Source organism: Serratia sp. LTN-2 (assembly GCF_059740205.1).
On the sequence record NZ_JCAXDO010000001.1, the window covers coordinates 546,879 to 771,791 of the forward strand.

The following is a 224,913-nucleotide window of genomic DNA, read 5'->3' on the forward strand; positions in this document are numbered from 1 at the left end:
ATCGCCTGCGCGACAAAGGCTTCCTGGTTTCCGGCGACCTGGTGATCGTCACCCAGGGCGACGTGATGGAAACCGTCGGCACCACCAATACCAGCCGTATCCTGCGCGTCGAGTAATCCACGCCGCAGACGAAATGCCGGCCGTCCCACGATGGCCGGCATTTTTTTTGCCCTGACATCGCCATAAACGACGGAGAACGCCATGCTCCACCAACACAATCCCGCCTCGACCGGTGATGCGCTCGATCTCGATGGGCGCGGCCTGACGCAGCTCGACGAATCGCAGCTAACCGGCCATGCACTGCGCAAAATCAGCCTGTACGACAATCAGCTGACGGCCTTCCCCGCCTCTATCTTGCAACACCGCAACCTGCAGGTGCTAAACATCTCCTGCAATCAGATCGGCCACCTGCCGCCGGAGATTGGCCAGTTACAACAGCTCGAGATGTTCGACTTTGGCCACAATCGCGCCAGCGAGCTCCCCGAGGCGCTGGGCCAACTGCATCGATTGAAATACCTCTATTTGAGCGATAACGGCTTTTGCTGTCTGCCGCACTCGCTGGCGCAGCTGCAACAGCTGGTCTATCTCAACGCGACCGACAACCATCTGACCGCGTTGCCACAGGCGATACCGAGGCTTGCGGCATTGCAGGAGCTGCGTTTATACAACAATCGCATCCGCAGCCTGCCGGCCGAAATCGAGCAACTGCGCGCGCTGCGGGAACTGCATATCATGAAAAACGCCTTGACCACGCTGCCGGCGGAGATCGTCCTGCTCAGCGAGCTGGAGGTTCTCGATGCGACGAACAACGCCATCGCCGCGCTGCCGGAAGCCTTCTGCCGCCTGCCGCGATTGAGCGAGCTGAGCCTGCGTTTCAATCAGCTGACGCAGCTGCCGGATAATATCGGTGAGCTGACGGCGCTAAGAAGCCTGGATCTGCGGGCCAATCGCCTAAGCGAGCTGCCGGAAAGCCTTGGCGAACTGAGCCGGCTGCGCAAGCTGGACCTGCGTTGGAACGATTTCACCCACACGCCGAAAGTCGTCGACATCCTGCGGGCGCGCGGCTGTATGGTGCACATTTGAAGAGACGCCGGTCGGGTGAGACCCGGCCGGCGTTAGCGACAGAAGGAATTAACGGTACAGATCATCGCGCGAGTAAGGTTCAATCTCCCCTTCCTTACGCGTTTTCAGCAGTTTGAGGATCCAGGTGTACTGCTCCGGGTTCGGGCCCACCAGATTTTCTACCTCTTCGTTCATGCGGCGAGCAATGCGCGGATCGTCGGCTTCGGCCAGGTCATCCATCGGCTCGCGAATATAGATATCCAGCATGCTGGTTTTGCCGTCGTACACCGGGAACAAAGGCACGATAGCCGCACGACACACCTTCATCAGCCGCCCCACCGCCGGCAGCGTCGCCTTATAGGTCGCGAAGAAATCGACGAACTCGCTGTGCTCCGCGCCATGATCCTGATCGGGCAGGTAATAGCCCCAATAACCCTGCCGCACCGAACTGATAAAGGGTTTGATGCCGTCGTTGCGCGCGTGCATACGGCCGCCGAATTTGCGGCGCACGGCATTCCATAGGTAGTCGATCAGCTGATTACGCTGATTGTGGAACATCGCCGCCATCGGTTGGCCGCGCGCGGCCATCAACATCGCCGGCACATCCACCGCCCAGCCGTGCGGCACCAGGAAGATCACGTTGCGCCCTTCCGCCCGGATCTTGTCCAACACTTCTTCGCCGTGCCAGCGCACGCGCTTGAGCACTTTCTCCGGCTTGGTGCAGGCCAGTTCCGCCATCAGCACCATCGACTGCGGCGCGCAGGCGAACATCTGGTCGATGATGTGTTCGCGTTCGCTTTCCGGCAGCTCCGGCAAGCAATAAAGCAAGTTGATGCGGGCGCGGCGGCGCGCCCCCTTCGCCAGCTTACCGGCCAGTTTGCCGACCGCGCCCAGCACCGGATCGCGCAGGCGCGCAGGCACCAGCGAAATGCCGGCCATCAGACCGGTTCCCAACCACACGCCCCAGTAGCGTGGAGATAAAAAGGCTTTCTGAAACTGCGGGATGAACTCTACGTTCGATTTCTTCTCGTTTTGCATGCACATGCTCTTGGCTTAGCGATTCGGCTAATCATAATTGCCATCACCGATTTTGCAATTAACAACCGCGAACCGCCCAGATAAAACAGCATCGGCCCGCAATCAGGCCGATGAAATTAGCGGCGCCGAAGCGCCGGAAAAGGGGGACGTTAATCCAGCTGCAGTTGAGGAACGACTTCCTTCACCTGCGCCAGATAATCGCTGCGGTCTTTGCCGCTCAGCCCTTCGGAACGCGGCAGCTTGGCCGTCAGCGGGTTCACCGCCTGCTGGCCGGTCCACAGTTCAAAGTGCAGGTGCGGCCCGGTGGAGCGCCCGGTGTTGCCGGAAAGCGCAATGCGATCGCCGCGTTTCACTTTCTGGCCGGGTTTCACCAGCAGCTTTTTCAAATGCATATAGCGCGTAGTGTACTGGCGGCCGTGGCGGATCGCCACATAGTTGCCCGCCGCGCCGCTGCGCTTGGCGATCACCACTTCACCGTCGCCGACCGCCAGCACTGGCGTGCCGACCGGCATGGCGAAATCGACGCCCTTATGCGGCGCCACGCGCCCGGTCACCGGGTTCACGCGGCGCGGGTTGAAGTTGGAGGAGATACGGAACTGTTTCATGGTCGGGAAACGCATGAAGCCGCGCGCCAGGCCAGAGCCCTGGCGATCGTAGAATTTGCCGTCTTCGGCGCGGATCGCATAGTAATCCTTGCCGCCGGTGCGCATGCGCACGCCCAACAGCTGACTTTGCGATTTCTTGCCGTCGAAGTGTTCACGCGACATCAGCACGGAGAACTGGTCGCCTTTGCGCAGCTTGCGGAAATCGAGCTGCCACTGCAGCGCCTTGATCACCGCATTGATTTCGTTACGATTCAACCCAGCATCACCGGCGCTGCTGACGAAGCTGCCGTTGACCCGGCCGCTGATCACGTTGTTGCGCCATTCGCCCTGCTGCGCCTCTTTCGATTCTTTGAAGCTGTTGCCGACGCGGTCATAGGTGCGGGTTTCACGGCGAGAAACCTCCCAGGTCAGCTGTTGCAGGTCGCCCGCGTCGTTCACGGTCCACGACAGTTGCTGGCCGATCTTCAGGTTACGCAGATCGCGGTTTTGCGAAGCCAACAGAGTGACATCCGACATGTCGATGCCATATTGCGTCAGAATGCTGCCGAGGGTGTCGCCGGTAGAAACCACATATTCATGCACGCCGTCATCGCCGGCATCCTTCTGATCCAGTTCATCCTGCGGGATTTCGTCATCGGGGGTGGGTTGGTCGGCATCGATCGGCTCACTGGCTTCGGGAAGCAATGACCGCAACTGGCTGGATTCTAACTCGACGTTCTTGGCGATGGGATTATGTTCTGGGTGATAAACAAAAGGCCGCCAAACAGCGACGGCCAATGTGACGACTGTCAGCGACCCCAGCATGACGCGGTGGGGCCGTGGCAGGTTGTTATACGCCAGAGCGATAGTTCGGACTATCTGCTGCACTCGATATTATCCTCATAAGCTTTACTTCAGGCAGCTCACGTACTGGTTTGACAGCGCTGTCAGGAATTTCCCGTAGCTGTCCTTCCCCAGCGCGATGCCGATGCCCAGCGGGTCCAGCGTTCCTGAACGCACTTTGGTACCCTTGGCGACGGCATTGATTACGGCCGGCCTGAATTGTGGCTCAGCAAAAACGCATACCGCTTTCTGCTCAACCAACTGTGTTCGAATTTGGTGTAGGCGCTGTGCTCCAGGCTGAATTTCGGGATTGACGGTGAAATGGCCCAGCGGACTCAAACCGTAGTGTTTCTCAAAGTAGCCGTAAGCATCATGAAAAACAAAATAACCCTTACCTTGCACAGGCGTAAGCATGTTACCAACATTTTTGTCAGTTTGCGTCAGCAGATTCTCGAACTGGCGCAGGTTTGCGTCTAATTTGTCCTTATTTTGCGGCATAAGTTCCAACAATCTGTCGTGAATCGCGATCGCCGTCACTTTTGCCACCTCCGGCGACAACCAAACGTGCATATTGTACTCGCCGTGATGATGCCCGTGATCGTCATCGGCATGATTATGCGCTTCACCTGCATGATCATGATCGTCGTCATCTTCGCCTTTCATCAGCAGCGGTTTCACCGCCGGCAGTTCGCTGATGGCCAGTTTGCGGTCTGCCGAAATCGGCACCAGCGCCTTGGTCAGGAACGCTTCCATATCCGGCCCGACCCACAGCACCAGGTCTGCGGAGCGTAGGCGCTGGATATCAGAGGGACGCAGCGCGAAATCGTGCGGCGAAGCGCCATCCGGCAACAGCACCTCGGTCGGCGTCACGCCGTCGGCGATCGCCGATGCGATAAAGCCTAACGGACGAATCGAGGTCACCACCGCAGCGGAAGCGCTGCTCAGCGGGCCGGCCATCAACAGTGCGCTGGCCAGCAGCGTGCGCTGCAGCCATTTATTTTTCTGTGCCATCATCAGTAATCCCATCGTTTTCATCAACAAGACGTGATATTATAACATTCGCTTCGTTCTGCAACCTGTAATCTCGAGATGTCCACACTGATAACGCTAAAAAATATCTCCGTCGCCTTCGGCAGCCGCAAGGTGCTGTCGAATATTTCCCTCAGCCTGCAGCCCGGCCGCATTCTCACGCTGCTTGGCCCTAACGGCGCGGGCAAATCCACGTTGGTGCGCGTGGTGCTCGGATTGGTCAAACCAACCGCCGGCACGCTGGAGCGGGAGCCCGATCTGCGCATCGGCTACGTGCCGCAAAAACTCCACCTCGACGCCACCCTGCCGCTGACCGTCAGCCGCTTTATGCGATTGAAGCCCGGCGTAAAGAAAGCCGACATTCTGCCGGCGCTCAAGCGCGTGCACGCCGCGCACCTGCTCGACCAGCCGATGCAAAAGCTCTCCGGCGGCGAGAACCAACGCGTACTGTTGGCGCGGGCGCTGCTGAATAAACCGCAACTGCTGGTGCTGGACGAACCCACGCAAGGGGTGGACGTCAACGGCCAGTTGGCGCTGTACGACCTGATCGATCAGCTGCGTAAAGAGCTGGGCTGCGCCGTGCTGATGGTCTCGCACGATCTGCATCTGGTGATGGCCAAAACCGACGAGGTGTTGTGCCTCAATCAGCATATCTGCTGTTCCGGCGCGCCGGAGGTGGTCTCAATGCATCCCGAATTCATCGCCATGTTCGGCAACCGCGGCGCAGAGCAGCTGGCGGTGTATCGCCACCATCACAATCACCGCCACGACCTGCAGGGAAAAATTGTCTTGAAGAAAACCGGGAGCCGCGAAGCATGATCGAATTGTTACTTCCCGGCTGGCTGGCCGGGGTTTTGCTGGCTAGCGCCGCCGGGCCGCTGGGCTCCTTCGTGGTCTGGCGCCGCATGTCCTACTTCGGCGATACCCTGGCGCACGCCTCGCTGCTCGGTGTCGCCTTTGGTCTGCTGCTGGACATCAATCCTTTCTATGCGGTGATCGCCATTACCCTGCTACTGGCCCTGGCCCTGGTGTGGCTGGAACGCCGCCCGCAGCTTTCGGTGGATACCCTGCTCGGCATTCTGGCCCACAGCGCCCTGTCGCTGGGGCTGGTGGTGGTGGCGCTGATGTCCAACGTGCGGGTCGACCTGATGGCCTATCTGTTCGGCGATCTGCTGTCGGTCACGCTGAGCGACATTGCTATGATCGCCGGTGGCGTCGCCGTGGTGCTGCTGGTGCTGTGGTGGCAGTGGCGCGATCTGCTGTCGATGACCATCAGCCCGGAGCTGGCGCACGTCGACGGCGTCAATCTGGCGCGGGCTCGCACCGTGCTGATGCTGATTACCGCATTGACCATCGGTCTGGCGATGAAATTCGTCGGCGCCCTGATCATCACCTCGCTGCTGATCATTCCGGCGGCCACCGCTCGCCGCTTCGCGCGTACGCCGGAGCAAATGGCCGGCGTCGCTGTGTTGCTCGGCATGGTGGCGGTCACCGGCGGCCTGACCTTCTCGGCGTTTTACGATACGCCGGCCGGCCCTTCGGTGGTGCTCTGCGCCGCCGTGCTGTTCACGCTGAGCCTGTTCAAAAAACAGCAGGCCTGATTTAAAGCCGGGATATGACAAGGGCCGCATTTGCGGCCCTTTTTCATTGAGGATGGAAAACTTACTCTTCGCGTTCGAGCCCGAAGTGCCGGTAAGCATGCTGCGTCGCCAAACGGCCGCGCGGCGTGCGCTGAATAAAGCCCTGTTGGATCAGGAACGGTTCGATCACGTCTTCGATGGTTTCGCGTTCTTCGCCGATCGCCGCCGCCAGGTTGTCCAGCCCGACCGGGCCACCGGTAAACTTGTCGATAATCGCCAGCAGCAGCTTGCGATCCATATAGTCGAAGCCCTCGGCATCGACGTTGAGCATATCGAGCGCCTGCGCCGCCACCCCGCCGCTGATCACGCCGTTGGCGCGCACCTCGGCGAAGTCGCGCACCCGGCGCAACAGGCGGTTGGCGATACGCGGCGTACCGCGCGCGCGACGGGCCACCTCATGGGCACCCTCATCGGACAGTTCCAGCCCCAGACAACCGGCGCTGCGAGATACGATGTGCTGTAAATCCGCCACCTGATAAAACTCCAGCCGCTGGACAATGCCGAAACGATCGCGCAGCGGTGAGGTCAGCGAGCCGGCGCGGGTGGTGGCGCCCACCAGGGTAAACGGCGGCAAATCGAGCTTAATCGAGCGCGCCGCCGGCCCTTCGCCGATCATGATATCCAGCTGGTAATCTTCCATCGCCGGATACAGCACCTCTTCCACCACCGGTGACAGGCGGTGGATTTCGTCGATGAACAAGACGTCGTGCGGCTCGAGGTTGGTCAGCATCGCCGCCAGATCGCCCGCCTTCTCCAGCACCGGGCCGGAGGTGGTGCGCAGATTCACCCCCATTTCGTTGGCCACGATGTTGGCCAGGGTAGTTTTCCCCAGCCCCGGCGGGCCGAAGATCAGCAGGTGGTCGAGCGCGTCACCGCGCTGTTTGGCCGCCTGGATGAAGATCTCCATCTGCTCGCGGACGTGCGGCTGGCCGACATATTCGGTCAACAGCTTGGGGCGAATGGCACGATCGAGGACGTCTTCCTCGTTGATCGGTTCGGCGGAGATCAGGCGATCGGCTTCAATCATTATCTACCTCTTAGCGGCCTTACAAAGCAGCGCGCAACGCGTCGCGGATCAGCGTCTCGCAGTCGGCACCCGGTTTGGCAATTTTGCTGACCATGCGGCTGGCTTCCTGCGGCTTGTAGCCCAACGCCACCAGCGCCGAGACGGCTTCGGCTTCCGCGTCCGCTTCCGGCGTTTTGTCGGCGGCGGCCGGCAGGCTGATCTCGCTGCTGTTGTTGAACAGATCGCCGTTGAGCCCCTTGAAGCGGTCTTTCATCTCTACCACCAGGCGCTCGGCGGTTTTCTTGCCCACGCCCGGCAGCTTGACCAGCGCAGTGATCTCTTCGCGCTCCACCGCACTGACGAACTGCTGTGCGGACATGCCCGACAGGATCGCCAGCGCCAGCTTCGGCCCGACGCCGTTAACCTTGATCAGCTCGCGGAACAGCGCACGCTCTTGCTTGTCGTTGAAACCGTACAGCAGCTGCGCGTCCTCACGCACCACGAAGTGGGTAAACACGATGGCCTCTTGCCCCAGTTCCGGCAGCTCGTAAAAGCAGGTCATCGGCATGTGCACTTCATAGCCCACGCCGTTCGCCTCCAGTAACACCAGCGGCGGCTGCTTTTCCAGAATATTTCCTCTGAGACGACCTATCATTTACCCTCCTGCAGAATTACCGGGCATGGCGCCCTGCCATGCCGTTGCTGGTAAAGCTTATAACATAAAAAAGGCTGGATGAATATCCAGCCTGAGTAATCACCGCTTTGCGTCAGCGCAAACGCCCGCGCGCCAGGTTCAGCCGCCCTTCGCTCATCCGCAGCACGTTCTGGCTGAGGTGGCAGTGGGTAATGGCGATGGCCAGGGCGTCGGCGGCATCCGCCTGCGGATTGGCCGAGAGTTTGAGCAGCGAGCGCACCATGTGCTGTACCTGCGCCTTTTCGGCTGCACCGGTGCCGACCACGGTTTGTTTGACCTGCCGCGCCGCATACTCGAACACTTCCAGATTCTGATTCACCGCCGCCACGATCGCGACGCCGCGCGCCTGACCGAGCTTGAGCGCTGAATCCGGGTTCTTGGCCATGAACACCTGTTCGATGGCGAAGAAGTCGGGCTGGAACTGGGTGATGATCTCACTGACGCCGGCATAAATCAGCTTCAGCCGCGTCGGCATGTCGTCCACCACCGTGCGAATGCAACCGCTGGCGATATAGCTCAACTGACGCCCCTGCTGGCGAATAAGGCCATAGCCGGTGACGCGTGAGCCGGGATCGATACCGAGTATGATCGCCATATCTACATCCACCTTGCATGCACGGCGCCGCCGAACGGCGGCGCCCGTTTTACCGGATTACAGCGTCGCCGCCACTTCGTCGGAGATCTCACCGTTATGGTAAACTTCCTGCACGTCGTCGCAGTCTTCCAGCATATCGATTAGGCGCAGCAGCTTAGGCGCGGTTTCCGCATCCATGTCGGCCTTGGTCGATGGGATCATCGACACTTCCGCCGCTTCGGCTTCGAAGCCCGCCGCGGTCAGCGCGTCTTTCACCGCGCCCAGACTTTCCCAGGCGGTGAACACGTCGATGGCGCCATCGTCATAGGTCACGATGTCTTCCGCGCCGGCTTCCAGCGCCGCTTCCATTACGCTGTCTTCATCCAGGCCTGGTGCGTAAGTGATCACGCCCTTCTTGGTGAACAGGTAGGCAACAGAACCGTCGGTGCCGAGGTTGCCGCCGCATTTGGTGAAGGCGTGACGCACTTCCGCCACGGTGCGGTTGCGGTTGTCGCTCAGGCATTCGATCATGACGGCGGTGCCGCCAGGGCCGTAGCCTTCATAGATGATGGTTTCCATGTTGGTATCATCATCACCGCCCACGCCGCGCGCGATTGCACGGTTCATGGTGTCGCGCGTCATGTTGTTCGACAGCGCCTTGTCCATCGCCGCGCGCAGACGCGGGTTGGAATCCGGATCGCCGCCGCCCAGCTTGGCGGCCGTGACCAGCTCACGAATAATCTTGGTGAAAATTTTACCGCGCTTGGCGTCCTGCGCCGCTTTACGGTGCTTTGTGTTGGCCCACTTACTATGACCTGCCATAAAAAAATCTCCGAAAAAAACTACTGGACTGAATTGATCACGAACTCTTCAATCGCCTGCTGATTGCTCCACGACTTGGTCAACTTCACGGCCTCTGCCGCCTCAAGCCATTGGTAAGCGTGATGCTCGGTAATCACCGGATCGCGCTCCTCGGGCAACGCCAGACAGAACCAGTGCTCTTTATTGCGCGTGGTTCCCGGCGCATAGCGATGTCGCAAATGGACAAAGAGTTCAAACTCCACGCAGCGCTGGCAATCGAACAACGGCAGGTGCTCTGCTTCGATATCGATGCCGACTTCTTCCATGACTTCACGCTGCGCGGCATGCGGCGGCGACTCATCCTGCTCCAGGCTGCCGGTGACCGACTGCCAGAACTCGGTATCGTCGCGCCGCTGTAACATCAGCACCCGACCACTGGATTTCGCGTAAATCACTACCAGGATAGATTCAGGGCGCTTATAACTCATCACTCGCTCTCTTGTTCCGCACCGGCTTTCTTTACCACGCTGATCGCCAGCTCCTGCAGCGACGCCGGGTTGGCGAAGCTCGGTGCGTCGGTCATCAGGCAGGCCGCCGCGGTGGTTTTCGGGAAAGCGATGACGTCGCGGATGTTGTCGGTGCCGGTCAGCAGCATCACCAGACGGTCCAGGCCAAAGGCCAGACCGGCGTGCGGCGGCGTGCCGTACTTCAGCGCGTCCAACAGGAAGCCGAACTTCTCGCGCTGTTCGTGTTCGTTAATGCCCAGAATGCTGAACACCGTCTGCTGCATTTCGCTGCGGTGAATACGCACCGAACCGCCGCCCACTTCGTAGCCGTTGATCACCATGTCATAGGCGTTGGCGATGGCGTTGACCGGCGCAGCGGCCAGCTCTTCCGGGCTCATGTCGCGCGGTGAAGTGAACGGGTGGTGCATAGCCGCCAGGCCGCCCTCTTCGTCTTCTTCGAACATCGGGAAGTCAACCACCCACAGCGGTGCCCAGCTGTCGAGTTGGGTCAGTGCCAAATCGCGACCCAGCTTCAGGCGCAGCGCGCCCATCGCATCGGTGACAATCTTGAAGCTGTCGGCGCCGAAGAACAGGATATCGCCGGTCTGCGCATCGGTGCGCGCCAGGACGGCTTCCAGCACGTCCGCGCTGAGGAATTTGGCGATCGGGCTCTGCACGCCTTCCATACCTGCGGCGCGGTCGTTGACCTTCAGCCACGCCAGGCCTTTGGCACCGTAGATGTTGACGAAAGCGCCGTACTCGTCGATCTGCTTACGGGTCAGCTGTGCACCGCCCGGTACACGGATCGCCGCCACGCGGCCTTTGGCGTCATTGGCCGGGCCGGAGAACACTTTAAACTCGACGTCTTTGACCAGGTCAGCCACGTCCACCAGCTCCAGCGGGTTACGCAGGTCCGGCTTGTCGGAACCAAAGCGACGCATCGCTTCGGCGAAGGTCATGACCGGGAAATCGCCCAGATCCACGCCTTTCACGTCCAGCCACAGTTCACGCGCCAGTTTCTCCATCACTTCACGCACCTGATCCGCGGTCATGAAGGAGGTTTCGACGTCGATCTGGGTGAATTCAGGCTGACGGTCCGCACGCAGGTCTTCGTCACGGAAGCATTTGACGATCTGGTAGTAACGATCGAAGCCGGACATCATCAGCAGCTGTTTGAACAGCTGCGGGGACTGCGGCAGCGCGTAGAATTTGCCCTTGTGCACGCGGCTCGGCACCAGGTAATCGCGGGCGCCTTCCGGCGTCGCCTTGGTCAGCATCGGCGTTTCGATGTCGAGGAAACCATGGCTGTCCATGAAGCGGCGCACGAAGCTGGTGATCTTGGCGCGGGTCTTCAGACGCTCGGCCATTTCCGGGCGGCGCAGATCCAGGTAGCGATATTTCAGGCGCGCTTCTTCGCTGTTGACCTGGTTGGAGTCCAGCGGCAGCGGCTCGGAGCGGTTGATGATCTCGAGCGCGTGAGCGAACACTTCCACTTCGCCGGTGGCCATATCTTTATTGATCTGGCTGTCCGGACGCGCACGCACGGTGCCGACGATCTGGATGCAGAACTCATTGCGCAGGTCGTAAGCCTTGTCGAACGCCACTTTCTCGTCCGGATCGAAGAACACCTGCACGATGCCTTCGCGGTCGCGCATATCAATAAAGATCAGGCCGCCGAGATCGCGACGACGATTGACCCAACCACACAGAGTGACTTCCTGGCCCACGTGGGACAGATTCAACTGCCCGCAATATTCAGTACGCATACGCTATCCTTTTACACAGCCGATGCCGCGCCGGGCTACTGCGCCCCTGTCGCGCGGCTGTTATCTGATAAATTCTACTTGTTGCCCGGTTTAAAATCCGTCGCATACCAGCCGGTGCCCTTAAGCTGGAAACCGGAGGATGAGATCAACTTGGTCAACGCGGGCTGCCCACACGCCGGGCAGTCTGCCAGCGGCGCATCGGAAAATTTTTGCAATTTCTCTAACCGATGGTTGCAAGCACCACATGCATATTCATAAATCGGCATAGGTCGTTGGATTAAAGAGTGTTGAAAAAAGGGAGTCATTATAAAGGAAATTCATCCGCCCGATAAGTGCGAACACAGCATTGTTACTGCACTAAATGGCGCGTTTTTGTCCGAATCAACACATCGATTAACAAATTTCCTATTAACCTGCGACAGTTTTTTCACGTAGCCTGACTCTCCCCCGGTTTTGCGCCTTACGCCGCTCGGCTGGCGCACCGAACAGTTTTTATCCACTTCGCAACGAGATGAAATCCATGCTGAAACTTGACGCCCAAACCACCGCTCTGGTGCTGATCGATTTGCAAAACGGCATTCTCCCTTACGCCGGCGGCCCGCACAGCGCCGATCAGGTCGTGGCGAACGCCGCGTTGCTGGCCGCGCGTTTTCGTATGCTGGGCGCGCCGGTACTGCTGGTGCGCGTCGGCTGGTCAGACTCCTTCGCCGAAGCGTTGAAGCAGCCGGTGGACAAACCGGCTCCCGCGCCCGCCGGCGGTTTACCGGCCAATTGGTGGGAGTTCCCCGCGCAGCTGGCGGTCAGCGACAGCGATATTCGGGTAACCAAACGCCAATGGGGCGCCTTCTACGGCACCGATCTGGATTTGCAGCTGCGGCGCCGCGGCGTCAAATCCGTGGTGCTGGGCGGCATTTCCACCAATATCGGCGTGGAGTCCACCGCCCGCGCCGCCTGGGAGCACGGCTATGAACTGCTGATCGCCGAAGATGCCTGCAGCGCGCAGAGTGCGGAAATGCACCGCTTCGCGTTCGAGCACATCTTCCCGCGGCTGGCACGGGTGCGCGACACCGGCGAAATTCTTGCCGCGCTCGAGCGGTAACGTTAAGTTGTAGCCTGATGAGCTAAGTAAAGGAAGACGACGCCGTGATCTACATCGGACTGCCGCAGTGGCAACATTCGGCCTGGAACCGTATCGGGCTGCGTGATTTGGCGGATTACAGCCGCTACTTCAACTGCGTGGAAGGCAACACCACCTTCTACGCGCTGCCGAAACTGGAGATCGTGCAGCGCTGGCGCGACATGACCGGCGACGATTTTCGCTTCTGCTTCAAATTCCCGTCGGACATCAGCCACAAGGCTGCCCTGCGCAACTGCACCGCCGAGCTGCAGGCGTTTTACCACTGCCTGAGTCCGGTGCACCAGCGCATCGGCCAGCTGTGGCTGCAGTTGCCCGCCGCCTTCGGCCCCGACGAGCTGCCGCGCATGTGGCAATTCTTCGAAAGCCTGCCGAAGGAATTCACCTACGGCGTTGAAGTGCGCCATCCGGCGTTTTTCGCCAAGGGCGAGGAAGAGCGTGCGCTGAATCAGGGGCTGCATCAGCGCGGCATCAATCGGGTGATCCTCGACAGCCGCCCGGTGCATCACGCCGCCCCCAATAGCGCCGCCGTGCGCGATGCGCAGCAGAAAAAGCCGAAGCTGCCGGTACACGCCCTGGTCACCGCCGACCAACCGCTGGTGCGCTTTATCGGTGGCGATCAACTGACTGACAACCTGCGTTGGTTCGAAGCCTGGCAGCAAAAACTGCCGCTGTGGCAGCAACAGCATCAGCCTTATCTGTTTATTCATACGCCGGACAACGGCGATTCCCCCCAGCAAGCGCAAAAAATTTGGCAACAGCTGCGCCTGGCGATCCCCGATTTGCCTGCGCCGCCGGACTGGCCGGAACAGGATGCACTGTTTTGACCTATTAATCTGACCAATAACATCAAATATTTCCCCGCGACAGTGAATACAATGACGGCTATGATGCTGGCTGCCAGTTTTGGTTAGGGAACGGAGTGAAAAATGGTAAGCGCGCTTTATGTGGTGCTCGGCGCATTGTTGTTGATCAAACTCTCTTATGACGTAGTCAGATTAAGGATGCAGTACCGCGTAGCCTACGGCGACGGCGGTTTTTACGAATTACAGACCGCCATCCGCGTACATGGCAACGCCGTTGAATACATTCCTATCGCTGCCGTATTGCTGGTGATTATGGAGATGAACGGCGCGGAAATCTGGATGATTCACCTCTGCGGCCTGATGCTGATGGCCGGGCGGCTGGTGCATTACTACGGTTTACGCAACCGCGAGGTGCGCTGGCGCCGTTCGGGCATGGCCGCGACCTATATCTCTTTGTTGTTGATGGTGCTGGCAAATATCTTCTATCTGCCGTGGGATCTGATTTTCAGCCTGCATTGATCCCGTTTTATCATCAGGCGGCCGCGCCGCCTGCTTCCGCTCCGCTTTTTTGCGCTTTTCTGTTAGACTACGCAGCTTCGAATTCTGAACTGATTTGCCGCTATGCCAAACCGCGATACCCTTTTCTCCGCCCCCATCGCCAAACTGGGCGACTGGACCTTCGACGAACGCGTCGCCGAAGTGTTCCCCGACATGATCCAACGCTCCGTGCCCGGCTATTCCAACATCATCTCGATGATCGGCATGCTGGCCGAACGCTTTGTGCAACCCGACAGCCGGGTATATGACCTCGGCTGCTCGCTGGGCGCGGCGACGCTGTCGATGCGGCGGAATATCAAGGTGCCCGGCTGCCATATCGTCGCCGTCGACAACTCGCCGGCGATGGTGGAACGCTGTCGCCGCCATATCGACGCCTTCCGTGCCGAGACACCGGTTGAGGTTATCGAAGCCGACATTCGCGATATCGATATCAAGAATGCCTCGATGGTGGTGCTGAACTTTACGCTGCAATTCCTCGAACCCGCCGACCGCCTGCGTCTGCTGGAGAAAATCTATCGCGGCCTGCGCCCGGGCGGCGCGCTGGTGCTGTCGGAGAAGTTCAGCTTTGAAGATGCCGAAGTCGGCGAACTGCTGTTCAACATGCACCACGATTTCAAACGCGCCAATGGATACAGCGAGCTGGAGATCAGCCAAAAACGTAGCATGCTGGAAAACGTGATGCTGACCGACTCGGTGGAAGCGCACAAGGCGCGTCTGCAGCAGGCTGGGTTCGAGCATGCCGAAGTGTGGTTCCAGTGCTTCAACTTCGGTTCGCTGATCGCTCTGAAAGCGGGGGATGCGCAATGATCGAGTTTGGTGACTTCTATCAGCATATCGCCAAGAGCCCCCTCAGCCACTGGCTGGATACGCTGCCCGCGCAGCTCAGCGCCTGGCAGCGAGAGTCGCTGCACGGCAAATTCAAACAGTGGTTCAACTCGGTCGAGCACTTGCCGACGCTGACCCCAACCCGCCTCGATCTGCTGCACGGCGTGCGCGCCGAGATGGAGCCGGGGCTGTCGCCGGGCCAGCTCGAAGGTATCGAGAAAATGCTGCGCACCCTGATGCCATGGCGCAAAGGACCCTTCTCTCTGTATGGCATCGATATCGATACCGAATGGCATTCCGACTGGAAATGGGATCGCGTGCTGCCGCACATCTCCCCGTTGGCCGGCCGTACTATTCTCGACGTCGGCTGCGGTAGCGGTTATCACCTGTGGCGCATGATCGGCGCCGGCGCACACTTTGCCGTAGGCATCGATCCGATGCAGCTGTTCCTGTGCCAATTTGAAGCGGTGCGCAAACTGTTGGGCGGCGATCAGCGCGCCCACCTGCTGCCGCTCGGCATCGAGCAGTTGCCGGAACTGGCGGCGTTCGACACCGTGTTCTCGATGGGCGTGCTGTATCATCGCCGCTCGCCGCTCGATCACCTGTACCAACTGAAAAATCAGCTGGTCTCCGAGGGGGAACTGGTGCTGGAAACGCTGGTGGTGGAAGGCGATCGCCACCAGGTGCTGGTGCCGGGCGACCGTTATGCGCAGATGCGCAACGTGTATTTCATTCCTTCCGCCGAAGCGCTGAAATGCTGGCTGGAGAAATGCGGCTTCGTCGACGTGAAAATCGCCGATATGTGCGTCACCAGCCTCGAAGAACAGCGCCGTACAGACTGGATGACCAGCGAGTCGCTGGCTGAATTCCTCGACCCGAACGACCGCAGCAAAACGGTTGAAGGCTATCCGGCGCCGCTGCGCGCCGTGTTGACCGCCAAAAAGCCCTAGCGCTTGCTAATCGGGCCGGCCTGCGCCGGCCCGCATTTACCCGTTGCCGACATCGACAATCCGCAGCTCATAGACCATCGTCGCGTTCGGCGGGATCTGCGGCGCATAGCCCGTTTCACCGTACGCCAACTCCGGCGGCACCACCATCGTCAGCGAGCCGTGATTTTTCAGATGGCCTATCGCCTCGCGAAACAGCGGCGGATAGGCGGAGAGCGGCTGTGACATCACCTTCCCACTGCGATCCATATCCTGAATCACGCTGCCGTCGGTCAAGCTCTCTTTCACCACGATGTCCACCCGCGCATTTTCCGCAATGGCTTCATCACCGGCATAATCGATGCGATACCAGAAGCCGGCTGGCGACTTCTGCGTGCCCTTCTTCTTTTTAAACTCGGCGACGAACGCTTCGCCTTTGCTGGTTTGCGTCTTCGCCGCCTGGCTTCTGGCGTCGTTCACCGCTTTTTCCGACTCCGCCAATGCGCTGGCCAGCTGCGCATCGCTCAGTTGGTAATGGCCGTTGAAGGTATCAATTACGCCGGCCAGCAGCACGGTTTTATCGGGAATGATGCCCCAATTTTTACGCTCCGCCAGCATCGTTTGAATGTCGCGCCCCAGGGCGACACCGGCGGCATAGCTCTGTTGCTCCGGTTTTTTCTTGAGCGTCAGTGCATCCGGCAGCCATTTGGCCCGCGCTTTCAGCCCGTTTAGCTCCTCCTGCAAGGCTTGCTGCGCCTGATGGGCGGCTGCCAGCGCCGTCGCCGTTTTGTCCGCCTGTTGCGCCGCGTTATCCCGCTGCTGCGCTACCTGCGCGCTTTCCGCTACTGCTGTCGCCAAACGTTGTTCCAGCGTCTTAGCCTGCTCAGTTTGCTTTTGGTTTTTTTCCTGCAGCTGCGCCAGCTGCTGTTGCAGCTCGCCCGTCGTCTTGGTGGCCTCGGCCTTTTGCTGCGCCAACGCCGCCTTCAGGCTTTTCTCTTGCTGCTCGGCCTGCTGGCGCTGGCTGTCCCGCTCTTTCTGCAGCGTTGCCAGCTGCTGCTGCAGTTCGCCCGCCGTCTTGGCAGCCTCGGCCTTTTGCTGCGCCAACGCCGCCTTCAGGCTTTTCTCTTGCTGCTCGCCCTGCTGGCGCTGGCTGTCCCGCTCTTTCTGCAGCGTTGCCAGCTGCTGCTGCAGTTCGCCCGCCGCCTTGGCGGCCTCGGCCTTTTGCTGCGCCAACGCCGCCTTCAGGCTTTTCTCTTGCTGCCCGCCCTGCTGCCGTTGGCCCTCCTGCTGTTTTTGCAGCAGCGCCAGCTGCTGCTGGAGCGTATCCTGCGCCTTGGCGGCCTCGGCCTTCTGTTGTTCCAGTTCAGCGGCGGCCGCTTTTTTGTCCTGCTCATAACGCTGGCGCGCTTTATCGTTGGCGGTCTGCGCCGCCGTCAGTTTTTCCCGCCAGACCTGCTGCGGAACGTTATCAGACGGTTCAGACAACGTCGCCAACCGTTGTTCCAGCGATGCGATGCGTCGATCTCGCTCCTCGGTTTGTTGCTTTTGCTGCGCTAACGCCGTTTGCGCCGCGGCTATTTGCGCCTGAGCCTGTCGCTCCTGCGGCGTCAGGTTCAACGCCTGCCGCACGCCGCTGGCAAAGTCGCTCAACGCGCTCAGATCGGGTGCCGCTGCCGGTTTATCGGCAGCCGCCAGGGAGGACGCGACGCGCAACGCGGTCAGTTCCTGCTGCAATGATTGAATAGCGGCTTGCTGTTGATCCAATCGCGCACCTTTCTCGCGCAGCGTCTTTTGCAACTGCGCCAGCTGCCTCTTCTGAGTGGCCGCCTCGCGGGGTTGAACCGGCCGGCTCGCCGATTTTTGGGGTTCCTGGGGCTGGACGGCCGTTGCAGCGGCGTCCGCCGCCGGGGCATCCTGCCGCTGGTAGCGCTCGGCAAATTGCAACAGCGCAGGCACATCGTCATCTGCCACGGCAACCGTTGGCGCAAACGCCAAGGGTATCATCAGGCTCAGCAATGCCTTTCTCGCACGCAGGATCATTTGGCGCGTTCTCCGCGCTCAGCCAGTCCGGTCATCATTGCAGAACTGATGTCCGCACAAAGGCGGTTGGTACGATAACGATATAGCGCGTCGACGGTTTCCTGCGTGTCCGTATTGACCCGTTGGCGTACCCCGGCATATTGCGCTGCACCGCCCATCAAGGTATCGAATTCGCGTTTGAATTTTTGGTACTTTTCGTTATCCATGCCGCGCATCGCATCCAGTTCGCGCTGACATTGCTGCATGCGTTCGGCCTCACGCTGCCGCTTGTCTTGCTCCGCAATTTCTTCTGCGCTGGGCGGCTTGCTTAAGGTTGAAACAGGCCGCTTGGCGGTCTGACAGCCGGTCAGGGTCAAGGTCAGCAAAAGCGCAGCGGTCAAACAGTGTGCCGTTCGGGTCATTATCGTTATCTCCTTGTTAAGTCCGCCATCAGCGCGTTCTGCGGCTGCGCCGACGGCTCTCCTCAATTGATGCTGTGATGTTCCGGCCATCAGCCAGGCTGTGTTCGGACATGAAAATGCAGACGCAGCAATGAGAGGCATGGCGCCAATAATTCACTGCATCAATACATATCAAAAAATCATTTAATATTATGATATTTAAAGGATTTTAACTCACAAACTTATCAGCAGGACATAACAATCGCAAGAAGATATGGGGGGGTAGTCGACCGAGATACCGCGTTGAAACGGACTCATAGTCTTTACAAAACATAAAAAAAACCCCGGCAATACGCCGGGGCATGACTTTACGCTGTATCAGCGTTCTACAAGCCTTATCGACTGTTTCAATCGTCCCGACTGATTGACAATCATGTTGCCAACCAACAGGAGAAATTTCATGAGCAATATGATTAGTGTAAATAATATCAGTGAATTGCGTAATCTGACGCCAGTTACAGATGACCAGATTGTCTTTTTAGTTTCTCACACCGCCGGACGTTTCGCCGGCGGCGGAGAATTCTATTATGCGAAAACGGATACAACCAGTGCGGACAATAACGGCACCGTGGTGGTGACAACGGGAGGAGCCCGCTGGAAACGACTAGAGCAGAAACTCAGTTTCGATCACTTCGGCGCCGATCCCAGTGGTGCCTCCGCCTCGGATGCAGCAATCAGCGCGACATTAAACTATGCCGCGAGTTTAAAAAACAAAGTGGTCTATGCTTCGGAAAATGCTCAATATCTGCTGACCAGTGCTCAACCTATCAACGTCGCTAACGGCGTCACTGTGAGAGGCTCCCGTCGCGGTATTGCTCAAGGCCCTGCAAGCCTTACAAGCAATGGCCCTAATCGGGCAGGCCTTGCGGACGACAGTGCCTTCATTATCAAAAAACCCGCAAGTACGGTTTGTTTCGCCTGCGATAAGAATGTTGTCTTTGATGGCTGGTCGTTCCTCTACCCGGATCAAAAATATACGGCCACCCAGCCGGAGGCATTCGTTCAATACGGTGCCACCATTACCGCAGCCGGCGCTCTGTCAGTCGCCAACTGCCGTTATGTAGGCGCCTATGACTTTGTTGAAGCTCGAGGAGAAGCCAACAACTTTGAGAATATCTACGGTTGGGCAGTCCGCTGCGACTACAGGGTTTATGAAAGCAGGGACATCAACAGATTTACCAATGTTCACGTCAATGCCAATGTTGTGCGTCCGACAGAAAACGCGGTTACTGCCTCTATCGCCGTAGCCGGTTCTTGTGCTTTCAATTTCGATCGCCACGACAATACGTTTATGGTGAATGTATTCTCTTATGGCAAAAAGATCTTTATCAAAACCACAACACAAGGAACCTCCTATTTAGGCGGTCTCAGCCTAAGCAACTTCATGGCAGACAGAAATGGTACCGGAATTGATATCGACTCAGATTCCTCCGCCAATATTCAAATCACCAACGGCTCTTATATTAATGACTATGGTGATGCCGTTGGGGGGTTCCTGGTATTAAGAAAATCTACTGGCCAATCTAATATCACCCCTGTGCAAATCAGCAATGTTAGCTTCGCTACCGCCAATGGACCGAAGAGCTCACTCTCTCCTCAGGCTATTCGCTTCGAAGCGAACGCTGGATATCAACTCTCATTCAGCAACACCGTTATGCCAATGTGGACAAACGGCAGTCTGAACAATGAAGCTGGTTACAACATTCTCAGAGGCACACTGAGCATTGCACAACGCAGCTATCAGCTGCATGATGCCCCGCTAAATTATTTGACGAATAGCAATCTGATCGCCATCGGTGCTGACAATCAGCCTACAGGCTGGTTTATTGACGGGAAACTGACGGTAGACAGCAATCTTCTGACGGCCACTGGCGACAACCCGGCCTACAAAGGTTTGGGTCAACGTATTCATCGGAGCATGGGACCGAGGACATTCTGGGCCATCGCATCCTCTATCGGCGATCAATCCACCGCGCAAGCTTCGACTGGCATTTGGGCCCGCTCGTTCAACGATAACTATACCGACACTATCGAGAGCAATCAGGCTATTCCCTGGATACGCATCGGCAACCTCTACTACGCGCGTTTTGTCATGAACAACAATCGCACTATCCACGATATCTTGGTCAATCCCGGCAGTGGCAATAATACGGTTCGCATTTTAGCCTGCGGCATTAGCCCGGGTGAAATCTTCGACTTCTCGCCTGACACGTTGCAATAGTCTCTCGCGGCATAAAAAAAGCCCCGGCAATACGCCGGGGCCTGGTACTTGCGCGATCGCCGAGGGCTCAGCGTCACGCAAAGGGGTCTTACGGCCCGGAAACCGGTTGTCAAACGCGGTTAGCTGCGTGTTTATGCGCTTTGCGCCAAGGGATCAACCAAGGCCAGCGCGTTTTTCATCGCCTCCACCATTTCGCCATCCACGCAATAATGGCTAAATTCGTCAAACTCGTTGTCGGAGCACATGGTGACCCCCGCCTTGCGGTAGCGCATGGTCGACGGCACCAGATGGCCGGAAGAGCTGTGCAATTCGTGCAGGCCGATATCGACAAACTTGTGCAGATTGCTGAGGCGCACGCCAGCGCCCGCCATGATCACCGGCCCCTGACTGGCCTGGCGCAAATCGCGCAGCAGCGGCAGGCCCAGTTCGGCGCTCTGCTGTTGGCCGGAGGTCAGAATGCGCGCTACGCCGAGATCGGTCAACTGCTCGAGCGCCACCATCGGGTTCTGACACATGTCGAAAGCGCGATGGAAGGTCACCGCCATGCCCTCACAGAGCTTCATCACTTCGCCCATGCGCGGCAGATCGATGTGCCCTTCTTCATCCAGCATGCCGACCACCACGCCAGGGAACCCCATCTCGCGAATCTGGCAAATATCCTGCTTGATCACCGCGAAATCTACCGCGCCGTAGCAGAAATCGCCGCCGCGCGGGCGTACGATCGGATGCACCGGGATCGAAACCCGCTCGCGCGCCAGACGCAGCGTGCCATAGCTCGGCGTCAATCCCCCTTCGCTCTGGCTGGCACACAACTCGATGCGATCGGCGCCTGCCCGTTCGGCCGTCAGCGCACAGTCGACGCTAAAGCAACAAACTTCCAGTTTTATCATTGTCACCCCCAGATAACGGCCAACATACGGCGGCAATTGTTCATTTCTTTATTTCTCACGTAGGCTCATGCTTAAGCATAAACCGGCTCAGGGTTATCACTATGGCATTCAATTTTGATCAATGGGTAGACCGCAGTCACAGTGACAGCGTTAAGTGGGATAAATATCGCGATCGCGACATCATTCCGCTCTGGGTCGCCGACAGCGATTTCACCTCACCGCCGGCGGTGATCGAAGCCTTGCAGCGCCGAGTAGCGCACGGCGTGTTCGGTTACACCCATCCATCCCATGATCTTATTGAGGTTTTTACCCGCCGCATGGTAGAGCGCTACGGCTGGCACATCAAGCCTGAGTGTATCATTTTCCTGCCGGGCCTGGTGTGCGGCCTGAACCTGTGCGTGCGCGCCTGCACCGAAGCCCACCAGAGCACGCTGGCCCCTACCCCGATTTATCCGCCGTTTCGCAAAGCGTCCAAATTCGCCGGGCGCCAACACCTCTCGGTGCCGCTGGCGGCAGTGGGTCAACGTTGGGTGTTGGATTTTGCCGCGATGCGCGGACGGCTCAGCGGCAACGAGAAGCTCCTGCTGCTGTGCAACCCGCAGAATCCAGGCGGCACCGTTTATCGTCGAGAGGAGCTGTTGCAGCACCATCAGTTCGCCCGCGAGCACGATCTAATCGTCTGTTCGGACGAGATCCACTGCGAACTGCTGCTTGAACCCGGCGTGCGTCATATCCCTTTCGCCACCCTGAACGAAGACGCGGCCCAACGCAGCATAACCCTGATGTCGCCATCAAAAGCGTTTAATCTCGCCGGATTGGGCGCCTCGATGGCGATCGTCCCCAACGAGGCGCTGCGACATAAGCTGAAACGCGCACGCAGCGGCATCGTGCCAGAGGTCAATCTGCTGGCGCTGGTCGCGGCGCAGGCGGCCTATCAAGACGGGCAACCCTGGCTCGATGAGCAGCTGACTTATCTGCGCGCCAATCGCGATCGGCTGACCGAGCGCATCAACGCCATGCCGGGATTGAAGTTGTTGCCGATTGAAGCCACCTATTTGGCCTGGATCGACTGCGGCGCGTTGCCGGTGGACAATCCGCAGCAGTTCTTCGAGCGCGCGGGCGTTGGATTAAGCGCCGGTTTGGATTTCGGCGATCGGCGCTTTGTACGACTGAACTTCGGTTGCCGGCGGGCTCTGCTCGATGAAGCGCTCGATCGCATGGCGCGGGCCTGCGCCACGCTGTTCGACTAGCCTTGCTCGCTGGCGACAATGTCCCGAATGGAGTAAGGATGAAACTTGATCGTGACCGTTCCGTCGGTGATGGCCAGGATTGGATTCGGCAATCTCTCGCCTTCGTTTTTTGGCGAGCTTTGTTTCAGCTTGATCCCCGGTGCCAGCAATGCTTCATCGGCAAGATAGCTCAACGCCCGGGCGTGTAGCGTCTGCGGATCGCCGCTCAGGACCAACTCGACATGTTCCCAGCCTTCATGCGGATAGCGTTTCTCCCCGGGATACGGCAGCTCGACACAGTCTATGTGCCACGGGCCCACGACCAGCGGCTGCGACAAATCGAACAGACAGATAGGCCGCCCGTTGATCATCGCCTCGGAAAACAGTGTTCCGCACTGCATCAATCCCTGACGCCAGCGTTCAGCAGTGGCGTTTTGGTGGCAACGCAGGGAAATGTGATCGGCGGTAAACGAGGACAGATCGAGCCGCAGTCTGGCGGCAAATTGTTGCAACGCCTGTTCGAAACGCGGTAGGTCAAGCGTCAGATCGTCAAGCTCGGCAATAGCCTGCAAGGGAGTGGTCATAGAAACCTCAAAACAACGAGCGCAAAGTTAAACGCCGTAATTTACACGGTGGTGGCCGTACTCGCCAGAGATACGCGACAGTTCCTCCGGTTTTCTGACATCGGCGAAGAACAAGAAACCGATATCCTATAAGGGGGGGATATAAAATTGGCAATAAAATAACAAATCAGATTTTTCGCACTTCATTATACTTTTTAATCATGACGCCCGGATTTAAGTTATTTTACACAAGGTAAACCCGCATTGAGTCGTTAAACCGATTGAATTACTTCATTTATCCGGACCCTGATGATGCTTCCAGATTATGCAAAACAAAAAACCCAACCCGTTGTATAAAAAGAAGATAAAATTATCAGATAAACAAAATCCTAAGGATTATCTTAATTTCGATCTGGGCAATTGATTCACCGAAGCAACTCGGCTACCTTGGAGGAAAATTTAATTCGAGATGATCATTATGCTATTGCTGACGATATCCTTGGTGTTGATAATTATCGCCGTATACGCCATTTACCGTCATTTTAAATCACGCAGCCCCAATACGTTTGGCAGCAAACGTCACAATAAAAAACGTTAGCCTCCAGGCTCTCTCCACCCTACCTGCTCTTTTCTCGGCCGTACCATTTCCCACCTTCTGACAATCGACCTGACAATCGACGGCCGCATCCGACGAGGGTTTCATCGCTGCGGCCGCGCCAACTGCTGACGGGCTGTGTCAAATCGGTTACACTTACAGGCTGTTTTGTGGCGGTCGCCGTCGGCGCCCGCCACCGTTGAATCCCGCAGGGGCTGGCATCGGCCCCTCGTTCGTCATTAAGGTAACCCGGTGAATATTCAGGTTCTTCTTTCAGATAAAGTCAGCCAGGCGCTGATCGCCGCTGGCGCCCCAGCCGATTGCGAAGCGCAGGTCCGCCCATCCGCCAAGGCTCAGTTTGGTGATTACCAGGCCAACGGCGTGATGTCCGTCGCCAAAAAGCTCGGCATGCCTCCTCGCCAACTGGCGGAAAAAGTGGTGCAACTGCTGGATCTCGGCGACATCGCCGGTAAAGTGGAGATCGCCGGCCCCGGCTTTATCAATATTTTCCTGAACAGCGAGTGGGTCGCCCGTCAGGCGGACCTGGTGCTGAACGCGCCGAAACTGGGCATCGCGCCGGTTGAGCCGCAAACCATCGTTATCGACTATTCCGCGCCGAACGTGGCGAAAGAGATGCACGTCGGCCACCTGCGTTCCACCATCATCGGCGACGCCGCGGCGCGCACCCAAGAGTTTCTGGGCCATAAGGTGATCCGCGCCAACCACGTCGGCGACTGGGGCACTCAATTCGGCATGCTGATTGCCTACCTGGAAAAAATGCAGAATGAAAACGCCAGCGATATGGGGCTGTCCGATCTGGAACAGTTCTATCGCGAAGCCAAGAAGCATTACGACGAAGACGCCGAGTTCGCCGAGCGCGCACGCGCGTACGTCGTGAAGCTGCAGGGCGGCGATCAGTACTGCCTGAAAATGTGGCGCAAGCTGGTCGACATCACCATGGCGCAAAACCAGCTGACCTATAACCGCCTGAACGTCACGCTGACCGAAGACGACGTGATGGGCGAAAGCCTGTACAACGCGATGCTGCCGGGCATTGTCGCCGATCTGAAAGCCAAGGGGCTGGCGGTGGAAAGCGAAGGCGCCACCGTGGTGTTCCTTAACGAATACCAGAACAAGGACGGCGACCCAATGGGCGTCATCATCCAGAAAAAGGATGGCGGCTACCTCTACACCACCACCGACATCGCCTGCGCCAAGTATCGCTACGAAACGCTGGGCGCCAACCGCGTCCTGTATTACATCGACTCCCGTCAGCATCAGCACCTGATGCAGGCCTGGACCATCGTGCGCAAAGCCGGTTACGTGCCGGAGTCCGTCTCGCTGGAACACCACATGTTCGGCATGATGCTGGGCAAAGACGGCAAGCCGTTCAAGACCCGCTCGGGCGGTACGGTGAAGCTCTCCGATCTGCTGGATGAGGCCATCGAGCGCGCCGAACAGCTGATCGCCGGCAAAAACCCGGATATGCCGGAAGACGAAATGAAAAACGTCGCTCGCGTGGTCGGCATCGGCGCGGTGAAATACGCAGACCTGTCGAAAAGCCGCACCACCGACTATGTCTTCGACTGGGATAACATGCTGGCCTTCGAAGGCAATACCGCACCTTATATGCAGTACGCCTATACCCGTGTGGCATCGGTATTCAAACGCGCCGGCATCGACGAAACCAGCCTGACGCTGCCGCTGACGCTGACCGAAGAGCGTGAAATTGCGCTGGCCACCCGCCTGCTGCAGTTCGATGAGGTACTCACCACCGTCGCGCGTGAAGGTACGCCGCACGTCATGTGTAGCTACCTGTACGATCTGGCCGGCCTGTTCTCCAGCTTCTACGAGCACTGCCAGATCCTGAACGCCGACAGCGAAGAAGCGCGTCAGAGCCGCCTGAAGCTGGCGCTGCTGACCTCGAAAACGCTGAAAACCGGTCTGGATACGCTGGGTATCGAAACCGTCGAGCGCATGTAAATCGCGCGGCGCGGAAAAACAAAAAAGGTCGCCAAGGCGACCTTTTTTCATTTTGGCATTCGGCTCAGGCGACCCGGCGCGCGAAATCACGCGGGCGGAAGCCCAACCCGGCCAGCACGCCGAAATAGGCCATCACACCGGCCACCACCACCGCAGCCAGGCGCAGCAAACGCTCCAGCATATTGCCCTGATCCCAGGCCGGCATCAGCCACATCGCGCCAATCAACACCGCCGACATCACCAGCACCGCGATCACCAGCTTGGTGAGGAACAGCGCCCAGCCCGGCTGCGGCTGGAAGATCTTTTGCTTGCGCAATTGCCAATACAGCAGCGAAGCGTTCAGACAGGCCGCCAAACCGATCGACAGCGCCAAACCGGCATGTTTCAGCGGGCCGATAAATGCCAGGTTCATCACCTGTGTCATGATCAGCGTAATGATGGCGATTTTGACCGGCGTTTTGATGTCCTGACGCGAATAAAAGCCCGGTGCCAGAACTTTCACCACGATCAGCCCCATCAGCCCTACCGAGTAGGCCACCAGCGCGCGTTGCGTCATCGCCGCGTCAAAGGCGCTGAACTTGCCGTACTGGAACAGCGAAACGGTCAACGGCTTGGCCAAAATACCCAGCGCGATGGCGCTCGGCAACGCCAGCAGGAAGCACAGACGCAGCCCCCAATCCATCAGGCGCGAATACTCATCGTGGTTGCCGCTCGAGAAGCTTTTGGCCAGCGACGGCAGCAGGATAGTGCCCAGCGCCACGCCCAGCACGCCGGAAGGGAACTCCATCAGGCGGTCGGCGTAATACATCCAGGACACCGAACCGGACACCAGAAACGAAGCGAAAATGGTGTTGATGATCAGCGAGATTTGGCTGACCGACACCCCGAGGATCGCCGGCCCCATCTGACGCATCACGCGCCAGACACCGGCATCGCCCAGCTTGAGACGCGGCAGCACCAGCATGCCGATCTTGCGCAAGTGCGGCAGCTGGTAGCCCAGCTGCAGCACGCCGCCAACCACTACCGCCCAGGCCAACGCCAGCACCGGCGGGTTAAAGTAGGGGGCGGCAAACAGCGCAAAGCCAATCATGCTGACGTTCAGCAACGTTGGCGCAAAGGCCGGGATCGAGAAGCGGTTCCAGGTGTTGAGGATCGCCCCCACCAGCGATGCCAGCGAGATCAACAGAATATAGGGGAAGGTGATACGCAGCAGCGCCGACGTCAGCGCAAACTTGTCGGGCGTATCGGTAAAGCCCGGCGCGGTGAGATAGATAACCCAGGGCGCGGCCAGCATCCCCAGTACCGTCACCACCGCCAGCACCAGCGTCAGCAGCCCGGAGACATAGGCAATAAACGTGCGCGTCGCCTCTTCACCCTGCTGGCTTTTATATTCGGCCAGGATCGGCACGAAGGCTTGCGAAAACGCTCCTTCGGCGAAGATACGGCGCAACAGGTTGGGAAGTTTGAACGCCACGAAAAAGGCGTCCGTTGCCATACCGGCCCCGAACACGCGCGCGACGATCGCATCGCGGGCAAAGCCCAACACCCGCGAAAACATCGTCATCGAGCTGACGGCAGCCAAGGATTTGAGTAGGTTCATGTGGTTATCTGATAGGTACCGTAAATATCAACGCCTGCTGTTGCAGGCGTCAGTGAAACAATCGGCTCAGTTTACGCATCCGGAAAAGAATAGCTACCGCCATATGTTACATAGAGTTATCCCGCAGCAAGCGCTCGACCATCCGCTGAGCCACCAGCGCCTGTTCGCCGCCGGTTTCCGGCGCGCTCTGATTGGCAACGGCATGGAGAAAATGCCGCACCGCCCCGTCGAAGCCGCGTTGCACCAGCGTGCTTTGCCATCCCGGCACCGGCTGCTCCAGCTCGCCCTGCGCATCTTCACGCAGCCAGTGACGCATATCGGTCAACTGGTACAGCGCGCCGTCGGTCACCGCCTGCACGCTTTCGCGCTGGCTGCCGCCGCGGCGATGCATGCTGGTCGTCACCTGCGTGTCTCCGCAGACGAAGTGGTGTTCGGCATACAGCATTTCGCCTGCGGCGTTAACCCGCAAGCTGCCGCTCAGCAGTTGCTCGCGCCCACCCGCCAGCCACAGAGCGGTATCCACCACGTGCAGATAATCATCCAACAGGGTAAAACGCAGGTCTTGAGGGCCGACGCTGTCCGCCCGGTGTTTGTCCATGCGAATGGAAGCCGGCTGGTTCATTTGCTGCTTGAGCTGCTGATAAAGCGGCGCGAAACGGCGGTTGAATCCCACCATCAGCGTTTTGCCCCGCCGCTCGGCCAGCTCGAGCAACTGCTCGCCCTGCTCCAGCGTTTCCGCCAACGGCTTATCGACGTAAACATGCACGCCACGGTTGAGCAGCTCACCAATCACCGAGAAATGGCTGGCGGTGCTGCTGTGGACAAAGATCGCATCGCACTGTTCGGCCAGGCTGTCCAGACGAGGGAAACAGGCCATGCGATAGCTGTCGCATATCGGCTGCGCCTTTTGTTGATTGGGGGAAAAACCGCCCACCAGCGTCCAGTCCGCCGCCTGCCCAAGGATCGGCAGATACGCTTTCTGCGCGATGCCGCCCAATCCCACTACACCCACGCGCAATTTAGTCATTCGTCTCTCTCGCCAACAGTTGCTGCATTTGCCGTTTCAACTCCGCCACTTCAATTTCCAGCGCGCTGACCCTGGCGCTCAATTCGTCGTCGGTCTCCGGCTCGAGCGCCAGCGGCGCCTCATCAACCTGACCGCTGAACAGATGCATGAAGCGACTTTCGCGCTTGCCGGGCTCACGCGCCAGGCGCACCACAAACGGACCATCTTCCCGGGTGGCCAGCTGCTGAAGCACCTGTTCAACCTCGCTGACATCGCTGAACTCATGCATCCGATTGGTACGGGTGCGCAGCTCGCCCGGCGTTTGCGCGCCGCGCAGCAGCAAGGTGGCGATCACCGCCAGCTCGGCGGGTGAGAGTTTCAACTGACCGAATTCGGAATTGCAAAACCGCTGCTCGTACTTCACCACCCGATTGCCGAACCCGCTGAGGGTGCGCAGGAAATGTTTACGCAGCAACAAATCGAGCAGTTGCTGCACCTCGCTTTCGCTCAGGTCCATCACCGGTTCGCGGTTGGTCTTTTGGTTACAGGCCAGGGTAATGGCGTTAAGCGAAAGCGGGTATTGGTCCGGGGTCGTGACCTGTTTTTCCAACAGGCAGCCGATAACCCGGGCCTCTTTGGCGCTCAATTCATATTTCATCGTTTGGCCTCAACGTGGCGGTAGCCACTCTTTATTGGTGTACGCCGTCAAAACGTGATCTTGCCACTTGCCGTCTATCAGCAGGTAATCCTTGGCGTAACCTTCGCGTTCGAATCCCAGTCGAGTCAGCAGTGCGCCGCTGCGCTGGTTGTGCGGCATATAGTTGGCCATGATGCGGTGCATGCGCTGTTGGCGCAGCATATAACGAATGGCGGACTGCAAGGCCTCGAACATCAGCCCCTGCCCCTGCCATTTCTCCCCCAGCGAATAGCCGAGGAAACAGGCGTGAAACGAACCGCGCAGCACGTTGCTGAAATTCGCCACGCCGCGCACTTCCTGTTCTTCCGGATCGAGCAGGATAAAATAGTAGGCGCTGCCCTGCTTTTGCATTTCGGTGATCATGCCCAGCCGAGCCTGCCAGCCGGAGGGGTAACAGTGGCTTTCGTCGCGCACCGGCTCCCAGGGTTTGAGAAAGGTCCGGTTCTCGGCATAATAGTCCGCCAGGCGATAGGCATCCCGTTCATGCACTAAACGGACCACCATCCGGTCGGTAGTAAGACGTACTTTTGGCGATGCAGAGCGGTAGCCGAACATCATTTCCCCCGCAGTCAAAACGGTTCGATAAGAAGTATTTATTAGGAAGCCGTGCGGATAATTATCCTGTGCCGATCTTACGCCACGGCATTATTTTGCCAATCGCGCCGTCGAACCGCACTTTCCTGTCTTCAATATAACCGTTGCCCGCCCCCGAGGTAAAATCCCGGCCGCTCAGTAAATCGCCGAATGCGCGCTTTACGGCGTTTTTCCGCCAATTTTGCAGCGCAGATAACAGCTTGACGATAAAAAAATATTATCTACACCGCCCCTGTCGCCGCACGGAAATTGGGTAGAGAATGGAGAGGCTGTCTCCCCCTCTTTCTTAATTGCTCATGGTGAAGCATGTCTCTGGTGTCGCAAGCGCGCAGCTTGGGTAAATATTTTCTGTTGCTCGACAACCTGCTGGTGGTATTAGGCTTCTTTGTCGTGTTTCCGCTTATTTCGATTCGTTTTGTCGATCAGCTGGGATGGGCGGCGCTGATCGTCGGCATCGCGCTGGGTCTGCGTCAGCTGTTGCAGCAGGGGCTCGGCATCTTCGGCGGCGCCATCGCCGATCGTTTCGGCGCCAAACCGATGATCGTCACCGGCATGTTGTTGCGCGCCGCCGGTTTCGCCACCATGGCGATGGCCGATGAACCGTGGATCCTGTGGTTCTCCTGCGCGCTCTCCGCCCTCGGCGGCACGCTGTTCGATCCGCCGCGCACCGCTTTGGTGATCAAACTGACCCGCCCGCACGAACGCGGCCGCTTTTTCTCGCTGCTGATGATGCAGGACAGCGCCGGTGCGGTGGTCGGCGCGCTGATCGGCAGTTGGCTGCTGCAGTACGATTTCCACTTTGTCTGCTGGGTCGGGGCGGCGATCTTTGTGCTTGCCGCCGGCTGGAACGCCTGGTTGCTGCCGGCTTATCGCATCTCCACCGTGCGCGTACCGATGAAAGAAGGCATGCTGCGGGTCCTGTGCGATCGCCGTTTCCTCACCTATGTCCTGACGCTGACCGGCTACTATATGCTGGCGGTGCAGGTGATGCTGATGCTGCCGATCGTGGTCAACGAAATTGCCGGTTCGCCGGCGGCGGTCAAATGGATGTACGCGATCGAAGCCGCGCTGTCGCTGTCGCTGCTCTATCCGCTGGCGCGCTGGGGAGAAAAACATTTTCGGCTTGAACAACGCCTGATGGCGGGCCTGCTGCTGATGACCCTCAGCCTGCTGCCGATCGGCTTGGCCACCAGTCTGCAGGGGGTGTTTACGCTGATCTGCTGCTTCTACCTGGGTTCAATCATCGCCGAACCGGCGCGCGAAACGCTGAGCGCTTCACTGGCCGATCCGCGGGCGCGCGGCAGCTACATGGGCTTCAGCCGTCTCGGTCTGGCGCTCGGCGGCGCGCTAGGTTATACCGGCGGCGGCTGGATGTACGATACCGGCCGGACGATGAACCTGCCGGAGCTGCCCTGGTTGCTGCTCGGTGCCGTCGGCTTCGCCACGCTGCTGGCGCTGTATTGGCAATTCAGCCCGCGGCGCAGCGCCTCTATGATGCTGCGCGGCGGTTGAGGCCATAGAAATCCGGCCGAATCGGCAGCAGCTGCTATCCTGTTAGTAAAAACACCTACAGGAGCCCGTCGGCATGATTGAAGAAGCGAAGTTACCGCAACTGCTCGAACATATGATATTGAACTTGCGCATGATCTATGCGCGCTCTACCCTGGTGGAAAAGGCGCTGGCCCAAATTATCGCCGGCGACAGCGCGCTGAAAAGCGATGTCATCAAGCAGCTGCAGATCGTCACCGCCGCCAACGAGCGCGATCAGCTCGATCTGGAACAGGCCCGCATTCACCTGATCGATGTGCTCAACTCGGTACCGGTCAAGAAATAACGCCCCTCGCCCGCGCCTGTTGCGCGGGCAATGTCGCAATAACGCACCATCCAACACACGCACTTCAAGACAGCCTCGGTAAGCTGTGATAACTATTGCTGTTAAAACCTGACAACCCGGAGCAAGCATGAAACTGTTCATTTACGATCATTGCCCATTCTGCGTTAAAGCCCGCATGATTTTCGGCCTGAAACACCTGCCGGTTCGCCTGGTCACGTTGCTCAACGACGATGAGACGACCCCGTTCACCCTGATCGGCAAAAAAATGGTGCCTATCCTGGTCAAAGACGACGGTGAAGCGATGGCGGAAAGCCTGGATATCGTACGCTATGTCGACGGTCTGGACGGCAAACCGGCGCTGACCGGCAACACCAACCCGGCCATCGCCGAGTGGCTGCAGCGGGTCGGCGGTTACAGCGCAAAACTGCTGTTGCCGCGCATTGCGCATGCCGACTTCGAAGAATTTGCCACCGACAGCGCCCGCCGTTACTTTATCGATAAAAAGCAGGCGTCAATCGGTGATTTTGCCGAGCATCTCGCCAACAGTGCCGATCTGATCGCCGAGTTGGAAGCTGACCTGCACGCGCTGTCGCCGCTAATCGTCTCCGCCGAGGCGGTGAACGGCGAGCTGTCCGAGGACGACATTCACCTGTTCCCGCTGTTGCGTTCGCTATCGATCGTCGCCGGGGTTGCCCTGCCGGACAATGTTGAAGCCTATCGCAACCGCATGGCGCAGCGCAGCGAGGTGCCGTTGCTGCTGGATATGGAACAATAACGTTAGCAAGTCACAACAAGGACATGGCGTACTGATGTTGAAAATGGTGCTCGCCACCGCTCGCGACCGGGCGCGGCTGAAGGAAATTACCTCCGTTCTGATTCGTTACGGCCTGCAGGACGTTCTGCGCCTGCTGGGGCTGGGCGCTTTGTTGCGCGGCGCCCGCAGCGAGCCCGGCCGACAGGACGCGCAGACGCTGCCTGAACGGCTGCGCGAAGCGCTCGAGGCGCTGGGCCCTACCTTCGTCAAATTCGGCCAGATCCTGGCCACGCGCTCTGATCTCTTGGATCCGGCCTGGACCGATGAACTGGATCGCCTGCACAGCCAGGCGGCGGTGCTGCCATGGGAAACGCTGGCGCCGCAAATCATCGCCGATCTGGGCGGCGAGCCCGAGCAGCAGTTTGCCGAATTCGATCGCACCCCGCTGGCCGCCGCGTCGATGGCGCAAATCTACCGTGCGCGCCTGCACAGCGGCGAACAGGTGGTGGTAAAAGTGCTGCGGCCCGGACTGGCGAAAACCATCCACGCCGATCTGCGGCTGCTGGCTTCGCTGGCGGAGACCGTGGAACAGCAGAGCCCGGCGCTGGCGCGCTATCGACCGCGGCAGATGGTCAGAGCGCTGGCGACGGCGCTCAATCACGAACTGGATTTGACTCACGAAGGGCATAACTGCGATCGCGTCGCCGGGATGTTCGCTCATCAACCCGACGTCGTGGTGCCGAAAATCTATTGGCAATACTCTTCCCCCCGCCTGCTCGTGCAGGAATACTTGCCTGGCACCGCGCCGGAAAACCCTGAGCAGCTGGCGGCGGCGGGTTTTGACGGGCCGCTGTTGGCGCAACGCGGCGCCCGCGCCTTTATGAGCATGGTGCTGGAGCACCGGCTGTATCACGCCGATCCGCACCCCGGCAACGTGATGGCGCTGAGCGGCGATCGCGTCGGCTTTATCGACTTCGGCATGGTGGGCCAGTTGTCAGAACGGCGGCGCAACCAGTTGCTGTTGCTGCTGCAAGCCATCGCCGAACGTCAGTCCGAGGGCATCGTCAACACGCTGATCGCCTGGTCGGACAGCGAACCGCTGGACCTGATGGATCTGGAGCTGGCGGCGCAAAACTTTCTCGACAAACAGGCCGCCGCCACCCTTACGCTGGGTAAAGCCCTGACCGATCTGCTGGTGATGGCGCGCGAACACCAGCTGGCGCTGCCGCCCGACCTGGTGCTGCTGTTCAAGGCCTTGATCACCGCCGATGGCGTGCTGCACCGGCTGGATCCGACCTTCGACATCGTCGCAACGCTCAAGCCGATGTTGCAACAAACGGCGCTGCGGCGCTACGCCCCCGACGCCGTGCGCCAGCGGCTGTTGGCTCTGGGCGGGGAAGCGCTCGACGCCGGAGAGGAGCTGCCGCAAACCCTGCGGCTGTTGGTTCGCCGCCTGAAGCGCGGGCAGCTCAATGCCGATATCAACGTCAGTAACCTCGGCCAGTTGAGCAAAGCGCTGGAACGCGCCGCCGTCACCCTGGCCATTGCCATCGTCACCGCCGCTTTCGCCCTGGGGCTGGCGCCTTATTTGATGCATTCGTCGCTGCGGCTGTGGGGCGTTCCGCTGTTCCCGCTGTTGGGAGGCGCGGCCTGCCTGGCCGGAGTGATTCTGTTGGCGCTGCGATTGCGGCGCTGACGCTTTCGGCGTTATCCGATAGGTCTTGCCCGCTTTTGCGCGCACTATCCTCCCCATCTCTCCGCCGGCCGTTTTCACGCGCAGGTGGAGCGTTTATAATGATTAATCAATTATCTGCAGCACTTTTCGCCAGCAGTCGCAATGAGGCATTAATGAAGAAGATCCTGATGGGCGCAGCCGCCCTGCTGTTCGCCGGCGTATTGGCCGGTTGCAACCAACTGACCCAGTACACACTGAGCGAGCAGGAAGTGAATGATTACCTGCAGAAACACAACGACTATCAGAAACAGATCGGCGTGCCCGGTCTGGTGGACGCCAACATCGTGCTGACTCAGCTGCAAAGCCAGATTGGCCGCAGCGAACCGGGTAAAGTCACCCTTTCCGGCGACGCCAAGGTCAACATCACGTCGATTCTCGGCCCGCAGGCGGCGGATCTGAAGCTGACGCTGAAGGCGCAGCCGGTTTACGACCGAGCGCAGGGCGCCATTTACCTGAAGGACATGGAACTGACCGATTACAGCGTGCAGCCGGAAAAAATGCAGACGGTGATGAAAGCGCTGACGCCGTATCTGAACCAGTCGCTGAAATCCTACTTCGACCAAAAACCGGCCTATGTGCTGAACCCTGACAACAGCAAAACCGAAGCGCTGGCGAAAAAACTGGCGAAGGGGTTGGAAGTGAAGCCGGGTGAGTTGGTGATCCCGTTCAGCGACTGACGCCGCCCTGAAGCATCAAGCCCGCCGCCGGCGGGCTTTTTATTGCGGGTAAAGGTTACTGCGGCGCGCTGTAGGCGATTTCGCCGGTGTTGCAGTTGAGCGTCACGTTGTAGGTTTTATCTGCCTTGGTGCCACGCACCGTCAACGGCACCTGCCACACCTGATCCTTGCCGCTGATGGCATCCGGGCTGACCCAGGCAATCGGCGTTGCGGTACCCAACAGCTTTTTGTCCGACTCCCAGCGCGTGATGCGGTTCTGCAAGAAGTCGCGCTTGACCTGGGCGGCGATATCCGCCGGCTGCAGGCCCGCACACTGTCCCACCTTGGCGGTGCGCTGTTCGTGATCCTGCGCCCACACCGTCGTCGATGCTCCCACCATGGCCAACAAAGCGATAGCCAAACCCGTTTTTTTCATATGTCCTCCCGTTGTGATTAGCGCTATCCTGGCGCCCATCCCTGGCTCACAACAGGGTTTCGGCAAAGGATTACCGTTTGACGAACTCAATGACAAACAGCGCATCCAGGCCCGGATAGATTTCCTTGATCACCTGCTTCAACTCGCTGAGCGACATGTTCTCCTGCTGCGCGTGGCGTTCGGTCAGCGCATCCAGGCGCACCGGCGTTACCGACAACACTTCGATAAAGCAGAAGAATACGCCGTCCTCATTGCGACTTACGCGCAACACCTCGCCCGGTTCGAAATGCGATTCGCTGGCATCCCGAATGGTAATGGTTTTACGCCCGGCCAGAATGTCTTGCTCAAAACGGCTGAAGAAAGTTATTTCACGGCTCATTTTAGATCCTTTTTCATCACAACACCGCAACATAGGTCATTATGCCGCTTGCTTTTCTGACGCAGATCCCTCTTTTGAGTTAGACGGCGCTTTTTTCGCTTTGTTTTCCGCCGGTTTCTTGAGGGTTTCCGCCGGCGAAGCACCGCGCAGAATCAGACCCAGCGCGTCTTTATTTTCCGCCAGGAAGAAGCTCAGCCCTTCACGCTGTTCGTCATCCAGGCTCAGAGGTGCCTGCTGCAGCCACTCCCCGAGGTTGTCCGCCAGATCCAGCATTTTGTCGTAGGCGTCGGCTTCTTTCTTGCTCGCGAAAGTCATTTTTTCCTCACCGTTTCTCACCACCACATATTTAACTTCAACCGCCATGCGTGCGTCCTCAAATACTCAAATAACTGTAATTATATACAGTATAAATAGATAATGGCGGGAAGGCAAACCGCCGCCCGCCTTCGGCTTATTTCAGCAGCCGTACCTTGCAGCTTTTGCCTTTGATTTTACCCTGCTGCAGCTGTTGCAGCGCCTTGCGCGCGCTGGCCTTGCGAATAGCGACATAGGCGTGCACCGGGAACATGTCGATCTTGCCCACTTCCGCCGCCGTCAGCCCGGCGTCGCCGGTCAACGCGCCAAGGATATCGCCGGGACGGATTTTCGCCTTACGGCCGCCGTCGATGCACAGCGTCACCATCTCCGCCTCCAGCGAACCGCTCGCCGCCCCGCTCAGCTCGGACACCGGCGCCCAATCGACGCTCATCTGCAGATAATCTTCAATCGCGTGCGCCCGCGCCATTTCCTGCGGCGTGCACAGGCTGACCGCCAGTCCGCTCAGGCCGGCGCGGCCGGTGCGGCCAATGCGGTGCACATGCACTTCGGGATCGAACGCCAGCTCGTAGTTAACCACCAGCTCCAGCTCTTTGATATCCAGGCCGCGAGCGGCGACGTCGGTGGCCACCAACACCCGGCAACTGCGGTTGGCGAAACGTACCAACACCTGATCGCGATCGCGCTGCTCCAGATCGCCATGCAGCGCCAGTGCGCTGATGTTGCGGGCCTCCAGGGCTTCAAGCACCGTCTGGCAATCGCGCTTGGTATTGCAGAACACCACGCAGGACGCGGGTTGATGATGGCGAATCGCCGACACCAGCAGCGCCGGGCGCTGATCGCGGGTGGTCTCATAGAAGCGTTGTTCGATGGAAGTCTGCGCTTCGCCATCGTCCACCTCGACGCTCAGCGGCTGGCGCTGAACGCGCTCGCTGATGCGCTCGATGCCCGCCGGATAAGTGGCGGAGAACAGCAACGTCTGGCGCTGCGGCGGCGTGTAGCTGATAACATCGTCGATATCGTCGGCAAACCCCATGTCCAGCATGCGATCGGCCTCGTCCAGCACCAGCATTTTCAGCTCGTCCAACTGCAGCGTTTTCTTGCGCAGGTGCTCCTGGATACGGCCCGGCGTCCCCACCACGATGTGTGGCGCATGCACCAGCGAATCGAGCTGTGGCCCCAACGGCTGGCCGCCGCACAGCGTCAGGATCTTGATGTTCTGCGTGAAACGCGCCAGGCGGCGCAGCTCTTTGCTGACCTGATCGGCCAGCTCGCGGGTCGGGCAAAGCACCAGCGCCTGTGTGGCGACCTGACCGACGACGATGCTGTTCAGCAGGCCAATGCCGAACGCCGCCGTTTTACCGCTGCCGGTTTTCGCCTTGGCGCGCACGTCCCGCCCTTGCAGGATGGCGGGCAACGCGGCGGCCTGCACCGGCGTCATTTCGGCGTACCCCAGTTCGTTGAGGTTGGCCAACTGTTCGGCTGGCAGCGGCAGGGAAGAAAAAGAAACTGTGCTCACGGCGATAACTCTTATATGGCGAATGAAATGGCGGCGCGCCCGCAGGTTGGCGCCGAATCAGCGGTAAATGATAACAGAGATGGGCGGCGTTACGGGCTGCGGGCATAAAAAAACCCGCCGGCGGCGGGTTTCTTGGCAACGCTGTCGTTAAATAGCAACGACGTTGGCTGCAGCCGGGCCACGTTGGCTGTCCTGGATGGAGAACTCAACCTGCTGGCCTTCAGCCAGGGTCTTGAAACCATCGCTAACGATAGCGGAAAAATGCACGAAAACGTCTTTAGAGCCATCGGCAGGGGTAATGAAGCCGAAACCTTTGCTTTCGTTGAACCATTTAACGTGACCAGTGATCTTGCTCATTTGTGTTTCCTTTACTTGATAAACCTGCCTTGACGGCACGAGACGCGAAAACCTTGTGATAAGTAGGCCTTCTTTCGCCGTCGGTTATTAACGCATAATCGCCCATGCAGGGCAAATATTTCTGCTCGTTATAAAAACAGTCAGTTAGCAACAAAACTGGCGCGACGGCTGTGCACGCAATCGTTTTCGTATATACTGCCCGCCGATCATCAATCCGCTTACTTTCACCGATCCAGGTACGAAACTATGTTAACGATTGGAACCGCCCTGCGCCCTTCCGCCACCCGCGTCATGTTGCTCGGCTCCGGCGAGTTGGGCAAAGAAGTCGCCATTGAATGCCAGCGCCTAGGTCTGGAAGTGATCGCCGTCGATCGCTACGCCGATGCGCCCGCCATGCATGTGGCGCACCGCAGCCACGTCATCAATATGCTGGACGGCGACGCGCTGAAAGCCGTTATCGAACAAGAACGGCCGGACTATATCGTTCCCGAAATCGAAGCGATCGCCACCGCCATGCTGGTGGAGCTTGAACATCAAGGGCACCGCGTCGTGCCCTGCGCCGAAGCCACGCGCCTGACCATGAACCGCGAAGGCATTCGCCGTCTGGCGGCGGAAGATCTCGGTTTGCCCACCTCGAGCTATCGCTTTGCCGACAGCGAGGCCGCCTTCCGCCAGGCGGTTGAACATATCGGCTACCCGTGCATCGTCAAACCGGTGATGAGCTCCTCCGGTAAAGGCCAAAGCCTGATCCGCACGCCCGACCAGTTGCAACAGGCCTGGGATTATGCCCAACAGGGCGGCCGGGCCGGCGGCGGCAGAGTGATCGTCGAAGGGCTGGTAAGATTTGACTTTGAAATTACGCTGCTGACCATCAGCGCAGTGGATGGCGTGCATTTCTGCGAGCCGATCGGGCATCGTCAGGAAGACGGAGATTATCGCGAATCCTGGCAGCCGCAGCGCATGTCGGCCACGGCGCTGAACCGCGCTCAGGCGATCGCGGAGAAAGTCGTGAAAGCCCTGGGCGGTTTCGGCCTGTTCGGCGTGGAGCTGTTCGTCTGTGGCGACGACGTGATCTTCAGCGAAGTGTCGCCACGCCCGCATGATACCGGCATGGTCACGTTGATTTCACAGGATCTGTCCGAGTTCGCCCTGCACGTTCGCGCGTTTCTCGGCTTGCCGATCGGCGCCATTCGCCAGTTCGGCCCTTCTGCCTCGGCGGTGATCCTGCCGCAGCTCACCAGCAGCGATGTGCGTTTCAGCGGGTTGGAAAACGCATTGCGCGGGCACAACCAGCTGCGTCTGTTCGGCAAACCGGAAATCGCCGGGCAACGCCGTCTTGGCGTTGCGCTGGCCACCGCGGACACCACTGAACACGCGGTGGAGCGAGCGAAGCAGGCCGCCGCCGCCGTGGCGGTTGAAAGCTGAAACTGACGGGGCCGCTTACGCGGCCCCGATAACATCAATAATCTTCGTCTTCTTCGGCATCGTCATCCCGCGATGCATCCGGCGCGACTTCATGCTGCTCGTCTTCATCATCGTCATCGAACAATACTGCAACCTGAGCGCCCTGATGCTTCTCACGAATTTCCTGCGCAACGCGAGCAATGGCTTCACCGCTGCTCATGCCCTGTTCCATCAGTTGATGGATGCGATCCGCCGCTTCCTGCTGCTCCGCGTGACTCAGTAATGGCATACCTGCATGCATGTGTCGTTCTCTCCGGCAAAAGGGAGAAGGAGTATACGCGCTAATGCGGCGGATCCCAAGCCTCAGGCCGGTTGCGAACAGCCGTTATCGCTGCGCCACTGCTTCAGACGATGCCGCCACAGCATGACATGCCACCCCTGCTTCACGCCGCGCGCATTGGCGAACATAGCTCTGTCAATGCCACGCTGATAAAACTCTTCGGTAATCTGATTCTGAGCGACCGAATCCGGCTCACGACGAATGCTGTGGCAAATGCCCAACGCTTCGCGGGTGATTTGCCAGTGGAAAGCCGGACGAATGGCAATGCTGCCTGCATAGCGCAAGTTGAGGCGCTCCAGCATTTCGACGATTTTCATATAGTGGCGTTGATAATCCACGTTTGCTTTGCCGGTGCGGCGACGATTGCTGATCGACTTGTCGTGCACCCGTTGACGGTACAGCGGCGTGCTTAAATACTTGACCCGCTGGGCATTAAACATGACTTCGGTCGTCCAGGGAATATCCTGATGATGTAACCCTGGTTCAAAATAAAGCTGATGCCGGCGGATAAAATCGAGGCGATATATCGCCAGCCATACAACGTGAATAAATTTTCGCGATTTCAATGCCCGTTCGAACCACTGTACGCCGGTGATAACGTCGGTGGTCTGTAAACGCTCTTGGGGAAAGATCGGCTGTAATTCGTCTTCACTGGCGAAATAGCGCTCGCCATTGCACTGCATCACGTCTAATTGATGCAGCTCGGCCTGTTCCAACAGCGTGGAATACATTTCTGGCGCCAACAGATCGTCGGCATCAGGAAACGCCACATATTTGCCCCGGGCGACGGCAAGACCGGCATTACGCGCATTGGAAACGCCGCCGTTGGCCTGATCGATCACTCTAATATGCGAATGCTGCGCCGCGTAACGGTGCGCAGTCTCACCCGAGCTGTCGGTAGAACCATCATTGACGATGATCACCTCCAACCGTTGTTCGCGCTGCGCCAACAACGAGACCAGGAAGGGTTCCAGTAATTCTCCCGCATTATGCATCGGGACAATAACGCTCAGCATTAACGACATAGGCAGCTCTTCAATGATAATGTAACAAAATAATAATTTTATTTTTTTAGATAAAACCCACCCGTTCAGCGCTGGAGGAAAATGGCTGCTGATAAGGCACAGGCATTTCCAATACAGGCCAAATAAGATTAGTCTTATTTTTCTCTTTTCATGCTACGGGCAAGAAACGTTATATAATCAACCGTTAATCCAAAAATAATCGCCTCGCCCTCTCAATACCGGGCGGTGCATCCCTTTCTCTTTTTTTTGATAACGAAGAGAAACAGTAAATTTGCGAAATTAACGCGTAATCTTTATATTCTTCGGGTTGCGCGCCCTCGATTGAAATACTTCCAGCTAACTTTAACGCTGAATTTTTAACATATTGAAGTGTAGTTAATGGCGCAAAAAATGCCTTATTTAAGGTCTATTGAGCTGCTGTTTATGTGAACTGTGCTTCATGTCGCGCATGGCAAGACATGCATGCCGCGGCCGTCTATGGCACACTAACGGCCGATATCGCCGCCTCCACAGCCAGGTTTATTGACGTTCATGAGCGTAACAGCCCCAAACATAAAGTCTTTGCCTTACAGCCGCAGCGCCCTGATGACGCTTTTCGCCCCGCTTTCATCCTCCCCTTGGGCGATGCTGCTGCATTCGGGGTTTGCCGAGCATTCGCATAACCGCTTCGATATCCTGGTCGCTGAGCCGCGCGTTACGCTCACCACCCATGGTGCCACCACCGAAATTTTTTGTGACGGCGTCACAAACCTGTCTGAGGAAGATCCGTTTGCCCTGCTGCAACAACAGCTGGCGACGCAAGGTTGGCAGCCGGCCTTCAATCCAGATCTGCCGTTTCAGGGCGGCGCCCTGGGGCTGTTCGGCTACGATCTCGGGCGCCGGGTGGAAACTTTGCCACAGTTGGCCGACGCCGATCTCACTTTGCCGGATATGGCGGTAGGCATTTATGACTGGGCGCTTATCGCCGACCATCGGTTGCAAACGCTGACGCTGCTCAGCTATGGCGACGTGGAACAGCGCTGGCGCTGGCTCAATAATCAAACCGCACCGACGGAACGCCCTTTTGCGCTGCTGAGCGACTGGCGCGCCAATATGAGCCGGCGGCAGTACGGCGAGAAATTCCAACGCATCCAGCACTACCTGCGCCACGGAGATTGCTACCAAATTAATCTGGCGCAGCGATTCTCCGCCGACTATCAAGGGGACGAATGGCAGGCATTTTGCCGCTTGAGCGCCAGCAACCGCGCGCCCTTCTCCGCTTTCCTGCGCCTGCCGCACAACAGCGTGCTGAGCGTCTCTCCCGAACGCTTCCTGTGGCTGGAACAACAGCGCATCCAAACCCGCCCGATCAAAGGCACGCTGCCGCGGCTGGCGGACGCGGAACAAGACGCCGCGCAGGCTCGCCGCCTGGCGGATTCTCCCAAGGATCGCGCCGAAAATCTGATGATCGTCGATCTGCTGCGTAACGATATCGGCCGTGTCGCCCAGCCCGGCAGCGTACGGGTGCCGCAACTGTTCGCCGTGGAGCCATTCCCGGCGGTACACCACCTGGTAAGCACCATTACCGCGATCTTGCCGAACCAGGCCTCAGCCACCGCGTTGCTGCGCGCCTGCTTCCCCGGCGGGTCGATCACCGGCGCCCCCAAGGTGCGCGCGATGGAAATCATCGAAGAACTGGAGCCGCAGCGCCGCAATGCCTATTGCGGCAGCATCGGCTATCTGAGCGCCTGCGGCACCATGGATACCAATATCACTATCCGCACGCTCGTCACCGAAAACGGGCGCATCCACTGCTCCGCCGGCGGCGGCATCGTGGCGGATAGCGAGGAACAGGCGGAATACCAGGAAACCTTCGACAAGGTAGGCCGCATTCTGCCGCAGCTTGGGGAGTGTGAGCTGTCGTGATCCCATCGAATTCACCGGCCTCTCTGCACGCCTTTATCAGCCGTTTTCAGCTGCAGCTGCCGCAGGCGGCGCAGATCTCGCACAACGTGCGCCCGGCGGCGGTGTTGATCCCGATTATCTGCCGCTCAGAGCCAACGCTGCTGTTGACTCGCCGCGCCGACTCGCTGCGCAAACATGCCGGCCAAGTGGCCTTCCCCGGCGGCAAAACCGACGCCGAAGATGGCTCGGCGATCGTCACGGCGCTGCGCGAGGCGCACGAAGAGGTAGCGATACCGCCGCAAGCGGTGACCGTACTCGGCCAAATGGCGCCGCTCGACAGCAGCACCGGATTTCAAGTCACGCCTATCGTCGGCCTGATCCCGCCGGAGGTGCAGTTCCGGGCCAATGAAGGCGAAGTGGCGGACGTGTTTGAGATGCCCCTGCGGGAGGCGCTGACCCTGTCGCGTTACTATCCGCTCGATATTCATCGCGCCGGGCATACGCACCGCATCTATCTCTCCTGGTATCACAGCCAGTTTATCTGGGGGCTGACCGCCGCCATCATTCGACGTCTGGCGCAACAGGTCAGCATTTAGCTTCCATTGCGTGATCTGACTCGCAGTCTGGCATGACTATCGGCTTTCCGCTGCGGGTAAAGCGATCGAAATCACTTCATTTGATCGCTTTTTCAACTACCGTTGCGGTTGAATGGTTTTAAAAAAACTGTAAACCCTCTCTTAAACCTTACGAAATACCTGTAAAATACCACCGTCCGAGATAAACCACTGTAGAAACAGGGATTAAGCCGGCGGCGCTCAGCAAGGAAAAGCGGGCGCGATTACCGTTAATGGAGCTTGGGCGAAAGCGGATGCCACGCACAAGGGTTCGCCCCGGGTAATCAGTAAAAAAAGTGACACCACGGATTATTTAATTTCATGCGAAAAAGGCAGCCGAACCCGCACGGCCCTTTTACAATATCGCTGTTCCCTGCGCGGTTTTTAACCGCCGCAGCCATAACAATACGTCTCTTTAAGGAGTTTTAGCGTGATTAGCGTTTTCGACATGTTTAAGATCGGCATCGGCCCGTCCAGCTCTCATACGGTTGGACCGATGAAAGCCGGCAAACAGTTTGTCGACGATCTGGTAAATAAAGGCCTGATGCCTTCTATCACGCGTGTTGCCGTAGACGTTTACGGCTCACTCTCATTGACCGGCAAAGGTCACCATACCGATATCGCCATCATTCTCGGCCTGGCCGGCAACATGCCGGACACCGTCGATATCGATAGCATTCCGGGTTTTATTCGCGATGTAGAACAACGTCAACGCCTGATGCTGGCCAACGGCCTGCATGAAGTCGATTTCCCACGCGACGGCGGCATGGTCTTCCGCAGCGACAACCTGCCGCTGCACGAAAATGGCATGCAGGTCCACGCCTTCGCCGGCGATAAAGAAGTGTACAGCAAGACCTATTACTCCATCGGCGGCGGTTTCATCGTCGACGAGGAGAACTTCGGCAAGGCCGCCGAGCAAGAACTGCAAATGCCTTATCCGTTCAACTCCGCGCGCGAAATGCTCGACCACTGCCGCGAGACCGGGCTGTCGCTGTCCGGCATGGTGATGCAGAACGAACTGGCGCTGCACAGCAAGCAAGAGATCGACACCTACTTTGGTAACGTCTGGCAAACCATGCGCGCCTGTATCGATCGCGGTCTGAACACCGAAGGCGTGCTGCCGGGGCCGCTGCGCGTACCGCGCCGCGCCTCCGCGCTGCGCCGCATGCTGGTGGCGTCGGACAAACTGTCCAACGATCCGATGAACGTGATCGACTGGGTCAACATGTTCGCACTGGCGGTTAACGAAGAAAACGCCGCCGGCGGCCGCGTGGTCACTGCGCCAACCAACGGCGCCTGCGGCATCGTGCCTGCCGTGCTGGCTTACTACGATCACTTCATCGAGTCCGTCAGCCCCGACATCTACATCCGCTACTTTATGGCAGCGGGTGCGATCGGTGCGCTGTACAAGATGAACGCCTCCATTTCCGGCGCCGAAGTCGGCTGCCAGGGGGAAGTAGGCGTCGCCTGCTCCATGGCGGCGGCCGGCCTGGCCGAACTGCTGGGCGGCAGCCCTGAGCAAGTGTGCGTGGCGGCAGAGATCGGCATGGAACACAACCTGGGGCTGACCTGTGACCCGGTCGCCGGCCAGGTGCAGGTGCCTTGCATCGAGCGCAACGCCATCGCCTCGGTCAAAGCGATCAACGCCGCCCGCATGGCCCTACGCCGCACCAGCGAACCGCGCGTTTCGCTGGATAAGGTGATCGAAACCATGTACGAAACCGGCAAAGACATGAACGCCAAATACCGTGAAACCTCTCGCGGCGGCCTGGCGATCAAGGTGCAATGCGACTGACAGACAACCCCGCCGCCGGCGGGGTTTTTTATGGTAATCAACTCATTGGCCGCTTTAGTGACAATGTCACCAAAAAATATCCTGCATTTTTCTCATCGATCCGACGGTTAGCCTGCAAATTGGCCTTCTGTTTTACCAAACTGAAATAATTTACTGAGTTACCATCAATCTTGTATAACCTCAGGCTAGAATTAGCCGAGCGCAACTTAAGGATCTATGGTCTGACTGTGACTCGGAGCTGGATTACCGAACAAGGATTTACCGGATGTTGATGACCCACCTCGCCGCGTCCCGATATCGTTACTACCGTTGGCTGCTGGCCGGAGCGGTGGGCGTGGCTATTCTGTTGGTATCGCTGTATACCCGTTACTATCAAGAGGTCAAAAGCATCGAACAGAGCCAACAGACGTTGGCCACCCGTACCGTTGGCAAGATCAACCAACTGTTGAGCCCGGCGCAGCTACAGGCGGAACGCAGTATGGATATGCTGGATCAGCCCTGCGAGAACGTCTCATCGACCCTGCGTTTTCGCGCCGCGCAAAATCAGGCGCTGCGCGCCATGCTGCTGGTGAAAAACGGCATCATTTACTGCTCCAGCCTGTTCGGCGCCCGCCATTATCAGATGGCCGCAGTGATGCCCACCCTGGTCAACAGCAACGCCCGGTTGGCGCTGCGCCCTTCGCTGGCGGTCAGCAAAGGTCTCCCCACGTTAGTATTGTGGACGCCATCCCCCACCGATAAAACCAGCGGCGTGCTGCACGTCTTCAATATCGAACTGCTGTCCAACTTTTTACTCGAGCCGCAGGAACCTTATGTTCAGCGAGTGGTGCTGAACGTCGCCGACAGCAGCCTGGAGTATGGCCGCCGTGAAATATTGAGCCGCGATACCCTGACTAACGATCTGCGCTACACCGCCGGTTCCGCGCTGTACCCCTTCTCGATTTCACTGTTCGGGCCACAGATTGGCATGCTCGCGCTTTCCGCGCTGCCGCGCCATATTCCGCTGGCGCTGCTGATCAGCCTGCTGGCGGCCTATGTGGTCTATCTGCTTACCGCTAACCGCATGAGCCTGTCTTATCACATCGGCCATGCCATCACCCATCGGGAATTTCGCGTCTACTGCCAGCCGATCATCCACAGCGACACCGGGCGCTGCGCCGGCGTCGAGATGCTGCTGCGTTGGAAAAAGAAGCGGCAGGGATGGATCTCGCCCGACGTATTTATCCCATTGGCCGAACAGCATGAGCTGATCATTCCGCTCACCCGCTATCTGCTGAACACCGTGACGGAAAACCTGCAGCTGTTCCCGCCGCGGCCGTCGTTTTACATCAGCATCAACGTCGCCGCCGAGCACTTTAAAACGCTCGATATTATCGACGATATCCGTCAGATTTGGCTGCCGGCGCACCCGATGCCGTCACTGATGCTGGAGCTGACCGAGCGCACCGCGCTGTCGGCGATCCAGTACGACCAGATCCGCACGCTGAAAGACATGGGCATCATGCTGGCTATCGACGACTTCGGCACCGGCCACAGTTCGCTGAGCTACCTGAAAAATCTCAGCCCGGACGTGTTGAAGATCGACCGCGGGTTTACCGCCGCCATCGGTACCGACGCGGTCAACGCCACGGTAACCGACACCATCATTACGCTGGCGCAGCGCCTGAAGCTGAAACTGGTGGCCGAAGGGGTAGAAACGGCGGAGCAGGCCGACTATTTGCGCTCGCGTGAGGTCAATGCCCTGCAGGGGTATTATTTCGCCAAGCCGATGCCGATCCACGTTTTCCCCCTGTGGTTACAGCAGTACGAATCGCGCGTCAGGAAAGCAGAAGAGAATACGCCGGAGGCCTGAGCCTCCGGCGGGAAGGTTACGAATGCGTTGATTCGTCAAACACGACGCGGGTCACGCGCACCAGTTCGATGCGGTATTCGGAGACCTCGACGATATCGAAACGCAGGTGGTTCAACTCGATGGTATCCCCCGCTACCGGCATCTGGCCATAATGGGCCAACAGCAGCCCCGCCAGAGTGGCGTAGTCGGCGGTAGGACTGACCAGGTCATCGCAGGCCAGGGCCTGCTCCAGCGAGTGCAGGTCGGTCCCGCCCTTCACCAGCCAGCCGTCGCCTTCCGCCACGATGTCAGGCGTTTCATCTTCGTCCGGGAATTCACCGGCAATCGCCTCCAGCACGTCCAGCGGCGTCACCAGCCCCTGCACCACGCCGAATTCGTTGGTGACCACCACCAGACGTCCTTTGGCGCGACGCAGCACCGCCAGCAGCTTGATGACATCCATGGTTTCCGGCACCACGATCGGCGGCGTGCGGGCAGCGAACTCGGCGATATCTTCACCCTGTTCCAGCGCCACCAGCAGATCCTTGGCGCGCACGACGCCGACAATCTCATCCACCGACTCGCGGCATACCGGGAACAGGCTGTGCGGCGTATCCAGCAGCTGTGCGCGCACCTCTTCGCGAGAGCGCTCGCAGTCGACCCAGGAGATCTCGGTGCGCGGCGTCATCACGCTGCGCAATGAGCGCGAGGCCAGCGTCAGCACGCCGCTGATCATATAACGCTCTTCCGCCGCAAAGGTTTCATCCCTCGGCAACGCGACCGCGTCGTCCGCCTGCTGCGCACGCTGCTGCCCCATCAGGCGCATGATCGCTTCCGCGGTGCGCTCGCGCATCGGGCGACGCGCCTGATGCTTAATGAAGTTACGGCGCGCGATCTGGTTGAACAATTCAATCAGGATCGAGAAGCCAATCGCGGCATACAGATAGCCTTTAGGAATGTGCAAGCCGAAGCCTTCGGCGATCAGGCTCAGGCCGATCATCAACAGGAAGCTCAGGCACAGCACCACGATGGTCGGGTGCGCGTTGACGAAGTTGGTCAACGGCTTGGATGCCAGCAGCATCACCGCCATTGCGATCACCACCGCCGCCATCATCACCGGCAGATCGTTCACCATGCCCACGGCGGTGATCACCGCATCGAGCGAGAACACCGCGTCCAGAATCACGATCTGTACCACCACCGCCCAGAACTTGGCGTAGCCGCGGTTGGCGCCGTCCTGATGCGACTGCCCCTCCAACCGTTCATGTAGCTCCATGGTGGCCTTGAACAGCAGGAATACCCCGCCGAACAGCAGGATAAGATCGCGGCCGGAAAAACTGAAATCGCCTACGCTGAACAGCGGCGTGGTCAGCGTCACCATCCAGGAGATCACCGACAGCAGGCCCAAACGCATCAACAAGGCCAGCGACAGGCCGATGATGCGCGCTTTATCGCGCTGCTTCGGCGGCAGCTTGTCGGCCAATATGGCGATGAACACCAGGTTGTCGATGCCCAGTACGATTTCCAGCACCACCAGCGTAAGCAACCCCGCCCAAATAGAGGGGTCCATTAAAAATTCCATATCAGACTCCAGAGAAAAGTGGGAATGAGCGCAGGCCGCTCAGACGTGACGATGCCGCCGCTGCATGGGCGCAGTCGACAATAGCAAGGTGACGGAATGGGGTTACCGGGAGGTGGCCGGACGGCCGAACAGCATATGTAACGCCAGCAGGTGGCGGGTGAAACCTGGAAAAACAGTAACTTCGGTGACAGTCCATAGGGAGGGCTGAGGCCCTTCACTCCTTAGTGATGAAAGAGGAAATTACTGTATCAGGATTTTTCTGGGGGACAAAGCGGCTTTTTCAACGACGGTTTAGGATGACACTCCGTCATCTCCCCCATGACAGCTAAGATTTCTCCGAGCATTCAATAGCGGAGCAACGTCACAAAAAATATTTTTTCACTCACTAAAATAAATGGCGCGTTCGTGAAATATCGCGCACAGGCATTTGAAACTGCGTGAGAAATGTTAGGGGTGCGTTTCTTTTTTTCTACCATAATGTATCTGAACCGCGGAAGTGACTGCCAAAACGGCGCGGAGGAACGACACAAACCGCGCCTGGAGTTCAACGAGGAGGTAGCGAGTGGCAATAGCTATTATCATCGGCACACACGGGGCTGCAGCGGAACAACTGCTGAAAACGGCGGAGATGCTATTGGGCGAGCAGGACAACGTCGCCTTTATAGACTTCGTTCCCGGTGAGAATGCCGAAACGTTAATCGTCAAATACAATGAAAAAATCAGTGGGTTGGATACCAGCGGCGGTGTGCTGTTCCTGGTGGATACCTGGGGCGGCAGCCCGTTCAACGCCGCCAGCCGCATTGCGGTCGACAAAGAACACTATGAGGTCGTCACCGGAGTCAACATTCCGATGCTGGTGGAAACCTTCATGGCGCGGGACGACAACCCCGCTTTCGATGAACTGGTGGCGCTGGCGTTGGAAACCGGCCGCGAAGGCGTGAAAGCGCTGAAAAAACCGCAGGAAGAACCCGCAAAACCCGCAGCACCCGTCGCCAAAGCCGCTGCCCCTCAGGCGCCGCTGGGGCCGAACGACCACATGAAAATCGGCCTGGCGCGCATCGATGACCGCTTAATTCACGGTCAGGTCGCCACCCGCTGGACCAAAGAGACCAACGTCAGCCGCATCATCGTCGTCAGCGACGAAGTCGCTGCCGACCATGTGCGCAAAACTCTGCTGACTCAGGTCGCCCCGCCGGGCGTCACCGCCCACGTGGTGGACGTGGCGAAGGCCATCCGCGTCTGGAACAACCCGAAATACGCCAACGACCGCGTGATGCTGCTGTTTACCAACCCGACCGACGTCTGGCGGTTGGTGGAAGGCGGCGTGGATATCAAATCTGTCAACATCGGCGGCATGGCGTTCCGTCAGGGGAAAACCCAGGTGAACAACGCCGTATCCGTCGATGAAAAAGATATCGAAGCGTTTAAGAAACTGAACGATCGCGGTATCGAGCTGGAGGTGCGCAAGGTCTCGTCCGACAGCCGGCTAAAAATGATGGACCTGATTAACAAACTCAATTAGTGGCGCCAGCCGCTGATTATTTTACTCAGAGCTTTTTTGGTCATAGGAGAAGTGCAATGGAGATCACCACTCTTCAGATTGTGCTGATATTTATCGTTGCCTGTATCGCCGGGATGGGTTCCGTCCTCGACGAGTTCCAGTTCCACCGTCCGTTGGTCGCCTGTACCCTGATAGGCTTCATCCTCGGCGACATGAAAACCGGCATCATCATCGGCGGTACGCTGGAAATGATCGCCCTGGGCTGGATGAACATCGGTGCGGCGGTCGCGCCGGATGCCGCCCTGGCCTCCATCATCTCGACCATTCTGGTCATCGCCGGCGGGCAAAGCGTCGGCGCCGGTATCGCCCTGGCCATTCCGCTGGCGGCAGCCGGCCAGGTATTGACCATCATCGTGCGTACCCTCACCGTAGCCTTCCAGCACGCGGCGGACAGCGCAGCGGAGCGCGGCAGCCTGCGCGCCATTAGCTGGATCCATGTCGGTGCCCTGCTGCTGCAGGCGATGCGTATCGCCATCCCGGCGGTCATCGTCGCCATCTCGGTCGGTACCGCCGGGGTACACGCCCTGCTCAACTCGATCCCGGAAGTGGTCACCAGCGGCCTGAACATCGCCGGCGGCATGATCGTGGTGGTCGGTTACGCGATGGTGATTAACATGATGCGTGCCGGCTACCTGATGCCGTTCTTCTATCTCGGTTTCGTGACCGCCGCCTTCACCAACTTCAACCTGGTGGCGCTCGGCGTCATCGGCGTGGTGATGGCCGTGCTGTATATCCAGCTCAGCCCGAAATACAACAAGTCTCAGGTTGTACAGGCCGGCCCGGCTAACGCGAACGATCTCGATAACGAACTCGACTAGGAATAGGTGAGAGAAATGGTTGATACGACTGCTCAAAAGAAACTCACGCCGGCCGATATTCGCGGCGTATTCCTGCGCTCGAACCTGTTCCAGGGTTCATGGAACTTCGAACGCATGCAGGCGCTGGGTTTTTGCTTCTCGATGGTGCCGGTGATCCGCCGCCTGTATCCGGAAAACAATGACGATCGCAAACAGGCGATCAAGCGCCACCTTGAGTTCTTCAACACCCACCCTTACGTGGCGGCGCCGGTGCTCGGCGTAACCATGGCGATGGAAGAGCAACGCGCCAACGGCGCGCCGATTGACGACGCCGCAATCAACGGCATCAAGGTCGGTTTGATGGGGCCGTTGGCAGGCGTCGGTGACCCGATCTTCTGGGGCACCGTGCGGCCGGTGTTCGCCGCGCTCGGCGCCGGCATCGCCATGAGCGGCAGCCTGCTCGGGCCGATCCTGTTCTTCGTGCTGTTCAACCTGGTGCGCCTGCTGACCCGCTACTACGGCGTGGCCTACGGTTACCGTAAAGGGGTGGATATCGTCAACGACATGGGCGGTGGTTTCCTGCAGAAACTGACGGAAGGGGCGTCCATTCTCGGCCTGTTTGTCATGGGGGCGCTGGTCAACAAATGGACGCACGTGAATATCCCGCTGGTGGTGTCCAAGATAACCGACCAGACCGGGCATACCAACGTCACCACGGTGCAGACCATCCTCGACCAGCTGATGCCGGGCCTGGTGCCACTGCTGCTGACCTTCGCCTGTATGTGGCTGCTGCGCAAGAAAGTCAACGCGCTGTGGATCATCATCGGCTTCTTCGTCATCGGCATCTTTGGCTATTGGATTGGCCTGCTGGGCCTGTAATCGTTCGAAACGGCCGGGGGGCGACCCCCGGCTTTTTTATGTGTGGAGCAAGAGATGTCACTGACCGACGCCGTACTGATGCTGTTTATCGCCCTGCTGTTGCTGTACTCGCTGTATGACGAATTCGGCATGGATCTGCTGAAAGGCAAAACGCGGCTTAAAGTGCCGCTCAAACGCCGCAACCGCCTCGACAGCCTGATTTTCGTCGGCCTGATCGCCATTCTGATTTACCGCAATATCACCGACAATGGTGCGGTACTCACCACCTATCTGCTTATTTCTTTAGCGCTGCTTGCGATCTATATCTTTTATATTCGCTCCCCCAAGATGCTGTTTAAAGCGCACGGTTTTTTCTTCGCCAATGTGTTTGTCGAATATAACCGCATTAAAGCCATGAATTTATCGGAGGATGGCATTCTGGCCGTCGATCTGGAACAGCGCCGGTTGTTGGTTCAGGTGACGCACCTGGACGACCTGGAGAAGATTTATCATTTTTTTGTTGATAATCAATGAATAAAGAAAAAGTCACTTTCCCATTGCTCAAACCCTGCGCTGCTTATGGATAATTAATCGGCAGCGCAATTCCCTTCTGACTATTATTTCCGCAACATTGTTACCCCTGGCTACATTATATTCCCAGATGAAATTAGATTAATGAAAACGAGTCTCAATTAAGAACAAACATTGCCACAGAATAAGGTTGTCGGTGGCGGAAATAATATGGTATGGTTGCGCCGTCATTGGGGAGTAGCCGGTTTCTGGAGAATAAAACGCCAGAAACGCCCGTATCAACATACTCGTTTCGCCGTAAGAAACGTGGTGCGGGCAGCCAGGTAAGGTTGGCGAGACCATAGACACGTAACTCCGTCGTTTGGTTGGGGGTGGGTTACGTGTATATGGAGCCACCCGGCCGAGGCTATTTCACATGAACCTTTCAGCAACACTTATTCTCGCTTTCGGCATGTCCATGGATGCTTTCGCCGCTTCGATCGGTAAAGGCGCCAGTCTGCATCAGCCCCGTTTCCGCGAAGCGATCCGCACCGGCCTGATCTTCGGCGTGGTCGAAGCGATCACCCCGCTCATCGGTTGGGCCATCGGCCTGTTCGCCAGTCAATACATCATGGAATGGGACCACTGGGTCGCCTTCTCGCTGCTGTTCATTCTCGGCATGCGCATGATCGTCGAAGGGGTGCGCAACAGGCCCGATGAAGAAGAGAAGGTCAAACGTCATGGCTTCTGGTTGCTGGTCGCCACCGCCATCGCCACCAGCCTCGACGCCATGGCAATCGGCGTCGGTCTGGCCTTCCTGCAGGTGAATATCGTGCACACCGCGATGGCCATCGGCTGCGCCACCATGATCATGGCGACGCTGGGCATGATGATCGGCCGCTTTATCGGCCCGCTGCTGGGCAAACGCGCCGAGATCCTCGGCGGCGTGGTGCTGATCGGTATCGGCGTCAACATCCTGCTGGAACACCTCGGTTATCTGGCCTGAGGCGATTGCTCTGCAAAAAAAAACCTGCCGCGGCAGGTTTTTTTGTTTCTGAGCCCGGCGCTTTTAAGCCCGACGCCGATACAGCGCCAGGACGAAATCCGTCTCGCACACAAACTCCCCGCCGTCGGCCAACCGCTGCTGCACCTCCGGCGTGGCGCGCCAGGCGAACGGCGTCATCTGCAGCAGATTGGCGGCCTGCGTCCCCGGCAGGGTCATCGTATAGGCCAGCGTCTCTTTGCGCTCGCAGTCGAAACCGGCGAACTGTTCGTCCTGTTCGGCATGCAGCTGCACCTGTTGGTACACCTGCTCTTTCAGCTGGTACAGATGGCGCGGCCCCGGCGAAACCGTCACCACTACGCCGCCCGGTTTTACCACCCGCGCCAGCTCCTCCGCCTTGCAAGGCGCATAAATGCGCAGAACCGCATCCAGCGCCCCGTCGGCGAACGGCAAACGGTGGCTGGAGGCGACGCAGAACGAGACCGCCGGATAACGTTTGGCAGCATAGCGGATCGCCACCTTGGCGACGTCCAGCCCATAGACCGTCATATTGCGCTTCTGTGCCAGCCGTGCGGCCACGGCGGCGGTGTAGTACCCTTCCCCACAGCCTATGTCCAATAACGCGCCTGCATCGGCCGCCAGCGCCAAATCCAGCCACTCGGCGACCTGCTCTTGCAGCGGCTGATAAAATCCGCCGTCGAGAAATGCGCGCCGCGCCTGCATCATTTCCGCGCTGTCCCCCGGCTGCTTCGATCGCTTGTGCTGCACCGGCAGCAGATTGACGTAGCCTTCTTTCGCTTGATCGAACTGATGATTGCCGTCGCAACGCCATTGTTGTGAGGAAAAATGCAGCGGCTGATGACACAGGGGACATTGATAAGACATGAATGGGCTTCCAGAAAGACAGGGCGCGGCTAGTCTAAAGAAGGCGCCGGCCCGATGCAAGGCGCATCCCCGCTCGCTTTCACCGCCAACAACACCTGGCCAAGCGGGGAAAAAGCTGGCTACACTGAGAGTCTGTTTTCTCACGCAGGTGAAAATAACTTATGAGCGATCGTTCCGCGCTGCTCGATGCGGTGCCCCACATTCAGCACGGCTTCGGCAGCAAACTCGCGCTGCTGCCAGGGCATCTGTTGCCCTACAGCGCTACGCTGCCGGAAAAGAAGCAGGTGCACGGCACCCGCATCGTCGACGTGTTGCAACCGGCGCAGGCGTGCGGTGAGGCCGACGGCTTCTACACCCGCCAACCCGGCATTCTGCTCAGCGTGCTGACGGCGGACTGCCTGCCGGTGCTGTTCAGTCGCCGTGACGGCGGCGCCATCGCGGCGGTACACGCCGGTTGGCGCGGGTTGCTGGACGGCATTCTGGAACAGATGGCGGCGCGCATTCGCCAGGACGGCGACACCGCCGATTGGGTGGTTTCTATCGGCCCCGCCGCCGGCCCGTGCTGCTACGAAGTCGATGAAGCGCTGGTGGAAAATTTTAAACAGCGCCTGCCGCTGCCCGCTGCGCTGATCAGCCCGCATTATCGGCATCTGGATCTGGCGGCGATTGCCGAATACAAGCTGGCGGCGCTGGGCTTCGCCGCCGTTGACCGCGCCGGCAGCTGCACCATCTGCACGCCGGACGTCGACCCGCAGCGGCCGCAGCGCTTCAAATACACCAGCTATCGCCGCAACAGCCACCGGCGCGCGCAGGATCCGACGCATCCGGGGATCAAAGGCCGTAACCAGTATGCCGCCATCATCATCGCCGCCGGATGACGGAAACGAAAAAGCCCGCTCGAAGGCGGGCTTTTTGTACAGCTGACGCTGATTAGATAGCAGTAACGTTTACTGCAGATGGACCTTTCTGGCCATCTTGGATTTCGAACTCAACGTTCTGGCCTTCAGCCAGGGTTTTGAAGCCGTTACCCTGGATTGCAGAGAAGTGTACGAACACGTCTTTGCTGCCGTCAGCCGGGGTGATGAAACCGAAACCTTTAGACTCGTTGAACCACTTAACTTGACCTTTGATCTTTGCCATCTTGAGTATTTCCTTTGGATTGTTTAAACCGCCCGAGGGCGTTACATAGACAAACTAGAGTCGTTACTGCTTGAGGCACTAAGATAAGGATCGGCAGAGAAGCGGTATTCAACGCTAACGTCTTTACTCAGAACTTCTTTACTGAAAATGCCACACATATACAGAACTGTACCTCGTTTTACCCAGATGCGTTATCACATACTCTGTATGCGATGGCAAGCCATTTTTAATCACTGAACGACATGTCGCACATATTTGAAACGGTCGAGAGCCACATTTGCCTAAATAGGCCAAAAGATGTTGAAGCATCGGCTATTTTCTGCTTGCCGAAAACATCGCGCCAAGCCCCGCATTCTGGTGATGTTTTAACAAAACTTTCATCGTTTTGACGCATGTCTATCCGCTCTTTTTCACCTTTTCTGCGCTTATAGCGTTAAAAAATTTGAATCTTTATGGAATTTGATATGCAACATTTGAATATCGATGAACGGGGAGCCATTTACGCCATGCTCCTCCGACCATTTACCGCACGAGAACGCACTCATCGCCGGTCTTCAGCCCTGCTGCCAAACGGCGCAAACGGCAGCGCCACGCGGGCAAGAGGCAGCGCCCCGCCCTGCGCAACGGATGCATAAGCATGCAAAGCCATGGCGCGTCTCCGCCGACCTGCGGCTTTCGCATAAATAATCCGAAGGCTGTTAGCCTCAATAGCCGGAATAATCTTATGCATGGTGAAAGTTCAACGTTGAATTAAATCCTGAAACAGAGTGGTTATTTGAATCACCGCCCGCGCTTATCAATTCTGCTAATTACTGTCACGCTTTCAAACCGTTGACATTATTCCTCCGGCGGGCGGATAGGCGATGCTTGCTGCAAGTTCTGCAACGTAATGCGCTCGCCAATCTTCAGCGGATGGAATTGATGTTGTTCCAACCCCGCTTCGCTCAACGCCAGATTCAACTGATGGGGCGGCTCATCCAGCGATTCATCCGCCAATTCGAACACCCCCCAATGGATGGGAATGGCGCGTGGTTGATTCAGCTGTCGATACAGCGTCACCGACTGCTGCGGATCCATATGCTGTTCCTGCATGAACCAGCGCGGCGCATAGGCCCCAATCGGCAACGCCGCCACGTCGAACGGCCCCAGCCGGTGTCCGATCTCCGCCAGCCGCTCCGAATAGCCGCTGTCGCCGGAAAAGTAGAAGCGCAGCGCCGGATGGTGGATCACCCAGCCGCACCACAGAGAACGGTTGCGATCCCACAGCGTGCGCATGCTCCAGTGCCGCGCCGGCGCAGCGTAGACCGTCAGCTCGCCCAACGACAGACTCTGCCACCAGTCGAGCTCATGCACGTTCAGCCGATAGCGGCGAAACCAGCGCTTCAATCCGAGCGGCACGATGAACTCGGCCCGAGGAAAACGCCGCGCCAGTTGCCGCACCGTGCGCCTGTCGAGATGGTCATAATGGTTATGAGAGATCAGCACCGCGTCCACCGCCGGCAGTTGCCCCACCGCCAGCGGCGGCGGCGTTCTGCGTTTCGGGCCGTAAAAGCTCAGCGGCGACGCGCGTTCGGACAACACCGGATCGATCAGGACATAGCGCCCCCCCAACCGCAGCAGCATTGAGGCATGCCCCAACCACCAGACGCTGTCGTCGCTGCCGCTGAGATCGGCAGGTTGCCACCAGCGCTCGGTAAACTGCGCGTAACCGTGCTGCGGCGGCTTGGGCAATCCCTGCCGCTTGCGTTCATCCTGCCAACGCTGAAGGTCGCCCTCCTGGCGCTGCGAAGGCTCCGGGTTGCGAAATCCCTCCGGCGTGTGATGCGCCTTGGCCGCGTCGTAATAACGGTTGATTCTTTTCATTCAGCCTCTTCTCCCGACCGCTGCGCCCCGCACGGGCATGACCTTCAGTGTAACAAACCCGATGAAGCTCGCACTTCGTCAGCCGTGCGCTGCATCGCGGGAGCTTTTGCCGTATGCTGTTGTCTCACTTCGGTGAGCAGCCAGGGCCGCCAAGAGCCCGTTAAGACTCTCTTAAGATCTTTGTGATTGACTTGTAGGGCATACAGAAAAGGAGAAGTTATGAGCCGTTCTACATCCCGTAAATCAGGCGCAAGCCTGGGACGCCGTATTCGCAGCGCGCTGCTGGCGCAGAAGCAATACTGGAAAATGTATTTCGCCATGAAGCTGCGCCGCCTGCGCGTACCTGCACCGCTGGTGCTGCTGGGCGGTTCGCTGCTCGGGTTCTTCATGTTGACCCTGCTGATGCTCAGCGTGGTAGCCATCGACGTGATCAGCACTCTGCTGCTGCTGTGTCGGAAACTGCTGGGGCGGGATCGCAGTGAGGGGCGCGCCTTTATGCCACGCGGCTGACGAAAAGAGAGCGGAGGCGCCAATACGCCTCCGCACGCAGATTAACGCTTGGCGCCTTTGCGGCGCGTCAGCATAAACCCGCCCCACAGCACCGCAACCCACACCGGCATCAGCAACACCGAAATGCGGATCCCTTCGCTGAAATACATTATCACCAGAATCAGGCCGAGGAACGCCAGGCACAGGTAGTTGCCGAACGGATACCACAGCGCTTTAAAGCTCGGAATAACGCCCTGCCGGTTCTTCGCCGCGCGGAATTTCAGGTGCGCCAGGCAGATCATGACCCAGTTGATCACCAGCGTGGACACCACCAGCGCCATCAGCAGCTCAAACGCCTTGCCGGGCATCAGGTAGTTGATCAGCACGCCGACCGAGGTAATCAGCGCCGACAGCGCGATGGACAGCACCGGCACCCCACGTTTGTTGACGCGCGTCAGCGCCTTCGGCGCATTGCCCTGGCTGGCCAGCCCGAACAGCATGCGGCTGTTGGCATAAACGCCGCTGTTGTAGACCGACAGCGCGGCGGTCAGCACCACCACGTTGAGCACGGTCGCCACCAGATTGCTGTTCAGCGCATGGAAGATCAGCACGAACGGGCTGCCGCCCTCCACCACTTGTCCCCACGGATAGAGCGAAAGCAGCACGGTCAGCGAGCCGATATAGAAGATCAGAATACGGTACACCACCTGATTGGTGGCTTTGGGAATGCTGCGACGCGGGTCCGCGGCTTCCGCTGCGGTAATGCCGACCATTTCCAACCCGCCGAACGAGAACATGATCACCGCCATCGCCATCACCAGCCCGGAGAAGCCGTGCGGCATAAAGCCCCCCTGCTGCCACAGGTTGGTGATGCTGGCCTGCGGTCCGCCGTTGCCGCTGACCAGCAGCCAGGCACCGAACACGATCATGCCGACAATCGCCACCACTTTGATGATCGCAAACCAAAACTCGGTTTCGCCGTACAGACGCACGTTCACCAGGTTTATCAGGTTGATCAGCACGAAGAACAGCGCGGCCGAGGCCCAGGTGGGGATCTCCGGCCACCAGTACTGAATGTAGATGCCGACGGCGGTCAACTCCGCCATGCCGACCAGAATGAACATCGCCCAATAGTTCCAGCCGGAAAGGAAGCCGGCGAAATCGCCCCAATATTTATAGGCAAAGTGGCTGAAAGATCCGGCGACCGGCTCCTCCACCACCATTTCGCCCAGTTGGCGCATGATCAAAAACGCGATAAAACCGCCGATGGCGTAGCCCAACAGCACGGCGGGGCCGGCCATTTTAATGGTTTGCGCAATGCCGAGAAATAAACCGGTTCCGATGGCGCCCCCGAGGGCAATAAGCTGTATATGTCTGTTTTTTAAGCCGCGTTTTAGCGGGGTATCCTGATGCTGACCGCCCATCTTATCCTCATATGGCGTACACCCTTGCCGTTATCGGCCAAGATTTCACCAATCAATAAATGTATCTGCGGGCGGCTTTTTAACACTTAACCCCGTGAGCATCAAGGAGTAGCGCCCCGAGACGGTAGGCCGGAGCGCGATTTTTTAACCGAGGGAGAGCGAGTAATGACGGCGTTCAGCCAGGCATACCGCACAGTTTGGTCAGGTTGCGCGCGCCGATCATCAGCGTCGCGACATAAGATTGACTACGCGTAACCACTTCCACCGCCACGCGATCGTTTTGATATTTTATCAGGTAGGTCGAAGGCCACCCCTGACGACGCTGGCCGAAGCTTTCGGCATGACGATCGATCGCCGCATGGGCAATCACCAGATGAGACAAGTTTTTATCACCTTTGATAATGCGCTTCATAAACAGCCTCCGCCAACGACAGCTCTGTTATTAGAAAAAGGAGAAACTCTTACCAATCACCGGTATTTTTATCGAATCAGTTAGCCTGTTGGCTCATCAGGAAACAGATCATCGCCGCGCGCAGCGGGCTGGCGCTGTCCGCCTGCCATTCACCGCCCTGGGTGCTCATGCGCGCTTGCCACTGCGGGCTGTCGCTTTGCTGGTCGGGGTTCAGACTGATTTTGTTGGCGCAAATGATCGGCCAGGCATCGGAGGGATTCTTGCAGTAATCTTTACCTTTCACACCGCCGTAAGGATACCACTTGTCCGGGTTCTCTCCGGTCAGCAGCGCGATGCTGCGGTTCACTTCGGCATCGCTTTCTTCGTACCATTTAATCATCGGCTTTATCCATCTTTTGTAAGGTTCGCGCTACATTACGATGTCTATACGACAGTTTTATGACAGCGTCGCCGGTTTTCACATTATCTCTACTAATGTTTTATCCCCTTTATCTTTCCTCATCGCCTGCGTACACTTTTTGCCTGTTTACCGCCCAGGAAACGCCTACATGTTGACCGGTCTCAACCATCTGACGCTCGCCGTCCACGATCTCGATCGCAGCGTCGATTTTTATCATCATCTGTTGGGGTTTATCCCGCACGCCCGTTGGCAAGGCGGCGCCTATCTTTCGTTGGGGGCCTTGTGGCTGTGCCTGTCGGTGGATGAATCGCGCACGCCACAAAACGCGCGCGATTATACCCACTACGCCTTCAGCGTAGCGCCGGAGCACATGGAGCAGGTCAGCGAGCGATTGCGCCAGAGCGGCGTAGAAGAGTGGAAAAGCAATCGCAGCGAAGGCGAATCGCTCTATTTTCTCGATCCCGATGGGCATCAGTTGGAGATTCATGCCGGCGATCTGGCCAGCCGCCTGGCGGCGTGCCGGGAAACCCCCTATCAAGGCATGGTGTTTTACTGAGGCGCTCCGGCGGCGCGGCCGCCAGCCGGAGCACATGTTCAGCGTTCGGGGATAAAACCTTTGAAGTTCAGCGCGGGGCTGAGTTCGTCGTCATCCGCGTCAGCATCGGCGCCGCGGGCGCTGTGCGCCAGACGCTTCAACAGCGCCGTTTGCTGGCGTTGCTGCTCGGCAATTTCCTGCAGCAGGCGAACCTGCTCGTTGGCGCGCACGCTGGCGCGGTTCACCAGGAACCAGACCCACAGCCCCACCAGCAACGCCACGGCGGCGAGGGCCAGCGACAGCAGGCCGTTCTGGCCAAAACCTAAATCGTACATGGACAACCCTATCTACTGCGACATTCAGGCCGCCATCTTAACACTCGCAGCGGTCGTGCGAACATCCCCGCCAAAAAAGCTTACCAGGGCACGAAGCGCGTCACCGAACAGATGCCCAGCGCGAAATTTCCGCCATCGTCGCAATAACTGTCCAGCGCCAACAGGTAGAAAAACAGGCAGGCAGCGACGGCCGTCATTATCACGAGGATTTTTTTTCGCAACAAATTTAGCAGCCTCATTGTTATCTGGGTAATCTATCGCGCATGTTATCACAGCGAAGTTAAACGAAGTTTAACTTGTCGTTTAGATTTCTGGCTACCGCCCATTTTTCAGACTGTTACCCTTGCCCTCACGCCGCCGCCGTGGCTAGATGCACACTCAGGGATAACGAGGAAGCGCAATGAGCAAATTGATTAAGTGGGTTCTGGTGTTGGCGGTCATTTACGGCGGTTTTTTGATCTCGGGCTACGGCGTGCTGATCGGCAGCAACAAGAACGTCGGCGGGTTGGGTTTGCAGTGCAAATATCTGACTGCGCGCAACGTGGCGATCGCCCAGTATGTCAATGGCGACAACGGTTTCATCGGCGTAGCCGACTGTCCGCTGTTCAAGAAAATCGAAACGGTGGTGGATTAACCGCCACCGCCAGATGCCGCCGCGCTGCGGCGGCCCCGCCTCAGTTGCGGGTAAACTTCATTTCGATCAGCGCAATAGCCTTGTCAATCGCTCGGCGAGTCACCGGATCGGCGCCGGCAGGGTGGGTGGAGAAATCGATGCTTTTGAGCTGGCCCGCCATCTTGTCGCGCACTTCGGTCGGCGCAATCACGTCGATAACGTCCAGAATCTGTTTGATGACCAGTTGGCAAGCGACCAGATCGGAAGCCAGTTCCTGCTCGTTGCTCAGCATGTCAGACATAATAATTTTTCCTCTTGATTCAAACGCCGCACAGAATAACACGCCGCCCGCGGCATTGCCTGCTCTCCCCGCCTTTTTCCCCATTCTGCGCACCACCGAGCAAAAGCCCGCGGCGGATTGGCCTATACTTGCAGCATGACGGTGGCAAAAACCACCCCTAAGCCACAACCAACAGGAGAAAGTTATGGCGAATCACAATGTGAAATCCTGGGCGACAGTGCGTGAAACTTCGGTGGAAATCGCCGAAGCCATTTTTGAACTGGCAGGGAACGACGAAGTGTTGGCGCAGAAGATCTGGGAAGAAGGCAGCGACGAAGCGTTGGAGAAGGCGTTCGCTAAAACCACCGCCGACCAGCTGTATTGGGGAGAGGAAACCGTCGAGCGGAAAAACGTTTAAGCCATCACGCAACAAAAAGCCCGGGTTTCTGACCCAGGCTTTCCCGATTGGCGATCGCCCTGCTCAGCGGCGGGCAAATTCTCTTGATCTCACGGCTCTTCACCTCCCACACCTTCCGCATTTTTCATGCTCATCACCGGCATCGCCATAAAAGCGCCGACGCCCACGATTACAACCAGAGTAATAATCACTGTCATTAACATGCGATCACCCCATCAACGTTGAGTTGTTACGGCTGACTCTGTTTTGGCGGTTATTTGCTGTGGCCTGCTCTGCGTCACCCACCGCGGCGGCGACAGTCTCAGATTAGCCGTTTTTCCTTTCGACTGACAAGCGGCGGTTGAACGGTTTTTCCGAATAATTGCCCTCTGTCATCGGCGGCGTTTTTGTCCGCGGCGGCAAGTTGTGTATACTTCACCGCTATGTAGATCTCACACTGACGCACTGATGATACAAGAACACCATCTCTCATTGGTCTGCGCCCTCAGCAAATGGGTCGAAACTCACCTCGGGCGAGTGATCCATCTCGAAGAGCTGGCCGAGTACTCCGGCTACTCGCTGTGGCACATGCAGAAGCTGTTCAAAGAAGCGACAGGGATTTCGCTGGGCAAATACATTCGCGAACGCCGTCTGGCCGGCGCGGTCTATCAACTGCGCAGCAGCGAAGCGTCGATCTTCGATATCGCCCTGGACTTTGGTTTCGGCTCGCAGTCCCATTTCACCTACATGTTCAGAAAGCGTTTTAATATCACGCCTTATGATTTCCGCCAGGATTTGAGCGTCGATCTGCACATCGACCCGCCGTTGCACGTCATTCACCAAAAATCCGCCTGATCTTCCCCGCCGTAAACCGGCGGGCTAGCGTGCGCCCCATACCGCCAGCAGCGCGATCAGGGCCGGCAACGCCTGCACCCACAGGATCTTGCGATTGGCGGTCAGTCCGCCGAACACGCCGGCCGCCAGCACGCAGCCGAGAAAGAACAGCTGCAGAGCGATATCCTCGCGCCAGTAACCCCATGCCAGTCCCAACGCCAGAAAGCCGTTGTACAACCCCTGATTGGCGGCCAATACCCACGTGGCCGCGGCAAACTCCGCCGTCGTGCCGAATGCCCGTCTGCCGAGCGGCGCACGCCACAGGAACATTTCCAGCACCAGGATATAAAGATGGAGAGCGGCAATTAGCAGCAGCAAAATGTCGGCGAATAGCTTCATGATTATCCTTAACGCTTATTTGAAGATGCCAATAAGTATAAGCGTACTGCCAATATCACCAGACGTTGGCGAAAAAAAACCCGCCGAAGCGGGTTTATGCAGGAGTCATTTTTTGAGGTTAATTTAACACGGCGACCAATAATGCCGCGACAGAGACCCAAAACAGCGCCGTAGCGATCACGACATGGGACAGTCTTGCACGATAGAGTACCTGGCTCATAATGACCTCACTGACATCTGACTAACGGGAGACAGCCTGACTTCCTGAGGATTATCCTAAACTTCTTTTCATTGTCGTTATATGAACCCGATCACTGTTTCGCCGAGAAAGCTTATATTGTCGTAAAGCTGGTGCCGCGATCACATTAATTGCGCCTTATTAGAGCAAAATAAACCGAATAATCGCGGCGATTATAGCTTAATGCTATCAAACATCGCTCCAGGGCAGGCGCGGCGCGGTCATTCGCTCGCCGGAATAGCCGCTAACGGCAGGGAAACGCGGTGTTCCTTGCTCCCAATCATGCTGGGCCTGAATAATGTCTGCCTTACTATGGCCAACAAAATTCCACCAGATAAGGATCTCTTCGTTTAACGGCGTTCCGCCGATTAATAATCCCCGGCTGCCTTTTTGAGAATTTAACTCGATAGAGTTATTTCTTATGCCCAAATAGGCAAACTCGTCAGGTGAAAAGATGTCGCCATTAAGTTCAAAGGTGCCAATCAGCGGCAGAAAACCGATTTCATAATCCTCGCGCAGCGGCAATGTTATCGTCGCCGTTTCCTGCCATTCCATATCAATGGCGATGAGCGGCGAAAGGGTAAACACCGGCGAACGATAAGCGCCAAACTCGCCGACCAACAAACGGTGATTCACGCCATTATTTTGCCAGTGCGGTAAATCAGGGTAATGATCAAAACGCGGCGCCATATCGGCATGCTCGGCCGGCAACGCAATCCACAGTTGCGCGGCGTGTAATCGGCGCGCTTCGCCCACCGACTGTTCCGTATGCGCGATGCCGTGTCCCGCAGTCATCAGATTGACCTGGCCCGGGCGGATCAGCTGTTCGCTGCCGAGGCTATCGCGGTGCAGCACCTCCCCCTCGATCATCCAGGTAAAAGTTTGCAGACCGGTGTGCGGATGCGGCCCCACATCCATGCCAGGCGACGTGCCGTTAAATACCGTCGGCCCGGCGTGATCGAGAAAACACCAGGCACCGACGGTGCGCCGCTCACGTGTGGGCAACGCGCGGTTGATCGGAATGCCCCCCACTTCGGCGTTACGCACGGCAATACGCTGGATCTGGCGCACGCCGTCAACGACGGGGCGCTCGCGTGAAGGTAAAGAACGCGTAGGACGGGACTGACTCATCGCAAAGACCTCCTGAATGACGCCGATTCGCCAAAGGCAACCGCCCCAGCTTAGCACAGGACAGCCTCCACCGGAGAACGACCACGCTCAGGCGCATTCGCGCGGATTAAGGCGCTTTGATATAGCAGCTTTTGATGTCGATATCGTCTTGCGCGTGCCTGAGATCGGAAAAATAGGTCACGCCAAAAAGAATGGATACGACCAGCAGCACGGAAACCAACAGGCCGATAATCGCCAGCAGTTTGGTTTCATCATGGAGATTAGGCTCCATTTTATCTCCCCTAGTTAATCGCGTCAGGTCACCCACAGCGTGACCGCCAGCGTAAAAATAATCAGCGAGCAGGACGCAATCGCCAGCACGACGATCGCAAATTGCGCATCACCCAAGGTTTCTCGATAGTTTTTATCCGTTGAGGCATTGCGCTGTTGTTTCACTAAATCGGTTTTCACTCGTTCAACTACTGCATTGCTGCTTGATGGGGCAAGACGCCCCCTCAGAATGGGATTGAAGCCGCCATCATGGTCTTTCAGGCCTCAACCGGGGCATGACGCTATCAATTTTCACCATCAGGGTCAACACTCCCCCATCAGGCAAACGACAGGAAACGCCAGATATAGGTAACTTTTATTGGGTTCGAAGGGAAATAAAAGATGCTTATGACAGGGTGCAAAAAAAGCCCGGCATGCAACCGGGCTATGGCGGAACGCCGGGTTATTGCGGGATACGCAAGACTTGCCCCGGATAGATTTTGTCCGGGCTCGACAGCATCGGTTTGTTGGCGTCGAAAATCTTGTTGTACAAATTGGCGTTGCCGTACATCTCTTTGGAAATCGCGCTCAGCGTATCGCCTTTCTTCACGGTATAGAAACGGCTCTCGGCATCGGATTGCGCGACCGCCACCTTGTCTTCCACGCCGCTGATACCCGCCACGTTGCCGATCGCGACCAGAATCTTCTCTTTCAATTCCTGGCTGACGGCGTCGCCGGTTACGACGGCTTTCCCATCGACGACCTGCACATCGACCTTGTCGGTACCCGGCAAGCCGCTCTTATCGAGATGCTCCTTGAGTTTGGCGCTTTGATCTTCGGCGGAGGCATTGCCGGTGACTGTGTCCCACAGTTTTTCGCCCGCTTCTTTGACGAAGTTAAACAAGCCCATATTCACTCCTTTTGATGGTTGCACTAATGCGTTGAAGTAAGGCCTGTTAAGCTTAGCACCGTCAAAAGGATATGCCATCCGCTCGCGACGCCAGAAAGGGTTAGAGAATTCCGAAAGTGCCGCAAGCCGTGCTTCGGTGGCGATTTATCAGGCAATGATGCTGAAAAATCGCGCTTTTTTGCCTACACTGTTGCAGACAGGGCGGCTCGACGAAGGAGGCGTGCAACGATGTACGCATTGGTGATGTTTGTCTGTTATCTGGATGGCGGCTGCAGTGAGATGGTAGTCGACATATTGCGCGACGAACCGCAATGCCTGGTGGCGATGAAGGAACAGAACCTGCGCCACGCCGGCTGTTATCCCATGGAAGAGTTTATCGACGGCTTTTGGTTACCAGCCAGCGAATACTCGGATTTTTAATCCTTTCCCACGCTGATGGCTGAGGAATTTCTGATTTCATCGGAAACTTCGTCTTCCTCCGAGGCATGAGGCCGCTGTTTTGCTAAATTGCGGCTCCCGAAGAAGAGAGACAGAGAAAGGTCATGTCAGCATCGGCTCATTCTAACGAGCATTATGAAACTCTGCTGCGCGACGTCAGCCTGGCGTTAGGCGACGCGGTGTTGCAGTTAATCAAAAACCACAAAAAGGTATCCGGCGGCAATATTCTTTCACAGCTGGTGAAGGAAATAGAGCGCGAGCAGGATCAGCAGCGTTTCGCCGCGCTGCGTTCCGCCATTGAGCTGGTGGGGCTGGCGCCAAAAGGCTGAGTCCCCAATAGAACGAAGGCAGGGCTTGCGCCCTGCCTGATTACCGATCCCGACACAGGATGAAGGTAATGAGAGAAACTTAGAAGCGGTAGGTCAGGTTGACGGCAACGATGTCGTCGGTGTTCAGCTTCAGTTTGTTATCGTCGTTCAACTGGTTGATCTTGTAGTCGACGTAGGTGTACATGTTTTTGTTGAAGTAGTAAGTCGCGCCCACTTCCACGTATTTCACCAGATCGGCATCGCCAATCCCTTCAATATCCTTGCCTTTAGACTGCACGTAGGCCACGGACGGACGCAGACCGTTCTCGAACTGGTACTGGGCCACAACTTCGAAGTTTTGCGTTTTGTTGGCGAAGCCGGAAGTGCCATTGACGCTGATCGGCGTCATGTTGCGCGTATCGGCATACATGGCCGCCAGATAGACCTGGTTGGCGTCATATTTGATTGCGGTGGTCCAGGCGGTGGCCTTGTCGCCTTTACCGTACTGCAGCGCCTTCTGATCGCCGGTGCGGCTGGAGTCGGAGAACGCCGCCGCAACGCCGATGCCGGTGCCGCCGATGTCCTGATAGTCCAGAGACATGCCGTAGCCGTCGCCGTTTTGCTTGGTCACGCTGCGCTTGTCTTCGTTGTTTTTACCCTGATACTGCAACGCCAGGTTCAGGCCTTCCACCAAACCGAAGAAGTCACGGTTGCGGTAGGTCGCCAGGCCGTTGGAGCGCGCGGTCATGTAGTTGTCAGTGTAGCTGTAGGAGTCGCCGCCGAATTCCGGCAGCATATCGGTGTAGGCTTCGGCGTCATACACCACGCCGTAGTTGCGGCCGTAGTCGAATGAGCCGTAGTTGGCAAACTTCAGGCCGGCGAAGCCCAAACGCGTTTTGGTGCCGGTGGTGCCCTGCGCTTCGTCGTGGTTGGAAGCAACCTGGTATTCCCACTGGCCGTAACCGGTCAGCTGATCGTTGATTTGGGTTTCGCCTTTAAAACCCAGACGAACATAAGTTTTGTCCCCGTCTTCACCTTTGTCTTTGCTGAAAACGTGCTTGGCGGCAACGCGGCCGTACAGGTCGAGTTTATTGCCATCCTTATTATAGATTTCAGCCGCGTTGGCGAAGGAGGTGACCGCCCCGAGGGCGACAGCTAAGGCTAATACACTGCGTTTCATCATTTATTTTCCTAGATATTATAATTAGAACCCTGCCCGTCACGCCCAATTTATAATTTGGGCTGTGATTTTATCTTTTGGTATTTTATGAGCGCCCCTAATGTGGGGGTGATGTGACATTAGCATCATGAATCAAAACTTAAAATCAAAAAGTTCATGAAACAACGAGGAGAAAGCATGTTTATTTGTAACCAGATATTACAACAAAACAACCACCCAACTCATTGAATATAAGAATATTTTATCACATAAGTTATAACCAAAATGGTGCATTGCACTAAAATGGTGCATTTTGGTTTCGTTTTGCGTGCTTTCTGCGCGATTCAAAAGTAGCAACAAGATTAGCATGGTTATTAAAAACGTTACTTATTTCACATTTTTATCTTAACAAAGACATCAGGCAATTAAGGCTTTTCTATAACGGCCTAATAGGATCTTTATTGATGCGCGGAAATGCAGGCATCTGCGGCGAATAAAATTCGCTTTGAGGCAATTAAAATAGCGGGAAATAGCAGGTTAAAGTAGTTAAATGAATAACGGCGGCGCGCTGACGGCGCCACCGTGGATAATTCAATACAACGTAGAGCGGGAAACTTCGTTCAGCAACATCCCGGCACGCAGCCCCAGCGCCACATTGGGATTAGGGAACAGGATCCATGCGCCCTCTTGGCCGACGCGGTATTCCTCCTGCGGCTGCTCGCACAGCAACATGCCCGCTTTCAGCTCGGTGAAGTTGGCCGTATCATCGTCCAGGTGCAGTTTGAAATCCTCGCTGTGTTTGATTAACGAGTGCATCACACGGAATACCCGGATCGCATCGCCCACGCGCACCGGCAACGCCCCTTCGCTGACCGCCGCCCGCAGAGCGCGATCGATGGCGGCGAACTGCTGCAGATCGTTGCTGCCGAACGGCCGCGCCTTGCCCAGCTCGAGCGTACAGCTCGCGGCATTGAGTTGCTCGCTGGAATAGTGGCTGAAAGTACCGCCCGGCGCGCTGTGCACCACCAGCGCATCCAGGTCGGCGGCATCCAGCAGCGTTAACATAGCATCGCTGTACGGCCGTTTCTGAAATGGCAGAATACCGAAGCGCGGCAAGTGCGACTCGCGAATGGCGGTGTGCAGATCGTAGTGGAAACGCGCCGCCTGCTCGCCATCAAAAAAGGCGGCAAGCGTGCGCTCCAGCTGCTGGGCACGCGCCGTTTCCCCGCTGGCGGCGAAGTTGCGATAGCGGCCGCCGAACATACGATTCATGTCGCTGTGCAGGTAACGCTTGCCCGCACGCATCGCCGCCGGATTACCCAGCACCACCAACAGCCGCACCGTCAGCGGCAAGCGGCCGGCCAACAGATCGCCGACCAGCTGATTGAGCAGTTCAATCGGCGCAGTTTCGTTGCCATGCACGCCCGCAGACACCACCATCGCCTGGCGATAAGGCTGCCGCGGCGTGAGCTCCAATACCCCTTCCCCTTGCCAACGCCAGCGCAGCTGCGGCGTTTCACCTTGCCATTCGGCGGGTTCATTCCCTTCCAGCGTCAGGGGCAGTAGATCGATCATACAGCCTCCCTTAGCGTTGGAACGGATAGATAGAGCCGAGACCGAGGATCGACGTCAACGAATCCAACGCCTCACGCCCTTCGCGCAGCAGCGCCGGATCGGCCAGGTCATCCTGCGTCAGACGATCGCGGTAATGGCGATCCACCCATTCGTTCAGCGTCGTAAACAGCCGATCGTTCATCATCACGCGCGGATTCACCGCCCGCAGCTCTTGCTCATTGAGCGCCACCCGCAGGCGCAGACAGGCCGGGCCGCCGCCGTTACGCATGCTTTCACGCAGATCAAACACGCGGATCTCATCGATCGGGCCGCCGTCGCCAACCATGTCGTTCAGATAACGCCAGACGCCGGCATGCTGACGCGACTCCTCCGGCACCACGATCATCATCTTGCCGTTCGGCTTGGTGAGAATTTGGCTGTTGAACAGATAGGTCGCCACCGCGTCCGCTACCGACACGCGCTCCGTCGGCACTTCGATCGCCACCAGTTCGCTGTCCAGCGTCGCCATCTTGCGGCGCACTTCATCCAGCGCCTGTTGCTGGCGATAAAACGCCTGCTGGTGGTGGAACAGCACGTTCTGGTTGCTGACCGCAATCACGTCGTTATGGAACACGCCCTGATCGATCACCGCCGGGTTTTGCTGCACGAAGACCGTATGCCGCTCGTCCAACTGGTGCAGACGCGCGATCGCCTCACCGGCTTCACGCGTCTGGCGCGCAGGGTAACGCGCCGGCGCCGTTTCGCCGCCAAACTCCTGACGACCGTAAACGAACACCTGCACGCTGCGCTTGGCGTAGTCGCCGCCCAGACGGTTATGGTTGGCCGCCCCTTCGTCGCCGAACAACGCCACCTGCGGCAGCGCCTCGTGGTGGGCGAAATGCCGATCGTCGTTGAACATCGCCCGCAATACGTCGGTGGTGGTTTCCGCTTCGATGGCGCGGTGGAATTTGTTGTTCAGGTTGGCGGCGGTGAAATGCACCTTACCGTCGGCGCTGTCCGCCGAAGGCGACACCGTGGCCGCATTGGCGGTCCACATGCACGACGCCGAGCTGAGCGCCGACAGCAGGCGCGGCGATTGACGCATCGCCTGCGCCAGCACCGCCTCATCGCTGCCGCTGAACCCCAGACGCCGCAGCATCGGCAAATGCGGCCGCTCCTGCGGCGGCAATACCCCTTGCTGGAAACCGAGATCGGCCAGCGCCTTCATTTTCAGCAACCCTTGTTTCGCCGCCAGCTTCGGGTTCGATACGCTGTTTTGATGCTGCGTCGAGGCCTCGTTGCCGAACGACAGCCCGGCATAGTGGTGCGTCGGCCCCACCAAACCGTCGAAATTGACTTCATATCCTGACATGGCTATCCCCTGGGGATGGCCTGCGGCGGCGCCACAGCACCGCCGCAGACGATTAACGGAACGACAAGCCCGGCGACAGCGTTGCCGGCAGCGACAGGCTTTCACTTTCCAGCGAAGCCATCGGCCAGGCGCAGTAGTCCGCCGCATAGAAGGCGCTTGGGCGATGGTTGCCGGAGGCCCCCACGCCGCCGAACGGCGCCGCGCTGGACGCCCCGGTCAGCGGCTTGTTCCAGTTGACGATGCCGGCGCGCGCTTCCAACAGCAGCCGCTCGAACAGTTCGCGCTGCGGCGAGACCAGCCCCACCGACAGGCCGTAGCGCGTCTGGTTGGCGAGCCGCAGGGCCTCGTCGAAATCGCGGTAACGCACAATGGTGGTCAGCGGCCCGAAATACTCTTCGTCCGGTACGCCGGCCACGCCGGTCAGATCGATGATCCCCGGGCTGAGCAACGAGCTGCCCGGCTCCAGCAGGCGCAGGGTCAGCAGCGATTTGCCGCCCAGCGCCAGCAAGCGCTGCTGCGCTTTCAGCATGTTTTCCGCCGCGGCGGACGACACCACGCCGCCCATAAACGGCTGCGGTTCGGCATCCCAACGGCCGACGCGCAGTTCACCCGCCACCTGAACCAAACGCGCGATGAAGGCGTCGCCTTCCGCTCCCTGCTTCACCAGAATGCGGCGTGAACAGGTGCAGCGTTGGCCGGCGGAGATAAACGCCGACTGGATAGCCAGGTTGACCGCCGCATCGCGATCCTCGAAACCATCGACGATCAGGGCGTTGTTGCCGCCCATTTCCAGCGCCAGGATCTTCTCCGGCTGCCCCGCTAATTGGCGGTGCAGATGGTAGCCGGTCCCGGCGCTGCCGGTGAACAACAGCCCGTCGATATCCGCACTGGCCGCCAGCGCTTCGCCGGTTTCCCGGCCGCCCTGCACCAGATTGATCACCCCCTCCGGCAGACCGGCTTTCAGCCACAGCTTCAGGGTCTCTTCGGCGGTCAGCGGCGTCAGTTCGCTCGGCTTGAACACCACGCAGTTTCCGGCCAGCAGCGCCGGCACGATATGGCCATTGGGCAGATGGCCGGGGAAGTTATAAGGCCCGAACACCGCCAGTACGCCGTGCGGGCGATGGCGCAGCACCGAAGCGCCGTCGGCCATCGCCGTCTGGCTAAATCCGGTGCGCGTCTGATAGGCCTGCAGCGAAATGCCCACCTTGCCGATCATCGCCTGAATTTCGGTCAGCGTTTCCCAGCGCGGTTTACCGGTCTCACGGCTGATGGTTTCCGCCAGCGACTGTTTGTGTTCTTCCAGCAAGGCGGCGAAGCGTTTCACCAGCTGTTCACGCTGCTCGAACGGCGTGCGCGCCCAGGCTGGGAAAGCGGCGCGCGCAGCTTCGCAGGCGGCGGCGACGTCATCGGCGTCAGCGGCGTTGGCGCGCCACAGCGGCTGATTGCCGACCGGGTCGGTCTTGCCGAACTCAGCGCCGCGGCCCTGCCGCCAGACGCCATTAATCAACAGAGCAGGATGGGACATCATGCTTTCTCCTGTGCAATAAGGGGGAGCACCCGCACCGGGCTGCCCTGCTCGACGCCCAGCGCCGCGGCGGTGGCGGCGTTGATATGCAGGCGGTCGTCATACAGATCGGCATTGACCAGCAGTGCGCGGTAGTTCTGATAGTTGTCGTTGGCCACCAGATGCACCGGCGCATCGGCGCGCATCGGCGTGTCATCCAGTACCACTTTCACCAGGCGGCTCTGCTTCACCGCACGGATGTGGTCGATCTCTGCTTCCAGCGTCGGGCCGCCGTCGAAGATATCGACGTAGCCCTGATAACTCAGGCCTTCCGCCTCCAGCAGGCGGCGCGCAGGCAGGGTTTGCGGGTGCACCTCACCGATCACTTTCTGCGCGTCCTCGGCCAGGAAGTCGACATACAGCGGATGCTTCGGCATCAGCTCGGCGATAAACGCCTTTTGCCCGGTGCCGCTCAGGTAGTCCGCCTTGGCGAACTCGATGGAGAAGAAACGGTGACCGACGCTCTCCCAGAACGGCGAACGGCCGTTTTCATCGGAGAAACCGCGCATCTCGGCGATCAGACGCCGGGAGAAGCGTTCACGGAACGCGGCAATAAACAGGAAACGTACCTTCGACAGCAGCTTGCCGTTCTCGCCGTGACGATAGTCCGGATCGAGGAACAGCGTACACAGCTCCGAATGGCCGGTGTGGTCGTTGCTGAGGAACAGCGTCGGCACCGATTTATAGACGTTCAGCTGTTTGGACGCGTGCACCTGCGTGCCGACGCGGAAGCTGTACCAGGGTTCCGCCAGGCCGACGGCCACTTCGATCGCGCAGACCCCCACCGCCTGCCGGCGCTCGCTGTCTTCCAACACGAACAAATAACACTGGTCACTTTGCGGAAGTTCGCCTTGCCAGGTTTTTAACGCCCGCTCAATACGTGCCGACAGAGTATCTTCGTTTTGCGGCAGCGACGTGAGACCGATACCGGATTTGCCAGCCAACGTCAGCAAATCTGCCAGATCGCGGCGCTCTATAGGGCGAATAATCATCATAATGCGAACCTCTTCTGAATCAGGCTGCGCCGGTGAAGGCGCAGCCCGCTGATTAGCTGCAAATGCGCGCCACGGCGCGCGCGAATCGCGCCAGCCCCTCTTTCACATCCTGTTCAGGGATGATCAGCGACGGCGTGAAACGCACCACGTCCGGTCCGGCGATCAGCGCGATGACGCCTTCTTCGTTGGCCAGTTGGGTGATCTGCTTCGCTTTGCCGGCATAGTCTTTCTTCAGTTGGCAGCCGATCAGCAAACCGCCGCCGCGAATCTCGGCGAAGATCGGATACTGGCGGTTAATGTCGTTCAACCCATCGATAAACCACTGGTGCCGCTGTTTGACGCCTGCCAGCACTTCCGGGGTGTTGATGATGGAGAACACCTCTCCCGCCACCGCCGTCGCCAGCGGGTTGCCGCCGTAGGTGGTGCCGTGGGTGCCGACGCCCAGCGTTTTCGCCAGGGCGTCGGTGGTCAGCATGGCGCCGATCGGGAAGCCGCCGCCCAGCGCTTTGGCGGTGGTCAGCACGTCCGGCACCACGCCGTACTGCATGTAGGCATACAGGTGGCCGGTGCGGCCGACGCCGGTCTGCACTTCGTCGAAGATCAGCAGCGCGTTATGGCGATCGCACAGCTCGCGCAACCCCTGCAGGAAGCTGGCCTCCGCCGGCAGCACGCCGCCTTCACCCTGGATAGGCTCGACGATCACCGCGCAGGTACGATCGTTGATTAGCTCGGCCGCCGCCGCCAGATCGTTATACGGCGTGTGGGTGATGCCGCCCGGCAGCGGCGCAAAGTCCTGCGAATACTTCGGCTGACCGCCGGCGGAGACGGTGAACAGCGTGCGGCCGTGGAACGCGTTGTTGAAGGCCACGATCTGATCTTTGCCGGCGCCGTGCTGGTCGTGCGCGTGTTTGCGCGCCAGCTTCAGCGCCGCTTCATTGGCTTCGGCGCCCGAGTTACAGAAAAACACCTTGTCGGCGAAGGTGGCGTCGATCAGCTTTTTGGCCAGACGCAGCACCGGTTCGTTGGTATAGCCATTGCCCAGATGCCACAGTTTGCCCGCCTGCTCCACCAGCGCCGCCTTGACCGCCGGGTGCGCATGGCCCAACGCGTTAACCGCGATGCCGCCGGCGAAATCGATGTAAGACTTACCCTGTTGATCCCACACCTGCGAGCCTTCTCCCCGCACCAGAATAAAATCGGCAGGGGCATAAACCGGGACCATCCAGTCATCGAAAGACTGGCGGGTAACTGCGATTGGCTGTTCCATAGTGACCTCATAATCTCAGCAAAGGCTGAATTTTGACTGTAAGGGCCGCTCAAGCCCGGCTAGGCCGCCACAATGCAAAAAAAACGCTGTTCAAAACCGACTTTCTCCGCGGAGAAAATGCTGCCTTTCACCGCCGATTTAGAAACAAATCTGTTACATAAAATCAGTTTTTCACTATTTATGGCGTATATCCGGTCCCTGAGCGGGGAGTAAATGTTAACGAGCAGTTAAAATACATGTCGTTTGATAAAGAGTGTAGAGCAGCTATCGTGCCAAAACGGGATTTTTGCCGGATTTTGCTATTTTTTACGTTAAAACAACGGCTTATAATGCATACCTATTCATTTTTTATGCATTGGTAATGCATAAATTAAAAAATAAGGCCTAAAATCATCATTGCCCGCGAAATCCTATTCAATTACGAAAAACTTCAGGATTTCTGATCGGGCTCGCAAAAATAATTTCATCCGATTTGCTCGTCATCACACTTTTTGCCCCAATCCGGTGCAGCGGTGCGCCAGGATCGTGCAATGCGGCGGCGAAGCGCCTATGCCCGACTGCCGCGGCTCTCGCTTTATGCGCCAACGACTACACTGTGATTCTGATCGCACCTTTTCTTCTTCCGCGCACAAGGAGTCACCATGTCCAAGAAAACCGTCGACCTCGGTCGGCCGCTCCCCCTGCATGACATCCGTACCTTTCTCGACGCGCTGAATGCCGCCGGCGGCAAACCCATGGAACACATGAAGCCCAAAGAGGCGCGCAGGGTTTTGGAAGAGGCGCAGCGCAGCGCCGAGGTGCCGCTGCGTGAGGTCGAAATCAGCGAGAAAAGCATTCATGTAGAGGGGCAGGATATTTTGCTGCAGCTGGTGCGGCCGGCCAGGGTCAAGGAAAAGCTGCCGGTCTTCATGTTCTTTCACGGCGGTGGTTGGGTGCTGGGCGATTTCCCCACCCACGAACGCCTGGTGCGCGATCTGGTGCACAGCTCCGGGGCGGCGGCAGTGTTCGTCAACTACCCCCGTTCGCCCGAAGCGCGATACCCTGAGGCGATCAACCTGGCTTACGCCGCCACGGAATGGGTGGCCGAGTACGGTGAAAAGATCAACGTCGACGGCTCACGGCTGGCGGTGGTCGGCAACAGCGTCGGCGGCAACATGGCGGCGGTGGTCAGCCTGATGGCCAAAGAGAAAGGCATACCGGCGCTGCGTTGCCAGATCCTGCTGTGGCCCGTCACGCACGCCCAGTTTGATACCGACTCCTATCATCAGTTCGCCGAAGGCCATTTCCTGACCCGCAACATGATGAAGTGGTTTTGGGACAGCTATGCGCCCGATAAGGCGCAGCGCAAGGAAATCTACGCCTCGCCGCTCAACGCCACGGTGGAACAGCTGCAGGGGTTGCCGCCGGCGCTGGTGCAGACCGCCGAGCTGGACGTGTTGCGCGATGAGGGCGAGGCCTACGCGCGCCTGCTCGACGCCGCCGGGGTCGAGGTCACTTCCACCCGCTACAACGGATTGATCCACGACTACGGTCTGTTGAACCCGCTCGCCCATGTCCCGGCGGTGCATTCGGCGATCCACCAGGCCGGGCGCGCGCTGAAGCATTACCTGTCCTGATGCTAACCGACAAGGTGACAGGCCACCTGATGGCCGGGCGCCACGCTGCGCAGGTGCGGCGCCTGTTCACGGCACTGCGCCGTAGCCTGCGGGCAGCGAGGGTGGAAACGGCAGCCGCGCGGCGGGTTGGCGGGATTGGGCGGTTCACCGCTTGCCACCTGCGTCGGTAAACGTTGCGTATCCAGCGTCGGCACCGCCGCCAACAGGGCCTGCGTATAGGGATGCAGCGGTTGGCGAAACAGCGCATCGCGGTCGGCGCTCTCGACAATCTGCCCCAGATACATCACCGCCACGTCCTGGCACAGATGCTCCACCACACCGAGATCGTGCGAAATAAACAGCAGCGTCACCCCCTGCCGTTCCTGCAAATCGGAAAACAGATTGATGATCTGCGCCTGAATCGACACGTCGAGCGCCGATATCGGTTCGTCGGCGACGATAAACTCCGGCTGCAGGATCAGCGCGCGCGCGATGCCGATGCGCTGCCGCTGGCCGCCGGAAAACTCATGAGGAAACCGCCCGTAATGCTGTGGAGACAGCCCGCAGATCGCCAGAGTGTCGAGCACCCGCTCGCGCAGTTCCGCCTTACTCGCCAGACCGTGCTGCAACAGCGCTTCGCCGATGGCGTCGCCCACGCGCAGGCGCGGATTCAGCGAACTGTACGGGTCCTGAAACACCAGCTGCATTTTCGGCCGCAGCGCGCGCAGCGCCTCTTTGCTCAGGCTATCCAGCGCCTGCCCGTTAAACCGCACCTCGCCGGCGGTTTTGTCGTGCAGGCCGAGCAACGTGCGGCCGACGGTGGTTTTGCCGCTGCCGGACTCGCCCACCAGCCCGAAAATGCGGCCCTTGCGAATGCTGAAGCTGACGTCGTCCACCGCCTTCAACTGGCCGGTGGTACGCCCGAACAGCCCGTCGCGCAGCGGGAAATATTTCTTCAATCCCTTCACTTCCACCAAAGGTTCAGTCGACATGCGGGCGCCCTCCGGCGTTGAGAAAACAGGCGGACTGGCGCTGCCGGGAGCCGTACAGCGGAGGAATGCCGTCGCGGCAGCGCGCGGTGGCCTGTGCACAGCGTTCGGCGAAAGCGCAATGCTCAGGCAGCCGCGCCAGATCCGGTACCTGGCCGGGAATGGAATATAAGCGATGACGCCGCTGCCCCGGCGACGGCCGCGAGGCGATCAGCCCCTGCGTGTAGGGATGCTGCGGTTCGGCCAACACTTCCCGCGTCGTTCCCTGTTCGACAACGCGCCCGGCGTACATCACCGCCAGCCGATCCGCCATTTGGGCGATCACCCCAAGATCGTGGGTGATCAAGATCATCGCCATATTGTGTCGCCGGCTCTGTTCGCGCAGCAGCGCCAGGATCTGCGCCTGTACCGTAACATCGAGCGCCGTGGTCGGCTCATCGGCGATCAACAGCGCCGGGCGACACCCGATCGCCATGGCGATCATCACGCGCTGCAGCATGCCGCCGGACAGTTGATGCGGATAGCAGCCCATCAGCGCCTCCGCACGCGCCAGCCCCACTTCCGCCAGCAACTGAATCGCCTGCCGCCAGGCCGTTTTCGGCGACAGCAGCCGGTGACGTATCAGCGGTTCCACCAGCTGTTCGCCGAGCGTCAGCACCGGATTGAGCGCGCTCATCGGCTCCTGAAAGATCATCGCCAACCGGTTGCCGCGCAGATCCGCCATGTTTGATGCCCGCAGCGACAGCAGGTTTTGCCCTTCGAAGCGGATTTCACCGCCGTCTACCTGCGCCAGCGGCTGCGGCAACAGCCCCATCAACGCCATGGCGGTCACGCTTTTGCCGCAGCCCGATTCGCCGACGATCCCCAGCGTTTGCCCGGCATGCAGTTCAAGGCTGACCTGCTGCACCGCCCGCACCGGCCCTTGCTCCCCCTGAAACGACACCGACAATCGATCGAACGCCAGCAGCGGTTGACTCATCGTTTTACCCCGTTCATTTTCGGATCGAGCGCGTCCCGCAGGCCGTCGCCCAAAATATTGATCGCCACCACGGTGACGAAGATCGCCAGCCCCGGCGGCATCCACAGCCAGGGGCGGCGCTGAAAATCGATCAGGCTATTGGCAGCGTCCATCATGTTGCCCCACGACGGCGTCGGCGGTACCACACCCAGCCCGAGGTAGCTCAGCGCCGATTCGCTGAGGATGGCATTGGCCACCGCCATGGTGGCCACCACCACCAGAATCGGCACGGTGTTGGGCAGCAGATGACCAAACAGCCGCCGCCGGGTGGAGAGCCCCAGCACTTCGGTGGCCAGCATGAAATCCCGTTCGCGCAGCGACAGGATCTGGCCGCGCACCAGCCGCGCCAATGACGGCCAACCCAGCAGGCTCAGCATGATCATCACCATGTAGATGCGGTAGTCCGGCGAGACGTCGAGCTCGGTCAGCATCGCCCCCATGATGATCAGCAGCGGCAGGCCGGGGATGGTCATCAGCAGATCGGCGAAACGCATGATCAGCCGATCCGCCACGCCGCCCAGATAGCCGGCGAGCGCTCCCAGCACATAGCCCAGCGTCACCGACAGCAGCATCGACACCAGGCCGATAGTCAGCGATATTCGCCCCGCCAGCAGCAGCCGGGTGCAGATATCGCGGCCGAGAAAGTCGGTGCCCAACCAGTGCGCACCGCTCGGTGCCTGGTTGATATTCAGCATATCGCCGGCGTCGTCGCGCCACGGCGACAGCGGCGGCCCAATCAGGCACAGCAACGCCAGCAGCACCAGCAACGCCAGCGAAATCATCGCCGGCCGGTGGCGGCGCAGACGTCGCCAGGCCTGCGCGGCGGGCGGCGGCGACAGCTGAGCCAGCGCCGGCAGCTGCGCCTGTCGCCAGCGGCGACGGCGGCCGAAAAACAGCGTAACCAACATCGTATTACCTCAAGCGAATGCGCGGATCGGCGTAGGCGTACAGAATGTCCGCCAGCAGGTTGCCGAGAATGGTCAAGGCGGCCAGAAACAGCGTAAACCCCATCAATACCGGGTAGTCGCGCGCCGCCAGCGAATCGATATGAATATGCCCGGCCCCCGGCCAGTTGAAGATTTTTTCGGTGATCAGCGCGCCGGAGAACAATCCCGGCAGCTCGAACCCCAGCAGGGTGATGATCGGCAACAGCGCATTGCGCAGCGCGTGTTTGAGGATCACCGTTTTCTCCCTGAGCCCCTTGGCGCGCGCAGTGCGGATATAGTCCATGCGGATCACCTCCAGCATGCTGGCGCGGAAATAGCGCGTCAGGCTGCCGGCCTGCAGCATCACCAGCGCCAGCACCGGCAACAGCAGATGCGCCGCCACCTCCAGTGCCCAGGCCAGCCCGCTCGCCTCACTGCCGGTGCGCAACATGCCGCCCGCCGGCAGCCAGTGCAGATCGACGGCGAACCATTTGATCAGCAACAGGCAAAGAAAAAACGTTGGAAACGACATGGCGGCGAATACCGCCACGGTGATCAGATGATCGAACAGCGAATAGGGTTTCATCGCCGAGACCACCCCCACCGCCAGCGCGATGCCCCAATACAGCACCATCGCCACCGCCGCCAGCAGGAACGAATTCCAGATGTATTGATTCAGCAGCGTGCTGACCGGGATCTGGTACTGCAGCGAAAAGCCGAGGTCGCCCTGCAGCAATCGGCCAAGCCAGTGCAGGTAACGGCTGAACAGCGGCTGATCCAACCCGTACAGCGCCCGCAGCTCGGCGGCGCGTTGCGCGGTCAGGTTGATGTTGCCATCGATAAAGTCGCCGGGCGCCAGGGCGAAGATGCAAAAAATCAGCAATGAAGCCAACAGCAGCATCGGGATAGTCTGCAACAGACGGCGCAGGATAAAGTTTCTCATTGCGGTTTCCATCGCCGCCGCCCGAAGTGGCGCAGCGGCTTCAGGGCGTTACGGCGCCGGTTTGACGTTCGGCAGGCTGCCGACCAAGCCGTTGTAGATATCCGGTTTAAAGCCGGTGACGCGCGCGCTGCTGGCGCTCAAGATTTCGCGATTGCCCAGCAAGATCACCGGCGGATCGTCCGCCAACACCTGATACAGCTGATGGTACAGCGGTTTGCGCTGCGCGATGTCCAGCGTGGCGTTGGCCCTGGCGATCAGTGCATCCACCTGCGGGTTGTGATACCCGGTCTGGCTCTCGCGGCTGATGAAATCGCGCACGCCGTCGTGCGGATCGTTCAACGTACTGGTGCTGAGGGACGCCAGGTCATAATTGCCCGCCTTGCGCTGCGCCAGCAGCGCGTTGAAATCCAATACCTGCGGTTTCAGCACCACGCCGAGCCGGCGGTAGTTGTCCTTGGCGATCGGCACCAACGCATCGTTGATCAGTTTTTTGGTCACCAACAGCGTCAGCTCCAGCTTTTTACCGTCTTTTTGCCGAATGCCATCCGCCCCCACCCGCCAACCGGCCTCGTCCAACAGCTTACCGGCCTTATCGAGATCGTAAGCGTAGGGATTGATGCCGTTCGCGTCATAAGCCCAGGAGATCGGAGAAATCGGCTGGTTGGCGACCTTGCCGTACCCCTGGTATACCACGGCGATCAGCCTCTGCCGATCCAGACCGTAGATCAGCGCCTGGCGCACCCGTTTGTCCTGCAGCGCCGGGCGTCGGAGGTTGAAGTCGACGCGGCTGTAATCGCTCGAACTGTAGAGGTTGATATTGGCGAAGCCGAGCAGCTTCAGCTGTTCGATATCGTCAGGCTTGGCGGTAAAGGCGTCGTAGTCGGTCTCGCCGGTCTGGAACAGCTGGAAGTTGGTAGCCGGGTTGGTCACGCGATAGATAAAGCGCGCCATCGGCGGCGGGCCAAGGTAGAAGTTCGGGTTGGCGTGGAAGCGAATCTCTTGCCCCGGCACATACTTGTCGTAAATGTAGGGGCCGTTGCCGAGCGGCTTGCCGTTGAAGGCGCGCACGCCGTCGAGCTTGCCGCGCTGATAGTCTTTGCCGTAGTAAGCACGAGACAGCACCGGCCCGCCGATCAATTGTAAGGTGGTCGCGCCCGGTTGCGTGGTGACGACCTGAATGGTGCGATCGTCGATCACCTTCAGCCCGCTGATGCTGGCCGCGGTGCCGTTTTTATAATCGGCGCCGCCCTGAATGTGCGCCGGCGTGATATCGGTATCGCCGTCATAGGCCGGGTCATGCAGCAGCGTCAGGGTAAAGGCGATATCGTCGGCCTTCAGCGGCGAACCGTCGCTGTAGACCAGGTTCGGCCGCAGCTTGATGGTGTAGGTCAGATTATCGGGGCTGACCTGCCAGGACTCCGCCAGGCGCCCTTCCGGCTTGCCCTGGCTGTCCAGGCCGATCAGGCGGCTGAAGATCACGTCGGTCACGTTCTCGTCCCAGCCGTTGGTGAACAGATACGGGTTGAAAATCCCCTGCGGCTCCGAGATGCCCGCCACCACGGTGTCTTTGCGCAGTTTGGCGGCGGCCGGCACCCGAGCGGCGTCGCTGGCCGGCGTGATGCCTTCGGCCATCGTTTCCGCCTGAACGCCGGCGCTCAGCCCCAGCGCGCAGACCAACGCCAGCGGCGTCAGCCGATAACGCAACAGTTTGTTTAGTTTATTTTTTATTCCACTCACCCACTGCCCCTCGTCTTCCCGTTGATAAAAATGTGACAAAATTTATCGCAGAGTAATGGGCGGCTGGAGGGCTGTCTAACAACGAAACCGGCATTCCATTGCCGAAAAAAGCATTATGAATTTTTCTGGGGCGAACCGTCGTGCCAAACGCGGTTCAACCGGTCGCCGCCAGCCCCCGGATAAGTTTGGCTAAGGTTTTTATCGCCTCTTCAAACCGGTCGTTCCATTCAAACGAGGCGTTGAGACGGAAGCAGTGATTGAAATGGTCGCCGGTGGTGAACATGCGCCCCGGCGCGATGCTGATACCCCGAGAAAGAGCGCGCCGGTACAGTTCCATCGACGACAGCGCCGGATCCAGCTCCAGCCACAGAAAATAACCGCCGTCAGGCTGGCTGACTTTCACCGTCGGCGGAAAATGGTGGGCGATCGCCTGACGCATGGCGCTTTGGCGCTGAGCCAGCAGGCGACGCAACCGCCGCAGGTGGGTATCGTAGCCGCCGTGCAACAGATAATCCGCCAGCGCCATCTGGGTCGGCACGCTGGTGGAAACGGTGCTCATCAGTTGCAAACGCTGGATCTGTTGCGCGTAACGCCCCGCCGCCACCCAGCCAACGCGAAAGCCCGGCGCCAAACATTTGGAAAACGACGAACAGTGCAGGATCTGGCCACCGCTGTCGAGCGCCTTGGCCGGCAGCGGCCGTTCGGCGCTGAAATAGAGTTCCCCGTAGACATCGTCTTCGATCAGCGAGATCTGCCGCTCGCGCAGCAGCGCCACCAGACGCTGCTTGTTGGCCTCCGGCAAGGTGGCGCCCTGCGGGTTTTGGAAATGGGTCATCAGCCAGCAGGCCTTGATCGGATACTGTTCCACCGCCTGCTGCAACGCATCCAGATCGATGCCGTCCTGCGGATGGGTGGCGATCGCCACCGCCTTCAGTCGCAACCGCTCCAGCGCCTGCAGCGCGCCGTAAAACGCCGGCGACTCGATCGCCACATAGTCACCCGGCTGGGTCACCGCCTGCAGGCTGAGACTGAGCGACTCCATCGCCCCAGCGGTGATGACGATCTCGTCCGGCGCCACCTGCATGCCGCTCAGCGCATAACGCTGGGCGATATGCCGCCGCAGCGCGTCGTTGCCCGGCGGCAGGTTGGCCAGCGAGCTGTGCGGCGTGAACTTGCGCGCCACGCTGCTCAGCGCCCGCGCCAGCTTCGGCTGCGCGAACAGCGTGGCGTCGGGAAACGCCGAACCGAAAGGCACGATGTCCGGGTCCTTGCAGGCCTGCAGCACGTCGAAGATAAAGGCGTTGATGTCCACCTGCTCGCTCAGCACCAGCTTCTCGCCGCGCGAAGGCTGCGGCAACGGCTGCGGGCGCGCCGCCACATAATAGCCCGACTGCGGCCGGGCGACGATCCATCCCTGGCTCTCCAACAGCTGGTAAGACTGCACCACCGTCATCAGGCTCAGCCCGGCGCGTTTGCCGCTTTCGCGCAGCGAAGGCAGCTTGTCGCCCGCCCGCCACACCCGGTTCTGGATCTGTTCTCTAATCTGCTGCGCAAGCTGTTCGTATCGGGTCATAGCTCTTAACTGTTATATGAAAAAGTAAAATAACTGTCACTATTATAGTCACTGTACTTCGTGATTAACTTCACGCCAAGCTTTTCACATAAAAATGACAGCTATACTCAAGAGGTTAATTTATGTTCAACCCTAGGAGGCGCCATGCTGGGTCTTGATGCACTGGAACTCGCCAGAATACAGTTCGCCTTCACCGTGTCTTTCCATATCATCTTCCCCGCCATCACCATCGGTTTAGCCAGCTATCTGGCGGTGCTGGAGGGATTATGGTTGAAAACGCACAATGAAGCCTATCGTGAGCTTTACCATTTCTGGTCAAAGATTTTCGCCGTTAACTTCGGCATGGGCGTGGTTTCCGGGTTGGTGATGGCCTACCAGTTCGGCACCAACTGGAGCTTCTTCTCCGAGTTCGCCGGCAGCATTACCGGGCCGCTGCTGACCTACGAAGTACTGACCGCCTTCTTCCTCGAAGCCGGTTTCCTCGGTGTGATGCTGTTCGGCTGGAACCGCGTCGGCCCAGGGCTGCACTTCTTCGCTACCTGTATGGTGGCACTCGGCACGCTGATCTCCACCTTCTGGATCCTGGCCTCCAACAGCTGGATGCAAACCCCGCAGGGACACGAAATTATCAACGGCCAGGTGGTGCCGGTCGACTGGCTGAAGGTGATATTCAACCCGTCCTTCCCGTATCGCCTGCTGCACATGTCCACCGCCGCCTTCCTCTCCTCGGCGTTCTTCGTCGGCGCTTCCGCCGCCTGGCACCTGCTGCGCGGCCGCGATACGCCGGCGATGCGCAAGATGCTGTCGATGGCGATGTGGATGGCGCTGATCGTCGCGCCGGTGCAGGCGCTGATCGGCGATGCGCACGGCCTGAATACGCTGAAACACCAGCCGGCGAAGATCGCCGCCATCGAAGGCCACTGGGAAAACCCGCCGGGCGAAGCTACGCCGCTGATCCTGGTCGGTTGGCCGGACATGCAGCGTGAAGAGACTCGCTTCAAGCTGGAGGTGCCTTATCTCGGCAGCCTGATCCTGACGCACAGCCTGACCGAGCAAGTGCCGGCGCTCAAATCCTTCCCGCCGGAAGATCGGCCCAACTCCACCGTGGTGTTCTGGTCGTTCCGCATCATGGTCGGGCTGGGCATGCTGATGATTCTGGCCGGGGTATGGAGCCTGTGGCTGCGCTGGCGCGGCGGGCTGTATCAGTCGCGTCCGTTCCTGTACTTCATTCTGTGGATGGGCCCGTCCGGGCTGCTGGCGCTGCTCGCGGGTTGGTTCACCACCGAGATCGGCCGCCAGCCCTGGGTGGTGTATGGCCTGCTGCGCACCAAGGATGCGGTCTCCGCGCACGGCGATCTGCACATGAGCATCAGCCTGCTGGCGTTCATCATCGTCTACTGTTCGGTGTTCGGCGTGGGTTACTCCTACATGATGCGCCTGATCCGCAAAGGGCCGCAGCCGCATGAGCACCAAGAAGACAATACCGAGGGCCGCCCGGCGCGTCCGCTGTCCGCGGTCAACGACACTCTGGATGACAGGAGCTGAACATGGGCATCGATCTTCCGCTGATTTGGTTTGTGATCATCGTGTTCAGCACCATGATGTACGTGGTGATGGACGGTTTCGATTTGGGCATCGGCATCCTGTTTCCGTGGGTGAAAGCGAGCGACGACCGCGATCTGATGATGAACACCGTCGCCCCGGTGTGGGACGGCAATGAGACCTGGCTGGTGCTGGGCGGCGCGGCGCTGTTCGGCGCCTTCCCGCTGGCCTACTCGGTGATCCTCGATGCGCTGGCGATCCCGCTGACGCTGATGCTGATCGGGCTGATTTTCCGCGGCGTAGCCTTCGAGTTTCGCTTCAAGGCAACACCGGAGAAGCGCCATATCTGGGACAAGGCGTTCATCTGGGGCTCACTGTTCGCCACCTTCAGCCAGGGGGTGGTGGTGGGCGCCGTGATCAACGGCTTCCCGGTCGAGGGGCGCACCTACGCCGGCGGCGCGCTGGACTGGCTGACGCCGTTCGCACTGTTCTGCGGGCTGGGGCTGGTGGTGACCTACGCCCTGCTCGGTTGCACCTGGCTGGTGATGAAAACCGCCGGTGATCTGCAGGCGCGCATGTATCACCTGGCGACGCCGCTGCTGGCGATCCTGTTGTTGGTGCTGGCTGCGGTCAGTATCTGGACGCCGATCGCCCATCCGGAAATCGCCGCCCGCTGGTTTACCTTGCCGAACCTGTTCTGGCTGCTGCCGGTGCCGGTGCTGGTGCTGCTCAGCGCCTGGGGAATTCAACGCGGGGTGAAACGCGGCGCGCACTACTCGCCGTTCATGCTGACGCTGCTGCTGGTGTTCCTCGGCCTGAGCGGGCTCGGCATCAGCATCTGGCCGCACCTGATCCCGCCGGCCATCAGCCTGTGGGACGCCGCCGCACCGCCGCAGAGCCTTGGGTTTATGCTGGTAGGCGCGCTGTTTATCATCCCGATCATTCTGGTCTACACCTTCTGGAGCTACTACGTGTTCCGCGGCAAGATCAGCCATGAACACGGCTATCACTGAGGAGGGAGGACGCTATGCAAGATAAAACGGCCGCAGCCGCCCCGGCGCCCTGGTGGAAACGCATCGGTTGGCTGGTGATCATCTGGAGCGCCAGCGTGCTGGGGCTGTTCGTGGTCGCCTCACTGTTCCGCTTGCTGATGACCGCGGCGGGCATGAAGTCGCATTAACGCGGCGCCTTATCTGGCCGCGCTGTTGGGAAAGTAGAAAGAGACCACCAGCGTGACCAGCGGCAAGGCACCGATCTTCACCAGCTCGAACACCTGGCTCAGCGCTTCATTTTTCTCCCAATATCCTCGTCATACTTGAAGTTGCTTCTGTGTTGGCTGCAAGCGTTCACCCCGGTCACTTACCTGTGTAAGCTCCCGGGGATGAGCGCTCTTGCCGTCGGGAAGCAACTCCAATTATTTAGAGGAACGGCGTGGGCGGCGAATACGCCCACGCTGACCGCAAATATCCCGCACAGCACCTGACGCGCCAGGCGCAGCCGCTCCATTTCGTCGAAGACCAACACCTGCTCCAGATAAACCTGGCTGGCTTCATCGCGCAGATTATGGCTTTCGATGTTCATGGGAAGATCTCCACGACCCGTCCCACCGCTTCGAGCCGTTCACCGTTCTCCCGCACGATCCCAAGGGACGTACCATCCTGTTTCATCCAATACTTATCGGCAATGGCGATCAGTGCAAACGCCATTTTGATTACCTCGGTTTTTTCCATCCCATGACGCCGGGCGATATCGTTCAGATCATCATCAATTTTGTTCGATAACCGAATAGGTAAACTCCGCATACCCCACCTCCTGTGGCCGTTGATTCACAGGGAGAAAGTCTACTGGAAGGGTAAATATCGTTCAATTAGTGAACTGCGTAACGTCTCGCATAACCCGCATGCAACGCTAGTGCGGCTTGCGTCCCATCGCGCTGAGGAAGCGTTGCTGCAGACGCAACAGTTCCTCCAACTCAAGCAGCCGGTAGTCGATGCCGAAACGCGGCGCCACCTCGCCGATAATGCGGCTCAGCGCCGGGTAATGGCGGTGGCTCCAGTGCGGGAACAGATGATGCGTCAAATGCAGGTTCGCCCCGCCGAGCCAGTAGCCCAGCCAGCGCGGCCGGGTCAACCAGTCGAAGGTAGTGGCGAACACATGATGATACCAGCCGTGCGGCATCGCGCCCTGCGCCGGCGCCTGGTAAAAGTTGGCCTTGGCCCAGTGGGTGCCGATGATCAACATCACGAACAGCAATGAAGAAAGCATCTGGCTCAGCAAATAGACCAGCAGGATTTGCCCGATGCCGATGGCCGGCGGCAGCAGCCAGCACGGGATCGCCAGCGCCAGCAGCAGGTGCGCCGCCTTCCCCGCCAGAAAAGCGCTCCAGCCACGCACGCCCTGCTGCGCCATGCGGGCCGCCACGCGAGTGCAGCCCGCCCGGTCCAGCCAGTCGAACAGCCAGATGTAGTACGGGAACGTCAGCGCCGCCACCAGCGGCCAATAGTAACGCTGTGCGCGCATAAAGGGCCGCCAACGCTGGAACGGCGTTTGCCGCAGCACGCCGTTGGCGTCGATGTCGGGGTCGTAATGTTCGATATTGTTATGGGCATGGTGGAACAGCACATGCCGCACGCGCCAGCAGTCAGGATCCAGCCCCAGCGGCACGCTCACCAGGGCGTTCAGCCAGCGGTTGGCCCAGGGCCGACGGAAAAACGCGTTGTGTGAGGCGTCGTGCACCACATTGACCGTCAGGAACATGCCGATAAAGATAAAACCGAAGTAACAGGCGAAAAACGCCCAGCCGTTCTGCTGCTGCAGGCTCAGCCCGTAACACAGACCGCACAGCGCCAGCAGCAGTGCCACCTTCGCCAGCATGCCGCCGTCGGCGAAGCGGTGGTCGCCATTGGTCGCCAGATAATGCTGGGCGGCCTGCATCAGCGCGCGATGCAACCCGCTGTCGTCGCGCCGATAGGCTAACGGTCGCAGCGCTTTCATGGCTGCCCCATGCGGCGCAGGAAACGCTGTTGCTGCGCCAGCAGTTCGCGATAGCCGATGCAGCGGTACGCCATGTCGTGCCGCTGCGCCACCTCCGCCACCGCCGCGGCCAGCGCCGGGTAATGGCGGTGATTCCAGCCGGGGAACAGGTGATGCGTCAGGTGATAGTTCAAGCCGCCGGTCAGGTGCTCCAGCCAGCGCGGCTCGGGCTGCCAGTCGCAGGCGGTGGCAAAATTGTGCCGGTACCAGCCGTGCGGCATGGTCTCGCCCGTCGGCGCCGGGTAAAACTCGGCCTGCGCCCAGTGGGTGCCCAACAGCAGGAACACCACCAGCAGCGAGGCGCACATCTGGCTGAGCGCGTAGGCCAGCAGCACCCATCCCCAACCGATGCCGTGCAAATGACACAGGATCAGCGGCACAATCAGCACCAGCGCCAGATGGGCCAGCTTGCACAGCACGAACAGCGCCCAACCGCCGCGCCCGGCCAGCACGCGTTTTTCCCGCAGCGGCGTTTTATCGAGCCGATCGGACCAATCGAAAATCCAGGCGATGTAGGGCAACGAGAGCGCGGCGATCAGCGGCCAGTAAAAATGTTGATAGCGCATATGGGGCCGCCAGCGCTGGAACGGCGTCTGGCGGAAAAAGCCGTTCTCTTCGGTGTCCAGATCGTAGTGTTCGACGTTGGCGTAAACATGGTGGTAATCCACGTGCCGGGTGCGCCAATAGTCCGGATCGACGCCCAGCGGCAATGTCACCAACCGACCCACCAGGCGATTGGCCCAGGGCGCGCGCAGGAAAGCGTTGTGCGAAGCATCGTGATTGACGTTGACGTTGAGCAGCATGCCCATGGTCACGAACAGGAAATAACAGAGGAAAAACGCCCAGGGCTGATGCTGCAGCAGGCTCAGCGCGTAAAAGCCGATGCACAACCCCATCAGCAGCGCGGCCTTGGCCAATCGCGCGGCATCGGCATAGCGATGATCGCCCGCCAGGCAGGCATGCGCCGCACGTTTGAGATCGCGGTGGAATGCCTGTTCGCCATCGGCGGGAAAACTCAGCGGCGGCAGTGATTCAACCATGCGGCTCCTCCACGGCGACCGACGCGGCCATGCGCCCCCAGCCCAGCGCGACACACAGGGCATGCAGCGCCACGGCAGCCATGGCGATATGCCAATAGCGCTGCGGCCAGCCGAGATAGCCGATAAACAGCAGCGGCATGCCTACTGCGATCAACAACCAAAGCGCGCTCGCCCACGGCCGCCCTTCCGTCATGCCGCCCAATGCCACCGATCCCAACGCCAGCAACGCCAGCAGCGCCATTTGCGGCCAGCTGACGTCAGCGTAGCCATAGCCGTATTGGTAGACGTAACCGACCACCAATGAGAACAACAGCATGGCGCCGCTGAATACGCTGAACGCCGAACGGCGGTCGCGCGGCCGCCCGGGCGTCGGGCGCCAACCCAGCCGTAAATAACGCAGGAACGGCAGATTGCTCGCCCAGAACGGGTTGGCGGATGGTCTGTCGCCGCTGACGCCATAGCTGAACGGCGTGGTCGGCAATGCCGGGCAGAAGGTGCCGAACAGCTTGTCCCAGAAGATAAAGCTGCCGCCGAAATTCTTATTGGAATACGCCATGTCCTTGACGTGGTGCACCCGGTGGTGCGCGGGCGTGACCAGAATGTTTTCCAGCACGCCGAGCTTCGGCGTCAGCGCGTTGTGATTAAACAGCTGGATGCTGTAATGAAAAATCGACACCGTGACGAATACCGACAGCGGCACGCCCGCCAGCGCCAGCAGCAAAAAGAACGGGATCGACGTCAACGACGAATACCAGGAGTTGCGCACCCCCAACGACAGATTGAAATGCTCGCCCTGATGGTGCACCACGTGCACCGCCCACAGCAGCCGGAAACGGTGGTGCAGACGGTGCAGCCAGTAGAAACCGAAGTCCCACGCCAGCAAAGCGAACAGCCACATCAACAGCGACGGCCAGGCGTCTACCAGCCCCAGACTGAAATGTGCGGCCACGTAGCCGTAGCAGGTAATTTCCAGGCCGCGGAACAGCCACAGCATGATATGGCCGGAGTTCAGGTTGAACACCAGATCGTGCCAGTTAACCGGTTCACGGCGCCCCCACTGCAACGCCACCGCCTCGGCCACCACGATGAACAGCATGAACACTATCGGCAACGCCAGATCGCTCATCCCATTTCTCCTTTAACCACGCGCCCACGCAGGGTCTGCATGCGCAGAGCCAACCAGCCGGCGAACAGCGCCAACAGCGCGCCGCCGGCCAGATCGACAAACAAATGGCGGCGCAGTTGCAGAATGGAGAACGCGATCGCCACGCCCCACAGCATCCACAGCGCCGTGCGCATTTTGCGCTCCCCGTCGCTCAGCGCCCACACCGCCAATACCGTCAACGCCATGTGCAACGAAGGCAAACAGTTTTGCGGCGAATCCACCTGGGTTAACGCCGCCAGCAGCTGCGCGCTGATCCCAACGCCATCGTTCTGCGGATAGGCCATGGTGGTCGGCCACAACAGATAAACCGCACCGGCGCCCAACGCGGTGAGCTGCATCGCCAGCGTCAGCCATTTTATCCGCTGCAGCGGCGCCAACAGATAGCCTGCCGGGACGATGAGGAAGAACGACAGATAAAGCCAGATGGCCGAGGGGCTGAACGGGATCGCCCGGTCAAGCACCGACGGCGGCAACAGCGTTCCCGCCCCCTGCAAGCGATCGGTCAGGTTATACACGATGCCAACCGTCCCCCAGCCCTGCAGCATCTGCCACAGCCTGAACAGTGCGTTTTTCATGCCTCCTCCGCCCGGCGCACAATGCGCCGCCGCTTGCGGTCGAACTGCGGCAGCACCGCCTGCGCCGTCAACCGCCATTCCAGCCGCTCGGTGGCGATGCCCTGGCGAGCGAACAGCGCGTTCAACTGCGCCTGGCAGTGCGCCAATTCAGACTGGCTGCAATCGGCGATCAGCTCCAATCGCCGTTCGCCATGCTGGATCAGCCGGTAATCGCTGGTTAACGGCAGCGCATTGGCGATCGTCCGGCTGCAGGCATCGGCGAACACCGCCTGCGGTTGCCGCTGCGTATTGGGCAGCATCAGCTGATCGTCACGCCGCCCCTCGATGCGGGCGATCGCCCGCGTCGGTTGCCCGCACGGACAGGGCTCCTTGCGCAGTACCAGCACATCGTCCAGCCGATAGCGCACGATAGGCTGGGTGCGGCGGGTAAAGTCGGTGATCAGCGGCGTGAAACGCAATTCGTCGATCCACTGCGGTTCAATATGCAAGAACTCTTCGTTCAGATGCAACGTACCGTGCGCGCAGGTGGCGGCGAGGAAACCTTCGGTAGCCTGATACACTTCGCCGACCGCCGGAAATACCTGCAACAGCAGGCGGCGATCCTGCTCTTCCAACACCTCGGCGACCGAGATCGCTTTTTTGACCGGCAGCTTCACCTGCCCGGCCAGCACCGCCAACGCCAACGCGCGCAGCACCTGCGCCGGCGCCACGATGATGCTCGGCGCCTGCCGTTCCAATGCGGGCAGATGCCCGCTGAACGGCGCCAGCAGATCGTAAAACGCCAGGCTCAGCCAACGGTTGTTCACGCTGTGATAAAGATTATTGTCCGCCCGCAGAAACAACGCGACGCGCTCGCCGGCCAACAGCCCGTCCGGCAGCATCTTCGCCAGCATGCCGCCGGCCCACACCTGTTGTTCGCGCGGGCTGACGACAAACACGCCGCGCTGCCCGGAGGTGCCGGACGACAATCCGACGCTGTAGCGCCCGATCTTCGGCGTGAAATCGCGATCCGCCTCGCTGCGCTGCGCGCAGGCCAGCACCGCATCGCGCTGCAGCCCGGCGGTGTTCATCCGATCGAATTGCGCCATCATCAACGCCTTGTCCATCTGCGGCCATTCGGCGAACGGCCGGCGGCTGAAGCCTTGAAAATAGGGGCTCTTGCTCAGCACCCGGCGGGCAAAGCCCGCGAGCTGGCGGGCCTGATGCGCCTCCAGCGCCGCACGATCGCCAAAGCGCAGGCGCCGGGCACGGAAATAGTGCCAAAGGGTCATGAAGGGGATCACAGGTCCCCCTCGTGGCACAGCAAAATGTTGACCTGGCCGCCCGCCCACAGCTGGTTGAGCCGCTCCAGCGTGCGGGTATACGCCGCCGCGTCGTCCATCACCAGATTGGCCAGGCGCGAAGGCCCACGTAGCGTCTGGTAACTCTGCGGCGACCAGGCGGCGTCGCTGGCCAGCAGCGTCCAACCGGCGTCGGTGAGAATAAAGGCGCCGATATGGCCGGCCGCATGCCCCGGCAACGGCACCAGCACGATCTGCCCTTCGCTGCCCGGCAGCGCATAGCCGCGCTCGAACGGTGCCAGCAGCGCGGGCAATACCACCGAGGGAAAAGCTTCCATAAACTGCAGGTTGCTCTCGAAATCCGGCGGGATCAGGCCGGGAATAAAGGCGCGCTTCAGAGCCGCGAAACCGCGCAGATCACGGGTTTGCCGCCAGCCCTCGCCAGAACAAATAAAGTCGAGTTGACCGAAATCATGCAGCCCGGCGATGTGATCAGCGTGAAAATGCGAGACGATCAGCGTCTGAATATCCCCCTCGGCGTAACCGGCAGCGCGCAGCTGATGCACCAACGACTCGGCGGGATCGAAATAGACCGGCGTCATTCGGCGGTAAAGGCTGAACAGCCCCGACTGCGTGTGCTGCTGAAAATAACGCGCATAGCCGGTATCCCACAGCCAGCGCCGCTCTCCCACCTCCAGCAGATAGGCGCGCGCCGGGAATTTGCACACCCGGAACCCGGCGCCGCGCAGCGCCATGCAGCCGATATGCGTGCAGTAACCCACTTCAAAAACGGTGACCTTAGCCATGCTGTATGCCTCCTTGCTGCCGCAGCCACTCGCCGGTCAGGCGAATGCCCTCCTCCATCGAGTAACGCGGCCGATAGCCCAGCTCTTCAATCGCGCGGGTCTGGCTCAGCGTCATGTCAAAATGCACCGCCGCCACGCTGTAGCGCGTCAGCAGCGGTTCCTTGCCGCTCAGCGTCGCCCACAGCTCCATGCCGCCGGCCAGCGCGTGCAGCAGCGGATAAGGCACCGCCTGCAGCCGGTAGCTCAGCCCCAGCTCCTGACGCAGCAACGCATCCAGCATCTCCGCCAACCGCTGCGGCTGGTGGTTGGTAATGTTGTAAACGGCGCCGGACGGCAACCCGCGCTGCCGGCTGGCCAGTTCCATCGCGTGCACGACGTTGGGGGCGAAGGTCAGGTCCAGCAGCGCTTGCCCGCCGCCGGGCAGCCGCAGCACGCCGCGATCGCGTTCGAGCTGCTGTAACAGCCGCGGCACGATCACCCGATCGTGCGGGCCAAACAGGCCGCGCGGCCGCAGAATAATGTAGGTGGTTTGCGGATAGGTTTTCGCCTGCGCCAACAGCCGCTGCTCGGCGGCGTGCTTGCTGGCGGCATAATGATTGGCGAAGCGCCGGGCACGGAAACCTTCGTCAAGATCGTAATGCGGCCGAAAATCGAAGTAGATCGCCGGCGTGGAGATATGCACGAAGCGCCGCACGCCGCAGCGCCCCGCCGCCTCCGCCAGTTTCTCCGTTGCGGCGGCGTTGATGCGGTGAAACTCCGCTTTGCCGCCCCAGGGCGAGGACTTGGCCGCGCAGTGCCACACCCACTCGCAGCCGGTCACCAGCTGCCGGCACTGCTGCGGCGTGGCCTGCGCCAGATCGAGCGAGAAAAACTCGGCACCCAGTTGACGCAACGCTTCGCCGGCCCGCTCGTCGCGGCCGGTGGCGCGCACCTGATATCCCGCCTCCAGCAGCCACTGCGCCGCGTTGCGCCCCAGCCCGCTGGTCGCCCCGGTGACCAGCACCCTCATGGCAGCAACACCATGCCGGCCAGCGCCAGCCCGGCGGCGGTGCCGATCAGCATCACCGGCCGACCGGGATTGAAGCGCCCGGTGGTCACTGCGGCATGCAGCGCCGTCGGAATCGACGCCGCCACCTGATTGCCATGATGGCGGTAGATATCCACCAGCGCCTCGCTGGAGACGTGCAGCCGCTTGCGCATATGTTCGAGCGACAGATGGCTGGCCTGATGCGGCACCACGGTGGCGATCTGCGCCAGGGTCAAGCCGCTGGCGCTCAGCAGCCGGTCGAGGTAATCCTCAATCAGCGCCGACGCCTGGCGGAACAGCGGCTTGCCCTGCATATGAAACAGGAAGTCTTGCTCGCACATGCCGGCGCGCGGGTTGCGCCGCGTGCCGCCGGCGCGGATTTCGCACAGCTCGCTGCCGGCGGGATAGGTTTCCACCAGGCTGGCGAGGATGCCGCTGGCGCCGTCGCCGCGTTCCACGATGGCGCAGGCGGCGCCGTCGCCGAAGATCAGCGACGACTCTTCGTGCTGCCAGTCGATGCCGCGTGAAGCGAGATCGGCCGAGACGATGGCGATGCGTCGATACGTTCCGGCGTTCAACAGCCCCGCCGCCACCTGCAGCGCAGAGATAAAGCTGACGCAGCTGCTGTTGATGTCGAAGCCCGGCGTGCCCGGCGCCAGCCCCGCCACCTTGAGAATATGCGCGGCGGTGCACGGCAGCGCCTGTACCGAAATCGCCGAGGCGGAGATCAGCAGGTCGATAGAGGCTGCCGGGAGGGCACTGCGAGCCAGCGCGTCTTGCAGCGCGGCGGCGGCGAGTTCGGCCTGGCTGGCGTCGTCGGCGGCATGATAGCGGTAAACGATGCCCGAGCGTTTCTCAACGTAGCCGGCCGGTTTCCCCAGGCGGGCATCGAGCGTAGAAGAAGCCACGCGGTTGGGCGGCAACGCAGCCCCGGTGGCGATAATTTTCAGAGGCAGCGGCTCGGGTGAGCAAAATTGTGTGGTCATTATTGTTATTGATTAACCTGACTATCCATAAAGCGATTCTCCCGCACGACGCGAAGGCCACGCGGATCATCCCCGGTTTTTATATCCCAAAATGCCTTTCATCAAGGCGGTATCTCTTGTTATCGGCTACCACGGGCCGACGTCCGTCGGCGTAAGCATAAGCGTAACATGACTGAGATATTCAGTTTACGACATGGCGGGGAGAATGGGCAGACGGCGGGCGAATTATCGGAATAGCGCCGCCGCTGGGGATCAGCGGCGGCGAGGTCAGGCTCAACGGCGGTTGCGCACCAGCTGGTAACGGCGGGTCAGGTATTCCACCGGCGCGCTCCAGATATGCACCAGGCGGCAGAACGGGAACAGCACGAACAGCGTCATGCCCAGCACCATGTGCAGCTTGAAGATCAGCGCCACCCCTTCGAGATGCGCAGAGGCGCCGGCGTGGAAGGTCACCACCGCCTGGGCCCAGGCCACCAGCTTCATCATTTCGCTGCCGTCCATATGCTGGGCGGAGAACGGAATGGTCAGCAGGCCGAGGCACACCTGTACCACCAGCAACGTCAGGATCATGATGTCGGCGAAGCTACTGGTGGCGCGCACCCGCGGGTTGGTTAACCGGCGTTTGAGCAACAGTGCGCCGCCGATCAGCGTCATCAGGCCGCAGGCGCCGCCGGCGATCATCGCCAGCTTCTGCTTCACGTCGATCGGCAGGAAGGCCTCATACATCCAGTGCGGCGTCAGCATGCCGAGGAAGTGGCCGGCGAAGATGCCGATAATGCCGATGTGAAACAGGTTGGACGCCAGGCGCATGCCCTTTTTATCCAGCATCTGGCTGGAACCGGCGCGCCAGCTGTACTGCCCGTAGTCGTAGCGCAGCCAGCTGCCGATCAGGAACACCGCACCGGCCAGATAAGGGTAGATGTCGAAGAAGAACTGATTCAAAAATTGCATGATTAGCGTCCTTTGGTTCCGGTTAACGCATCCGTCAGGTCCAGATACTGTGGCGCCACCGCGCCGGCAAAGCGCCGCTGGTGCGCCGTCTGCTGGGCGGAAGCGCAGCCCTGTTCACCGAGAAACTTGACCTGCTCCTCTTCCCACACCGCATCCAGCGCCTGCGGCGTATCGTCGCGCGCCTCTTGCGCCACCTGCGTCTCCAGCGCCTGCACCTGCACCTCGCTGCCGGACAACGCCAGCAGCAAATCGAACAGCACCGCATACGGGCTTTCACGCTGCTGCAAACGCGCACCCAGCAGCGCCAGGATCGGCGCGATGTCCTGCAGCCCTTCGCGCGCTTGCGCCGCGTTGCGGCTGGCCAGATACTCCAGGTACAGCGGCAGGAAGTCCGGCAGCTCACGGCTGTCGATCTCCAGCCCGGCGGCGCGGTACTGGGCCATCAGATCGACCATCGCCTGGCCGCGATCGCGCGATTCGCCGTGCACGTGTTCAAACAGCAACAGCGAGGTGGCGCGACCGCGATCGAACAGTTCGCAATAGTCGGCCTGCGCGTCCAGCAACGGGCGCGCGCACAGGCGGCGGATAAACAGAATCAGCTGCGCGCTGTGGTGCAGATCCAGCTCGCTGGCCGGCTCCAATGCTTCGATCAGCGTCTGCTGATGGTCAAACAGTGCCTGCTCCGGGTAATCCAGCAGGCGGGCGATCACTTTCAGGCTGATCATGAGGCGTCCTCCGGCCGCGCAGTTTTCGCGGTCACGTCGATGGCATCGATACGGCGGCTGTTGAACAGGTTGAACTTGCCGTCGCTGCCGTGGCAACCATCGCCGAAGCTGAAGCCGCAGCCTTTGCTTTCCGGGAAGGCTTCACGCGCCAGTTCGCGGTGGCTCGACGGCACCACAAAGCGATCTTCATAGTTGGCGATCGCCAGGTAGCGGTACATCTCCTGCGCCTGCGCTTCACTCAGACCGACCTGCTCCAGCGCGCTGGTGTCCACTACGCCGTCGACGGTTTCCGCCCGTTTGTAGTGGCGCATCGCCAGCATGCGCTTCAGCGCCAACAATACCGGTTCGGTATCGCCGGCGGTCAGCAGGTTCGCCAGATACTGCACCGGAATGCGCAGGCTCTCGACGTCCGGCAATACGCCGCTGTGCGCCAGCTCGCCGGCGTCGGCGGCAGACTGAATCGGCGACAATGGCGGCACGTACCAGACCATCGGCAGCGTGCGGTATTCCGGGTGCAGCGGCAGCGCCAGTTTCCAGTCCATCGCCATTTTGTACACCGGCGACTGCTGGGCGGCTTCAATGACGCCCTGCGGCACGCCGTCCGCCAACGCCTGAGCGATCACCGCCGGGTCATGCGGATCGAGGAAGATATCGAGCTGGCTCTGATACAAGTCCTGGTCGTTCTCCACCGCCGCCGCCTGCTCGATGCGATCGGCGTCGTACAGCAGCACGCCGAGGTAACGAATGCGGCCGACGCAGGTCTCCGAACACACCGTCGGCTGCCCGGCTTCGATGCGCGGGTAGCAGAAGATGCACTTCTCGGACTTGCCGCTCTTCCAGTTGAAGTAGATTTTCTTGTACGGGCAGCCGGTCAGGCACATGCGCCAGCCGCGGCACTTGTCCTGGTCGATCAGCACGATGCCGTCTTCGCCGCGTTTGTAAATCGCCCCGCTCGGGCAGGTGGCGACGCAGGCCGGATTGAGGCAGTGCTCGCACAGACGCGGCAAATACATCATGAAGGTGTTTTCGAACTGGCCGTACATCGCCTTCTGCAGATTGTCGAAGTTCTTGTCCTGCGAGCGCTTTTCAAATTCCCCGCCGAGGATCTCTTCCCAGTTCGGGCCGCTTTCGATCTTGTTCATGCGCTGGCCGGTGATCAGCGAGCGCGGGCGCGCCACCGGCTGGTGTTTGCCCTGTTTGGCGGTGTGCAGATGCTGGTAGTCGTAATCGAACGGCTCGTAGTAGTCGTCCAGCGCCGGCACGTCCGGGTTGGCGAAGATTTTCGCCAGCACGCCGACGCGGTTGCCCATGCGCGGCTCCAACTTGCCGTTGATTTTACGGATCCAGCCGCCCTTCCATTTTTCCTGATCTTCCCAGGCGTGCGGATAACCGACGCCGGGTTTGCTTTCCACGTTGTTGAACCAGGCGTATTCCATGCCTTCGCGGCTGGTCCAGACGTTCTTGCAGGTGACCGAACAGGTGTGGCAACCGATGCACTTGTCCAGATTCAGCACCATGCCGACTTGCGAACGAATTTTCATTTGCTGTTCTCCTGCTGACTGCCCTGCGCGTAGTCGTTGCCTTCGTCGTCCAACCAATCAATGCGGTTCATCTTGCGCACCACCACGAACTCGTCGCGGTTGGAGCCGACGGTGCCGTAGTAGTTGAAGCCGTAGGCCAGCTGCGCATAGCCGCCGATCATGTGGGTCGGCTTCGGACAGGCGCGGGTCACCGAGTTGTGGATGCCGCCGCGTTGGCTGGTGATCTCCGAGCCAGGCAGATTCACGATGCGCTCCTGCGCGTGATACATCATGGTCATGCCGGCCGGGATACGCTGGCTGACCACCGCGCGCGCCGTCAGCGCGCCGTTGGCGTTGAAGGCCTCGATCCAGTCGTTGTCCGCGATGCCCAGATCTTTGGCGTCGTCTTCGCTCAGCCAGACGATCGGCCCGCCGCGCGACAGCGTCAGCATCAGCAGGTTGTCGCTGTAGGTGGAGTGGATACCCCACTTCTGGTGCGGCGTCAGGAAGTTCAGCGCCTTCTCCTTGTTGCCGTTCGGCTTGCTGTTGAGCAGCGGCTGGGCGGCGCGGGTGTCGATCGGCGGCCGGTACACCAGCAGGCTTTCGCCGAAGGCGCGCATCCACTCGTGATCCTGATACAGCTGCTGGCGGCCGCTGAGCGTGCGCCACGGGATCAGCTCGTGCACGTTGGTGTAGCAGGCGTTATAGGAAACGTGTTCATCCTCCAGGCCAGACCAGGTCGGGCTGGAGATGATTTTGCGCGGCTGCGCCTGAATGTCGCGGAAGCGGATCTTTTCGTCTTCCTTGTTCAGCGCCAGATGCCGGTGATCGCGGCCGGTGACGTTGCTTAAGGCTTCCCAGGCTTTTACCGCCACCTGGCCGTTGGTTTCCGGCGCCAGCGACAGGATCACTTCCGCCGCGTCTATCGCGCTTTCGATCTTCGGCCGCCCCGCCGCCGGGCCGTCGGCCTTGACGTAGTTCAGCTGCTTGAGGAAATCGACCTCGGTTTGGGTATTCCAGCTGATGCCCTTGCCGCCATTGCCCAGTTTGTCCAGCAGCGGCCCTAGCGAGGTGAAGCGCTCGTAGGTGGCCGGGTAATCGCGCTCCACTGCGATGATGTGCGGCGCGGTTTTACCGGGGATCAGGTCGCATTCGCCTTTCTTCCAGTCCTGCACGCCGTAAGGCTGCGCCAGTTCGGCAGCGGAATCGTGCTGGATAGGCAGCGTCACCACGTCGGTTTCCTGGCCCAAATGGCCGATGCACACCTCGGAGAAGGCCTTGGCGATGCCTTTGTAGATCTCCCAATCGCTCTTCGAGTCCCAGGCCGGATCGACCGCCGCCGACAGCGGATGAATGAACGGGTGCATGTCGGAGGTGTTCATGTCGTCTTTTTCGTACCAGGTGGCGGTCGGCAGCACCACGTCGGAGTACAGGCAGGTGCTCGACATGCGGAAATCGAGCGTCACCACCAGATCCAGCTTGCCTTCGCCGCCCTGCTCGCGCCATTCCACTTCCTGCGGCTTCACGCCACCCTGCTGGCCGAGATCTTTGCCCTGAATGCCGTTTTCGGTGCCCAACAGGTATTTGAGCATGTACTCATGGCCCTTGCCGGAAGAGCCCAGCAGGTTGGAGCGCCAGACGAACAGGTTGCGCGGGAAGTTCTGCGGATTGTCCGGCTGCTCGGCGGCAAAGCCCAGCGAGCCGTTCTTCAGGCTGTCGACGGTAAATTCGACCGGCGATTGGCCGGCCGCGCGGGCCTGCTCCGCCAGGCGCAGCGGGTTGGTGCCCAGCTGCGGCGCCGACGGCAGCCAGCCCATGCGCTCGGCGCGCACGTTGAAGTCGATCAGGCTGCCGCCGAAGCGCGACTTGTCCGCCAGCGGCGACAGCAGCTCGTCGGTGCCGACGGTTTCATAGCGCCATTGGCTGGAATGGTTGTAGAAGAACGAGGTGCTGTTCATGTGGCGCGGCGGGCGCTGCCAGTCGAGGCCGAACGCCAGCGGCAGCCAGCCGGTTTGCGGCCGCAGTTTTTCCTGGCCGACGTAGTGCGCCCAGCCGCCGCCGCTCTGGCCGACGCAACCGCAGAAGATCAGCATGTTGATCAGGCCGCGGTAGGTCATGTCCATGTGATACCAGTGGTTGACGCCGGCGCCGACGATGATCATCGAACGGCCGTGAGTCTTCTCGGCGTTTTCCGCGAACTCGCGGGCAATGCGAATGATGTTGTGGCGCGACACGCCGGTGATCTGTTCGGCCCAGGCCGGGCTGTAGGCCTTGACCTCGTCATAGTCGGCGGCGCAGTTGGCATCGGCCAGCCCGCGCTCGAGGCCGTAGTTGGCCAGCGTCAGATCGTACACGCTGGTCACCAGCGCTTCGCTGCCGTCAGCCAGCTGCAGGCGTTTCACCGGCAGCTTGTGCAGCAGGATCTCGTCCAGCGCCACGCTGTTGAAATGCTCGCTGTCGGCGCCGCCGAAGTATGGGAAGCCCACCTCGGCAACCTCGTCATGCACGCCCAACAGGCTGAGCTGCAGCTCGACTTCCTGCTGCGCCTTGCCTTCGCGCTGTTCCAGGTTCCACTTGCCCTTTTCGCCCCAGCGGAAACCGATGGAGCCCTGCGGCGCCACCAGATCGCCGCTGCGGCCGTCGATAGCGACGGTTTTCCACTCGGGATTGTTTTCCTGGCCCAGCCCGTCCACCAGATCGGCGGCGCGCAGCAGGCGACCGGCGGCGTAATGGCCGCCTTCACGCGGCTCCAGCAGCACCAGCATCGGCATGTCGGTATAGCGACGCACATAGTCGCGGAAGTAGCCGACTTCGCGATCCAGGTGGAACTCTTTCAGCATCACGTGGCCCATCGCCAGCGCCATCGCGCTGTCGGTGCCCTGCTTCGGATTCAGCCAGTGGTCGCACAGCTTGGCGACTTCGGCATAGTCCGGCGTCACCGCCACGGTTTTGGTGCCCTTGTAACGCACTTCGGTAAAGAAGTGGGCGTCCGGGGTGCGCGTCTGCGGCACATTGGAGCCCCAGGCGATAATGTAGGAGGAGTTATACCAGTCAGCGGATTCCGGCACGTCGGTCTGTTCGCCCCAGGTCATCGGCGAGGCCGGCGGCAGATCGCAATACCAGTCGTAGAAACTCAGGCAGGCGCCGCCGATCAGCGACAGGTAGCGGGCGCCGGCGGCGTAGGACACCATCGACATCGCCGGGATCGGCGAGAAGCCGATAATGCGATCAGGACCGAAGGTTTTGGCGGTGTAGACGTTGGCGGCGGCGATCAGTTCATTGACCTCCTGCCAGCTGGAGCGGACGAAACCGCCACGGCCGCGCGCGACCTTGTAACTTTTGGCTTTTTCCGCATCGCCGACAATAGAGCCCCAGGCCGCGACCGGATCGCTGTGCTGCGCTTTCGCCTCGCGCCACAGTTTGAGCAGGCGCTTGCGCATCAGCGGGTATTTCAGCCGGTTGGCGCTGTACAGGTACCAGGAGTAGCTGGCGCCACGCGGGCAGCCGCGCGGTTCATGGTTGGGCAGATCGGGACGGGTGCGCGGATAGTCGGTTTGCTGGGTTTCCCAGGTCACCAGACCATTCTTCACGTAGATCTTCCAACTGCAGGAACCGGTGCAGTTCACGCCGTGGGTGGAACGCACCACTTTGTCGTGCTGCCAGCGGCTGCGGTAGCCGTCTTCCCAGTCGCGGTTGGTGTTCAGGGTCTGGCCGTGCTCGCCAGAAAAAGGCTCCGCCAACTGCTTGAAATAGCGGAAACGGTCTAAAAATTTGCTCATCCGGAATGCTCCTGAAGGCTCTTGTCGTTATAAGAAGACATGCTCAATCTGCCGCCAGCCTACTGACGGCCAAGCGGCGGCAAATTGATTGCGATCAAGAGAAAGCGGGCGGCGACGCGCGCGTCGGGAGAGGAATACCACCAAAGTATAGGGGTGAAAAATGAGGTTAATTGATTGAATTACAATAAATAAAATGGAGCATTAGGGTAAAGGCGAACGGGCGGGAGGCAAGACGAGGTATTTGGAGGTAGGACGCGGGAGAAACCTCCCGCGTGACGTTCACTCGATGCTTTCAGCGTTGAAGCCACAGCGTCGCGGTGCCCACGGCGGGCAACGCCAGCATGAGCTCCGCCCCCCCTCCCTGCTGCCGCCAGCCCGCCGGAAGGCGCAATCGGGTGCTTCCCTCTCGATAATAGGGGTTGGCTACCAGCAGCAAGGCGCGATCGCCCAGAATAAACATCCGCGCCGGCATTTGAGGGTCGCTTCCCGCCAGCGGCGTCGATTTTCCTGTCAGCAGATAAGGGGTGAAGGCGGCGATTTGCTGCGACACGGCAGCCACACCACGCCAGGTAGCGTCAAACTCCCGTTGGTCGAAGCGGCCGGTTTTGCGCTTGTAAAACAGATCGGTATAAGAATAAAACAACAGTCCCTTGGCGCCGCCGATCAGCGCCTGCCAGGCCTGATTGCGAATTTCCGCCTCTGACGGTGGATGTGGCCTACGGCGAGCGTCATAAGCGGCGTGATCCATGATTTGCATCACCACCCAGGCCCCGCGAGCCTGACGGGCGGCCTGTACCGTCAGGGCGGTATAACGCGTGGTGCGCGTCAGATCGCTATCGTTCCCCACCGGGTAAGGATCGGTCGCCAAAATGTCGCTGCTGTTAAAGTAGGCGTCCAACTCCCCGGTTTTGTTCAACACCTGGAAGGTAGGATGATCGCCGTCAAGCCGCTTTATTTGCAGGTTTTTTTCCTCGATCTTATCGAGATACTCCGGCCCCAGTTCATCGTTGATGTACCAGGCGAGCAGGTTGGGCTGAGAGCGCAAACGCTGCACGTACCAGGCCGTCATCGCCGCGTAGTCGCCACCGCGAACGGCCGGAGCGAAACGGCTGCCGCTGTACTGATCTTTGACGGAGTAAATGACCAGCAGCCCGCGGTTGCGTGCGTTGCGGAAAAAGGTGTAAGGATCTTTCTTTTCCCCATAATCATAGTTCAGCACCGTGTTGAATCCCGCCGATGCGATGCGCGCCAAATGCTCATCGGTAGCCACGTTGGCATAAATGCCCAACGGGAAAAGTCGTTGACCATCGCGCAGGGTAAAGCCTTCGCTGTCGATCGCCACTTTGGCCGCAGGCTGCCCGACGCGAAAAGACAGCTCGCTACCCTGTACGGGCTGGGATTGCTGCCCGGTGACCTGCTGACGCAGGCGATATTCCCCCTGGGCCAGGCCAGTCGGCAGTTGATATTCGATACGGCGCTGCCCTTCAACCTGATAACGGTCGCGGCTACTGTGAACAACCTGCCCTGCGGCATTGAGCAATTCGCTGTCGACCTGCAAATGCTGCGGCTGCGGAGTAACCAGCAGCGTGTCGACTTTCCCCTGTGTCGACGCGCCGAGCTGATATAACGCCGGCGTAGGCGCTCGAGCACACGCATAGGCGTCATCAAACCAGGCGGTACCGGTGCTCCCCTTGCGCAGATAGACGCCAAAAGTGACTCGCGCCGCCTGCGGCGGCACGGTATAGCTGGCGCTCACCTGCCGCCAGCCGCTGTCACCGGTCACCCCTGCCGGGTAGCTGCCTTCCAGAAAGCGCCCTTGTGCATCGAAGCTCTGCAGATAAACCCCGGCACCACCGTCGCGGCTTTGCCCGCGTACGCCATGGGTCTTGAGCCAGACGCCGAAATCGATCGTCTGACCGGGCACAACCCGCAGCATCTGGCTGAAGGTGCGGTACTGCGCGGCATCTGCATTGTCATAACGCAGACTTCCACGGCCGCTGTGCGTATCGCCGTCGGCCTGCGCGCCTTGCGCACGCCAGCCGCTGAGACCCTGTTCAAAGCCGGGGTTGGCCAACAGATTGGGTTGGCAGCTCTGCGCCAGAGCAGAAGCACTCCACCAGGCACAACAGACCAGAGCCACCCTCTGATACATCCCCTTCATGGTCATTTCCTTTTCACCACGGCATTGAACAGGTAGGTGGCGAACAGATAACAGGATTTCTGGTAAGACAGCCCCAAATGCTGACGGTAAATCCGCCATTGCCAGTCTGCGGCCCGGATTTTGTTGCCCGACAGCGAATGGGTAGACAATCGGTAGCAGGCCAGCGGTTCAGGAATGCAGTAAGCCAGGCCGTTGCGCGCCTTCTGCAGCACCGCCAGCCACATCAAATAGTCCTCATGGCCTACTTTTTGCTGATACACCTTACCGATGCGCTTCTGGTTATAGATCCCGGTGAGATTGCCGATCCAGTTGCTTTTCAACATGTCCTGATAGCCAATAAGCTCATCCGCACCACGGGTGTTTTTGACCAATTTCAGGTCGTCTTCGAAGGTGTAATAATGGGAACACACCACGTCATAGCGGCGGGTTTGCAAAATGCTCGCCTGGCGCGACAGCTTGTTGGGCAGCCATACGTCATCACTGTCACAGAAGGCGATATAGTCGCCCTTCGCCGCCTCAATGCCGATGTTGCGCGTTTCCGCCACGCCCTGGTTATGCTCATTACGTATATAGGTGAGGCGATCGTGGATAAACGGCCGCACAACCTCGGCAGTATCGTCGGTAGACGCATCATCGATCACATACAGGTGATAATCGGTAAATCGCTGGTTCAGCACGCCTAAAATCGACTCTTTAATAGAGTTCGCAGCATTGTAGGCCGGCATTATCACGGATATCTTTTCCATACTGTCCTCACTCGGTGAGCTGTTGCCACTGGGGATAAATACGTTCGGGGGTAAAACGACGAGACTTCTCTAACGCGGCAATAGAAAAGTGCTCGCGCAAACCCGGATCGAGCATCAATTTGATCACCCCTTCGCTGAAGGCGGCGGCGTCGTCATCGGGCACCAGATAGCCGTTGACGCCGTCGTCTATCAACTCGGCCGGGCCGGTCTTGCAGTCGTAGGCCACCAGCGGCAGGCCGAAACTCATGGCTTCGATCAGCACCATCGGCAACCCCTCATAGCGAGAAGTCATCAGATACAGACTGGCTTGGCGATAATAGGCCGCCACGTCGGCGGTGGCCGGCAGTAGGCTCACCTGCTGCTCCAACCCGGCGTCTTCAATCTGCCGCCGCAATGCGTCGCGCTCTGGACCGTCGCCAATAATCAACAGCCGCCAATCCGGCACCTGCGCCGCCACTCCTCGCCACAACGCGATTAGACGATCGAAGCCTTTCTGATTGCTCAATCGCCCCACCGCCAGCGCCACCTTGTTCTGCAGCGCCGGCGTCGGCGCCTGCGTGCCGAACGGTGAAACGTTCTCGATCACCCGACATTTCCCGGCCCCCACCCAGCGAGCGATGGCGTCGCTATCTTGCCGCGTCAGGAAAATCACGCGGTCGCCCAGACGGTAAACCAGCAACTTCAACCACTTAAATACGCGTGGATACTGGTGAAAGCTGACGTGTTCACTCAACAGCAGCCGGCTGCGGGCACAGAACAAACGCAGAAAAGGCGTCATCACCACCGATAGTTTCCCCATGGAAACGGTAATGATCACGTCCGCGCGTTCACGTCGCAGGGCCATCGCCAGCCGCCATGGCCAGAACAGCGAATCGCCGCCGCCGCAGCGCAGCCGGACGTCGCTCGCCAACGGAAAGAAGCTCCGCTCGCCAAACAGCGAAAACACCGCCACCTCGTAACCCGGCAGACGTGCCAGCGCATTGGCCAAGCCGCTGGCGACCCGTTCAGTACCGCCCTTGCCCGCTATATTTTCGATAACGATGATTACCTTGCGTGGTTGCATATCATCTCCTGAATCCCTGGCGCACATTGCGCAGTAGCCGGCCGCCAACCGAGAACAACCCCAACCGCGCCAGACAATCGCCATACCATTTGATCATCTTGAACTTGCCGCTCAGACTGTGCCGCACGATGCGCGACGAGTAATAATTGAACGCCTGGGCGTTCTCCGAATACAGCGAGGCCAGCAGGTGCTTGCAGGCGAATCCGCTGATATGGCGATCGCTGGGGCTGAGAAAGGTATTGATAAAGCGATCGCTGGCCTCCAAATTTAGCTTCGCCGTCATGCGCCCGTAGCGTCCTACGTCGAGAAACACCCCTCCGCCGGCGTCGTGTGCCACATGCGCGCCCAAATTGGTGGCATTGACTAAAAAGCCCCAATCCTGATGCTTATTGAGGAATTCGGGAAATAAAAAGCGGCGATCGCTTTTTTTACGTATGCTGATGGTGGATGAACGGATATCACCCATTTCCAGAAAAAGGAAATCTTCGCCGGAAGAACCGGATTTGTAGTTGAAGTTGAAGTCACGTACCGAATCGCCGCTCACCTCCGCATAGTTACCGAAGATAATATCAATCTGGCGATCTTCATGTTTATTCATGCGGCGAATAATATAGTTGGTCGTGAAGTAATCATCAGAGTCGAGAAAAAACACGATCTCCGATTGCGCCAACCTGATACCTAAGTTACGCGATACCGCCGCATTGCTCTTCTTTTTTTTCTCATGCAACATCACGTTGCTATTGGTCGCTGCTATCTGGCGAATATATTTGATATCATCCTCGTCAGAGCAATCATCAACCAAAATCACCTGATAGTCGAACCCCTGGCAAGCGTTGAAAACCCGCTTCAGAGTTTTAGGCAGATAACGTGCACTATTATAAATAGGGATCACGATCGAGAAATCCATTTCTTAGCCCTCTAATTTAGAATTTATCATTTCTTTTCCACGGCAAAGCAACAATAACGACACGTTAAATACCGGGACCAAAAAATAGGTTTCCGTCAACGTAGTTAACAGGAAAACCACCACCACCCAGCGCATGAATCGACTCAGCTTGCGCATGTTACCCAACAGGTGAAAATAACAGAAAAGCATGACAACAGAGGCGATGCCACCGGCCGAATAAAACATGGCAATGAAGAAGAAATCGACGGGTTTATAAGGTTCTATATTCATACCGAACAGAGGATTGGGTAGTCCCACCGCCTGAAACATCTGCCAGGAGAACCAGACTCGCCCGGTCAACGCCTGGTTCAAGAGGACGTCCAATGCCGGATTGCTACCCCAGAGCATAACGCTGGCGAATTGAAAGCCGATAATGATCAACGTCAGCACGATGCAGACTTTTCTATTGGGGGCGACACGCAGCAGCGGCGCCAACCAAAACAGCAATAACATCAACAACGCCAGCATAAAACAGGTGCGCGAATAGGAATACATCAGCACCGGGAGAATTAACGTCGACGCCGCCAACGACGCGATATTTTTCATTCCACGCGTTAATTTCGCATGGTCGATCAGGCACAGCAGGGTGGCGAACAAGGCAAAAGAATAATACGCCAGGGTATTCGGGTTATCGAAACCCAGCGTTAATCTGTTGCCGTAACGCTCATCAAGATAAACAAATCCATTGGTGTAAAAGGTATAGGGAATGACCATCAGCAACCCTGCCACCACAAAGGCAATGGCAAACATTTCAGCGCCACGTCCCATGTCTATGCGGCGAAATAAAATTATCACCGCCGTACTGAATACCGCGCCAAAAAGATAATCGCCATGCCCGGTGGCAATATTAACCAGAAACAACAGAGCCAAAAAACCCGCAACCGCTTTTTCCGCCAGCGTAGCGATAAAAAATGCATAACCGACATAGAGCAACATCAGGCCATTAAGCCCCATCACGGTTTTATTAATCAGCTCGCTGTTGAACGATCCCGAGGTCAGGAAAGTTTTCACGAAAAACATCAGCAGAAAGGTCAATACGATGGATTGATTGACTAAATCCCGCGACTGATTATAACCGGCATTGGTATGCATTTGAAAATTGGAGGCGACTCTTTGCATAAGTGTTTACTCAGTAAAATAACTGCCCCATTCCTGCTCAATGTTTTTCGGCATGAGCTTGCTTAGCCCCGCGCCAGGCGTAAACGTCAACTCACCGAAATACACCTTCTCGCCGATCTGGTAGAAATCCACACGGACATAAGAGAACTGCTGCGCTGCCTGGCGAGCCAAACGCGTCATTTCGTCCAACCGCGTAGGGCGCGGCATCGGTTCGTCGGCATTCGGCAAGCTGATACGGATTTCGGTGCGGTTCCAGTCGATATCAAAAATATCGCGCCGATGAGTGCCAAAACGCTGATAATCCACCTGGATGAACATGCGAATTTCATGATTGTCGTTGAAACAATGAAACTTGATATCGTTCGGCACCTGCTCGCCATCCAGCAACAGGCGCTCCACCATGATGCAGGGTTCGATATCCAGATAATGCTTTTCGCGGCTCTGCTCGTAGAAGTTGCTGCGCATCCACGCGTTGCTGAGATCGTACAACTCCGCGTAGCTAACCTGCTGTTTGTCGAACACCAACCGGTTATAACCGCTGCCGTGGTTGGCCTTCAGTACAAAGGCGTTGGGCAATTGCCTGAACATGTCGTAGCTGAGCTCAGTGCCATGCGCATATAGCTCTACCAGATACTCCTCGCCCCACAGACCGGCGATAAATTCACGTACCTTGAACTTGTCCGACAAGGTGGTGTAGATGCTGCGCGGGTAAATTTTGCGTCGCATGATCTTTTCGCTGAAGCCGGTCGGTTTTGACAGGTGCGGCAGCTTCTTGAAATAGAGCGCGTATTTAACCTGATGGTGCCAGGCATCGGGCAGGCGCTTGGAAATGTTTTTAACCAGGATGTTTAACATGTTCTCTCCTTAATTTGCTGACAAGACGCGGCAAGCAGTAAAAACAGGTCAGCTGCAGTCGGGTAATTTTTCCGCCACGGAATAAACTGTTCAGCACGAAGAACGAAATGAATTCCGCCAGCAGCGTAGACACCGCCGCGCCGATCAGACCGTAGCGCGGGATCAGCAGCAGATTCATCACCACGTTCGCCACTGCCACCAACGGCATCTTGATGGCAATAAAGCGATAGCCGGCGAACAGCACGATGCTGCGGTAAGAAACTGTCCCCATTACCGAGAACAACGAGGTCAGCGTACAAATAGCCAGGATGCTGGCGGCCGGTTGGAAAGCGGCACCGTACAGCAGCGAAATGGCCGGGTGGGCGAACCACCACAGGCCCAGCAACACCGGCAACGATAGGCCCAAGACCACCAAATACAGCACCCGTATACGGTATTCTTGCTCCAACGGATCGCGACAGCTGGCAATGCCCGGCATCAACGAGGTGATCAGCGCCATCGGCACGAAAACCCAGCCTTGGCTGAGGGTGGTGGCGGCACTGAACCAGCCTACCGCCTGCTCGCCGACCAGATTGCCCAGCATGATTTGATCGATGCGGGTATAGATCACTATCGACAGGCTGGAGATGGCCAACGGCAGGCCCACCTTTAGCAAATAACGGCCATAGCGCCCGGCCTGGCGCGGCGTAACCTGCGGCGAGGCCGCCGCTTCCCCACGGAATAACCAGAGGCGCGCCAGGTAAGGTACGGCGCTGCTGAGGATGTAGGGTACCGCGAACCACACCAGCGGCAGCGCGGCACTCACCAGCGCCAGCCGCAGCCCGATCGACAGCAGCAGCGCCAGGTTGTTGATCAGCGTATTGCGTTTCGACTGGAGGCGGGCATCGTAATAAATCTTGTACACGTCCTGAATCGAGAAATAGGCGCTGACAAGCAGCAACAGCGTCATCAGTTGGCTGGCGGGCGATTGGCTGAAATAGCTCCATGTCAGTATCGGCAGCGCTACCACCAGGAACAGCCAACGGCGCAGGCGTATTGACGCCAGCATCAGGCGAATGCCGCTCGGCTGTCGGCGGGCGACGCGGTTGAAAATGATGCTGTCGGCGCCCAACTGCACCAGTGGCACCACGATGGCAATCGTCGCCAACAGATAGTTGAGAGCGCCAAACTGTGCAGGCCCCAGATAGCGCGCAACGTAAATGGAGACGAAGATGCCGGACAGGCTGAGCGAAACGCGTTCGAGCATCAGCCACAGGGCATTGGTGATAATGGCCTTCACCCGCTTATTCCCCTGCCTGCGGGCGATCTTCCCGATGGCTTGGGTAGGCGAAGTTGTAGTAGCTCATGTCGGTTGCCGCCTTCTTCACCATGCCGTTGAGGATCACGCCCTTGATCCCCACCCCATTCTGTTCGAAACGGCGCATGCTGGTTTCGATCTGCTTGACGGTATTCACCTCAAAACGCACCACCAGCAGCGAGGTGCCGGCGTGGTTGCCGACGATCGCCGCATCCGTCACCGCCAGAATCGGCGGCGTATCGATCAACACCAGATCGTAGTTTTGCCCGGCCCAGCGCAGAAAATCGGCGAAACGGCGGTGCATCAGCAGTTCGGACGGGTTCGGCGGTACCTGGCCGCGCGGCACGAAGTCCAGATTGGCGATGGCGGTTTTCCGCACCGCCTGTTCCGCCATCACGTTGCCCACCAGCAGGTCAGACAGGCCCTGATGCCCATCATCCGCCAGCCAGCGGTGCAGGAAGCCTTTGCGCATATCGGCGTCGATCAACAGCACCCGCTGCCCGGCCTGCGCCACCACCACCGCCAGGTTGGTGCTGGTAAAGCTCTTACCGCTTTCCGGGCTGGCACCGGAGACCATCAGAATGTTGTTCTTGGCCTCCATCATGGCGAAATGCAGGCTGGTGCGCAGGCTGCGGATCGCTTCCACCGACAGATCCGTCGGCTCGGCCACCGCCAGGATTGGCAAACGTCGGCCGCCGGATTTAGGCAGCAGTTGGCGCTGCTCGCGGTTGCGCTTCACCTGCCACGGCGACAGCGGCACGGTGGCGTAGACGTTGATGCCCCGCCTCTCCAGGGTATCGATATCATTGATGCCGCGATGGAAGGCCGCGCGCAACAGCACGACCGAGACGGTGCCCGCCGCACCCAGCAACAGCGCCAACAGCACGATCAACACCTTTTGCGGCTTAATCGGCCGGATAGCGGTTTCCGCTTCGTCGATAATGCGGACGTTGCCGACCGTGCCGGCCTTGCTGATGCTCAGCTCCTGCTGCTTGTTCATCAACTGCATGTAAACCTGCTGATCCACCTGCACGTCGCGGGTAAGGCGCAGGATCTCTTGTTGCATTTTCGGCAGCGTCTGCACCTGCTTACCCAGCCGCGCCTTTTCCGCCTCCAGCGTGGCGCGCTTTTCCAACAGCGCCCGGTAAGCCGGGTGCACACGGGTATAGAGTTTGGAGATCTCCGCTTCCTTGAAGGTCAGCTCGTTGAGTTGGGCCTCGAGCTGCACCTGAGTATCCAGCACCGATTTGGCTTCCAGCGACAGATCCACCGAGTCGTTTTGCTGGCGGAATTGATTGAGCTGGGTTTCGGCGTTGTTCAACGAAGTTTGCGTTTGCGGCAGCTGCTGTTGCAGGAACGCCAGCATCCGCTGCGTTTCTTCCGTTTTGCGATCCACGTTCTGCTGCAGATAGTTGTCGGTGATGTTCTTCAACATCGCCTCGGCGCTCTGCGGATCTTCGCTCGGCAGCGTAAAGGTCATGATGCCGCTGTCCTTGCCACCCGGCACCACGTCCAGGTATTTGCGCAGCTCATCCACCGCTTTTTGACGCGCGACTTTCACCACGGTGAAACTGGCGCCCGGCGCTGCATCGAGCGCCGAAACGGTCATGTTCCATCCGCCCTGTGCGACCGCCTGCCCGACCACGCCACTGAACAGTTTGTCGCCGTCATGGCTCAATTCATAATGCTGCCCGTCGCGCACTGTCAGCGTCAGCGCTTCGTCCAGCATGTCCTCCGGCGTCGTCAGCGTGGCAATCTCCAGGACCGGCGGTTTTTCGCCGCTCAGCCGGGCAAAGCCTTTGCCGAATACCGGGAAATAGTCCGGGCTGACGCGCACCGTCAGGCCGAGGGCGTCCACCGTTTTGCCAAGCACGTAGCGCGACTTGACCAGCGTCACCTCATCCTCCGTCGCCGAACTTTGCCCCATCATCGAGCTGTCCAGCGTTTCGCGCAGCAGCGAATCGCCGGACAGCTGCTTCTCCACCTGCACCACCGCCGTGGCCTGGTACACCGGGGTGGCCAACAGGGCGTAGACCACGCCCAGCACACCGGCCAAACCGGTCACGGCGGCGATCCGCCAACGGTTATCCCACAGCGGCCCGATTAGGCGCTCCCACTCCAGCTTTTCATCTTGTTCGGCCACCATAACGGACAGCGCATTGTTTTTCATTTTCTGTTCCTTGTTCATCCTGCGGACTCACCAGTTGCGCACGCGCAAGGTAGCCTCGCTGAGATCGTTAAAGCTGCTGATGGTCGGCACCAGCTGGCTGATCAAACGGTTCCAGCGCGCGACCGGCGCCGCAGTGACGTACACGACGTCGTAAGGTTGCAGCTGAAATTCAGCGCCCATCGCCAGCGCGCTGGCGTCTGAAAGATCGAACTGGTACAGCGTCGCCAACCGCTGCGGCTGTTTGCCGCCGCTCGGTCGGATCACAAATACCCCGGTCGCATCCGCCACCGTCTGGCTGATCCCTTCGGAAGAACCGAGGGCTTCGGTCAGGGTCATGCCGCTGCGGTCCATCTTCAGCGTCGTTTGTTTGCCCACCTCGCCCATCACGAACACTTTCAACTCGTCATTGCGCGGGACGTAAAGGATATCGCCCGGTTGCAGCAGCGCGTTTTGGCTGATGTCGCCGCGCTGCATCAGCGCCTGCAGCGAGATGGCCCGCTCCTTGCCCTGATGGGTCAGCACGACGTTGCGCCAGTCGGCGTTGTCCGTCAGGCCGCCGGCGGCGTTGATCGCATCCAGAATGGTCAGCGGCACGTTGGTGATTGCCTGCTGGCCGGAGGTTTTCACTTCGCCGGTGACATAAGCCTTCTGCGAGCGGAACGCGGCGATACTGACATCCACCTGCGGGCTTTCCACATACTGCGCCAGACGGCCGGCGATCAGACTGCGCACTTCGGTGACGGTCTTGCCCACCACCGCCACGCGCCCGATATAGGGATAAAAGATCGTGCCATCCGCATGCACCCAGTTGCCGGTGTCGCTGGCGCTGCGGTACTGCCCGGCCGGTGTGGTCAACTCGGGATGATCCCAGACGGTGACGTTCAACACGTCGCCGACGCCGATGCGGTATTGATAACTCTGCAACCGCCGATCCAGCGCCGGGTTCGGCCGGGCGACCGGTTCTATGCGCCGCATTTTCTGCAGCAGCATCGGCGACATGCGATAGACCTGTACCTGGTTGTTCAAATCGAAATCGTCGTCTTGCTGCACGACGATGGCTTTTCCACTGGTCGGTAAATGCGAGCCGGGGACCACCGTACAACCGCTCAACAGCGCGGAGGTACAGACCAACGGCATCAAAAGAGGCAAATGAAAATTCATGGGGTTACCGTGATAGACGGGCTGCTGTCGCAGCCCGTGAGAGGATTAGCGACCAACGGTCGGGTTGTCGCTAAGCACCGTTGCCTGCCGCGGTTCGCGCAGCATGGCGAAATAGCCGCAAAAACAGAACAGGAACGCCACCAGCATCAGGCTCTCCTGGAGCTTCAACACTTCGCTGCAGATGCCGATGCAGGCCAGCGTCACCGCCAGCATGGTGCTCATGGCCAGCGCCTGGCGCGCATTGAGCCCGCGGCGCATCAGAATATGGTGCAGATGGTCACGGCCCGCTTTGAATGGGCTTTGGCGACGCAACAGGCGGCGCACCATCACGGTCACCATGTCCATCAGAGGAATGGCGATCAGCCACAGCGCGGTGACCGGGCGCATCACCGCCTGTGGCCCCTGCGTCGCCAACAGCACCAGCCACAGCACGCTGAAGCCAATCACCATGCTGCCGGCGTCGCCCATAAAGATTTTGTTGCGCGCGCCGAACAGGCTCAGGTTGAACAGCAGATAAGCTGCCAGCGCGACGAGCAGGCCCAGGCACCAAAGCGCCAGGTCTTCCCGCCCGCCCAGTCCAAACACAACGGCCAACGCGACGAAGGTAACGCAGGACAAGGCGCCCAGTTGCCCGTCGATGCCATCCACCATGTTGTAGGCGTTGATCGCCCCCCAGACCGCCAGCGGCGTGAGCAGCAGCGCGCCATAGCCGAGCATCACTTCCTGATGCCCCCAGACATAGCCCAGAGAGGAGAGTTGCATCCCTGCCGCCAGCATCATCGCCAGCGCGATCCCTCCCTGCACCATGACGCGCGGCGCCACGGGCAGATCAAAGCGGTCATCCAGCACGCCCAACACCACCAGCGCCGTGACGCACAGCAGGTAGATCGTGCTGTCGGGCAGCCAGGCGGGTTGCCACAGCGTCATCAGCGTCAACGTCAGGTATACGGCGATGCCGCCGACCAGCGGAATATGCCCCAGATGTTGCTTGCGCGCATTGGGCTTATCCACTAACCCCACCGCCAAAGCGGCCCGACGGGCAATAAGCACCCAGGCGACCGCCAGCACAAATATCACGCTCAGTTGATATAACATCGTTCCTCCAGCGATTAAGCACGCTACCGCCCTTGAGTTACAGCTCCCAATGCGCTATTAGCAAAAACAAAATTGATCCTGCCAGGATATAAGTCAGCATGAGTTAATCCTGAAAATGCAGATTTATCCGCTTGTCGGCGGAAATACATAAATAACGCCAGCGTGCGGTTAAGTTATCGGTCAGAAAACTCATGTTTAATGGTTCTTTCGATGGCCGAATCAAGTTCCACCGGCGCTACGAAATCATTCTTCACATTGGTTTTAAATTGCGTTCTGGCGCAGAATTTCTGCACTCTGACGCGGCTGATTGGGAATTTTTTTCGACTTATTTTACTCACAACATCTAATGCGGTCGCCCCGCAGATTCCCACTGCATAGGGAATGCGAATCGTCTTATTTTCACGACCAAGAGAAGAGGAAATAACCTCAACCAGTTGATTCATCGTGAAGTCTGGTTTATCAACGTAGTTGCTGACCTGATAGCTGGATTGCTGATCCAGCGCGTGTTCCAACCGTGCGGCAATATTTTCAACATACGCCATCGACTTCATATTATTGCCGCTGCCGATCATCACGAATCGGCCGCTGGCGATCTGACGGAACAGGTTATACACGTTGCCGCGATTCCCTTCGCCGAATACCACCGTCGGGCGAATGATGGTCAGCTTGTTTTCGCTATCGGCTTTGCGCCACGCTTCATAAACGTATTCCGCTTCGAGCTTGGATTTACCGTAGTGATTGAAGGGTTCGAAACGCCCCTCTTCGCCAGTTTCTTGTTTGACGAAACCATAAACGGCGACCGATGAGGTGAAAATGATTTGGCGGATATTCAACGCGGAAGCGGTCATGCAGACATGGCGTGCACCTTCGACGTTGACCTGGTAGTAGAGCGAAATGGGGTCGACATTGTCCTGATGCTCCGCAGCCAGATTAATGATGGCGTCACAGCCCGTCAGCGGTTGCTGCAAGGTCTCGGGCTGAGTCACATCACCGTACTGGTAGAGCGCCGGAAAGTGCTCGCTGGGCCGTTTATCCACGATGATCAGCGTCAGATCATCGCGTGCACTGAGACGTTTCGCCAGGCGCGTTCCGATAAAACCGGCCCCCCCGATAATAGCTACTTTACGCTTATCCATAATTTGTCACTCAGCAGGTTCTCATTATTCCCGTCACAACATTGAGACAGGACGCTAATACGCGTTAGGTAATGAGATTCAGACTGGACAAATCGAATCAGGCTTTCAAATAACAAATAATGAAATAAAAGATTTCATTAAATGTGAAATTATCGCTAAAGATAAAACCTCATTCAGCGCTAATTTTTAACATCGTAAGCAACTTGATATTGCAAGGTTTTATTGGGCAATATGAGATTAATCCGACCTTTACCAGGCATAGAAAAGGCCTCATATTTTACCGGCAGCTTAATCTGGCCTTGCTTAGGATCGACACATTCAATGGTCGCCTGCTCCATGCTCTCTCCCTGGTAAAGGCAGAACAGGGTTTGCGGGCTATTGGTATGAGGGTTGTTCAGCGTCAACGTCAACACGACGCGCGTGTTATTCTGAATATCATTGATCACCGGCGGGCGGGTTTGGTTGCCCAACACATATGAAAAATGTGAAATGACCAGTAAAGAAGCGAATACCGTCAGGTATTTCACTACGCGGCTAGCGGGCATGCTGAAAAAGCGCCGCCCCGATGTTGGCTTCTTTTCAGACGCCGGTGTTTCCTGGGATGGCGTCTCTGCCGCGAGAGACGCAGAAACCAGTGTCGATTTACGTTGCTTAACTATTTTCTCATCGTTTGTTTCAGGCGCTCCATTTACACTTTCAGAAAGTTCCGCTTGAATATCAACATTAATATCATCATCGCCGTTTAATATATCATTACCGACGTAGTCTTCATCTTCAGATATAAAGTGAAAAACCGCCTGATTTTCCACCTTGTAACCCAAGCGAGGAATGGTTCTGATAAGCGTATGTTCGGTGTCGCTAATTTTCTGACGAATGGATTTAATTGTTTGATTTATCGTTGAATCTGAACAATAAGTCCCTTTCCAGATATTTTCTATAATTTCCGTTCGGGTAACCAGTTCGGGGGATCTGGCGACAAGCAGCGAAAGGATTTGATACTCTTTCCAACGCAGACGAAATTTCTCCCCGGCAGGAGTCAGAACATCGAGATTCCTAATCTTTATTCTTTTATCAAGATTCACTTTTAATTTCCTTAGCGTGCCTGTCCTGCACACTTTGTATAGAAATATCAAAAAATGTTCAAGAAATTAAATGTAAACTCAACAGGTTGCATTCATCGGATATTGGCTTTTATAAAAATTTTCTGATTTCATTTTTTACATTAAGCCTGATTAAGGATGTTCTGTTTATCCAGACGACTCTTTTTCCCTGTTGGCAACATGGATTTCTCTCATGACCGCCGTAAAATCCAACCTGGCACCTCATTGATTTAAAAAAGAAAAACTAACAATGTCGTTTAATTGTTAATCGAGTAAAATTGTGAAATTTCATTCCGTGATGTGAATTCATCCTATTTTCCCACTTAATCTGGTTGGCAGATAGACTACAAAAAGCCGAAAAAAACAGAATGAGAGTTATCTGATTTAACTCCAACACTCATTCATTCCAGCAAGTTTAGCATCTAAGACAAATCCCTATTGATGATTTTATAACAATCGCACTAATTATGCCTTCCCCACCCAGAAATTTCATTTAACCTGCGGCGATGGCATTAATATTTTAATGTAAGAATACTCTCAACAAAAAGAAAAAACCGTGCAAATAATATAATCCGTTTGTGAGAAGACATTCCTACATTGAGAGATATGGCTATAAAAAAAGAAAAAAACGGCAAGCGGAGATGAGAATTTTACCTAAAGGCAGAAAATTTCACTGAGAAGGCGAGGAGAGATGATTCGGTATGAGCGAAATATCCCTCCCCTGTCGGGGAGGAATTGAGACAATCGTTTGGTGCTCAGGCCTTTTTCTTACGGCCATACACCGCCCAGGTAATGACCACACACAAGATATAGAATACCAGGAACACTTTCATCGCCCCCGCCGGCGAACCGGTCAGCGCCAACGAGGTGCCGAATGCCTGCGGAATGAAAAAGCCGCCGGCCGCACCGATCGCCGAGATAAAGCCCAATGCGGCGGCGGAGTCGGTCACCGCTTCACGCTGCGCGCTCTCGTCGCTGCCGCCGGCCGCTTTGACGCGTTCGACCGTGATTTTACGGAAGATGACGGCGATCATTTGGAAAGTCGAACCGCTGCCCAGCCCCGCAGTGAGGAACAGCACCATAAAGATGCCGTAGAAGGCGATGAATGAACCGCCCTGCCCTGCGTCCGGCAAGGTCAGGAACAGCAGCGCGGCAAAAACGGCCATCACCACAAAGTTGATCAACGTGACCCGCACCCCGCCGAAACGGTCAGACAACGCACCGCCAACCGGCCGCGCCAGCGCCCCGAGGAACGGACCGAAGAACGCGTAGTGCAGGATCACCACATCCGGGAACTGTGTTTTCGACAGCATGGCGAAACCGGCGGAGAAACCGATGAAGGAACCGAAGGTCGCGAGGTACAGCAGGCTCAGCATCCACAGATGCCCGCGTTTGAGCACCGGCAGTTGCTGGCGCAGCGACGCTTTGGCCGCCGCCAGATCGTTCATGCCGAACCAGGCCGCCAGCGTGGCGATCAACAGGAACGGCACCCAGATCCAGGCGGCATTTTCCAGCCACAGCGGGCTTCCGTCCGCCTGATTTTGCGCCGCGCCGCCAAACAGGCCGAACAGGCTGAAAGAGATCGCCAGCGGCGCAACCAATTGCATCACGCTGACGCCCAGATTGCCCAACCCGCCATTGAGCCCCAACGCACCGCCCTGGCGTGCTTTCGGGAAGAAGAAACTGATGTTGGCCATGCTGGAAGCAAAGTTGGCACCGGCGAAACCGCACAGCAGGGAAATGACGACAAACACGCTGTACGGTGTGCTGCTGTCCTGTACCGCGAACCCCAGCCACAGGCAAGGCACCAGCAGGAAGCAAGTGCTGATAGCGGTCCAGCGACGGCCGCCGAACAGCGGGATCACGAACGAATACGGCACGCGCAAAATAGCGCCAGAGACCGACGGCAACGCCGTTAACAGAAACAGCTGGTCGGTGGTGAAGTTGAAGCCGACCTTGTTCAGGTTGACCGCGACGGCGCTGAACAGCATCCAGACACAGAAGGCCAGCAGCAGACAGGGAATGGAAATCCACAGATTGCGGGTGGCGATGCGCTGGCCGCGTTGCTGCCAAAAAGCACTGTCTTCAGGGCGCCAGTCCTGAATCAGCGCGCCGGTTTTCTTTGATGAAGGCGTTGCAAGTTGCGACATAAAAACCTCAGACACGGGGGATTATTCCGCACACCCTAGGGGGCGGCCCCGGCGGCAAAGTTGATGTACATCAACCCGAATGCAAGTAGTTGGCGGCGTAAACGGCGCCTTCATCCCCTTAGGGGTACGGGCAAACAAAAAATTAAACAACCTAAAATCAATAAGTTGATCAACATCACTTCCTTGTTTTTACCGGCTCGCCACTTCACTGGAAACTAATGGGTACTTCATTCGAGGTATGGGGTTATGCTCAGGGATAATCAAAAATATGGCTGAATCGTTACTTTTTTTATCCCCGTCGCCGCCTTCGCCCCTGAGCTTCAGCGGCGCTAAACGCCAGGAATCCGGACTTATGAAACGCCTGTTGGCCCCGCTTTCGATCGTGAATCAGGTCGCCCTGCTGATGTTACTGTCGGGCATTCTGGGCGTGGCCGGCATGGGCATTTCCGCCTGGATGTCGCAAAGCATTCAGGGCAACGCGCATGCCATCAACAAGGCCGGTTCGCTGCGTATGCAAAGCTATCGCCTGCTGGCGCAGGTGCCGCTGGACGCGCGGCACGAAATTCTGATTCAGGAGCTCGAACGCGACGAAAACAGCCCAGACCTGCAGCGCTCGGTGGAACAAGAGGGGCTGACACAGCCTTTCGTCGCCTTGCGCGACTACTGGCAGCAGACTCTGCAGCCTCGCCTGCGCAGCGCGCAGCGCCCGGCCGATGCCGCACCGCAGGTGGCGCACTTCGTGCAGCTGCTGGACAAGCTGGTATCGGACATCGATCGGCAAACCGAGCGCCGCCTGCTGATGGTGACGCTGGTGCAGGCCGGCTTCATCGCACTGACGCTGTTGCTGTTGTTCGGCACCACCTGCTACCTGCGCCGCCGGTTGCTGCATCCCTGGCGGCAACTGGTAGAGATGGCGTTAGCGGTGGGCCGCGGCGATTTCAGCCGCCGCTTTCCCCAGCGCGGACACCAGGATGAAATGGCCTCGCTCGGCGGCGCGTTGAATACCATGTCCGATGAGCTGTCTGCCACCTACAGCGGGCTGGAGCAACGCGTAGCCGAAAAGACCGCCGACCTGCAGCAGAAAAATCAAGTGCTGAGCTTCCTCTATCGCGCCAGCCGCCAGCTGCACGCCAACGAACCGCTATGCAGCCGCCTGACGCCGCTGCTCAACCAACTGCAAACCCTGACGCCGCTGCGCGCCATCCAGGTGCGGCTGTATGAAAACGACAGCCGGGAACCGCTGCTGCAGCTGAGCGGCAACCAGCCGTTGCGGCCGGAGCACTGCCACAACCCGGTGTGCAGCGCCTGCCTGAACGACAGCGATCGCCAGCATCCCGATAACCCGTCGCTGAGCTGGAGCCTGAGCGACAAACTCGGCGACTACGGCGTGATCGTGGCTCAGCATGCGCCGCAACAGCCGCTGAACGATGAGCACCGCCAACTGATCAACACTCTGGTAGAGCAACTGACCAGCGTGCTGGCCATCGAACGCCAGGTCGACCACCAGCAACAGCTGATGCTGATGGAGGAACGGGCGGCGATCGCCCGCGAACTGCACGACTCCATCGCTCAATCGCTCTCTTGCCTGAAAATGCAGATCGCCTGCCTGCAGATGCAGGGCGAAACGCTCTCTTCCGCCAGCCAGGCGCTGGTGCAACAGATGCGTGAAGAGTTGAACGGCGCCTACCGCCAGCTGCGCGAGCTGTTGACCACCTTCCGCCTGCAGCTGACCGAACCGGGCCTGCTGGCGGCGCTGCAATCGACGGTGGCGGAGTTCAATCCCAAACTGGGCCTGACCATCAACCTCGATTACCAGCTCGGGCCGCGCACGGTGCCCGCCTATCAGGCCATTCATCTGCTGCAGATCGCCCGCGAGGCGCTCAGCAACATCCTTAAGCACGCCGCCGCCAGCCAGGTGAGCATTCAGGTCATCAATAAACGGGGCGAAGTGACCCTGAGCGTTTGCGACAACGGACGCGGCCTGCCGGCCGAGACGTCCCGCCCCGACCATTACGGCCTGATCATCATGCGCGATCGCGCCAAGAGCCTGCATGGCCGCTGCGACATTTTACCGCGCAGCGGCGGCGGCACCGAAGTGCGAGTCAGCTTCACGCCGGATAACCACGCCATCGACTAACGGAGACACCATGACGACAGAAACCGCCGCCACAATTTTACTGATCGACGACCATCCCATGCTGCGCAACGGCGTAAAACAGCTGATCGGCATGGACGCTCGCCTGCAGGTTATCGCCGAAGCCGGCAGCGGTGAGCAAGGCGTGGAACTGGCGCAACAGCACGATCCGGATCTGATCCTGCTCGACCTGAACATGCCCGGCATCAACGGGCTGGAAACGCTGGATCGCCTGCGCCAGACCGACCTGTCAGGGCGCGTCGTGGTGTTCAGCGTATCCAACCATGAAGACGATGTCGTCAGCGCGCTCAAGCGCGGCGCCGACGGCTATCTGTTGAAAGACATGGAACCGGAGGAACTGCTGAAAGCGCTGCATCAGGCGGCGGCCGGGCAGATGGTGCTCAGCGAAACGCTGACGCCGATCCTCGCCGCCAGCCTGCGTGAAAACCGCCCCAGCGCCGAGCGCGATATTCAGCAGCTGACGCCGCGCGAACGGGATATTCTCAAGCTGATCGCCCAGGGGCTGCCGAACAAGCTGATCGCGCGCCGCCTGACCATCACGGAAAGCACCGTCAAGGTGCACGTCAAACACCTGCTGAAAAAGATGAAGCTGAAATCCCGCGTCGAGGCCGCCGTGTGGGTGCTGCAGGGTAAAAACGGTTAATCTTCCCCGTACAACGGCCCGGTTTGCGCCGGAATGGGCGGCGGCGTCAGGGTTTGGATCGCCGGCAGGTCCTCGCCATCGCCGGCGCTCGCCGTCAGCGGCGGCGCCACTTTCAGCTCGATCCAGTTGGACGTCACGCGTTGCTGCTTGTCGTCCTCCAGCGTGACCGACAGCCGGTAACTGTTGGCGGCACCCGGCGCGTCATCCCACGGCGGCACGATCGCCGTCCAGCCCTGCGGATCGTTGGCGTTGTGCGGCGGCGTCAGGCTCAGCGCCTGCGTATCCCCCTGCCAACTGACATGAGAAATCCCGTGTAACGCCTTGATTTCCAGCACCAGCGGCACAGTCTCTCCCGCCTGCAGGTTCCACGGCGGCGTAGCCAGGAACACCTGCAGCGTCTTGCGCTGACGGAATTCCAGCACCGGCACATTTTTACGCTCGATGGGATCGTAGCGGCTGCCGCGCAACGACTTGGCCTGCGCCACATACTCCGGCGAAATCTGCTTCACCAATGGCACCCCGAGCCGATAGCTCAGCGCCAGCTCAACCTGATCCTGGCTTTGGCCGCCCGCGCCAATCTTATGCAACGCCTTCATCGTCACCAGCGGCACCGGGGTGTAATTGAGCCCCAGCTGCATGGCGCGCGGATCGTTTTGCTTTTTCCCGCTGCCGAACAGATCGACATTATCGCCCAGATATTGCTCATAGCTGAGCGAACCGCCGATCTGGCGATAAAACGGCAGATAGCCTTGCGTCGTGATGTCGTAGCCTCGCGCCGGACGGCTGAAGAACACCCCATCGCCGGGCTGTTGCGACAACGCCGACAGCGGGTAGTAATAGTTGGTGGAGAAACGCAGATAGTCCCCCCAGGCCTCCGCGCCGATGCTGCCGCGATTGCGCTGCCGGGCGAAATCGCTGTCGAGCGCGGTGTTGTAACCCAGCAGCCAATCGCCGGCGATCCAGCGCTGCCCCAGTGCAAAATTGCCCAGCGCCCCGGCGCTTTGCTGCAGCCAGCCGATCTGGCTGTAGGTCAATAGCCCGTCGACGTCGTACAGCGGGCTGAATAGCTGGCCATTGCTGCCGGTAAAGTCGCCCTCACCGGTCATCTTCAGCGACAGCCGGGCGGTCCCCAGCGGAGACAGCAGCTCCTGCGCCTGTTGCTGCAGCGCGCCGGTCGCCTGGCCCAGCAAATAATCCTCAGCGCGGCTGCGCATCTGCTGACGAGACACATTGTTCAACTCTTGTTCACCGAGCTGCTTGGCCATCTCGGCCCACTGCTTTTCGCGCGCCGCGTCGTCGGGCGCACCGCCCAGCTCGGGCAAATTCGCGGCAGGATCCGCGGCGGTCTGTTCGGAAGGGATCACGCTGTCCGGCGCCGGTGGGGACTCGGCGCACGCGGGCGCCGCTCCGGCCAGCCACATCAGCGGCCCGGCCAGCCACGCCGTCTGACGCCGGCGCCAGAATCGTTTTTTGGTCTTGTTGAGTACTGCCTGAATGACGTCGTTCATGACACCGTTAGCTCCCTCCTTCCTGGAGCACGCCAACCCACTGCTGCGCCGCCGCCTTCCCGCGACAGTTCTGAAAAACCTCACGCCCCGACCAGGCGGGTGCGCCTCTACCCTAAAGCCTAACGGCTTGACGAGAAGAAACAATAGGATAAACCCCTAATCCCTCTTTTGTGACGACGTCACATTACGCGGTTTACCCTTTCATTTCAGCCATCGGGTGAATTCACGCCATTTTAGCGCCGATTTTGCCGATAAAAAGTACGCCAGCCTCTGCGCGCCGCCGCGCATGGCGTTGCACTGCCATGTAATCAGCACAGTGCCGATGCGTGCTATCGCGCGTTCCCCGCAGGCAGCCGCGTTTCACTCCGATGAAATCAGCATTTTGCCGTTATTTTAAACGCCTGTTTTACGGTTGGCGGAGTCCTGATGTTAATTTCTCTACTGTGGCACGCGCTGTTTTTCACCGCGCTGCTGGCGGCAGGCCTGGGCGCCTCCGCACTCATCACCCGGCTGGAGCGAACGGTAGCCACACGCGCCACCCCGCCGACATTACGTCGCCGCAGCCTGCTGTTGACGGCCCTGGGTTTGACTGTGGCGGCGCTGCCTTTCGAGCTGCCGGCGGCGCAGCGGTTATGGTTGCCGGCGGCGGCGGCGCTGCTGATCGCCCTGGCGTGGCTGGACTGGCGTCATCGCTGGTTGCCGGACCGACTGACTCAGCCGCTGCTGTGGGGTGGGCTGCTGTGCAACCTGGACGCTCGCTGGGCGCCGCTGGACGACGCGGTTATCGGCGGCGCCGCCGGTTACGGGGCACTGTGGCTGCTCAACGCGCTCTATCGGCTGGTGCGGGGGCGTAACGGCATTGGCCAGGGCGATTTCAAGCTGCTGGCGGCACTGGGCGCCTGGCTCGGCTGGACGGCATTGCCGCTGCTGGTCTGTCTGGCGGCAGTATTCGGACTCGGCGCGGCATTGGCGCACGGCCTGCACAACCGCCGCGCCTGGCGCGCACCGCAACCTTTCGGCATCGCCCTGGCGGCCGCCGGCTGGCTGTTGCTGATGATGAACGCCGACCAAAATATGCCGGCGTTGTTCGGTTAGTTCTTCAGCGCGTCGATCAGTCGATTGAGCACGCCGGCCACTTCCGCCGTGCTGGCCGTTGTCGGATTGGCCAGGGGCTGGATCGCCGCGAGCCTGGTCGTGGAGAGCACCTCATCGCTGCGGATTTCCAGCGCATCGGATGGCGGTGCGTTTAACGATCCGCCATCCGGTCGCCAATAGCTGCCTCGCGTAGTCTGCACCTGATAGCTGCCAAAACCAAAGTCCTTCTCGACACGGTAATATATTTCGCAGCTCAGCGGCCCGGTGCGCCGCAGCATAAAAGCGCCTTTCGCGCTATAGCTGCCTTTATTGACGACAAAGGCGGCGGCCTGCGAAGACAGATCGAACGTGATATACAAATCGCACGCCAGCACTTTGGTGCTTACTCCCTGTTGCAGAGTAATGTGCGTTGTGGGTTGCCGATCCGGCGCAGTCAGGGTGCCTAAAAAAGTCCACGATTGCTGTTTCGAGATATTGCGTGGCAGATGATTGCTGGTGGCGGAAGGCGCTATCCCCCGCTCCCCCAAACTGTTCATCGCCTCAACTCCGCTCAAAAATGACGTGACGTCGACGGTGCTTTTGCCGGCTACCGCTACGCCGCCGTTGTATACGTTGCTGAACGTCACCTCGGTATTGTTGTTGCAGGCGGCGATCGCCACCGGGAAGGGAGTCGTCGAACCGCTGTAAAGACTCAACTGGCCGATATCCCAACGGGATTCGTTGATGAATCGGCACAACACGCCGCCGCTCTCCACGTTCTGCGCGTCCTGGATATTGATATTGCCTATTGTGCCTTGGGCAAAGTTGGTGGACAGCACGCTGACATTGGCGGCGCGCTGCGTGTTGCGGTTCTCGCAGCCCAATGAATTGATCGTGCCGTTAAAATCTTTGAAATAGTAGATATCGCCGATGCAGTCATCCGCAGCCAACGAGCCGACAGTAGAGTAAAACCCTGAGATTCTGAACGCAGTACCCTTGGCACGCGCAGCATAAAGGCCATCGATAAAGTTGGTGGTGCCGGACTTGTCCATCCACAACACCCCATCGCCCGGGCGACTGGCGTTAGCCTCCATCTGCACATTCACCAGCCAGTTAATGAACATGTCGCCCGAGACAAACAGCGAATAACCGCCGACGTTGGTGTAGATATCACGGATATCGAACTTCGTCATATTGCGATCGCTAAACCATACGCCGTGGGTGTCGTCTACGCCGGTATCATCCCGCAGCGTCAAGCCGTGCAGCGTCAGATTGGCGAATCCTTTCACTACGATTACCGCTTTCTTCGTTTCACCCTGTTCATTGGTGTAACTGCTGTCCGCGGTCTTGACGATTTTGGTCGCTCGCCCCAATCCGACCACCCGCAAACCGATGCCGCCGTAGATGTCCGTTGTCGTCTGAATGAGTACATGTCCAGCGACCGTATATACCCGTTTCCCCAGAGACAGTGTACCGCCTGCTTGCAACGCCGCCTCCGCCGCTTTGTTGATCGCCGGCCCCCAGTTGCTTCCGTCGCTGTCCTGATAAAACTGTTCCGGCGTCACAACCTCACCGGTGGCGAGCAAGGTTGCTGCGCGCTGTACTGGAACGTTTTCGTTATTGTCCATAATTTCTCCTGACGTGATGTGTTCGCATCATTGCGAACGACCGCGCTGAAAGGCGTAAATAACGCCACCTTCCAGCGCCAATCTATCACCGCCACATGAGCACGTTATGAAATTTCATTTTATTTCACCTTGATACAACATCTCGCGTTTCGCGGTTGCAACAGCACGCGATTTCACACGCTGTCGGCCTTTGGCGCGCCAGAAGCCCGGCCAGGCGCGCAGCGCGGTCGCTACTTACTCACCCGGTCCAGATACAGCATGCTGTTGGCGATATCCACCCGAGCATCTTGAACGTTGTTGCGTAATGCCACCAGCGTTTGCCCCTGCAGCGCCACAACATAGGGCGAACTGGCCTGCAGTTCCCGCTGCAGCGTAACGTAGCGTGCGCTCCGCGCGGCGTTGTCGCCCTCCGCGGCCGCCGCGCGCGTTTCCGCGCTGATGGCGGGTATGCGCCATTGGGTGCGCCAGGCCAGGGTTTTCGGCCCGTCGGCCACGTTATAAGCAAATGCGCTGGCGTTGGTGTTCGGATCCAGGTAGTCGGCGCCCCAATAGGTGAATATCGCCTGAAAATCGCGGCCGCGCATCTTGCCCCACAGATCGCTTTCCACCACCGGATGGATATCCAACCGCAGCCCGGCCTGCGCAAAACTGGCCTGCAGCGCCTGGGCGATATCGGTATACGGCGGCTGATTGATGACGATTAGGTCGATGCGCGTGCCTTCAGCGATGCCGGCATCGCGCAGGATCTGTTTGGCTTTATCCACGTCGAGCTTAAACGGCCGATCGTTGAGCGCACCGTCCAATCCCTGCGGCAAGAAAGCCTGATGCACCCGGTATTGCCCTTTCAGCAACCGCTCGGCGATGCTCTGATAGTCCACCAGCCAGCGCGCCGCCTGCCACAGCGCCGGATTGCCCAGCGCCGGGTTGTCTTTGCTGCCGGTGTTGAAACCGAGATAATACACCCGGGGCGCATCGGCCTGCTCGATGCGCACGCCCGGCGCCTTGCGCAGCGAGTCGAATTGATCGGCACCCAGATCGTAGGCCACGTCGGCATCCCCCTTCAGCAACAGCAGGCGGCGGGTGCCGGCGTCGCTGACATTCTTGAACAGCACCGTTTTCAGCCGAGCCGGCGACGGCGCATAGTCGTTGCGGCCAAACAGCAGCGCCTCGTGCGGCACATAGTTGTTCACCCGATACGGGCCGCCGCCGGCGGAATGGCTGCGCAGCCAGGCGTTGCCGTAATCCCCCTGCTGCGCATGCTCATTCAGCAGCTTCTCATCCACGATCGAAGCCACATTCGCCGTCAGCAGACGCAGCGCCAGCTCACTGCCGATATTGGCCGGCCAGCTGAGCTGCACCTGGTCATCCCCGATCTTCTTCAGCTGCTGTTCAACGTTATCCGGCGTCCAACCAAACTCGGCGAGAATAAACGACGGCGCCTTGTTCAGCTTCACCGCACGCACCAGTGAGAAAATCACGTCCTCAGGCCGTAACGGATTACCGGAGGCGAAGCGTTGCTGCGGTTTCAGGGTAAAAGTCAGGCTGCGGCCATCGGCGCCCGCTTGCCAACTGCCTGCGGCGTCCGGCGCCAGCTTTTGCGGCGCGGCGCGATCCGGCGCCACCAGGCGCTGATAGAGGTTGACCAAATTGGCTGAGCTGACGGTCTCAAAACTCTCCGCCGGATCGAGGCTGATAATGCCCTCCAGCGAACTGACCACCACCAGGGTGTCTTGCGGGGTGGCGGCCTGCGCACCGAAAGCGGCCGCCAGCGCGCCACACAACAAAGTTGGAATTAACCGTTTCATCGATACACTCTCCACAATCACGCGGTTGCGTTGTTTTTCGAGTGTAGGGGGTTAGAATTAACAGAAGAACGACGATAAATTGCTTTATTTATTACCAAGATGGATATGTCCGCCGCGTTGGCGGGCACAGGTTTAAACGATGATGCGGCCGTGCGCCATCGCCACCGCGCGATCGCACATGTGGTCGATGACGTCCGCATCGTGGCTGACCAGCACCATGGTCAGATCGCCCGCCTGCTTCAGCTCGTTGAGCAGGTTGAGGATCTCCGCCTGTACCGACATATCCAACGCCGAGGTCGGCTCATCCAGCAGCAGCAGCTTCGGCCGCAACAGCAGCGCGCGCACGATCGCCACGCGCTGGCGCTGGCCGCCCGACAGCTGATGCGGATAGCGATCCAGCAGGCGCGGATCCAACCCGACCTGGCGAAATCCCGCGCTGATCTTGCGTTCGATATCGCTTTCCTGCAGCAGTTTGAGCGGCTCGGACAACGTGCGCAGCAGCCGGTGTTTGGGGTGCAGCGAAGCATAGGGATCCTGAAACACCATCTGCACTTCGCGCCGCAGTGGGCCGGTAAATGCCTGGCCCGGTTGCAGCCGCCGCCCCAACAGCTCAAAGCCGCCGCGCCAGCTGTCGTTCAGCCCGGCCAATACCCACAGCAACGAGGACTTGCCGCAGCCGGAAGGCCCCACCAGCCCGAAACACTCGCCCGGTTCGATGCGCAGGTTAACGTCATGCACCACGGTGCGCAGTTCGTATCCCTGACGATGGCTGACGCTCAGGTTATCCAGTGCAATCACGCTCATTTCAAGGTCTCCAACAGCGCCCGATCCAGCACCGGCAATGGTTTGCCGCGCGTCTCGCGACTCGGCCGGCACGCCCACAGCGTGCGGGTATAGGGGTGCGTGGCCTGCGCCAACTGCGTCGCCGGCAGCTGATCCAACAGCTCACCCTTGTACATCACCAATACCCGTTCGCAGTGGTGCGCCACCTGCTGCAAATCGTGGCTGATCAGGATCAGGCCCATATTGCGTTGTGCGACCAGATTTTCTATCAGCTGCAGCACCTGATCGCGCATCTGGTGATCCAGCGCCGAAGTCGGTTCGTCGGCAATCAGCAGCTGCGGATCGTTGATCAGCGCAATGGCCAGCATCACCCGCTGCCCCATGCCGCCGGAGAGCTGATGCGGATAGCGCCGGCACAGCGCCGCCGGATCGGGCAGCCCGACCGCCGCCAGCATCTCCAACACTTTTTCACGCCGCTCGGCGCGACTCAGCTTCGCATGCAGCACCAGCGGCTCCTCGACCTGATGCCCAATCGGCTGATTGGGGTTCAGCGCATGCTTGGGATCTTGCATCACCATCGCCACCCGATCGCCGCGCAGCCGGCTCCACTGGCGCTCGCTCAGCCGCGTAAGGTCTTCACCGCCCAGCGTCAGGCGCTGCGCCTGCAGCTGCAACGGCGGCGGCAACAGCCCCATCAGCGCACGCGCGGTCAACGATTTGCCCGAGCCGGACTCGCCGACCAGCGCCAGGCGCTCCCGCCCCATGCTGAACGAAATATTTTTCACCAGCGCCACCGGCTGCGGCCCCGGCACGCCGATCGCCAAACGCTCGACGGTCAATAAGGTGTTATCAGTGCCCATGACGAGGATCCATTTTGTCGCGCAGGCCATCGCCCAGCAGGTTAAAGGCCAGGCTGGCGAACAGGATCGCCCCGCCCGGTGCGGCGGCGACCCACCATTGGTCGAAAATCACTTTGCTGCCTTCGGCCACCATCGAGCCCCATTCGGCGGTCGGCGGCGCGACGCCCATGCCGAGGAACCCCAGACCGGCGGCTGACAGGATGATGCCGCCCAGGCTCAGCGCCGCGCGCACCACCGCGCTCGGCAGGCACAGCGGCAAAATGTGGCCAACCATCAGCCGCAGCCCGCGGATACCCTGCATGCGCGCCGCCGCCAGGTAATCGCTGCGCCTCAGCGCCAGGGTTTCGGCCCGCGCCTGGCGGGCAAAGGCCGGCCAACTGGTCAATGCCAGCGCCAGCGCGCCGTTCATCAGCCCCGGCCCCATCACCGCCACGAACGCCAGCGCAATCACCAGACTCGGCAACGACAGGAAAATATCGGTCAGGCGCATCAAAACGCGTTCAACCCAGCCGCCGAGATAACCGGCACAGATACCGACCAGCAGACCGATAGGAATGGTCAGCACCAGAATCAGCGACACCAGAATCAGCGTCGGCCGCGCGCCGTAAATCACGCGGGAGAGCAAATCGCGGCCGAAGCCGTCGGTGCCCAGCCAATGCTCGGCGGAAGGTGGCAGCAAACGCAGCTCAATATGCTGCAGATTAGGATCGAAAGGCGCCAGCCACGGGGCCAGCAACGCGGTGACGATCAGGATCGCGACCAGCGCCGCGCCCAGCGTCAGCGTGGTCAACCGCCGACCGGTGCGGTAACCGACGGCCGGCTCGCTTTGCGGTTCGTGTTCAGAAAGATATTGGCTCATCGGGTTCGCGGATCCACTAAATAGGTCAAGGCGTCAGCCAGCGCATTCAACAGCACAAAACAGGTGCCGATCAGCAGCGTGGCGCCGAGGATCGCCGGCGTGTCGGCGGCAAACAGCGCCGAAGTCAGGTAACGCCCGACGCCGGGCCAGGCGAACACCGTTTCGGTCAATACCGCGCCCTCCAGCAGGCTGGCGTAGGAGAGAGAAAGTACGGTGATCAGCGTGCCCAGCACGTTAGGAAACACGTGGCGCAGCAGAATGCGCAGACGCCCGGCTCCCTTGGAACGCGCCAGCGTCACGTATTCCTTGTTGCACTCTTCCAGCATCGCCGCACGCAGCAGCCGGGTGATGCCCGCCATCGACAGCAGCGCCAGCGCCACCACCGGCAGCCACAGGTGGCTGATGGCGTTATAGAACATCTCGCGATCGCCGGACAGCCAGCTGTCGATCAACACGAAACCGCTGCGCGGCTCCATGCTGTACAAGTAGATATCGTCCAGCCGCCCCGGCCCCGCCGACCAGTGCAGCGTGGCGTAGAACAGCAGCAGCCCGAGCAGGCTCAGCCAGAAAATCGGCACCGAATAGCCGATCAGCGACAGCAAACGCGCCGCGTTATCCAGCCAGCTGCCCGGTTTGAGCACCGCCAGAAACGCCAGCGTAATGCCGCCGAGGGCGCCGAGGATAATGGCGCAAGTGGCCAGCTCCACCGTCGCCGGGAAGGTACGCAGCAGATCGCTCAACACCGGCTGGGCGGTGATGCGCGAAATGCCCAGATCGCCGTGCGCCAGGTGCGTCAGATAACGCCAAAACTGCACCGGCAGCGGCTGATCCAGCCCCAGCTCATGCCGCACCTGCGCATAGGTGGCTTCACTGGCGTGATCGCCCGCCACCTGCAGCGCCGGATCGATCGGCGCCAGGTGCGACAACATGAAGGTGAACAACAGCAGGCCGAGCAGCGTTAACGCCAGTGACAGCGCGCCGCCAAGCAGCCGCCCGCCCCAGCGCCAATACCGCCGGGCAGCTCCGGCGGAAGCGGAGAGTTCAGCGGCCATTACTTGCTGACCTTGCTGTAGAACACCATGTCAGGGTTGATGCCCTGTACATAGCCCTTGAGATTGTCGCGCACCGCGATCAGGCTGCGCGCCTGCAGGCCGATGACGAACGGCGAGCTTTGCTGCACCTGTTTTTGCAGTTGCTGGTAGTCGGCCACCCGTTTGGCGGTGTCGTTTTCCGCGGTGGCGGCCAACGTCAGCTTGCTCAGCGCCGGGATCTGCCAGTTAGCGCGCCAGGCCAGCGTTTTGCTGCCGTCTTCCGGATTGTAGGCGAAGGCTGCGGCATTGGTGTTAGGGTCGAAATAATCCGGCCCCCAGGAAGTCAGCGTCGCATCGTAGTTAAGCGCTTTCACCTTGGTGGAGACCTGTGAGCTGATGCCCGGCACCAATTCGACCTTCACGCCGCCCTGGGCGAAACTGGCCTGCAGCGCCTGGGCGATATCCAGATACGGCGGCTGATTGTTGACGTCCAGACGGAAACTGACGTTGCTGAGCCCCGCTTTGGCTAGTATCTCTTTGGCTTTTTGCGGATTGAAGCTGTATGGCTGATCCTTGAGCGCCCCCAGATAACCCTCCGGCAGAAACGCCTGATGGCTCTGGAACTGCCCTTTCAGCAGATCGTCGGCGATGCCTTTATAATCGAACAGCCAACGCGCCGCCTCCCAGAAAGCCGGGTTGCCGAGCGCCGGCGACGCCTTGGCGTTGAACTGCAGGAAATACAGCGAAGCATAAGGAATAGCCAGCGGTTTGACGCCCGGCTTGCCCTTCAAGGCCGCCATTTGGTCGGCCCCCAGGTTGCGTGCGATATCGGCATCGCCCTGCTCGATCAGCAAGCGACGCGCGGCCGGATCGGGCACGTTTTTGATCAGGATGGTTTTCAGCGTCGGCGCGCCTTCCGGCGAGCCCGGGTTGGCGTCCAGCACTACCACTTCGTGCGGCACATAGGTGCGGATTTTGTAAGGGCCGCTGCCGGCGGAGTGGCTGTTCAGCCACTGGTGGCCCAGATCGTCGCCCTGCTGATGTGCCAGCGCCTCTTTGGCGTCGACGATCGACGATACCGGCGCCGACAGCAGGCTGAGCACAAAGGCCGGGCTGACGTTTTCACTCCAGCTGATTTTCACCTGGTGGTCATCCACTTTGATCAGATGTTGCTCGACGTTTTTCGCGTTCCAGCCCAGCTGCGTCAGGATAAACGACGGTTCCAGATTCAGCTTCACCACCCTTGAAAGCGAGAAGATCACATCCTCCGGCCGCAGCGGGTTGCCGCTGGCGAACCTGGCGTCCGGACGCAGACGGAAGGTCAGGCTGCGGTTGTCGGCACCGGCCTGCCAGCTGCTGGCCAGGGTCGGCTTGAGATCGATGGGGTTGTGCGGATCAGACTGGATCAGACGTTGATACAGGCTGTTGAACGACTGCACCGTGGTCAACTCAAATCCCTGGGCCGGGTCAAAACTGACCACGTCATCGATAGATTGCGCGATCACCAGCGTGTTGGCCGGCGTCGCCGCCTGTACGTTTGCGCTGGCCGCCACGGCCAAAAACAGCAAAGAAGGAACGAGCGCTTTCATCTGAAACTCTCCAAGCGGATGGAATTTATAATAATTTTGCGAGTGTATGCGAGCACGATCGGCAGCTGAAGGTACTTAAATCACTATAGATATTCTTTTTATGTATATAGCTGGGATTTTGATTATTAGGGCAAGGATTGCGCGGCAGGTCGCACTCTCGCGCCACGTCGCGGCAATTGCCTACTGTCTTTGCGGCGCGATTCGCAGCGATGAAAGTCGGGGTTTGAGTCTGTTTCATCGGGTGACTAACGTGAGCTCAGTCACCCAAAGGACGGGCAAATGGCAAACTATCCATCAGAAAATGGCTGCTCACTCCTGCATGAGAGAGCGATAGAGCAAACGCTGGCAGACATGAACAGCGTGCTGCTTGAGTCGAATCTGTTTATGACTCGTCTGACGGTACAAGACCGGCGCTGGCAAAAAGGCAGAAAAAACGGCCATACGTTAAATTGGCGCTCTCTGTTTAAATATCATGTCCAAATGCCGATGAGTTTCGCTTTTGTCTACCGGCAAATGGCCAGCCCGCTAAGCCGCGCCGGCTTTTGCCTGTGCCGTTATCTCCAGGCGGAGAACGTTATCGAACTTGTCGCGCTGGAGAATTTCTCCCTGCGCGAAACGCAACATCCCCTGAAAGGCAATATGCTGCGCAACTGCTTGCAGGCGCTATATCTGTATGGCCTGAACCTGCAAGAGCAGGGGCTGACGCCGGCGTCGCCACCGGACATACTTATCAGCCACGCCATTAACCATCGCGTGTTAGCACTGTATACACGCCAGGCCGCCTTTGAAGTGATACCCGGCACCATGACATGTAAAACCCGCTTCAACGCGCTGAAAAATTACATACAATCGCTGGAAAAGTACGGCACCAGATGTGATAAGGTGCGTATAAATAACGAGCAGTAAGGAAGCCAAAATGGAAAATAAGGATCTGACCGAACCCCACGCTCTCCATTCAAGAGCAAAAACGCATCGCCATCGAGATTTTACGTCAGTACCATCGCTGGGAGATGGCCAATCCACGTCCAGCCGAAGAACTCCCGGAATGGGAAGCCATCGGCCCGTTCAGAAAAAGCAAGCGTCACCTTATCGAACGTACCGATGACTGACCATGCATTAGCCCGCGAGCACTCCTTTTAGGACAACGTCTCTCGCTTAAATCTGATAGTCAATCACCGCATCCAGCTGCGACGAGAAGACTTTGTCCTTGATTTCGGTTAGCGACAGCGTAGGGTTGCACAGCTGAATAAAGCGCCAGGCATAATTGCGCTGCAGCTGGCTGCGCTTCAGGCCCAACCATACCGTATTAGGTTCAAACAAATGCTCGGCGTTGAGACTGACCAATCCGCGATCGCGTTCTTTTTCATACGACATGTCGGCCAGCACGCCCACGCCTAACCCCAATTCAACGTAGGTTTTAATCACGTCGGAGTCCTGTGCGCTGAGCGCGATGTCCGGCGTCAGCCCCGCCGTTTTAAACGCCGCATCCAGCTTCGCGCGCCCGGTAATGCCCTGGCGGTAAGTAATCAGCGGCAAGGTGCTGAGCATCTCCAGCGTCACCTGCGGCTGTCGCGTCAACTCGTGCCCCTCCGGCACCAGAATGGTGTGATGCCAGCGATAGTAAGGAAACGCCGCCAACGATTCGTCACTCATCAATCGTTCGCTGGCGATGCCGATATCGGCTTCGCCGGCGGCCAACATCGAAGCGATCTCCTCCGGGCTACCCTGGTTGAGCACCACCCGCACCCGTGGATAAAGCGCGCGAAACTCTTTGATCACCCCCGGCAGGCTGTAGCGCGCCTGAGTGTGCGTCGTCGCGATATGCAGCTGCCCCGAATCGTTGCTGCTGAAAACGTCCGCCAGGCGACGGATGTTATTGGCATCGTTGAGAATGCGCTCCGCCACCACCAGCAGCTCTTTGCCGGGTTCGGTCATGCCCAGCAAGCGCTTGCCGCGGCGAATGAATATTTCGATACCCAGTTCTTCTTCCAGCTCGCGAATATGGCGGCTGACGCCGGACTGCGAGGTAAATAAGGTATTGGCGACCTCAGTCAGGTTGTAGTTGCAGCGCGCCGATTCACGAATAATTTTTAATTGTTGAAAGTTCATCCCCGTCTCCCTGTTTCTTGCAGTAGCGTTTGCCATATTGATACGGAGTCCTGCGAGGCTGAACAAATAAGAAATAACCTTTAGTTATGCAATTTAATACTAAGTGAATTATTCATCGTTGCTCTCGGCTCAACAAGGCACAACGAAATGCCGAATGGCTTTAAAAATAAAGAGATAAGTAACCATACAAAAAATAAGCATTAAATAATCATGCAGAAGAAAGTTATTAAATATAGGCATTAGATATATAAAAAGGGCTCAGCATGCTGAGCCCTTCAGTGTCTGCTGCCCTGCTAACGCCTCAGGCCGTAGCCTCAGCCCCGAAAGCGCCAGGGCGGTTCTGTTGCAACCACTGCTGTACATAGCGCACCAGATCGCCGATGCAATCATCCTGCATGCCGTGGTGTTTCAGCTCGTTATCCAGCGCAAACAGATATTGCGCGTTGGTGCCTAGCGGACCGCTGGCGCTGGCGATCAATGGCGCGATCACCTGGTAGCTGGTGTCTTCTTCAAACAGCGGATGCTGCGGGTTCATCACAAATACCAGCGCAGTCACAACCTCACCGCCATCCAGCTGCAGCTCGCACCAGGTAGGCACGTAGCAATCGGTGATCATCTCGCGCTTCCACAGCAGTTCCAGCTCTTCGCGCAGCTTGCTTTCCGGCAGGCGGAATGCCAGGCCGGTGGTCTGGCCGCCCTCTTTCAGCGCCAGCATCCGCCCCGGCTGGTGCAGCGTGCCGCGCCCGGCGGTCAGGCGCATGCAGAACGCCCGATGCCAGCCCGGCAGCTTGGCGGGCCGCACTTCTTCCGATTCAAAAACCGGATTCCACATCAGCGAACCGTAGCCGAATACCCATACCGGGCTGTGATCCGGCCGGCGCGATAACGTGCAATCCAACGAGGCTGCGCGCTGTTCAGGCGTCAGCAACATCGACTCCTCAATAGCGCCGAATGCGGTTTTACAATCCGCTTTTTGCAGAAAATCTCGCGTTAACACTGTTACAACCTCCCGGGAATACGATTGCTCGCCCTCCCTCGCCACTGCTGAACCTTTGCAATTTTATTTTTGGTGCGGAATTTTATTAATTCAATAACCGCGCCTATTAATAATGACCTTATTCTTTTCCCGTCGCGCAATCAAGTTGCAAAGCGGTATTAAAGTGAAAAAGTATTTGTACTGAGCAGCAATAATATTAATTGCCGTGGTCGCATAGCGCGTGTGCGATCCTCACCGCGGGGAAAACGTGACTTTTTGCGCCAGCACGCGTTGTCGCCGGGCGCTGTTGAACGCTTCCTTATAATAGAGCGCCTGCGCATGTTTGGCTTCACCGCGTTCGGCAAGCCGTTCGCGGCGTGGCAGTACATCATGCCCTCGGTGCATGTTCCGAGAATCCTGACTAAACCGGGTTCGCGGCCGATGCGCCTCAATGAGCAAACAATTCTCATTATCAAACGGCATGATATACTCACCGCCAAACGAACTATAAGGAGATCCCCGTGACTACCGAAGCCCCTCGCTCACGCGCCCCCTACCTGATTGCCGTCAGCGCCGTACAGGACATTACCCCGCATCTGCGCCGCATCACCTTTACCGCGCCCGATCTGCGCTACTACCCGGCCAACGCCGCCGCAGCGCACATCAAGGTATTTTTACCGCTCGCCGGCCAAACCCAGCCGGATCTGCCGACGCTGACCGAAAACGGCCCGCGCTGGGCCGCGGACGCCGTGCGCCCGATCGTGCGCACCTATTCCATTCGCGCCGTGCGCCCGGAGCAGGCAGAAGTGGACATCGAGTTCGCCATCCATGACCACCAGGGCCCGGCGGTCGATTTTGCGCGCCAGGCGAAAGCCGGCGATAAAATCGGCATCAGCAACCCGGGTGGCCCGAAACCGATGCTGCCGCAGGCTGACTTCTACAGCCTGGCGGGCGACCCCTCCTCGCTACCTGCGCTGGCCGCGCTGCTGGAAAACCTGCCGCCGCATAGCGCGGGGCGCGCTTTTGTCCGCGTTGACAGCGCCGCCGACGTGATTGAGCTGAAGAAACCGGCGGACGTTGAAGTCAACTGGGTCGTTGGCGGCACGGAAAAAACCGACGAATTGATCGCACTGTTCCGCGAGCAGTCCTTGCCGCAAGGCGAGACGCATTTTTGGCTGGCCGGTGAAGATCGTTTGGTGGTAGGGCTGCGCCGTTACCTGCGCCGCGAACGCCAATGCGATCGTAATCGTCTTTATGCCGTACCTTACTGGCGTGAGGGACTAAATGAAGAGGGTTATCATAATAAACGGCATGAAATCATGGATAATATTGACGACTAACGGTCGCATTTTCCTTGATTAACCACGCACTAAATAAGTAAACACGACTTTTCTCAAATCTAACGTTAAAAAACAGCGTTATTGCGTAAAAGTAAGTAAATAAAACCGCACCCCGTGCGGTTTTTTTGCTACCCTGATCACATAAAGCAAGCAATTGCTTTCTCAGATAAAAACAACATCACACCGGCGCCGTGGGTGTATCCTAATATAAAATACCTACTGGAAACGCAGAGTTGCCATGTTACGGCGACCGGCGCTGACGGGCTACGCTGTTTGAGAAGGAGTGCCACCCTCATGAAGTCGCAACACGATCCTGGCCGATCCACCAAATCTCGCCACACCGAATACTCGCTGATCTTCCCCATCGCCGCACTGGTGGTGTTGAATCTGTGGAGCAGCACCACTAACTTTCCGCTGATCGTCGGCATCAACATTCTCGCGCTGGTGGGGATCCTCAGCAGCGCCTTCAGCGTTGTGCGCCACGCCGACGTGCTCGCCCACCGTTTGGGCGAACCCTACGGATCGCTGATCCTCAGCCTGTCGGTAGTGATCCTCGAGGTCAGCCTGATTTCGGCGCTGATGGCCACCGGCGACGCCGCGCCGGCGCTGATGCGCGACACGCTGTACTCCATCATCATGATCGTCTCCGCCGGCCTGGTCGGTTTCGCACTGTTGCTCGGCGGGCGCAAGTTCGCCACTCAGTACGTCAACCTGGGCGGCATCAAACAGTACCTGATGGCGATTTTCCCGCTGGCGGTGATCGTGCTGGTATTCCCGAGCGCGCTGCCGGGCGGCAACTTCAGCACCGGGCAAGCGCTGTTGGTGGCGCTGATCTCCGCCGCCATGTATGGCGTATTCCTGGTGATCCAGACCAAAACCCACCAGAGCCTGTTCGTGTACGAACATGAAGATGATGATGGCGACCCGCATCACGGCAAACCTTCTTCGCACAGCAGCGCCTGGCATGCCGCCTGGCTTATCGTGCACCTGATCGCGGTTATCGCCGTCACCAAATTCAACGCCAATCCGCTGGAAGGCCTGTTGACCAAGGTGAATGCGCCGGCGCAGTTCACCGGTTTCCTGGTGGCGCTGTTGATCCTGTCGCCTGAAGGGCTGGGTGCGCTGCGCGCCGTGCTGAACAACCAGGTGCAGCGCGCCATGAACCTGTTCTTCGGTTCGGTACTGGCGACCATCTCCCTGACGGTGCCGGCGGTGACCATCATCGCCACCCTGACCGGGCAGACGCTGATCTTCGGCCTGCAAACGCCGCATATCGTGGTGATGCTGACGGTGCTGCTGCTGTGCCAGCTGTCGTTCTCGACCGGCCGCACCAACGTGCTGAACGGCACGGCCCACCTGGCGCTGTTCGCCGCCTATATGATGACTATCTTCGCCTGATCAAAAAGGGGCGCACTCTGTGCGCCCCTGTCTGCGTTATACCGAGAAGAATATCGCCGCGGCGATCCCCCCGAACAAAATCCACTTGATGATGTAATAACCGGTGCGGTTCCAGGCCTTCAGGCGTTTCCCCACCCGGCGTATCGCATAGATGTATTTGAACATCTTGTTGACGCCGCCGGTGCGGTCGCCCTCTTCGTTCGGCGCGGTGGCAGCGCTCATCAGATTGCGCCCCAGCCAATGGTTCACCGCCTGCGTCCAACGGTAGCGCATCGGCCGTTCGATGTCGCAGAACAAGATCAGGCGATTCTGCCCGCTCTGGTTTTCCGCGTAGTGCAGATAGGTTTCATCGAACATCACCCCTTCACCGTCGCGCCAGCTGTAGCGCTCGCCGTCCACTTCAATGAAGCAACGGTCGTCGTTGGGGGTAATCAACCCCAGGTGATAACGCAGCGAACCGGCGTAAGGGTCGCGGTGACGCGGCAAACGGCTGCCGTCCGGCAGTTCGGCGAACATCGCCGCCTTGACCGAAGGCAGGCTGCGCAGCAGCTCAGTGGTCTGCGGGCACAGGGTCATGGCGGAAGGATGGCTGTCTTCATACCATTTCAGATAAAAGCGCTTCCAACCGGTCTTGAAGAACGAGTTGAAACCGGCGTCGTTGAATTGATCGGACGCTTTGATCTGCTGGATCTCCATCAGCTTCTGTCCTTCGTCGCGGATGGTCTCCCAATTCTCCCGCAGTACCGCCAGCTCAGGGAACTGCTCCGGCTTCAGGTACGGCGTAGTCGGCACGCGAGAAAACAGATACATGAAGACGTTCAGCGGTGCGGTAAAGGTGGAATGGTCAGACAGCTGCCGCCATACGTTGTAGCGCACTCGTCCGCGGTAATGCACATAGACGACGCATAAAATAAGCAAAATCAGAATGATATATTTCATGTTTGAATCGCAGCAAAGAATCCACACTCAATGCGCCGCGCGGCGCACACCCCAGATAGTGTCCTTTTGGCGGCACACGCAAACTGCGCGCCAATCTGGAACCCATTAATCATTAACGCTAACTCAACGAAAATCTATACAAATAACCACAATAATTTACACAAAGGTTAAACGAGAGGGGAAATTGCGGAGATAAAAAAGGCCGCCGAAGCGGCCTTTCCATTAGCGGATAGGTTAACTGTAAGCGTTGAGCGTGCGCTGGCACAAAGCGGAGCGTACGCAGTCCTGTTTTTCAAAGCGGATAACGCCGATCATCTCGTCCTCTTCGAAGCGCTCCAGGGCGTCGCTGAGGCCGGATTTTACGCCGCGTGGCAAGTCGCACTGGGTCACGTCGCCGTTAACGATAACCGTCACGTTTTCCCCCAGGCGGGTCAGGAACATTTTCATCTGGCTGGCGGTCACGTTCTGGGCTTCATCCAGGATAACGACCGCATTTTCGAAGGTGCGTCCGCGCATATAAGCGAACGGTGCAATCTCTACCTTGCCGATTTCCGGCCGCAGGCAGTACTGCATAAAGGAAGAGCCCAAACGGCGCACCAGAATGTCATACACCGGGCGGAAATAAGGGGCGAATTTCTCGGAGATATCCCCCGGCAGGAAACCGAGGTCTTCATCCGCCTGCAAAACAGGACGGGTAACGATAATCCGATCCACCTCTTTATGGATCAGCGCCTCCGCCGCCTTGGCGGCGCTGATAAATGTTTTGCCGCAGCCGGCTTCGCCGGTGGCGAAGATCAGCTGCTTATTTTCTATGGCTGATAAGTAATGACCCTGAGCTTCGGTTCTAGCCTCGATGGGTGAGCTATCGCGCTTGTCTCGCGCCATGCCGATAGACTCGACTCCCCCCATTTGCACCAGCGAGGTCACAGACTCTTCTTCCAGCTGGCGATGACTACGAGCGTCACGACGAATAACGCGTTTCGCTTCACGACGTGCTTTGATCACTGCTTTCTGTCTACCCATAGTGGCACCTTACAGTTTGTTTCACCTACCGCAACGGCCAGGCCGCGCGATTATGTTTCACACACGTATTAGGTTTTGGCCTCCTCCGAGCCAATAAGAGCCAAGGGACAAAGTGAATCGACGGCAATGCTTCGGCGCCGTATCTTCACGGGACAACGCGGACTGCATCAATAAACGTGGAGTAAAAAACGATGAGATTCGGTAGCGATAAGGGTGCGGAGTTGCCGGTAAAAGAGAGTCGGAGAGAGAACCCTCGTAACAACGAGAAATCAGGGGAGATGTGTTATTTTTTCTTTCCAGCCCAACCAAGGACTTTACCATTAGCGATCCCCGCAGTGATATTTACAGCTTCAAGCTGTGCACCGTGTGAAAACTACCGCCAGATGATTACAGTATAATGACATTCAATCCCACAGCGTTACTAAAATGTAAAAAAATTTAATATCTTTTGTTTTCAGTTAACGCAAAAACACTATATCACGCCTAAGACGTCATTCCATAGAAAATTATAATCAATAAATATCAATGAATTACAATTAAAAATCACGAATGACACTTTGGTTTCCCGATTAAATTTTGCGCAATCAAAAACAGCGCAACTGCGGTTTTTTTAATCTGCCGGCACAGCATTGAATTGCGTTTCATCGTTCATTGCCCCCACAACGGGAAAGACAAACGTAAAGCGAGGCGGAAGATCCCGCCCCACCATTCCGTCTTCAGGCCTTGAGCAAGCCGCTGGCCAGATAGTCGCCGCCCTCTGTCACGCCCGGCAATACGAAGAAATACCCGCCGCCGATCGGCTTGATGTATTCCTCCAGCGCTTCGCCGTTCAGTCTTTTTTGCACCGTCAGAAACCCTTTTTCCAGATCGGCCTGATAGCAGACGAACAGCAGCCCCATTTCCAGCTGGCCGGCATTGGATACACCAAGGGAATAGCTATAGCCACGCCGCAACATCAGATTGCTTTGGCTTTCCGGCGTGCGCGGATTAGCCAATCGGATATGCGCATCCATCGGGATCACCTTGCCGTCGGGATCGCTCGCATAGTTCGGCTCATCATGTTCATGCTTCATGCCGAGCGGCGCGCCGCTGTGCTTTTCACGGCCGAAAATGGTTTCCTGCTCCTGCAACGGCGTGCGGTCCCAAAACTCGACGCGGAAACGAATAATGCGCGCGGCCTGATAGCTACCGCCCGCCGTCCACGCCGGCTCGCCGACGTTGTCACCGACCCATACCACCTTATCCATCAGCGGCTTGTCGTCGGTTTTCGGGTTAGCGGTGCCGTCTTTGAAGCCCAACAGGTTAATCGGCGTCTCTTTGCCTTTGCTGCGCGCCGCATGCGCGGAGATAAACCCTTCCCGTTTCCAGCGCACGCTGAGCAGATCCGGCGAATGCTTGATGATGTCGCGCAGTGCGTGAATCACCGTTTCATTGGTGTTGGCGCAGATCTGCAGCAGCAGATCGCCATGGCACAGCCCGGCGTCCAACGCATCGTTGGGGAAGCGTGTCATCTTCTGCAACCGCAGCGGCTTGTGCGCCTGCAGGCCAAAGCGCTCGTCGAACAGCGAGGCGCCGACCGAGACGGTGACGGTCAGATTGTCCGGGTAAATCTCCGGCCCCATGATGCCGGAATCGAGCGGCGGTAGCTTGGCATCCACCTCCGGCGCCTTGCCGCCGTGGGTCAGGAAAGCGATGCGATCGGTCAGCAGCCTAAACAGACGCTCCAGATCCGCTTTGCTGGTCGCCAGCACGTCGAACGCCACCAGCATCATCGCCGCCTGTTGCGGGGTCAGCACCCCGGCCTGATGGCGGCCATAAAACGGCTGTTTCTGCCAGCGCTCATCCTGCGGCGCTGCCAACGGCTCCGCCGCTTTGTCCGCCGCCTGCACCAGGCGGCTGCCGCCCAGCGCCAGCGCGCTCAGCCCCAGTCCCTGCAGCAAACGGCGGCGTGAAGGGGATGCAGCCCCCTGAGAGTGCGGATGAGGCCCGTTATTCGGGCCTGCCTTGTTGCTCATAACCGTATGCCTCAGTCCAGACCCAATACGCCACGCAGTTGGGAAAGATCTTCCGCCAGGGTGGTGATCGGCCCTTTCAGCGCATTGCGATCGGCATCGGTCAGCTTCTCGTAGGACTCATACCCCTCTTTGGTTTGGTACTTCGCCAAAATGGTGTCGACGGTTTTGAAGTTGGCGTCGATCTTGTCCAGCAGCGGCTTGTTGGCTTTGATCAACAACGGGCGCAGCAGGTTAACTATCTTCTGCGCGCCGTCGACGTTAGCCTGGAAATCCCACAAATCGGTGCGGCTGTAACGGTCTTCTTCACCGCTGATCTTGCTGGCCGCCACTTCTTCGATCAGCCCGGCCGCGCCGCCCACCACCTTGCTCGGCGGGAAGGTCAGTTCACTCACGCGTTTTTGCAGCTCAACGGTGTCGTGATACAGGCGATCGGCATATTTACCCATGTCTTTGGTGGAGTTATCAGCAAACAGCGCCTTCTCCAGACGGTGGAAGCCGGTGAAGTTAGGGTCCGCCGATTTCTTCTCGTAGTCGTCTTCACGGGCGTCGATACTGCCGTCCAGATCGGAGAACAGTTCGGCGATCGGTTCGATGCGCTCATAGTGTTGGCGGGTAGGCGCATACAGCTTGCGCGCTTGCTCCACATTGCCGGCCTTCACCGCATCGGTGAACAGCTTGGTCTGTTTCACCAGCCCATCGACCTCTTTGGTGACGTAGACCTTGTATTCGGCGATCGGGCCGACCAGGTCCAGCGCGCTCGGCTTGCCGTCGGTGGCGCCGCCGGCCGCTGCGGTGACGGTCAGTTTGCCTTTCGGATTGCTCAGCAGCCCGCAGGTCATGTCATATTCGCCCGCCTCGAGCGTGGCGGTCATTTTCTGGGTGAAGCCCGGCGCGATGTTCTCGCGCTCTTCCACCACCATCACCCCTTTCAGGATTTCCCATTCGACGTTTTTCTGGCTGGTGTTGTGCACCACAAACTGCGTCTTGCCGGCCGGCACGGTCAGCTGCATCGGCTCACACTGTTTGTCGTTGACCGTGACCTTGACCTGCGGCACATCCGCCGCCAATGCGTCGATGCTCAGCGCAAACGCCGGGATAGCCAGTAATGCTGCGTGCAACGCCTTGCGGCGAAATAACGGAGTAGACATACGAGATTCCCTATTAAACATTAATGATTGATTTTACGTTGCGCCGGGGCCGCTGTCGGCTCCGCGCGCTGCGGCAGGAAGAAGAAAATCAGCGCCGGGATCAGATACAGGAAGTAGACCGCCACTTCGCTGACCGTCGGCGCTTCCTGATAACCGAGAATGCCTTCCAGCAGGGTGCCGAACAGCGAATGGGTCGACAGGGTGCTGCTGAAGTCGAAGGCGATATCCTGGAAGTGGTTCCACAGACCGGCTTCGTGGAAGGCGCGGATCGCCCCGGCGGCCAGGCCGGCGGCGACGAACAGAATGAACAGGCTGGTCCATTTGAAGAATTTGGCCAGGTGCAGCTTCACCCCGCCCCAGTAAATCATCATGCCCAGCACGATGGCGGCCACCAGGCCGAGCACCGCGCCGATCGGCGCTGCGGCGCCCACGTCTTGCTGAAACGCCGCCAGCAGGAAGAACACCGACTCCAGCCCTTCGCGCGCGACGGCGAAGAACACCATCGCCACCAGCGCCCAACCCTGCCCTTTGCCGGCGTTGAGCGCCTGATCGATCGCCCCTTCCAGATGCACCTTGACCGACTTGGAGACTTTACGCATCCAGAACACCATGTAGGTGAGGATCACCACCGCCACCACCGCAACGATACCTTCGAACAGCTCCTGCTGTTTCTGCGGGAACTCGCCGGTGGTCTCATTGATGAAGATGCCGAGCGCCAGACACAGCGCGGCCGCGACTATCACGCCGATCCACACCGCGCCGAGCCATTGGCTACGCTGCGTGCGCTTCAGGTAGCTGGCGATCAGGCTGACGATCAACGCCGCCTCCAGCCCCTCGCGGAACATGATAAGAAAGGGAACAAACATAAATAATCACCCCTGAAAAGAGCGCGGCGGCAGAAACGGTGGCTGCGAAATAAGCCGCGCGGCTATGTAAAGAAACGTAAAACTCAACGAGAGTGATTATCATTCGGCCAAGGATAAATACAAGAGGCGCGAGGGTGATTTTTTCTAATCAAATGTCGCCAGGTGTTACAGCTGGGTGGTGCGGAGCGCTCATGAAGTGCCATGATATACTGCAAAGAGCAGAAGTATGCCGTTCTGACGCCATAAACAGCGAGGAGATATCGACGCCGTTTGCTTTACGGACAGACCAGAAACGGTAGGATGGCAGCATCCATCACGATCCGTAGAAGTATGATTTAATCCTGCCGTCAGAGCCTGATTAACCGGTAAGGCGAGCCCGTAGCAAGTTAAATGGAGTAAAAATGAAGATATCCGCCATCGTTCCGGCATTTAACACGGAAAACTACATTAGTGAGTGCGTTGAATCTTTATTAAAGAACGATCAGGATAATATTGAAATCATTCTGGTCAACGATGGTTCAACCGACAAAACGGGCACGATCCTGAGTAGCTTCGTTGCACCTTGCATTAAAGTGATCCATACCGAAAACAAAGGGCAATCGTCTGCCAGAAACACGGGGCTCGCCGCCTCATCAGGCGACTATGTGATCTTTGTGGATAGCGATGACAAACTCGCGGAAAATGCACTGGATCGATTAGCTGGCATGCTAAAAGAAACCCAGGCGGACGTGGTCTTTTTTGAGTCTTCCGTGTTCTTCGACGATGAAAGTCTGGCTGAGCGATTCAACCCTAAGTATGAAAGAAATGGTTCATTAAGTAACATCACTTGCCCAGGAACGGATTTTTTTCAGAAAGCAATCAATGTCGGTAACTATATCGTCAGCCCTTGCTTGTATATATCCAGTAGAAAAGCTTTAAAAAACATCCAGTTCAAAAACGGCATCGTACACGAAGACAACATATTCACTACGCGTCTTCTGCTTGAGAATGATATTACCGTTCATTGTGTCAATGAAAAATTTTATTTACGTCGAGTGCGTCATGGTTCCGTGATGACGCAAAAGAAAGGCGATGAACATGTAAACGGCTACTATAGCTGTATTACCGAGCTGATTAATTATCCCCCAACCAATGCCGGCCGGGTACAGGCCGAGTACAATAAGTTTATTTGCCATATGGTCGATTGCTTCAAGTACACCAATGGCGACATCATTGCCGATTTGAAAGGTGAACTTGCCAAGAAAAACGACATAGTTTCAGGCAAGTTAGCGGGGTTGGAGCGAGAAATCACTGAGCTGCGCAACTCCACATCGTGGAAAATAACCTCGCCATTAAGACGCATGGTGACTTTATTGAAAAGATAACCCTATAACTTTATCAAAAGAAGGGGCGCCATTGGCGCCCTTCGTTATTTGACGGCAGTTATACCGTTTTGTACTCGGCTTCCGCCTGATCGAAACGCTCGGTCATGGTGGCGGAAGGCTGGCGGCCCATCAGGCTCACCACCACGATGGCCAGACAGCCCAGGATGAAACCTGGGATGATTTCATACAGGCCCAGCCATTCGTACTGTTTCCAGACGATCACCGTCACCGCGCCGACCAGCATACCGGCCAGCGCACCGTTGCGGGTCATGCGTGACCACATTACCGAGATCAGCACAACCGGGCCGAAGGCGGCACCGAAACCGGCCCAGGCGTAGCTCACCAGGCCCAGCACGCGGTTTTCCGGGTTGGCCGCCAGCGCGATGGCGACCAGCGCCACCACCAGCACCATCACGCGGCCGACCCACACCAGCTCACGTTGGCTGGCGCCTTTGCGCAGAAACGCCTTGTACAGGTCTTCGGTGATCGCGCTGGAGCACACCAGCAGCTGGCAGCTCAGGGTGCTCATGACCGCCGCCAGAATCGCCGACAGCAGCACGCCCGCCACCCATGGGTTGAACAGCAGCATCGCCAGCTCGATGAACACACGCTCGCCGTTCTGCGACACGTTGCCGGCCTGATCAGGGTTGTTGGCGAAGTAAGCGATGCCGAAGAAACCGACGGCGATGGTGCCGGCCAGGCACAGGATCATCCAGGTCATGCTGATGCGACGCGCGCTGCGGATGGTGCGGTGAGAATCCGCCGCCATGAAACGCGCCAGGATGTGCGGCTGGCCGAAGTAGCCCAGGCCCCAACCCAGCAGCGACAGGATGGCGACGAAGTTCAGGCCTTTCAGCATGTCGAGGTTGGCCGGGTTCTGCGCCTGGATCACCAGCATCGAGGTATCGATGCCGCCGACGGCGAAGATCACGATCACCGGCGTCAGGATCAGCGCGAAAATCATCAGGCTGGCCTGCACGGTGTCGGTCCAGCTCACCGCCAGGAAACCGCCGATAAAGGTATACAGGATGGTCGCTGCGGCGCCGGCCCACAGGGCGGTTTCGTAGCTCATGCCGAAGGTGCTTTCGAACAGACGCGCGCCGGCCACGATGCCGGAGGCGCAGTAAATGGTGAAGAACACCAGGATGACGATGGCCGAGATCACCCGCAGCAGCTTGCTGTTGTCTTCAAAACGGCTGGTGAAATAGTCCGGCAGCGTCAGGGCGTTGTTGTTGGCTTCGGTATGCACGCGCAGCCTGCCTGCCACCAGCTTCCAGTTCAGGTAAGCGCCGATGGTCAGACCGATGGCGATCCAGCTTTCGGAGATGCCGGAGAGGAAGATGGCGCCCGGCAGGCCCATCAGCAGCCAGCCGCTCATGTCGGAAGCCCCGGCGGACAGCGCGGTCACCACGCTGCCCAAACTGCGACCGCCGAGAATATAATCATCAAAGTTGTTGGTTGCCCGGTAGGCAAGCAGGCCGATCAGCACCATCCCGAAAATGTACACCAGGAAGGTCACCAGCATAGGTGTGCTCATTGTCATTTAATTCTCCACTTTCATTATTATTCGCGTTTCGCTCCGGCCAAGCCGGCGCCGGTAAACCCACGCGCAATGCATTTCACTGGCCGCCGCGCCGGAACGTGGCGCAGCCTGCGAGCAAGTGCAGGTAAAATAGTTTCTGCCCGTAATTGTTGACCGTCGGTTATCCTAGATGAGCCTTTCATCAACCAACAAGATATTTAACAACAAAGTTACACAAAGTTTACCCTGCGTCACATTTACCGGGCCTGTAGGTTGCACTCACGACAAACAAAATGAGTTGCACCTGGTGATTACCCTTATATACCGCAAGGTAAAGCGCCTGCGGCATAATAAACCCCGCCGCATTCGCTCAATAACGCAACATTCATGCCAACTGTCCATGTTAAAAAATCGATGAAACTCACACTTCACTCATCAGCCTGATTTAACAAGGTTGCACAAAGTTGCAACATGCAGGATATTGTCTGCATTCTTAACACCACACATCTCACGAACCTATCCCAACAGGCTTTCCGGCCTGCTGTTTGTCTAGCCTGATGGGATAGGTTCTAAACACAGGAGTTGGACAGGCATGGGCACTACCACAATGGGCGTGAAACTCGACGAGGCAACACGCGACCGGATCAAGAGCGCCGCGCAGCGCATCGATCGCACGCCGCACTGGCTCATCAAGCAGGCCATCTTTAATTACCTCGAGCGTCTCGAGAGCGGTACCGATATTCCTGAAATTCCAGCGCTGGCCGCAGCGGGCCAGCCTGAAGCGGACGACATTATGCCGCAAGCGCAGGAAGAGTCACACCAACCATTCCTCGATTTCGCCGAACAAATTCTGCCGCAGTCAGTCACCCGCGCCGCCATCACCGCCGCATATCGCCGTCCAGAGACCGAAGCGGTGCCGATGTTGCTCGAACAGGCGCGATTACCCGCCGATCTTGCACAGGCCACTCACAAAATGGCCTACGGCATCGCCGAGAAGCTGCGTAACCAAAAAAGTGCAAATGGCCGCGCCGGCATGGTGCAAGGCCTGCTGCAAGAGTTCTCCCTCTCCTCGCAGGAAGGCGTGGCGCTGATGTGCCTGGCGGAAGCGCTGCTGCGCATTCCGGACAAACCGACCCGCGACGCCCTGATCCGCGACAAGATCAGCAACGGCAACTGGCACTCGCACCTGGGGCGCAGCCCGTCGCTGTTCGTCAACGCCGCCACCTGGGGCCTGCTGTTCACCGGCAAGCTGGTGTCGACCCATAACGAAGCCAACCTGTCCCGCTCGCTGAACCGCATCATCAGCAAGAGCGGCGAACCGCTGATCCGCAAAGGCGTGGACATGGCGATGCGCCTGATGGGCGAGCAGTTCGTGACCGGCGAAACCATCGCCGAAGCGCTGGCCAACGCGCGCAAGCTGGAAGAAAAAGGCTTCCGCTACTCTTATGACATGCTGGGCGAAGCCGCCCTGACCGAGGCCGACGCTCAGGCCTATCTGGTTTCCTACCAGCAGGCGATCCACGCCATCGGCAAAGCCTCCAACGGCCGCGGTATCTATGAAGGCCCCGGCATCTCCATCAAACTGTCCGCTCTGCACCCGCGCTACAGCCGCGCGCAGTACGAACGCGTCATGGAAGAACTCTACCCACGCCTGCTGTCGCTGACCCTGCAGGCGCGCCAGTACGATATCGGCATCAACATCGACGCCGAAGAGGCCGACCGTCTGGAGATCTCGCTCGATCTGCTGGAGAAGCTGTGCTTCGAGCCGCAGCTGGCCGGTTGGAACGGCATCGGCTTCGTGATTCAGGCCTACCAGAAACGCTGCCCGTTCGCCATCGACGCGGTAATCGACATGGCGCAACGCAGCCGTCGTCGCCTGATGATCCGTCTGGTGAAGGGTGCCTACTGGGACAGCGAAATCAAACGCGCCCAGATGGACGGCCTGGAAGGCTACCCGGTTTACACCCGCAAGGTGTACACCGACGTTTCCTACCTGGCCTGCGCTCGCAAGCTGCTGTCGGTACCGAACCTGATCTATCCGCAGTTCGCCACCCACAACGCCCATACCCTGAGCGCCATCTATCACCTGGCCGGCAACAACTACTACCCTGGCCAGTATGAGTTCCAGTGCCTGCACGGCATGGGTGAACCGCTGTACGAACAGGTGGTGGGTAAAGTGGCCGACGGCAAACTGAACCGCCCGTGCCGCATCTATGCGCCGGTCGGCACCCATGAAACGCTGCTGGCCTACCTGGTGCGCCGCCTGTTGGAAAACGGCGCCAACACCTCGTTCGTCAACCGCATCGCCGACGCCACCCTGCCGCTCGACGAGCTGGTGGCCGATCCGGTCAGCGCCGTGGAAGCCATGGCGGCCAGCGAAGGCCAGATGGGCCTGCCGCATCCGCGCATTCCGCTGCCGCGCGAGCTGTATGGCGAGAAACGCACCAACTCCAGCGGTCTGGATCTGTCCAACGAACAGCGTCTGGCCTCGCTCTCCAGCGCCCTGCTCACCAGCGCCAGCCATCCGTGGCGCGCGGAACCTATTATCGACGCCGAGTTGGATCAGGGCGTGGAACAGCCGGTGATCAACCCGGCCGAGCCGGGCGATGTGGTCGGCTACGTGCGTGAAGCCACCGAAGGCGAAGTCAGCCGCGCGCTCGACGCCGCCGCGGCCGCCGGCCCAATCTGGTTCGCGACACCGCCAACGGAGCGCGCCGCGATCCTCGAACGCGCCGCCGAACTGATGGAAAGCCAGCTGCAAAGCCTGCTGGGCATTCTGGTGCGCGAAGCGGGTAAAACCTTCAACAACGCCATCGCCGAAGTGCGTGAAGCGGTCGACTTCCTGCACTACTACGCCGGCCAGGTGCGCGACGATTTCGCCAACGACAGCCACCGCCCGCTGGGCCCGGTAGTCTGCATCAGCCCGTGGAACTTCCCGCTGGCGATCTTCACCGGCCAGATCGCCGCCGCGCTGGCGGCAGGCAACAGCGTGTTGGCCAAACCGGCCGAGCAAACGCCGCTGGTGGCCGCTCAGGCGGTGCGCATCCTGCTGGAAGCCGGTATTCCGCAAGGCGTACTGCAGCTGCTGCCAGGCCAGGGTGAAACCGTCGGCTCGACGCTGGTCAACGACGCCCGCGTACGCGGCGTGATGTTCACCGGCTCCACCGACGTCGCCGGCATTCTGCAGCGCAGCATCGCCGGTCGTCTGGATCCGCAGGGCCGCCCAACGCCGCTGATCGCCGAAACCGGCGGCCTGAACGCCATGATCGTCGACTCTTCCGCCCTGACTGAACAGGTCGTCACCGACGTGGTGGCCTCCGCCTTCGACAGCGCCGGCCAACGCTGCTCCGCGCTGCGTATCCTGTGCATTCAGGAAGACGTGGCCGAACACACGCTGCAGATGCTGCGCGGCGCGATGGCCGAATGCCGCATGGGCAACCCGGAGCGCCTGTCCACCGACGTGGGCCCGGTGATCGACGCCGAAGCCAAAACCGGCATCGAGCGCCACATCCAGGCGATGCGCGCCAAAGGCCGCAAGGTGTACCAGGCCGCCAAAGGTAGCACGCAGGATGAAAAAGAGTGGGCGCGCGGCACCTTCATCAAGCCGACGCTGATCGAGCTCGACAGCTTCGACGAGCTGCAGAAAGAGATCTTCGGCCCGGTGCTGCACGTCGTACGCTTCCAGCGCAACAACCTGGACGCGCTGGTCGATCAGATCAACGCCGCCGGTTACGGCCTGACGCTGGGCATTCACACCCGTATCGATGAAACCATCGCCCGGGTGACCGAGCGCGCCAAGGTCGGCAACCTGTACGTTAACCGCAACATGGTGGGCGCAGTGGTCGGCGTGCAGCCGTTCGGCGGCGAAGGCCTGTCGGGCACCGGCCCGAAAGCCGGCGGCCCGCTGTACCTGTACCGTCTCTTGGCCAACCGGCCGGACGACGCGCTGCAGCGCACGCTGCACCGCCAGGACGAGGAGCGCCCGATGGAAGCCACCGCACGGCCGCAGCTGCTGGGCGCGCTGCAATCGCTGGAGAAATGGGCGGTCACCAGCCAACACGGCGAACTGGCGGCATTGGCGCAGCGCTATGCGGAACTGGGCCAGGGCGGCACCGTTCGTCCGCTGCCAGGGCCGACCGGCGAGCGCAATACCTATGCCCTGTTGCCGCGTGAACGCGTGCTGTGCCTGGCGGATAACGAAGCCGATGCGCTGATCCAGTTGGCCGCCGTGCTGGCGGTCGGCAGCTGCGCGCTGTGGCCGGAAGCGGAACTGCAACGCAATCTGTTCCGCCGTTTGCCGAACGATGTGCAGGCGCGTATCGCCTTCAGCAAAGACTGGCAGCAGGATAAGGTTGAGTTCGACGCCGCCATCTACCACGGCGATGCCGACCAACTGCGCACCCTGTGCGAGCAGATCGCCCAGCGCGGCGGCGCCATCGTTTCGGTGCAGGGCTTCGCCCACGGGGAAACCAACATCCTGTTGGAACGCCTGCTGATCGAGCGTTCGCTGAGCGTCAACACCGCCGCCGCCGGCGGCAACGCCAGCCTGATGACCATCGGTTAACGCATCGTCAAGGCGGCGACACGTCGCCGCCTGATTGGCTTACCGCTACGCAAACCCTGCACTCGTGCAGGGTTTTTTATTGTCCGCCGCCCGGCCAGTCGTTAGCGTATTAATCTCCTTGCCTGAGAGTGTGTATGGTGTGTAGATTAAGGACGATAACATCGTGAAGAGTTCAGAGCTGATCGCGCTGCTGGAAAGCCACGGCTGGGTATTGCGGCGGGTAAAAGGCAGCCACCATCAATTCAAACATCCCGATTTTGCGCTGATCGTCACCGTGCCGCACCCAAAGAAAGATCTCAAGCTGGGCACGCTGCGGCAGATACTTAAAGACGCGGGGTTAACTGCACTTCACATTGCCACGCGTTAGACAGGAGAAACCATGTTTTATCCCGCTTATATCCATACCGAATCAGACGGCAGTGCCAGCGGTTTCTTTCCCGATGTCCCCGGTTGTTATTTCGCCGGCGCCAGCCTGGACGACGCCTTTGCCGATGCCCAAAGCGCGCTGGATGCGCACTTTGAGTTGTTGAGCGAAGACAATCAGCCGATACCGCGTCCGCGGGCCGTCGCCGTGCATCTTGCCAAAAACGCGGAATCCTTCGAGGGGGGGCAGTGGCTGTTGATCGCTATCAATATGGATAAGTTTGACGGCCGGGCCGAGCGAATCAATATCACGCTGCCCCACCGACTGTTAAGCCGCATTGATTCTCTGGTTCGGCAACATCCTGGATACGGCAGCCGCAGCGGGTTTCTCGCCGCCGCCGCGCGAAATGAATTGTTGAAAGTGGAGTGAACGCAGTCGGGGGAAGCTCCCCCGCCGCCTTATTGATTCAGAAACTTGTCGAGGAATTGCTGGGTGCGCTGGTGCTGCGGGTTGGCGAACAGCGCTTTGGCCGGGCCCTGTTCGACGATGCGGCCATGGTCCATAAAGATAACCCGGTCGGCCACGTCGCGGGCGAAGCTCATCTCATGGGTGACAATCACCATGGTGCGTTTCTCTTCCGCCAGTGAGCGCATGGTATTGAGCACTTCCCCCACCAGCTCGGGATCGAGCGCCGAGGTCGGCTCATCGAACAAAATCACCTCCGGCTGCATCGCCAGCGCGCGCGCAATAGCCACCCGCTGTTGCTGCCCGCCGGACAACCGCCGCGGATAGGCCTGCTCTTTGCCGCTCAGCCCCACCTTGGCCAGCAACGCACGAGCGCGCTGTTCAGCGCTGGCTTTTGCTTCGCCCTTGACGATAACCGGCCCTTCGATAATGTTTTCCAGCACCGAACGGTGTGGGAACAGGTTGAAGTTCTGGAACACGAAGCCGACCTGCTGACGCAGCGCACGCACCTGGTTCTTCTGTTTGCTCAGCGGTTTGCTGCCGTCGATCAGGATATCGCCGACGCGAATGGTGCCGGAATCCGGCTCCTCCAGCAGGTTGATGCAACGCAACAAGGTGGTTTTCCCCGAACCGCTCGGCCCGATGATCGCCACCACTTCGCCGGCGTCCACCGCCAGATCGATTCCATGCAGCACCGTCTGACCCTTGAACTGCTTGGTCAATTGCTTAACTTCAATGGCACTCATGCGTTACTCCTGATCCTGGCGATTTACGTGGGCTTCCAGACGGTTTTGCAGTGCGGAAAGCAGGGTCGCCATCACCCAGTAAATCAGCGAGGCCGCCAGGTACATGGTGAACACTTCCAGCGTGCGCGAGGTGATCAGCTGCGCCTGGCGGAACAATTCCGGTACCTGAATGGTGGCGGCCAGCGAGGTGTCCTTCACCAGACCGATAAAGCTGTTGCCGAGCGGCGGCAAGGCGGTGCGCGCCGCCTGCGGCAGGATCACCCGGCGCAGAGTTTGCCAGCGGGTCATGCCGATGCTGGCGGCGGCTTCCCACTGCCCTTTATCGATCGACGAAATCGCCGCGCGCAGCGTTTCCGAGGTGTAGGCGGCGGTATTGAGCGACAGGCCAATCAGCGCCGCCGGGAAGGGATCGAATTCGATGCCGAACTGCGGCAGACCGTAATAGATCATAAACAGCTGGGCGATCAACGGCGTGCCGCGGAACAGCGACACGTAAATGCGCGACAGCCACGACAGCGGCCACAGCGGCGAAAGGCGCATCAGCGCCAGCAGAAAACCGAGCAGCAATCCCAACGCCATCCCGCCCAGGCTGAGCTGAAGCGTCAGTATGGCGCCCTTCAATAAAAATGGCGCTGAATCCAGCGCCAGTTGAATACTTTCGTGCATTATTTAGTTACGTCCGCGCCAAACCATTTCTCGGAGATCTTCGCCATCGTGCCGTCTTTTTGCATCTCGGCGATCGCCTGATCAATCGCGGCCAGCAGCTCTGGGTTATTTTTGCGCAGCGCCACGCCGGACTCCTGACGAGAGAACGCCGGGCCGGCTACCGCCAGCGTATCACCGGTTTTCTTCACCAGATCCAGCGCCGCCAGACGATCCACCAGAATGGCGTTGATGCGGCCAACGCGCAGATCCTGATACTTGGTCGGGTCGTCGTCGTAGGTACGCACGTCCACGCCCTGCACGTTCGCGCGCAGCCACTGTTCATAGTTGGTGCCAAGACCCACGCCAACCTTCTTGCCCTTCAGGTCTTCCGGCTTGGTGATGGTGCCTTCGTTGCCTTTCTTCACCAGCGCCTGAATACCGGAAACGGTGTAAGGGGTGGAGAAGTCATATTTCTTCTTGCGCTCATCGGAGAGGGTCACCTGGTTGATGACCACGTCGATACGTTTCGAGTCCAGCGAAGCCAGCATGCCGTCCCATTTGGTCGGGTTCAGCTTGGCTTTCACGCCCAGGTGTTCCGCCAACGCGTTGGCGAAATCCACTTCGAAACCGGTCAGCTTGCCGTCTTCACCCTGGAAGCTGAACGGCGGATAGGTGCCTTCCAGCCCGACGATCAGCGTACCGCGCTGTTTCACCTGCTGCAGCAGATTGTCGGCGGCATAGGTTTGCGTCGACAAACCGGCGGCCAACGCGACACCCACTACGCCCAACAGCCATTGACGACGAACTTTCGCAAACATCATAAACACCCCTGTGTGTTATTTATCTTTTTTGATATCAGCACTTTAACAGTGCGTCCGTCCGCATAAAGGAATATAACTTTATAAATATAGTTCAAAATGGAATAACAAGCGGTATTTACACCTGCGGATGATAGGCGAACAGCGCCGGCGCACCGCCGGTGTGAACGAACAGAATAGGCCCCTCATCGCGGAAACGCCGCTGGGCGATGCCGTCGATCAAACCGGCCATCGCCTTGCCGGTGTATACCGGATCCAGCAACACGCCCTCTTGCTGCGCCAGCAACTGCACCGCCGCCATGCCTTCTTCATTCGGCATGCCGTACTGCGGCGCGAAGTAATCGTCCCACAGCGCGATCGGCGCCAGTTCGTCGATATTCAGCGAACAGGCCAGGGCCTTTTGGATCTGCTCAACCTTCGGCAGCTGATCGATCACGGTGCGCGAAACCGTCACGCCGATCAGCTCGGTTTCCGGCAACAGCTGCTGCAGCCCCACCGCCAGCCCGGCGTGGGTACCGGCGCTGCCGGAGGCCACCACCACCGAGCTGAACGCCACGTTGCTGCGCTGGCTCTGCTCAGCGATTTCCAATGCGCACTGCACATACCCCAACGCGCCCAGCGCATTGGAGCCGCCCACCGGCACCACGTAAGGTCGGAAGCCCTGCGCTTCAAGGCGCATAGCCAGTTCCGCCAGCTGCTGCTGCGGATCGTGCAGCGCTTCGCACATCACCACTTCGGCGTTGAACAGGCCGAGCAGCAGGCGGTTGCCGTTAGTCAGATAATTTTCTGCACGGGTGTCGATAGGATTTTCCAACAGCGCGACGCAATGCAGGCCCAGCTTCGCTGCCACCGCCGCCGTCTGGCGCACGTGGTTGGATTGAATGGCACCGGCGGTGACCAGCGTGTCGGCGCCTTGGCGCAGGGCGTCGGCGGCCAGAAACTCAAGCTTTCTCAGCTTGTTGCCGCCCATTGCTATAGGAGTGACGTCGTCACGTTTAAGGTAAATATCGCGGCCGAGGTAATCGGAAAGACGGGACAGCTTTTCCAGCGGTGTGGCGGTGCCAACCAGGTCCAGGCGCGGGAATTGCGCCAGTTGTTGTTGCAGGTTCACTTCTTCCCCCCAGGGAATCGAATATCAACATCTGATAACCGATAGATTTAGCAGATGTGAACTGAATAATCATCCTTTATCACGGGGGAAACAGCCAGCCCCGGCCCAACGGGCCGGGGTAAAGCTCAGTAGCTGCGCTGCCAGGCGAGATACTGATCGTATTTGCGCAGCGCAATGCGGTAGTTGTTGTGCGCCGCGGAAGGCAGATCGTCGATGATGCGCTGATGGCTGGCGCTGTTGGCGAACTTGTCCGCCGGGTAGTTGCGCGCCACCAGCATTTCGTCCAGCCGGCGCAGCCGCACCACATACTCGCGGATGGTGCTGTGGCTCATCTCGGTCTGTTCGAACAGATACTGTTTGAACGCCATGATGTCGAAATAGCTCGGGTGGCTGTTGCAGGAGATCTCGCTGCAAAAGCGGCACAGCGCGGTCAGCTCATGCTGTACGTTCAGCCAGACCGCGTCGTCGATCGGCTGATCCATGCGCGCGATGGCTTCTTTATTGATGATCTTGCCGCGAAACACCAGCGCCATGCGGTCCAACAGTTTACCGCACTGGGAGCAATGGGTCTGGCTGTGCTTGTAATCTTTCAGGTAACGGCTGAGCGGCCGTTTTTTCAACAGTATTCCTGGCATAAGGGGCAGTCCGATTGTCGCATGAGTCTTCGAGTTGAGGGGGCGGCGAACCGCCGTCAGGTATCGTTCGCCAGCCGCGCGCGCAGCCGTTTGATCGCCTGACTGTGCAGTTGGCTGACGCGGGATTCCCCGACGTCCAGCACGGCGCCGATCTCCTTGAGGTTCAACTCTTCCTGGTAATACAGCGTCAGCACCATTTTTTCGCGCTCCGGCAACGCCTCGATGGCGTCGATCACTCGCTGGCGCAGGCTGCCTTCCAACAGGTGATGCAGCGGGTTGGCCTCTTCATGCCCTTCCAGCATCGGTTCCGCGTTCTCGCCATGCTCCTCGCGCCATTCGTCGTAGGAGAAAAGCTGGCTGTTATTAGTGTCCAACAGAATTTGACGGTACTCATCCAGCGAGATATTCAGCGTCTGCGCCACTTCCGTCTCGCTCGCCGGACGGCCATAACGCTGTTCCAGTTGCCGCATCACCTGCGCGACCTCGCGCGCATGGCGCCGCACGCTGCGCGGCACCCAGTCGCGGCTGCGCAGCTCGTCGAGCATCGCGCCGCGAATGCGCTGCACCGCATAGGTGGTAAAGGCGGTTCCCTGTAGGGCGTCATAACGCTCAACGGCGTTCAATAACCCGATTCCCCCGGCCTGCAGCAAATCGTCGAGCTCCACGCTGGCGGGCAGCCTGACCTGCAGGCGCAACGCCTCGTGGCGCACTAACGGGACGTAGCGCAGCCAGAGAGAATTTTTGTCCATCACGCCTTCGGCGGTATACAGATCGCTCACTATGTCTTAAACCTGCGGATAAGAGAGTCAGCGCTATTATGCTTAGGGGGCGAAATGCCAATCGGCTGAACAGTCGCACAAAACAGGCTTTATTTGCGCCATGTAATAACCGCGCGGTGCGCGAACATAAAAAAACCCCGCCGAAGCGGGGTCTTTTTGCGACAGTTAATCGGGAGAGACGATTAACGCAGCAGGGACAGTACGTTCTGAGTAGACTGGTTAGCCTGTGCCAGAACAGAGGTGCCAGCCTGTTGCAGGATGTTGGCACGGCTCATGTTGGACACTTCGGTCGCGTAGTCAGCGTCCTGGATACGAGACTGAGAAGCAGCCAGGTTGTTCACGGTGCTGTTCAGGTTGTTGATAACAGAATCGAAACGGTTCTGTACCGCACCCAGGGAAGAACGCAGACCGTCAACCTGTGCCAGCGCTTTGTCCAGGGTATCCAGTGGGTTTTTGATGGTCACGTCAGCGCCGGCAGTTACTTTACCGTCGGCGGCAATGGTTGCCGCTTTGTAAGTTTTGGTGCCGTCAGTAGCGGTAGTCTGCACGTAGTTTACTGCTTTACCGTCTTTGTCTTTACCGGAAACCAGCACTTCGCCTTTCGCTGCATCCAGACCAGACTTGGCTGCGTCGTAAGTCACATCCGCATCTTTGTCATCTTTCAACACGGTGCCGTTGGCGATAGCAGTGCCAACAGATGGACCTTTGTCGGTCACGTTGAAGGTGTCCAGGCCCAGTTGCTTAGCGTCGATTTTTTTCAGATCGATATCGATGGTTTCACCGTCGTTAGCGCCAACCTGGATGGTCAGTTTCTGATCGCTGCTCAGCACTTTCACGCCGTTGAAATCAGTCTGCTCGGAGATACGGTTGATTTCAGACAGACGCTGAGTGATTTCGTCCTGGATGGATTTCAGGTCGCTGGTGGAGTTAGAACCGTTCTGCGCCTGTACGGTCAGACGACGGATGTTCTGCAAGTTGTCGTTAACTTCGTTCAGTGCGCCTTCAGTGGTCTGCGCCAGAGAGATACCGTCGTTAGCGTTACGGGAAGCCTGAGTCAGACCTTTGATGTTAGCGGTGAAACGGTTGGAGATCGCCTGACCCGCAGCGTCGTCTTTAGCGCTGTTGATACGCAGACCGGAAGACAGACGCTCAATCGCAGTGCCCAGAGAAGACTGAGATTTGTTCAGGTTGTTCTGCGCCATCAGAGACAGGCTGTTAGTGTTGATTACTTGTGCCATTGTTTGCTTTCCTTACGAGTCAGTTGCGTTCTTCGCAACACAGTTAAAAGGTTCGGGCTTGTTTGCCCACGGCGTCAACCACCGTCCCCTCAGGTATCGGCCCTCCCCCAACAACCTTTAGAATTTTTTTATTTTTTTTTACGTCTGCGGCAATGGCGGAAATAACGCGCTTTTTCCCTCCTCTATTGCGCCATCGTTTTTTTGTTTTTTTCGGTAAACTTTTTCATCACTGGGCCGATAACGCGTAAAGCGAATAAAGTCATCATCAAGGAGAATTACACATGGCAACGATCAGTTCATTAGGTCTCGGCTCAGGACTCGACCTCAACGGCCTGCTGGATAAGCTGACTAAAGCGGAACAACAGCGCCTGACCCCTTACACCACCAAACAGTCCAGCTATAACGCACAGCTGACCGGTTACGGCACGCTGAAAGGCGCACTGGAAAAGTTCGACAATCTCAGCAAAGAGATGGCGAAAGAGGACTTCTTTAAGGCCACCACCGCCACCGAACACGACGCCTTTAAAATCACCACCAACGCCAAGGCGGTGCCGGGCAACTACGTGGTGGAAGTGAACAAACTGGCGCAGGCGCAAACCCTGACCACGCAGGCGAAAGTCAGCGACCAGGGCGCTAAGTTAGGCGCTGAAGGCGTGACGGACCGCTCATTGACCATCACCGCCGGCAACCCGCCGAAAGCCACCAAGATCCCGCTCAGCGACGATCAAACCTCACTGCTGGAGCTGCGCGACGCCATCAACGGCGCCAAAGCCGGCGTCACCGCCAGCATCATGCGCGTCGGCGACAACGACTATCAGTTGGCGGTCAGCTCTTCCACCACCGGCGAAAACAACAAGATTTCTCTGCAGGTCGATAACGACGACAAGCTGGGCGATATCCTGAACTACAACGCCACCCGCGGCACCGGCACCGCCATGAAGCAGACGGTCGAGCCACAGGATGCGGAGCTGACGGTGAACGGCACCGCTATCAAGCGCAGCACCAACTCGATCAGCGATGCCCTGCAAGGCGTCACCATCGATCTGAAAACCAAAACCAAAACCGATGAACCGCAACACCTGGTGATCAGCACCAACACCGCCGGCACCACCGACAAGATCAAAGAGTGGGTCGACAGCTATAACTCGCTGCTGGACACCTTTAATGCGCTGACCAAATATACCCCGGTGAAAACCGGCGAAGCGCCAAACCCAAGCAACGGCCCGCTGCTCGGCGACAACACCCTGCGCGGCGTTCAGTCTTCGATCAAAAGCGCCCTCAGCGCAGCGCAGGATAACCCTGAGTTGAAAGGCCTGGGCAACCTCGGCATATCCACCAACACCAAAACCGGCAAGCTGGAAATCGACAGCACCAAGCTGAAAAAAGCGATGGATGAAAAACCGGATCAGGTCACCAACTTCTTCGTCGGCAACGGCAAAGACACCGGCATGGCCACCGAGATCCACAACCAGATCCAAAGCTACATCAAATCCGGCGGCATCATCGAGAACTCGACCAAGAGCATCAACACCAACCTCGATCGCCTGAACAGCCAGATCACCACGGTCACCGCCAGCATTCAGAACACCATCGATCGCTATAAGCAGCAGTTCGTTCAGCTGGATACCATGATGTCGAAAATGAACGGCACCAGTAACTATTTGGCTCAACAGTTCAAGTAACCCTTAATCAGGTAAAGAAACAACATGTATAACCGTAGCGGCACTCAGGCCTACGCACAGGTCAGTCTGGAAAGCGGCGCCATGAGCGCCAGCCCGCACCAGTTAATCGTGATGTTGTTCGACGGGGCGCTCAGCGCCCTGCTTCGCGCACGCATTTTGATGAACCAGGGCGATATCGCAGGCAAAGGCATGGCGCTGTCCAAAGCCATCAACATCATCGACAACGGCCTGAAAAGCGGCCTCGACCATCAACAGGGCGGCGAGATCGCCGAAAACCTGGCAGCGCTGTATGACTATATGAAACGCCGGCTGATGCAGGCCAACCTGCACAACGACGAAGAGGCGATCGCCGAAGTGGTCAAGCTGCTGGAAAACATCGCCGACGCCTGGCGCCAGATCGGCCCCAACTACCACCCTTCGCAGGACGCCGTGTAATGGAACGTCAACAACAGCTCTTAGCCGCTTATCAACAAATCTATGCCCTGAGCAGCCAGATGATCGCGCTGGCGCAGACCGGGCGCTGGGAAGAGCTCGTTGAGCTCGAATTCGCCTACGTGACGGCGGTGGAAAAAACCGCCGCCTTTACCGGCCAGGCCGGCCCGTCAATGGCGTTGCAGGAGATGCTGCGCAATAAGTTGCAGCAAATTCTCGACAACGAAACCGAACTAAAACGCCTGCTGCAGCAGCGCATGGATGAGCTGAAAATGCTGATCGAACAGTCCACGCGCCAAAACGTGGTCAATAATACCTACGGTCAGTTTAACGACCGTTCGCTGCTGCTGGGGGAGCCACAGGTCCGATAAGATCGACAATACCGGCGAAAATGGATTAAATAGCACTATGCGCTATTACTCTCGGGTTAGGTTAGGATATTAATCTATGGCATTTGAATTATTCAGTTTATGGGTAATTGGTAAAATGCGCGCTTTGAGCTTTGCTCTCACTTTAATGGATAAACATCATCCCGACACGGACGTTTTCTGTTCAGCAGGAAATTGATTTTTGATAGATAAAACTCGCCGCTGTGTTTCACGGCCCATGGAAAAATGTTGCTCCGACGCTGATCAAAGCGTAAAGATATTCTCAGATAATGGCTGCGAAATGAATATCGATGGAACGTACAATTAATCTCTGTCCTGGAATTGGTGCCTCAGCGCACATCATTCAGCATACTGAATTATTATTCCCCTCAGTCTATTTTGAGCAACCACATCTGTATCTGATACAACAAGGCCATAAGCGCGTACGCTGGCAACAACAGGAAGTGGTGGCTCATCCCGGCGAGCTGTTGATTATCGACGGCGGTCAAACGGTGGACATTATTAATGGCCCATCCGAAGAAGGTGTTTTCAGCTGTCAGTTGCTGACCTGCGATCCGCTGCTGCTCAACCTCCAGCCGCCGGTAGAAGAAATGCCGCCACCGATGCCGTTCGACGCCGTCCTGACGCTGCGCAACCTGCCCTGTGCCCTGAAACACAGCTTTGAGACCACCAGCCTGGCACTGGCGCTCCGGCAGCGTTTTCCCACCCTCATCGTGCGGCACAAAATGCTGGAAATTCTGCTGTGGTTGGCCCAGTTCGGTATTCGCTTCATCCATAACGAAGCTAAGGATCTCACGCAGCGCGTGCGCCGCTGCCTGGCGACCGATCCGCACAGCATTTGGACAGCGGCCAAAGTCGCGGAAAGCCTGTCGATGAGCGAAGTGATGCTGCGTCGCAAACTGTCGATGGAAAATACCGCGTTGCGCAATCTGATGATCGACGTGCGTATGAGCAGCGCGCTGGCCCTGCTGCAGTCGACCGACTGGCCTATCTCCGCCATTGCGCAACATGTCGGCTATGAAAGCGCGTCGCGTTTCGCCGAACGTTTTCGTAAACGCTTCGGTTTTGCGCCTACCGCCATTCGCGGCCACCAGAGAATTATGGAGCCCGGCCTCCAGGGGGGCGAGGCGATAGTCGCCGGAGAAACCTAAATAGACGCGCAACAAAACGGTTTTATTTAACACAAGCCCTTAACGGTTGTAACAATGCTGAGATACGCTATGTAACGTCCCCCCGCCGAACAGCGAATTAAACGATGCATAATGAAAAGCGGTTATTTTCTCTGGCAATAATGCTGTTGGGGCTGTGGCTGTTGGCATTACTGTATGAAGAAGACATGATGCGTTTACTGGCCGCACAATAAGACGACCAGGCTTTTTATCGCCTGGTCAGACTTCAATCCAGTTTGACCAAAATGCCAATTAACACGGCAAGCACCGCCAACATTAAAATACTGATCAAACGCCATCTGGATTCGCTTTTACTGCTCATTGACCCGTCTCGAATAATAACCCTACTAATAAGGTTATAATAAACGCTCGCCTGCGCATTCAATAAGCCCGGCAGCACAGGTTTCATCCCTCTATTCGGTGCATTGCCCTCCCTTTCCGGCCGGTTGCGGGCACCGGTCATGGCCGATGCGACATCGACGGCGCAACAAGCGCCAATTTTCCCGGCAGCTCCGCCACCAGTTTGTCCACCGCCAGCCGCACCTTGAGCGGCTGATAAGGCATATAGGGCCACACGACGTTCACCGGAAAACTGAGGCTGGACTCGCCGCGCATGACCTCCGTCAACGTCCCCGCCATCAACCGATCGCGCACCAGCCACTCCGGCAGCCACGCAATGCCGGCACCGGCGGAAACCGCATCGACGATCCCCTGCATATCATCCATCATCATCTTGGCCGGCGGCCTGAACGACCGCAGTTCACCGTCTGCGCCGCGCAGCTGCCAGGGCAGCACGACGCCGCCGTGTAAATACCCGACGGCCTGATGCCGGCTTAACGCTTCCGGCGTCCTGGGCTCGCCGTAGCGCTGTACGTAATCGGGCGAGGCGCAGAGGATCATGCCGTGTTCCCCCAGTCGCCGGGCAACCAGACTGCCGCTGTCCGCCAGCTCACCGATGCGCACCGCCAGATCGAATCCCTCGTCGATCAGATCGATCCTGCGATCGCTGAACGACATCTCCAGCGTCAATAGCGGGTGCTCATTCGCCAGCGCCGTCAGCAAGGGCGCAATGCACAGATGGCCAAACAATACCGGCACCGAGACTCTGAGGCGGCCGCTGACCTGCATCTTGCCGCTGTCCAGCTGATTTTCCGCCGCCTGCACATTCGCCAACGCCTGCCGGCAATGTTCATAGTACAACGCCCCTTCATCCGTCAGGCTCAGGCTGCGCGTGGTGCGCATAAACAACATGACCCCGAGCCGATCCTCCAGGCGCGACACGATTTTGCTGACCGCAGAACGGGTCAGATGAAGCTTGTCTGCGGCGGCGGCGAAACTGCCGCCTTCCGCCACGGCGACAAAAGCCGGCAGTGCGCTGAGATCGCTTTTCATCTTATGTTTCCAATTTGGAATCAATAATGTGAAAACCTATCACCACTGGTGAACGATAAGCAATGATAACCTGCAGTCATTCCGGCACTCCCGGTGAAAAACCACAGATTACCGTCAGAGGACAACCACATGAAAAATATACTGGTACTCAAATCCAGCATTATGGGAAACGACTCGCAGACCAATACCCTGATTGATCATTATCTGGCGGAACGTCGAGCCAAAGGATATGACGATAAGATCGTCGAACACGACCTGGCGGCGTTGGATCTGCCGGTATTGGACGGCGAGCTGTTCAGCGCGCTGCGCGGCGCGGAAAATACCAGCCAACGCGCCAAAGTGGCGGTGGCGCTCTCCGATCGACTGATTGCCGAACTGAAAGAGAGCGATCTACTGCTGATCGGCGCGCCGATGTACAACCTCAACGTACCGACCCAGCTGAAGAACTGGTTCGATCTGGTGGCCCGCGCCCGGGTAACGTTCAACTACACCGCCACCTATCCGATTGGGCTGGTCGAGGGCGTCAATGCGCTGGTGTTCAGTTCACGCGGCGGCGTACACGTCGGTCAGCCGACCGACGCCGTGACGCCCTACCTGCGCTCGGTGCTGGGGCTGATGGGCATTAGCGACGTGCAATTCATCTATGCTGAAGGGCTGGACATGAAACCGCACGGCCACGCTCAAGGGTTGGCGAATGCTCACGAGCGGATCGCAGAGTTGACTGGCTGAGGTAAACGTACAATGGTATTGATTTGTTATAACATAACAAATATGATAACCGCGTCGGCGCCACTTCGAGCAGGCGTCGACGCTCCTACATTACACAAATGTTTTATCGCACCTTCAACCAGCTATTTCGATAGCTGGTTTTTTTTGTCCATCGGCTGGGGTCACGACGTCAATATTGCCGGGCGACGCGTTTCATCTCTCGCTCGCCGGGCGACTGCGTCTTCACGGACAGCGGTGCGACAAACGCTTTCCATTCTTTGCTGGTTTCCTGCTGAGCCGCATTCTTTTGGGCCGATGAATAATCATCGTTTTGCCCAGCGCATCCTGACAACGCTATCAAGGCCAGAACAAAACACCGTGATTTGCACATAATCATATCCCTATCAACAACAGTCGCTATAGGGTAACAGCGCCGAGCAAAATTTCACTGAAAAATGACCGGCATGCTCATCACACCGGCATATTCATGATGTCCTGGTAGGCCGCCACCAGCTTGTTGCGCACCTGGACGCCCAATTGCAGAGATACCGACGATTTTTGCAGATCGACCATCACATCGTTCAGGCTGATGCCTGGCACGCCCAGCTCGAAATCCTGCGCCTGTTTACGCGCCGTTTGCTGCGTCTCGCTGATCTTGCCGAGCGCAGCGGTCAGTTCACTGGCGAAACTAACGCCCTGCGGCGCCGCATTTTGCCCCATCTTGCCGGCCTGAACCGCCATGGTCTGCATCTGCTGCAGCACCCCTTCAATGCCCTGAATCGCCATCTGACCCTCAATCATTTCGTCTTGCCGGGTGAAGTTTCACCCTGCACTTCTCCAATGATGCACACCCTAGCACAGCGTTTTCAGAGCTAAAGCGGTTAATTAACTGCAAAAAACCCGGCTTATCGGGCAATCAGAATCATCTGATAAGGCGAATAATGGCCTGCCCAGAAATGGGAGCGCCGCTATTTAGAAGATATGTGTATCAGGGAGTCTGTTTTGTCACACAACGCTAACCATACCGTTCATCAGCCTGGCAGGGAGCTGCTCAGCGGCCCGTACGGGATCGTGAGCGCCATTGAAGGACGAGACCTAAAATGAGTGCTTCGATAACCGCCGGCGAAAGCCGCGACAACGGCCTGCAGGCCATCTGGAATCGTCTGCGCGCCAACCCGAAAATTCCGTTGCTGGTCGCCGCCTCCGCCGCGATCGCGATCGTCGTCGCACTGCTGTTGTGGGTGAAAAGCCCCGACTACCGCGTGCTGTACAGCAATCTGAACGACCGCGACGGTGGCGCCATCGTCACTCAGCTGACGCAGATGAACATCCCTTACCGCTTTGCCGAAAATGGCGCGGCGCTGCTGATCCCGGCGGAAAAAGTGCATGAAACCCGTCTGCGTCTGGCGCAGCAAGGGCTGCCGAAAGGTGGCGCCGTCGGTTTCGAACTGCTGGATCAGGAAAAATTCGGCATCAGCCAGTTCAGCGAGCAGATCAACTATCAGCGCGCCCTTGAAGGCGAGCTGTCGCGCACTATCGAATCGCTGGGACCGGTGCAAAACGCCCGCGTTCACCTGGCGTTGCCTAAGCCTTCGCTGTTCGTGCGTGAACAAAAATCCCCTTCCGCCTCGGTGACGCTGACTCTGCAACCGGGCCGCGCCCTGGACGACGGCCAGATCAACGCCATCGTTTATATGGTGTCTAGCAGCGTTGCCGGCCTGCCGCCGGGCAACGTGACCGTCGTCGATCAGGCCGGACGCCTGCTGACGCAGTCCGACGGTACCGGGCGCGATCTCAACGCCTCGCAGCTGAAATACGCCAACGAAGTGGAAAACGGCTTCCAGCGCCGCATCGAAGCGATCCTGGCCCCGGTGGTCGGCAGCGCCAACGTGCGGGCTCAGGTCACGGCGCAGATCGATTTCGCCACGCGCGAACAAACCGATGAACAGTATCAGCCGAACCAGCAGCCGGACAAAGCCGCTATCCGCTCCCAGCAAACCAGCCTGAGCGAGCAGATCGGTGGGCCACAGGTCGGCGGCGTGCCGGGCGCGCTGTCCAATCAGCCGAGCGCGCCGGCCACCGCGCCGATTGAAACCGCCAAGCCGGCCGCCGCAGCGGGCAACAACGCCAACGCGACCGCGCAAAACGCCGCAACTACCCGCAGCGCAGCGGCCAGCGGCGTGCCGCAAAACACCCGACGCGACGCGACGACCAACTACGAGCTTGACCGCACCATTCGCCATACCCAGCAAAAAGCCGGTACCGTGCAGCGTCTGTCGGTCGCCGTGGTGGTCAACTACCTCGGCGTAGACAAAGACGGCAAACCGCAGCCGATGAGCAAAGAGCAGTTGGCGCAGATCGAAGCGCTGGTGCGTGAAGCGATGGGCTATTCCAGCAGCCGCGGCGATACCCTGAACGTGGTCAACACACCGTTTACCGACAGCCAGGTTACCGGCGGTGAACTGCCGTTCTGGCAAAGTCAGTCGTTCATCGATCGTCTGATCGACGCCGGCCGTTATCTGCTGGTGCTGCTGGTTGCCTGGCTGCTGTGGCGCAAACTGGTGCGGCCACAGCTGCAACAGCGCCAGGCGGCGCAACAGGCCGCCCTCGCCGCCGCCAACGCCCCTGTCACTAAAACGGTCGACAGCAACAAACCGAGCAACGAGGAGCTGGCGCAGCGTCGCAAATCGCAGCAGCGCGTCAGTGCAGAAGTCCAGAGCCAGCGGATCCGCGATCTGGCTGACAAAGACCCACGCGTGGTCGCTCTGGTAATCCGCCAATGGATGAGTAACGAGATATGAGCCTGACCGGAACCGACAAAAGCGCCATCTTGCTGATGACGCTGGGTGAAGATCGCGCGGCGGAGGTGTTCAAACACCTCTCCTCGCGCGAAGTACAGCTGCTGAGCGGCACCATGGCCGGCATGAGCCAGGTTTCACACAAACAGCTCGGCGAAATACTGACCGAGTTTGAAGACGACGCCGAGCAATACGCGGCGCTGAGCGTCAACGCCAGCGACTACCTGCGCTCGGTGCTGGTCAAGGCGCTGGGCGAAGAGCGCGCCGCCAGCCTGCTGGAAGACATTCTCGAATCGCGCGAGACCACCACCGGCATGGAAACGCTCAACTTTATGGAGCCTCAGAGCGCCGCCGATCTGATCCGCGACGAACACCCGCAGATCATCGCCACCATTCTGGTGCACCTCAAACGCGGCCAGGCGGCAGACATCCTGGCCCTGTTCGACGAACGCCTGCGCAACGACGTGATGCTGCGTATCGCCACCTTCGGCGGCGTGCAGCCGGCGGCGTTGGCGGAGCTGACCGAAGTGCTGAACAACCTGCTCGACGGTCAGAACCTCAAGCGCAGCAAAATGGGCGGGGTGCGTACCGCCGCCGAGATCATCAACCTGATGAAAACCCAGCAGGAAGAAGCGGTCATCGACGCGATGCGCGAATACGACGGCGAGCTGGCGCAGAAGATCATCGACGAGATGTTCCTGTTCGAAAACCTGGTGGAAGTCGACGATCGCAGCATCCAACGCCTGCTGCAGGAAGTGGAAGGCGAGTCGCTGCTGATCGCGTTGAAAGGCGCCGAACAGCCGCTGCGCGAGAAGTTCCTCAAGAACATGTCGCAACGCGCCGCCGACATCCTGCGCGACGATCTGGCCAACCGTGGGCCGGTGCGCATGTCGCAGGTGGAGAACGAGCAGAAAGCCATCCTGCTGGTGGTAAGACGCCTGGCGGAAACCGGCGAAATGATCATCGGCGGCGGCGAGGACACCTATGTCTGATCGCATTAACACCCTGCCCTGGCAGCCCTGGTCGCTCAACGATTTGGGCGAGCAGAAACCGGCTCTCGAGCTGCCGCCATTGCCGGATCTCGAACTTGACGATCCGTCGCCGGACGCGCAGGCCGAATTGCAACAGCAGTTGGCGACGCTGCGCCTGCAGGCAGAGCAACAGGGCCAGCAGCTGGGCTATGCCGACGGCCAGCAAAAAGGGTATGAGGCCGGTTTTCAGTCCGGTCTGGAGGAAGGCCGCCAGCAGGGGCTGCTGGAAGCGCAACAGCAGCAACAGCCGCTGACCGCTCATTGGCAGCAGTTGGTCACCGAATTCCAGCACACGCTGGACGCGCTCGACAGCGTGATCGCTTCGCGGTTGATGCAGCTGGCGCTGACCGCCGCCAAACAGGTGCTGGGCCAGCCGCCGGTGTGCGACGGCACCGCCCTGCTCGCGCAGATCCAACAGCTGATTCAGCAGGAGCCGATGTTCAACGGCAAGCCGCAGCTGCGGGTCCACCCGGACGACTACCAACGCGTCGAACAGCAGCTGGGGGTCACCCTCAGCCTGCACGGCTGGCGCCTGCTGGCGGACGGCGAACTGCACCCGGGCGGCTGCAAGGTCAGCGCCGAAGAAGGCGATCTCGACGCCAGCCTGGCGACGCGCTGGCATGAACTGTGCCGCCTGGCGGCACCAGGAGAAGTCTGATGACCGCGCGTCTCGGCCGCTGGCTGAGCTCTCTGGATACGCTGGAAAAGCGCATCGCCCGCGCGCCGACGGTGCGCCGTTACGGCCGCCTGACCCGCGCCACCGGGCTGGTGCTCGAGGCCACCGGGCTGCAGTTGCCGCTCGGCGCGACCTGCCTCATCGAACGGCACGACGCCGGTGAGGTGCAGGAAGTGGAAAGCGAAGTGGTCGGCTTCAACGGCCAGCGGCTGTTCCTGATGCCGTTGGAAGAAGTGGAAGGCATCGTGCCGGGCGCGCGGGTTTACGCCCGCATCGCGCCGGAAGGCCAAAGCGCCGGCAAACAGCTGCCGCTCGGCCCGGCGCTGCTGGGCCGCGTGCTCGACGGCAGCGCCAAACCGCTCGACGGCCTGCCCTCCCCGGAAACCGGTTACCGCGCGCCGCTGATCACCGCGCCGTTCAACCCCTTGCAGCGCACGCCGATCGAGCAGGTGCTGGACGTGGGAGTGCGCACCATCAACGGCCTGCTGACCGTCGGGCGCGGCCAGCGCATGGGCCTGTTCGCCGGCTCCGGCGTCGGTAAGAGCGTATTGCTCGGCATGATGGCCCGTTATACCCAGGCGGATGTGATCGTCGTTGGCCTGATCGGCGAACGTGGCCGCGAGGTGAAAGACTTTATCGAGAACATTCTCGGTGCCGAAGGCCGCGCGCGCTCGGTAGTGATCGCCGCTCCGGCGGACGTGTCGCCGCTGCTGCGCATGCAGGGAGCGGCCTACGCCACCCGCATCGCCGAAGATTTCCGCGATCGCGGGCAGCACGTGCTGCTGATCATGGACTCCCTCACCCGCTACGCCATGGCGCAGCGTGAGATCGCCCTGGCCATCGGCGAGCCGCCGGCGACCAAAGGCTATCCGCCTTCGGTCTTCGCCAAGCTGCCCGCCCTGGTGGAGCGCGCAGGCAACGGCATCAGTGGCGGCGGCTCCATCACCGCCTTCTATACCGTATTGACCGAAGGGGACGATCAGCAGGACCCGATCGCCGACTCGGCCCGCGCCATACTCGACGGCCATGTGGTGCTGTCGCGCCGCCTGGCGGAGGCCGGCCACTACCCGGCGATCGACATCGAAGCGTCGATCAGCCGCGCCATGACGTCGCTGATCGACGAAGAGCATTATCGCCGGGTTCGCACCTTTAAACAGATGCTGGCCAGCTATCAACGCAACCGCGATCTGATCAGCGTCGGCGCCTACGCGGCAGGCAGCGATCCGTTGCTGGACAAAGCGATGACGCTGTATCCGCAGATGGAAGCCTACCTGCAACAGGGCATCTTTGAACGCAGCGGCTATGATGAAGCCTGTCAACAGCTGCAGCAGTTGATTGTTTAACGTCACAGAGGCGCAGAGCGATGAAATCACAGTCACCCCTGATTACCCTACGCGATCTGGCGCAGGATGCGGTGGAACAAGCCGCGCAACAGCTGGGCCAGGTACGGCAGGCGCAGCAGGCGGCGGAGCAACAGCTGTCGATGCTGCTCAACTATCAGGACGAATACCGCCAGAAGCTGAATCATACGCTCTGCGACGGCATGGACAGCTCACGCTGGCAAAACTACCAGCAGTTTATCGGCACGCTTGAGCAGGCCATCGACCAGCACCGCCAGCAGCTGCTGCAGTGGGGGCAGAAAGTGGATCACGCGGTGAAGCAATGGCAAGACAAACAACAGCGGCTGAACGCTTTCGAAACCCTGCATACCCGCGCAATGAATGCGGAGCAGCAGCAGGAGAACAAACGGGATCAAAAATTGATGGATGAATTCGCTCAACGCAGCGCACAAAGGAATATCAACCCATGAATCTGAACGCCCTGCCCGGCCTGGCCTTACCCGGCGACGCCGGCGGTCTGACCGAACTGACCTCGGCGCTGGACGAAAGCCAGCTGTCGTCCGCTTTTGCCCAGTTGCTCGGCGCGCGTTTCGCGCCCGCCGCCGATGGCAAACCTCAGCCGGCCACGCTGAGCGCGGACGATGAACGTGCCCCGGCCCTGAGCCGCAACCAGCTCAATCAACTGCTGGCCACCTTCGGCGAGCGCGGCGGTCTGTTGCCGAACCTGTCAACCTCAGCCGACGCGCCTTCACCTGAAGCCGTTGAAGGCGATGCGCCCGCCGCCGGCGATAAACCGGCGCAGACGCCGATCGTCGCCGCCAAAGAGCTGGATGCCGCGACGCTGCAGGCGCTGTACGCCATGCTGCCGGCCGCGATCGTCGCCCAGGCGCAACCGGCCGAAGGCCAACAGTCGCTGCCGATGGAAAACGCTGACGAGGCCACTGCGCTGCAGCCGGGCAACGGCCTGCTGAACATCGCGGCGGCCGGTGATAAAACCCCTGCTCGTTCAGCGGCGCCAGCCGCCCCGACGGTGACCAGCGTTAAAACACCGGCCACCGACGGCGATAACGCTACGGCGGCGCTCACGCAGCCGGCTACCGGCGAACGTGCAAGCACCGCGCAACCGCTGCCGGCGAGCGATGCGCAGCAGCCGCCGACGCTCAATCACGCCGTCGCCCTGGCCGCCGCCAGCCCGACGCAAACGGCCGCCCCGGCCAGCGCACTGGTGAGTGCACCGCCTACGCCGCAGCTCAACGCGCAGCTAGGCAGCCCGGAATGGCAGCAGGCGTTGAACCAACAGGTGCTGATGTTCCACCGCAACGGCCAGCAGAGCGCCGAGCTGCGCCTGCACCCGCAGGAACTGGGCGCTTTGCAGATCACGCTGAAACTGGACGACCAACAGGCGCAGCTGCACATCGCCTCTGCGCACGGCCAGGTGCGTGCGGCGGTGGAAGCGGCGATGCCGCAGCTGCGCCACGCGCTGGCGGAGAGCGGTATCAACCTAGGGCAGAGCAGCGTGGGCGGCGAATCCACGCCGCACTGGCAACAGGCGCAACAGCAGGCTTCCAACGGCCAGGGGCGTTCCAGCTATGCTGAACATCATGGCGGCGAGGCGGCAGCAGCCGACAACGTCAGCGCGCCGGTGGCGCTGCAGCGCATGGCCAGTGCGGTCAACGGCGTCGATATTTTCGCCTGAGCCGCCGCAAACGCCCAAGCTGGCACCCATTTGCGCGTTTATTCAGGCTATTGCACGCCGCAATAGACGCGATAATACCTTTACATGTCATGCGTGCGGCTTTGCTGCGCGCTATGCTCGCCGCCTCGCAGGCCGCGGGTGGAACAACAGGAATTAGATTTGGCTATGTCTCAGAACTCCCTTCCGGCAGCACCGAAACGCCCCCTTCTGGTCATCCTGCTGGTGTTGATCAGCGTCGTCGCCTGTGGCGCCGCGGGTTACAGCTGGTGGCTGCTGCAACAGCATAAAAACGGCGCCGAACCGGCCGCCGTCAAAGAACAACCGCCGGCGGCGCCGGTGTTCATGCCGCTCGACACCTTTACCGTCAATCTGGTGACGCCGGACAACAACCCGGATCGCGTGCTGTACATCGGCCTCACGCTGCGTCTGCCGGACGAAAGTACCCGCCGTCAGCTGAACGATTTTCTGCCGGAAGTGCGCAGCCGTCTGCTGATGCTGCTTTCCCGCCAGGAAGCGAGCCAGCTGGCCAATGAACAAGGGAAGCAACAGTTGGTGGCGCAGATTAAGGATGTGCTCAGCCCGCCGCTGGTTAAGGGACAACCGAAGCAGGTGGTCAGCGACGTGCTGTTCACCGCCTTCATACTGCGGTAATCACTATGGGCGATAGCATTCTTTCACAGGCAGAGATCGACGCCTTGCTCAACGGCGACAGCGCGGGTGACGAACCCGAAGCGGTGGTCGGCAAAGAGAGCGAGGTCAAGCCTTACGATCCGAACACCCAGCGCCGCGTGGTGCGCGAGCGTCTGCACGCGCTGGAAATCATCAACGAACGTTTTGCCCGGCAGTTCCGCATGGGATTGTTCAACCTGCTGCGCCGCAGCCCGGACATCACCGTCGGCCCGATCAAAATCCAGCCGTATCACGAGTTCGCCCGCAATCTGCCGGTGCCGACCAACCTGAACCTGGTGCATCTGAACCCGCTGCGCGGCACCGCCCTGTTCGTGTTCGCGCCGAGCCTGGTGTTCATCGCCGTCGACAACCTGTTCGGCGGCGACGGCCGCTTCCCGACCAAGGTCGAAGGCCGCGAGTTCACCCCGACCGAACAGCGGGTGATCAAGCGCATGCTGCGCCTGGCGCTGGACGCCTACGGCGACGCCTGGAGCGCCATTTACAAGATCGACGTGGAATACGTGCGCGCCGAAATGCAGGTGAAGTTCACCAACATCACCACCTCGCCGAACGACATCGTGGTCACCACGCCGTTCCAGGTGGAGATCGGCGCGCTGACCGGCGAATTCAACATCTGCATTCCCTTCGCGATGATCGAACCGCTGCGCGAGCTGCTGACCAACCCGCCGCTGGAAAACTCGCGGCAGGAAGACAGCCACTGGCGCGAAACGCTGGTGAAGCAGGTGCAGCACTCCGAACTGGAGCTGATCGCCAACTTCGTCGATATCCCGATGCGGCTGTCGAAAGTCCTGAAGCTGCAACCGGGCGATGTACTACCGATAGACAAGCCGGAACGCCTGATCGCCCATGTGGACGGCGTACCGGTTCTGACCAGCCAATACGGCACGTTGAACGGGCAATACGCCCTGCGTGTTGAACATTTGATTAACCCTATTTTGAATGCTCTGAGTGAGGAACAGCCCAATGAGTGATCCTAAGCAACCGTCTGGCGAAGGAAAGGAATCCGTGGACGATCTGTGGGCTGATGCGTTTAACGAGCAGCAGTCCTCAGAGAAATCCGGCGCGAGCACCGAAGGGGTGTTCAAGTCGCTGGAGGCTCAGGATGCGCTCGGCAGCCTGCAGGATATCGACCTGATCCTGGATATTCCGGTCAAGCTGACCGTGGAACTGGGGCGCACCAAGATGACCATCAAAGAGTTGCTGCGCCTGTCGCAGGGCTCGGTGGTGGCGCTGGACGGCCTGGCCGGCGAACCGCTGGACATCCTGATCAACGGTTACCTGATCGCACAAGGTGAAGTGGTGGTGGTGGCCGACAAGTTCGGCGTGCGCATCACCGACATCATCACCCCGTCCGAACGCATGCGTCGACTGAGCCGCTGATGACCGCCGCCGCGCCCGTTACCGTGCAAAGCACCCAACAACCCGCCGCGCCGGCCCTGCCGGCAGGTTCGGTGTTGATGCAGGTCAGCAGCGCGCTCGGTGGCATTCTGCTGCTGATCCTGCTGGCCGGTTGGCTGTTCCGTCGGCTGGGGTTCGCCCCGCAGGCGCGCAACAACAAACTGCTCAACCTGCGCGCCAGTTGCCAGGTCGGGCAGCGCGAGCGCGTGGTGGTGGTGGAAGTCGACGACACCCTGCTGGTCTTGGGCGTCACCGCCCAGCAGATCACCCCGCTGCACACCCTGCCCGCCCCGCCGAAAGACGAAGGCGAGACCAACGCGGCAACACCGGCGGACTTCCGCCAACTGATGCAAAAAGTTCTGAAACGCCCGGAAAAATCGGCATGACCTCGACTCTTCATACCCTCGTCCGCCGTCCGGCGGTTTGGCTCCCTGCCGCCCTGCTGCTGATCAGCCCGGCGGCTTTTGCACAACTGCCGGGGCTGATCAGCCAGCCGCTGGCCAACGGCGGCCAAAGCTGGTCGCTGCCGGTGCAGACGCTGGTGCTGTTGACCTCGCTGACCTTCTTGCCCGCCATGTTGCTGATGATGACCAGCTTCACCCGCATCATCATCGTGCTCGGGCTGCTGCGCAATGCGCTGGGCACGCCGTCGGCGCCGCCGAACCAGGTGATGCTGGGGCTGGCGCTGTTCCTGACCTTCTTCATCATGTCGCCGGTGTTCGACAAGGTCTATCAGGACGCCTACCTGCCGTTCAGCCAGGACAAGATCGGACTGGAGGTCGCGCTGGATAAAGGCGCGCAGCCGCTGCGCGAATTCATGCTGCGCCAAACGCGCGAAACCGATCTCGCGCTGTACGCCAGGCTGGCCAATCAGCCGCCGCTGGCCGGCCCGGAAGCGGTGCCGATGCGCATCTTGCTGCCCGCCTACGTCACCAGCGAACTGAAAACCGCCTTCCAGATCGGCTTTACGGTGTTTATTCCGTTCCTGATTATCGATCTGGTGGTCGCCAGCGTATTGATGGCGCTGGGGATGATGATGGTGCCGCCGGCGACCATCTCGCTACCGTTCAAGCTGATGCTGTTCGTGCTGGTCGATGGCTGGCAGCTGCTGCTCGGCTCGCTGGCGCAGAGCTTCTATTCGTAACCCCCGACCGGAGAAAGCGAGATGACACCTGAATCGGTTATGGCGCTCGGCACCGAGGCGATGAAAGTGGCGCTGGCGCTGGCCGCCCCGCTGCTGCTGGCGGCACTCATCAGCGGCCTGGTGGTCAGCCTGCTGCAGGCCGCCACCCAGATCAACGAAATGACGCTGTCGTTCATCCCCAAAATTCTGGCGGTGGTGGCCACCATCATCATCGCCGGCCCCTGGATGCTGAACCTGTTGCTGGACTACATGCGCACCCTGTTCAGCAACCTGCCTACCCTGATCGGCTGACCGTGCTCACTTTCGACAGCGCCCAGCTCACCGTCTGGCTCAGCCACTATTTTTGGCCGCTGCTGCGCATTCTGGCACTGATCAGCACCGCGCCGATATTCAGCGAAAAGCAAATCAGCAAAAAGGTCAAAATCGGCCTTGGCGGGCTGATCGTCATCCTGATCGCGCCGACGCTGCCCGCCAGCAATATTCCGATCTTCTCCGCTGCCGGCCTGTGGCTGGCGATTCAACAGATTCTGATCGGCGTGGCGCTGGGGTTGACCATGCAGTTCGCCTTCGCGGCGGTGCGCCTGGCGGGCGAAGTGATCGGCATGCAGATGGGCCTGTCGTTCGCCACCTTCTTCGATCCCAGCGGCGGCCCGAACATGCCGGTGCTGGCGCGCCTGCTCAATCTGCTGGCGATGCTGCTGTTCCTCAGCTTCAACGGCCATCTGTGGCTGATTTCGCTGCTGGCTGACAGCTTCCACACCCTGCCTATCCAAACGCAGCCGCTGAACGGCAACGGCTTCCTGGTGCTGACCCAGGTCGGTTCGCTGATCTTCATCAATGGCATGATGCTGGCGCTGCCGCTGATCTGCCTGCTGTTGACGCTGAACATGGCGCTCGGGCTGCTCAACCGCATGACGCCGCAGCTGTCGGTGTTCGTGATCGGCTTCCCGGTCACCATGACCTTCGGCATCATGACGCTGGGCATGATGATGCCGATGCTGGCGCCATTCTGCGAGCACCTGTTCGGTGAGATATTCGATCGTCTGGCGGCGGTGATCGGCGGCATGACCTTCTGAATCCGCCTCCTCCTTCCTTCCCCCCCTTTTGCCTGAGACAAAATGGCAATAAAACCGTTTTATTGGGACAAAAGCCTGAGAAACGCCTTTTATCCGGATTAAGGTTCAAATGTCTCCGGCGGCTTGAATAAATAAAACCCCGACCTAGAATAGACCCGGTAACAAGAAAACATCGCCTCCCCGTTAGCCATCGGCGGCGATAAAAACGCTTACTCCTCAGCGAAAATAAAAAAATAACGCAGTCACGCAGAGTTAAATGCGCGACAGATAACTTACACCCTGAATAAATGCGTCCGGCAGCCTGCCGGCTGCAGGGCGCAGCATCGACCTTTGCTAACCACAGGAGCGAGATCATGATTAAAGCGAAAAGCAACCGCAAGGCACGCCGATTATTCGGCTTGACCCACTGGAAAAGCAACAAGTTTAAAGTTTCCTTCACCGAGACCAGCGATGGCGGAAAATGGAAAGTGGTGAAGAAAAAGAAATAATCACGCAGGACCTGTAGCAAAAATTCCGGGTTGCGCCCCTATCCGGCTTCTGCAACGTCATTCGACGCGGCGCCGCATAAGCAGCCCGGGACCCACACTCATCACTCGCCGGCAAACCGTGCCGGTGTACTTTATTCTTAGGAAGGGAATAACGCGCCACATCACCCTGGCTGCTGCGTTAAATTTAAAAATAATGTATTAATGATTTAATTTACTCACACCCCTTATTTATTCACTGACAAGAAAAATCGATTTCCCACCTTATTTCCCCAGCGTTATATTGAAAACAACCTTGCTATCAGTACGCGGCAAGCCTCACTAAAATATAAACGGTGTAAATATGAAGATAAAGTTTCAGCTGAGTGATTTATTCATCAGCGGCATCGCCCTTTTGATCATGAGCACTATTTTAAACACACTGGGTTTTTCCTGGGGTTTATTTGCTCTACCGCCTGGCGTCGATAGTTTTGTCATCATCCCGTTTACCTTATTTGGCTCATTGAAGTTGGCCGAGTGCCTCTATAAGCCAATACGCTGGCTGCTAAATGAGAGCCGCAAATCTCAAATCGAAAATAACAACCCTAAAAATAACGCTAAGTCGCGTTAACAGGAGATCGACCTATGCTGAGAGAACTGACCAGAGAAGAAATGCAACGGATTGGCGGTGCCGGTGACGGCAATAACGGCGGCGACCGGGATCGCGACTATGGCCCAAGCTCCTACGGCGCGCAGGCGAACGGCTTCCAGCCTAATTGGGCGGCGAAAGGCTATGGGCTATTTCAGGATCCTTGTACCGGCGCGGTGGTGACCGGCGCCATTGCCATGGCCGGCGCCCTGGCCAGCCGTAACGGCAGTGCGATTGGCACCGCGGCGGCCTCAGCCTTTGTCAACATAGGCGGTCAATGCACTAAAGGGTCCGGCAACGATCGCGGCGTGCCTTTCCGCTAACGCGTAAGCTGAATGGGGAAAACGCAGACAAAAAAAGGCGCGTCGCTCAGTCAGTAGTGGGAGAACGAACGACGCGCCAAACGAGTGCGCCCGGTTTCAAGAAGCCTCCCTCCCCGCGGGGCGGAGAGGGCATTTTCTAAGCGCACTAAAGGGAAACCCGTCGCGGTCAGGCAACGGGGTATTGCTCTTAACGATTCATCTGGAACAGCGACATGCCCTGCATATCGCTGAAGGTTTTGTACGACGCCTGCAGCGCCGCCTGCTGCATGAAGTAAGACGAGATAGACTCGGCCAAGTCGGCATCCGTCAACGCGCTCATCTGGATCTGGTTGGTCATGTCACGCTCTTTACCGATGCTGTCCAGCTGATCCATCTCCTGCAGCTGGCTGCCCAGCTCGGCACGCACGCTCAACACGTTGTTGTAGGAGTTGTCCAGGCCGCGGTTGGCTTTCGCCAACGCATCGTTCACCTGCTGTTTGGTAGCCTCGTCGGCGCCCTGCAGCGGCGTTTTCAGCGCATTCAGCGCGATGTCGATGCTCTCGAAAACGTTGCTGACCGGCGCGCTGCCGTCCGGCTCAGGCTTCGGGTTGCTGGTCAATGACATGAACACCGCGTTGCCGGTATGGCCGATGGTCATGGTGCGGTTGGCGTCCACTTTCTGCTCAACCGTCTTGTCGCCCCCCTGATAGCTGACGGTGCCGCCGTTGTCGACGAACGGCGTCTTGTCGTTCACGTATCCGCCGAACATATAGCGGCCGTTGCCGTCGGTGCTGTTGGCCTGGTTCAGCAGCTGATCTTTCAGCCCCTGCAGTTGGGTGGCCAACGACTGGCGGTCGTTATCGCTTTCGGTGCCGCCGGCATTGACGATCAGCGCCTTCATGTCCGCGATGGTGGAGGTCGCGCCGGCCAAGACCGTTTCTTCCATCGACACGCTCTGACGCGCGAAGGTGCGCGCCAGCGTGTATTGGCTGTTTTCCGCCTGCGATTGCGACAACATCACCGCGCGCGACGCCGCCAGCGGATCGTCGGACGGGTTGATCACCCGCTTGCCGGAGGAAAGCTGCTCGGCGGCCTTCATGAACAGCGACTGGTTGCCCGTGATGCCGCTCATGTTCTGTTGGTACATCATGCTGGTGCTCATGCGCATGCTGTGGGTTCCTTACTCTGAACGACCGGCGCCGCAACGGCGCCGGCTAACAATGAAATCAACGAATATTCAGCAACGCATCGAACAGCGAGCTGGCGGTCTGAATGACCTGCGCGTTGGCCATGTAGTACTGCTGGAAGCGCAGCAGCTCACCGTATTCTTCGTCGAGGTTAACCCCTGACAGCGATTGCTGTTGCTCACCCAGTTGCTTGACGATCTTGGCCTGCGAGGTCGCGATCGCCTTGGCGGCGGCGGTCTGGTTGCCCACGCCACTGACGATGCCGGCGTAAGCGCCGCTCAGGGTCGCCTTACCGTCCACCAGATTTTTGGTTTGCAGATCCAGCAGCTTCTTGGCGTTTTCGTTATCGCCGCGGCCGCTGTCGTCTTTACCGGCGGCGGCGATCTTGGACGAATCGGTGATGGCGACTTTCAGGTTGCCCGCCACGTCGCTGACCGGCTTCACGGTGAAGCTGTCTTTGGCTTTCGCATTGCCGTCGATGCTCACTTCCAGGCCGTCGAAGTTCAGCGTCGGTTTGCCGTCGGCACTGGTGCCCGGCGTGGCGTTGACTTTTACGTTGTCCGGCAGGCGGCTGACCTGCCAGTTGCTGCCGTCGAACTCGACGCGATAATCGTTGGCCTTCACTTTGCCGGTGTCGGTGTAAGCCACCGACAGCGAAGCGTCGCCGGTGTTGCGGGTATTATCCACTACCCGACCGCCGCTGAAGCTGAAGAAATCGCCGCCCGCGTCGCCGTTCAGATCGAAGCCTGCGCGATGCTGCTGGTTAAAGCTGTCCGCCATCGCCAGTGCCAACTGCCCCAGCTGATTGCGCACGCCGTCCAGCGTTTCGCTGCGGAATTTCAGCACGCCACTCAGACTGCCGCTGGTGATTTGCCCTTCCGGCACTTCACTAGCGCCGTTGCCGCGGTTGTAACCGATAGTCAAACGGGAAGGATCGCTGCTGGAAGGCATCGCCTCCACCTGATAGGTATTGCTGCCCTGCACCAGGGTCAAACCGTTGGCGAAGGAGACGGTATACGCGTCGCCATCCTGCTGCGTGACCTGAACCCCCACCAACTGGTTCAGTTCGGTGACCAGTTGGTCACGCTGATCCAGCAACGCGTTCGGTTCACCGGCGGCGCTGCCGCGCAGGCGGGTGATCTCGTCATTCAGCTTGGCGATCTGTTGGCTGTAGCTGTTGATCTGCTGCGCCGTATCGCTGATCTGCTGATTAACGCCGCTGTCCATGTCGCGCAGGAACTTGTCGGTGTTATTGAACTGGTTAACCAGGCCATTGGCCTTGCCCAGCACGGTCTGACGTGCGGCGTCGTCGCCGGCGTTGCTCACCAGGTTTTGCAGATTGGTGAAGAAGTCCTGCATGTTGGCCGACAGCGGGTTGGTTTTGCTCGCCAACAGATTGTCGATCTGCGAAATCTTCTCGTAATAGGCGTTTTGCGCCCCGAACGCGCTCTGTGAACTGCGCAGCTGATTGGTGATGAACTGGTTGTATTCACGGTTGACGCTGGTGACGGTCACGCCGTTGCCGATGAAGCCGCTCATGGTGGCCATGCCGCCATTCTGCGCCAGGATCGCAGTCTGGCGGTTGTAGCCCGCCACGTTATAGTTGGAGATGTTGTTGCTGACGGTACTGAGCGCCACCTGAGCCGCATTCAGCCCGCTCATCGCGGTATTGATTAAGCTATTGGACATCGGAATTCCTTATGCTGCGGCGCCGGTGGCCCACAGAGTTCTTAATTGAGCTGCTGAGCCTATTCGCTCAGCCTGTCTCGGTTATCGGCCAAAATGGGAAGAACTTGAGGAAAAAAAGCGGCAACGCGCTCAGCATCCAGCTAGCCTTCGTTACCGCCTATCCCCTAAATGATTGGCGCCGCTGTGGCGTCAAGAATGACGGGGATTTAGAACAAATCTTTCAGATCGTGGGTATAAGCTTTCACCGCCTGTTCCCCGGCGTTCTTCATCTGCTGAATCACGCTGACCAGTTTGCTGGCGTACTGCGGGTCGGTGGCATAACCGGCGCGCTGCAGCGCATGTGCCGCCTGTTCCGGGCTGCGCGCGGCGGCCACGTCGGCGTAGCGCGGGTTGTTGGTCAACAGCTTGACGTAATCGGCGATCGCTTCGACGTACGAGCCGTAAACGCGGAACTTCGCCTTCACCTTCTTCGCGGCGCCCTGCTCAAACTCGGTGGTGGTGATCTCCGTCACCGGCCCATTCCAGCTGCCGCCGGCCTTGATGCCGAACAGGTTGTAGCTCGGCGTGCCGTCAGAAGTCGGGATCTCGCGCTGCCCCCAACCGGACTCCAGCGCCGCCTGCGCGACGATCAGCTGATGCGGAATGCCGCTCTGCTGGCTGGCGACCTTCGCCGGGATCGACAGACGGGCGACGAAGTTGCCGTTGTTGAGCGACAGCGGCGCGGCGGCCGGCGGCGCTTTCGGCATCGCCCGGCGCACCATCTGCTCCAGCGCCTGATTCGGCAGCGTTTGCAGCACCTCGTTGTCCAGCGCCATCGGCGACAAGCCCGCCGTTTCGCGCGGCACCGTATTGGCGTTGCTCATCTGCTTGACCATCATGTCGGCTAGCCCCAGCCCTTTTTGCGACATCTGCTGGGCGATTTGCTGGTCGTACATCGAGGTATAAAGCCGCGTTTGATCGCTGCTTAATACCCCGTCCTGCGGCAAGGCAGAACGCATGCTTTTCAGCATCATCTGCACGAACATGCCTTCCACCTGCTGCGCCACCTGCTTGAGGTTGCCCTGCGGATCGGCCGCCGCGTCGCGCTTCAGGCCGTTCAGCGCCTGGGCGTCATAGGCCGCGCCCGACATCGCCATCAGATCGCCGGCCATCAGATGATTTCCAGCTTGGCGCGCAGGCAGCCGGCGCTCTGCATCGCCTGCAGGATCGACATCAGATCGATCGGCGTGGCGCCCAGCGCATTCAGCGCGCGGATCACATTGTTCAGGTTGGCGCTGGCGTTCACCTTCTGCAGCGACCCACCCTGCTGTTGCACCGAGATCTGGGTGTTTGGCGTCACCACCGTCTGGCCGCCGCCGAACGGCGTCGTCGGCTGGCTGACGGTGTTCTGCCGATCGACCACCACCGACAGATTGCCCTGGGCCACGGCGCAAGAGTCGAGGATCACGTCGCGGTTCATCACTACCGAACCGGTGCGCGAGTTGATGATCACCTTGGCGTCCATCGCACCGACGTTGACGGTGATGTTCTGAATCTCCGCCAGGAAGCGCACCTGAGAGCTGTTACCCTGCGGCACCAGCACCTGAATGGTGCGGGCGTCGAGCGGCGTCGCGGTGCCGCCGCCGCGTTGGCGGTTGATGGCGTCGCTGATCTGCTGCGCCAGCGTGAAATCTTCGTCGTTCAACTGCAGATTGAGTACTCCGCCGCTGCCGAAGGTGGTCGGCAGCTCGCGCTCGATGGTGGCGCCGTTGCTGATGCGCCCGCCCGCCAGCTGATTGACCTGCACGCTGCTGCCGCCGGCCGCCGCGCCCGCACCGCCGACCAGCACGTTGCCCTGCGCCAGCGCATAGACCTGGTTATCCACGCCTTTGAGCGGCGTCATCAACAGGGTGCCGCCGCGCAGGCTTTTGGCGTTGCCCATCGAAGAAACCACCACGTCGATGTTCTGCCCGGCGCGCGAGAACGGCGGCAGTTTGGCGGTCACCATCACCGCCGCCACGTTTTTCAGCTGCATGTTGGTGCCCGGCGGCACGGTGATGCCCAGCTGCGACAACATGTTGCTCAGGCTCTGGGTGGTGAACGGCGTCTGCATGGTCTGGTCGCCGGAGCCGTCCAGCCCCACCACCAGGCCGTAGCCGATCAGGGCGTTGTCTCGCACGCCCTGCACCGTCACCAGATCGCGGATGCGCTCCGCCGCCGCCGGCAAGCACACCAGCCCGACGCACAGCGCGATAAACCATTTTTTCAGCATCAGTCAATCCTTAGAACGGTGAAACATTTAAGAAGAAGCGCTGCAGCCAGCCCATGGTCTGCGCTTCGTTGATATAGCCATTGCCGACGTATTCGATACGCGCATCCGCCACCTGCGTCGAGGTGACCGAGTTGTTGCCGCTGATGGTACGCGGGTTGACGACGCCGGAGAAACGAATGAATTCGGTGCCCTGGTTGATGGCGATCTGTTTTTCCCCCACCACGTGCAGGTTGCCGTTGGCCAGCACCTGGTTGACCGTCACCGTAATGGTGCCGTTGAAGGTGTTGTTGGCGTTGGCGCCGCCCTTGCCGCCGAAGGTGCTGTCGCCGGAAATGTCCATATCGGCGCGCGCATTGCCTAACAGGCCGTCGAGGTAACGCGGCGAGGTGGCGACGCCGAACTTGCTGGCGCCGTTGCGGCTGGCGTTGGCGGAGGAACTCTTGCTGGCGCTGACGTTTTCCTGCAGCACGATGGTCAGGGTGTCACCGACGTTGCGCGGACGGCGGTCTTCGAACAGCGGCTGATAGCCATAGTTCATCGGCTGCACCGTCTGGAAGATCGAGCCGTTCGGCATCGGCGCGCTGGCCGGCGCGGGCTGCGCCGTGGTCGCGCCGTCCACCAGCGGTTTGTGCGGGATATAAGCGCAGCCGCTCAGCGTCAGCATCACCATTCCCGCCAGCCAGCGTTGTCCCTGCCGCGGCAGGATTGCCATCGAATATGTGGTTACCACGGGTATCGCCTTTGTTTCACGAAAGAGAATGACGGGCGCGGCATGCCGGGCCCGTCAATGACAGATTACAGTTGCGTCAGCTTTTGCAGCATCTGATCGGAGGTCGATACCGCTTTGCTGTTGATCTCGTAAGCGCGCTGAGTCTGGATCATGTTGACCAGCTCTTCCGCCACGTTGACGTTGGAGGTTTCCACGTAGCCCTGATACAGCAGACCGGCGCCGTTCAGCCCCGGCGTGCTCTCGTTCGGCGCGCCCGAGCTTTCGGTTTCCTGATACAGGTTCTCGCCCACGCTCTCCAGACCGCTGTCGTTGACGAACGTGGTCAGCGTCAGTTGGCCCACCTGCTGAGCGGCGGTCTGCCCTTGCTGGGTAACGCTGACGATGCCGTCGCGGCCAACGGTGATGGACAGCGCGTTCGCCGGGATGGTGATCGCCGGCTGCACCTGGAAACCGCTGGAGGTCACCAGCTGGCCGTTCTGATCGATCTGGAACGACCCGTCGCGGGTGTAGGCCTGGGTGCCGTCCGGCAGCATCACCTGGAAGAACCCCTGCCCCTTGATGGCGACGTCTTTACTGTTGTTGGTCTGCGACAGGTTGCCCTGGCTGTGCAGACGCTCGGTCGCCACCGGACGCACGCCGGTGCCGATCTGCAGACCGGAGGGCAGCGTGGTCTGCTCGGAGGACTGTGCCCCCGGCTGACGCATGGTCTGGTACAGCAGATCTTCAAATACCGCACGCTGGCGCTTGAAGCCGTTGGTGCTGACGTTCGCCAGGTTGTTGGCGATCACGTCCATGTTGGTCTGCTGCGCGTCCAGACCGGTTTTGGCAATCCATAAGGATGGAATCATCGGTTATTTCCTTGCTGCTTAACTCAATGAGAGCAGTGAGTTGGCACGCTGTTCGTTTTCATCCACGCTGTGGATGACTTTCATTTGCATTTCAAAGCGACGGGCGTTGGCGATCATATCGACCATGGTTTCCATCGGCTTGACGTTGCTGCCTTCCAGCACGCCCGGCATCACCCGCACCTGCGGATCGTTTTGCAACTGATTGCCGCGCTGCTGTTGGGTTTCCGGCGTCAGGCGAAACAGCCCGTCGTCGCCGCGCATCACTTCGCGCGCATCGGCTTTGACCAGCTTCAGGCGGCCGATCTGCGCGATGGTGTTCGGCGGATCGCCGGCGTTCAGCGCCGAAATGGTGCCGTCGGCCGCGATGGTGATCTCCGCCGACGGCGGCACCTCGATCGGGCCGCCGTCGCCCATCAGCGGCATCCCCTGCACCGTCAACTGCCCGGTGGAGGAGATCTGAATGTTGCCGTTGCGGGTGTAAGCTTCACCGCCGCCTGGCAGACTCACCGCCAGGAAACCGTCCTGCTGCAGCGCCACGTCCAGCGGACGCGCTGTGTAGTTCAGCGCGCCCTGGCTCATGTCGGCGCCGGGCGTCGAGGCCGTCACCAAGGTGCGTGTCGCCATGCTCGGCCCGTCGACCGGCACCGCGCGCAACGCGGCGAGCTGGGCGCGAAAGCCCGGCGTCGACGCGTTGGCCAGGTTGTTGGCGGTAATGGACTGCTGTTCCAGCGTTTGGCGCGCCGCGCCCATCGCGGTATAAATCGCGTGATCCATAACTCGGCCCTATTAGCGCAGGCTAACCAGCGTCTGCAGGATGGAGTCCTGCGTCTTGATGGTCTGGGCGTTGGACTGGTAGTTACGCTGTGCGACGATCATGTTCACCAGCTCTTGGCTCAGATCGACGTTGGAAGATTCCAGCGCGCCGCTGGTCAGCTTGCCGAAGCCGCCGCCGCCCGCCAGACCGACGCGCGGCTGGCCGGACGCGCCGGTTTCCTGCCAAACGTTATCGCCCTGCGACGCCAGCCCTTCCGGGTTGGAGAAGTTGGTCATGACGATCTGACCCAACAGCTGGGTCTGCTGGTTGGAGTAGATACCCACCACTGTGCCGTCGTTGTTGATCTGATAGCCCGTGTATTCACCGGCGGCATAGCCGTCCTGCGATACCTTGCTCACCGAGTCGCTGCCCACGTTCTGCTGCATACTGCCGGCGAAGCTCAGGGTGAAGTTTTGCGCCGGCGCACCGTCTTTGGCGGTCATCGGGATCACCATGCTGAACTCGCCCGGCGCGCCGTTGGTGCTGGTGGTTTTCACCAGGTTGCCGCTTTCGCTGAACTCCATGGTGCCGGCGTCAACCGGTGCAGCGCTGCCGTCCTGGGTGTAGACCTGCCACTTGTTGTTTTCGGTCTTCACGAAGTAAGCGTTGATGTTGTGCGCGTTACCCAGCGAGTCGTAAGCGGTGATGGTGTTGACGTAGTTGTAGCTGTCCTGCTTGGTCGGATCGAACGTCTTGTTCTCCGGCACTTTATGGGTGGACTTCAGGTTGGCCACCATCTGGCCGGAGGTGGACGCCTTGGCGTTCATCATGCCTTCAGGAATGCTCAGCGGCACCGGGTTGGCGCCCTGCTGGATGGTCGGCGGGGAACCGGCCGCCGGGTAGCCGGTCAGCTGCAGGCCCTGCATGTTGGTCAGGTTGCGGTTTTCGTCCAGCTTGAACTGGCCATTGCGGGTATAGAAGATGCCGCCATCTTTATCCTGCATGCGGAAGAAACCGTTGCCGTTGATGGCGATATCCAGTGAACGGCTGGTACCGGTGGTGGTGCCGCCCTTGAAGTTCTGGGTGATGCCGGACACTTTGACGCCCAGACCGACCTGCGAACCAGCGAACATGTCGGCGAAAGATACGCTGCCGGATTTGAAGCCCGCGGTCGCAGAGTTGGCGATGTTGTTACCGATCACGTCCAGGTTGGTTGCTGCCGCGTTCAAGCCGCTGACTGCCTGAGAAAAGGCCATGTTATTCTCCGAATAGTGGTCAGGCTATCGTCCGATTGAGCCTGATGCTTAGGGTTATAAGATCTGTCGCACGTCTTCCAGGGTGGCGTTGCCCGCCAGGCCGAGATCCAGCTTGGCACCGTTGCCGTCGCGGATCACGCCGTTCACCAGGCCGAAATGCAGGCTGCGCGCCACCAGTTGCTCGCCGTTGCCTTTGGCGTTGACGGCCACTTTGTAGGCGCCGTCGGGCGCGGTGGTGCCGTCATCCAGCGATCCATCCCAGGTGAAGGCGTGCACGCCGGCGGTCAGACCGCCAATTTCGATGGTGCGCACGACCTGCCCGCTGGCATTGGTAATGGTGGCGGTCACCTGATCGGCTGCGCGCTCCAGTTCTACGCCGAACGGCGTGGTGCTGACCTTGCCGTCCTTGCTGCCGACCAGAATATTGTTGCCCGGCACCATCACGCCGTGACCGATCAACGCAGTGGCCTGCAGCGACTGGTTGCTGTTGATCTGGCCGGAGATCGAGCCCAGCGTGGTGTTGAGTTTTTCGATGCCCTGAACGGTGTTGATCTGCGCCAGCTGCGAAGTCAGCTCGTTGTTCTGCATCGGGTTGGTCGGATCCTGGTTTTTCAACTGCGCGACCAACAGCGTCAGGAAGCTGTTGTGCAGATCCTGACTGTTGGTGGTCTTGCTGTTGTTACCGATGACGGTGTTGTCCAACGACTCGTTAGTGGTTGCGGCGATAGCCATGGGAATCTCCGGTTACTGACCCAGCGTCAGGGTTTTCATCATCATCGACTTGGTGGTGTTGAGCACCTCGACGTTGGCCTGGTAGCTGCGCGAAGCGGAGATGGTGTTGACCATTTCCCCGACCACGTCCACGTTCGGCATGCGCACGTAACCCTTGGCGTCCGCCAGCGGATTACCCGGCTGATACACCAGTCGCTCGGGCGCCGGATCGTCCACCACCTGGGCGACGCGCACCCCGCCGGTCGGTTGTCCAGGCGCTGCGGCGACCTGGAACACCACCTGCTTGGCGCGGTAAGGTTCACCGTCCGGGCCGGTCACGCTGTCGGCGTTGGCCATGTTGCTGGCGCTGACGTTCATGCGCTGAGACTGCGCCGATAACGCCGAGCCGGAGATATCAAAAATGTTCAGTAAAGACATGCGCCTTATCCTTGTTGCAGCACGGACATCATCCCTTTGATCTGACCGTTGAGCAGCGTCAGGTCGGTCTGATATTTCAGGCTGTTATCGGCAAAGTTGGTGCGTTCGCGATCCATGTCCACCGTATTGCCGTCCATCGACGGCTGGTCCGGCACTCGGAACAGCAGATCAAGCTGTGGCGGCTGCATGGTCTGCGCCGGGATGTGGCGCGCCGCCGTCAGGTTCAGCGCCATGCCGTTGCCGTTGACGCGCCCTTGTTCCAGCACCTTGTTCAATTGGCTGGCGAAATCGATATCCCGCGCCTGATAACCCGGCGTGTCTGCGTTGGCGATGTTGGCGGCCAGAATTTCCTGCCGCTGGGCGCGCAAGTTCAGCGCCTCTTGGCCAAAGCGCAGAGCCGCGTCCAGTTTGTCGAGCATGCTCCCTCCGCGAGGTTAGAATTTGGAGTCGACAGCATAAACGCCCGCCGTGCCACCCTATCGCGGGAATAAACGCAAAATGGGGCGCTATTTATCTGCTTAGCCTGCGCGCGCTGCGGGTACACTTACGCGTATCCCGATGAAGCTTGAGAAGATGACGATGAAAGGTAAAATGCTGCTTATCGGCCTGCTGTGCAGTCTGAACGCGCGCGCCGACGATCTGGCGACGCAAATCGAAAGCTTCATCAAAGGCAAATTCAACGGCGAACCGGTGCAGGTGAAAGTGCGGGTGCGCACGCCGCCGAACCAATGGCCCGCTTGCGAACTGCCGCAGCTGTCGCTGCCGCCCAATGCGCGGATCGGCGGCAATGTCAGCATTTCGACGCGCTGTGGCCAGGAGCGGCGTTTTATTCAGACGCAGGTGCAAGTGTTCGGCCGTTATCTCGTGTCGGCACGCGGCATCAGCGCCGGCGCCCGATTGACGGCGGCGGATCTGACGTTGAAGCAGGGTCGGCTCGATACCCTGCCGCCGCGCGCGCTGACCGAACCGGGCAAAGCGTTAGGCGCCGTCAGCCTGCGCAATATCAGCCCCGGCCAGCCGCTGACGCTCGCCATGCTGCGCCGCGCCTGGCTTATCAAAGCCGGGCAACCGGTGCAGGTCACCGCGCAGGGCGAAGGATTTAACATCAGCGGCGCGGGTAAGGCGATGAACAACGCCGCCGCCGAAGACAGCGTGCGCGTGCGCATGGCGTCCGGGCAGATCGTCAGCGGCGTGGTCGGGGACGACGGCGCGATTCGCATTACGTTATAAAAAAGTAAAGGTTCCGCCAACCTTGCCGATAAGACAAATCAAGCAGCATTTTATTGGCCACCAGGGCCGCAAAACTTTCATTGCAGCGTCGTCGACCGCAAGCGGCGACGGCGTAAACGGAGATGGACCATGAGTATCGATCGCACCCAGCGGTTACAGCCGGTTTCCACTGTGCAACCGCGTGAAACCCCGGCCGACAACCCGCTCCAACCGCGTAAGGCCGCCGTGGCCGAAACCGCCGTCAGCGGCACCCAGGTCAAACTGAGCGAGGCGCAGGCACGCCTGATGCAGCCGGGCACCCAGGATATCGATATGGGCCGGGTCGAAGCCATCAAGCAGGCGATCCGCAACGGTGAACTGAAGATGGACGCCGGCAAAATCGCCGACGCGCTGCTGCAAGACGCGCAGAGCGATATTCAATGGATCGCCGGCCGCGACTGACAGCGCGGCGGCGGGTAGCGGTAAAGGATAAGTCATCACTATGGAAAACCTGGCACAACTGCTGGATAAACTGTTGGAAACCCTGCAGGCGCTCAATGGCGTGCTGGAGGAAGAGCACGACTTGCTGTGTGCCGGTCAACTGCCCGGCGTGGCGTTGCAGCGCGTCACCGACGCCAAAAGCCAACTGCTGGCGACGGTCGCCTATCTCGAGCAGCAGCGTCTGGGGCAGGAGAAAGCCTGCGGGCAACGCGCCCCTTACGCCAACCATACGCCCCTGGCCGATCGCTGGCAGCGCGTTCAGTTGCTGAGCCAAACGCTGCGCGAGAAGAACCAGCACAATGGCCTGCTGCTCAATCAGCAGATCGACCATAACGCCCAGGCGCTGTCGATCCTCAGCAAAAACAACAAATCGCTGTATGGCCCGGACGGCCAGTCGCACGTCGGCAGCCTGCTCGGCAGAAAAATCGGCGTCTGACCTGCCCCATTTCGCCCGGTGCACGTGTCACCGGGCGCAGCTTTATCGGCTTTTGCGCCTCCCTTCGCATTTTCCCCTTGTCGTTTTCTGAGTTCCCTTAACGTTATGCGCCAGGCTGCGCAGAACGGATATTTGCCTGTTCCCCATCACTCCCTATTTCGTCATCTTAGCTCGGTCGTTAAACATCTTGATCTATACCCATTAAGGGTATATTTTCACATGGAGAGTGAATGACCGACATTTATCTCACAAAAGCCTTCCAGACATTTGCCAGCGACGAACGCATCAGTGACGCCACGATAGTGAAAGCGGCGCAAGAGATGCAAAATCAGTTGTACGACGCCAATCTCGGTGGTTGCGCTTACAAAAAACGCATCGCCCGGATGGGGAGTGGAAAACGGCGCGGGTATCGGGTATTAATCGCAACGGCAGATGAAGGCAGGATCTTTTTCATGTATGGCTTTGCCAAAAACGAAAGAGACAACATCAATCAGGATGAGTTAATTTCCTGGCGGCATTTGGCGGCGCTGTATCTGGATTATTCACCATTCAGGCTGTATCAGCTGGTCAACTGCGGGGAATTAATAAGGTTACAACTATGAGCAAGATGCTGAAATCGATCCACCAGGAAGTTCAGGGCCTGCATCGCGCCGGTTTCGTCGATGACGTGACCATGCGCACCTTCGACATGCTGTGCCTGCGGCCGGTGAAACAGTTCGGGCCGGCCGAGATCCGCGCGCTGCGCGAACGGGAAAACGTCAGTCAGCCAGTGTTCGCGCTGTATCTCAACGTCAGCAAAAAAGCGGTGCAGAAATGGGAGCGCGGCGAAGCGCAACCGAACTCCGCCGCGATGAAGCTGTTGACGTTGGTGGAACGCAACGGCCTGCAAATTTTGGCCTGATCCTACTGGTAATTGACGATCACCTGATTGCCAATCACCCGCAGCGGCGGGTTCAACCCGCCTTGCGACTGCACGTAATAGACAAAGCGCAATTCCGCATTGGCCGGCTCGCCCTGCAGACCGATGCTGCTACCGCTACCGCCGCCCAGCGGAATGCAGCGGTTCACCGTGCAGAGCTGCGCCTGCAGGCCCACCGGTTCCGGCCCCAGCAAACGGTAGCGCCAGCTGACGCTGGTGATGCGCGCGTTGGCGTCCGGCAGTGCGTTCGGCGGCCGCAAACCGGCGGACTCATCGCGCATGCCGCCCTGTTCCAGCGTAACGCCCGCCCCTTCCGCCACCCAGGAACCAGACACCGCGCCAGCGGCAAGCGGCGCCAACAAACCCAGCAAGCACAAACGGCGTTTCATCAGGCGGCTCCGATGGTCGAGGTCATGCGAATCTGGCGATCGTCGTTGATCTCCAGGTTGGACAGCACCACGATCTGCGGCAAACTGCGGCGCAAGAAGCGCGCCAGCAAGGCCCGCAGCGCATGGTTGACCAGCAGCACCGGCGGCGCACTGAGCATCTCTTGCCGCTGCAACGCCTGGCGCGCCTGATCCAACAGGCGGTCGGCCAGACCTGGCTCCAGGCCACCGCCGCCTTGCAACGCCTGCAGCAACAGGCGCTCCAGCTGGGTATCCAGCCCGATAACCTGAATCTCGCCGTTGCCCGGGAACCACTGCTGCGTGATAGCCCGGCCCAGTGCCACCCGCACCACGGTGGTCAATTCATAAGGATCGCTCTGCGCCGGGGCATGCTCCGCCAGCGTTTCAACGATGGTGCGCATATCACGAATGGAAACGCGCTCGGCCAACAGGTTTTGCAACACCTTGTGCAGCGTGGTCAGCGACACCACGCCCGGCACGAAGTCTTCGGTCAGCTTCGGCATCTCCTGCGAAACGCGGTCCAGCAGTTGCTGAGCTTCCTGGCGGCCAAACAGTTCGCTGGCGAACTGACCGATCAGGTGATTGAGGTGCGTCGCCACCACGGTGCTGGCCTCCACCACGGTAAAGCCCTGGATCTGCGCCTGCTCGCGCAAGGCACTGTCGATCCACACCGCTTCCAGCCCAAAGGCCGGATCGACGGTTTTATCACCCGCCAGCTCGCCTACGGCATTGCCGGGGTTGATCGCCAGCCAGCGGCCCGGTTGCGCTTCGCCGCTGCCAATCTCGACGCCTTTCATCAGGATGCGGTAGCTGGCAGGCGGCAGTTCCAGATTATCGCGAATGTGTACCACCGGCGGCAGATAGCCCATGTCCTGCGCGAATTTCTTGCGGATGCCGCGAATACGCCCAAGCAGCTCGCCGTTCTGCTGAAAATCGACCATCGGAATCAGCCGGTAGCCCACTTCCATCCCCAACGGGTCTTCCAACTGCACGTCGGCCCAGCTGGCTTCGGCGGCCTGCGGATTCTCCGGCATCACCGGCGCCTCTACCGTCTTCGGCGCCTGTTGTTCACGGCCGCGTAGCCACCAGGCCAGGCCCAGCAAAGCGGCGGTAAACAGCAGGAACACCAGGTTCGGCATGCCCGGCACCAGGCCCAACAGCCCCAGCACCCCGGCGCTCAGCAGCATCACGCGCGGATTGTTGAACAGCTGGCCTACCATCTGCTCGCCGACGTCCTGATCGGTCGCTACGCGGGTGACGATAACGCCGGCGGCGGTGGAGATCACCAACGCCGGGATCTGCGCCACCAGGCCGTCACCGATGGTCAGCAGCGTATAGCTTTCCGCCGCCGCCCCCAGCTCCATGCCGTGTTGCACCACGCCGACCAACAGGCCGCCGACTACGTTCAGCACCATGATCATCAGGCCGGCGATGGCGTCGCCGCGCACGAATTTACTGGCACCGTCCATCGAGCCGTAGAAATCGGCCTCTTGGGTAACTTCGGCGCGGCGTTTCTTCGCTTCGTCTTCGCCGATCAATCCGGCGTTCAGATCGGCGTCAATCGCCATCTGTTTGCCCGGCATGCCGTCCAGCACGAAGCGCGCGCCCACTTCGGCGATACGCCCCGCACCTTTGGTGATGACCATAAAGTTAATCAGCACCAGGATGATGAACACCACGATGCCGATGGCGAAGTTGCCCCCCACCAGGAAGTGACCGAAGGCTTCCACCACGCGGCCGGCGGCGGCGGAGCCGGTGTGCCCTTCCAACAAGATGATGCGCGTCGACGCGACGTTGAGCGACAAACGCAGCAATGTGGAGAACAGCAGGATGGTCGGGAAAGCGGCGAACTCGAGCGTGCGCTGGGTGAACATCGCCACCAGCAGCACCATGATCGACAGCGCGATGTTGAAGGTAAACAGCAGATCAAGGATGAACGCCGGCAACGGCAGCACCATCATCGACAGAATCAACAGGATCAACACCGGGCCGGCCAGCACCTGCCACTGCGTATCTTTAAAATTGCCCGGCAAACGAAGCAGGGAGGCCAAATTAGCCATCAGAGTCACTCTCTCTCGCAAAATCCAGTGCTTCCGGCACCGGTAAACGTTCAGGTTTTTTCGGGATCAGGCCGCCCTCGCGCCGCCAGCGGCGCAGTTGGTACACCCAGGCCAGTACTTCGGCGACCGCGGCATACAGGGTGGCCGGAATATGTTGTCCGATCTCGCTGTGCCGATACAGCGCGCGCGCCAGCGGCGGCGCCTCCAGCATCGGGATGCGGTGTTCCGCACCGAGTTCGCGAATGCGGAAGGCGATTTCGCCGGCCCCTTTGGCCAGCACTTTCGGCGCGCTCATTTTTTTGTCGTTGTACTGCAACGCGACGGCGTAGTGCGTCGGGTTGGTGACGATCACGTCCGCCTTGGGCACATCGGCCATCATGCGGCGGCGGGCGATCGCCCGCTGCTGCTGACGAATGCGCCCCTTCACGTGCGGGTCCCCTTCCTGGTCTTTGAACTCGTCGCGAATATCCTGCTTGGTCATCTTCAGCTTCTTGAAGTGACTCCACAGCTGATAAAACACGTCGAATGCCACCATCGGCGTCAATCCCAGCACGACCAGAAAGCCGCAGAACAGAATCATCTGCAGCGCGTTGCCCAGCGCATCGAGCGGCTGCTGAGTCATCAGATGCAACATCGCCGCCCAGTTGTGCCACAGATAGAGGCCGGTCACCCAACCGACCAGCGTCGCTTTCAGGATCCCTTTCAGCAGCTCGGCCAGCACCTGGGTAGAAAAGATGCGCTTCAACCCGGATAGCGGGTTCAGCCGCTTCAAATCGAACTTGATCGACTTGCCGCTGAACAAAATGCCCCCCAGCAACATCGGCGCGGCGAGCGCCACCAGCACCAGCCCCGCCATGATCGGCAGCAGCGCCAGCACCGCCTGGCGCAGCAACATGCCCAATTGGCGCAGCATCTGTTTATCGTTGCTGACCATGCCGTGATCGAAGTTCAGACCTTGCGTGAGCATCGCCGCCAGCTGTTGCGCCATATTGCTGCCGGACATCAGGATAATCGCCAGGCCGGAGAGCAGCATCAGTACCGAGGTCAGCTCGCGCGAGCGCGGGATCTGGCCGTCTTCACGCGCCTTCTCCAGCCTGTGGGGCGTGGGGGCCTCGCTTTTTTCCAGATCGCTGTCTTCAGCCACGAAACGCCGTTCCTGTGTCGGGAGGGTAAAGAATGGCGGTCAGCATGCCAAAAAATTGGCGATGTCATTGGGGGAACAACGGGGAAAAAGGCGGGTTATTTGGGGGATGAGGCAATCAAGGGGGAGACGTTACAGCCAATTTTCCAGCCGTAAGCCATCAACGCGCTCAAATTCGCGTCGGTTATTGGTCACCAGAATCAATCCTTCGCTGCGCGCATGCCCGGCGATATGCAGATCGTTTACGCCGATAGGCGTTCCCTGACGTTCCAGCGCAGCCCGAATGTTGCCGTAGTGTGAAGCCGCTTTGGCGCCGTAATCGAGAATATCCAATCGGGAGACAAAATCCTCAACCACTCTGGCGTTAACCGCCGGACGCGAGCTTTTCTCCACTTCGTGAACCAATTCGCCATAGGTGACCGACGAAATGACCATTTTGCCCGCATAGCGATTGAACGTCTCCAGCACTTCCAGAGGCCGGCGCTTGATGACATAGATAACAATGTTGGTGTCCAGCATATGGCTGAACATCAAAACTCTTCCCGCTCGCGCTGGTGTTGCCCGGCACGTTCATTGAGGAAGTCATCGCTCACCTCATTTTCCGCGCAGAAGAAACTGTCCCAGGTATTCTCCACCGGCGCAAGAATGCGCTCTTTGCCTATCACGCGGACGGTCACTTTAGAAACGGTATCGGGGAAACGTACCTCTGCGGGCAAGCGCACGGCCTGCGTCCGATTATTGGTAAAGACAGAACCTAACGTCATGGCGACCTCCTTTAACTGGAGTACAAATTATAATCGCCACAGTGTATATAGCAACGCTATATACTCCAATCTTTGCGCGACGCTGCGCAACTTTCGGGGCGCGCCGTCGCGCGCCCCGAAAAGCCTCAGAAACCGAGGCTGTCGAGCAGATCGTCGACCTGCGCCTGATTGGCGATCACGCCGACGCCGTTCTGGTCGAGCTGCGGGCCGTTCAGCAGGCTGTCGTTAGGCCGTTTTTCCTTCACCGGCTGCTCCGGCATGTTTTCCATCAGAACCATCAGCAGCTGCTTTTCGATCTCCTGCACCACGTCCATCATGCGCTTGATTACCTGACCGGTCAGATCCTGGAAATCTTGCGCCATCATGATCTCCAGCAGCTGGGCGTTGGTGAAGGCCGTATGGCCCGGCACCTGATCCAGATACTGGCGCGTGTCGTTGACCAGAGAACGCGCGTCGTCCAGTTCGATGGGATTGGCGAACCACTCGTCCCAGCGCCCTTTCAACGCGTTAGCGCCGGATTCCAGCTCCGCCTGGCGCGGTTGCGCCGCCTCTACGCAGTTCAACGCCCGTTCCGCCGCCTGCGCCGTCATGGTTACGACATAGTCAAGACGGTCGCGCGCATCCGGGATCGCCTCTGCCGCCTGGGCGATCGCCTGATCGAGCCCCAGTTCGCGCATGCTGTCGCGCAGCATTCGGGTCAGTTGGCCGATGCGGGAGATGATCTCTCCCGCGGTCGCTGCATCGCTGGCAGGCATTGGAATGTCTCTCATCGCCCTCTCCTTACATGCCCAATTTTTCAAAAATCTTGTTGAGCTTTTCTTCCAGCGTCGCCGCCGTAAATGGTTTCACTACATAACCGCTGGCGCCGGCCTGCGCCGCCGCGATGATATTTTCTTTCTTGGCTTCCGCGGTCACCATCAGTACCGGCATCGCGGCCAGCGCGCTGTCGGCGCGGATGGTTTGCAACAGCTCAAGCCCGTCCATGTTCGGCATGTTCCAGTCGGACACCACGAAGTCGAAACCGCCGGCGCGCAGCTTGTTCAGCGCATCCGCACCGTCTTCAGCTTCTTCGACGTTGTTGAAGCCCAGCTCTTTCAGCAAATTTCTGACGATGCGACGCATGGTGGAGAAGTCGTCCACAACCAGAAATCTGAGGTTCTTGTCTGCCATTGTTACTCCTGAAATAGTTAACCGTTTAATGATGCAAAACCGCAGGCCGCCGCGCGGCGGCCGTGGGTCATATCGCCGCCGGGTAACCCCGGCGGACTAAAATCAAATACGCAATGCCTGGCCGCCGGCAATCTGCGCCAGCATCCGTTGGCTCATTCTGTCCAGCTCGACCACCTCGCTGACGCCGCCGCTGGCGATCGCCTCGCGCGGCATGCCGAACACCACGCAGCTCGCCTCGTTCTGCGCCAGGGTATAAGCCCCGGCGCGATGCATCTCCAGCATCCCCGCCGCACCGTCGTTGCCCATGCCGGTGAGGATCACCCCCACCGCATTGCGGCCGGCGTATTGCGCCACCGAGCGGAACAGCACGTCGACCGACGGGCGATGGCGGTTGACCGCCGGGCCGTCATGCAGCTTCACCTGATAGTTGGCGCCGCTGCGCGCCAGCTCCAGATGGCGGTCCCCCGGTGCGATATAGGCGTGGCCCGGCAGCACGCGCTCGCCGTCCTCCGCTTCTTTCACCGTGATCTGGCACAGTTTGTTCAACCGTTCGGCGAACGAACGGGTGAATCCCGGCGGCATGTGTTGCGTGATCAGCAGCGCCGGACTGGTGGCCGGCAGCGGCTGCAGCACCTGGCGGATCGCTTCGGTGCCGCCGGTGGAGGCGCCGATGGCGATCAGTTTTTCACTGCTCAGCAGCGGCGCATGGCTGAGGATCGCCGGCGCCGGGCTGCTCGAGCGCTGAGGCAGACGCGCCCTGGCCGCGGTGCGGATCTTCTCGGCGATCAGCTCGCTGTAGGCCAGCATGCCCTCGCGAATGCCGAGCTGCGGTTTGGTGACGAAATCCACCGCGCCCAACTCCAGCGCACGCAGCGTGATCTCCGATCCTTTGCCGGTCAGCGAAGAGACCATCACCACCGGCATCGGCCGCAGGCGCATCAGTTTCTCGAGGAAATCCAGTCCGTCCATGCGCGGCATCTCGACGTCCAGCGTCAGCACCTGAGGATTAAATTTTTTGATCAGATCGCGCGCTACCAGCGGATCCGGCGCGGTCGCCACCATTTCCATATCGGCGTGGCCGTTCACGATTTCCGTCATCAGCTGACGCATCAGTGCCGAATCGTCTACGCATAACACTCTGATTTTACTCATTACCTCTCCTTGGTCAGCCCATACACGGTCTGCCCACGCAAGTAGAAATCCCGGCTGATCTGGCTGAAGTTCTCGGAGTGGCCGGCGAACATCAGCCCCCCCGGCTTAAGCAAGGGAACGAAGCGGCGCAGGATGCGCTCCTGCGTCGCCTTATCGAAATAGATCATGACGTTGCGGCAAAAAATAGCGTCGAACTGCCCCGGCAGCGCCCATTCCGGCGCCAGCAGGTTCAGCGGCTGAAAGTTCACCCGCGCCGCCAGTTCCGGCCGCACCCGCACCAGCCCCTGATGCGGCCCGGTGCCGCGCAGAAAATAGCGCTGCATTTGTGTCGGCGTCAGGGTGCGCAGATCTTCCTGGCGGTAAACGCCCGCCTCCGCTTTTTCCAGCACCTGCGTATCGATGTCGCTGGCCCAGACCTGGCAACTGCCGGCCCGCTGCCCCAAGGCATCGCTCAGCGTGATGGCGATCGAATACGGCTCTTCGCCGGTCGAGGCCGCAGTGCTCCAGACGCTGTAGCCGTTCGGCCGTGAGCGCGCATGCTCCGCCAGGATCGGGAAGTGATGCGCCTCGCGGAAAAATGCCGTCAGGTTGGTGGTCAACGCGTTGATGAACGCCTGCCATTCCGCGCTGTTCGGATCGCTTTCCAGCAGCGCCAGATAGTCGCCGAAGTCGTGCAATCCCAGCAGCCGCAATCGGCGCACCAGACGGTTGTAAACCATCTCACGCTTATGCTCCGCCAGCACGATGCCGGCGCGTTGATAAATCAACTGGCTGATACGACGGAAATGCACGTCCGACAGCGGCAGGCGCTGCACCATTTGCGTCAACATCGACGCAGTATCCCGGTTAGAAGTTGACGGCGCCTGTTTCATGCCGCCTCACCGGGGAAAAACGTGCTGTTTATGCGGTTTGACAATCTTGGGCTTCCTTTACCACGGATGAAACTGCGTTGTTGCTGTTACCTGGCGCGACGAAGTTATCGTCCGCCAGACGGAATACCGCGACCGCATCGGCCAGGGTAATAGCCTGCTCTTCCAGCGCGGTGGCGGCAGAGGCGGACTCTTCCACCAGCGCGGCGTTCTGTTGGGTGACCTGGTCCATCTGGGTCACCGCCTGCGTCACCTGCTCGATGCCGCGGCTTTGTTCATCCGAAGCCGACGCGATCTCGCCCATGATGTCGGTGACGCGGGTCACCGAACGTACGATGTCCTGCATGGTGGCGCCGGAATTTTCCACCAGCACCGAGCCGTGTTTGACGCGGCTGACCGATTCGTCGATCAGCACCTTGATCTCTTTCGCCGCCTGGGCGCTGCGGCTCGCCAGGTTACGCACTTCGCCGGCGACCACGGCGAAACCGCGCCCCTGTTCGCCGGCACGCGCCGCTTCCACCGCCGCATTGAGCGCCAGAATGTTGGTCTGGAAGGCGATGCCGTCGATCACGCTGGTGATGGCGCCGATTTTCTGCGAGCTATTGGCGATATCGTGCATGGTGGTGACCACGTCACCGGCCAGTTCACCGCCCTTGGCCGCCGTGGCCGAGGCGTCGCGCGCCAGCTGAGACGCCTGCCGCGCATTGTCGGCGTTCTGTTTCACCGTCGCGGTCAGCTGCTCCATGCTGGCGGCGGTCTCTTCCAGCGAAGCGGCCTGCTGCTCGGTGCGGGAAGAGAGATCGTTGTTGCCTTCGGAGATCTCCTGCAGGCCGATCAAAATCGATTCCGCCCCGTCGCGCACCGCGCCCACAGTACCGATCAGCGACTGCTGCATACGCTGCAGGCTGGCGAACAGCATGCTGATTTCATTGCGGCCGTACACCTGAATCGGCGTCGCCAAGTCGCCGGCGGCGATGCGTTCAAAGTGGCTGCGGATTTGGTTCAGCGGTTGTACCAACATGGTGCGCAACCACCACATGGCGCTGCCGGTCACCACGATCAGCATCAATACCGCCCCCGCCAGCATCAGGCCCGCCAGCGTGAAGGAGAACTGGTTGGCGTCTCTGGCCTCGCTGATGTCGCCGTTGATCAACTGCAGATACTGCACGAAGTCGGCCTCGAACAGGTCCTGGGTCTTCTGCGTCGGCTGATCCATAAACGCCTGCAGCTCTCCTTTTTCCAGAAAGCCGATCAGCTCGCGCAGCGCGCCGCGCAACCGCTCGTAGCTGGCCTTGGTGGTCGCCGTCTGCTGGCTCTGTTGCTCACTGCTGCGCTCAACCGCCATGAACTGATTGAAATAGAGATCGGCCTTCTGCAGCGAACTGCGGGCGCTGCTCATCAATTCGTTCACCTGCTCCTGTGGCAGCTTCAGCGCCGCGCGGGTGCCGGCGCGGTTCAACGTATTGCGCGCCTGCAACAGCGACACCCAGCTCAGGCTGAGCGAATCGCGCTGCTGGCTGCCGAGGGTGATGATATCGAGGTTGTGGTTATCGGAGCGGAACGCGGAATACGACAGGCCGCTGCTGGCCAACTGCAGAACGCAGAAGGTCATCAACAACAGGAACAAGCTGGTAGAGATACGGATTCGGTTAAACACTGTGAACCTCCTTGCAGCCGGCCGGCGACCGACCTACGTAGGGAAAAGGGCCTCTGCGAGAGAGGCCCGATACCGGTCAGAACGTTTCCCAGTTATCCTGCAGATCGCTGGCGTTCATTTTTTTATGATTGATTACCGGTGTTACCGTCGCCTTGCTGGTGACAGGCGTTTTAAACTCTTCCTGGCCTTCCGACCTCAGGCGGAATACCGCCACCGACTGGGTCAGCATGCTGGCCTGTTCTTCCAGCGCCGCCGCCGCCGAGGCAGATTCTTCTACCAACGAGGCGTTCTGCTGGGTCACGCGGTCCATTTCCGCCACCGCCTGGCCAACCTGATCGATGCCACGGCTCTGCTCGTCCGAAGCCGACGCGATTTCGCCCATGATGTCGGTCACACGGGTAACGGCGTTGACGATGTCGCCCATGGTTTCGCCGGCGCTCTCGACCAACACGGAACCCATATCGACGCGGCTGACCGAGTCTTCAATCAGGCCTTTGATCTCTTTCGCCGCCTGTGCGCTGCGCTGCGCCAGGTTGCGCACTTCACCGGCCACCACCGCGAAGCCACGGCCCTGTTCGCCAGCGCGCGCCGCTTCCACCGCGGCGTTCAACGCCAGGATGTTGGTCTGGAAAGCGATACCGTCGATCACGCCGGTAATATCGGCGATCTTCTGTGAACTGCCGGCGATGTCGTGCATGGTCTGCACCACGTTAGCCACGACCTTGCCGCCTTTCTGCGCGGTTTCGGAGGCGCTCAGCGCCAGCTGAGAGGCCTGACGGGCGTTTTCGGCGTTCTGTTTCACCGTCGCGGTCAACTGCTCCATGCTGGCGGCGGTCTCTTCCAGCGAAGCGGCCTGCTGCTCGGTGCGGGAGGAGAGATCGTTGTTGCCTGCGGCGATTTCAGACGCGCCGCTGTAGATGGCGTCAGCGCCCTGACGCACGCCGCTGACGGTTTCGATCAGCTCGCTTTGCATGTGTTTCAGGCTGGCTGCCAGCACGCCCATTTCGTTGCGGCTGGTGACGACGATCTGTTGAGTCAGGTCGCCGGCGGCGATCTGTTTGATGTGGTCGATCATGCGATTCAGCGGACGCACCAGGATGTGATGGATACCGGTCCAGGCCAGTACGATCACCGCCAGCACCACCACCAGCACCACGATCAGCGTCCAAATGGCCGAGTTGTAGGAGCTGTTGCTGCCGTCGACCGCGATTTGGTACAGCTTGCCGTTTTGCTCCAGGTAAACGTTGTAGCTCTGCTCAAAGTTGTCCTGGTAGCTCTGCGTAGGCTGATCGAAGAAGGCGTTGATCTTGCCTTCGCCCAGCAGTTGGATCAGTTCGGAAAGCGCGCCGTACAGAATGTCGTATTGCTGCTTCACGCGCTCTGCCGACTGAGGATCCTGACGCGGATCCTGAGGGATTTTCTCGTACGCGGCGTAGTGTCTTTCCGCCTCGGCCAGCTCTTCTTTCGCCTTGGCCAGCAGTTCATCAATGGTGGCGCCGCTGCCGATCTTATTGGTATCCATCATGTAACGAATACCGGCGCGGTTCAGCGAGTTGCGCGCCTGCAGCAGATCAACGCGGCTTTCACTCAGCTGCAGCTGCTGCTGACGGATAGTTTGCAGGACGGTAAAGTTTTCCTTATCGCTTTTCAGCGAGGAGAAAAAGAGTCCGCCCGAAATCAACTGCAAGGCGCCAAACAGCACCAACACCAGCAACAGGCTGGTGACCACCTTCATACGATTTAACATGATTTCCCTTGTTGAAGCCCGCGCAGACAGGCTTTGATGACGTTGAATGTGAGAGTTATCGGCGCAGCGCGGCAAAACTTTATGCGGGAAAGTAACTATTTTTAGTGGGGGTTCAGGACACGGCCTGCGGCGTCGCGGCAAGTCATGGAAAGTGAAGGTGATAGGGGGCAGCGCCCTGCCCCCTTGGGCCTTGAATCAGACGCTTTTCGCCACGCTGTCGACCAGCGACATCTCTTCGCTGCTCAGCAGCTTTTCGATATCCACCAGGATCAACATGCGCTCGCCCAGCGAACCGAGGCCGGTGAGGTATTCGGTCGCCAGCGTCACCGCAAACTCCGGTGCCGGGCGGATCTGATCGGCGGTCAGCGACAGCACGTCGGAAACGCCGTCGACCACGATGCCCACCACGCGCTGGCCAAAGTTCAGCACGATCACCACGGTGTTCTCATCGTAAGACACGCTCTGCTGCGAGAACTTCACCCGCAGATCGATGATCGGCACGATCACGCCGCGCAGGTTAGTAACGCCCTTGATGAACGCCGGGGTGTTGGCGATGCGGGTTACCTGATCGTAGCCGCGAATTTCCTGCACCTTGAGGATATCGATGCCGTACTCCTCGTTGCCCAGGGTAAAAATCAGAAACTCTTGCCCTACCGTTTCGCCAGCCAATTTGCTGACGGCTGCCAATCCTGCCATATCATTCACCTTTTAAATCAATAAACTCATTATTATGCGGCGGCGTCCGTCAGACGCTTTTCACGGTTCAAGGTTTGCAACGCCGAGACATCGACGATCAATGCCACGCTGCCGTCGCCCAAAATGGTCGCGGCGGAGATGCCCGGCACTTTGCGGTAGTTGCTTTCCAGATTCTTCACCACCACCTGATGCTGGCCGATCAGCTGATCCACCAGCAACGCATAGCGGCGGCCGGCGCTTTGCAGGATAACGACGATGCCCTGCGTGGCGTCGGTTTTGGCGCCTTCCACTTCGAACACCCGATACAGCTCCACCAGCGGCAGGTATTCGCCGCGCACCTGCAGCACGCGTTCGCCGCCGGCCAACGGATGCAGGTCTTCCGCCTGCGGCTGCAGCGACTCCATCACCGCGTTCAGCGGCAGGATAAAGACTTCGTCGTTCACCTTAACCGACATGCCGTCGAGGATCGCCAGCGTCAGCGGCAGCAGGATACGGATGGTGGTGCCTTTGCCGGCCTGCGAGCGGATCTCGACGTGACCGCCCATCTCCTGAATGTTCCGTTTCACCACGTCCATGCCGACGCCGCGGCCGGAAACGTCGGTCACCTGTTCGGCGGTGGAGAAGCCCGGCGCAAAGATCAGCATGCCGACCTCTTCGTCGCTCATGCTGTCACTGACCGCCAGCCCTTGCGACGCGGCCTTGGCGAGAATTTTTTCGCGGTTCAGCCCGGCGCCGTCGTCGATGACCTCAATGCAGATGTTGCCGCCCTGATGTTCGGCAGACAGCACCAGATTGCCCACCGCCGACTTGCCGGCGGCGATGCGGGTGGCCGGCTCTTCGATGCCGTGATCGAGGCTGTTGCGCACCAGGTGCGTCAGCGGATCGATAATGCGTTCGATCAGGCTCTTGTCCAGTTCGGTGGAACTGCCCTGCAGCGTCAGCTCCACCTGTTTGTTCAGCTTGCCGGCCAGATCGCGCACCAGACGCGGATAGCGGCTGAAGACATATTCCATCGGCATCATGCGGATCGACATCACCGACTCCTGCAGATCGCGCGCGTTACGCTCCAGCTGGCTCATGCTGTTCAGCAGGTCGCCGTGGTTCACCGGATCCAGCGTGCCGGAGCGTTGCGCCAGCATCGACTGGGTGATCACCAGCTCGCCCACCAGGTTGATCAGTTGATCCACCTTTTCCACCGCTACGCGAATGCTGGTGGACTCGCTCGCCTTGGCGCGCGCTTTCGGCGCTTCCGCCTGCGCGGCGGCCGGTTTGGCGGCAGGCGGCGCGGCGTTCGTAACCGGCGCCGGCTCTGGCGCAACGACCGCCTCCGGCGAGTTCGCTGCCGCGACGACCGGCGCGCTTTGCGTCGGCGTCGAGAAGCTGATTTGTTCCGGTTCCAGCACGAAGCACAGCACGGCGCTGATGTCGTCCTCGCTGGCGGAGGTGAGCAACGTGACGTCCAGACTGTGCTCCGTCTGATGAGGGTCTTTAACCTCGCCGAGGTTGCCCAGCTCTTCCAACATCAACGGGATTTCACTGGCTTTCAGCCCGTTCAGGCTGATGCGCATACCGCCTTCGATCGCCGCCGGCGCGGCCGCTGGCTGCACAACGGGCTGCTGAACGACCGGCTGAGCCGCGGGCGCCTCCTGCTGCTGTTGCGCTTCCAACGCCAGCTGACGCAGCGCCTGGCAAATGTATTCAAAGCTTTCAGCGTCAGGCTGTTGCGAGGTCTTATAGGCGTCCAGTTGCTCCTGCATAATGTCTTTGGTTTCCAGAAACAGGTTGATAATCTCGGTGCTCAGGCTCATTTCTTGGCGCCTTGCACCGTCCAGCAGGTTCTCCAGCAGATGGGTGGTTTCCTGCAGCACCGAAAAACCAAAGGTCGCAGCCCCGCCCTTGATCGAATGCGCCGCGCGGAAGATGGCGTTCAACGGCTCGATATCGGGGGCCAGCGGATCCAGCTCCAGCAGGTGTTGCTCCATGTCGGCCAGCAACTCGTCCGCCTCATCAAAGAAGGTCTGATAAAAATCGCTAATGTCCATGCTCACGGGGTCACCTCTGGCTGTGAGTCGCGGTTAGTCGGTGCGGGCGCGGCTGCCGGCTGTTCCGGCGTTTGACCGGCCGGGGCTAGCGCCGGGGATGCCTGCGATTGACCGACGGGATCTGCCGCCGGCAGCGGCGTTGGATCGGTCGGCGTTGCCGCCTGGGGTTCCGGCGTTTGGCTGGCCGGCGCAGTCGCCGACGGCGCCAGCTGCTTCAGGCTGTCCGGCTGGGCGATATCCACCGCGTTGCCTTCAGCATTTTCGTGTTCGATGCCTTCTTGCGTTTGCTTATTCAGCACCAGCACGGTGATGCGACGGTTGATCGCGTCATCGGCGCCGTGCTGTTTCAGGCTCATGGTGGCCGCCATGCCCACCACTCGCAGCACCTTGCCTTCCGCCAGACCACCGGCGATCAGCTCGCGTCGGGAGGCGTTGGCGCGATCGGCCGACAGTTCCCAGTTGCTGTAGCCGCGCTCGCCGGTGGCGTAAGGGATATCATCGGTATGGCCGGACAGGCTGATCTTGTTCGGCAGATCGTTCAGAATCGGGGCTATCGCCCGCAGAATATCGCGCATGTAGCTCTCGACCTGCGCGCTACCGGTTTTGAACATCGGCCGATTCTGGCTATCGATAATCTGGATGCGCAGCCCCTCGTCCATCATGTTGATCAGCAGATGCGGACGCAGCGCCTTCAGGCGCGGATCGGACTCAATCAGTTCATCCAGCTTTTCGCGCAGCTTGTTCAGCCGCAGCTCTTCGGCGCGCTTGTCCGGCGAATCGACCTGTTTTTTCACCAGGCCGTGCTGTTGCGTCGGATCGTCGCCGCCGCCCGGAATCGGACTGCTTTCGGAACTGCTCTTGTCGCCGCTGGTCAGGGCAACCTTGAGCGGCGTGCGGAAGTATTCGGCGATTTGCGTCAGCTCCTGCGGGCTGGCGATCGCCAGCAGCCACATCACCAGGAAGAATGCCATCATCGCCGTCATAAAGTCGGCATAGGCAATCTTCCAGGAGCCGCCGTGATGGGCGGCATGATGCGACTTGCGCTTTCTGACCAGGACGACCGGGTGATTCTGTTTCATGCTTCTTCTTCTTCCGTCGCCTGCTGTGCCGGCGCTTTCACGCGGCGCACATGTTCTTCCAGCTCAACGAAAGAAGGACGTTCGGTGGTATACAGTGTTTTACGGCCGAACTCGACCGCGATCTGCGGGGCATAACCGTTCAGGCTCGACAGCAGCGTGACCTTGATGCACTGCATCATCTTGACGTTTTCGGCGCTCTTCTGGCGCAGCAACGTGGCCAGCGGCGAGATAAAGCCGTAGGCCAACAGAATGCCGAGGAACGTACCGACCATGGCGTTGGCGATCAGCGCCCCCAGTTCAGCGGCCGGACGGTCAGCCGAAGCCAGTGCGTGTACCACCCCCATCACCGCCGCGACGATACCGAACGCAGGCAAGGAGTCGCCCACCATCGCCAGGCTGCCGGCGGGCACTTCGCTTTCCTGCTCGTAGGTTTCGATCTCTTCGTCCATCAGCGCTTCGATCTCGAACGCATTCATATTGCCGCTCACCATCAGCCGTAAATAGTCGGTAATGAACTCCACCAGGGTGTTATCGGCAAGGATGCGCGGATAATTAGAGAAAATTTCACTTTCTTGCGGATTATCGATATCGAACTCGAGCGACAGCATGCCCTGCTGACGCGATTTGGCCAGCAGGCGGAACAGCAGCGCCATCAGATCCATGTACAGATCTTTGTTGTATTTGGAGCGCCGCATCAGGCGTGGCAACGCGCGCAGCGTGGCCTTGATCGCCTTGCCGTTGTTGCCGACGATGAAAGCGCCGACGCCCGCCCCGCCGATGATCAGAAATTCAGCCGGCTGATATAACGCGCCGAGATGACCGCCCACGATCAGGTAGCCGCCAAACACCGCACCCAATACCACGAGATAACCCAAAATAACTAGCACACGCATTCCTTAAATTAACAATGTGGATGGAAGGTGGGGCAAACGCGCCCTGGCCAACAGACCAGGCGGCATGTCTGGGGGCGGCATGCCGCCCCTGCGTATCACACGTCGGTGTTCATTGCCGAGAGCCGGCAACGTGGCGGCTCAAATGGCGCGTTTGACCTGCTCGTCCAGCAGTTGAGGAATAATATCGGCCAGTTGCGGCGAAAGTTTACGTCTTTTTACTGCGCGGGATGGGGGTTGGCATAAACTGCAGATGAAACCATTCAGCGGCTGGTGCGCATGGGTGATAAATGCGCCGCCGCAGCAGCTGCAGGCGGAGAGTTGCAGCATGCCGCTGTCGACGAAACGCACCAGCGTCCAGGCGCGCGTCAACGCCAGCAGCGGCGCATCGCCGGCCTGCTGGGGACATTGTTCCAGATAGAGGCGATAAGCTTTAATCACCGCCTCCACTCCGCTGCACTGCCCACTTTTCATCAGGAACAGGTAAGCGTTGTAAAACATCGAAGAGTGAATATTTTGTTCCCAGGTCATAAACCAGTCGGTTGAGAACGGCAACATCCCTTTCGGCGGCGGACTGCCGCGCAACTCCTTATAAAGTTTAATCAAGCGCCCGCGGCTGAGCTGGGTCTCGCTCTCCAGCATCTGCAAACGGGCTCCCAGTGAAATCAGCTCCATCGCGAGCTGAATGTCCTTGGCTTCTTGAACAATACTTTTCTCAACCATCATCAGGCTCTTTTCTTCGTCGGGCTAGCGTCTTTACTCGATAGCTCTTGCAGTAAATGGCTTGATAGCAAAATGCCGGTATGGATTTGTTGCAGATCGTCGACGCGCGACTCTTTGGTCAGGCGTTCGATGGTCTGGTGATCGTTAAAGCGGAAGTGGCAAACCAGCTGGTTGGTCTCAGCCAGTTTAACCATTTGCGGCAAAGTCAGCTGCGCCAACGCGTCAGCCATGGTTTCATCGATACCAAGGCGGAACATCGCGGACGCTTTTTCATCGTTGATCAAACGTTGTGCTAAAAGTAAATATGACAAATTGATGTCATAAATATGCTTAAGTAATTCAGACGTACCCATATTCCCCATCCCGACAGACTATGTTTAAAAACATACGCTGGGTGATAAATTTTATCGCCCGTGACCTGGGTTTTTTCCCAAAGTTGGCAAATTAATCTCTCAAAAACGACCGCTATAACTTTCGCCAATCGCTAAATTCGACCACTGTTCAGTATTTGCTACGAGCGTAAACCTACGTGTATGGATGTATAGCATTTTGCTTCGATAGTGTTTAGCCACCATGAAACTATTTTTACAAATTTAATAAGATTATTCCTAAAGCAACGCAACTCTACCCCCGAACCATTAGCACACACAATGTAAGTGAGAGGCAATTTTAAATACAATGTGACATAGATCACAAAAATAAAAAATATTTAAGCCAAATACGACTAAATGCGCACATTTATTGACCTCGTTTTCGCTCACAAAATAGCCATAGGTAAAAAAACGTCTTAAAAACAATGTTTATAAGCCAAAAAATTATCTTTTTTAGATCAATTCGAACAAAAGCATCACCAAACCAAAATAACAGAACAAAAATCTGTATATAGGCGACAAACTCAGTATAAATAACCAATTACGTTGCTAAAAAATATCCAAGATGAAAAATAACCAACGTAAACTATAAGGTTATTACCTTTCAGATTTGACTTAAGCCCCTCGCTTCGGGCTGCTCTAATTTTCAACATAAGGTGATTAGGGCTTATCAATGATTCGCTGACGTTGTGAACAAGCCAACAGACGTAACGATATGTTTCCGTATTAGCCTGACGCAAGAATGCCATTTTTACGTTAAAAAGTGCCAGAACGACATATCGGCAGCGCATCGTAAAACTTTAATGCTTTTTTATTTCTTTTTTGTCGCCGCTTTAATTATCACGCAGAACTGTGAATTATTAAAATACCCCGCGCGCCCATCACTTCACTGCAATAAAATAAAACGCAGTTTTGTTTTTCTCCTCAAAACCCTCAGGCCAATGAGACGACGTTTCAGCGCGAGCGGCAACGCCAAAAGCCGGACAACGCCGTAGAGGTCTTGCTAAAAAAGGAAGAAATCCCCTTCCCAGGACGAAAACGCGCTACCGCGCCTCTATACGCCGCCGCAACCCTACGGTTTCATCCCCTCCCCGTGCAGCCTCACCTGAGACTTTCCCTAATTCTCCATTTATCAGCAGGATGAGATTGCTGACAGCGCACCGGCATATTATGATTTAGCAACGCTCCGCCTCAGGCGGCGTCTCAATTATTACCCAGTGCAATTTATCTACTTGAAATGATTTTTGTCAGGTCGTACATCGCTGCCTCGACGGCATCGCCGAGAGTCGCTGATGTGTTATTCACCCGGCTTTAACTATTAACAGGCTATATTTTAATCATGACCGATACGCTCGAATATCTGCTGACATTCCGTAAATGCTCCTCTTTGGACAGCCTGGAGAAGGTGTACGACAAACTGAACTACTCCATTGAAAATGATACAGAAATGAGCAATATGTACCGCGCTGCAGACCACCGTCGCGCCGAACTGGTTGCAGGTAAATTGTTCGATCTGGGCAAGGTGCCGAAAACGCTGTGGGCGCAGGTGCTTTAATTCAGTGGAATTACGTGCGGCAACGGTTTTATCTTTTATTGCTATATAACCGGGCAAACTCAGCTTTTATTGCCGCGCGTGATGCGAAACACATTTATTACGCCCGCCAGGTTCTACCCTTTATCCGAGCGCAGCATTTTCTCTAAGGCCACCGACGCGGCAGCCTGAAACACGACGGATACAACAAGGAGTGGGATATGGGGTATCAAAACGTTCTGGTCACCGTCGCCGTCGCGCCTGACAGTCACCGCCTGGTGGAAAAGGCCGTCTCCATCGTCCGCCCCTATGGCGGCAACATCACGCTGCTCAGCACCCTCGCCAATCCGGAAATGTACAATAACTTCGCCGGGCCGATGCTCGGCGATTTGCGCACGCTGATGGAGGAAGAAACCCGGTTGTTTATGGAGGAACTGCGCCAACGCGCGGATTATCCGATCGCCGATACGCTGATCGTACACGGCGAGTTGGGCGACAGCCTGGCGTTCGCCAGCCGCCGTCGGCCGTTCGACCTGCTGCTCTGCGGCAATCATCGCGACGGCATGATGAACAAAGTCTCCTGTTCCGCCGCCCGCTTCATCAACATCAGCCATATCGACGTGTTGATCGTGCCGCTCTAACGCTAAGCACATTCGGTAACGTTGCCTTGCCGCCCCTGGACTAGGCTTAACCAACCTGTCTGTCGCAACGCAAAGGAGCTTTCGATGTCCCCTTCTCAACAGAACCGTCGCTTCCTGCTGGCCTCGCGCCCGCACGGGGAACCGACGGCGGCAAACTTCCGTCTCGACACGGTTACCACGCCGCAACCCGGCGTCGGCCAGCTGTTGCTGCGCACCGTTTATCTGTCATTGGATCCTTATATGCGCGGCCGCATGAGCGATGCCCCCTCCTATGCGCCGCCGGTGGAGATCGGCCAGGTGATGGTCGGCGGAACGGTATCGCGCGTGGCCTCCTCACAGCATCCCGATTTCAAGGTCGGCGATTGGGTGTTGGGCTATGACGGTTGGCAGGATTACGCGCTGTCCGACGGCAGCGGCCTGCGCAATCTCGGCCCGCACCTGGCGCACCCTTCCCGCCTGCTCGGCGTGCTGGGTATGCCGGGCTTCACCGCTTATATGGGATTACTCGACATCGGCCAACCCCAGGCGGGCGAAACGCTGGTGGTAGCCGCCGCCAGCGGTGCGGTCGGCTCGGTGGTCGGCCAAATCGGCAAGCTGAAAGGCTGCCGCGTGGTCGGCGTTGCCGGCGGCGCGGAAAAATGCCGCTATGTGGTGGAAGAATTGGGTTTTGACGCCTGTATCGATCACCGCGCCCCCGACTTTGCCGAGCAGCTGGCCGCCGCCTGCCCACAGGGTATCGACATCTATTATGAAAACGTCGGCGGCGCGGTATTCGACGCCGTGCTGCCGCTGTTGAACACCAAAGCGCGCATTCCGGTCTGCGGCATCATCGCCCATTACAATGCCACCGGATTACCCGCCGGGCCAGACCGTTTGCCGCTGCTGGAGGGGCTGATTCTGCGTAAACGCATCCGCATGCAGGGCTTTATCATCTTCGATGACTACGGCTCACGCTTTGATGAATTCCTGCAACAGATGAGCGGTTGGGTCGAGCAGGGGAAAATCAAGTTCCGCGAGGACATCGTCGACGGACTGGAGCAGGCGCCCCAGGCGTTTATCGGTCTGCTGCAAGGCAAAAACTTCGGCAAACTGGTGATTCGCGTCGCCGACGAATAACCCGCAGCTGGGCGTGGTGCGCCACGCCCCCTTCTTTAATGTACGGCACCGTCGCCGAATCGCACATCTTCCTCAACCGTCAACGTGACCTCTACGATAGTGCGCACGGCCTCAACCATCGTCGCCAACGCCATGCTCGGCTTGCCCGGATGCGCCGCCGCCAGCTCATGACTGTACGGGATATGCACGAACCCGGCGCTGACCGCCGGGCAATGCGTCTGCAGATAGTGGCGCAAACCGTAAAAAATATGGTTGCAGTTATAGGTGCCCGCCGTGTAAGAAACCGCCGCCGGGATCCCCTGCCGGCGCAGTTGCTGTACCGCAGCCTTGACGGGCAACGTGCTGAAGTAGCCCACCGGGCCGCCGGCGACCACCGGCACATCAATCGGCTGTTTGCCGGCATTATCGGGGATGCGGGCATCGATCAGATTGATGGCCACCCGCTCCAGGGATATTTCGGCCCGGCCGCCGGCCAGGCCCAGACAGATCACCGCCAGCGGCTGCAGTTCCTCAATCGCCGCGATTAGCCGCTGATTGGCTTCACCCAGCACGCAAGGCAATTCACGCACTATGATCTCCGCGCCGCCGCTTCGCTCACCGGCCAACGCCTGCGCGACCTGCCAGGAAGGATTTACCGCATCGCCATCGAACGGCTCAATACCGGTTACCAACACTTTGTTCATCATTTCCCCTGCTTGAAGGCTAAATTCGTGTGCTACCAGCCTAGTGAACGCAGTATGATTCTGGAAATGGATTATCTGTATATAGAGTATTCATAAAATGAATTTAGCCAACGTCGATCTCAACTTGCTGGTGGTGTTTGAAGCGTTGTATCAGACGCGTAACGTTACCGCCGCAGGCCGGCGCCTTAACCGCGCTCAACCCTCCGTCAGCAATGCGCTGGCGCGGCTGCGCATTCTGCTGAACGATCCGCTGTTTGTTCGCGGCGGCGGCGGCATGGCGCCTACGCCGCGCGCCCACCAACTCATGCCGCAGATACAGCAGGTGCTTGAACAGATCCATCTTGCGTTAGCTCCCCCAACGCGTTTCGATCCGGCCACCGCCGGGCAACGGCGCTTTACGCTGGCCGCCGGCGACTATGCCGATATTTTGCTGCTGCCCGCTATCATCAGCCGGTTGCGTCAGGCGGCACCCGGTATCGATATTCGCGTTTCGCGCCTGGATCGCCGCAATATTTACCGGCAGTTGGAAAGCGGCGAGGTGGACATCGCGTTGGGAGGGCATCTTTCCGGCGCTGAAAGCCACTATGTGCACGCGCTGTTTGAAGAGCATCTGGTGTGTATCGCCAGCCGCACACATCCGCAGCTGGCAGACGGTCGTTGGGATCTGGCCCGCTACCTCAGCCTGCCGCACGGGCTGTACGCACCGGCAGACGACGGTTCCGCCAGAGGATTGGTCGACCGACGTCTGGCGGAAATCGGCGGCCAGCGGCGCGTGGCCGCAACCTTTTCACATATTGTCGCCCTGCCGGCCGTGGTTGCCGACAGCGATCTGATCGCCACCCTGGCCGCCAGCGTGGCCCGACGTTTTTCCGATCCGCAACGCGTACGCTTTCTCCCGCTGCCTGACGAGTTGGCCATCGCCCCTTTTCCCATTGAACTGATCGCCGGTCGGCAGGCACAACGCGACCCGGCCTTAATCTGGCTTTGCGATCTGATAGGCCAACTTCCCCTCGCCCCCCGCTCAGATTAACGGCGGCATTCGCTGCATTATCAACCGCTCAAATACACGCTCAAATACACGCTCAAATACACGCTCAAAGGCCCGTTGCGGTGCCTTTTTGCGCCCACCAAATAGGAATCATCCGAATTCACATTCAGTAAATTTATATATTTGATCATCTTTAACTAACGAATGGTAAGGATAAAAAACAATCAGTGACTTTTTTCACGAAAAAAAAGAGTTGTTTTATAAACACCTTGACTTAAGTGTTACACATTTACTTCATGGTATTACCAATTTCCCAATAATTTGAGATAAAAAATGATCTCAGTGTATCTATATGTTTTAGATAATAAAAAACAGGATCGTGAGCGAGTTAACGAATTGAGCATTGATCCACAAGGCTATTTTGCAAATGCGAAGCTCTATTGTAGACTGCACAAATCGTGCCTTTGTGTAAACTTTGTTAAATCTTTCGTCAGCCCCTGTCTCAATTCGTGACAGATACGCCATCGGGATCGCGCGTTCACTCTCGTGCGGTAGCTATGCCTAAACCCGGGGATAGTATGAATCGCCTTATCAATGCGCATACGCCTTTGTCCGCCCACCAGCCGTTGTTCAGCAGCCTTTTCGGTGCGGAAAAACTGGCCGGCGGTCGAGTTCGACGTCGAGCAGCTCAGCTCTGACAACCGGGCATTTCACCGCGATAAAGTACGATCCGAAGCTCCCCAAAAAAGCGGTGCCCGAAGAGCGCTCGCGGCTTTGAGCAAAAAAAACGGTCAAACAACGCGATCTGGTCTCTACGTTCTGAAAACGACTTGTCGTCTATCAGTTCGCTAAATCACCTTGCATAAGGAAGTGTCACGATGGGCGAGTTTATTGCCTTTTCGACGCAGGACAGCCTCTGGGGACAAATCCTGTTTACCCTCTTTGGTATCCTGGTTGGCTGCGTCTTGCTCACCGCGATCGGCAAAACCTTTTTGTCGGCCGGCCGAGCAGCGGCGTTACCTGTGCGGCTGCTGATCTTTGTCGCACTGATGCTGGCGCTCCTGAAATACAACCAGCAAGTGATGTCGGCGGTGAATGCCCCCGCAGAGCTGATCGGATTCCTGATTCTGCCCGGTTTTTTGATGAGTTGTCTGGGTACGGCGACACCCGGCAGGCTGGCGTTGACCATAGAGCTGGGCTGTTTTGCAGCGCTCGCCGCGCTGTTGATTCTGGGCACCGCCGACATCGGCTTTTTTGCACCTTACCATCTGGAGAGCGCCGGCCAGGTTATCGCCAAGGCGATCGCCGCGGCGTTATCCGTGGCCGCCGTGTTGCTGGTTCGCGGAATCAGCGGCAAGGACAACGCACTGCCCTCTTGATCATCCATTTCGAAGCGGGGCTCTCTCCGCGCATTAACGATCGGTTCTGAACGCCGCATCGTTTTCTTCATCTGTTGTGACATAGCCTGATATCTATTAAACCGAAAAACGGATTGTTTTTGAGCAAGCAGCCTGGCTGCCGGCTGATATCCACAGGAAGCTTTACACACACAATGAAAGTCGTGAAACCTCTGCGCCTCAGCGCACTTCATCGCCCCTTCTCTTGGCAAGGGCAAAATCATCTTGGCGTTTCCGTTTTGGCCTTGGCCGACATGGGGGCCTCCCCGCGCCTGCGCCCCGAGCCGGAGCTGTGGCAACTGGCCGCCGAAGAGCTCACCTTGAGCGGCGGCGTGCTCGATTTAGCCATCCCGAAAGCCTGTGCGGAGTTTCTCGCCACCGGCAACGCCTACACCCATCATCAGCAAGACAAAACCGCCTGCGCCGTGAAGATCCAGTTGGATTCGCTGGAAAAAACGTTGGTGGTTTTCGGCGATCGCCACTGGACCAACGATCGTCCCTCCACTCCCCTCCCTTTTGCAGAAATGCGTCTGGACTGGCGCCGGGCTTACGGCGGCACCCAGTTCGCCGATAATCCGCACGGCATCGGCGCCACTCCAGAAACATGTCCGCAAGGCCGTATCCATCGCCTGCCGAATGTCGAACCACTGCAGGGGCGCCTTACCTCTCCCCGGCAAAGCGCGCTACCGGCAAGCTTTGATGCGCTGGATATCACCTGGCCGCGCCGCTTCTCCCGCATCGGAAAAAACTACGACGCCGACTGGTTGAAAAACGGTTTTCCCGGTTTCGCCAACGACATCGACTGGCGCCTGTTCAACATGGCGGACAGCGATCAGCAGTTTCCTCAACGTGACAGCTTGCCTCCCCAGGCCGCCTACCGGATATGGAACATGCACCCGTCAGAGCCAGTGCAGCAAGGGCACTTGCCGCCGTGGCGCGCACGCTGCTTCATCAACCGGCTGCGCGCCGGCGAAGCGCATTTCGAAGAGATTGCCATGCGCCATACCACCGTCTGGTTCTTCCCCCATCGGGAGCAGATGCTGCTGATCTATCAGGGCAGCGCGCGCATCAATGAAGACGATGCCGCCGACGTAATGCAACTGATGCCGGCATTGGAAATAGAAGGAGAGCCCCGCGCCACCGAGCATTATCGGCAGGTGTTGGCCCAGCGGCTGGATAAAGAACAGGGAGCCCTGCGCGCTTTTCGTGAGCAGGAGTTGCTGCCGGAAACCTGCATCGGCGCCTGGCTGGATACCGAAACACCGACGCAGCAAAGCCCGGTAGCGCAAAATATCGCCGCCTACGAGCACCATCAACGCGAAGATCACCGCCAGCGCCTGCTGCGTGAGGGGCAGGACATCGATGAACTGTTTCCGCTGCCATCGCAAGAGGTGCCGCCGACGCTGGATCAACTCGCCGAATTCGTCGAGCGATTGGAAAGCCAGGCCGAAGCTCAGTATCAGGACATGCTCAAACAGGCACAGGATAACGGTATCGACCCCCTCAAACCCGGCGGAGAGCACGTGCCGCCATCCGGTGTGGAAAGCTACCAGCATCAGCGCGATCTGCTGTTTCAGCAGGGGCGTCACTATCCCGACGCATTTAGCGACAAGCAGTTGGGGGAAAGCGAGCGTGCGCTGCACCAGATGTATTTAATGTCGGCACAGGCGCAAAGCCCGGCGCTGCGTTTAAGCGGCGATCTGGCGCAGATCATTCGCCAACGCGTCGCCGCCGCCATGCTGCGCGATAAAGATCTCAGCGGTCTTGATCTAACCGGCGCCGATCTGTCCGGCATGGACCTCTGCCAGGCTAACTTGCGCGGCGCACTGCTGGAAAACGCCAATCTGCGCCAAACCCGGCTGGTGGGCTGCGATCTTCGCGAGGCGATGCTGGCGCGCGCCGATCTCAGCGGCGCCGTCTTGCAACAGGCCAATCTGAGCCACGCCTCCCTGGCCCTGGCGAAATGCGATGCGACGGATTTCGGCGGCGCGCAGCTGCACGAAACCCAGATTCAGCAAACCTTGTTTCAACGCTGCGACTTCACGATGGCGTCATTACGCGATTTGCTGGGGTATGAAACCTTGCTCGGGCAGTGTGATTTCAGCCGCGCCACGCTGGCCAACATCACGCTGATGGAACTGCAGCTGGAGCAGTTGACATTCAGCCACGCCCGGCTCGACAAAGTCAGCTTCGTCAAATGCCGGCTGCTGGCGGTGAACTTCAGTCAGGCACGGCTGGAAAACTGCGCCTGGGTTGACACCGAGACGCAAAGCCTCAGCTTCCGCGCCGCACGCCTCACCGCCTGCGCCTTCGCAGCAAAAACACTGTTGCCGCAGGCGGATTTCAGCGATGCGACGCTAACCCAGTGCAATTTACGCCAGATGCCGTTGCAACGGGCTAATTTCAGCCGTGCGCGCCTCAATAATTGCGACCTGTCGGAAACCCGATTGAACGAGGCCGATTTTCGCCAGGCCAACGGCAGCGGCAGCCTGTTCATCCGCAGCGATCTGTCCCAGGCCACCCTGCGCGACGCCAATTTCATTGCGGCGATCCTGCAGAAATGCCTGCTGTCAGGCGCCGACCTGCAGGGCACCAATCTGTTTCGAGCCGATTTGTCGCAGTCGCAAGTGGATCAGGCGACCCGGCTCGACGGTGCCTATACCGCCAGGATGAAAACATTGCCTCGCCACAACGGGAAGGAAGTATGACCTCAAAGTCTGAGCAGATACGCCAGCGCGTGAAACGCGGCGAGCTGATTGCCGGTGAGGATTTGCACGGTCTGTCATTCGCCGGTATGGATTTGGCCGGCGGTATGTTTAACCAGTTGGACCTGAGCGGTGCGAACTTCTCCGATTGCGATCTGCGCGACAGCGTGTTCAGCGATTGCCGGCTCGACCATGCTCAGTTTGCGCGAGCGGACCTGAAGCAAACCGCCTTCAATCAGTGCGCCATGTCGGCCAGCCGCTTCAGCGAGAGCCATATCGAGCTGACGATGTTCAACGATTGCCGGCTTGAACAGGGCGACTTTAGCCGGCTGTCGCTCAGCCAAAGCCACTGGATGTCATGCCAATTGGCCGGCGCGAATTTTTCCGCCACTCAGCACGATCGCACCACCTTTTACGAAAGTCCGCTCAATGGCGCGAGTTTGGAGCATGCGCGGCTATCTCTTGTCACTTTCTTTAGACTAAATCTCTGTGAAACAGGGTTTGAAGGTGCAGATTTCGACCGCGTCACGTTTTTCGAATGCGACCATCGCGGCAAAAGTTACGCCGGGCAGCGCCTGATCGCCTGCCAGTTTACCGATAACCAATTGGACGACGTCGACTTCAGCCAGGCGACGCTGCGCCAGAGCAACTTCAAGGGCGCTTCGCTGCGGCGCGCCAACCTGACGGGCGTGCAGGCGCAGCAATCGCTGTGGCTGGAGGCCAATCTGACCCAGGCTCACTGCCGCAGCGGGCAGTTCGATCAGGCGATTTTCAGCGAAGCGACGCTGGACGCCGCCAACTTCAGCCAGGCGCGCCTGTATCAGTGCGTGTTCCAGCATAGCCGCGCGGCGCGCTGCGACTTCAGCGACAGCGACCTGACCTACGCCGATTTCTGTTATGCCGACATCGGCGCCGCCGATTTCCGACGTGCGCGCTTTATGCGCACCCGCATGCACCGCGCCCACCAGCAGCAAACGCGCTGGGGCGATCGCAGCGGCATTCTCGAGCGCGACGACGAACTGTACGCCGCCGAAACCTGGAGCGCGCAGCGCCAGAGCCGCATTTGACCGTATTGACCACTTCACGAGGGGATCACCATGAGCGTTGCCAACTCTACTCGCGCCGTCAACATCGCACCGCCCCGGCAGGCCGCCGGCCAGGTCGTCAATCTGCTGCCGGACGGCAGCCTGGTGGTGGAATGTGAAGGCCGCGGCTGGCATTGCCGCCGGGCGGCGAGCTGCCTGCTGACGCCGGCCCTCGGCGATAACGTGCTGGTCGCCGGCTGCGGCCACCAGCTGTGGGCGATCGCCGTCCTCGAGCGCGCGGAGCCGCAAAGCGCGGCGCGGCTTTGCGTCGAAGGCGACCTGCAGATCGAAACGCCGAGCGGCTCGCTGTTGCTGCACAGCGCGCAGGCGCTGCAACTGCGCGGCGACGCCATGACGCTGCAGGCCAACAGCGGCGATTGCCACGTCGACAAGATGAAATACAGCGGCGAAGAGCTGTCAGCCTTCGTCAGCATCAGCCGCCTGGTCGGCAAACGCTGCGAGTCGCTGTGGCATTCGGTCAGCCAGATCAGCCATTCGCTGTTTCGCAAAGTGCGCCAGACCGAGCACGTGCGCGCCGGGCAGCTGGATTATCAGGCGGAAGATTACGCCCGCATTCATGCCCGCAACACGCTGATTACCTCGAAAGACATCACCAAACTGGATTCGGAACAAATCCACGTCGGATAACCTTGCGGAGGCCTTCTATGTTTGCCAACAGCCAAATGATCGGCGTAGACCTGGCGTTTCCCGACGTCTGCCTGACGCCAAGCCCGGCGCCGGTGCCCGTGCCCTACCCGGATATCGCCCTGGCGCCGACCGCCATTCCGAACGCCTTCAATATTCTGTTCGTCGGCACTCCGGCGCACAACATGGCGACGGTGACGCCGCTGACCAACGGCGACAACCCCGGCGTGGCCACCGGCGTGGCTTCCGGTACGGTGATGGGGCCATCCCGCCACCTGACCGGCGCCTTTACCGTGCTGCTTAAAGGCACCCCGGCCACTCGGCTGACCAGCCTCAGCCTGCAGAATTCCACCAATGCGCTCGGCATGCGCATCGTGCCGAGCCAATTAAAAGTGTTGCTGCTTGCGCCCTGATGACGGCGCCCTATTACACAGCCATTCAATCAAGAAAATGAGGATATTGTGAAAACACGGATTACCCTGACGCTGCTGACCGCCCTGACGCTTGCCGGTTGTTCCACCCCTCCACCGCCGCCGCCGGCGCTCAATAACGACGCCATCGTCAGCAGTGAAGTCAATGGCGTCACGCTGCAGCACCGCGCCGCGGTGAGCGCGCCGAAACAGTTCAAGCCGATCGGTGAGGAGTACCGCAGCCTGTACGCCGCCAGCATCATGAGCAGCCCGAATTATACCGGTACCGCCGTCGGCAGCCTGGACAACGCCGCCGCGTTCTATGCGCTGGGCGAAGTGGAAAACAACTGGCTGGCGATCTCCGCCATCCGCGGTGGCGATCTGGTGGGCTATATCCAGGCCAACGCCGGCGTGCCGGAAGCGCGCTACAAGTCGACGCTGCGCAAAGATCTGCCGCGCCGCGCGCGCGCCGCCAAACAGGACTGCGTCAAAGTCGGCGGCGACAGCAAGGCGTGTAAAAACGCCGGCTCAGCCACCTGGATCCTCCAGTAGTCAGCACGCCTGCGGGCGACGAGATTCCCATGATGACGACCCCTATCGCTTCCCGCTGGTGCGGGATGCTGTTTCTGCTGCTGGGCGCGCTGGCGCTCGGCGGTTGCATGTCTTCAGCCAAAAGCGTGCCGTCGCGCTACAGCCTGATCTTCGACGCTGACCGCCAGGTCAACGCCGCCGCCGGCGCGCAACCGGCGCCGATTAAAATTCGCGTGCTGCTGCTGCGTTCGGATGCGGAATTCATGGATGCCGACTTTTTCAGTCTGCAAAACGACGCCAAAAGCGTGCTCGGCAACAGCCTGCTGGACAGCGATCAGTTCTTCCTGACGCCTGGCCAGACCGGCAAAAAGCTCAGCGGGCAAAGCACATTGGACGCACGTTACCTCGGCGTGATCGCCGAATATCAAAATCTGGACGGCAAGAGCTGGCGCATTTCGCTGCCGCTGCCGGAACCCACCGAAACCAATTTCTACAAGGTATGGCAATTCTCGCCGGATGAGCTGGAAGCGCATATCGTCGCGGGCGTGAATGGCCTGCGCCCCGTAAAAAAGACCGACTGACCCACCGCTGCGCGGAAGCGAAGTCACTATAGGTGTGATGATGAAAGATGCTCATAAGGTTGTCTGGACCGAGGGAATGTTTTTACGCCCTCACCATTTCCAGCAGGCGGAAAACTATCTCGAAGGCTATATGCGCAACTGGGGCCAGGCCCACAGCGGCTGTTTCTGGGGATTCCTCACCCTGGATCTGGACCAAACGCTGCTGCGCCAGGGCAAGATCGCGCTCAACGCCGCCAGCGGCATCATGCCGGACGGCACGCCGTTCCGCTTCTCCGGCGCCCAGCAGGCGCCCGCGCCGCTGACCATCGCCGAAAACCAGACCGGCGAAAACGTGGTGCTGGCCCTGCCGACCTACCGCGCGGGGCGTGAAGACGTGATCTTTCAGGAAAGCCCCGAAGCGCTGGCGCGCTATCTGGCTTACGAGAACGAGGTCGACGATCTCAATGCCGTGTCCGTGGGCAGCGCGGCGCTGCAGTTCGGCCGTCTGCGCCTGCGGCTGATGCTGGAGAGCGAGCTCAATGCCGAATGGACGGCGCTCGGCGTCACCCGCGTGCTGGAAAAACGCGGCGACAACAGCCTGCGTCTCGATACCGCGCAGATCCCACCCATGCTGAACTGCCAGGGCAACCCGGTATTGAAGACCTTCATCAACGATCTACAGGGCCTGCTGCAACAGCGCAGCCAGCAGATGAGCCAACGCCTGTTGCAACCGGGCCGCGGCGGCAGTTCCGAAATGGTGGATTTCATGCTGCTGCAGCTGATCAACCGTCATCTCGGCCAGGTGAGCCACGCCTACCACCTCGACCATCTGCACCCGGAGCGTCTATTCGCCGATTGGCTGCAGTTCGCCACCGAACTCGCCAGCTTCTCGGCGCAGCGCACTCCGGAAGGCCGCCTGCCGGTGTATGACCACGACAACCTGGCGCTGTGCTTCGGCAAGCTGATGCTGTTGTTGCGTCAGGGGCTGTCGGTGGTGCTGGAAGACAACGCCATTCAGCTGACGCTGGTCGAACGCTCCCACGGGCTGAACGTCGCCACCGTGCAGGACGCCAAAATGATGCGCGATTTCGGCTTCGTGCTGGCGGTGCGCGCCGACGTGGCCGCCGAAGTGTTGCTGACCCACTTCCCGGCGCAGATGAAGATCGCCCCGGTCACGCGCATCCGCGATCTGGTCCAGCTGCAGCTGCCGGGTATCGGTTTGCGCACCATGCCCGCCGCGCCGCGTCAGATCCCCTATCACGCCGGCTACACCTACTTCGAGCTGGAAAAAGGCGGCGACCTGTGGAAACAGATGGAAAAATCCAGCGCCTTCGCTCTGCACCTGGCCGGCGAATTCCCGGGGCTGGACATGGAATTTTGGGCGATTCGCAGCCATACGGACCGGTAATCTATGACTCAGGAAAATAGCATGGCGTCGGCGGCCAATCCGCTGGTGGACGCCGCCAACCCGCTGCTGAACGCCATTTCGCAGATCCGCCAGTCGGCCACGCACGCCAACCCGGCGCAGCTGCGCCAACAGCTGATCGACGAAGTGCGCCGCTTCGAGATCCGCGGCCAACGCGCCAATCTGCCGTACGAGGTGATCATCGGTGCGCGTTATTGCCTGTGCACCGCGCTGGATGAAGCGGCGGCGCTGACGCCCTGGGGCAGCAACAGCGTATGGTCCGGCAGCGGGTTGCTGGTGACCTTCCATAACGAAACCTGGGGCGGCGAGAAGTTCTTCCAGCTGCTGGCCAAGCTGTCGCAGAGCCCGCGTGAGCACATCAACCTGCTGGAGCTGATCAATTATTGCCTGCTGCTGGGTTTTGAAGGCCGCTACCGAGTGATGGAAAACGGCCGTTCGCAGTTGGAGACCATGAAGCAGCGCTTGCTGCAGCTGATTCGGTCGGTGCGCGGCGGCTACGCTCCGCCGCTGTCGCCTCATGCCTTGGATCTGCCGGTGCAGCAGAAACGGTGGCGCCCGCTGGTGCCGCTGTGGGCCTGCGTGGCGCTGACCGGTTTCCTGGCTTCGCTGCTGTTTATCGCCCTCAACTGGCGGCTGGGCGACAACACCAGCCCGGTGCTGGCGGCGATCTACCAAACCAATCTGCCGCAGGTGGCGATCGGCAACCCGGCGCCGGCCGCGCCGCCGACGCTGAGCCTGAAAAGTTTCCTGCGTAAAGAGATCGCCGAAGGGCTGGTGGTGGTGCGCGACGAAGCGCAGCAAAGCGTGGTGATCCTGAAAGGCGACGGGTTGTTCGACTCCGCCGCCACCACGGTGCGCGCCAACTATATTCCGGTCATCGACCGTATCGCCGCCGCCATGAACGGCGTCAGCGGCAAGATCCTGGTCACCGGCTACAGCGACAACGTACCGATCCGCAGCGCCCGCTTCGCCTCCAACTGGGAACTGTCGCTGGCGCGCGCCGAAGCGGTTAGCGCCCGCTTGCAAAAGCGCCTCGCCAACCCGCAGCGGGTCAAGGCCGAGGGCCGCGGCGAAAGCAACCCCGTCGCGCCGAACGATAACAAAGTGAACCGCGCGTTGAACCGCCGGGTAGAAATTACGCTGTTGGTCGCCCCGGAAAACACCCAGGCGGAAATCAACGGCTTGCCGCAAGGAACCGGAAAGTAATGCTCAGTACGTTATTCTCCATCATCACCAGCCGCCTGCTGTGGGGCTTTGTCGGCATCACCGCGCTGGCGTTCATCATCTGGATGATCGGCCCGCTGGTGGCCATCGGTGACTATCGCCCGCTGGAACCGGAACTCAACCGCCAGATCGCCATCGGCGTTATCTACCTGATCTGGTTCCTGTGCCGCCTGATCCCACGCCTTTACAGCGCCTGGTTCAACAGCCGCCTGCTGAGCAACCTGCGCGCCGCCGAAGCGGCGCCGGCGGAAGACGGCAAGCCCGAGATCAAACAAGACGAACAGCTGGCGCAGCGTTTCGACGAAGCGGCACAGCTGCTGAAAAAGGCGCGTTTCGCACCGGGCCAGGGCGACGGCAAACATCGCTGGATGACCCGCTTCAGCCGCCAATACCTGTACCAGCTGCCGTGGTATGTGATCATCGGCGCGCCCGGCGCCGGCAAGACCACCGCGCTGGTCAACTCCGGCCTGCACTTCCCGCTGGCCGACCGCTTCGGCAAATCCGCGCTACGCGGCGTGGGCGGGACCCGCAACTGCGACTGGTGGTTTACCAACGACGCGGTGCTGCTCGATACCGCCGGCCGCTACACCACGCAGGAAAGCCAGCGTGAAGAAGACGCCGGCGAATGGCAAAGCTTCGTCGCGCTGCTGAAAAAATACCGCACCCGCCAGCCGATCAACGGCGTGATGGTGACCATCAGCGTCGCCGATCTGCTGAGCGACAGCGCCGAAGCGCGCGCCGCGCAGGCCAGCGCGCTGCGTAAACGCCTGATCGAACTGCACGAGCAGCTGGGCATTCACTTCCCGGTCTATGTGCTGGTCACCAAAACCGACCTGCTCAACGGCTTTATGGCCTATTTCGGCAGCTTCGACAAAGCGCAGCGCGACCAGATCTGGGGATTCACCTTCCCTTACGAACGCTCGCGGCAGCCGGACTTCAACCTGAACGCCGCCTTCGAACAGCAATACGCCCTGCTGCAACAACGGTTGGATGCGGCGCTGCCGGATACGCTGCTGATGGAACACGACGCGCGCCAGCGCGCCGAAAGCTACCTGTTCCCGCAGGAATTCGCCGCGCTGCGCCCGCTGCTCGGCCACTATCTGGAACAGGTGTTCGCCACCTCCAGTTTTGAAACCCGCTTTACCCCGCGCGGCATCTATTTCACCAGCGGCACCCAAGAGGGGCTGCCGTTCGACCGGGTGATGGGCGAACTGAACCGCTACCTGCAGCTGCCGACGGCCAACTCAGGGGCGCAGGCCAACGCGGCCTGGGACAGCGTGGGCCAGGAAACGCCGATCCCGGCGGCCAAGGGCCAGAGCTTCTTCCTGAAAGAGACGCTGGAATCGGTGATCTTCCAGGAGTCCGGGCTGGCGGGCAGCAACCGCTGGTGGGAATACCGCAACCGCGCCCTGCACTGGGCGGGTTACATCGCGCTGGCGGTGATCCTGGCGGTGCTGGCGATGTTCTGGTTCACCAGCTACGGCAACAACAAGGCCTATCTGGCGGAAGTGGCCGCCAAGGTGCCCGGCGTCGAGCGCCAGGGGCAAAGCCTGACGCAATTGGGCAACGGCGACATGTTCTCACTGCTGCCGTTCCTCAACAGTCTGCAGCACCTGCCGGAGAGCCAAAACTTTGCGCTGGACGATCCGCCGTTCACCTACCGCATGGGATTGTACCGCGGCGATCAGGTCGGCGACGCCGGCAATGCGCTGTACCAAAAAGCGCTGAAAGAACTGCTGCTGCCGCAGGTGGCACAACAGATCGCCACCACGCTGCGCAACGACAACCACGGCGACGCGGACTTCAGCTACGAAGCGCTGAAGGCCTACCAGATGCTGTATCTGCCGAAGCACTACGACGGCAAGTTCCTGCGCGCCTGGGTGATGCTCAACCTGCAGCGCAACCTGCCGCAGGGCAGCACCCAAAAACAGCTGCAGCAGATCGAATGGCATCTGAGCCAGCTGCTGGACACGCAGATCCAGGCCTCGCCTTACGCCAAAGACGAACAGCTGGTGGCGCAGGCGCAGGCCGCGCTCAATCGGGCGCCGCTGTCGCAGCGCGTCTATGGCCGCCTCAAGCGCCTGTTGCTGAAACAGACCGACATCAAACCGGTCAGCCTGGTCGATTTGGCCGGCCCGCAGACCGAACTGGCGTTCAGCCGCAAAAGCGGCAAACCGGTGACTGACGGCGTACCGGGTCTGTTCACCTCACAAGGGTATTGGAAGGCCTTCAACGACAACATCGATCCGGTGACCGACACCCTGCGCAAAGAAGACGTCTGGGTGTTGAACAGCCAGACGCCGGAGCAGAAAAGCGCCGATCTGACCAAAACCATCCGCCAGCTGTACATGCAGGACTTCATCAGCGCCTGGGATGAGCTGTTGGGGGATATCCAGTTGGCCAACATCGGCAACCTGACTCAGCGCATCAGCAGCGCGCGTCTGCTGTCCGGCAACCCGTCGCCGATGCGCAACCTGCTGGTCAACGTCAGCAAAAACGTCACCCTGCACGACGAGAAAAACGACGCCGATTCCCGCTCGCTGCTGGCCAAAACCGAAGACAAGCTGAACCAAAACGCCAACCGCACGCTGGAAGCGCTGTTCACCAACCGGCCGGCCAACGCCGACGGCGACGTCTCCGCCCAGCCGGAACAGCTGGTGATGGCGCACTTCGCGCCGTTGCTCGAACTGGCGCAAAGCCAGGGCGAAGGCAACAAGGCGATCCCTTTCGACAGCGTGCTGAAACAGGTCGATGAGCTGTACAGTTACCTGACGGCGGTGCAGGGTGCGGCCAACAGCGGCATGTCGGCGCCGCCGAGCGACATCATCCCGCGCCTGCAGGCCGAGTCCGGCCGCTTGCCGGTGCCGTTCAAGCAGATGCTGCTGTCGCTGGCCATCGGCGCCAGCAGCGACACCCAGCGCAAAGAGATGGAGAACGTGAAAAAGCGCATCAGCTTCGAAGTCGGCAGCTTCTGCCGCCAGGCGATCGCCGGGCGTTA

Annotated in this window: 225 protein-coding genes and 1 riboswitch (2 of these 226 running past the window's edge); of the genes, 89 read left to right on the plus strand and 136 right to left on the minus strand. The window is 59.2% G+C overall.

The annotated features are described in order from the left end of the window. Positions 1-116, plus strand: the 3' end of a protein-coding gene (gene pyk / locus AC6BYQ_RS02485; RefSeq protein WP_019452801.1) for a pyruvate kinase. 1,327 nt of this gene lie to the left of the window's left edge; the window shows 116 of its 1,443 coding nt (coding positions 1,328-1,443); the start codon falls outside the window, past its left edge; it ends in the stop codon at positions 114-116. 85 nt (positions 117-201) lie between these two features. After that, a complete protein-coding gene (locus AC6BYQ_RS02490) occupies positions 202-1,083 on the plus strand; it encodes a leucine-rich repeat domain-containing protein (RefSeq protein ID WP_498056238.1) in 882 nt (293 codons plus the stop codon). A 48-nt stretch (positions 1,084-1,131) separates the two neighbouring features. Here AC6BYQ_RS02490 and lpxM read toward each other — a convergent pair whose 3' ends face one another. The 3 genes from lpxM to znuA all read right to left on the minus strand — a co-directional run bounded on the left by lpxM (position 1,132) and on the right by znuA (position 4,538). Continuing rightward, entirely contained in the window at positions 1,132-2,100 is a 969-nt protein-coding gene (gene lpxM, locus AC6BYQ_RS02495; protein ID WP_049202477.1) for a lauroyl-Kdo(2)-lipid IV(A) myristoyltransferase, read from the minus strand. A 149-nt stretch (positions 2,101-2,249) separates the two neighbouring features. Further along, positions 2,250-3,572 carry a murein DD-endopeptidase MepM gene (mepM, locus tag AC6BYQ_RS02500; RefSeq protein ID WP_063918482.1) on the minus strand — a complete coding sequence of 441 codons (1,323 nt, stop codon included), beginning with the start codon at positions 3,570-3,572 and terminating at the stop codon, positions 2,250-2,252. A gap of 21 nt (positions 3,573-3,593) precedes the next feature. Continuing rightward, positions 3,594-4,538: a zinc ABC transporter substrate-binding protein ZnuA gene (znuA, locus tag AC6BYQ_RS02505; protein ID WP_154746644.1), complete on the minus strand. Its 945-nt coding sequence runs from the start codon at positions 4,536-4,538 to the stop codon at positions 3,594-3,596. Positions 4,539-4,616: 78 nt separating this feature from the next. On the opposite strand from znuA, the gene znuC reads away from it, so the two are divergent. Both znuC and znuB read left to right on the plus strand, forming a co-directional pair. Beyond that, entirely contained in the window at positions 4,617-5,375 is a 759-nt protein-coding gene (gene znuC / locus AC6BYQ_RS02510) for a zinc ABC transporter ATP-binding protein ZnuC (RefSeq protein WP_015378130.1), read from the plus strand. Continuing rightward, on the plus strand, positions 5,372-6,157 hold the full coding sequence (gene znuB / locus AC6BYQ_RS02515) for a zinc ABC transporter permease subunit ZnuB (protein ID WP_019452806.1): 786 nt from the start codon (positions 5,372-5,374) through the stop codon (positions 6,155-6,157). The genes znuC and znuB overlap by 4 nt, the downstream gene beginning before the upstream one ends. Before the next feature lie 61 nt (positions 6,158-6,218). Here the strand turns inward: znuB and ruvB are convergent, their stop codons facing one another. The 7 genes from ruvB to AC6BYQ_RS02550 all read right to left on the minus strand — a co-directional run bounded on the left by ruvB (position 6,219) and on the right by AC6BYQ_RS02550 (position 11,848). After that, positions 6,219-7,223, minus strand: a complete 1,005-nt coding sequence (gene ruvB, locus AC6BYQ_RS02520; RefSeq protein ID WP_019452807.1) for a Holliday junction branch migration DNA helicase RuvB — start codon at positions 7,221-7,223, stop codon at positions 6,219-6,221. Positions 7,224-7,242: 19 nt separating this feature from the next. Then, entirely contained in the window at positions 7,243-7,857 is a 615-nt protein-coding gene (ruvA, locus tag AC6BYQ_RS02525) for a Holliday junction branch migration protein RuvA (RefSeq protein ID WP_004932365.1), read from the minus strand. 112 nt (positions 7,858-7,969) lie between these two features. Continuing rightward, complete coding sequence (gene ruvC, locus AC6BYQ_RS02530) at positions 7,970-8,491, minus strand: crossover junction endodeoxyribonuclease RuvC (protein ID WP_004932367.1); 522 nt, start codon at positions 8,489-8,491, stop codon at positions 7,970-7,972. Positions 8,492-8,548: 57 nt separating this feature from the next. Next, positions 8,549-9,292 (minus strand): YebC/PmpR family DNA-binding transcriptional regulator, encoded by a 744-nt coding sequence (locus tag AC6BYQ_RS02535; protein WP_004932370.1) that lies wholly within the window; start codon positions 9,290-9,292, stop codon positions 8,549-8,551. Between the two features lie 20 nt (positions 9,293-9,312). Beyond that, positions 9,313-9,759: a dihydroneopterin triphosphate diphosphatase gene (gene nudB / locus AC6BYQ_RS02540; protein WP_019452808.1), complete on the minus strand. Its 447-nt coding sequence runs from the start codon at positions 9,757-9,759 to the stop codon at positions 9,313-9,315. Next, positions 9,759-11,543: an aspartate--tRNA ligase gene (gene aspS, locus AC6BYQ_RS02545; protein WP_019452809.1), complete on the minus strand. Its 1,785-nt coding sequence runs from the start codon at positions 11,541-11,543 to the stop codon at positions 9,759-9,761. The genes nudB and aspS overlap by 1 nt, the downstream gene beginning before the upstream one ends. A gap of 74 nt (positions 11,544-11,617) precedes the next feature. Continuing rightward, on the minus strand, positions 11,618-11,848 hold the full coding sequence (locus tag AC6BYQ_RS02550; RefSeq protein ID WP_320204121.1) for an FmdB family zinc ribbon protein: 231 nt from the start codon (positions 11,846-11,848) through the stop codon (positions 11,618-11,620). Positions 11,849-12,063: 215 nt separating this feature from the next. Here AC6BYQ_RS02550 and AC6BYQ_RS02555 point away from each other — a divergent pair, with 215 nt between their 5' ends. The 5 genes from AC6BYQ_RS02555 to cmoB all read left to right on the plus strand — a co-directional run bounded on the left by AC6BYQ_RS02555 (position 12,064) and on the right by cmoB (position 15,817). Continuing rightward, on the plus strand, positions 12,064-12,642 hold the full coding sequence (locus AC6BYQ_RS02555) for a hydrolase (RefSeq protein ID WP_029988797.1): 579 nt from the start codon (positions 12,064-12,066) through the stop codon (positions 12,640-12,642). A 47-nt stretch (positions 12,643-12,689) separates the two neighbouring features. Further along, positions 12,690-13,505, plus strand: coding sequence for a DUF72 domain-containing protein (locus tag AC6BYQ_RS02560; RefSeq protein WP_440529005.1), 816 nt, complete (start codon positions 12,690-12,692; stop codon positions 13,503-13,505). A 102-nt stretch (positions 13,506-13,607) separates the two neighbouring features. After that, positions 13,608-14,003: an MAPEG family protein gene (locus AC6BYQ_RS02565; RefSeq protein ID WP_004932387.1), complete on the plus strand. Its 396-nt coding sequence runs from the start codon at positions 13,608-13,610 to the stop codon at positions 14,001-14,003. 102 nt (positions 14,004-14,105) lie between these two features. Beyond that, positions 14,106-14,849, plus strand: coding sequence for a carboxy-S-adenosyl-L-methionine synthase CmoA (cmoA, locus tag AC6BYQ_RS02570; protein WP_063918483.1), 744 nt, complete (start codon positions 14,106-14,108; stop codon positions 14,847-14,849). Further along, complete coding sequence (gene cmoB / locus AC6BYQ_RS02575) at positions 14,846-15,817, plus strand: tRNA 5-methoxyuridine(34)/uridine 5-oxyacetic acid(34) synthase CmoB (protein WP_019452813.1); 972 nt, start codon at positions 14,846-14,848, stop codon at positions 15,815-15,817. Before cmoA ends, cmoB begins: the two co-directional genes overlap by 4 nt. Positions 15,818-15,853: 36 nt before the next feature. Here cmoB and AC6BYQ_RS02580 read toward each other — a convergent pair whose 3' ends face one another. Continuing rightward, positions 15,854-17,833, minus strand: coding sequence for an FKBP-type peptidyl-prolyl cis-trans isomerase N-terminal domain-containing protein (locus tag AC6BYQ_RS02580; protein WP_498056239.1), 1,980 nt, complete (start codon positions 17,831-17,833; stop codon positions 15,854-15,856). Then, positions 17,830-18,234, minus strand: coding sequence for a YuaE family lipoprotein (locus AC6BYQ_RS02585; protein WP_025159811.1), 405 nt, complete (start codon positions 18,232-18,234; stop codon positions 17,830-17,832). Before AC6BYQ_RS02585 ends, AC6BYQ_RS02580 begins: the two co-directional genes overlap by 4 nt. A gap of 439 nt (positions 18,235-18,673) precedes the next feature. On the opposite strand from AC6BYQ_RS02585, the gene AC6BYQ_RS02590 reads away from it, so the two are divergent. After that, positions 18,674-20,494, plus strand: coding sequence for a putative phage tail protein (locus tag AC6BYQ_RS02590; RefSeq protein ID WP_498056240.1), 1,821 nt, complete (start codon positions 18,674-18,676; stop codon positions 20,492-20,494). Between the two features lie 131 nt (positions 20,495-20,625). Here the strand turns inward: AC6BYQ_RS02590 and cutC are convergent, their stop codons facing one another. Further along, complete coding sequence (gene cutC, locus AC6BYQ_RS02595) at positions 20,626-21,384, minus strand: copper homeostasis protein CutC (protein ID WP_063918640.1); 759 nt, start codon at positions 21,382-21,384, stop codon at positions 20,626-20,628. 101 nt (positions 21,385-21,485) lie between these two features. Here cutC and AC6BYQ_RS02600 point away from each other — a divergent pair, with 101 nt between their 5' ends. Further along, positions 21,486-22,634 (plus strand): MalY/PatB family protein, encoded by a 1,149-nt coding sequence (locus AC6BYQ_RS02600; RefSeq protein WP_498056241.1) that lies wholly within the window; start codon positions 21,486-21,488, stop codon positions 22,632-22,634. Here the strand turns inward: AC6BYQ_RS02600 and AC6BYQ_RS02605 are convergent. Continuing rightward, complete coding sequence (locus tag AC6BYQ_RS02605; protein WP_498056242.1) at positions 22,631-23,197, minus strand: VOC family protein; 567 nt, start codon at positions 23,195-23,197, stop codon at positions 22,631-22,633. The two genes, AC6BYQ_RS02600 and AC6BYQ_RS02605, sit on opposite strands and share 4 nt — an antisense overlap. 826 nt (positions 23,198-24,023) lie before the next feature. Here AC6BYQ_RS02605 and argS point away from each other — a divergent pair. Further along, positions 24,024-25,754, plus strand: a complete 1,731-nt coding sequence (argS, locus tag AC6BYQ_RS02610; protein ID WP_498056243.1) for an arginine--tRNA ligase — start codon at positions 24,024-24,026, stop codon at positions 25,752-25,754. Positions 25,755-25,818: 64 nt separating this feature from the next. Here argS and murJ read toward each other — a convergent pair whose 3' ends face one another. The 4 genes from murJ to rimJ all read right to left on the minus strand — a co-directional run bounded on the left by murJ (position 25,819) and on the right by rimJ (position 29,612). Then, entirely contained in the window at positions 25,819-27,354 is a 1,536-nt protein-coding gene (gene murJ, locus AC6BYQ_RS02615) for a murein biosynthesis integral membrane protein MurJ (protein ID WP_025159812.1), read from the minus strand. A 106-nt stretch (positions 27,355-27,460) separates the two neighbouring features. Further along, positions 27,461-28,381 (minus strand): Gfo/Idh/MocA family protein, encoded by a 921-nt coding sequence (locus AC6BYQ_RS02620; protein ID WP_498056244.1) that lies wholly within the window; start codon positions 28,379-28,381, stop codon positions 27,461-27,463. Further along, entirely contained in the window at positions 28,374-29,018 is a 645-nt protein-coding gene (locus AC6BYQ_RS02625) for a YceH family protein (protein WP_074054004.1), read from the minus strand. The genes AC6BYQ_RS02620 and AC6BYQ_RS02625 overlap by 8 nt, the downstream gene beginning before the upstream one ends. 9 nt (positions 29,019-29,027) lie before the next feature. Beyond that, positions 29,028-29,612 carry a ribosomal protein S5-alanine N-acetyltransferase gene (gene rimJ, locus AC6BYQ_RS02630; protein ID WP_025159814.1) on the minus strand — a complete coding sequence of 195 codons (585 nt, stop codon included), beginning with the start codon at positions 29,610-29,612 and terminating at the stop codon, positions 29,028-29,030. Between the two features lie 345 nt (positions 29,613-29,957). Here rimJ and mdtH point away from each other — a divergent pair, with 345 nt between their 5' ends. The 5 genes from mdtH to AC6BYQ_RS02655 all read left to right on the plus strand — a co-directional run bounded on the left by mdtH (position 29,958) and on the right by AC6BYQ_RS02655 (position 34,651). Further along, positions 29,958-31,163 (plus strand): multidrug efflux MFS transporter MdtH, encoded by a 1,206-nt coding sequence (gene mdtH, locus AC6BYQ_RS02635; RefSeq protein WP_498056245.1) that lies wholly within the window; start codon positions 29,958-29,960, stop codon positions 31,161-31,163. Positions 31,164-31,236: 73 nt separating this feature from the next. Continuing rightward, entirely contained in the window at positions 31,237-31,485 is a 249-nt protein-coding gene (locus AC6BYQ_RS02640) for a hypothetical protein (RefSeq protein WP_019452827.1), read from the plus strand. Positions 31,486-31,612: 127 nt separating this feature from the next. Further along, positions 31,613-32,260, plus strand: a complete 648-nt coding sequence (grxB, locus tag AC6BYQ_RS02645; protein WP_198636056.1) for a glutaredoxin 2 — start codon at positions 31,613-31,615, stop codon at positions 32,258-32,260. Positions 32,261-32,294: 34 nt separating this feature from the next. Next, positions 32,295-33,935 carry an ABC1 kinase family protein gene (locus AC6BYQ_RS02650; protein WP_498056246.1) on the plus strand — a complete coding sequence of 547 codons (1,641 nt, stop codon included), beginning with the start codon at positions 32,295-32,297 and terminating at the stop codon, positions 33,933-33,935. Between the two features lie 152 nt (positions 33,936-34,087). After that, positions 34,088-34,651: a lipoprotein gene (locus AC6BYQ_RS02655; protein WP_004927555.1), complete on the plus strand. Its 564-nt coding sequence runs from the start codon at positions 34,088-34,090 to the stop codon at positions 34,649-34,651. A 55-nt stretch (positions 34,652-34,706) separates the two neighbouring features. On the opposite strand, the gene yebF is transcribed toward AC6BYQ_RS02655, so the two are convergent. The 5 genes from yebF to cspE (AC6BYQ_RS02680) form a co-directional block, all read right to left on the minus strand. Next, the gene (yebF, locus tag AC6BYQ_RS02660) at positions 34,707-35,066 is read right to left on the minus strand and encodes a protein YebF (RefSeq protein ID WP_019452830.1); all 360 of its coding nucleotides are present in this window, start codon (positions 35,064-35,066) and stop codon (positions 34,707-34,709) included. A gap of 70 nt (positions 35,067-35,136) precedes the next feature. Further along, positions 35,137-35,445 (minus strand): N(4)-acetylcytidine aminohydrolase, encoded by a 309-nt coding sequence (gene yqfB, locus AC6BYQ_RS02665; protein WP_060423960.1) that lies wholly within the window; start codon positions 35,443-35,445, stop codon positions 35,137-35,139. Between the two features lie 39 nt (positions 35,446-35,484). Beyond that, a complete protein-coding gene (locus AC6BYQ_RS02670; RefSeq protein WP_019452832.1) occupies positions 35,485-35,808 on the minus strand; it encodes a YebG family protein in 324 nt (107 codons plus the stop codon). An 88-nt stretch (positions 35,809-35,896) separates the two neighbouring features. Next, positions 35,897-37,279, minus strand: a complete 1,383-nt coding sequence (gene dbpA / locus AC6BYQ_RS02675) for an ATP-dependent RNA helicase DbpA (RefSeq protein ID WP_498056247.1) — start codon at positions 37,277-37,279, stop codon at positions 35,897-35,899. Positions 37,280-37,426: 147 nt separating this feature from the next. Continuing rightward, entirely contained in the window at positions 37,427-37,636 is a 210-nt protein-coding gene (gene cspE / locus AC6BYQ_RS02680) for a transcription antiterminator/RNA stability regulator CspE (RefSeq protein WP_004927572.1), read from the minus strand. 246 nt (positions 37,637-37,882) lie between these two features. Between cspE (AC6BYQ_RS02680) and purT the strand changes: the two genes are divergently transcribed. Further along, positions 37,883-39,061, plus strand: coding sequence for a formate-dependent phosphoribosylglycinamide formyltransferase (purT, locus tag AC6BYQ_RS02685; protein ID WP_074053998.1), 1,179 nt, complete (start codon positions 37,883-37,885; stop codon positions 39,059-39,061). Positions 39,062-39,095: 34 nt separating this feature from the next. Here purT and AC6BYQ_RS02690 read toward each other — a convergent pair whose 3' ends face one another. Both AC6BYQ_RS02690 and AC6BYQ_RS02695 read right to left on the minus strand, forming a co-directional pair. After that, on the minus strand, positions 39,096-39,341 hold the full coding sequence (locus AC6BYQ_RS02690) for a YoaH family protein (RefSeq protein WP_025159817.1): 246 nt from the start codon (positions 39,339-39,341) through the stop codon (positions 39,096-39,098). A 62-nt stretch (positions 39,342-39,403) separates the two neighbouring features. Further along, positions 39,404-40,405, minus strand: a complete 1,002-nt coding sequence (locus AC6BYQ_RS02695; protein WP_498056248.1) for a glycosyltransferase — start codon at positions 40,403-40,405, stop codon at positions 39,404-39,406. Positions 40,406-40,936: 531 nt separating this feature from the next. Here AC6BYQ_RS02695 and pabB point away from each other — a divergent pair. From pabB to AC6BYQ_RS02715, 4 genes are all read left to right on the plus strand, one after another. Next, positions 40,937-42,310, plus strand: a complete 1,374-nt coding sequence (gene pabB / locus AC6BYQ_RS02700) for an aminodeoxychorismate synthase component 1 (RefSeq protein ID WP_498056249.1) — start codon at positions 40,937-40,939, stop codon at positions 42,308-42,310. Then, positions 42,307-42,885: a CoA pyrophosphatase gene (locus AC6BYQ_RS02705; protein ID WP_063918497.1), complete on the plus strand. Its 579-nt coding sequence runs from the start codon at positions 42,307-42,309 to the stop codon at positions 42,883-42,885. The genes pabB and AC6BYQ_RS02705 overlap by 4 nt, the downstream gene beginning before the upstream one ends. Before the next feature lie 448 nt (positions 42,886-43,333). Further along, on the plus strand, positions 43,334-44,698 hold the full coding sequence (sdaA, locus tag AC6BYQ_RS02710) for an L-serine ammonia-lyase (protein WP_025159820.1): 1,365 nt from the start codon (positions 43,334-43,336) through the stop codon (positions 44,696-44,698). A gap of 265 nt (positions 44,699-44,963) precedes the next feature. Further along, a complete protein-coding gene (locus AC6BYQ_RS02715) occupies positions 44,964-46,550 on the plus strand; it encodes an EAL domain-containing protein (protein ID WP_019452840.1) in 1,587 nt (528 codons plus the stop codon). Positions 46,551-46,566: 16 nt separating this feature from the next. Here AC6BYQ_RS02715 and AC6BYQ_RS02720 read toward each other — a convergent pair whose 3' ends face one another. Beyond that, complete coding sequence (locus AC6BYQ_RS02720) at positions 46,567-48,111, minus strand: TerC family protein (protein WP_019452841.1); 1,545 nt, start codon at positions 48,109-48,111, stop codon at positions 46,567-46,569. Between the two features lie 562 nt (positions 48,112-48,673). On the opposite strand from AC6BYQ_RS02720, the gene manX reads away from it, so the two are divergent. From manX to mntP, 5 genes are all read left to right on the plus strand, one after another. Beyond that, positions 48,674-49,633, plus strand: coding sequence for a PTS mannose transporter subunit IIAB (gene manX, locus AC6BYQ_RS02725; protein WP_025159821.1), 960 nt, complete (start codon positions 48,674-48,676; stop codon positions 49,631-49,633). A 56-nt stretch (positions 49,634-49,689) separates the two neighbouring features. Then, complete coding sequence (locus AC6BYQ_RS02730; protein ID WP_015378156.1) at positions 49,690-50,490, plus strand: PTS mannose/fructose/sorbose transporter subunit IIC; 801 nt, start codon at positions 49,690-49,692, stop codon at positions 50,488-50,490. A 15-nt stretch (positions 50,491-50,505) separates the two neighbouring features. Further along, positions 50,506-51,348 carry a PTS mannose transporter subunit IID gene (locus AC6BYQ_RS02735; protein WP_015378157.1) on the plus strand — a complete coding sequence of 281 codons (843 nt, stop codon included), beginning with the start codon at positions 50,506-50,508 and terminating at the stop codon, positions 51,346-51,348. Positions 51,349-51,402: 54 nt separating this feature from the next. Beyond that, positions 51,403-51,861: a DUF986 family protein gene (locus AC6BYQ_RS02740; protein WP_432525071.1), complete on the plus strand. Its 459-nt coding sequence runs from the start codon at positions 51,403-51,405 to the stop codon at positions 51,859-51,861. 217 nt (positions 51,862-52,078) lie between these two features. Further along, positions 52,079-52,262: riboswitch (yybP-ykoY riboswitch) on the plus strand. Positions 52,263-52,273: 11 nt separating this feature from the next. Further along, positions 52,274-52,843, plus strand: a complete 570-nt coding sequence (gene mntP / locus AC6BYQ_RS02745) for a manganese efflux pump MntP (protein WP_025159822.1) — start codon at positions 52,274-52,276, stop codon at positions 52,841-52,843. A 63-nt stretch (positions 52,844-52,906) separates the two neighbouring features. On the opposite strand, the gene rlmA is transcribed toward mntP, so the two are convergent. Next, on the minus strand, positions 52,907-53,725 hold the full coding sequence (gene rlmA, locus AC6BYQ_RS02750) for a 23S rRNA (guanine(745)-N(1))-methyltransferase (protein WP_063918499.1): 819 nt from the start codon (positions 53,723-53,725) through the stop codon (positions 52,907-52,909). Between the two features lie 161 nt (positions 53,726-53,886). Here rlmA and pgeF point away from each other — a divergent pair, with 161 nt between their 5' ends. After that, entirely contained in the window at positions 53,887-54,603 is a 717-nt protein-coding gene (gene pgeF / locus AC6BYQ_RS02755) for a peptidoglycan editing factor PgeF (RefSeq protein ID WP_498056250.1), read from the plus strand. 52 nt (positions 54,604-54,655) lie between these two features. On the opposite strand, the gene cspE (AC6BYQ_RS02760) is transcribed toward pgeF, so the two are convergent. The 4 genes from cspE (AC6BYQ_RS02760) to AC6BYQ_RS02775 all read right to left on the minus strand — a co-directional run bounded on the left by cspE (AC6BYQ_RS02760) (position 54,656) and on the right by AC6BYQ_RS02775 (position 56,728). After that, entirely contained in the window at positions 54,656-54,865 is a 210-nt protein-coding gene (gene cspE / locus AC6BYQ_RS02760; RefSeq protein ID WP_002221949.1) for a transcription antiterminator/RNA stability regulator CspE, read from the minus strand. A 41-nt stretch (positions 54,866-54,906) separates the two neighbouring features. Further along, on the minus strand, positions 54,907-55,023 hold the full coding sequence (locus AC6BYQ_RS02765; protein WP_002211058.1) for a DUF2627 domain-containing protein: 117 nt from the start codon (positions 55,021-55,023) through the stop codon (positions 54,907-54,909). A gap of 68 nt (positions 55,024-55,091) precedes the next feature. Continuing rightward, positions 55,092-55,259 (minus strand): hypothetical protein, encoded by a 168-nt coding sequence (locus tag AC6BYQ_RS02770; protein WP_154746349.1) that lies wholly within the window; start codon positions 55,257-55,259, stop codon positions 55,092-55,094. 443 nt (positions 55,260-55,702) lie between these two features. Next, positions 55,703-56,728, minus strand: a complete 1,026-nt coding sequence (locus AC6BYQ_RS02775) for an MBL fold metallo-hydrolase (RefSeq protein WP_498056251.1) — start codon at positions 56,726-56,728, stop codon at positions 55,703-55,705. A gap of 219 nt (positions 56,729-56,947) precedes the next feature. On the opposite strand from AC6BYQ_RS02775, the gene AC6BYQ_RS02780 reads away from it, so the two are divergent. Further along, complete coding sequence (locus tag AC6BYQ_RS02780; protein ID WP_498056252.1) at positions 56,948-57,238, plus strand: hypothetical protein; 291 nt, start codon at positions 56,948-56,950, stop codon at positions 57,236-57,238. A gap of 41 nt (positions 57,239-57,279) precedes the next feature. Here AC6BYQ_RS02780 and AC6BYQ_RS02785 read toward each other — a convergent pair whose 3' ends face one another. The 3 genes from AC6BYQ_RS02785 to AC6BYQ_RS02795 all read right to left on the minus strand — a co-directional run bounded on the left by AC6BYQ_RS02785 (position 57,280) and on the right by AC6BYQ_RS02795 (position 59,432). After that, complete coding sequence (locus AC6BYQ_RS02785; RefSeq protein WP_019452849.1) at positions 57,280-58,641, minus strand: amino acid permease; 1,362 nt, start codon at positions 58,639-58,641, stop codon at positions 57,280-57,282. Between the two features lie 175 nt (positions 58,642-58,816). Next, positions 58,817-59,053 (minus strand): DUF4060 family protein, encoded by a 237-nt coding sequence (locus tag AC6BYQ_RS02790; protein ID WP_004927680.1) that lies wholly within the window; start codon positions 59,051-59,053, stop codon positions 58,817-58,819. A 76-nt stretch (positions 59,054-59,129) separates the two neighbouring features. Continuing rightward, entirely contained in the window at positions 59,130-59,432 is a 303-nt protein-coding gene (locus AC6BYQ_RS02795; protein ID WP_074053990.1) for a phage protein NinX family protein, read from the minus strand. A gap of 169 nt (positions 59,433-59,601) precedes the next feature. On the opposite strand from AC6BYQ_RS02795, the gene fos reads away from it, so the two are divergent. Further along, positions 59,602-60,009, plus strand: coding sequence for a fosfomycin resistance glutathione transferase (gene fos / locus AC6BYQ_RS02800; RefSeq protein ID WP_154746353.1), 408 nt, complete (start codon positions 59,602-59,604; stop codon positions 60,007-60,009). Between the two features lie 38 nt (positions 60,010-60,047). On the opposite strand, the gene AC6BYQ_RS02805 is transcribed toward fos, so the two are convergent. Next, a complete protein-coding gene (locus AC6BYQ_RS02805) occupies positions 60,048-60,323 on the minus strand; it encodes a YebO family protein (RefSeq protein ID WP_019452852.1) in 276 nt (91 codons plus the stop codon). Positions 60,324-60,403: 80 nt separating this feature from the next. After that, positions 60,404-60,547: a PhoP/PhoQ regulatory lipoprotein MgrB gene (mgrB, locus tag AC6BYQ_RS02810; protein ID WP_016927395.1), complete on the minus strand. Its 144-nt coding sequence runs from the start codon at positions 60,545-60,547 to the stop codon at positions 60,404-60,406. 176 nt (positions 60,548-60,723) lie between these two features. Between mgrB and AC6BYQ_RS02815 the strand changes: the two genes are divergently transcribed. After that, the gene (locus AC6BYQ_RS02815; RefSeq protein WP_004927690.1) at positions 60,724-60,957 is read left to right on the plus strand and encodes a YobH family protein; all 234 of its coding nucleotides are present in this window, start codon (positions 60,724-60,726) and stop codon (positions 60,955-60,957) included. A gap of 40 nt (positions 60,958-60,997) precedes the next feature. Here the strand turns inward: AC6BYQ_RS02815 and AC6BYQ_RS02820 are convergent, their stop codons facing one another. Continuing rightward, positions 60,998-61,237, minus strand: a complete 240-nt coding sequence (locus AC6BYQ_RS02820) for a DUF2766 family protein (protein WP_004927692.1) — start codon at positions 61,235-61,237, stop codon at positions 60,998-61,000. A 184-nt stretch (positions 61,238-61,421) separates the two neighbouring features. Between AC6BYQ_RS02820 and AC6BYQ_RS02825 the strand changes: the two genes are divergently transcribed. After that, positions 61,422-61,634 carry a YccJ family protein gene (locus AC6BYQ_RS02825; RefSeq protein WP_004927694.1) on the plus strand — a complete coding sequence of 71 codons (213 nt, stop codon included), beginning with the start codon at positions 61,422-61,424 and terminating at the stop codon, positions 61,632-61,634. Positions 61,635-62,081: 447 nt separating this feature from the next. After that, entirely contained in the window at positions 62,082-62,468 is a 387-nt protein-coding gene (locus AC6BYQ_RS02830) for a helix-turn-helix domain-containing protein (RefSeq protein ID WP_004927697.1), read from the plus strand. Between the two features lie 24 nt (positions 62,469-62,492). On the opposite strand, the gene AC6BYQ_RS02835 is transcribed toward AC6BYQ_RS02830, so the two are convergent. The 5 genes from AC6BYQ_RS02835 to lysM all read right to left on the minus strand — a co-directional run bounded on the left by AC6BYQ_RS02835 (position 62,493) and on the right by lysM (position 65,374). Further along, positions 62,493-62,846 carry a DUF1304 domain-containing protein gene (locus tag AC6BYQ_RS02835; protein ID WP_019452855.1) on the minus strand — a complete coding sequence of 118 codons (354 nt, stop codon included), beginning with the start codon at positions 62,844-62,846 and terminating at the stop codon, positions 62,493-62,495. 427 nt (positions 62,847-63,273) lie between these two features. Then, positions 63,274-64,215 carry a pirin family protein gene (locus AC6BYQ_RS02840; RefSeq protein ID WP_498056320.1) on the minus strand — a complete coding sequence of 314 codons (942 nt, stop codon included), beginning with the start codon at positions 64,213-64,215 and terminating at the stop codon, positions 63,274-63,276. A gap of 106 nt (positions 64,216-64,321) precedes the next feature. Continuing rightward, positions 64,322-64,486 carry a hypothetical protein gene (locus AC6BYQ_RS02845; protein WP_019452857.1) on the minus strand — a complete coding sequence of 55 codons (165 nt, stop codon included), beginning with the start codon at positions 64,484-64,486 and terminating at the stop codon, positions 64,322-64,324. A 23-nt stretch (positions 64,487-64,509) separates the two neighbouring features. Continuing rightward, positions 64,510-64,665 (minus strand): hypothetical protein, encoded by a 156-nt coding sequence (locus tag AC6BYQ_RS02850; RefSeq protein WP_019452858.1) that lies wholly within the window; start codon positions 64,663-64,665, stop codon positions 64,510-64,512. Positions 64,666-64,927: 262 nt separating this feature from the next. Then, a complete protein-coding gene (gene lysM, locus AC6BYQ_RS02855) occupies positions 64,928-65,374 on the minus strand; it encodes a peptidoglycan-binding protein LysM (RefSeq protein WP_019452859.1) in 447 nt (148 codons plus the stop codon). Between the two features lie 228 nt (positions 65,375-65,602). On the opposite strand from lysM, the gene AC6BYQ_RS02860 reads away from it, so the two are divergent. Both AC6BYQ_RS02860 and AC6BYQ_RS02865 read left to right on the plus strand, forming a co-directional pair. Further along, positions 65,603-65,794, plus strand: a complete 192-nt coding sequence (locus AC6BYQ_RS02860) for a YdfD/YebW family protein (protein WP_004934567.1) — start codon at positions 65,603-65,605, stop codon at positions 65,792-65,794. 122 nt (positions 65,795-65,916) lie between these two features. Further along, a complete protein-coding gene (locus AC6BYQ_RS02865) occupies positions 65,917-66,141 on the plus strand; it encodes a biofilm development regulator YmgB/AriR family protein (RefSeq protein WP_019452860.1) in 225 nt (74 codons plus the stop codon). A gap of 79 nt (positions 66,142-66,220) precedes the next feature. Here AC6BYQ_RS02865 and ompC read toward each other — a convergent pair whose 3' ends face one another. The 6 genes from ompC to AC6BYQ_RS02895 form a co-directional block, all read right to left on the minus strand. Beyond that, positions 66,221-67,303 (minus strand): porin OmpC, encoded by a 1,083-nt coding sequence (gene ompC, locus AC6BYQ_RS02870; protein WP_304621490.1) that lies wholly within the window; start codon positions 67,301-67,303, stop codon positions 66,221-66,223. Between the two features lie 567 nt (positions 67,304-67,870). Continuing rightward, entirely contained in the window at positions 67,871-68,854 is a 984-nt protein-coding gene (astE, locus tag AC6BYQ_RS02875) for a succinylglutamate desuccinylase (RefSeq protein ID WP_019452862.1), read from the minus strand. A gap of 10 nt (positions 68,855-68,864) precedes the next feature. After that, positions 68,865-70,205 carry an N-succinylarginine dihydrolase gene (gene astB, locus AC6BYQ_RS02880; protein WP_154746356.1) on the minus strand — a complete coding sequence of 447 codons (1,341 nt, stop codon included), beginning with the start codon at positions 70,203-70,205 and terminating at the stop codon, positions 68,865-68,867. A gap of 52 nt (positions 70,206-70,257) precedes the next feature. After that, on the minus strand, positions 70,258-71,730 hold the full coding sequence (astD, locus tag AC6BYQ_RS02885) for a succinylglutamate-semialdehyde dehydrogenase (RefSeq protein WP_440529423.1): 1,473 nt from the start codon (positions 71,728-71,730) through the stop codon (positions 70,258-70,260). Then, positions 71,730-72,764 carry an arginine N-succinyltransferase gene (astA, locus tag AC6BYQ_RS02890; protein WP_004934585.1) on the minus strand — a complete coding sequence of 345 codons (1,035 nt, stop codon included), beginning with the start codon at positions 72,762-72,764 and terminating at the stop codon, positions 71,730-71,732. The genes astD and astA overlap by 1 nt, the downstream gene beginning before the upstream one ends. A gap of 52 nt (positions 72,765-72,816) precedes the next feature. Then, positions 72,817-74,031, minus strand: coding sequence for an aspartate aminotransferase family protein (locus AC6BYQ_RS02895; RefSeq protein WP_019452865.1), 1,215 nt, complete (start codon positions 74,029-74,031; stop codon positions 72,817-72,819). 641 nt (positions 74,032-74,672) lie between these two features. On the opposite strand from AC6BYQ_RS02895, the gene AC6BYQ_RS02900 reads away from it, so the two are divergent. After that, entirely contained in the window at positions 74,673-75,647 is a 975-nt protein-coding gene (locus tag AC6BYQ_RS02900) for an alpha/beta hydrolase (RefSeq protein WP_498056253.1), read from the plus strand. A 2-nt stretch (positions 75,648-75,649) separates the two neighbouring features. Here AC6BYQ_RS02900 and AC6BYQ_RS02905 read toward each other — a convergent pair whose 3' ends face one another. The 6 genes from AC6BYQ_RS02905 to AC6BYQ_RS02930 all read right to left on the minus strand — a co-directional run bounded on the left by AC6BYQ_RS02905 (position 75,650) and on the right by AC6BYQ_RS02930 (position 82,812). Further along, entirely contained in the window at positions 75,650-76,618 is a 969-nt protein-coding gene (locus AC6BYQ_RS02905; protein WP_019452867.1) for an ABC transporter ATP-binding protein, read from the minus strand. Continuing rightward, on the minus strand, positions 76,608-77,594 hold the full coding sequence (locus tag AC6BYQ_RS02910) for an ABC transporter ATP-binding protein (protein ID WP_019452868.1): 987 nt from the start codon (positions 77,592-77,594) through the stop codon (positions 76,608-76,610). The genes AC6BYQ_RS02905 and AC6BYQ_RS02910 overlap by 11 nt, the downstream gene beginning before the upstream one ends. After that, positions 77,591-78,541: an oligopeptide ABC transporter permease gene (opp4C, locus tag AC6BYQ_RS02915; protein ID WP_198636568.1), complete on the minus strand. Its 951-nt coding sequence runs from the start codon at positions 78,539-78,541 to the stop codon at positions 77,591-77,593. Before opp4C ends, AC6BYQ_RS02910 begins: the two co-directional genes overlap by 4 nt. A 4-nt stretch (positions 78,542-78,545) precedes the next feature. Next, entirely contained in the window at positions 78,546-79,502 is a 957-nt protein-coding gene (locus AC6BYQ_RS02920) for an ABC transporter permease (RefSeq protein ID WP_019452870.1), read from the minus strand. A gap of 48 nt (positions 79,503-79,550) precedes the next feature. After that, on the minus strand, positions 79,551-81,206 hold the full coding sequence (locus tag AC6BYQ_RS02925) for an ABC transporter substrate-binding protein (RefSeq protein ID WP_498056321.1): 1,656 nt from the start codon (positions 81,204-81,206) through the stop codon (positions 79,551-79,553). A 187-nt stretch (positions 81,207-81,393) separates the two neighbouring features. After that, positions 81,394-82,812, minus strand: a complete 1,419-nt coding sequence (locus AC6BYQ_RS02930) for an aminotransferase-like domain-containing protein (RefSeq protein ID WP_019452872.1) — start codon at positions 82,810-82,812, stop codon at positions 81,394-81,396. A 144-nt stretch (positions 82,813-82,956) separates the two neighbouring features. On the opposite strand from AC6BYQ_RS02930, the gene AC6BYQ_RS02935 reads away from it, so the two are divergent. Genes AC6BYQ_RS02935 through AC6BYQ_RS02945 form a run of 3 tightly spaced genes read left to right on the plus strand, consistent with a single transcriptional unit; the run spans position 82,957 to position 85,534 of the window. Further along, on the plus strand, positions 82,957-84,357 hold the full coding sequence (locus tag AC6BYQ_RS02935) for a cytochrome ubiquinol oxidase subunit I (RefSeq protein WP_004934615.1): 1,401 nt from the start codon (positions 82,957-82,959) through the stop codon (positions 84,355-84,357). Positions 84,358-84,359: 2 nt separating this feature from the next. Continuing rightward, positions 84,360-85,367, plus strand: coding sequence for a cytochrome d ubiquinol oxidase subunit II (gene cydB / locus AC6BYQ_RS02940; protein ID WP_063918510.1), 1,008 nt, complete (start codon positions 84,360-84,362; stop codon positions 85,365-85,367). Positions 85,368-85,381: 14 nt separating this feature from the next. Next, positions 85,382-85,534: a DUF2474 domain-containing protein gene (locus AC6BYQ_RS02945; protein ID WP_004934619.1), complete on the plus strand. Its 153-nt coding sequence runs from the start codon at positions 85,382-85,384 to the stop codon at positions 85,532-85,534. Between the two features lie 179 nt (positions 85,535-85,713). Here the strand turns inward: AC6BYQ_RS02945 and AC6BYQ_RS02950 are convergent, their stop codons facing one another. The 27 genes from AC6BYQ_RS02950 to AC6BYQ_RS03080 form a co-directional block, all read right to left on the minus strand. Then, complete coding sequence (locus tag AC6BYQ_RS02950) at positions 85,714-85,935, minus strand: hypothetical protein (RefSeq protein ID WP_198636705.1); 222 nt, start codon at positions 85,933-85,935, stop codon at positions 85,714-85,716. Next, positions 85,932-86,156, minus strand: a complete 225-nt coding sequence (locus AC6BYQ_RS02955; protein WP_074053976.1) for a hypothetical protein — start codon at positions 86,154-86,156, stop codon at positions 85,932-85,934. The genes AC6BYQ_RS02950 and AC6BYQ_RS02955 overlap by 4 nt, the downstream gene beginning before the upstream one ends. A gap of 106 nt (positions 86,157-86,262) precedes the next feature. Continuing rightward, positions 86,263-87,348 (minus strand): acyl-CoA desaturase, encoded by a 1,086-nt coding sequence (locus AC6BYQ_RS02960; RefSeq protein ID WP_498056254.1) that lies wholly within the window; start codon positions 87,346-87,348, stop codon positions 86,263-86,265. Then, positions 87,345-88,427: a fatty acid desaturase family protein gene (locus tag AC6BYQ_RS02965; protein WP_498056255.1), complete on the minus strand. Its 1,083-nt coding sequence runs from the start codon at positions 88,425-88,427 to the stop codon at positions 87,345-87,347. Before AC6BYQ_RS02965 ends, AC6BYQ_RS02960 begins: the two co-directional genes overlap by 4 nt. Beyond that, entirely contained in the window at positions 88,420-89,553 is a 1,134-nt protein-coding gene (locus AC6BYQ_RS02970) for a sterol desaturase family protein (RefSeq protein ID WP_498056256.1), read from the minus strand. The genes AC6BYQ_RS02965 and AC6BYQ_RS02970 overlap by 8 nt, the downstream gene beginning before the upstream one ends. Next, the gene (locus AC6BYQ_RS02975; RefSeq protein ID WP_498056257.1) at positions 89,550-90,167 is read right to left on the minus strand and encodes a phosphatase PAP2 family protein; all 618 of its coding nucleotides are present in this window, start codon (positions 90,165-90,167) and stop codon (positions 89,550-89,552) included. Before AC6BYQ_RS02975 ends, AC6BYQ_RS02970 begins: the two co-directional genes overlap by 4 nt. Next, entirely contained in the window at positions 90,164-91,450 is a 1,287-nt protein-coding gene (locus tag AC6BYQ_RS02980) for a F390 synthetase-related protein (RefSeq protein WP_498056258.1), read from the minus strand. Before AC6BYQ_RS02980 ends, AC6BYQ_RS02975 begins: the two co-directional genes overlap by 4 nt. Beyond that, entirely contained in the window at positions 91,447-92,253 is an 807-nt protein-coding gene (locus tag AC6BYQ_RS02985) for an MBL fold metallo-hydrolase (protein ID WP_498056259.1), read from the minus strand. The genes AC6BYQ_RS02980 and AC6BYQ_RS02985 overlap by 4 nt, the downstream gene beginning before the upstream one ends. Beyond that, positions 92,246-93,262, minus strand: coding sequence for an NAD-dependent epimerase/dehydratase family protein (locus tag AC6BYQ_RS02990; RefSeq protein ID WP_498056260.1), 1,017 nt, complete (start codon positions 93,260-93,262; stop codon positions 92,246-92,248). The genes AC6BYQ_RS02985 and AC6BYQ_RS02990 overlap by 8 nt, the downstream gene beginning before the upstream one ends. Further along, complete coding sequence (locus tag AC6BYQ_RS02995; protein ID WP_019452882.1) at positions 93,259-94,266, minus strand: 3-oxoacyl-[acyl-carrier-protein] synthase III C-terminal domain-containing protein; 1,008 nt, start codon at positions 94,264-94,266, stop codon at positions 93,259-93,261. The genes AC6BYQ_RS02990 and AC6BYQ_RS02995 overlap by 4 nt, the downstream gene beginning before the upstream one ends. Before the next feature lie 273 nt (positions 94,267-94,539). Next, complete coding sequence (gene narI / locus AC6BYQ_RS03000) at positions 94,540-95,217, minus strand: respiratory nitrate reductase subunit gamma (protein ID WP_019452883.1); 678 nt, start codon at positions 95,215-95,217, stop codon at positions 94,540-94,542. A 2-nt stretch (positions 95,218-95,219) separates the two neighbouring features. After that, positions 95,220-95,942, minus strand: a complete 723-nt coding sequence (gene narJ, locus AC6BYQ_RS03005) for a nitrate reductase molybdenum cofactor assembly chaperone (RefSeq protein WP_498056261.1) — start codon at positions 95,940-95,942, stop codon at positions 95,220-95,222. After that, positions 95,939-97,483 carry a nitrate reductase subunit beta gene (narH, locus tag AC6BYQ_RS03010; protein WP_211130064.1) on the minus strand — a complete coding sequence of 515 codons (1,545 nt, stop codon included), beginning with the start codon at positions 97,481-97,483 and terminating at the stop codon, positions 95,939-95,941. Before narH ends, narJ begins: the two co-directional genes overlap by 4 nt. Next, positions 97,480-101,241, minus strand: a complete 3,762-nt coding sequence (locus tag AC6BYQ_RS03015) for a nitrate reductase subunit alpha (RefSeq protein WP_498056262.1) — start codon at positions 101,239-101,241, stop codon at positions 97,480-97,482. The genes narH and AC6BYQ_RS03015 overlap by 4 nt, the downstream gene beginning before the upstream one ends. A 292-nt stretch (positions 101,242-101,533) precedes the next feature. Next, positions 101,534-103,393, minus strand: a complete 1,860-nt coding sequence (locus AC6BYQ_RS03020) for a carbohydrate binding domain-containing protein (RefSeq protein ID WP_074054879.1) — start codon at positions 103,391-103,393, stop codon at positions 101,534-101,536. 11 nt (positions 103,394-103,404) lie between these two features. Beyond that, complete coding sequence (locus AC6BYQ_RS03025; protein ID WP_029988798.1) at positions 103,405-104,148, minus strand: glycosyltransferase family 2 protein; 744 nt, start codon at positions 104,146-104,148, stop codon at positions 103,405-103,407. A 7-nt stretch (positions 104,149-104,155) separates the two neighbouring features. Further along, positions 104,156-105,211 carry a glycosyltransferase family 4 protein gene (locus AC6BYQ_RS03030; RefSeq protein ID WP_063918519.1) on the minus strand — a complete coding sequence of 352 codons (1,056 nt, stop codon included), beginning with the start codon at positions 105,209-105,211 and terminating at the stop codon, positions 104,156-104,158. A 1-nt stretch (position 105,212) separates the two neighbouring features. After that, positions 105,213-106,118 carry a glycosyltransferase family 2 protein gene (locus AC6BYQ_RS03035; protein ID WP_019452889.1) on the minus strand — a complete coding sequence of 302 codons (906 nt, stop codon included), beginning with the start codon at positions 106,116-106,118 and terminating at the stop codon, positions 105,213-105,215. 3 nt (positions 106,119-106,121) lie between these two features. After that, the gene (locus AC6BYQ_RS03040; protein WP_198636581.1) at positions 106,122-107,276 is read right to left on the minus strand and encodes a hypothetical protein; all 1,155 of its coding nucleotides are present in this window, start codon (positions 107,274-107,276) and stop codon (positions 106,122-106,124) included. 6 nt (positions 107,277-107,282) lie between these two features. Then, complete coding sequence (locus AC6BYQ_RS03045) at positions 107,283-108,131, minus strand: ATP-grasp fold amidoligase family protein (protein WP_019452891.1); 849 nt, start codon at positions 108,129-108,131, stop codon at positions 107,283-107,285. Then, complete coding sequence (locus tag AC6BYQ_RS03050) at positions 108,112-109,410, minus strand: flippase (RefSeq protein ID WP_498056263.1); 1,299 nt, start codon at positions 109,408-109,410, stop codon at positions 108,112-108,114. Before AC6BYQ_RS03050 ends, AC6BYQ_RS03045 begins: the two co-directional genes overlap by 20 nt. A gap of 4 nt (positions 109,411-109,414) precedes the next feature. Beyond that, positions 109,415-111,598 (minus strand): polysaccharide biosynthesis tyrosine autokinase, encoded by a 2,184-nt coding sequence (locus AC6BYQ_RS03055; protein WP_019452893.1) that lies wholly within the window; start codon positions 111,596-111,598, stop codon positions 109,415-109,417. 27 nt (positions 111,599-111,625) lie between these two features. Further along, positions 111,626-112,759, minus strand: a complete 1,134-nt coding sequence (locus tag AC6BYQ_RS03060; RefSeq protein ID WP_063918521.1) for a polysaccharide export protein — start codon at positions 112,757-112,759, stop codon at positions 111,626-111,628. Between the two features lie 45 nt (positions 112,760-112,804). Then, complete coding sequence (gene wecA / locus AC6BYQ_RS03065) at positions 112,805-113,854, minus strand: UDP-N-acetylglucosamine--undecaprenyl-phosphate N-acetylglucosaminephosphotransferase (RefSeq protein WP_019452895.1); 1,050 nt, start codon at positions 113,852-113,854, stop codon at positions 112,805-112,807. Between the two features lie 173 nt (positions 113,855-114,027). Beyond that, on the minus strand, positions 114,028-114,990 hold the full coding sequence (locus AC6BYQ_RS03070) for an NAD-dependent epimerase/dehydratase family protein (RefSeq protein WP_063918522.1): 963 nt from the start codon (positions 114,988-114,990) through the stop codon (positions 114,028-114,030). Positions 114,991-115,169: 179 nt separating this feature from the next. Next, positions 115,170-116,072: a winged helix-turn-helix domain-containing protein gene (locus AC6BYQ_RS03075; protein WP_498056264.1), complete on the minus strand. Its 903-nt coding sequence runs from the start codon at positions 116,070-116,072 to the stop codon at positions 115,170-115,172. Positions 116,073-116,845: 773 nt separating this feature from the next. After that, positions 116,846-118,240: an MFS transporter gene (locus tag AC6BYQ_RS03080; protein ID WP_498056265.1), complete on the minus strand. Its 1,395-nt coding sequence runs from the start codon at positions 118,238-118,240 to the stop codon at positions 116,846-116,848. A gap of 352 nt (positions 118,241-118,592) precedes the next feature. Here AC6BYQ_RS03080 and narX point away from each other — a divergent pair, with 352 nt between their 5' ends. Then, on the plus strand, positions 118,593-120,377 hold the full coding sequence (gene narX / locus AC6BYQ_RS03085; protein WP_019452899.1) for a nitrate/nitrite two-component system sensor histidine kinase NarX: 1,785 nt from the start codon (positions 118,593-118,595) through the stop codon (positions 120,375-120,377). A gap of 10 nt (positions 120,378-120,387) precedes the next feature. Continuing rightward, positions 120,388-121,038 carry a two-component system response regulator NarL gene (gene narL / locus AC6BYQ_RS03090; RefSeq protein WP_019452900.1) on the plus strand — a complete coding sequence of 217 codons (651 nt, stop codon included), beginning with the start codon at positions 120,388-120,390 and terminating at the stop codon, positions 121,036-121,038. Here narL and AC6BYQ_RS03095 read toward each other — a convergent pair. Continuing rightward, positions 121,035-122,546, minus strand: a complete 1,512-nt coding sequence (locus AC6BYQ_RS03095) for a YchO/YchP family invasin (RefSeq protein WP_019452901.1) — start codon at positions 122,544-122,546, stop codon at positions 121,035-121,037. The two genes, narL and AC6BYQ_RS03095, sit on opposite strands and share 4 nt — an antisense overlap. Before the next feature lie 426 nt (positions 122,547-122,972). Here AC6BYQ_RS03095 and AC6BYQ_RS03100 point away from each other — a divergent pair, with 426 nt between their 5' ends. Next, complete coding sequence (locus tag AC6BYQ_RS03100; protein WP_498056266.1) at positions 122,973-123,641, plus strand: prepilin peptidase; 669 nt, start codon at positions 122,973-122,975, stop codon at positions 123,639-123,641. On the opposite strand, the gene AC6BYQ_RS03105 is transcribed toward AC6BYQ_RS03100, so the two are convergent. From AC6BYQ_RS03105 to AC6BYQ_RS03135, 7 genes are all read right to left on the minus strand, one after another. After that, positions 123,638-125,248 carry a hypothetical protein gene (locus tag AC6BYQ_RS03105; RefSeq protein ID WP_498056267.1) on the minus strand — a complete coding sequence of 537 codons (1,611 nt, stop codon included), beginning with the start codon at positions 125,246-125,248 and terminating at the stop codon, positions 123,638-123,640. The two genes, AC6BYQ_RS03100 and AC6BYQ_RS03105, sit on opposite strands and share 4 nt — an antisense overlap. Positions 125,249-125,478: 230 nt before the next feature. Then, positions 125,479-127,053 (minus strand): ABC transporter substrate-binding protein, encoded by a 1,575-nt coding sequence (locus AC6BYQ_RS03110; protein ID WP_025159828.1) that lies wholly within the window; start codon positions 127,051-127,053, stop codon positions 125,479-125,481. 132 nt (positions 127,054-127,185) lie between these two features. Continuing rightward, positions 127,186-127,857, minus strand: a complete 672-nt coding sequence (locus tag AC6BYQ_RS03115) for an ABC transporter ATP-binding protein (protein WP_498056268.1) — start codon at positions 127,855-127,857, stop codon at positions 127,186-127,188. Continuing rightward, positions 127,854-128,696, minus strand: a complete 843-nt coding sequence (locus AC6BYQ_RS03120; RefSeq protein ID WP_498056269.1) for an ABC transporter ATP-binding protein — start codon at positions 128,694-128,696, stop codon at positions 127,854-127,856. Before AC6BYQ_RS03120 ends, AC6BYQ_RS03115 begins: the two co-directional genes overlap by 4 nt. Continuing rightward, on the minus strand, positions 128,686-129,555 hold the full coding sequence (locus AC6BYQ_RS03125) for an ABC transporter permease (protein ID WP_198636594.1): 870 nt from the start codon (positions 129,553-129,555) through the stop codon (positions 128,686-128,688). Before AC6BYQ_RS03125 ends, AC6BYQ_RS03120 begins: the two co-directional genes overlap by 11 nt. Next, positions 129,552-130,607 carry an ABC transporter permease gene (locus tag AC6BYQ_RS03130; protein ID WP_154746376.1) on the minus strand — a complete coding sequence of 352 codons (1,056 nt, stop codon included), beginning with the start codon at positions 130,605-130,607 and terminating at the stop codon, positions 129,552-129,554. The genes AC6BYQ_RS03125 and AC6BYQ_RS03130 overlap by 4 nt, the downstream gene beginning before the upstream one ends. Further along, positions 130,607-132,175, minus strand: coding sequence for an ABC transporter substrate-binding protein (locus AC6BYQ_RS03135; protein WP_154746377.1), 1,569 nt, complete (start codon positions 132,173-132,175; stop codon positions 130,607-130,609). The genes AC6BYQ_RS03130 and AC6BYQ_RS03135 overlap by 1 nt, the downstream gene beginning before the upstream one ends. Before the next feature lie 279 nt (positions 132,176-132,454). On the opposite strand from AC6BYQ_RS03135, the gene AC6BYQ_RS03140 reads away from it, so the two are divergent. Continuing rightward, positions 132,455-133,081: a hypothetical protein gene (locus tag AC6BYQ_RS03140; RefSeq protein WP_498056270.1), complete on the plus strand. Its 627-nt coding sequence runs from the start codon at positions 132,455-132,457 to the stop codon at positions 133,079-133,081. A 249-nt stretch (positions 133,082-133,330) separates the two neighbouring features. On the opposite strand, the gene cbl is transcribed toward AC6BYQ_RS03140, so the two are convergent. The 3 genes from cbl to AC6BYQ_RS03155 all read right to left on the minus strand — a co-directional run bounded on the left by cbl (position 133,331) and on the right by AC6BYQ_RS03155 (position 135,665). Continuing rightward, entirely contained in the window at positions 133,331-134,284 is a 954-nt protein-coding gene (cbl, locus tag AC6BYQ_RS03145) for an HTH-type transcriptional regulator Cbl (protein WP_019452911.1), read from the minus strand. A 301-nt stretch (positions 134,285-134,585) separates the two neighbouring features. Next, positions 134,586-135,281, minus strand: a complete 696-nt coding sequence (locus tag AC6BYQ_RS03150) for a gamma-glutamylcyclotransferase (protein ID WP_498056271.1) — start codon at positions 135,279-135,281, stop codon at positions 134,586-134,588. Positions 135,282-135,512: 231 nt separating this feature from the next. After that, positions 135,513-135,665 carry a hypothetical protein gene (locus tag AC6BYQ_RS03155; protein WP_498056272.1) on the minus strand — a complete coding sequence of 51 codons (153 nt, stop codon included), beginning with the start codon at positions 135,663-135,665 and terminating at the stop codon, positions 135,513-135,515. A 116-nt stretch (positions 135,666-135,781) separates the two neighbouring features. On the opposite strand from AC6BYQ_RS03155, the gene AC6BYQ_RS03160 reads away from it, so the two are divergent. Both AC6BYQ_RS03160 and chaA read left to right on the plus strand, forming a co-directional pair. Then, the gene (locus AC6BYQ_RS03160; RefSeq protein ID WP_019452914.1) at positions 135,782-136,600 is read left to right on the plus strand and encodes a siderophore-interacting protein; all 819 of its coding nucleotides are present in this window, start codon (positions 135,782-135,784) and stop codon (positions 136,598-136,600) included. Positions 136,601-136,894: 294 nt separating this feature from the next. Continuing rightward, positions 136,895-137,998 (plus strand): sodium-potassium/proton antiporter ChaA, encoded by a 1,104-nt coding sequence (chaA, locus tag AC6BYQ_RS03165; RefSeq protein ID WP_019452915.1) that lies wholly within the window; start codon positions 136,895-136,897, stop codon positions 137,996-137,998. A 36-nt stretch (positions 137,999-138,034) separates the two neighbouring features. Here chaA and lpxO read toward each other — a convergent pair whose 3' ends face one another. The 5 genes from lpxO to efeU all read right to left on the minus strand — a co-directional run bounded on the left by lpxO (position 138,035) and on the right by efeU (position 143,989). Beyond that, on the minus strand, positions 138,035-138,937 hold the full coding sequence (gene lpxO, locus AC6BYQ_RS03170; RefSeq protein ID WP_019452916.1) for a lipid A hydroxylase LpxO: 903 nt from the start codon (positions 138,935-138,937) through the stop codon (positions 138,035-138,037). Between the two features lie 234 nt (positions 138,938-139,171). Then, the gene (gene phoH / locus AC6BYQ_RS03175; RefSeq protein WP_015378226.1) at positions 139,172-139,960 is read right to left on the minus strand and encodes a phosphate starvation-inducible protein PhoH; all 789 of its coding nucleotides are present in this window, start codon (positions 139,958-139,960) and stop codon (positions 139,172-139,174) included. 716 nt (positions 139,961-140,676) lie between these two features. Beyond that, positions 140,677-141,975 carry an iron uptake transporter deferrochelatase/peroxidase subunit gene (gene efeB, locus AC6BYQ_RS03180; RefSeq protein ID WP_498056273.1) on the minus strand — a complete coding sequence of 433 codons (1,299 nt, stop codon included), beginning with the start codon at positions 141,973-141,975 and terminating at the stop codon, positions 140,677-140,679. Between the two features lie 11 nt (positions 141,976-141,986). Beyond that, a complete protein-coding gene (gene efeO / locus AC6BYQ_RS03185; RefSeq protein ID WP_019452918.1) occupies positions 141,987-143,123 on the minus strand; it encodes an iron uptake system protein EfeO in 1,137 nt (378 codons plus the stop codon). 20 nt (positions 143,124-143,143) lie between these two features. Beyond that, positions 143,144-143,989, minus strand: a complete 846-nt coding sequence (gene efeU / locus AC6BYQ_RS03190) for an FTR1 family iron permease (RefSeq protein ID WP_498056274.1) — start codon at positions 143,987-143,989, stop codon at positions 143,144-143,146. A gap of 401 nt (positions 143,990-144,390) precedes the next feature. On the opposite strand from efeU, the gene AC6BYQ_RS03195 reads away from it, so the two are divergent. Further along, complete coding sequence (locus AC6BYQ_RS03195) at positions 144,391-145,353, plus strand: glycosyltransferase family 2 protein (protein ID WP_019452920.1); 963 nt, start codon at positions 144,391-144,393, stop codon at positions 145,351-145,353. 58 nt (positions 145,354-145,411) lie between these two features. Here AC6BYQ_RS03195 and putP read toward each other — a convergent pair whose 3' ends face one another. Continuing rightward, entirely contained in the window at positions 145,412-146,896 is a 1,485-nt protein-coding gene (gene putP, locus AC6BYQ_RS03200) for a sodium/proline symporter PutP (protein WP_025159832.1), read from the minus strand. A gap of 571 nt (positions 146,897-147,467) precedes the next feature. On the opposite strand from putP, the gene putA reads away from it, so the two are divergent. The 3 genes from putA (at position 147,468) to AC6BYQ_RS03215 (ending at position 152,232) form a co-directional block, all read left to right on the plus strand. Next, the gene (gene putA, locus AC6BYQ_RS03205) at positions 147,468-151,439 is read left to right on the plus strand and encodes a trifunctional transcriptional regulator/proline dehydrogenase/L-glutamate gamma-semialdehyde dehydrogenase (protein WP_197667850.1); all 3,972 of its coding nucleotides are present in this window, start codon (positions 147,468-147,470) and stop codon (positions 151,437-151,439) included. A gap of 163 nt (positions 151,440-151,602) precedes the next feature. Beyond that, positions 151,603-151,806, plus strand: a complete 204-nt coding sequence (locus tag AC6BYQ_RS03210) for a type II toxin-antitoxin system HicA family toxin (RefSeq protein WP_498056275.1) — start codon at positions 151,603-151,605, stop codon at positions 151,804-151,806. 12 nt (positions 151,807-151,818) lie between these two features. Then, positions 151,819-152,232: a type II toxin-antitoxin system HicB family antitoxin gene (locus AC6BYQ_RS03215; protein ID WP_019452924.1), complete on the plus strand. Its 414-nt coding sequence runs from the start codon at positions 151,819-151,821 to the stop codon at positions 152,230-152,232. 29 nt (positions 152,233-152,261) lie between these two features. On the opposite strand, the gene tcyN is transcribed toward AC6BYQ_RS03215, so the two are convergent. The 7 genes from tcyN to AC6BYQ_RS03250 form a co-directional block, all read right to left on the minus strand. Continuing rightward, positions 152,262-153,014 carry an L-cystine ABC transporter ATP-binding protein TcyN gene (gene tcyN, locus AC6BYQ_RS03220; RefSeq protein WP_038876913.1) on the minus strand — a complete coding sequence of 251 codons (753 nt, stop codon included), beginning with the start codon at positions 153,012-153,014 and terminating at the stop codon, positions 152,262-152,264. Positions 153,015-153,017: 3 nt separating this feature from the next. After that, positions 153,018-153,680 carry a cystine ABC transporter permease gene (tcyL, locus tag AC6BYQ_RS03225; RefSeq protein WP_025303237.1) on the minus strand — a complete coding sequence of 221 codons (663 nt, stop codon included), beginning with the start codon at positions 153,678-153,680 and terminating at the stop codon, positions 153,018-153,020. Then, positions 153,680-154,480: a cystine ABC transporter substrate-binding protein gene (gene tcyJ, locus AC6BYQ_RS03230; protein ID WP_019452927.1), complete on the minus strand. Its 801-nt coding sequence runs from the start codon at positions 154,478-154,480 to the stop codon at positions 153,680-153,682. The genes tcyL and tcyJ overlap by 1 nt, the downstream gene beginning before the upstream one ends. 115 nt (positions 154,481-154,595) lie before the next feature. Beyond that, a complete protein-coding gene (locus AC6BYQ_RS03235) occupies positions 154,596-155,588 on the minus strand; it encodes a D-cysteine desulfhydrase (RefSeq protein WP_498056276.1) in 993 nt (330 codons plus the stop codon). 125 nt (positions 155,589-155,713) lie between these two features. Continuing rightward, positions 155,714-156,223, minus strand: coding sequence for a flagella biosynthesis regulatory protein FliZ (gene fliZ / locus AC6BYQ_RS03240; protein ID WP_025159834.1), 510 nt, complete (start codon positions 156,221-156,223; stop codon positions 155,714-155,716). Positions 156,224-156,279: 56 nt separating this feature from the next. Beyond that, a complete protein-coding gene (locus tag AC6BYQ_RS03245) occupies positions 156,280-157,002 on the minus strand; it encodes an RNA polymerase sigma factor FliA (RefSeq protein ID WP_004934752.1) in 723 nt (240 codons plus the stop codon). A gap of 182 nt (positions 157,003-157,184) precedes the next feature. Further along, positions 157,185-158,240 (minus strand): flagellin FliC, encoded by a 1,056-nt coding sequence (locus tag AC6BYQ_RS03250; protein ID WP_049188410.1) that lies wholly within the window; start codon positions 158,238-158,240, stop codon positions 157,185-157,187. Positions 158,241-158,521: 281 nt separating this feature from the next. On the opposite strand from AC6BYQ_RS03250, the gene fliD reads away from it, so the two are divergent. The 4 genes from fliD (at position 158,522) to AC6BYQ_RS03270 (ending at position 161,894) form a co-directional block, all read left to right on the plus strand. Then, entirely contained in the window at positions 158,522-159,922 is a 1,401-nt protein-coding gene (fliD, locus tag AC6BYQ_RS03255) for a flagellar filament capping protein FliD (protein WP_432525033.1), read from the plus strand. Positions 159,923-159,946: 24 nt separating this feature from the next. Then, entirely contained in the window at positions 159,947-160,357 is a 411-nt protein-coding gene (gene fliS, locus AC6BYQ_RS03260; RefSeq protein WP_019452932.1) for a flagellar export chaperone FliS, read from the plus strand. Next, positions 160,357-160,725: a flagella biosynthesis regulatory protein FliT gene (gene fliT, locus AC6BYQ_RS03265; protein WP_019452933.1), complete on the plus strand. Its 369-nt coding sequence runs from the start codon at positions 160,357-160,359 to the stop codon at positions 160,723-160,725. The genes fliS and fliT overlap by 1 nt, the downstream gene beginning before the upstream one ends. A 308-nt stretch (positions 160,726-161,033) precedes the next feature. After that, positions 161,034-161,894 carry a helix-turn-helix transcriptional regulator gene (locus AC6BYQ_RS03270; protein WP_498056277.1) on the plus strand — a complete coding sequence of 287 codons (861 nt, stop codon included), beginning with the start codon at positions 161,034-161,036 and terminating at the stop codon, positions 161,892-161,894. 477 nt (positions 161,895-162,371) lie between these two features. On the opposite strand, the gene AC6BYQ_RS03275 is transcribed toward AC6BYQ_RS03270, so the two are convergent. Next, positions 162,372-163,304: a LysR family transcriptional regulator gene (locus AC6BYQ_RS03275; RefSeq protein ID WP_498056278.1), complete on the minus strand. Its 933-nt coding sequence runs from the start codon at positions 163,302-163,304 to the stop codon at positions 162,372-162,374. 129 nt (positions 163,305-163,433) lie between these two features. Between AC6BYQ_RS03275 and AC6BYQ_RS03280 the strand changes: the two genes are divergently transcribed. Further along, a complete protein-coding gene (locus tag AC6BYQ_RS03280) occupies positions 163,434-164,033 on the plus strand; it encodes an FMN-dependent NADH-azoreductase (RefSeq protein ID WP_154746387.1) in 600 nt (199 codons plus the stop codon). Positions 164,034-164,483: 450 nt separating this feature from the next. Here the strand turns inward: AC6BYQ_RS03280 and fliE are convergent, their stop codons facing one another. Next, positions 164,484-164,798, minus strand: coding sequence for a flagellar hook-basal body complex protein FliE (gene fliE, locus AC6BYQ_RS03285; RefSeq protein ID WP_025159836.1), 315 nt, complete (start codon positions 164,796-164,798; stop codon positions 164,484-164,486). Positions 164,799-165,112: 314 nt separating this feature from the next. Here fliE and fliF point away from each other — a divergent pair, with 314 nt between their 5' ends. The 16 genes from fliF (at position 165,113) to AC6BYQ_RS03365 (ending at position 177,297) form a co-directional block, all read left to right on the plus strand. Next, positions 165,113-166,813 (plus strand): flagellar basal-body MS-ring/collar protein FliF, encoded by a 1,701-nt coding sequence (gene fliF / locus AC6BYQ_RS03290; protein ID WP_197667847.1) that lies wholly within the window; start codon positions 165,113-165,115, stop codon positions 166,811-166,813. Continuing rightward, positions 166,810-167,802, plus strand: a complete 993-nt coding sequence (gene fliG, locus AC6BYQ_RS03295; protein WP_004934775.1) for a flagellar motor switch protein FliG — start codon at positions 166,810-166,812, stop codon at positions 167,800-167,802. The genes fliF and fliG overlap by 4 nt, the downstream gene beginning before the upstream one ends. Next, on the plus strand, positions 167,795-168,499 hold the full coding sequence (gene fliH, locus AC6BYQ_RS03300; RefSeq protein WP_063918542.1) for a flagellar assembly protein FliH: 705 nt from the start codon (positions 167,795-167,797) through the stop codon (positions 168,497-168,499). The genes fliG and fliH overlap by 8 nt, the downstream gene beginning before the upstream one ends. After that, positions 168,499-169,860 carry a flagellar protein export ATPase FliI gene (gene fliI, locus AC6BYQ_RS03305; protein ID WP_004934781.1) on the plus strand — a complete coding sequence of 454 codons (1,362 nt, stop codon included), beginning with the start codon at positions 168,499-168,501 and terminating at the stop codon, positions 169,858-169,860. The genes fliH and fliI overlap by 1 nt, the downstream gene beginning before the upstream one ends. Positions 169,861-169,880: 20 nt before the next feature. Continuing rightward, entirely contained in the window at positions 169,881-170,327 is a 447-nt protein-coding gene (fliJ, locus tag AC6BYQ_RS03310; protein WP_004934783.1) for a flagellar export protein FliJ, read from the plus strand. Then, positions 170,324-171,553, plus strand: a complete 1,230-nt coding sequence (locus AC6BYQ_RS03315) for a flagellar hook-length control protein FliK (RefSeq protein ID WP_498056279.1) — start codon at positions 170,324-170,326, stop codon at positions 171,551-171,553. Before fliJ ends, AC6BYQ_RS03315 begins: the two co-directional genes overlap by 4 nt. Positions 171,554-171,718: 165 nt before the next feature. Then, complete coding sequence (fliL, locus tag AC6BYQ_RS03320; protein ID WP_015378245.1) at positions 171,719-172,204, plus strand: flagellar basal body-associated protein FliL; 486 nt, start codon at positions 171,719-171,721, stop codon at positions 172,202-172,204. 5 nt (positions 172,205-172,209) lie between these two features. Beyond that, positions 172,210-173,214, plus strand: coding sequence for a flagellar motor switch protein FliM (gene fliM / locus AC6BYQ_RS03325; RefSeq protein WP_004934798.1), 1,005 nt, complete (start codon positions 172,210-172,212; stop codon positions 173,212-173,214). Further along, complete coding sequence (gene fliN / locus AC6BYQ_RS03330) at positions 173,207-173,623, plus strand: flagellar motor switch protein FliN (protein ID WP_004934799.1); 417 nt, start codon at positions 173,207-173,209, stop codon at positions 173,621-173,623. The genes fliM and fliN overlap by 8 nt, the downstream gene beginning before the upstream one ends. Further along, the gene (fliO, locus tag AC6BYQ_RS03335; RefSeq protein ID WP_019452944.1) at positions 173,623-174,027 is read left to right on the plus strand and encodes a flagellar biosynthetic protein FliO; all 405 of its coding nucleotides are present in this window, start codon (positions 173,623-173,625) and stop codon (positions 174,025-174,027) included. The genes fliN and fliO overlap by 1 nt, the downstream gene beginning before the upstream one ends. Continuing rightward, positions 174,024-174,785 carry a flagellar type III secretion system pore protein FliP gene (fliP, locus tag AC6BYQ_RS03340; RefSeq protein WP_004934802.1) on the plus strand — a complete coding sequence of 254 codons (762 nt, stop codon included), beginning with the start codon at positions 174,024-174,026 and terminating at the stop codon, positions 174,783-174,785. The genes fliO and fliP overlap by 4 nt, the downstream gene beginning before the upstream one ends. Positions 174,786-174,806: 21 nt before the next feature. Further along, positions 174,807-175,076 (plus strand): flagellar biosynthesis protein FliQ, encoded by a 270-nt coding sequence (gene fliQ / locus AC6BYQ_RS03345; protein WP_004934803.1) that lies wholly within the window; start codon positions 174,807-174,809, stop codon positions 175,074-175,076. A 2-nt stretch (positions 175,077-175,078) separates the two neighbouring features. Then, positions 175,079-175,861: a flagellar biosynthetic protein FliR gene (gene fliR, locus AC6BYQ_RS03350; RefSeq protein WP_019452945.1), complete on the plus strand. Its 783-nt coding sequence runs from the start codon at positions 175,079-175,081 to the stop codon at positions 175,859-175,861. 353 nt (positions 175,862-176,214) lie between these two features. Beyond that, positions 176,215-176,349, plus strand: a complete 135-nt coding sequence (gene sra, locus AC6BYQ_RS03355) for a stationary-phase-induced ribosome-associated protein (RefSeq protein ID WP_019452946.1) — start codon at positions 176,215-176,217, stop codon at positions 176,347-176,349. A 340-nt stretch (positions 176,350-176,689) separates the two neighbouring features. Then, entirely contained in the window at positions 176,690-176,956 is a 267-nt protein-coding gene (locus AC6BYQ_RS03360) for a hypothetical protein (protein WP_015378248.1), read from the plus strand. 14 nt (positions 176,957-176,970) lie between these two features. Next, positions 176,971-177,297, plus strand: a complete 327-nt coding sequence (locus tag AC6BYQ_RS03365) for a hypothetical protein (RefSeq protein ID WP_015378249.1) — start codon at positions 176,971-176,973, stop codon at positions 177,295-177,297. 187 nt (positions 177,298-177,484) lie between these two features. Here AC6BYQ_RS03365 and flgL read toward each other — a convergent pair whose 3' ends face one another. From flgL to flgB, 11 genes are all read right to left on the minus strand, one after another. After that, positions 177,485-178,444 carry a flagellar hook-associated protein FlgL gene (flgL, locus tag AC6BYQ_RS03370; protein ID WP_498056280.1) on the minus strand — a complete coding sequence of 320 codons (960 nt, stop codon included), beginning with the start codon at positions 178,442-178,444 and terminating at the stop codon, positions 177,485-177,487. A 58-nt stretch (positions 178,445-178,502) separates the two neighbouring features. Next, the gene (gene flgK, locus AC6BYQ_RS03375; protein ID WP_019452950.1) at positions 178,503-180,152 is read right to left on the minus strand and encodes a flagellar hook-associated protein FlgK; all 1,650 of its coding nucleotides are present in this window, start codon (positions 180,150-180,152) and stop codon (positions 178,503-178,505) included. A 206-nt stretch (positions 180,153-180,358) separates the two neighbouring features. Continuing rightward, positions 180,359-181,303 (minus strand): flagellar assembly peptidoglycan hydrolase FlgJ, encoded by a 945-nt coding sequence (gene flgJ / locus AC6BYQ_RS03380; protein WP_498056281.1) that lies wholly within the window; start codon positions 181,301-181,303, stop codon positions 180,359-180,361. Beyond that, positions 181,303-182,403, minus strand: a complete 1,101-nt coding sequence (locus AC6BYQ_RS03385; RefSeq protein ID WP_004934816.1) for a flagellar basal body P-ring protein FlgI — start codon at positions 182,401-182,403, stop codon at positions 181,303-181,305. Before AC6BYQ_RS03385 ends, flgJ begins: the two co-directional genes overlap by 1 nt. Positions 182,404-182,413: 10 nt before the next feature. Beyond that, positions 182,414-183,115, minus strand: coding sequence for a flagellar basal body L-ring protein FlgH (gene flgH, locus AC6BYQ_RS03390; RefSeq protein WP_004934817.1), 702 nt, complete (start codon positions 183,113-183,115; stop codon positions 182,414-182,416). Positions 183,116-183,198: 83 nt separating this feature from the next. Further along, positions 183,199-183,981: a flagellar basal-body rod protein FlgG gene (gene flgG, locus AC6BYQ_RS03395; RefSeq protein WP_004934819.1), complete on the minus strand. Its 783-nt coding sequence runs from the start codon at positions 183,979-183,981 to the stop codon at positions 183,199-183,201. 18 nt (positions 183,982-183,999) lie between these two features. Further along, positions 184,000-184,755, minus strand: a complete 756-nt coding sequence (locus AC6BYQ_RS03400) for a flagellar basal body rod protein FlgF (RefSeq protein WP_019452952.1) — start codon at positions 184,753-184,755, stop codon at positions 184,000-184,002. 12 nt (positions 184,756-184,767) lie between these two features. After that, positions 184,768-185,991: a flagellar hook protein FlgE gene (gene flgE / locus AC6BYQ_RS03405; RefSeq protein ID WP_498056282.1), complete on the minus strand. Its 1,224-nt coding sequence runs from the start codon at positions 185,989-185,991 to the stop codon at positions 184,768-184,770. Positions 185,992-186,045: 54 nt separating this feature from the next. Then, positions 186,046-186,723 (minus strand): flagellar hook assembly protein FlgD, encoded by a 678-nt coding sequence (gene flgD, locus AC6BYQ_RS03410; protein ID WP_019452954.1) that lies wholly within the window; start codon positions 186,721-186,723, stop codon positions 186,046-186,048. A gap of 12 nt (positions 186,724-186,735) precedes the next feature. Continuing rightward, the gene (gene flgC / locus AC6BYQ_RS03415) at positions 186,736-187,140 is read right to left on the minus strand and encodes a flagellar basal body rod protein FlgC (protein ID WP_004934826.1); all 405 of its coding nucleotides are present in this window, start codon (positions 187,138-187,140) and stop codon (positions 186,736-186,738) included. 5 nt (positions 187,141-187,145) lie between these two features. Next, positions 187,146-187,559 carry a flagellar basal body rod protein FlgB gene (gene flgB, locus AC6BYQ_RS03420; RefSeq protein WP_019452955.1) on the minus strand — a complete coding sequence of 138 codons (414 nt, stop codon included), beginning with the start codon at positions 187,557-187,559 and terminating at the stop codon, positions 187,146-187,148. Between the two features lie 160 nt (positions 187,560-187,719). On the opposite strand from flgB, the gene flgA reads away from it, so the two are divergent. The 5 genes from flgA (at position 187,720) to AC6BYQ_RS03445 (ending at position 190,187) form a co-directional block, all read left to right on the plus strand. Continuing rightward, on the plus strand, positions 187,720-188,370 hold the full coding sequence (gene flgA, locus AC6BYQ_RS03425; RefSeq protein ID WP_498056283.1) for a flagellar basal body P-ring formation chaperone FlgA: 651 nt from the start codon (positions 187,720-187,722) through the stop codon (positions 188,368-188,370). Between the two features lie 129 nt (positions 188,371-188,499). After that, the gene (gene flgM, locus AC6BYQ_RS03430; RefSeq protein ID WP_019452957.1) at positions 188,500-188,811 is read left to right on the plus strand and encodes a flagellar biosynthesis anti-sigma factor FlgM; all 312 of its coding nucleotides are present in this window, start codon (positions 188,500-188,502) and stop codon (positions 188,809-188,811) included. A 40-nt stretch (positions 188,812-188,851) separates the two neighbouring features. Next, positions 188,852-189,286 (plus strand): flagella synthesis protein FlgN, encoded by a 435-nt coding sequence (locus AC6BYQ_RS03435; protein ID WP_498056284.1) that lies wholly within the window; start codon positions 188,852-188,854, stop codon positions 189,284-189,286. Positions 189,287-189,516: 230 nt separating this feature from the next. Then, positions 189,517-189,888 carry a type II toxin-antitoxin system RelE/ParE family toxin gene (locus AC6BYQ_RS03440; protein WP_498056285.1) on the plus strand — a complete coding sequence of 124 codons (372 nt, stop codon included), beginning with the start codon at positions 189,517-189,519 and terminating at the stop codon, positions 189,886-189,888. Then, positions 189,885-190,187, plus strand: a complete 303-nt coding sequence (locus tag AC6BYQ_RS03445; RefSeq protein WP_033632742.1) for a helix-turn-helix domain-containing protein — start codon at positions 189,885-189,887, stop codon at positions 190,185-190,187. Before AC6BYQ_RS03440 ends, AC6BYQ_RS03445 begins: the two co-directional genes overlap by 4 nt. A 2-nt stretch (positions 190,188-190,189) precedes the next feature. On the opposite strand, the gene AC6BYQ_RS03450 is transcribed toward AC6BYQ_RS03445, so the two are convergent. From AC6BYQ_RS03450 to flhD, 17 genes are all read right to left on the minus strand, one after another. Further along, entirely contained in the window at positions 190,190-190,594 is a 405-nt protein-coding gene (locus tag AC6BYQ_RS03450) for a flagellar protein FlhE (RefSeq protein ID WP_019452960.1), read from the minus strand. Next, positions 190,594-192,672, minus strand: coding sequence for a flagellar biosynthesis protein FlhA (gene flhA, locus AC6BYQ_RS03455; RefSeq protein ID WP_019452961.1), 2,079 nt, complete (start codon positions 192,670-192,672; stop codon positions 190,594-190,596). The genes AC6BYQ_RS03450 and flhA overlap by 1 nt, the downstream gene beginning before the upstream one ends. Then, positions 192,665-193,816: a flagellar biosynthesis protein FlhB gene (gene flhB, locus AC6BYQ_RS03460; RefSeq protein WP_498056286.1), complete on the minus strand. Its 1,152-nt coding sequence runs from the start codon at positions 193,814-193,816 to the stop codon at positions 192,665-192,667. Before flhB ends, flhA begins: the two co-directional genes overlap by 8 nt. 129 nt (positions 193,817-193,945) lie before the next feature. Beyond that, positions 193,946-194,344 carry a type II toxin-antitoxin system tRNA(fMet)-specific endonuclease VapC gene (vapC, locus tag AC6BYQ_RS03465; protein ID WP_498056287.1) on the minus strand — a complete coding sequence of 133 codons (399 nt, stop codon included), beginning with the start codon at positions 194,342-194,344 and terminating at the stop codon, positions 193,946-193,948. Further along, entirely contained in the window at positions 194,344-194,577 is a 234-nt protein-coding gene (gene vapB, locus AC6BYQ_RS03470) for a type II toxin-antitoxin system VapB family antitoxin (protein ID WP_154746396.1), read from the minus strand. Before vapB ends, vapC begins: the two co-directional genes overlap by 1 nt. A gap of 125 nt (positions 194,578-194,702) precedes the next feature. Next, entirely contained in the window at positions 194,703-195,347 is a 645-nt protein-coding gene (cheZ, locus tag AC6BYQ_RS03475) for a protein phosphatase CheZ (RefSeq protein WP_004934858.1), read from the minus strand. A 10-nt stretch (positions 195,348-195,357) separates the two neighbouring features. Continuing rightward, positions 195,358-195,747 carry a chemotaxis response regulator CheY gene (cheY, locus tag AC6BYQ_RS03480; protein WP_004934862.1) on the minus strand — a complete coding sequence of 130 codons (390 nt, stop codon included), beginning with the start codon at positions 195,745-195,747 and terminating at the stop codon, positions 195,358-195,360. A gap of 102 nt (positions 195,748-195,849) precedes the next feature. Further along, positions 195,850-196,899, minus strand: a complete 1,050-nt coding sequence (locus tag AC6BYQ_RS03485) for a protein-glutamate methylesterase/protein-glutamine glutaminase (RefSeq protein ID WP_016927288.1) — start codon at positions 196,897-196,899, stop codon at positions 195,850-195,852. Beyond that, a complete protein-coding gene (cheR, locus tag AC6BYQ_RS03490) occupies positions 196,899-197,771 on the minus strand; it encodes a protein-glutamate O-methyltransferase CheR (protein ID WP_025159837.1) in 873 nt (290 codons plus the stop codon). Before cheR ends, AC6BYQ_RS03485 begins: the two co-directional genes overlap by 1 nt. 28 nt (positions 197,772-197,799) lie before the next feature. After that, positions 197,800-199,425, minus strand: coding sequence for a methyl-accepting chemotaxis protein (locus AC6BYQ_RS03495; RefSeq protein WP_498056288.1), 1,626 nt, complete (start codon positions 199,423-199,425; stop codon positions 197,800-197,802). A 76-nt stretch (positions 199,426-199,501) separates the two neighbouring features. Continuing rightward, positions 199,502-201,172, minus strand: coding sequence for a methyl-accepting chemotaxis protein (locus tag AC6BYQ_RS03500; RefSeq protein ID WP_025159838.1), 1,671 nt, complete (start codon positions 201,170-201,172; stop codon positions 199,502-199,504). A 195-nt stretch (positions 201,173-201,367) separates the two neighbouring features. After that, the gene (gene cheW / locus AC6BYQ_RS03505; RefSeq protein WP_004934876.1) at positions 201,368-201,868 is read right to left on the minus strand and encodes a chemotaxis protein CheW; all 501 of its coding nucleotides are present in this window, start codon (positions 201,866-201,868) and stop codon (positions 201,368-201,370) included. Positions 201,869-201,900: 32 nt separating this feature from the next. Further along, a complete protein-coding gene (gene cheA, locus AC6BYQ_RS03510) occupies positions 201,901-203,916 on the minus strand; it encodes a chemotaxis protein CheA (RefSeq protein WP_370520157.1) in 2,016 nt (671 codons plus the stop codon). Further along, positions 203,913-204,989: a flagellar motor protein MotB gene (motB, locus tag AC6BYQ_RS03515; RefSeq protein WP_074053875.1), complete on the minus strand. Its 1,077-nt coding sequence runs from the start codon at positions 204,987-204,989 to the stop codon at positions 203,913-203,915. Before motB ends, cheA begins: the two co-directional genes overlap by 4 nt. Continuing rightward, a complete protein-coding gene (gene motA, locus AC6BYQ_RS03520; protein ID WP_015378266.1) occupies positions 204,986-205,876 on the minus strand; it encodes a flagellar motor stator protein MotA in 891 nt (296 codons plus the stop codon). The genes motB and motA overlap by 4 nt, the downstream gene beginning before the upstream one ends. 144 nt (positions 205,877-206,020) lie before the next feature. Beyond that, complete coding sequence (gene flhC, locus AC6BYQ_RS03525) at positions 206,021-206,605, minus strand: flagellar transcriptional regulator FlhC (protein WP_019452971.1); 585 nt, start codon at positions 206,603-206,605, stop codon at positions 206,021-206,023. Further along, the gene (gene flhD / locus AC6BYQ_RS03530) at positions 206,605-206,955 is read right to left on the minus strand and encodes a flagellar transcriptional regulator FlhD (protein WP_033643537.1); all 351 of its coding nucleotides are present in this window, start codon (positions 206,953-206,955) and stop codon (positions 206,605-206,607) included. The genes flhC and flhD overlap by 1 nt, the downstream gene beginning before the upstream one ends. Positions 206,956-208,312: 1,357 nt before the next feature. Between flhD and ydgT the strand changes: the two genes are divergently transcribed. From ydgT to curA, 3 genes are all read left to right on the plus strand, one after another. After that, positions 208,313-208,528 carry a transcription modulator YdgT gene (gene ydgT / locus AC6BYQ_RS03535; RefSeq protein WP_004934895.1) on the plus strand — a complete coding sequence of 72 codons (216 nt, stop codon included), beginning with the start codon at positions 208,313-208,315 and terminating at the stop codon, positions 208,526-208,528. A gap of 197 nt (positions 208,529-208,725) precedes the next feature. Then, positions 208,726-209,145, plus strand: coding sequence for a universal stress protein UspC (gene uspC / locus AC6BYQ_RS03540; RefSeq protein ID WP_019452973.1), 420 nt, complete (start codon positions 208,726-208,728; stop codon positions 209,143-209,145). An 84-nt stretch (positions 209,146-209,229) separates the two neighbouring features. Then, positions 209,230-210,261, plus strand: a complete 1,032-nt coding sequence (curA, locus tag AC6BYQ_RS03545) for an NADPH-dependent curcumin/dihydrocurcumin reductase (RefSeq protein ID WP_498056289.1) — start codon at positions 209,230-209,232, stop codon at positions 210,259-210,261. Between the two features lie 35 nt (positions 210,262-210,296). Here curA and pcp read toward each other — a convergent pair whose 3' ends face one another. Then, positions 210,297-210,944, minus strand: coding sequence for a pyroglutamyl-peptidase I (pcp, locus tag AC6BYQ_RS03550; RefSeq protein ID WP_498056322.1), 648 nt, complete (start codon positions 210,942-210,944; stop codon positions 210,297-210,299). Positions 210,945-211,041: 97 nt separating this feature from the next. On the opposite strand from pcp, the gene AC6BYQ_RS03555 reads away from it, so the two are divergent. The 11 genes from AC6BYQ_RS03555 to tssM form a co-directional block, all read left to right on the plus strand. Next, a complete protein-coding gene (locus AC6BYQ_RS03555; protein ID WP_063918552.1) occupies positions 211,042-211,974 on the plus strand; it encodes a LysR family transcriptional regulator in 933 nt (310 codons plus the stop codon). Between the two features lie 836 nt (positions 211,975-212,810). Continuing rightward, positions 212,811-213,311 (plus strand): hypothetical protein, encoded by a 501-nt coding sequence (locus AC6BYQ_RS03560; protein WP_498056290.1) that lies wholly within the window; start codon positions 212,811-212,813, stop codon positions 213,309-213,311. A gap of 173 nt (positions 213,312-213,484) precedes the next feature. Continuing rightward, positions 213,485-216,037 (plus strand): DUF2169 family type VI secretion system accessory protein, encoded by a 2,553-nt coding sequence (locus AC6BYQ_RS03565; RefSeq protein WP_498056291.1) that lies wholly within the window; start codon positions 213,485-213,487, stop codon positions 216,035-216,037. Beyond that, on the plus strand, positions 216,034-217,101 hold the full coding sequence (locus AC6BYQ_RS03570) for a pentapeptide repeat-containing protein (protein ID WP_498056292.1): 1,068 nt from the start codon (positions 216,034-216,036) through the stop codon (positions 217,099-217,101). The genes AC6BYQ_RS03565 and AC6BYQ_RS03570 overlap by 4 nt, the downstream gene beginning before the upstream one ends. A 30-nt stretch (positions 217,102-217,131) precedes the next feature. Further along, positions 217,132-217,767: a DUF3540 domain-containing protein gene (locus AC6BYQ_RS03575; protein WP_498056293.1), complete on the plus strand. Its 636-nt coding sequence runs from the start codon at positions 217,132-217,134 to the stop codon at positions 217,765-217,767. 17 nt (positions 217,768-217,784) lie between these two features. Continuing rightward, a complete protein-coding gene (locus AC6BYQ_RS03580) occupies positions 217,785-218,177 on the plus strand; it encodes a DUF4150 domain-containing protein (protein ID WP_004934933.1) in 393 nt (130 codons plus the stop codon). 48 nt (positions 218,178-218,225) lie between these two features. Continuing rightward, positions 218,226-218,726 (plus strand): type VI secretion system accessory protein TagV, encoded by a 501-nt coding sequence (gene tagV / locus AC6BYQ_RS03585; protein ID WP_019452982.1) that lies wholly within the window; start codon positions 218,226-218,228, stop codon positions 218,724-218,726. A gap of 29 nt (positions 218,727-218,755) precedes the next feature. Further along, positions 218,756-219,286, plus strand: coding sequence for a type VI secretion system lipoprotein TssJ (tssJ, locus tag AC6BYQ_RS03590; protein ID WP_063918557.1), 531 nt, complete (start codon positions 218,756-218,758; stop codon positions 219,284-219,286). Positions 219,287-219,326: 40 nt separating this feature from the next. Then, positions 219,327-220,673, plus strand: a complete 1,347-nt coding sequence (tssK, locus tag AC6BYQ_RS03595; RefSeq protein WP_025159842.1) for a type VI secretion system baseplate subunit TssK — start codon at positions 219,327-219,329, stop codon at positions 220,671-220,673. Between the two features lie 3 nt (positions 220,674-220,676). Then, on the plus strand, positions 220,677-221,897 hold the full coding sequence (locus AC6BYQ_RS03600) for a DotU family type VI secretion system protein (protein ID WP_025159843.1): 1,221 nt from the start codon (positions 220,677-220,679) through the stop codon (positions 221,895-221,897). Then, positions 221,897-224,913 carry the 5' portion of a type VI secretion system membrane subunit TssM gene (gene tssM, locus AC6BYQ_RS03605; RefSeq protein WP_498056294.1) on the plus strand. 619 nt of this gene lie beyond the right edge of the window, so 3,017 of the gene's 3,636 nt are visible here — the first part of the coding sequence; the start codon lies at positions 221,897-221,899; its stop codon lies beyond the right edge, outside the window. The genes AC6BYQ_RS03600 and tssM overlap by 1 nt, the downstream gene beginning before the upstream one ends.

Excerpts from the sequence above, each read along its gene's own strand:
- AC6BYQ_RS02920 (WP_019452870.1), bottom strand. The coding sequence starts at position 79,502 with ATGAGAAACTTTATCCTGCGCCGTCTGTTGCAGACTATCCCGATGCTG.
- AC6BYQ_RS02690 (WP_025159817.1), bottom strand. The coding sequence starts at position 39,341 with ATGCATGCAGGTATGCCATTACTGAGTCACGCGGAGCAGCAGGAAGCG.
- AC6BYQ_RS03020 (WP_074054879.1), bottom strand. The coding sequence starts at position 103,393 with ATGTATCAGAGGGTGGCTCTGGTCTGTTGTGCCTGGTGGAGTGCTTCT.
- fliZ (WP_025159834.1), bottom strand. The coding sequence starts at position 156,223 with ATGCCAGGAATACTGTTGAAAAAACGGCCGCTCAGCCGTTACCTGAAA.
- fliP (WP_004934802.1), top strand. The coding sequence starts at position 174,024 with ATGACCTCGACTCTTCATACCCTCGTCCGCCGTCCGGCGGTTTGGCTC.
- AC6BYQ_RS03110 (WP_025159828.1), bottom strand. The coding sequence starts at position 127,053 with ATGAAACGGTTAATTCCAACTTTGTTGTGTGGCGCGCTGGCGGCCGCT.
- fliL (WP_015378245.1), top strand. The coding sequence starts at position 171,719 with ATGTCTCAGAACTCCCTTCCGGCAGCACCGAAACGCCCCCTTCTGGTC.
- flhD (WP_033643537.1), bottom strand. The coding sequence starts at position 206,955 with ATGGGTACGTCTGAATTACTTAAGCATATTTATGACATCAATTTGTCA.
- AC6BYQ_RS03115 (WP_498056268.1), bottom strand. The coding sequence starts at position 127,857 with ATGAGCGTGATTGCACTGGATAACCTGAGCGTCAGCCATCGTCAGGGA.
- AC6BYQ_RS02985 (WP_498056259.1), bottom strand. The coding sequence starts at position 92,253 with ATGGCTAAGGTCACCGTTTTTGAAGTGGGTTACTGCACGCATATCGGC.
- fliE (WP_025159836.1), bottom strand. The coding sequence starts at position 164,798 with ATGGCGATTCAGGGCATTGAAGGGGTGCTGCAGCAGATGCAGACCATG.
- AC6BYQ_RS03600 (WP_025159843.1), top strand. The coding sequence starts at position 220,677 with ATGACTCAGGAAAATAGCATGGCGTCGGCGGCCAATCCGCTGGTGGAC.
- flgH (WP_004934817.1), bottom strand. The coding sequence starts at position 183,115 with ATGGCAATCCTGCCGCGGCAGGGACAACGCTGGCTGGCGGGAATGGTG.
- AC6BYQ_RS03015 (WP_498056262.1), bottom strand. The coding sequence starts at position 101,241 with ATGAGCAAATTTTTAGACCGTTTCCGCTATTTCAAGCAGTTGGCGGAG.
- cmoB (WP_019452813.1), top strand. The coding sequence starts at position 14,846 with ATGATCGAGTTTGGTGACTTCTATCAGCATATCGCCAAGAGCCCCCTC.
- AC6BYQ_RS02490 (WP_498056238.1), top strand. The coding sequence starts at position 202 with ATGCTCCACCAACACAATCCCGCCTCGACCGGTGATGCGCTCGATCTC.
- AC6BYQ_RS03030 (WP_063918519.1), bottom strand. The coding sequence starts at position 105,211 with ATGCAACCACGCAAGGTAATCATCGTTATCGAAAATATAGCGGGCAAG.
- AC6BYQ_RS03080 (WP_498056265.1), bottom strand. The coding sequence starts at position 118,240 with ATGTCGCAACTTGCAACGCCTTCATCAAAGAAAACCGGCGCGCTGATT.
- AC6BYQ_RS03275 (WP_498056278.1), bottom strand. The coding sequence starts at position 163,304 with ATGAAAAGCGATCTCAGCGCACTGCCGGCTTTTGTCGCCGTGGCGGAA.
- AC6BYQ_RS02845 (WP_019452857.1), bottom strand. The coding sequence starts at position 64,486 with ATGGAGCCTAATCTCCATGATGAAACCAAACTGCTGGCGATTATCGGC.
- AC6BYQ_RS02895 (WP_019452865.1), bottom strand. The coding sequence starts at position 74,031 with ATGGAACAGCCAATCGCAGTTACCCGCCAGTCTTTCGATGACTGGATG.
- AC6BYQ_RS02600 (WP_498056241.1), top strand. The coding sequence starts at position 21,486 with ATGGCATTCAATTTTGATCAATGGGTAGACCGCAGTCACAGTGACAGC.
- AC6BYQ_RS03250 (WP_049188410.1), bottom strand. The coding sequence starts at position 158,240 with ATGGCACAAGTAATCAACACTAACAGCCTGTCTCTGATGGCGCAGAAC.
- AC6BYQ_RS03140 (WP_498056270.1), top strand. The coding sequence starts at position 132,455 with ATGGCAAACTATCCATCAGAAAATGGCTGCTCACTCCTGCATGAGAGA.
- AC6BYQ_RS02995 (WP_019452882.1), bottom strand. The coding sequence starts at position 94,266 with ATGACCACACAATTTTGCTCACCCGAGCCGCTGCCTCTGAAAATTATC.
- fliN (WP_004934799.1), top strand. The coding sequence starts at position 173,207 with ATGAGTGATCCTAAGCAACCGTCTGGCGAAGGAAAGGAATCCGTGGAC.
- AC6BYQ_RS02640 (WP_019452827.1), top strand. The coding sequence starts at position 31,237 with ATGATTGAAGAAGCGAAGTTACCGCAACTGCTCGAACATATGATATTG.
- lpxM (WP_049202477.1), bottom strand. The coding sequence starts at position 2,100 with ATGCAAAACGAGAAGAAATCGAACGTAGAGTTCATCCCGCAGTTTCAG.
- AC6BYQ_RS02555 (WP_029988797.1), top strand. The coding sequence starts at position 12,064 with ATGCTGAAACTTGACGCCCAAACCACCGCTCTGGTGCTGATCGATTTG.
- AC6BYQ_RS02795 (WP_074053990.1), bottom strand. The coding sequence starts at position 59,432 with ATGATTAAATGGTACGAAGAAAGCGATGCCGAAGTGAACCGCAGCATC.
- narX (WP_019452899.1), top strand. The coding sequence starts at position 118,593 with ATGAAACGCCTGTTGGCCCCGCTTTCGATCGTGAATCAGGTCGCCCTG.
- AC6BYQ_RS03040 (WP_198636581.1), bottom strand. The coding sequence starts at position 107,276 with ATGCAAAGAGTCGCCTCCAATTTTCAAATGCATACCAATGCCGGTTAT.
- aspS (WP_019452809.1), bottom strand. The coding sequence starts at position 11,543 with ATGCGTACTGAATATTGCGGGCAGTTGAATCTGTCCCACGTGGGCCAG.
- AC6BYQ_RS02900 (WP_498056253.1), top strand. The coding sequence starts at position 74,673 with ATGTCCAAGAAAACCGTCGACCTCGGTCGGCCGCTCCCCCTGCATGAC.
- flhA (WP_019452961.1), bottom strand. The coding sequence starts at position 192,672 with ATGGCTAATTTGGCCTCCCTGCTTCGTTTGCCGGGCAATTTTAAAGAT.
- AC6BYQ_RS02905 (WP_019452867.1), bottom strand. The coding sequence starts at position 76,618 with ATGTCGACTGAACCTTTGGTGGAAGTGAAGGGATTGAAGAAATATTTC.
- uspC (WP_019452973.1), top strand. The coding sequence starts at position 208,726 with ATGGGGTATCAAAACGTTCTGGTCACCGTCGCCGTCGCGCCTGACAGT.
- AC6BYQ_RS03570 (WP_498056292.1), top strand. The coding sequence starts at position 216,034 with ATGACCTCAAAGTCTGAGCAGATACGCCAGCGCGTGAAACGCGGCGAG.
- ruvC (WP_004932367.1), bottom strand. The coding sequence starts at position 8,491 with ATGGCGATCATACTCGGTATCGATCCCGGCTCACGCGTCACCGGCTAT.
- narI (WP_019452883.1), bottom strand. The coding sequence starts at position 95,217 with ATGCAATTTTTGAATCAGTTCTTCTTCGACATCTACCCTTATCTGGCC.
- narL (WP_019452900.1), top strand. The coding sequence starts at position 120,388 with ATGACGACAGAAACCGCCGCCACAATTTTACTGATCGACGACCATCCC.
- pabB (WP_498056249.1), top strand. The coding sequence starts at position 40,937 with ATGAGCGTAACAGCCCCAAACATAAAGTCTTTGCCTTACAGCCGCAGC.
- AC6BYQ_RS02580 (WP_498056239.1), bottom strand. The coding sequence starts at position 17,833 with ATGATCCTGCGTGCGAGAAAGGCATTGCTGAGCCTGATGATACCCTTG.
- flgJ (WP_498056281.1), bottom strand. The coding sequence starts at position 181,303 with ATGGCCGGCGATCTGATGGCGATGTCGGGCGCGGCCTATGACGCCCAG.
- AC6BYQ_RS03060 (WP_063918521.1), bottom strand. The coding sequence starts at position 112,759 with ATGAATTTTCATTTGCCTCTTTTGATGCCGTTGGTCTGTACCTCCGCG.
- AC6BYQ_RS03195 (WP_019452920.1), top strand. The coding sequence starts at position 144,391 with ATGAAGATATCCGCCATCGTTCCGGCATTTAACACGGAAAACTACATT.
- flgB (WP_019452955.1), bottom strand. The coding sequence starts at position 187,559 with ATGCTCGACAAACTGGACGCGGCTCTGCGCTTTGGCCAAGAGGCGCTG.
- purT (WP_074053998.1), top strand. The coding sequence starts at position 37,883 with ATGTTAACGATTGGAACCGCCCTGCGCCCTTCCGCCACCCGCGTCATG.
- flgA (WP_498056283.1), top strand. The coding sequence starts at position 187,720 with ATGAAAGGTAAAATGCTGCTTATCGGCCTGCTGTGCAGTCTGAACGCG.
- yqfB (WP_060423960.1), bottom strand. The coding sequence starts at position 35,445 with ATGAGCCGTGAAATAACTTTCTTCAGCCGTTTTGAGCAAGACATTCTG.
- curA (WP_498056289.1), top strand. The coding sequence starts at position 209,230 with ATGTCCCCTTCTCAACAGAACCGTCGCTTCCTGCTGGCCTCGCGCCCG.
- AC6BYQ_RS02775 (WP_498056251.1), bottom strand. The coding sequence starts at position 56,728 with ATGAAAAGAATCAACCGTTATTACGACGCGGCCAAGGCGCATCACACG.
- tcyN (WP_038876913.1), bottom strand. The coding sequence starts at position 153,014 with ATGAGTGCCATTGAAGTTAAGCAATTGACCAAGCAGTTCAAGGGTCAG.
- AC6BYQ_RS02620 (WP_498056244.1), bottom strand. The coding sequence starts at position 28,381 with ATGACTAAATTGCGCGTGGGTGTAGTGGGATTGGGCGGCATCGCGCAG.
- nudB (WP_019452808.1), bottom strand. The coding sequence starts at position 9,759 with ATGAGTTATAAGCGCCCTGAATCTATCCTGGTAGTGATTTACGCGAAA.
- opp4C (WP_198636568.1), bottom strand. The coding sequence starts at position 78,541 with ATGTTGGTTACGCTGTTTTTCGGCCGCCGTCGCCGCTGGCGACAGGCG.
- fliO (WP_019452944.1), top strand. The coding sequence starts at position 173,623 with ATGACCGCCGCCGCGCCCGTTACCGTGCAAAGCACCCAACAACCCGCC.
- AC6BYQ_RS03095 (WP_019452901.1), bottom strand. The coding sequence starts at position 122,546 with ATGAACGACGTCATTCAGGCAGTACTCAACAAGACCAAAAAACGATTC.
- AC6BYQ_RS03055 (WP_019452893.1), bottom strand. The coding sequence starts at position 111,598 with ATGAAAAACAATGCGCTGTCCGTTATGGTGGCCGAACAAGATGAAAAG.
- AC6BYQ_RS02625 (WP_074054004.1), bottom strand. The coding sequence starts at position 29,018 with ATGAAATATGAATTGAGCGCCAAAGAGGCCCGGGTTATCGGCTGCCTG.
- mdtH (WP_498056245.1), top strand. The coding sequence starts at position 29,958 with ATGTCTCTGGTGTCGCAAGCGCGCAGCTTGGGTAAATATTTTCTGTTG.
- AC6BYQ_RS03035 (WP_019452889.1), bottom strand. The coding sequence starts at position 106,118 with ATGGATTTCTCGATCGTGATCCCTATTTATAATAGTGCACGTTATCTG.
- fliQ (WP_004934803.1), top strand. The coding sequence starts at position 174,807 with ATGACACCTGAATCGGTTATGGCGCTCGGCACCGAGGCGATGAAAGTG.
- AC6BYQ_RS02820 (WP_004927692.1), bottom strand. The coding sequence starts at position 61,237 with ATGTCTGACATGCTGAGCAACGAGCAGGAACTGGCTTCCGATCTGGTC.
- AC6BYQ_RS03100 (WP_498056266.1), top strand. The coding sequence starts at position 122,973 with ATGTTAATTTCTCTACTGTGGCACGCGCTGTTTTTCACCGCGCTGCTG.
- AC6BYQ_RS03385 (WP_004934816.1), bottom strand. The coding sequence starts at position 182,403 with ATGCTGAAAAAATGGTTTATCGCGCTGTGCGTCGGGCTGGTGTGCTTG.
- AC6BYQ_RS02835 (WP_019452855.1), bottom strand. The coding sequence starts at position 62,846 with ATGAAGCTATTCGCCGACATTTTGCTGCTGCTAATTGCCGCTCTCCAT.
- AC6BYQ_RS03440 (WP_498056285.1), top strand. The coding sequence starts at position 189,517 with ATGACCGACATTTATCTCACAAAAGCCTTCCAGACATTTGCCAGCGAC.
- AC6BYQ_RS02765 (WP_002211058.1), bottom strand. The coding sequence starts at position 55,023 with ATGTGTGGCATTTTCAGTAAAGAAGTTCTGAGTAAAGACGTTAGCGTT.
- flgL (WP_498056280.1), bottom strand. The coding sequence starts at position 178,444 with ATGCGCATGAGCACCAGCATGATGTACCAACAGAACATGAGCGGCATC.
- cheY (WP_004934862.1), bottom strand. The coding sequence starts at position 195,747 with ATGGCAGACAAGAACCTCAGATTTCTGGTTGTGGACGACTTCTCCACC.
- AC6BYQ_RS02590 (WP_498056240.1), top strand. The coding sequence starts at position 18,674 with ATGAGCAATATGATTAGTGTAAATAATATCAGTGAATTGCGTAATCTG.
- cydB (WP_063918510.1), top strand. The coding sequence starts at position 84,360 with ATGGGCATCGATCTTCCGCTGATTTGGTTTGTGATCATCGTGTTCAGC.
- znuB (WP_019452806.1), top strand. The coding sequence starts at position 5,372 with ATGATCGAATTGTTACTTCCCGGCTGGCTGGCCGGGGTTTTGCTGGCT.
- fos (WP_154746353.1), top strand. The coding sequence starts at position 59,602 with ATGTTGACCGGTCTCAACCATCTGACGCTCGCCGTCCACGATCTCGAT.
- ydgT (WP_004934895.1), top strand. The coding sequence starts at position 208,313 with ATGACCGATACGCTCGAATATCTGCTGACATTCCGTAAATGCTCCTCT.
- fliD (WP_432525033.1), top strand. The coding sequence starts at position 158,522 with ATGGCAACGATCAGTTCATTAGGTCTCGGCTCAGGACTCGACCTCAAC.
- AC6BYQ_RS03070 (WP_063918522.1), bottom strand. The coding sequence starts at position 114,990 with ATGGATAAGCGTAAAGTAGCTATTATCGGGGGGGCCGGTTTTATCGGA.
- AC6BYQ_RS02785 (WP_019452849.1), bottom strand. The coding sequence starts at position 58,641 with ATGGGCGGTCAGCATCAGGATACCCCGCTAAAACGCGGCTTAAAAAAC.
- AC6BYQ_RS02990 (WP_498056260.1), bottom strand. The coding sequence starts at position 93,262 with ATGAGGGTGCTGGTCACCGGGGCGACCAGCGGGCTGGGGCGCAACGCG.
- tcyJ (WP_019452927.1), bottom strand. The coding sequence starts at position 154,480 with ATGATGTTTGCGAAAGTTCGTCGTCAATGGCTGTTGGGCGTAGTGGGT.
- AC6BYQ_RS03565 (WP_498056291.1), top strand. The coding sequence starts at position 213,485 with ATGAAAGTCGTGAAACCTCTGCGCCTCAGCGCACTTCATCGCCCCTTC.
- AC6BYQ_RS02945 (WP_004934619.1), top strand. The coding sequence starts at position 85,382 with ATGCAAGATAAAACGGCCGCAGCCGCCCCGGCGCCCTGGTGGAAACGC.
- AC6BYQ_RS02585 (WP_025159811.1), bottom strand. The coding sequence starts at position 18,234 with ATGACCCGAACGGCACACTGTTTGACCGCTGCGCTTTTGCTGACCTTG.
- AC6BYQ_RS02910 (WP_019452868.1), bottom strand. The coding sequence starts at position 77,594 with ATGAGTCAACCGCTGCTGGCGTTCGATCGATTGTCGGTGTCGTTTCAG.
- yebF (WP_019452830.1), bottom strand. The coding sequence starts at position 35,066 with ATGAAAAAAACGGGTTTGGCTATCGCTTTGTTGGCCATGGTGGGAGCA.
- AC6BYQ_RS02975 (WP_498056257.1), bottom strand. The coding sequence starts at position 90,167 with ATGAAAAACGCACTGTTCAGGCTGTGGCAGATGCTGCAGGGCTGGGGG.
- efeB (WP_498056273.1), bottom strand. The coding sequence starts at position 141,975 with ATGAGCAACAAGGCAGGCCCGAATAACGGGCCTCATCCGCACTCTCAG.
- astD (WP_440529423.1), bottom strand. The coding sequence starts at position 71,730 with ATGTCCCATCCTGCTCTGTTGATTAATGGCGTCTGGCGGCAGGGCCGC.
- AC6BYQ_RS02790 (WP_004927680.1), bottom strand. The coding sequence starts at position 59,053 with ATGAAGCGCATTATCAAAGGTGATAAAAACTTGTCTCATCTGGTGATT.
- AC6BYQ_RS02720 (WP_019452841.1), bottom strand. The coding sequence starts at position 48,111 with ATGGAATTTTTAATGGACCCCTCTATTTGGGCGGGGTTGCTTACGCTG.
- fliH (WP_063918542.1), top strand. The coding sequence starts at position 167,795 with ATGTCTGATCGCATTAACACCCTGCCCTGGCAGCCCTGGTCGCTCAAC.
- grxB (WP_198636056.1), top strand. The coding sequence starts at position 31,613 with ATGAAACTGTTCATTTACGATCATTGCCCATTCTGCGTTAAAGCCCGC.
- AC6BYQ_RS02770 (WP_154746349.1), bottom strand. The coding sequence starts at position 55,259 with ATGCGTCAAAACGATGAAAGTTTTGTTAAAACATCACCAGAATGCGGG.
- vapC (WP_498056287.1), bottom strand. The coding sequence starts at position 194,344 with ATGTTCAGCCATATGCTGGACACCAACATTGTTATCTATGTCATCAAG.
- flgK (WP_019452950.1), bottom strand. The coding sequence starts at position 180,152 with ATGTCCAATAGCTTAATCAATACCGCGATGAGCGGGCTGAATGCGGCT.
- AC6BYQ_RS02825 (WP_004927694.1), top strand. The coding sequence starts at position 61,422 with ATGGCGAATCACAATGTGAAATCCTGGGCGACAGTGCGTGAAACTTCG.
- AC6BYQ_RS03125 (WP_198636594.1), bottom strand. The coding sequence starts at position 129,555 with ATGAGCCAATATCTTTCTGAACACGAACCGCAAAGCGAGCCGGCCGTC.
- AC6BYQ_RS02830 (WP_004927697.1), top strand. The coding sequence starts at position 62,082 with ATGATACAAGAACACCATCTCTCATTGGTCTGCGCCCTCAGCAAATGG.
- AC6BYQ_RS02670 (WP_019452832.1), bottom strand. The coding sequence starts at position 35,808 with ATGGCGGTTGAAGTTAAATATGTGGTGGTGAGAAACGGTGAGGAAAAA.
- AC6BYQ_RS03135 (WP_154746377.1), bottom strand. The coding sequence starts at position 132,175 with ATGAAAGCGCTCGTTCCTTCTTTGCTGTTTTTGGCCGTGGCGGCCAGC.
- cheZ (WP_004934858.1), bottom strand. The coding sequence starts at position 195,347 with ATGAGAGACATTCCAATGCCTGCCAGCGATGCAGCGACCGCGGGAGAG.
- efeO (WP_019452918.1), bottom strand. The coding sequence starts at position 143,123 with ATGTCTACTCCGTTATTTCGCCGCAAGGCGTTGCACGCAGCATTACTG.
- AC6BYQ_RS03215 (WP_019452924.1), top strand. The coding sequence starts at position 151,819 with ATGTTTTATCCCGCTTATATCCATACCGAATCAGACGGCAGTGCCAGC.
- AC6BYQ_RS02805 (WP_019452852.1), bottom strand. The coding sequence starts at position 60,323 with ATGTACGATTTAGGTTTTGGCCAGAACGGCCTGCTGTCGCTGGCCCTC.
- ruvB (WP_019452807.1), bottom strand. The coding sequence starts at position 7,223 with ATGATTGAAGCCGATCGCCTGATCTCCGCCGAACCGATCAACGAGGAA.
- lpxO (WP_019452916.1), bottom strand. The coding sequence starts at position 138,937 with ATGAAATATATCATTCTGATTTTGCTTATTTTATGCGTCGTCTATGTG.
- AC6BYQ_RS02535 (WP_004932370.1), bottom strand. The coding sequence starts at position 9,292 with ATGGCAGGTCATAGTAAGTGGGCCAACACAAAGCACCGTAAAGCGGCG.
- fliT (WP_019452933.1), top strand. The coding sequence starts at position 160,357 with ATGGAACGTCAACAACAGCTCTTAGCCGCTTATCAACAAATCTATGCC.
- AC6BYQ_RS02655 (WP_004927555.1), top strand. The coding sequence starts at position 34,088 with ATGAAGAAGATCCTGATGGGCGCAGCCGCCCTGCTGTTCGCCGGCGTA.
- AC6BYQ_RS02960 (WP_498056254.1), bottom strand. The coding sequence starts at position 87,348 with ATGAAAGCGCTGCGACCGTTAGCCTATCGGCGCGACGACAGCGGGTTG.
- AC6BYQ_RS03435 (WP_498056284.1), top strand. The coding sequence starts at position 188,852 with ATGGAAAACCTGGCACAACTGCTGGATAAACTGTTGGAAACCCTGCAG.
- fliM (WP_004934798.1), top strand. The coding sequence starts at position 172,210 with ATGGGCGATAGCATTCTTTCACAGGCAGAGATCGACGCCTTGCTCAAC.
- AC6BYQ_RS02565 (WP_004932387.1), top strand. The coding sequence starts at position 13,608 with ATGGTAAGCGCGCTTTATGTGGTGCTCGGCGCATTGTTGTTGATCAAA.
- cutC (WP_063918640.1), bottom strand. The coding sequence starts at position 21,384 with ATGATAAAACTGGAAGTTTGTTGCTTTAGCGTCGACTGTGCGCTGACG.
- murJ (WP_025159812.1), bottom strand. The coding sequence starts at position 27,354 with ATGAACCTACTCAAATCCTTGGCTGCCGTCAGCTCGATGACGATGTTT.
- rlmA (WP_063918499.1), bottom strand. The coding sequence starts at position 53,725 with ATGTCTTATCAATGTCCCCTGTGTCATCAGCCGCTGCATTTTTCCTCA.
- pgeF (WP_498056250.1), top strand. The coding sequence starts at position 53,887 with ATGAGCGATCGTTCCGCGCTGCTCGATGCGGTGCCCCACATTCAGCAC.
- cheW (WP_004934876.1), bottom strand. The coding sequence starts at position 201,868 with ATGGCAGGATTGGCAGCCGTCAGCAAATTGGCTGGCGAAACGGTAGGG.
- flgM (WP_019452957.1), top strand. The coding sequence starts at position 188,500 with ATGAGTATCGATCGCACCCAGCGGTTACAGCCGGTTTCCACTGTGCAA.
- AC6BYQ_RS02780 (WP_498056252.1), top strand. The coding sequence starts at position 56,948 with ATGAGCCGTTCTACATCCCGTAAATCAGGCGCAAGCCTGGGACGCCGT.
- AC6BYQ_RS02650 (WP_498056246.1), top strand. The coding sequence starts at position 32,295 with ATGTTGAAAATGGTGCTCGCCACCGCTCGCGACCGGGCGCGGCTGAAG.
- fliS (WP_019452932.1), top strand. The coding sequence starts at position 159,947 with ATGTATAACCGTAGCGGCACTCAGGCCTACGCACAGGTCAGTCTGGAA.
- AC6BYQ_RS03445 (WP_033632742.1), top strand. The coding sequence starts at position 189,885 with ATGAGCAAGATGCTGAAATCGATCCACCAGGAAGTTCAGGGCCTGCAT.
- wecA (WP_019452895.1), bottom strand. The coding sequence starts at position 113,854 with ATGTTATATCAACTGAGCGTGATATTTGTGCTGGCGGTCGCCTGGGTG.
- putA (WP_197667850.1), top strand. The coding sequence starts at position 147,468 with ATGGGCACTACCACAATGGGCGTGAAACTCGACGAGGCAACACGCGAC.
- motB (WP_074053875.1), bottom strand. The coding sequence starts at position 204,989 with ATGAAACAGAATCACCCGGTCGTCCTGGTCAGAAAGCGCAAGTCGCAT.
- AC6BYQ_RS03555 (WP_063918552.1), top strand. The coding sequence starts at position 211,042 with ATGAATTTAGCCAACGTCGATCTCAACTTGCTGGTGGTGTTTGAAGCG.
- fliG (WP_004934775.1), top strand. The coding sequence starts at position 166,810 with ATGAGCCTGACCGGAACCGACAAAAGCGCCATCTTGCTGATGACGCTG.
- sra (WP_019452946.1), top strand. The coding sequence starts at position 176,215 with ATGATTAAAGCGAAAAGCAACCGCAAGGCACGCCGATTATTCGGCTTG.
- efeU (WP_498056274.1), bottom strand. The coding sequence starts at position 143,989 with ATGTTTGTTCCCTTTCTTATCATGTTCCGCGAGGGGCTGGAGGCGGCG.
- tssK (WP_025159842.1), top strand. The coding sequence starts at position 219,327 with ATGAAAGATGCTCATAAGGTTGTCTGGACCGAGGGAATGTTTTTACGC.
- AC6BYQ_RS03120 (WP_498056269.1), bottom strand. The coding sequence starts at position 128,696 with ATGGGCACTGATAACACCTTATTGACCGTCGAGCGTTTGGCGATCGGC.
- AC6BYQ_RS03270 (WP_498056277.1), top strand. The coding sequence starts at position 161,034 with ATGGAACGTACAATTAATCTCTGTCCTGGAATTGGTGCCTCAGCGCAC.
- tssJ (WP_063918557.1), top strand. The coding sequence starts at position 218,756 with ATGATGACGACCCCTATCGCTTCCCGCTGGTGCGGGATGCTGTTTCTG.
- putP (WP_025159832.1), bottom strand. The coding sequence starts at position 146,896 with ATGACAATGAGCACACCTATGCTGGTGACCTTCCTGGTGTACATTTTC.
- AC6BYQ_RS02950 (WP_198636705.1), bottom strand. The coding sequence starts at position 85,935 with ATGAACATCGAAAGCCATAATCTGCGCGATGAAGCCAGCCAGGTTTAT.
- AC6BYQ_RS03360 (WP_015378248.1), top strand. The coding sequence starts at position 176,690 with ATGAAGATAAAGTTTCAGCTGAGTGATTTATTCATCAGCGGCATCGCC.
- AC6BYQ_RS02935 (WP_004934615.1), top strand. The coding sequence starts at position 82,957 with ATGCTGGGTCTTGATGCACTGGAACTCGCCAGAATACAGTTCGCCTTC.
- AC6BYQ_RS02970 (WP_498056256.1), bottom strand. The coding sequence starts at position 89,553 with ATGAGCGATCTGGCGTTGCCGATAGTGTTCATGCTGTTCATCGTGGTG.
- AC6BYQ_RS02955 (WP_074053976.1), bottom strand. The coding sequence starts at position 86,156 with ATGCGGAGTTTACCTATTCGGTTATCGAACAAAATTGATGATGATCTG.
- flgC (WP_004934826.1), bottom strand. The coding sequence starts at position 187,140 with ATGTCTTTACTGAACATTTTTGATATCTCCGGCTCGGCGTTATCGGCG.
- astE (WP_019452862.1), bottom strand. The coding sequence starts at position 68,854 with ATGATCGATCTACTGCCCCTGACGCTGGAAGGGAATGAACCCGCCGAA.
- AC6BYQ_RS03045 (WP_019452891.1), bottom strand. The coding sequence starts at position 108,131 with ATGTTAAACATCCTGGTTAAAAACATTTCCAAGCGCCTGCCCGATGCC.
- AC6BYQ_RS02605 (WP_498056242.1), bottom strand. The coding sequence starts at position 23,197 with ATGACCACTCCCTTGCAGGCTATTGCCGAGCTTGACGATCTGACGCTT.
- AC6BYQ_RS02735 (WP_015378157.1), top strand. The coding sequence starts at position 50,506 with ATGGTTGATACGACTGCTCAAAAGAAACTCACGCCGGCCGATATTCGC.
- phoH (WP_015378226.1), bottom strand. The coding sequence starts at position 139,960 with ATGGGTAGACAGAAAGCAGTGATCAAAGCACGTCGTGAAGCGAAACGC.
- AC6BYQ_RS03575 (WP_498056293.1), top strand. The coding sequence starts at position 217,132 with ATGAGCGTTGCCAACTCTACTCGCGCCGTCAACATCGCACCGCCCCGG.
- flgE (WP_498056282.1), bottom strand. The coding sequence starts at position 185,991 with ATGGCCTTTTCTCAGGCAGTCAGCGGCTTGAACGCGGCAGCAACCAAC.
- AC6BYQ_RS03500 (WP_025159838.1), bottom strand. The coding sequence starts at position 201,172 with ATGTTAAATCGTATGAAGGTGGTCACCAGCCTGTTGCTGGTGTTGGTG.
- AC6BYQ_RS03025 (WP_029988798.1), bottom strand. The coding sequence starts at position 104,148 with ATGGAAAAGATATCCGTGATAATGCCGGCCTACAATGCTGCGAACTCT.
- AC6BYQ_RS03280 (WP_154746387.1), top strand. The coding sequence starts at position 163,434 with ATGAAAAATATACTGGTACTCAAATCCAGCATTATGGGAAACGACTCG.
- chaA (WP_019452915.1), top strand. The coding sequence starts at position 136,895 with ATGAAGTCGCAACACGATCCTGGCCGATCCACCAAATCTCGCCACACC.
- cmoA (WP_063918483.1), top strand. The coding sequence starts at position 14,106 with ATGCCAAACCGCGATACCCTTTTCTCCGCCCCCATCGCCAAACTGGGC.
- flgD (WP_019452954.1), bottom strand. The coding sequence starts at position 186,723 with ATGGCTATCGCCGCAACCACTAACGAGTCGTTGGACAACACCGTCATC.
- AC6BYQ_RS02860 (WP_004934567.1), top strand. The coding sequence starts at position 65,603 with ATGTACGCATTGGTGATGTTTGTCTGTTATCTGGATGGCGGCTGCAGT.
- AC6BYQ_RS02715 (WP_019452840.1), top strand. The coding sequence starts at position 44,964 with ATGTTGATGACCCACCTCGCCGCGTCCCGATATCGTTACTACCGTTGG.
- AC6BYQ_RS02695 (WP_498056248.1), bottom strand. The coding sequence starts at position 40,405 with ATGTCGTTAATGCTGAGCGTTATTGTCCCGATGCATAATGCGGGAGAA.
- AC6BYQ_RS02930 (WP_019452872.1), bottom strand. The coding sequence starts at position 82,812 with ATGACCCGATACGAACAGCTTGCGCAGCAGATTAGAGAACAGATCCAG.
- AC6BYQ_RS03105 (WP_498056267.1), bottom strand. The coding sequence starts at position 125,248 with ATGGACAATAACGAAAACGTTCCAGTACAGCGCGCAGCAACCTTGCTC.
- AC6BYQ_RS02740 (WP_432525071.1), top strand. The coding sequence starts at position 51,403 with ATGTCACTGACCGACGCCGTACTGATGCTGTTTATCGCCCTGCTGTTG.
- rimJ (WP_025159814.1), bottom strand. The coding sequence starts at position 29,612 with ATGTTCGGCTACCGCTCTGCATCGCCAAAAGTACGTCTTACTACCGAC.
- AC6BYQ_RS03365 (WP_015378249.1), top strand. The coding sequence starts at position 176,971 with ATGCTGAGAGAACTGACCAGAGAAGAAATGCAACGGATTGGCGGTGCC.
- AC6BYQ_RS02815 (WP_004927690.1), top strand. The coding sequence starts at position 60,724 with ATGAGCAAATTGATTAAGTGGGTTCTGGTGTTGGCGGTCATTTACGGC.
- narH (WP_211130064.1), bottom strand. The coding sequence starts at position 97,483 with ATGAAAATTCGTTCGCAAGTCGGCATGGTGCTGAATCTGGACAAGTGC.
- fliF (WP_197667847.1), top strand. The coding sequence starts at position 165,113 with ATGAGTGCTTCGATAACCGCCGGCGAAAGCCGCGACAACGGCCTGCAG.
- AC6BYQ_RS02965 (WP_498056255.1), bottom strand. The coding sequence starts at position 88,427 with ATGGTTGAATCACTGCCGCCGCTGAGTTTTCCCGCCGATGGCGAACAG.
- cspE (WP_004927572.1), bottom strand. The coding sequence starts at position 37,636 with ATGAGCAAGATCACTGGTCACGTTAAATGGTTCAACGAAAGCAAAGGT.
- AC6BYQ_RS03400 (WP_019452952.1), bottom strand. The coding sequence starts at position 184,755 with ATGGATCACGCGATTTATACCGCGATGGGCGCGGCGCGCCAAACGCTG.
- AC6BYQ_RS02840 (WP_498056320.1), bottom strand. The coding sequence starts at position 64,215 with ATGAGTCAGTCCCGTCCTACGCGTTCTTTACCTTCACGCGAGCGCCCC.
- AC6BYQ_RS03580 (WP_004934933.1), top strand. The coding sequence starts at position 217,785 with ATGTTTGCCAACAGCCAAATGATCGGCGTAGACCTGGCGTTTCCCGAC.
- vapB (WP_154746396.1), bottom strand. The coding sequence starts at position 194,577 with ATGACGTTAGGTTCTGTCTTTACCAATAATCGGACGCAGGCCGTGCGC.
- AC6BYQ_RS03450 (WP_019452960.1), bottom strand. The coding sequence starts at position 190,594 with ATGAAACGCCGTTTGTGCTTGCTGGGTTTGTTGGCGCCGCTTGCCGCT.
- pcp (WP_498056322.1), bottom strand. The coding sequence starts at position 210,944 with ATGAACAAAGTGTTGGTAACCGGTATTGAGCCGTTCGATGGCGATGCG.
- ruvA (WP_004932365.1), bottom strand. The coding sequence starts at position 7,857 with ATGATAGGTCGTCTCAGAGGAAATATTCTGGAAAAGCAGCCGCCGCTG.
- fliJ (WP_004934783.1), top strand. The coding sequence starts at position 169,881 with ATGAAATCACAGTCACCCCTGATTACCCTACGCGATCTGGCGCAGGAT.
- AC6BYQ_RS03130 (WP_154746376.1), bottom strand. The coding sequence starts at position 130,607 with ATGGCCGCTGAACTCTCCGCTTCCGCCGGAGCTGCCCGGCGGTATTGG.
- flgG (WP_004934819.1), bottom strand. The coding sequence starts at position 183,981 with ATGATTCCATCCTTATGGATTGCCAAAACCGGTCTGGACGCGCAGCAG.
- astA (WP_004934585.1), bottom strand. The coding sequence starts at position 72,764 with ATGATGATTATTCGCCCTATAGAGCGCCGCGATCTGGCAGATTTGCTG.
- cspE (WP_002221949.1), bottom strand. The coding sequence starts at position 54,865 with ATGGCAAAGATCAAAGGTCAAGTTAAGTGGTTCAACGAGTCTAAAGGT.
- cheR (WP_025159837.1), bottom strand. The coding sequence starts at position 197,771 with ATGAAACAGGCGCCGTCAACTTCTAACCGGGATACTGCGTCGATGTTG.
- cbl (WP_019452911.1), bottom strand. The coding sequence starts at position 134,284 with ATGAACTTTCAACAATTAAAAATTATTCGTGAATCGGCGCGCTGCAAC.
- AC6BYQ_RS03485 (WP_016927288.1), bottom strand. The coding sequence starts at position 196,899 with ATGAGTAAAATCAGAGTGTTATGCGTAGACGATTCGGCACTGATGCGT.
- narJ (WP_498056261.1), bottom strand. The coding sequence starts at position 95,942 with ATGATCAGCCTGAAAGTGATCGCCCGCCTGCTGGATTACCCGGAGCAG.
- ompC (WP_304621490.1), bottom strand. The coding sequence starts at position 67,303 with ATGATGAAACGCAGTGTATTAGCCTTAGCTGTCGCCCTCGGGGCGGTC.
- flhC (WP_019452971.1), bottom strand. The coding sequence starts at position 206,605 with ATGATGGTTGAGAAAAGTATTGTTCAAGAAGCCAAGGACATTCAGCTC.
- znuC (WP_015378130.1), top strand. The coding sequence starts at position 4,617 with ATGTCCACACTGATAACGCTAAAAAATATCTCCGTCGCCTTCGGCAGC.
- astB (WP_154746356.1), bottom strand. The coding sequence starts at position 70,205 with ATGTCAGGATATGAAGTCAATTTCGACGGTTTGGTGGGGCCGACGCAC.
- AC6BYQ_RS03560 (WP_498056290.1), top strand. The coding sequence starts at position 212,811 with ATGGGCGAGTTTATTGCCTTTTCGACGCAGGACAGCCTCTGGGGACAA.
- AC6BYQ_RS02730 (WP_015378156.1), top strand. The coding sequence starts at position 49,690 with ATGGAGATCACCACTCTTCAGATTGTGCTGATATTTATCGTTGCCTGT.
- AC6BYQ_RS02550 (WP_320204121.1), bottom strand. The coding sequence starts at position 11,848 with ATGACTCCCTTTTTTCAACACTCTTTAATCCAACGACCTATGCCGATT.
- AC6BYQ_RS02865 (WP_019452860.1), top strand. The coding sequence starts at position 65,917 with ATGTCAGCATCGGCTCATTCTAACGAGCATTATGAAACTCTGCTGCGC.
- AC6BYQ_RS03315 (WP_498056279.1), top strand. The coding sequence starts at position 170,324 with ATGAATCTGAACGCCCTGCCCGGCCTGGCCTTACCCGGCGACGCCGGC.
- znuA (WP_154746644.1), bottom strand. The coding sequence starts at position 4,538 with ATGGCACAGAAAAATAAATGGCTGCAGCGCACGCTGCTGGCCAGCGCA.
- lysM (WP_019452859.1), bottom strand. The coding sequence starts at position 65,374 with ATGGGCTTGTTTAACTTCGTCAAAGAAGCGGGCGAAAAACTGTGGGAC.
- mntP (WP_025159822.1), top strand. The coding sequence starts at position 52,274 with ATGAACCTTTCAGCAACACTTATTCTCGCTTTCGGCATGTCCATGGAT.
- tcyL (WP_025303237.1), bottom strand. The coding sequence starts at position 153,680 with ATGCACGAAAGTATTCAACTGGCGCTGGATTCAGCGCCATTTTTATTG.
- fliI (WP_004934781.1), top strand. The coding sequence starts at position 168,499 with ATGACCGCGCGTCTCGGCCGCTGGCTGAGCTCTCTGGATACGCTGGAA.
- AC6BYQ_RS03155 (WP_498056272.1), bottom strand. The coding sequence starts at position 135,665 with ATGCACCGAGGGCATGATGTACTGCCACGCCGCGAACGGCTTGCCGAA.